126 protein-coding genes and 3 pseudogenes (1 of these 129 running past the window's edge) are annotated in these 169,468 nt (G+C 53.9%); 65 read left to right on the top strand and 64 right to left on the bottom strand.

The window, feature by feature from the left end:
• From HMPREF9141_RS13530 to HMPREF9141_RS02425, 9 genes and pseudogenes are all read right to left on the bottom strand, one after another.
• A pseudogene (locus tag HMPREF9141_RS13530) lies at positions 1-756 on the bottom strand (RHS repeat domain-containing protein); the annotation flags it as partial.
• 28 nt (positions 757-784) lie between these two features.
• Positions 785-1,465 (bottom strand): hypothetical protein, encoded by a 681-nt coding sequence (locus HMPREF9141_RS02460; RefSeq protein ID WP_007366860.1) that lies wholly within the window; start codon positions 1,463-1,465, stop codon positions 785-787.
• Positions 1,462-1,677, bottom strand: a complete 216-nt coding sequence (locus HMPREF9141_RS13240; RefSeq protein WP_156792404.1) for a hypothetical protein — start codon at positions 1,675-1,677, stop codon at positions 1,462-1,464. The genes HMPREF9141_RS02460 and HMPREF9141_RS13240 overlap by 4 nt, the downstream gene beginning before the upstream one ends.
• Positions 1,678-1,825: 148 nt before the next feature.
• Entirely contained in the window at positions 1,826-3,772 is a 1,947-nt protein-coding gene (locus HMPREF9141_RS02450) for an RHS repeat-associated core domain-containing protein (protein WP_503121330.1), read from the bottom strand.
• Between the two features lie 526 nt (positions 3,773-4,298).
• On the bottom strand, positions 4,299-4,868 hold the full coding sequence (locus tag HMPREF9141_RS02445; protein ID WP_007366857.1) for a tetratricopeptide repeat protein: 570 nt from the start codon (positions 4,866-4,868) through the stop codon (positions 4,299-4,301).
• Positions 4,858-13,848 carry a SpvB/TcaC N-terminal domain-containing protein gene (locus HMPREF9141_RS02440; protein WP_007366856.1) on the bottom strand — a complete coding sequence of 2,997 codons (8,991 nt, stop codon included), beginning with the start codon at positions 13,846-13,848 and terminating at the stop codon, positions 4,858-4,860. The genes HMPREF9141_RS02445 and HMPREF9141_RS02440 overlap by 11 nt, the downstream gene beginning before the upstream one ends.
• An 84-nt stretch (positions 13,849-13,932) precedes the next feature.
• Complete coding sequence (locus HMPREF9141_RS02435) at positions 13,933-15,492, bottom strand: T9SS type A sorting domain-containing protein (protein ID WP_007366855.1); 1,560 nt, start codon at positions 15,490-15,492, stop codon at positions 13,933-13,935.
• A 36-nt stretch (positions 15,493-15,528) separates the two neighbouring features.
• Complete coding sequence (locus HMPREF9141_RS02430; protein ID WP_007366854.1) at positions 15,529-16,731, bottom strand: outer membrane beta-barrel protein; 1,203 nt, start codon at positions 16,729-16,731, stop codon at positions 15,529-15,531.
• Positions 16,732-16,748: 17 nt separating this feature from the next.
• Positions 16,749-17,471, bottom strand: coding sequence for an outer membrane beta-barrel protein (locus HMPREF9141_RS02425; RefSeq protein ID WP_083809427.1), 723 nt, complete (start codon positions 17,469-17,471; stop codon positions 16,749-16,751).
• 736 nt (positions 17,472-18,207) lie between these two features.
• On the opposite strand from HMPREF9141_RS02425, the gene HMPREF9141_RS02420 reads away from it, so the two are divergent.
• Positions 18,208-18,567 carry a hypothetical protein gene (locus HMPREF9141_RS02420; protein WP_007366852.1) on the top strand — a complete coding sequence of 120 codons (360 nt, stop codon included), beginning with the start codon at positions 18,208-18,210 and terminating at the stop codon, positions 18,565-18,567.
• On the opposite strand, the gene HMPREF9141_RS02415 is transcribed toward HMPREF9141_RS02420, so the two are convergent.
• Positions 18,564-19,100: a hypothetical protein gene (locus HMPREF9141_RS02415; RefSeq protein WP_007366851.1), complete on the bottom strand. Its 537-nt coding sequence runs from the start codon at positions 19,098-19,100 to the stop codon at positions 18,564-18,566. The two genes, HMPREF9141_RS02420 and HMPREF9141_RS02415, sit on opposite strands and share 4 nt — an antisense overlap.
• Positions 19,101-19,764: 664 nt before the next feature.
• On the opposite strand from HMPREF9141_RS02415, the gene HMPREF9141_RS02410 reads away from it, so the two are divergent.
• The 7 genes from HMPREF9141_RS02410 to HMPREF9141_RS02380 all read left to right on the top strand — a co-directional run bounded on the left by HMPREF9141_RS02410 (position 19,765) and on the right by HMPREF9141_RS02380 (position 26,430).
• Complete coding sequence (locus HMPREF9141_RS02410; RefSeq protein WP_007366849.1) at positions 19,765-20,856, top strand: aldose epimerase family protein; 1,092 nt, start codon at positions 19,765-19,767, stop codon at positions 20,854-20,856.
• Positions 20,857-20,891: 35 nt separating this feature from the next.
• Complete coding sequence (locus HMPREF9141_RS02405; RefSeq protein WP_007366848.1) at positions 20,892-22,175, top strand: MFS transporter; 1,284 nt, start codon at positions 20,892-20,894, stop codon at positions 22,173-22,175.
• A gap of 89 nt (positions 22,176-22,264) precedes the next feature.
• Entirely contained in the window at positions 22,265-23,425 is a 1,161-nt protein-coding gene (gene galK, locus HMPREF9141_RS02400) for a galactokinase (protein WP_007366847.1), read from the top strand.
• 180 nt (positions 23,426-23,605) lie between these two features.
• Positions 23,606-24,283: an NUDIX hydrolase gene (locus HMPREF9141_RS02395; protein WP_007366846.1), complete on the top strand. Its 678-nt coding sequence runs from the start codon at positions 23,606-23,608 to the stop codon at positions 24,281-24,283.
• A 341-nt stretch (positions 24,284-24,624) separates the two neighbouring features.
• On the top strand, positions 24,625-25,515 hold the full coding sequence (locus HMPREF9141_RS02390; protein ID WP_007366844.1) for an RluA family pseudouridine synthase: 891 nt from the start codon (positions 24,625-24,627) through the stop codon (positions 25,513-25,515).
• Between the two features lie 18 nt (positions 25,516-25,533).
• Positions 25,534-25,680, top strand: coding sequence for a hypothetical protein (locus HMPREF9141_RS13525; RefSeq protein ID WP_169309939.1), 147 nt, complete (start codon positions 25,534-25,536; stop codon positions 25,678-25,680).
• A 201-nt stretch (positions 25,681-25,881) separates the two neighbouring features.
• Positions 25,882-26,430: a glutathione peroxidase gene (locus HMPREF9141_RS02380; RefSeq protein ID WP_007366842.1), complete on the top strand. Its 549-nt coding sequence runs from the start codon at positions 25,882-25,884 to the stop codon at positions 26,428-26,430.
• A gap of 799 nt (positions 26,431-27,229) precedes the next feature.
• Here the strand turns inward: HMPREF9141_RS02380 and fusA2 are convergent.
• Entirely contained in the window at positions 27,230-29,392 is a 2,163-nt protein-coding gene (gene fusA2, locus HMPREF9141_RS02375; RefSeq protein WP_007366840.1) for an elongation factor G2, read from the bottom strand.
• Positions 29,393-29,599: 207 nt separating this feature from the next.
• Here fusA2 and HMPREF9141_RS02370 point away from each other — a divergent pair, with 207 nt between their 5' ends.
• Positions 29,600-30,868 carry a coproporphyrinogen-III oxidase family protein gene (locus HMPREF9141_RS02370; RefSeq protein ID WP_007366839.1) on the top strand — a complete coding sequence of 423 codons (1,269 nt, stop codon included), beginning with the start codon at positions 29,600-29,602 and terminating at the stop codon, positions 30,866-30,868.
• Here the strand turns inward: HMPREF9141_RS02370 and HMPREF9141_RS13235 are convergent.
• Positions 30,826-30,975 (bottom strand): hypothetical protein, encoded by a 150-nt coding sequence (locus HMPREF9141_RS13235; RefSeq protein WP_007366838.1) that lies wholly within the window; start codon positions 30,973-30,975, stop codon positions 30,826-30,828. The two genes, HMPREF9141_RS02370 and HMPREF9141_RS13235, sit on opposite strands and share 43 nt — an antisense overlap.
• On the opposite strand from HMPREF9141_RS13235, the gene HMPREF9141_RS02365 reads away from it, so the two are divergent.
• Both HMPREF9141_RS02365 and HMPREF9141_RS02360 read left to right on the top strand, forming a co-directional pair.
• Positions 30,974-31,300 (top strand): hypothetical protein, encoded by a 327-nt coding sequence (locus tag HMPREF9141_RS02365; protein WP_007366837.1) that lies wholly within the window; start codon positions 30,974-30,976, stop codon positions 31,298-31,300. The genes HMPREF9141_RS13235 and HMPREF9141_RS02365 overlap by 2 nt on opposite strands.
• 822 nt (positions 31,301-32,122) lie before the next feature.
• Positions 32,123-33,472, top strand: a complete 1,350-nt coding sequence (locus HMPREF9141_RS02360; protein ID WP_007366834.1) for an alanine/glycine:cation symporter family protein — start codon at positions 32,123-32,125, stop codon at positions 33,470-33,472.
• Between the two features lie 348 nt (positions 33,473-33,820).
• Here HMPREF9141_RS02360 and HMPREF9141_RS02355 read toward each other — a convergent pair whose 3' ends face one another.
• Both HMPREF9141_RS02355 and HMPREF9141_RS02350 read right to left on the bottom strand, forming a co-directional pair.
• Positions 33,821-34,354, bottom strand: coding sequence for an FHA domain-containing protein (locus tag HMPREF9141_RS02355; RefSeq protein WP_007366833.1), 534 nt, complete (start codon positions 34,352-34,354; stop codon positions 33,821-33,823).
• A gap of 183 nt (positions 34,355-34,537) precedes the next feature.
• Positions 34,538-35,536, bottom strand: coding sequence for an HU domain-containing protein (locus HMPREF9141_RS02350; RefSeq protein WP_503121328.1), 999 nt, complete (start codon positions 35,534-35,536; stop codon positions 34,538-34,540).
• Positions 35,537-35,770: 234 nt separating this feature from the next.
• Between HMPREF9141_RS02350 and rfbC the strand changes: the two genes are divergently transcribed.
• Positions 35,771-36,325, top strand: a complete 555-nt coding sequence (gene rfbC / locus HMPREF9141_RS02345) for a dTDP-4-dehydrorhamnose 3,5-epimerase (RefSeq protein WP_007366829.1) — start codon at positions 35,771-35,773, stop codon at positions 36,323-36,325.
• A 79-nt stretch (positions 36,326-36,404) separates the two neighbouring features.
• The gene (locus tag HMPREF9141_RS02340) at positions 36,405-37,199 is read left to right on the top strand and encodes a DUF4738 domain-containing protein (protein WP_007366828.1); all 795 of its coding nucleotides are present in this window, start codon (positions 36,405-36,407) and stop codon (positions 37,197-37,199) included.
• Between the two features lie 1,054 nt (positions 37,200-38,253).
• Here HMPREF9141_RS02340 and HMPREF9141_RS02335 read toward each other — a convergent pair.
• Entirely contained in the window at positions 38,254-39,786 is a 1,533-nt protein-coding gene (locus HMPREF9141_RS02335) for a RagB/SusD family nutrient uptake outer membrane protein (RefSeq protein ID WP_007366827.1), read from the bottom strand.
• A 3-nt stretch (positions 39,787-39,789) separates the two neighbouring features.
• Entirely contained in the window at positions 39,790-43,125 is a 3,336-nt protein-coding gene (locus HMPREF9141_RS02330) for a SusC/RagA family TonB-linked outer membrane protein (protein WP_007366826.1), read from the bottom strand.
• Positions 43,126-43,378: 253 nt separating this feature from the next.
• Here HMPREF9141_RS02330 and HMPREF9141_RS02325 point away from each other — a divergent pair, with 253 nt between their 5' ends.
• The 5 genes from HMPREF9141_RS02325 (at position 43,379) to HMPREF9141_RS02305 (ending at position 51,346) form a co-directional block, all read left to right on the top strand.
• Positions 43,379-43,903, top strand: coding sequence for an RNA polymerase sigma-70 factor (locus HMPREF9141_RS02325; protein ID WP_007366825.1), 525 nt, complete (start codon positions 43,379-43,381; stop codon positions 43,901-43,903).
• Positions 43,904-44,278: 375 nt separating this feature from the next.
• Positions 44,279-45,256: a FecR family protein gene (locus HMPREF9141_RS02320; RefSeq protein WP_040554358.1), complete on the top strand. Its 978-nt coding sequence runs from the start codon at positions 44,279-44,281 to the stop codon at positions 45,254-45,256.
• A gap of 72 nt (positions 45,257-45,328) precedes the next feature.
• Positions 45,329-48,388, top strand: a complete 3,060-nt coding sequence (locus HMPREF9141_RS02315) for a glycoside hydrolase family 2 TIM barrel-domain containing protein (RefSeq protein ID WP_007366822.1) — start codon at positions 45,329-45,331, stop codon at positions 48,386-48,388.
• Positions 48,389-49,587: 1,199 nt separating this feature from the next.
• A complete protein-coding gene (locus HMPREF9141_RS02310) occupies positions 49,588-50,661 on the top strand; it encodes a sensor histidine kinase (protein WP_007366819.1) in 1,074 nt (357 codons plus the stop codon).
• Positions 50,636-51,346 carry a LytR/AlgR family response regulator transcription factor gene (locus tag HMPREF9141_RS02305; RefSeq protein WP_007366818.1) on the top strand — a complete coding sequence of 237 codons (711 nt, stop codon included), beginning with the start codon at positions 50,636-50,638 and terminating at the stop codon, positions 51,344-51,346. The genes HMPREF9141_RS02310 and HMPREF9141_RS02305 overlap by 26 nt, the downstream gene beginning before the upstream one ends.
• Before the next feature lie 129 nt (positions 51,347-51,475).
• Here HMPREF9141_RS02305 and HMPREF9141_RS02300 read toward each other — a convergent pair whose 3' ends face one another.
• The 9 genes from HMPREF9141_RS02300 to HMPREF9141_RS02255 form a co-directional block, all read right to left on the bottom strand.
• Entirely contained in the window at positions 51,476-52,081 is a 606-nt protein-coding gene (locus tag HMPREF9141_RS02300; RefSeq protein WP_040554356.1) for a riboflavin synthase, read from the bottom strand.
• Between the two features lie 805 nt (positions 52,082-52,886).
• The gene (gene lpdA, locus HMPREF9141_RS02290) at positions 52,887-54,251 is read right to left on the bottom strand and encodes a dihydrolipoyl dehydrogenase (RefSeq protein ID WP_007366816.1); all 1,365 of its coding nucleotides are present in this window, start codon (positions 54,249-54,251) and stop codon (positions 52,887-52,889) included.
• A 60-nt stretch (positions 54,252-54,311) separates the two neighbouring features.
• Positions 54,312-55,802, bottom strand: a complete 1,491-nt coding sequence (gene gcvPB / locus HMPREF9141_RS02285; RefSeq protein WP_007366815.1) for an aminomethyl-transferring glycine dehydrogenase subunit GcvPB — start codon at positions 55,800-55,802, stop codon at positions 54,312-54,314.
• A 25-nt stretch (positions 55,803-55,827) separates the two neighbouring features.
• On the bottom strand, positions 55,828-57,138 hold the full coding sequence (gcvPA, locus tag HMPREF9141_RS02280; protein WP_007366814.1) for an aminomethyl-transferring glycine dehydrogenase subunit GcvPA: 1,311 nt from the start codon (positions 57,136-57,138) through the stop codon (positions 55,828-55,830).
• 201 nt (positions 57,139-57,339) lie between these two features.
• Complete coding sequence (gene gcvH, locus HMPREF9141_RS02275; protein WP_007366813.1) at positions 57,340-57,720, bottom strand: glycine cleavage system protein GcvH; 381 nt, start codon at positions 57,718-57,720, stop codon at positions 57,340-57,342.
• A gap of 113 nt (positions 57,721-57,833) precedes the next feature.
• Positions 57,834-58,919 (bottom strand): glycine cleavage system aminomethyltransferase GcvT, encoded by a 1,086-nt coding sequence (gene gcvT, locus HMPREF9141_RS02270; RefSeq protein WP_007366812.1) that lies wholly within the window; start codon positions 58,917-58,919, stop codon positions 57,834-57,836.
• A gap of 610 nt (positions 58,920-59,529) precedes the next feature.
• Positions 59,530-60,156 (bottom strand): uridine kinase, encoded by a 627-nt coding sequence (udk, locus tag HMPREF9141_RS02265; protein WP_007366811.1) that lies wholly within the window; start codon positions 60,154-60,156, stop codon positions 59,530-59,532.
• Between the two features lie 35 nt (positions 60,157-60,191).
• Positions 60,192-60,776 carry a uracil-DNA glycosylase family protein gene (locus tag HMPREF9141_RS02260; RefSeq protein WP_007366810.1) on the bottom strand — a complete coding sequence of 195 codons (585 nt, stop codon included), beginning with the start codon at positions 60,774-60,776 and terminating at the stop codon, positions 60,192-60,194.
• 282 nt (positions 60,777-61,058) lie between these two features.
• Positions 61,059-62,102 (bottom strand): endonuclease/exonuclease/phosphatase family protein, encoded by a 1,044-nt coding sequence (locus HMPREF9141_RS02255; RefSeq protein ID WP_007366809.1) that lies wholly within the window; start codon positions 62,100-62,102, stop codon positions 61,059-61,061.
• A 290-nt stretch (positions 62,103-62,392) separates the two neighbouring features.
• Here HMPREF9141_RS02255 and HMPREF9141_RS02250 point away from each other — a divergent pair, with 290 nt between their 5' ends.
• The 5 genes from HMPREF9141_RS02250 (at position 62,393) to HMPREF9141_RS02230 (ending at position 69,019) form a co-directional block, all read left to right on the top strand.
• On the top strand, positions 62,393-64,966 hold the full coding sequence (locus tag HMPREF9141_RS02250; RefSeq protein ID WP_007366808.1) for a porin family protein: 2,574 nt from the start codon (positions 62,393-62,395) through the stop codon (positions 64,964-64,966).
• A 21-nt stretch (positions 64,967-64,987) separates the two neighbouring features.
• Positions 64,988-66,223, top strand: coding sequence for a DUF5689 domain-containing protein (locus tag HMPREF9141_RS02245; RefSeq protein WP_007366807.1), 1,236 nt, complete (start codon positions 64,988-64,990; stop codon positions 66,221-66,223).
• Between the two features lie 23 nt (positions 66,224-66,246).
• A complete protein-coding gene (locus HMPREF9141_RS02240) occupies positions 66,247-67,590 on the top strand; it encodes a choice-of-anchor J domain-containing protein (protein ID WP_007366806.1) in 1,344 nt (447 codons plus the stop codon).
• Between the two features lie 129 nt (positions 67,591-67,719).
• A complete protein-coding gene (locus HMPREF9141_RS02235) occupies positions 67,720-67,971 on the top strand; it encodes a type B 50S ribosomal protein L31 (RefSeq protein ID WP_007366805.1) in 252 nt (83 codons plus the stop codon).
• A 124-nt stretch (positions 67,972-68,095) separates the two neighbouring features.
• Positions 68,096-69,019, top strand: a complete 924-nt coding sequence (locus tag HMPREF9141_RS02230; RefSeq protein ID WP_040554354.1) for a DNA/RNA non-specific endonuclease — start codon at positions 68,096-68,098, stop codon at positions 69,017-69,019.
• A gap of 32 nt (positions 69,020-69,051) precedes the next feature.
• Here the strand turns inward: HMPREF9141_RS02230 and HMPREF9141_RS02225 are convergent, their stop codons facing one another.
• The 4 genes from HMPREF9141_RS02225 to mtaB form a co-directional block, all read right to left on the bottom strand.
• A complete protein-coding gene (locus tag HMPREF9141_RS02225; RefSeq protein WP_007366803.1) occupies positions 69,052-69,378 on the bottom strand; it encodes a hypothetical protein in 327 nt (108 codons plus the stop codon).
• A 196-nt stretch (positions 69,379-69,574) separates the two neighbouring features.
• Positions 69,575-70,387, bottom strand: coding sequence for a gliding motility protein GldB-related protein (locus HMPREF9141_RS02220; protein ID WP_007366801.1), 813 nt, complete (start codon positions 70,385-70,387; stop codon positions 69,575-69,577).
• A gap of 108 nt (positions 70,388-70,495) precedes the next feature.
• Positions 70,496-71,536, bottom strand: coding sequence for a glycosyltransferase family 2 protein (locus HMPREF9141_RS02215; protein ID WP_007366800.1), 1,041 nt, complete (start codon positions 71,534-71,536; stop codon positions 70,496-70,498).
• The gene (gene mtaB, locus HMPREF9141_RS02210) at positions 71,533-72,885 is read right to left on the bottom strand and encodes a tRNA (N(6)-L-threonylcarbamoyladenosine(37)-C(2))-methylthiotransferase MtaB (RefSeq protein WP_007366799.1); all 1,353 of its coding nucleotides are present in this window, start codon (positions 72,883-72,885) and stop codon (positions 71,533-71,535) included. The genes HMPREF9141_RS02215 and mtaB overlap by 4 nt, the downstream gene beginning before the upstream one ends.
• Before the next feature lie 341 nt (positions 72,886-73,226).
• Here mtaB and HMPREF9141_RS12590 point away from each other — a divergent pair, with 341 nt between their 5' ends.
• From HMPREF9141_RS12590 to HMPREF9141_RS02155, 12 genes are all read left to right on the top strand, one after another.
• The gene (locus HMPREF9141_RS12590; protein ID WP_007366797.1) at positions 73,227-73,415 is read left to right on the top strand and encodes a PG1828 family lipoprotein; all 189 of its coding nucleotides are present in this window, start codon (positions 73,227-73,229) and stop codon (positions 73,413-73,415) included.
• A 445-nt stretch (positions 73,416-73,860) separates the two neighbouring features.
• A complete protein-coding gene (locus HMPREF9141_RS02205; protein WP_040554149.1) occupies positions 73,861-74,343 on the top strand; it encodes a hypothetical protein in 483 nt (160 codons plus the stop codon).
• On the top strand, positions 74,340-74,933 hold the full coding sequence (locus tag HMPREF9141_RS02200; protein WP_007366795.1) for a calycin-like domain-containing protein: 594 nt from the start codon (positions 74,340-74,342) through the stop codon (positions 74,931-74,933). Before HMPREF9141_RS02205 ends, HMPREF9141_RS02200 begins: the two co-directional genes overlap by 4 nt.
• Before the next feature lie 18 nt (positions 74,934-74,951).
• On the top strand, positions 74,952-75,743 hold the full coding sequence (locus tag HMPREF9141_RS02195) for an HmuY family protein (protein WP_007366794.1): 792 nt from the start codon (positions 74,952-74,954) through the stop codon (positions 75,741-75,743).
• Positions 75,744-75,817: 74 nt separating this feature from the next.
• Positions 75,818-77,797: a TonB-dependent receptor plug domain-containing protein gene (locus tag HMPREF9141_RS02190; protein ID WP_007366793.1), complete on the top strand. Its 1,980-nt coding sequence runs from the start codon at positions 75,818-75,820 to the stop codon at positions 77,795-77,797.
• 17 nt (positions 77,798-77,814) lie between these two features.
• Positions 77,815-78,687, top strand: coding sequence for a hypothetical protein (locus HMPREF9141_RS02185; RefSeq protein ID WP_007366792.1), 873 nt, complete (start codon positions 77,815-77,817; stop codon positions 78,685-78,687).
• A gap of 351 nt (positions 78,688-79,038) precedes the next feature.
• Positions 79,039-79,539, top strand: coding sequence for a TlpA family protein disulfide reductase (locus tag HMPREF9141_RS02180; protein WP_007366790.1), 501 nt, complete (start codon positions 79,039-79,041; stop codon positions 79,537-79,539).
• Entirely contained in the window at positions 79,536-81,167 is a 1,632-nt protein-coding gene (locus tag HMPREF9141_RS02175) for a DUF6029 family protein (protein ID WP_007366789.1), read from the top strand. Before HMPREF9141_RS02180 ends, HMPREF9141_RS02175 begins: the two co-directional genes overlap by 4 nt.
• A 5-nt stretch (positions 81,168-81,172) precedes the next feature.
• Positions 81,173-81,961, top strand: coding sequence for an Omp28 family outer membrane lipoprotein (locus HMPREF9141_RS02170; protein ID WP_040554350.1), 789 nt, complete (start codon positions 81,173-81,175; stop codon positions 81,959-81,961).
• A 43-nt stretch (positions 81,962-82,004) separates the two neighbouring features.
• Positions 82,005-82,679 (top strand): hypothetical protein, encoded by a 675-nt coding sequence (locus HMPREF9141_RS02165; RefSeq protein ID WP_007366787.1) that lies wholly within the window; start codon positions 82,005-82,007, stop codon positions 82,677-82,679.
• Between the two features lie 30 nt (positions 82,680-82,709).
• A complete protein-coding gene (locus HMPREF9141_RS02160) occupies positions 82,710-84,032 on the top strand; it encodes a thioredoxin domain-containing protein (RefSeq protein WP_007366786.1) in 1,323 nt (440 codons plus the stop codon).
• 30 nt (positions 84,033-84,062) lie between these two features.
• On the top strand, positions 84,063-85,868 hold the full coding sequence (locus HMPREF9141_RS02155; protein WP_007366785.1) for a MutS-related protein: 1,806 nt from the start codon (positions 84,063-84,065) through the stop codon (positions 85,866-85,868).
• A 98-nt stretch (positions 85,869-85,966) separates the two neighbouring features.
• Here the strand turns inward: HMPREF9141_RS02155 and HMPREF9141_RS02150 are convergent, their stop codons facing one another.
• Complete coding sequence (locus HMPREF9141_RS02150) at positions 85,967-86,788, bottom strand: Cof-type HAD-IIB family hydrolase (RefSeq protein ID WP_007366784.1); 822 nt, start codon at positions 86,786-86,788, stop codon at positions 85,967-85,969.
• A 1,157-nt stretch (positions 86,789-87,945) separates the two neighbouring features.
• Between HMPREF9141_RS02150 and HMPREF9141_RS02145 the strand changes: the two genes are divergently transcribed.
• On the top strand, positions 87,946-88,962 hold the full coding sequence (locus HMPREF9141_RS02145) for a class II fructose-bisphosphate aldolase (protein WP_004351503.1): 1,017 nt from the start codon (positions 87,946-87,948) through the stop codon (positions 88,960-88,962).
• Between the two features lie 303 nt (positions 88,963-89,265).
• Here HMPREF9141_RS02145 and HMPREF9141_RS02135 read toward each other — a convergent pair whose 3' ends face one another.
• Positions 89,266-90,783: a bifunctional ADP-dependent NAD(P)H-hydrate dehydratase/NAD(P)H-hydrate epimerase gene (locus tag HMPREF9141_RS02135; RefSeq protein WP_007366782.1), complete on the bottom strand. Its 1,518-nt coding sequence runs from the start codon at positions 90,781-90,783 to the stop codon at positions 89,266-89,268.
• 92 nt (positions 90,784-90,875) lie between these two features.
• Between HMPREF9141_RS02135 and hpt the strand changes: the two genes are divergently transcribed.
• The 4 genes from hpt to pgeF all read left to right on the top strand — a co-directional run bounded on the left by hpt (position 90,876) and on the right by pgeF (position 94,124).
• Positions 90,876-91,415: a hypoxanthine phosphoribosyltransferase gene (gene hpt, locus HMPREF9141_RS02130; RefSeq protein ID WP_007366781.1), complete on the top strand. Its 540-nt coding sequence runs from the start codon at positions 90,876-90,878 to the stop codon at positions 91,413-91,415.
• Positions 91,415-91,987, top strand: a complete 573-nt coding sequence (locus HMPREF9141_RS02125; RefSeq protein ID WP_007366780.1) for an adenylate kinase — start codon at positions 91,415-91,417, stop codon at positions 91,985-91,987. Before hpt ends, HMPREF9141_RS02125 begins: the two co-directional genes overlap by 1 nt.
• 162 nt (positions 91,988-92,149) lie before the next feature.
• Positions 92,150-93,322 carry a GTPase ObgE gene (obgE, locus tag HMPREF9141_RS02120; protein WP_007366779.1) on the top strand — a complete coding sequence of 391 codons (1,173 nt, stop codon included), beginning with the start codon at positions 92,150-92,152 and terminating at the stop codon, positions 93,320-93,322.
• Positions 93,315-94,124, top strand: coding sequence for a peptidoglycan editing factor PgeF (gene pgeF / locus HMPREF9141_RS02115; protein ID WP_007366778.1), 810 nt, complete (start codon positions 93,315-93,317; stop codon positions 94,122-94,124). Before obgE ends, pgeF begins: the two co-directional genes overlap by 8 nt.
• Before the next feature lie 791 nt (positions 94,125-94,915).
• On the opposite strand, the pseudogene HMPREF9141_RS13640 reads toward pgeF, so the two are convergent.
• The 9 genes and pseudogenes from HMPREF9141_RS13640 to HMPREF9141_RS02075 form a co-directional block, all read right to left on the bottom strand.
• Positions 94,916-95,395: pseudogene (locus HMPREF9141_RS13640) on the bottom strand (HlyD family secretion protein).
• An 18-nt stretch (positions 95,396-95,413) separates the two neighbouring features.
• Positions 95,414-97,155 (bottom strand): annotated as a pseudogene (locus HMPREF9141_RS13225) (peptidase domain-containing ABC transporter); the annotation flags it as partial.
• A gap of 66 nt (positions 97,156-97,221) precedes the next feature.
• Positions 97,222-99,537 (bottom strand): TonB-dependent receptor domain-containing protein, encoded by a 2,316-nt coding sequence (locus HMPREF9141_RS02105; protein ID WP_007366773.1) that lies wholly within the window; start codon positions 99,535-99,537, stop codon positions 97,222-97,224.
• Entirely contained in the window at positions 99,534-99,926 is a 393-nt protein-coding gene (locus HMPREF9141_RS02100) for an SPASM domain-containing protein (protein WP_218916009.1), read from the bottom strand. The genes HMPREF9141_RS02105 and HMPREF9141_RS02100 overlap by 4 nt, the downstream gene beginning before the upstream one ends.
• 1,472 nt (positions 99,927-101,398) lie before the next feature.
• Positions 101,399-103,045: a fumarate hydratase gene (locus HMPREF9141_RS02095; protein WP_007366768.1), complete on the bottom strand. Its 1,647-nt coding sequence runs from the start codon at positions 103,043-103,045 to the stop codon at positions 101,399-101,401.
• A 176-nt stretch (positions 103,046-103,221) separates the two neighbouring features.
• Positions 103,222-106,152: a M16 family metallopeptidase gene (locus HMPREF9141_RS02090; RefSeq protein ID WP_007366767.1), complete on the bottom strand. Its 2,931-nt coding sequence runs from the start codon at positions 106,150-106,152 to the stop codon at positions 103,222-103,224.
• A 37-nt stretch (positions 106,153-106,189) separates the two neighbouring features.
• Positions 106,190-108,043 (bottom strand): DUF4954 family protein, encoded by a 1,854-nt coding sequence (locus HMPREF9141_RS02085; RefSeq protein WP_040554145.1) that lies wholly within the window; start codon positions 108,041-108,043, stop codon positions 106,190-106,192.
• Positions 108,044-108,106: 63 nt separating this feature from the next.
• The gene (gene hflX / locus HMPREF9141_RS02080; protein ID WP_007366765.1) at positions 108,107-109,354 is read right to left on the bottom strand and encodes a GTPase HflX; all 1,248 of its coding nucleotides are present in this window, start codon (positions 109,352-109,354) and stop codon (positions 108,107-108,109) included.
• Between the two features lie 177 nt (positions 109,355-109,531).
• Complete coding sequence (locus HMPREF9141_RS02075; RefSeq protein ID WP_007366764.1) at positions 109,532-110,809, bottom strand: DUF3078 domain-containing protein; 1,278 nt, start codon at positions 110,807-110,809, stop codon at positions 109,532-109,534.
• Between the two features lie 1,205 nt (positions 110,810-112,014).
• Here HMPREF9141_RS02075 and HMPREF9141_RS02060 point away from each other — a divergent pair.
• A complete protein-coding gene (locus tag HMPREF9141_RS02060) occupies positions 112,015-113,562 on the top strand; it encodes a Gfo/Idh/MocA family protein (RefSeq protein ID WP_007366761.1) in 1,548 nt (515 codons plus the stop codon).
• Positions 113,563-113,676: 114 nt separating this feature from the next.
• Here HMPREF9141_RS02060 and HMPREF9141_RS02055 read toward each other — a convergent pair whose 3' ends face one another.
• The 4 genes from HMPREF9141_RS02055 to rpsF form a co-directional block, all read right to left on the bottom strand.
• Positions 113,677-114,750, bottom strand: a complete 1,074-nt coding sequence (locus HMPREF9141_RS02055) for an AAA family ATPase (protein WP_040554144.1) — start codon at positions 114,748-114,750, stop codon at positions 113,677-113,679.
• 88 nt (positions 114,751-114,838) lie between these two features.
• Complete coding sequence (rplI, locus tag HMPREF9141_RS02050) at positions 114,839-115,384, bottom strand: 50S ribosomal protein L9 (protein WP_007366759.1); 546 nt, start codon at positions 115,382-115,384, stop codon at positions 114,839-114,841.
• 15 nt (positions 115,385-115,399) lie between these two features.
• Entirely contained in the window at positions 115,400-115,669 is a 270-nt protein-coding gene (gene rpsR / locus HMPREF9141_RS02045) for a 30S ribosomal protein S18 (protein WP_007366758.1), read from the bottom strand.
• A 2-nt stretch (positions 115,670-115,671) separates the two neighbouring features.
• Complete coding sequence (gene rpsF, locus HMPREF9141_RS02040; protein ID WP_007366757.1) at positions 115,672-116,016, bottom strand: 30S ribosomal protein S6; 345 nt, start codon at positions 116,014-116,016, stop codon at positions 115,672-115,674.
• 135 nt (positions 116,017-116,151) lie between these two features.
• Here rpsF and HMPREF9141_RS12575 point away from each other — a divergent pair, with 135 nt between their 5' ends.
• Positions 116,152-116,391 (top strand): hypothetical protein, encoded by a 240-nt coding sequence (locus tag HMPREF9141_RS12575; RefSeq protein WP_083809402.1) that lies wholly within the window; start codon positions 116,152-116,154, stop codon positions 116,389-116,391.
• A 119-nt stretch (positions 116,392-116,510) separates the two neighbouring features.
• Here the strand turns inward: HMPREF9141_RS12575 and HMPREF9141_RS02030 are convergent, their stop codons facing one another.
• The 9 genes from HMPREF9141_RS02030 to HMPREF9141_RS01985 form a co-directional block, all read right to left on the bottom strand.
• On the bottom strand, positions 116,511-116,705 hold the full coding sequence (locus tag HMPREF9141_RS02030; protein ID WP_040554141.1) for a hypothetical protein: 195 nt from the start codon (positions 116,703-116,705) through the stop codon (positions 116,511-116,513).
• Between the two features lie 31 nt (positions 116,706-116,736).
• Complete coding sequence (gene nadC, locus HMPREF9141_RS02025; protein ID WP_007366754.1) at positions 116,737-117,603, bottom strand: carboxylating nicotinate-nucleotide diphosphorylase; 867 nt, start codon at positions 117,601-117,603, stop codon at positions 116,737-116,739.
• Positions 117,604-117,622: 19 nt separating this feature from the next.
• A complete protein-coding gene (nadA, locus tag HMPREF9141_RS02020) occupies positions 117,623-118,615 on the bottom strand; it encodes a quinolinate synthase NadA (RefSeq protein ID WP_007366753.1) in 993 nt (330 codons plus the stop codon).
• Between the two features lie 137 nt (positions 118,616-118,752).
• Complete coding sequence (nadB, locus tag HMPREF9141_RS02015; RefSeq protein ID WP_007366752.1) at positions 118,753-120,345, bottom strand: L-aspartate oxidase; 1,593 nt, start codon at positions 120,343-120,345, stop codon at positions 118,753-118,755.
• Positions 120,346-120,535: 190 nt separating this feature from the next.
• Complete coding sequence (rprY, locus tag HMPREF9141_RS02010) at positions 120,536-121,243, bottom strand: response regulator transcription factor RprY (protein WP_007366750.1); 708 nt, start codon at positions 121,241-121,243, stop codon at positions 120,536-120,538.
• Between the two features lie 33 nt (positions 121,244-121,276).
• A complete protein-coding gene (locus HMPREF9141_RS02005) occupies positions 121,277-122,833 on the bottom strand; it encodes a sensor histidine kinase (RefSeq protein ID WP_007366749.1) in 1,557 nt (518 codons plus the stop codon).
• Positions 122,834-123,012: 179 nt separating this feature from the next.
• Positions 123,013-123,318, bottom strand: coding sequence for a hypothetical protein (locus HMPREF9141_RS02000; protein ID WP_007366748.1), 306 nt, complete (start codon positions 123,316-123,318; stop codon positions 123,013-123,015).
• Between the two features lie 596 nt (positions 123,319-123,914).
• A complete protein-coding gene (locus tag HMPREF9141_RS01990; RefSeq protein WP_007366746.1) occupies positions 123,915-125,486 on the bottom strand; it encodes an Rne/Rng family ribonuclease in 1,572 nt (523 codons plus the stop codon).
• Positions 125,487-125,804: 318 nt separating this feature from the next.
• Positions 125,805-126,083 (bottom strand): HU family DNA-binding protein, encoded by a 279-nt coding sequence (locus HMPREF9141_RS01985; RefSeq protein ID WP_007366744.1) that lies wholly within the window; start codon positions 126,081-126,083, stop codon positions 125,805-125,807.
• Between the two features lie 272 nt (positions 126,084-126,355).
• Between HMPREF9141_RS01985 and coaW the strand changes: the two genes are divergently transcribed.
• The gene (coaW, locus tag HMPREF9141_RS01980; RefSeq protein WP_007366743.1) at positions 126,356-127,186 is read left to right on the top strand and encodes a type II pantothenate kinase; all 831 of its coding nucleotides are present in this window, start codon (positions 126,356-126,358) and stop codon (positions 127,184-127,186) included.
• Between the two features lie 42 nt (positions 127,187-127,228).
• Here coaW and HMPREF9141_RS01975 read toward each other — a convergent pair whose 3' ends face one another.
• The gene (locus HMPREF9141_RS01975) at positions 127,229-128,656 is read right to left on the bottom strand and encodes a sodium:solute symporter (RefSeq protein WP_007366742.1); all 1,428 of its coding nucleotides are present in this window, start codon (positions 128,654-128,656) and stop codon (positions 127,229-127,231) included.
• Between the two features lie 185 nt (positions 128,657-128,841).
• Here HMPREF9141_RS01975 and HMPREF9141_RS01970 point away from each other — a divergent pair, with 185 nt between their 5' ends.
• A complete protein-coding gene (locus HMPREF9141_RS01970; protein WP_007366741.1) occupies positions 128,842-130,203 on the top strand; it encodes a TrpB-like pyridoxal phosphate-dependent enzyme in 1,362 nt (453 codons plus the stop codon).
• A 109-nt stretch (positions 130,204-130,312) separates the two neighbouring features.
• Here HMPREF9141_RS01970 and HMPREF9141_RS01965 read toward each other — a convergent pair whose 3' ends face one another.
• The gene (locus HMPREF9141_RS01965) at positions 130,313-132,301 is read right to left on the bottom strand and encodes an OPT family oligopeptide transporter (RefSeq protein WP_007366740.1); all 1,989 of its coding nucleotides are present in this window, start codon (positions 132,299-132,301) and stop codon (positions 130,313-130,315) included.
• Between the two features lie 86 nt (positions 132,302-132,387).
• On the opposite strand from HMPREF9141_RS01965, the gene tsaA reads away from it, so the two are divergent.
• Positions 132,388-133,050, top strand: coding sequence for a tRNA (N6-threonylcarbamoyladenosine(37)-N6)-methyltransferase TrmO (gene tsaA / locus HMPREF9141_RS01960; RefSeq protein WP_040554140.1), 663 nt, complete (start codon positions 132,388-132,390; stop codon positions 133,048-133,050).
• Positions 133,051-134,373: 1,323 nt separating this feature from the next.
• On the opposite strand, the gene HMPREF9141_RS01950 is transcribed toward tsaA, so the two are convergent.
• The gene (locus tag HMPREF9141_RS01950) at positions 134,374-134,568 is read right to left on the bottom strand and encodes a hypothetical protein (RefSeq protein WP_156792402.1); all 195 of its coding nucleotides are present in this window, start codon (positions 134,566-134,568) and stop codon (positions 134,374-134,376) included.
• Between the two features lie 24 nt (positions 134,569-134,592).
• Between HMPREF9141_RS01950 and HMPREF9141_RS13985 the strand changes: the two genes are divergently transcribed.
• Positions 134,593-134,655, top strand: a complete 63-nt coding sequence (locus tag HMPREF9141_RS13985) for a hypothetical protein (RefSeq protein ID WP_211815392.1) — start codon at positions 134,593-134,595, stop codon at positions 134,653-134,655.
• Positions 134,656-135,237: 582 nt separating this feature from the next.
• On the opposite strand, the gene HMPREF9141_RS01945 is transcribed toward HMPREF9141_RS13985, so the two are convergent.
• From HMPREF9141_RS01945 to HMPREF9141_RS01935, 3 genes are read right to left on the bottom strand one after another with little or no spacing between them, the layout of a single operon-like run.
• A complete protein-coding gene (locus tag HMPREF9141_RS01945; protein ID WP_007366736.1) occupies positions 135,238-135,549 on the bottom strand; it encodes a hypothetical protein in 312 nt (103 codons plus the stop codon).
• Positions 135,550-135,553: 4 nt separating this feature from the next.
• A complete protein-coding gene (locus tag HMPREF9141_RS01940; RefSeq protein WP_007366735.1) occupies positions 135,554-135,907 on the bottom strand; it encodes a phage holin family protein in 354 nt (117 codons plus the stop codon).
• Positions 135,908-135,916: 9 nt separating this feature from the next.
• Positions 135,917-136,132: a YtxH domain-containing protein gene (locus tag HMPREF9141_RS01935; RefSeq protein WP_007366734.1), complete on the bottom strand. Its 216-nt coding sequence runs from the start codon at positions 136,130-136,132 to the stop codon at positions 135,917-135,919.
• Between the two features lie 229 nt (positions 136,133-136,361).
• On the opposite strand from HMPREF9141_RS01935, the gene HMPREF9141_RS01930 reads away from it, so the two are divergent.
• From HMPREF9141_RS01930 to HMPREF9141_RS01905, 6 genes are all read left to right on the top strand, one after another.
• Complete coding sequence (locus tag HMPREF9141_RS01930; protein ID WP_007366733.1) at positions 136,362-136,859, top strand: SPOR domain-containing protein; 498 nt, start codon at positions 136,362-136,364, stop codon at positions 136,857-136,859.
• Positions 136,860-137,279 carry a Holliday junction resolvase RuvX gene (gene ruvX, locus HMPREF9141_RS01925; RefSeq protein WP_007366732.1) on the top strand — a complete coding sequence of 140 codons (420 nt, stop codon included), beginning with the start codon at positions 136,860-136,862 and terminating at the stop codon, positions 137,277-137,279.
• A 106-nt stretch (positions 137,280-137,385) separates the two neighbouring features.
• Positions 137,386-137,946, top strand: a complete 561-nt coding sequence (gene def / locus HMPREF9141_RS01920; RefSeq protein ID WP_007366731.1) for a peptide deformylase — start codon at positions 137,386-137,388, stop codon at positions 137,944-137,946.
• Positions 137,947-137,954: 8 nt separating this feature from the next.
• Positions 137,955-138,602, top strand: a complete 648-nt coding sequence (locus HMPREF9141_RS01915; protein WP_040554346.1) for a tetratricopeptide repeat protein — start codon at positions 137,955-137,957, stop codon at positions 138,600-138,602.
• A gap of 97 nt (positions 138,603-138,699) precedes the next feature.
• A complete protein-coding gene (serS, locus tag HMPREF9141_RS01910; protein WP_007366729.1) occupies positions 138,700-139,989 on the top strand; it encodes a serine--tRNA ligase in 1,290 nt (429 codons plus the stop codon).
• Positions 139,990-140,258: 269 nt separating this feature from the next.
• Entirely contained in the window at positions 140,259-142,679 is a 2,421-nt protein-coding gene (locus HMPREF9141_RS01905; protein ID WP_007366728.1) for a bifunctional dihydroorotate dehydrogenase B NAD binding subunit/NADPH-dependent glutamate synthase, read from the top strand.
• 505 nt (positions 142,680-143,184) lie between these two features.
• Here HMPREF9141_RS01905 and queC read toward each other — a convergent pair.
• Entirely contained in the window at positions 143,185-143,841 is a 657-nt protein-coding gene (gene queC / locus HMPREF9141_RS01900) for a 7-cyano-7-deazaguanine synthase QueC (RefSeq protein WP_007366725.1), read from the bottom strand.
• A 792-nt stretch (positions 143,842-144,633) separates the two neighbouring features.
• Here queC and HMPREF9141_RS01890 point away from each other — a divergent pair.
• From HMPREF9141_RS01890 to HMPREF9141_RS01875, 4 genes are all read left to right on the top strand, one after another.
• Positions 144,634-145,581, top strand: a complete 948-nt coding sequence (locus HMPREF9141_RS01890) for a PhoH family protein (RefSeq protein WP_040554138.1) — start codon at positions 144,634-144,636, stop codon at positions 145,579-145,581.
• 22 nt (positions 145,582-145,603) lie between these two features.
• Complete coding sequence (locus HMPREF9141_RS01885; protein ID WP_007366722.1) at positions 145,604-146,554, top strand: phosphoribosylaminoimidazolesuccinocarboxamide synthase; 951 nt, start codon at positions 145,604-145,606, stop codon at positions 146,552-146,554.
• Between the two features lie 252 nt (positions 146,555-146,806).
• Complete coding sequence (gene ubiE, locus HMPREF9141_RS01880; RefSeq protein WP_007366721.1) at positions 146,807-147,541, top strand: bifunctional demethylmenaquinone methyltransferase/2-methoxy-6-polyprenyl-1,4-benzoquinol methylase UbiE; 735 nt, start codon at positions 146,807-146,809, stop codon at positions 147,539-147,541.
• Positions 147,542-147,639: 98 nt separating this feature from the next.
• Positions 147,640-148,392 (top strand): shikimate dehydrogenase family protein, encoded by a 753-nt coding sequence (locus HMPREF9141_RS01875; RefSeq protein ID WP_007366720.1) that lies wholly within the window; start codon positions 147,640-147,642, stop codon positions 148,390-148,392.
• Between the two features lie 131 nt (positions 148,393-148,523).
• On the opposite strand, the gene HMPREF9141_RS01870 is transcribed toward HMPREF9141_RS01875, so the two are convergent.
• A complete protein-coding gene (locus tag HMPREF9141_RS01870) occupies positions 148,524-149,180 on the bottom strand; it encodes an HAD family hydrolase (RefSeq protein WP_007366719.1) in 657 nt (218 codons plus the stop codon).
• Between the two features lie 160 nt (positions 149,181-149,340).
• Here HMPREF9141_RS01870 and mltG point away from each other — a divergent pair, with 160 nt between their 5' ends.
• On the top strand, positions 149,341-150,375 hold the full coding sequence (gene mltG / locus HMPREF9141_RS01865; RefSeq protein WP_007366718.1) for an endolytic transglycosylase MltG: 1,035 nt from the start codon (positions 149,341-149,343) through the stop codon (positions 150,373-150,375).
• A gap of 327 nt (positions 150,376-150,702) precedes the next feature.
• Here mltG and HMPREF9141_RS01860 read toward each other — a convergent pair whose 3' ends face one another.
• Positions 150,703-151,965 (bottom strand): Nramp family divalent metal transporter, encoded by a 1,263-nt coding sequence (locus HMPREF9141_RS01860; protein WP_007366717.1) that lies wholly within the window; start codon positions 151,963-151,965, stop codon positions 150,703-150,705.
• A 954-nt stretch (positions 151,966-152,919) separates the two neighbouring features.
• Here HMPREF9141_RS01860 and HMPREF9141_RS01850 point away from each other — a divergent pair.
• The 6 genes from HMPREF9141_RS01850 (at position 152,920) to tamL (ending at position 165,095) form a co-directional block, all read left to right on the top strand.
• Entirely contained in the window at positions 152,920-154,638 is a 1,719-nt protein-coding gene (locus HMPREF9141_RS01850) for a glutamine--tRNA ligase/YqeY domain fusion protein (RefSeq protein ID WP_007366714.1), read from the top strand.
• A gap of 12 nt (positions 154,639-154,650) precedes the next feature.
• Positions 154,651-155,856, top strand: coding sequence for a tetratricopeptide repeat protein (locus HMPREF9141_RS01845; protein WP_007366713.1), 1,206 nt, complete (start codon positions 154,651-154,653; stop codon positions 155,854-155,856).
• Between the two features lie 37 nt (positions 155,857-155,893).
• Positions 155,894-156,535 carry a DedA family protein gene (locus tag HMPREF9141_RS01840; protein WP_007366712.1) on the top strand — a complete coding sequence of 214 codons (642 nt, stop codon included), beginning with the start codon at positions 155,894-155,896 and terminating at the stop codon, positions 156,533-156,535.
• Positions 156,536-156,573: 38 nt separating this feature from the next.
• Positions 156,574-157,260, top strand: coding sequence for a sigma-70 family RNA polymerase sigma factor (locus HMPREF9141_RS01835; protein ID WP_007366711.1), 687 nt, complete (start codon positions 156,574-156,576; stop codon positions 157,258-157,260).
• Between the two features lie 280 nt (positions 157,261-157,540).
• The gene (locus HMPREF9141_RS01830) at positions 157,541-162,685 is read left to right on the top strand and encodes a translocation/assembly module TamB domain-containing protein (protein WP_007366710.1); all 5,145 of its coding nucleotides are present in this window, start codon (positions 157,541-157,543) and stop codon (positions 162,683-162,685) included.
• Positions 162,669-165,095: a translocation and assembly module lipoprotein TamL gene (tamL, locus tag HMPREF9141_RS01825; protein ID WP_007366709.1), complete on the top strand. Its 2,427-nt coding sequence runs from the start codon at positions 162,669-162,671 to the stop codon at positions 165,093-165,095. Before HMPREF9141_RS01830 ends, tamL begins: the two co-directional genes overlap by 17 nt.
• A gap of 806 nt (positions 165,096-165,901) precedes the next feature.
• Here tamL and HMPREF9141_RS01815 read toward each other — a convergent pair.
• Complete coding sequence (locus HMPREF9141_RS01815) at positions 165,902-166,609, bottom strand: SDR family NAD(P)-dependent oxidoreductase (RefSeq protein WP_040554344.1); 708 nt, start codon at positions 166,607-166,609, stop codon at positions 165,902-165,904.
• Between the two features lie 263 nt (positions 166,610-166,872).
• Between HMPREF9141_RS01815 and HMPREF9141_RS01810 the strand changes: the two genes are divergently transcribed.
• Both HMPREF9141_RS01810 and HMPREF9141_RS01805 read left to right on the top strand, forming a co-directional pair.
• Entirely contained in the window at positions 166,873-167,991 is a 1,119-nt protein-coding gene (locus HMPREF9141_RS01810; protein WP_007366705.1) for a PCMD domain-containing protein, read from the top strand.
• A gap of 60 nt (positions 167,992-168,051) precedes the next feature.
• Entirely contained in the window at positions 168,052-168,831 is a 780-nt protein-coding gene (locus HMPREF9141_RS01805; protein ID WP_007366704.1) for a porin family protein, read from the top strand.
• Positions 168,832-168,978: 147 nt separating this feature from the next.
• Here the strand turns inward: HMPREF9141_RS01805 and HMPREF9141_RS01800 are convergent, their stop codons facing one another.
• Positions 168,979-169,468 carry the end of an iron chelate uptake ABC transporter family permease subunit gene (locus HMPREF9141_RS01800; RefSeq protein ID WP_007366702.1) on the bottom strand. Its footprint extends 521 nt past the window's final position, so 490 of the gene's 1,011 nt are visible here — the last part of the coding sequence; its start codon lies off the right edge, out of view — the gene reads right to left on this strand; the stop codon is at positions 168,979-168,981.

Raw genomic sequence — 169,468 nt, 5'->3', positions numbered from 1 at the left:
GTACCTTGCACCATAATAGTACAGGCCAGTTTCCTCATCGAACTGTTTGCCGTTGAACTTATATGGAAGGTCTTCACTGCTGCTGTGCTCATCAACCAACAACTCACCGTATGGCAAGTAAGCGTCATACTGCGTGATGTTGGCTTTATCATCTGTAATGTAGGACGTACTGCCAAGGTGATCACTGTGATAGAAGAAGGTTTCTTCTTTCGTAGTGTCAGTAGGGATAAAACCGTAACCGGCCTGCGGGTCATCAGGGTTACTCGGGTCGTTCCAGCTTACAGGTGGGCCGGGGCTGGTGTCCGGCGTGGTGTTGGGGCGTGGTGTCTGTACCCAGCCCTGCGGCACATCGTGGTTACCCAGCTCCCTGATGATGGAGTTGTAGCCGATGTGCGTGTTCTCGGGGTCACCATACGCACCCTTCATTGTAGGTACACCAGGTGCAATGCCCTGCTCCTTATAGTACGCTTCTTTCTGCTTCTGAATCTGATTCATGCGCTCCGCATAGTCCTGCTGACCGGCAGTTACGTATGAGCCGTTGCGCCCATAGACGTTATTAAACATACCCGTCCCTATCTTTGATGCTATGCGTTTGTCACCAAGGAAGTAATGCTTTGTAAAGCGATTCTTGTTTACAGAGAGGATTCTTGCAGGATAAAGTGTAAAGTTATCCGTCTCGTGGAAAGTAATACCCTGTGGTGCACCATTGATATACACACCCTCCATCGTACCGTAACTCTTCATGATACGCTCGCTGACATTTTTATGATAATTAGAATAAAAGTCAATCTTTTTTTAAATAAGTCTTACCTTTCCAACATATGCTCTTCCGTGTTACTTGTAGATAGTCACCTACTATATAATACCGCTCAAAAAAAGTATCGTCTATCATCGGGATTTTAATAAGGACAAAGTTATTTCCCTTTTTAATAGTATACTCTTGTTGTGAGTCAAATGAGACAATACCGTAGAAGCATCCATCAATAGAATGAGGTATAATATATTCTGGAGTTATTATAAATGAAAATGAAATCGTATTAATAGGCAGTTTTAAACTCGTGTTAGCTTTTGAATACGATATTTTGTATACCCTCAAGTTATTATCATATATTTCTATCCTTAAGTTTTGTTTCTTACAAGGAATCTGGAAAGTAACATTAATACTATCAGAAAGAGTTTCTTCTGAAAATTGACTGACATAGATACTTTTACGAATCACTGTCTCTAATGGATCTGAGCTAATCTTTAAAAAATCGGTATTTACTTTCTGGATTTTACATCTCGCTAAAGTATCATTACTCCATACAGCATTATGTCCCTGATGTAGCATGTAATAAAACATATTCTCTTTTATCTCAATTTCTGAACCGTCTATATTATAATATTTTCCTGTTATATTGTTTAATTGTGCTAAGGCTGTAACGTTATACAATAGGATAAACAAAATACTTAAACTTTTTCTCATCTCATTTTTGATTTACTTATTTTCAAACTTCTTTCATTTGCTTTTCTAACACTGACAGCATAATCGTAAATTATAGGATAAACTATCTGATGTTGATCATCCATTATATTACCAACAGATTGAAGATCTATACCATTTAGTCCCCTTCCGTATGTGTTGCCTGGGAATGTAGTATCGAAAGAGTATTGCATTCTGTATGCCTCTATTTCCATATTTGCAATAGCTTTCAGAGACTTTCCCGCATTGAGCAACTCTCCTCTTTTCCCAAACTTAAGTCCTCCTGAAGTTAACGATTGTCTAACATGAGTAATTTCGTTGATTGAAAGTGCATCAGAGGAGGTCTCTATATATACTTTTTCATCATCTCCTTGCCGAACGGTATGCCTCCCCCCCATTTATTCGTGTAAGAACATATATATTATTTTCATCTTGGCCTAACAAATCTATGTCAGATTTACTTTTGTTAAGATTAGAGATTCTACTTTCTGCTTCATTAATTCGTTTGTCTAATTTTTCTATTTTCCTCTCTGACAAGCCTTCTTTCGCCAATTTCTTCTGATAATTGGATATATCTTTACTTATAGAACTTATTTTTGTTTCAATTTTACTTTTTAGTTTTTCGGCCTCTTTAGGATCTTCCCATTTCATGCCCTTTCTATCAATCCATCTTATTGGATTATCTAAGCAATACGCATATGAAGAAATATTAGCGTATTTCTCTGCCAACGGATCCACCCCATACCAAATACTTGCCATAGGGTTCAAGTACCTTGCACCATAATAGTACAAGCCGGTCTCTTCATCGAACTGTTTGCCGTTGAACTTATACGGTAGGTCTTCGGATGATGAATGCTCGTCAACTAACAGTTCACCGTACGGCAGGTAAGCGTCATACTGTGTGATGTTGGCGTGGTCATCTGTGATGTAAGACGTGCTGCCGAGGTGATCGCTGTGATAGAAGAAGGTTTCTTCTTTTGTGGTATCATTAGGGACGTAGCCATAACCAGCCTGAGGGTCATCAGGGTTGCTCGGGTCATTCCAGCTTACGGGTGGACCGGGGTTGGTATTCGGTGTGGTGTTAGGGCGTGGTGTCTGTACCCATCCCTGCGGCACGTCGTGGTTGCCCAGCTCCCTGATGATGGAGTTGTAGCCGATGTGCGTGTTCTCCGGGTCACCGTACGCACCCTTCATCGTCGGCACGCCGGGGGCGATGCCCTGCTGCTTATAGTATGCCTCCTTCTGCTTCTGTATCAGATTCATACGTTCAGCATAATCCTGCTGACCGGCAGTGACATAACTGCCGTTGCGTCCGTAAACGTTGTTAAACAGACCCGTCCCTATTCTTGAAGCAACTCGTTTGTCACCAAGGAAGTAATGTTTTGTGAAGCGATTCTTGTTGATGCTGATTATCGAAGCAGGATAAAGCGTGAAGTTGTCCGTCTCGTGGAAGGTTATTCCCTGCGGTGCACCGTTGATATACACACCCTCCATCGTACCGTAACTCTTCATGATACGTTCACCGGCAGCGTTGTAAGTATAACGGCTTGTCTTACCGTTATCGCTTAAGACCATGAGTCGGTTGTCCTCGTCCCAGTACATCTCACGGGTAGTGTTCGTTGAGTCATTCGTTACCAGCGTTGGATTACCGTTGGCATTGTAGGTGTAATGATCGTGCCCAATCTGCGTTGGAGCCGTCGGATGGTTACTGTCCTCATACTTATAAGCAAAGTTATAAGACTTGGCAGTTGTCGTTGAGTCCACCTTCTGTACCTTCGTCAGCGGTTCACTCATCCGTCCGAACGACATCACCATATCATACGATGCACGCTTTGCCCTGCCGCTTGCATGGACAAGGCGGTTCAGTTCGTCATATTCATACGTATGCGCACTCCTTCCTCCCAGCTTCGCCCTGTTGAGTTTCGTAAGCGACGTCGGGTTGGCAGCATTCGTAATACCGAGGATATTATCCACGGCATCATACCGGTACTTGTTGTCCATCACCGTCTGACCCTCGATCGTCAGCTTGGCGTTCTGCAACCGCTCACGCTGCTTGTCAAAGGCATAGGTGGTCTCGGTACCGTTGCCCAGCTTTTGGTAAACGGTGTGACCGCCCTTGTCGTAGCCTATCCTTTCTACTATAACGCTCTGCTTACCCAGTTTATTGCCTGTAAGGCTTTCTATTTGTCCGGCTGCATTGTAATGATACGTCACCACCTCACCGTCAGGATAGGTCATCGTCCTTACTCTGTTCCATGAGTCATACGTTGCTCCATATACCCATGTACGGATGTCAGCAGTGCTGGCCACAACAGTGCATACGGTCTTTATTACCTCGCCCTGACGGCCATAATAGTAAGCCTCGCCGCCACTGCCGTCCTCAATAAGGGCGACACTGCCGGCACGACTATATTTGTCGCCTGCCTGTCCGTAGGTGTACGTAACACGGTTGAAGACGTTCTTGGGGTAGAGGATTTCCTTTAGACGCTCAAAGTCGTAGGTATAGGTGATGGTACCTTTCTCGGAGATACTCTTCTTAAGATTGGCTGTGAGCTTGGTTAAGAGGTTACCTGCCGGGCCATAGGTCATATCCGTCTTGCCTGCATCAGGATGGTTCACCTTTAGCTTTCTGCCCAGCTCGTCATACTCGTAAGTAGTAGTATGGCCATTGGGATGGGTAACTGTCGTTACCTGATTAACGGGGTCGTAGGCATAGCTGACGGTGATGTTCTCACCCCCTGCATGCTGAACGGTCTCTCTGTTCCTGCCTTTAGCATCGGTATAGCTCTCTGCCGTGTGGCCTAGGGCATCGGTTACCTTGGTCTCCAGCATTGTTTCACCCCCATGGCTTTGGATGGTGTAGGCACTCATTAATTTTCTTCATAACTTGCCTTTTAGTAAAATCACTATATATTCCTCTTCTTCTATTCCTTAAATGTAGAGTAAAACATTTTTGGGCTTTAGCCAATAAACCTTTTTTTAGATAATATACTCCTTCAAGATATTTCGTGTCATTCTTTATAGATTTAGCCCATTTTAAACCTTCTCCAGATTTACTATAGGCTATATGTATTGTACTAACACGTTTAATTTGTTTAATAATGACAAAAGCTTCATCTAGCCTATCCAAGTTCAGCAATGCAAATATATAATTATACTTAACCAAGTAGTCTGCGGAATTCAACTCAAACGCTTTTCGTGAATATTCATATGCTTCTTCCAATTGTTCCAACTTAGTACAAACATTGGATAGTTCCGTTAAGAAGAATGATTCATTATAATATTTTTTTGACATTTTTACTAAGAATAGTTTAAGATTATCCCATTGTGATTCGGCTTTAAGAAGTGACAATCTTTCATCTATTCGCTTCGTCTCCTCTTGCAGTAAGAAACCATTACTTCCCATTTTTACGTTTATTTGGATTTGCTTTCTTTTGATATTTTTTATTTTTGTCTCCCCGGTTACTATTTCGATTCTGTCCATATGAAGATCCGGCTCGATGAGCAGTGTGCTTATCACTAGTTGATTTTCTAGCACCTTTTGTATGCTCTGCAGCTAAGAAGATAGACTCTTTGGGACTGCTATTTGCACTTACAAACTCATTATAGACGTATGCTCCGAAGCCGACTAAGCCTACTATTGGTATTGCTATATCATCCACAGTTCCAATACCTGTAGCATCATCAGCACCTAAAACAATAATACTAGATGTCGCAAAGGTCATAATTGCTTGAGCTGTGGATGAACCATGTGGAGATGAGACAACAACTTTTTTATAATATACTTTTGTCCTTTTTGTACGTTGATTCTTCGGATAATTTACGATACGTCCATCAGTATCCACTAACTTCACCGGATTATCCAGCGTATACACATATCCACCCATACTTGCATACTTCTCTGCCAATGGATCCACTCCATACCACAGACTAGTCACAGGATTCATATATCTCGCACCATAGTAGTACAGACCCGTTTCTGCATCCATCTCCTTGCCATTGAACTTATACGGCATGTCCTCACTGCTACTATGTTCGTCGACAAGTAACTCGCCATAAGGTAAATAAGAGTCGTATTGAGTTATATTTCCTTTATCATCTGTTATATAAGAAGTAGAACCCAAGTAGTCACTATGATAAAAGAAAGTCTCTTCACGATTAGTGTCATTAGGGATATAGCCGTAGCCAGCCTGCGGGTCATCGGGACTTGTCGGGTCGTTCCAGCTTACAGGTGGACCGGGGTTGGTATTCGGTGTGGTGTTGGGGCGTGGAGTCTGAATCCAACCCTGTGGAACATCATGGTTGCCGAGTGTGTCAATGATAGAGTTATACCCTCGTTTTGTATTCTCGGGGTCACCATACGCACCCTTCATTGTAGGAACACCAGGTGCAATGCCTTGCTGCTTATAGTATGCCTCTTTCTGCTTCTGGATCTGATTCATACGCTCAGCATAGTCCTGCTGACCAGCCGTTACATATGAGCCGTTTCTTCCGTAAACGTTGTTAAACAGACCTGTTCCTATCCTTGAAGCAACTCGTTTGTTACCAATGAAGTAATGCTTCGTAAAGCGATTCTTGTTGATGCTGATTATCGAAGCAGGGTAGAGCGTGAAGTTATCCGTCTCGTGGAACGTGATACCCTGCGGCGCACCATTGATATACACACCCTCCATCGTACCATAACTCTTCATGATGCGTTCGCCAGCAGCATTGTAAGTATAACGACTCGTTTTGCCATTGTCAGAGAGTACCATCAGACGGTTGTCCTCATCCCAGTACATCTCGCGGGTCATGTTGGTTGAATCATTCGTCACCAGCGTTGGATTACCGTTGGCATCATACGTGTAATGGTCGTGACCAATCTGCGTTGGAGCCGTCGGATGACTGCTGTCCTCATACTTATAAGCAAAGTCATAAGACTTGGCAGTTGTCGTTGAGTCCACCTTCTGCACCTTGGTCAGCGGTTCACTCATCCGTCCGAACGACATCACCATATCATACGATGCACGCTTAGCCTTACCGTTTGCATGAATAAGGCGGTTCAACTCATCATACTCATACGTATGCGAACTCCTTCCTCCCAGCTTCGCCCTGTTGAGTTTCGTCAGCGACGTTGGGTTGGCAGCATTCGTAATGCCGAGGATATTATCCACAGCATCATAGCGATACCTGTTCTCCATCACAGTCTGACCATCCGCTGTAAGGTTCATCACCTGCAGACGCTCACGCTGCCTGTCGTAGGTATAGGTAGTCTCCGTGCCATTACCGAGTTTCGTATAGACCGTATGACCCTCCTTGTCGTAACCTATCCTGTCAACAATAACGCTCTGACGTCCCTGTTTATTGCTTGTCAGACTCTCCACCTGTCCTGCAGCATTATAGTGATAGGTAACCACTTCACCGTCAGGATAAGTCATCGTCCGCACACGGTTCCAACTGTCGTACGATGCGCCATAGACGTAAGTACGGATATCCGCCACGCTCGCCATCACCGTGCGCACGGTCTTTACGACTTCTCCCTGCCTGCCGTAGTAATACGCTTCACCGCCCGAAGCATCCTCAACGAGGGCAAGGCGACCGGCACGGTTGTACTTGTCGCCGGCCTTGCCGTAGGTATAGGTGACACGGTTGAAGAGATTCTCCGGATAGAGCACCTCATGCAGCCGCTCGAAGTCGTAGGTGTAGGAGATGCAGCCCTTGTCGGATATCGACTTCCTGAGCTCTGCCGTGAGCTTCGTCAGGAGGTTGCCCGCCGCATCATAAGTCATGTCCGTCTCACCCGCATCAGGATGATTCACCATCAGTTTTCGACCGAGCAGGTCATAGGCATACTTTGTCTCCCTGCCGTTGGGATGCTGGACGGTCATCACCTGACCGACAGGGTCATAGCCGTACTTCACCGTGATATCCTCACCACGGGCATGCTGCACCGTCTCCCGGTTGCGTCCTTTGGCATCCGTATAGCTCTCCGCATGTCGTCCCAGTGCATCCGTGACCGTTGTCCGGAGCATCGGTTCACCGTCATGGCTGCCGACAGTATAAGCCGTACGTGTCACACTGCCGTCGGCAAGCGTCACACCCGTGGTACGGTCGTGCGCATCATACTCCGTCTTTGCCTGCAGATCACCCACAGCAGGGCTGTAAGTGCCGATGCTGCCATGGCTCTCCGTCATCGGGTAATAAGCCGCAATATTACGTCCGAAGGCATCGATGACAGCCCTTCCACTGACGATGGAGACCTTTTGATTGCTTCCACCAGACCACACCACACCCGTCTGCTTTGCCTGGACGGCACGCATCAGCGAGTCGGCAAAGGTATAGGTATCAATGTTCCCCTCCTTGGAATAATGGACGGTATGAGCCTTACGTTCTGCAGGGAAGTACTCAAAGCGGATAGTAAACGGCTGACCGCTCTCTATCTCATACGGAGCACGGATAGTCATCTGTCTGCCCAGTGCATCGTAGGTGTATTCCATCTTCTGCCCATTGAGGTCGGTCGTTACAGACGGAGCATTCCAAAGACCATCATAAGCCGTGCTGGAGCTATAGCCGTATGCATCCCTGACACTTGTCACAAGACTGTGATAGCGGTCATCATAGGTGTAGGCATAGAACATACGCTGATGATTGTAGTTCTCCGGCTTCGTCATGCGTGTGATGTTGCCATAGCCATCGTAAGTCATGTTATAGACAGAAGGCTTGTCACCGTTATGGAGCATGATCTCCGTTATCTCACCGTTGCCGTCCACCTTCGTTGAGCGTTCACGGTAAGTCTTACCGCCACTGCTGACAGTGATATGGCTCGGGATACTGACGATATACTTGTCGGCTATCTTATGATAGCTGATGTCCGCCTCTAAGCTATAGCCCGTTGTCGTCTCCTTATATCCCTGCAGGTTACCATAGTCATCGTAAGTATTGCTGACAGCAACCGACAGACTGTCCCCACTGACTTCATCAAAGTTACTCTGAACGAGCGTCTTCAGGGCAGGGAAGACAACAGCGTCAGCCGTATTATTACCAACGGAAAGTGTCTTCAGGTCGTAGTCATATAGAGATCCCTGCAGTTTCTTTCCATCAGCGGTATAGAGATACTCACTCGTAACAAGTCCATGCGTATAGTAATCCCTGTTCTTGCCATAGGTCTGTACCGAGTAACGATAGAGTCTGTCACCGTTCTCGGTATCTATCTGATTGGTACGTACCTGCCTGAAACCATAGAAGTCACGCTCACGACGGTCACGATAGCCACCGCTGTATTCAAAAGTATTCCTGCTTCGTACCGCTCCGTTCTCCTTGTATCCACCTATAGTCTCAACAGATGACATCACCCAGCGACGTCCCGGCAAATCGTAACTTGGAGTTGTCTGCTCATAGCCGATATTGATATGTCCTCCGAAAGGAAGTGTCACGGAGCGCAGCAGGTTCGTTCTGCCCGTAAGGTTACGATAAACAATAAGCTGCTTTGCCCCATCAGCGACAATAATATCTGGATGTCCGTCACCGTCGATATCTCTCAAGGCTGCACTTGTGAAACTAACACCACTTGACCAAGATTTAGTAGCCTTAGCTGTAAATCTCAGTTTTAAAAACAGAATGTGTATTGGAATGGAAACAGCAAAATTACCATATTGAGAAACAGACGTTGCCAATGACTCATTGAAACGACCTTGTTGCTCTTCGGAATAAGGAATAAATCCAGATCCCGTATTCAACATTATGGTGAACTTGTCAGCATTACGAGTTACCATATCAGGTAAGCCATCGCCATTAACATCTATAAAAGATACATTATACTTTGTTGTTGTCTTCGTTCCATTGACGCCAAAAGATATATCGGCATTACCAAGTACCTCGATGGATGTACCAAGTCCTGCACCCCATGTGCTATTTTCAGAAGACTCCAATGACGTAACACCGCTACTCTCCTCATTTGTAAAGTCATATCCAAGACCGAACTTCACTTTATCACCAAAGAGCATATCAGGAAGTCCGTCACCATTAAGGTCAGTCCAATCACTTTCTGTATGAGAGGTTCCAGAAGTAAAGTTCCCACTTGCACTCACAGACACACTGGAGATAGCATTACCATTGGATGAATTATGTGTATCACTACCGCCTGGAGTTTCATCGTCTTGTGGTTTAGGGTTGATACTGATAGCTAAAGCACTCTTTGACGAAGCCTGTTTTGATAGACTTGCATCTGCACCAATAGTAGAGGAACTTGCTTTAAATTTTGGGTGCGTGACATTTAGTTTCATGCGATCTTCCCCAAGTGTACCCGTTGCTTTTGTGTATTGAGTAACAATATTGCCATCTACCTCTTCTAACCAATCAGGATAGCCATTACCATTGATATCCATTAGAGACACCTTGCTATAAGAAGTCTGTGTACTCTTGCTGCCACTGAGTCCTGCATAGGAGATTCCACCGCTTACACCATAGCCATTACTCTTTGACTCACTCATAAGTACAGGTGCAGACAATTCACCCGCATTTTTAGCATAATGCACACTGTCTATTATAATAGCATCCTCACCAATACGAGAGCTACAGATTGTATCCAAAGAGATAAAAACATGTTCAGAGCCGCCAACATACATTCTCTTGTTAGTATCATAACCCATAACAAAGAAACGCTGTTCATTGACAGGAGTAAGACTCTTTGCAAGTTGATTGCCATCGTGGGTAGAATGATAATGCTCGGCTATATCCTTATATTTATCTCTGTCAATGGTCAGTGCTGATACTTCTATTGGCTGGGAGGCATAAGCTTTATTGCCGTTATAAGCAAATTGTCCCCATCCTCGGTAGAGCCTGCCATAATCAATAGAGTTATACCCCGAGAAAACACAAGCCTCTAATGTATCAACAAGTACACGTTGTTCACCTGTTACTACCATTGATGTTGCACTCTGATAAGAAAGACTGTCTCGAAGGAAGTTTACTTTAGCCTGTCTCACACTTGCCAATTCATTCTCTATGGCAAAGGTTGCCGTTATCTTGCCTAAACTCAATCGTTTGATAAGTGTTGTGTCTGTAACTATGATAGTATCTACCTTGAGCGTATTGGAAGTATTCAGACGACAGGTGTGGCGCAATACGGGAAGTCCGTTTTGATCATGTAAAGTGAGGTAAACTGTAGCAGTATCTGTGTCATTCTTTTTATCTTCACGCACAACGGATAGTGTTGGAACAATAAAAAGTTTAGGACGGTATTGTCTATTCAATACGGTAACACCCTGTTTCAACACCTTGCTCCCTGCTATACTAACAGGCTTGTTGAACATCCTACGAGATGCCACAAAACGTACACGGTCTTGATCCGTCTCATAGAAATAGTTACCTGCCCATTGTACCTTAGTCCAATCAAGGGGAGAAGTGGTCGTGATTTCGAAGAAGTATGAAACAGAATCTTTCTCATCTATGTTACCGGTATAGTCATAGGAATCATTGACGATACTGTCAGCAGGAAGTTTAAGTCGTTTTACAATCGTTTCACCATGATGATCCAATCGTGTGACGATAAGTGTAACATCATCAGTAGTCTTTGCTTTCCTATAAGGGGCGTGGAGCGTAACCTTACCAGTACGATTAAAGATAGCTACATTGTTTTCACCCTCTATATAATCAGCTTTGCTGCTATATGTTTTTAAGTCTTCTGACAGATACCGATCCTTGCCAACAGGTAAAGAGACATAAGTAATTATAGGATTCCAAAGAACCCTGTCGTCCTCACCATCATATCGAGACTGAAGACGGAAGAAGATACGGTCGCCTACCTTTACATTACAATTAAGATTGTTGGTTTTGCTACCAGCTTGCAATAAAGAGTCACGAACCAAGAAACCGCCACCCTCATGTTGAATGCTGTAGATGATACCATCACCTTGATTGCTAAGCTTCTTTATAGTACTTTGTATGTTGACCCTGCCAGCAAAAGGTGCGCACCACATACGGACGGCATCATTCAGAGGATATTCCTTTTCCAAGGAGTCACGGATAACCTTATAGTCTGGTATAAAATGTTTATCAATAGGCGCTCCTTCACCAATAATAGGATTGGCAGTCACACTACTTGCAGGACTAAATGCTGGTTTTCCGTCTACAACATGATTGAAATATACCTGACCATTGACGGCTATATCGGTGAGTCCATCACTGTTAAAATCATAAAGATAGGTGGTAGTCTTGTCCTGATCCTTTGAATGGGTATAGGAAATTCCAACAGAAGCACCAAGTTTATTTGTAATACCAACTTCAACAGCAGCATCTGCATTAAGAGAACGACTGATACTATTACCTTCAGAGAAAGAGTTTACTCCTGATATCAGTAACGCTTTACCAAAGAGTAAATCCTTTCCATCTGCATTCATGTTTTTACGATAGAAAAGTTTGTTACCTCGTTTGAAAAGCTTATCAGGCAGTCCGTCACCATCAATATCTACGAAAGCAACTTTACCTGTATTTGAACTTTTGCTATTAGAGAAAGATGGACCGACGTTTACTGTTCCCCCAGTGAAACCTACACCTATCATTGTTCCCCTACCTGTAGTATGGCTTTTCGAAGCTCCACCACCAAGGAGACTAAGATAGTCATCACACCCACGAACCGAATGGCTGAGGAATGACTCATAGTCGTCAGATTGGGCCTTCCACAGTTCTGCCTTAGAAGAGAAAAGCCCATTTTTGAGGTCATTGTAATAGTCAAAGGATTGTGTAGCAACCTTACCATCCCTACTATCGTTCTGATCAATGCTCTTTAGCAGCATTTTGCCAAACGGCCCGTCTTCATAGTTTAAGGTATAGCTGCGGAGCTGCTGACCATTATTCTTCACAGTGACCTTACGGAGTAGCCCTTTGTCCCTTTGCATAATGCCAAGTCTTCCGCTACTCGTCACGTCTTTTCGTTCTGCGGCTGTAGAGTCAATATCAAACTCAATGCTGTACAGTCCTTCCGTCTCCCCGAATCCTGTCCAGGTATAACGTTCAGGATAAAGGTTATTGCCAGATTTCATGTAATGGAATGCGGCAAAGTTTCCGTGAACATCGGTAACACGGTCAAGTGCCCATCTGATACGGTTGCCCTTGGTGTCGGCAAGAGACGTGGCGTCACTGACATGGCCGCCGTGTCCGCCGTAACTGTAGACGGTGCCGTCCTTGCCGGTCACTTCCCAGTAATAGTTCTTCGGGCTGTTACCCTTTCGGATAATCCTACTGAACCCGCCTTCAGTCATTGGATAGAACTGCTTGTCCGCCTGTCTTGCCAGAGAGTCAGTCCTGCGGTAGAGCCGGTCACTGAGCTGCTGTCCCATGAGAAGATAGCTCTCACTTTCATACTGATCATCGAAACGTGGTACACCCCATCGGGTCTCGATGTCAATGCTCTGTACAGGAAGGCTCCATCCATAGCCTGCAAAGCTGCTGCCGCCCTCGCTGCTGTACTGTAAGCCGGCACTTACACCAATATCATTACGCCCTGCAGGAACTTCAAAAGGACAGGACAGTGTTGCCGTACCGTTCTGATTGGCTGACGGGGCTTCGATCTGCTGGATGCCCGCCGCAGGGTCGGCGGCCTTCAGTTCACTGATGCCTGTGGGAACATAGTTCTGTGTTTCGGGACTCTCCGGCACTTTGATGATGCCGTTGATGACATCCGTAAAGTGTGAAGTCTCTGCCATTGCCACCTCACGCTTGGTATCAATACCTTTCGACCGGAGCATGGTCCAGCGTTGGTGCAGTTCATCATAATAATAGGTGTGGATATCATCTACGGTATAGCCTTCCGGTATCAGCGTGCTGTCGTAAGGTACGGCGATACTTGCCGGATGATGGACGAAGTGATTGCCATGAGGCAGGAAGCGGTAACCTGACACGGTGTCCGTTCTTGCCATCAGCGTGTCACAGCCGCCTGTGACGTTCACCATACCTGTAGGCAAGGTCGGCAATTCTCCCCTTCTAAGTGGAGTAATACTGAGAACCTTGCCCTTTGCCATCGCCTCACGCGGTACGGCAAGCCGGGCACGTCCGACATTGAGCGTGTCGCTGTCGGAATTGGCAAAGAACTTGCTGACGGTACGTCTGCCTAAGTCTGCAAAAAGTCTTGCAGATTTCCTGTTCGCCTTGTGAGTATCTACACGATTCTCCTTGTCGTTTGGTACTACGCCCTTGGAGCTGCTCTTCAGGGATGAGCCTTGGATGCTGTCCTTGACCTGTTTCCGCAAGGGGGCAGCCTGTCGGGAAGTACAGTCTCCCCGCACGGAAGAAGCCGTGTCCGTAGTGGCATCAGCCTGCCCTGCCTGCCGGCCGCCGCCATTACAGGAGTTTAGCATGATCCCTGCTAGCAGCAGGAACGGAAGGAGGAGTGAATGTGCAGAATGCGTCATTATTCTTTCTGTTTTGTTTCAGGCCTGGAGGTCTTCAATATACATACTTGCGTTGGCAGGCTCTATAAAGGATGACAGAGGAATTTACTTCCTAATCAGTTTGAATGTCCTTTCTCTGCTACCGCTCTGCAGTGTCAATAAGTAAACACCGGTCTGTGGAAGATAGACTTCGGTTGAGAAATACGTATCAGGCAGGTACGTCCGGCGGCTGACGAGAGCCCCGCCAGCCGTATAGAGTGCCATATCCAATGGAGCTGTTTCGCTCAGTTCTATCTGCACGCTGACATATCCGTTCACCGTTGGATTAGGACTTGCACTTACATTCGCAAAGAAGTCACTGTTTCCGTCGGAAGGATTCATGGAAGGAATTTCTGTGATACCCGTCTTAGATAACTGAAACTCATTCTCAGACTTATTGCCCACATGGTCTGTCGTCGTAAGAAGGTATTTCCCTTCCATGAGTCCGTCGGCAGACTGTATGCTGTCGCTTGTAGTACGATTGAAAACAGACATGTGTTCTCTCTGTAGAGTCATCTTGTAAGGGGCAATACCGCCTGTTACTCTGACAGAAAGTGTTCCTGTGCTGCCGCTCTTCTCCTTTGGCTGCACTACTTCTATCGTCGTGAACATGTCTCTGGCAGCCCGTAGCGTGAAGACGGAATGGCTGCCCAACGGCACGTCCCTGAAGACGATGCTGTCGGCCGTGACCCTGTCGGCCTTGTGATAACTCAGAGCCTTGACAGGGAAACTGCCCGTGCCCGTGGGGTCGACGGCAAGATAATAGTTCTCGCCTTCAGATAGCGGCCGTATCTGGCGCAGCTGCCGGCTGTCGGCTGCAATGTCGACACCTGGATTGGGAATCCGTGTCGCTGCATCCATCCACCGTCTGCCGAGCCACTTGCCGTAGGCCCTGCTCGAATGGAAAGAAAGTCTGCCATTGTCGTCACCCCAGAGAATGCTCTCCCCATCTTGAAGCGGCCTGCTCATGCTGACAGTAAGAAAACCGTCTTCCTCACAGCTCCTGGCTCTTGTCTTATGCAGGGCAGAGGCTTTGTCTGAGATAAGACCAGCTATACGGTGACTATAGGCTTTGTTGGTATAACCATTCCAAATAACCTCGCTCCTTGAATTAAGGTAACTGCTGCGAAGGCTCACACCATATTTCAAAGCAAGATAGCTTTCCACACGGCACCGTTCAGTATCAGAAAGGCGGCGATCGAAGACAGTATACTCAATAGTCCTGCCATCAAGGTTCTTTACAGGCAACTTGGCGTTCCCATTCCGACCGATATGTAAAGTCTGACCATTACCCATATTGGAAGAGGTCGTATAGCTGTAAAGTCGCATTTCGGACAGCGTGTCCTTGGCATAATTCATGAAAGTACCATCGCCAAGGTTAGCAGCACGTTCAGTTGTCTGTATACGGGTAATAGCTTTTCCACTTCCAAGAGACCATATAGCCTGCTCTTTTTCGCCGTATACCTTACTTACGCCTATATAGGTAAGACCAGCACCAGCAGAGACACGGACAGAGGCGGAATCACGTGACCAGACCGTCGGCCCGTCTACACCACCGGGGGTCTGGGCCGTGGCGGAAAGAGCGGATATAAAGAAGGAAACTGCCGTGAGGTATTTATGTTTCATTTAAAGACCGTTTTAATAGGATTGTTGTTATGCGGCTTATTTAGCTTTGCCAAGTGGAAGACTGTACCCGATGGTAAGGCTGACGGTCTGCAGATTGTTCGTACGTTCCTGATACCCGTAGTCATTGGCGCAGGTGCGGAGCATGTCATTGAATCCGAAACCGTATTCCAGTCCTGCCTCCAGACCGTTCTTTATATCAACATAGCCAATTTTTATAGTAGGAATAAATGTCACCCGTGCCTTGACGGATTCCCTCAGGTGGTCCTGCGTACGTTCCGCCTGCTGCCGGTACACCTCTCCAACGCGGTCATTGGTGAAGTCGATATTACGGCTGCCAAACGGAATAGCAGCACTAATTCCTGCTCCCATATAGAACTTTGGGAAAGCATAGAAACGAAGCAGGACTTGTGGAGTAATGAAATTATAATGAAACCGTGTAGTCTCGGTTACATTATCCGGTATCTTGCGCTCCGTCAGCTTGCTGGAGATACGAGTATAATCAATGTTCAACTCTGCACCTAACCTACGATATTGCCATGTTCCAAAGACACCAATACGAGGACTGATACCACCACGTTCATTCATTGTGAAAGTAGGACGTATATCATAGTTCTCAATAATACTGCTTAATCCTGAAATGCTGGAATAACCAGCTCCAGCTCTGAGTCCTATCCGAAAAAGGTGATAGTGAGGAAAAGAATAAGTTATCAAAGATGGTGATTCTTTCGGATTCTCCTGTACGATGGAGGGCTGACTATTCATAGAGTTCTCAAGAACATGTTCACCTGTTTTCTGATTAGTAGGTTCATTGCCTGGTTCTTTCGTCTCGTGTTTTATACTGGCTGTTTTATCGTTTAAAGATGAAACGTCAGTTGATAATGATGGAGAAAGGATAGGCTGCTCTGACGAAAAATGTTTGCCATTAGCGGTTTTCCTTGTCATGCTTGATTTTTTAATTCTCCTTGTATTGATACTTGTAACGTTTCGGGGCACATTCCCCAGCTTATTATATACACAATCTGAACGTCCCGAATCCTTCTGCACATTTGTCTTGTCTAAAGAAAAAGAGACTGGTGGTGTAGTAGACAGTGATGGAGCCTTGTCTGCTGTCTTTTGTTCTATACTCTGCTCAGGCTCTGGTTCGTCATTAACACAGCGTTCTATACCCAAAAGAGCAGCTATGCCAAGAAAGATTCCTGCCAGAATATAACGTTTTTTTCTGTTGCTCTTGTCCTTCATAGATAAACTCATAAGGGTTAAAGTTTAAAAAGATAGCTGATACTAAGCTCTATGTTCTGTCCATGGGTTGAGTGTTCTGCCCAGTTATAGTCATTACGCTCTGTCTTAATGGTAGAGTTCAATCCGTGAAAGTAACGTAAATCTAAAGCCCAGTGGTTGCCAATTTCATAACCAAAGCCACCGCCAACGGCAATATCCGGCTGCCCCGTCAGTTTCTCCTTCATCAGACGCTCCGTCTCTGCGACAGTGGCAAAATGATAGTTTGCAAACTTACTGTCTTCCTGATTACTCTCGTAAGATATGCCCTTGCCATTAAGATTAGCTCCCGCACGTCCACCAATTGAGATATTGAAGCCTTTGCGCCAAGGATAGATCTTCAACAGAGCAGATACACCGATGTAATTATAACGAGGTGTAACCTTATAGTTTAACTCCTTATTATCATTATAGACAAGCTGTGATGCCTTCTGCCAATAGCTAAATCCACCTTCAACACCTATGATGGAACCATCGACATGATACTGAGCAAATACACCAACTGTTGGAGTAAACTGCCACTTGTCTTTGAAATTGTAATTGGAATAATAGTCTTCAGGAACAAGGATTTTATCCATTCCTGTGTTGACAGACATTCCACAACCTAAACGGACACCTAACCGAATAGGTGAAACCTGTGCTGACAAGTTTCCCCCAGAAAGGAATAATACTGAAAATATTGCGGCTTTCAAGACTGTTTTCATCATGCTCATACACTGTGGTTATATTGTTAGGATAGGGCAAAAATACAAAAAAGAAACATAACAGAACCGGAAATGCGCGGAATTAACACTTCCTGCGGTAAAACAATACGGTTTTTCCGTTAAATACATAGATTGGGAATAAAGGCTTACGCACTTACATGGTAAGTAGGTCATAAGAATTAATTAATTATTTCTCAGAGAGCTATTAAACACATTAACAATAAATTGCGTATTTTGTTGCGGAATTAAGGTTCCTCTTTCTTCCCCCATGGCAAGCAACCTGTTAATCCGTCTCATCCCTTGTGATGTAATAAAAATTCAAGTCAGGAGAGTGGATATACGGTTAATTGCGATTGAATTAAGCCTTACTTGCGGTGCGAAAGGGCGTTAACTGGAGGCTTACCAACGCCCTTTAAGCGTCCAATTAAGCACCTGTTCTTTTTGTGAATGTAAATGTTTGATTGCCTGTTGGTTGTGGGGTAGGGGGTTCAGGTTGCTTTTTCTGTTTTCAGAAGTTAATGCGTAATTTCTTTGTAAATAAAATTCAGATTGCAAGGACGTGTGTTCAGGCGGGCAGCCGGTTATGTTCTTATTAAAAGAAAAGTGTTGTTCCGCACAATTTTATGCTGAGGAACTCGTTTCATACTCCGATGAGTTATGGTATTGGCGTGTTCTGGGCGGCTGTTGATGGGACTTGGATTTGTCTTGTCTGCTGTTTTCTGTAAAATCGTGCAGTATGAGATACCTGTTATATTCTGTTCTTTTATCGGCTCTGCTCTGCGGTTGCGGCAGAAAGCACGGGCCGGTCTGTCCCAAAGAGTTTGCAGGGAACTGGAGAGGTGTGGAAAAGACAGCTGTCGGCATGTATCCGACACTTGAGGTGACGGATTCTGCTGTGGCATACGACCCGGGGATAGGGGATACCTGCAGGTGGTTCAGGAGTTACTGTTTTTCGGACGACTCGCTTTTTCTGATGTATGACGGAAAGAACGCCAGCCGCTGTGAGGTTGTGGAGCTGCACGGCAGTGTGCTGGTTGTCAGGGGACTGTTGTGGCATGGGGAGAAAGCTGTTACGTTCGTACGGACAAAGGATTAAGCCGGTCCTTCGGGAACCTCCTGTTTCTTGACTACAATTCCTTTGTCTATGTTTACAGTCAGCATCTTACGCTCTTTCCTGAGTTCCTTGAGAAATCTGAATTTGATTCTGTAATCTTCGCGGGCTATGCCTGCGCACCCTTTCTGATAGATGATTCTGTAATCTGAAAACAGGATGACATCAGCCATCAAAGCACCCCCCCTTTCGTAGCCCAGATATTGCTGGAAATAGGAATCAAAGGGCAGGTACTCATCTTGATGTGCCTTGATATGTTTCCTGACAACTGTTCTGGCAAGTTCAAACTCTTTGTGATTCAGTTGTCTCGGACGCTCTGTCCTTACCTCGTCAAACAGCAGGTCGCCGTTGTCTGTTACCGCCTTCTCGGAAATGACGTTGAAAATCTTCTGTCCTTTCTCGTCCTTCGCATAAATATATACGGTGTCGTATTGAGAGCGGAAGGTTGCCGCCTTTCTCTTTCCTGTTGTGCAACTGAGCAGAAAGAAGCAGGAAAAGATGAGTAATTCAGCTTTCATATGTTTTTAATTATCAGTTCGTCTTGTCTTCAAATGGATTCTGTTAGCTGTGTCAAAGGTAATAAAAGTTTCTCATACGGCAATGTGTTTCGGCTGATTATCAAGCCATAAAACACCGGTTCTCTTCACTCGAAAGAATGAAGAGAGCAAGTGTTTTGTTTTGTTTCGGACTTGCGATGCCGTGAAAGCGGCTACGAAACCGAGGATGATATCCGGTGCGTCGGCAATAGCCGACGGCCAGTCGCATTGCTCCTTGAATAGTCCGTAAACCGCCCATAAGATACTGTTGTTTTTTGCATCCCGGATAAAGGAAATACCTTTTTCTTTTCTTTTGAGGAACGGAAATCATTTCGCCCTTTTCCCATCGTGAGGATCCGGAAGATTCTGTCCGGTCTGCCCCCGGTCTGTTCTGTTGCCCGGACAGCGTCCGACGGATGCAGGGACAGCCGGCGGAAATCGGGCAGATTTGTGCAGACAGGCCAGAGGAGGCGGACCTCCTGCACGAACGCATACCGGCAGCGGCAGAGCACGCAGGCACCCCCGGATGGAGGGTTAATTGTTTTTAACACACCCCAAAAGGCTTATTTCCTGCATTTCGTTTGCTGTTTCCGTTTATTTTTATTTACTTTGCAGGTCATTGAACAGTAACTAAAAACAAAACATCATGGTAAACAGCGAAGAGACGCGATATGCTTGTGGCATGAAGAGAGAGGACTTCCAGGCCACGCTCGACGGCAAGAAGACAGACCTCTACGTACTCCGGAATGCCAAGGGCAACGAGGTTGCCGTCACCAACTACGGCGGAGCCATCGTCGCCATCATGGTTCCCGACAGAGACGGCAGGCTGGCGAACGTCATACAGGGGCATGACAACATCCAGGACGTCATCAGCTCCCCGGAGCCTTATCTCTCCACCCTCATCGGCCGCTACGGCAACCGCATTGCCAGAGGCTGCTTCCAGCTGAACGGAAAGGAATACCACATCGCCGTCAATAATGGCCCCAACGCATTGCACGGCGGGCGGAAAGGATTCAATGCGAAGGTATGGGATGCCACGCAGGTAAACGGGCACGCTGTCGTGCTGAAGTACACCTCTCCTTATGGAGAAGAAGGGTTCAGCGGCGAGTTGGAAGTCTGGGTGGCCTACTCCTTCACTGACGATGACGAGCTTGTCATCAAGTATTCTGCCAAAACCAACAAAAGAACGGTCCTCAACCTTACCAGCCACGGCTTCTTCTCGCTAGCCGGCATCGCCGATCCCACGCCGACCGTGGACAACCTGGAGTGTCAGGTCAACGCCGACTTCTACCTCCCCATCGACGAGACTTCCATCCCGACGGGCGAGATCCTGAAGGTGGCCGGCACGCCGTTCGACTTCCGCACGCCGAAACCGGTCGGACAGGACATTGACGCCGACAACGAACAGATAAGAATCGGTGCCGGCTACGACCACTGCTTCGTCCTGAACAAGAAGGAGGAGGGCGAGCTGTCGTTCGCAGCCCGCATCAGAGAGCCGGAGAGCGGCAGGACGATGGAGGTCTATACCACCGAGCCGGGTGTACAGGTCTATACCCACAACTGGGCCGACGGTTTCAAGGGGCAGCACGGGGCGACCTTCCCGCGCCGGAGTGCCATCTGCTTCGAGGCACAGCACTTCCCTGACAGTCCCAATCATCCTTACTTCCCGTCGGTCGTACTGGAGCCGGGCCGGGAATACACGCAGAAGACCATCTATAAGTTCGGGGTGGAGAAATAGGCAACCCGCATAGAATCAAATCAATAAACATAAAAATGGAAAATCAAACAAAGAAAAGAGGGACGCTGGTGGCCATCATCACCATGATGTTCCTGTTTGCGATGATCGCATTCGTCACCAACATGGCCGCACCGTTCGGCACCATCTGGAAGCAGCACTATGAATGGGCCGGCATGATGGGCAACATGATGAACTTTGCCGCCTACCTGTTCATGGGCATTCCCGCAGGCATGATGATTACCAGATACGGTTACAAGAAGACCGCCCTCGTCGCCCTGGCCCTCGGCTTCGTCGGCATCGCCATCCAGTATGTTTCCAGTACGATGGACGGAGATGCCCTCGGCACGTATGTCGTCTACCTGCTCGGCGCCTTCGTATGCGGCTTCTGCGTCTGCATCCTGAACACGGTCGTCAACCCGATGCTGAACCTGCTCGGCGGCGGCGGCAACCGCGGCAACCAGCTCATCCAGACCGGCGGTTCGCTGAACTCGCTCGCTGCCACGCTGACCCCGATGCTGGCCGGCTCCATGATCAGCGAGATCACGAAGGACACCTCCCTCAAGGCGGTCACGCCGCTGCTGCTCATCGCCCTCGCCATCTTCGCCGCATCGTTCGTCATCGTATGGTTCACACAGCTGACAGAGCCTGAGACGGAGAAGTCGGACGTGCTGGCCGGCATCAAGGGCGCACTGGGCTACCGTCAGCTGGTACTCGGCATCGTGGCCATCTTCTTCTACGTAGGCATCGAGGTCGGCATCCCCGGCCAGCTCCTGTTCTACCTCAGCGAGCCGGTGGCAGAGGGCGGCGTGCTCGGCAGTGCCGTCATCGCCGGTCTGATCGCCGGTGTCTACTGGCTGCTGATGCTCGTCGGCCGCTTCGTGAGTGCCTTCATCAGCGGCAAGGTGTCCTCCCGTATGCAGCTCACTGTGACTTCCTCCGTGGCCATCGTCCTCCTCCTTGTCGCCATCTTCATGCCGGAGACAAGCAAGATGAGCCTGACCGTACCCGATCTGGCCGAGAGCACGCTGATCCGGGCGGAGGTGCCGACAAAGGTGCTGCTCATCATTCTCTGCGGTATCTGCACGTCCGTCATGTGGGGTGTCATCTTCAACCTTGCGACGGAAGGACTCGGCAAGTACACCGCGACTGCTTCCGGCCTCTTCATGACGATGGTTGTCGGCGGCGGCGTCATGCCGCTGATCCAGAACCTGACGGCGACCAAAGTCGGCGACATCCAGAGCTACTGGCTGATTGTCGCCATGCTGGGCTACATGCTCTTCTATGCGCTGGCAGGTTCACGGCCGGTGAAAAAGGATTGAAAGAAAACGGCGGCAAATCCCCATCGAGGAGGATTCCCGGCACCTGCCTTATCACATAACGCTGACAAACAATTAAAAACCTTACTGACATGGATATAGAATTTGTAAGAAGCCGTTTCATCAAACATTTCGACGGCAAGACCGGCAGCATCTACTTCTCGCCGGGACGTATCAACCTCATCGGCGAGCACACCGACTACAACGGCGGTTTCGTCTTCCCCGGTGCCGTAGACAAAGGCATCATGGCGGAAGTACGCCCCAACGGTACGGACACCGTGATGTGTTACTCCATCGACCTCAAGGACCGGGTGGAGTTCAAAGTAGACGACCCGAAAGGGCCGCGCGCCACATGGGCCCGCTTCATCTACGGCATGATACAGGAGTTCAAGGCACTCGGCGTCGACGTGAAAGGGTTCAACATCGCCTTTGCCGGCGACGTCCCTCTCGGTGCCGGCATGAGCTCATCGGCAGCCATGGAGAGCTGCTTCGGCTGTGCGCTGAACGACCTGTTTGCCGGCAACAAGGTGCCGAAATGGGACATCGCTCTCGCCGGACAGGCAACGGAGCACAAGTACATCGGCGTGAACTGCGGTATCATGGACCAGTTCGCAAGCGTCTTCGGACAGGAAGGGAAGCTGATGCGCCTGGACTGCCGCAGCCGTGAGTTCGAGTACTTCCCGTTCAGTCCAAAGGGGTACAGGCTGGTGCTCGTCAACTCGAAGGTGAAGCACGAACTGGCAGGAAGCCCCTACAACGACCGCCGCAGAAGCTGCGAGAACGTCGTCGCCGCACTGGGCAGGCACTTCCCCGGCAAGAAGTTCGAGACGCTGCGGGATGCCGACTGGGACGAGCTGGAGGCCGTGAAGGCGGAAGTCAGCGCCGAAGACTACAGACGCGCCCACTTCGTGCTGGGCGAGAAGGACCGTGTCCTCGCTGTCTGCGACGCCCTCGTGGCAGGCGACTACGAGACCGTCGGAAAGAAGATGTACGAGACCCACCACGGCCTCAGCAAGGAGTACGAGGTAAGCTGCGAGGAACTCGATTTCCTCAACGACCTCGCCCGTGAGAACGGCGTGACCGGCTCGCGCATCATGGGCGGCGGCTTTGGCGGCTGCACCATCAACCTCGTCAAGGACGAGCTGTACGACAGGTTCGTCGCCGATGCGACCGAGAAGTTCAATGCGAAGTATGGCCACGCCCCCGAGGTATATCCCGTGGTCATCAGTGAGGGTTCGCACAAAGTGTGCTGAAACGCCTTCTACATCTGGACATGAGGTCCCTCTCGCAGGGACGACACACAGGACGGAAACACGGAAGAGCTGGATTCCTCGCGAGGGATTCAGCTCTTCATGTCTGGAGCCGTCTGCCGGATGCGGATCTGTACCATGTAAAGGAAACAACATTACATCGCTAATCAAAAAATCTACAACATGAACGAATACTACAAGGGAGAACCTAAGATTCTGGTATCGGTGGACTGCATCGTATTAGGTTTCGAGAACAAGAAGCTCAGACTGCTTGTCGGCAAACGGAAGGTAGAACCGGGAAGCGGGAAGCTGTCCCTGTACGGCGGCTTCGTCAGGGAAGACGAGAGCCTCAAGCAGGCCGCCAACCGGGTGCTCTGCCAGTGTACGGGCATCAAGGACATCTATATGCTGCAGGTGGGCGCCTTCGGGGAGACTGACCGAGACCCCGGCGACCGCGTCATATCGATCGCCTACTGCGCACTCATCAACGCACCGGATTACGACCGGCAGCTGCTGGAGAAGAACGACCTGCAGTGGGTGGACATCGACAAGATCCCCGAGCTTTACGGCGACCACATCGCCATGGTGCAGATGGCATTGAGCCAGCTCCGCAAGCTGCTCAACAGAACCCCGGTCAGCCTCAGCCTGCTGCCGGAACTGTTCACCCTCACACAGCTGCAGCACGTCCACGAGGCGATTCTCGGGACGGAGGTCGACAAGCGGAATTTCCGGAAACGCATCAAGCAGACCGACTTCATCGAGAAGACCGACCTCATCGACAAGGTCACAAGCAAGCGGGGTGCCGCCCTGTACCGGTTCAACCGGCAGGCTTTCAAGGACACCTCTGTCTACAAGTTGTAGACGTGCGGACGGGACGGAAGGCTGCCGGACAGACCGGACGGCTCTGTCCGGCGGGGAACGCTCTGCCTCATCTTCCCGGATGCCGTCCGCCCTGCAGGGATTTTCCTGCGGACAGGGTACCCCCGATGGCGCATCCTCTGTTCATCCGGGGGGGGCAGCGGGCGGATGGGGGCTCTCCTCCGGTCGTTCCCTGTCCTTTCCCTGCAGCCGCCCGGTCTCTTTCTCTTCAATAAGCCGTATCGCATGGATTCTCCTGCATTGCAGGCGGCGGCTGGCTGCGGTCCGGCAGATTGTGCCGTAAAATGGATTGCTGTTCTATTTATTCTTTGTACATTTGCAGCATGATAAGAAAGAATCCCTACACGCAGGAGAAATATGCACATTACCGGGTGGCGGAGTCGGCGCCGCTGCTCGAATGGCTGCTGGCGAATCTGAAGGAGAGCAGGAGCAAGGTGAAGGCGACGCTGCAGAACCGCGGCATCAAAGTGAACGGCAAGTGCGTCACGCAGTTCGACCATCCGCTGCAGGCGGGCGACAAGGTATCGGTCAGCAAGAGCAAGAAGAACGACCAGTTCCGCAGCCGGTATGTGAAGATCATCTACGAAGACCGTTTTCTCGTGGTCGTAGAGAAGAACACCGGAATCCTCTCGATGGCCGCCGGGCACGCCTCGCTGAACGTGAAGACCGTCCTCGACGATTATTTCCGCATGACCCGGCAGAAGTGTACGGCGCACGTGGTGCATCGTCTCGACCGTGACACGTCCGGCCTGATGATCTACGCCAAGGACATGCAGACCGAACAGCTTCTGGAGCGCGACTGGCACAACATCGTCTACGACCGCCGTTATATCGCTGTCGTGAGCGGTGAGATGGAACAGGAGGAGGGGACGGTCGCCAACTGGCTGAAGGACAACAAGGCGTATGTCACTTACAGCTCTCCGGTAGACAATGGCGGCAAGTACGCCGTCACCCATTTCCGTGTCCTCGACCGCACGGTGGCGCACAGTCTCGTGGAATACCGGCTGGAGACGGGACGGAAGAACCAGATCCGTGTCCATTCGGCCGACATGGGGCATCCTGTCTGCGGCGATGTGAAGTACGGCAACGGCGATGACCCGCTGCACCGGCTCTGCCTGCACGCCTATGTGCTCTGCTTCTATCATCCGGTGAACCATCAGCGTATGGAGTTCGAGACGCCGGTTCCGACCGCATTCCGGCATCTGTTCAAATAACAGAGAACGGCTTTCCCCATGGAACATCTACAGCTTTACATCGCCCTGCTTGCGGCACTTGTGCTCGGCCTCTTTCTCGTCAGGAAAGTGACCGGCTGTCTTGTCCGTATCTTCATCACCCTTGTCGTGCTTGCCGTCATCGGCTGTGTGCTGGCACTCCTGTAAGTCCTCTCTGCGTCGGATGAGCCGGCGGCCTGGCGCTTTACGGAACGTCCGGCGGCCGTCCGGATCCGCGCCGGCTGGTTCTGCCCTACGTCCGTTCCGATAAAATCTTTCGGACAATGAAGTTGAAAACAAAATAAAATTCGTACATTTGCAACGTGTAACCAAACAGGCATTTTACATAAAGAGACGATAAAAACAGAAATGAGAACAGTTTATGAATTCTCTGTCAAGGACAGAAAAGGTAAGGAAGTATCATTGAAAGAGTATGCGAACGAGGTGCTGCTGATTGTCAACACAGCCACCAAGTGCGGCTTCACCCCGACCTACGACCAGCTGGAAGCACTCTACGAGAAGTACCATGCACAGGGCTTTGAGGTTCTCGATTTCCCCTGCAACCAGTTCGGGCAGCAGGCTCCGGGTACTGACGAGAGTATCCATCAGTTCTGCAAGCTCACTTACGGTACGGAGTTCCCGCGCTTCAAGAAGGTGAAGGTGAACGGCGACGATGCCGATCCGCTTTTCAAGTTCCTCAAGGAGCAGAAGGGGTTTGCCGGCTGGGACGAGACGCACGAGCTTTATCCTGTTCTCGACAAGATGCTCTCCGAAGCCGACCCTGACTACAAGGAGAAGGCGGACATCAAATGGAACTTCACCAAGTTCCTGATCAACAAGAAGGGGCAGGTCGTTGCCCGCTTCGAACCGACGGAGAAGATCGAACATATCGCCCGTGAGATTGAGGCGCTGCTGTAAGAAGACGGTTCCGGCTTCTCCAGCTTGTGGAGGGAGAAGGGAACGGTAGCCGGCCGAGACCGTAACGGACAGGAAACCCTGCCGCAGGGAAGAGATGCGGCAGACGATAAGGGCATACGCTGAAAGTCCATCCGGTGGACTTTCAGCGTATGCCTTATTTGAGGTTCTTCCGTTAAATGCGTGGATGCTTTCCGTTTGGCTTTAGCGGAAAGACCGAAGTGATTCATTCAACAAAAACATAGCCAGGACGGTCTTGTCTGTCTATTCTATTGTCATCCTCCGATACAAAAGCCTTTTCATTTTCATGCGTTGAAAATACAGACAAGGTTTTGAAAAACCATTACATAACTTCGGATAAATCAGCTGCAAATATAAAAGACACGTGCCAAAAGCAAGTCTGCAAACAGCAGTAAATCAATTGCTTGCCAAGCCGCCCCGAAAAGGTGCCTGATTGGACTTCAAAAGGGCGTTGGCAACACGCTAAGCGAGCACCTGCTGCAAGTCAATCAGGCACCTTTTAGAAGCCAGAAGGGCATGTGTTGCTTTGCATTGCATGAAAACAGTTTACAAACACCGATGATATGGGAATAAATCTGATATATCCGTTTCCCATTGGCGTGCCTGTCCGGGGCCGGGCGGACGATGCGGGCGGGGCCGGCCGTACAGAGGAAACGGACGTGCCGCCTGCCCGGTGGTAACGGAAGAGGGTGTGCCGGGATGACTGCTGCTGACAGTCGTCCTGACACACCCTCTCTCATGCTTGTCTGCCGGACGGAGGGAATTCTCCCCCTCTTCCGTCTTATTCTTCCTCTTCCTTCACTTCCGCCTCATGCTCGGCAATCAGCTTCTGCTGGAGGTCGTTCGGAACCAGCTCATAGCTTGCGAACTTGGTCGTGAAGCTTGCACGGCCGCCCGTAAGCGAGCTCAGCGAGATGCTGTAATTGGAAAGTTCCTTCAGTGGAATCTTCGCCTGCAGCTTCTGGTAACCGGCTTCAGAGTCCATGCCCATGATCATGGCACGCCGGCCCTGCAGGTCGCTCATCACGTCGCCCATGTAGTCGCCGGGCACGAATACCTCCAGGTCGTAGATAGGCTCGAGAATCTTCGGGCCTGCCGCCTTGAAGGCGTCCGAGAAGGCATGGCGGGCTGCCAGGGTGAAGGAAAGCTCGTTGGAGTCGACCGGGTGCATCTTGCCGTCGTGGACGATCACACGGACATCACGTGCATAGCTGCCCGTCAGCGGCCCGCGTTCCATGCAGTCCATCACACCTTTCAGGATAGCCGGCATGAAGCGGGCGTCGATGGCACCGCCGACAACGGAATTGATGAAGACGAGCTTGCCGCCCCAGGGCAGGTCGCGCTCCTCGCGCCCCTTGATGTTCATCTTGAACTCCTGTCCGTTGAACTTGTAGGTTGTCGGATCCGGCATTCCTTCTGCGTAGGGCTCGACGATCAGGTGGACTTCGCCGAACTGGCCGGCACCGCCGCTCTGCTTCTTGTGGCGGTATTCGGCCTTTGCCTGTTTGGTAATCGTCTCCCGGTAAGGAATCTTGGGCTCTTTGAAGACAACCTGCAGCTTCTCGTTGTTCTCCAGCCGCCATTTCAGGGTACGGAGATGGAACTCTCCCTGTCCGTGGACGATGGTCTGCCGGAGTTCCTTGCTCTGCTCCACCACCCATGTCGGGTCTTCCTGCCGCATCTTCAGCAGGGCGGCCATGAGCTTCTCCGTGTCCTGGGAGTTCTTCGCTTCGATGGCACGTGAGTACTTGGAGTTGGGGTACTTGATGAAGTCGAAACGCTGGTCAGCGCCTTTTCCGTTCAGGGTATTGCCCGTCTTCACGTCCTTCAGCTTCACCGTGCAGCCCAGGTCGCCGGCATTCAGCTGCTCTACCGGGATGCGGTTGGCACCGGCGCAGGCATAGATCTGCCCCATGCGTTCTTTCGATCCGCGGTCGGCATTGGTCAGGTCGTCGCCCGGTTTCACGCATCCGCTCATCACCTTGAAGTAGCTCACTTCACCGATGTGCGGTTCCATGCCCGTCTTGAAGAAGTAAAGCGACTCCGGACCCTTGCTGTCCGGAGCGACCTCCTCGCCGCGCGTGTTGTGTATCTTCGGCATCTCGTCGACGAACGGAACGACGTTGCCCAGGAACTCCATCAGGCGGCGCACACCCATGCTCTTGCCGGCGCATACGCAGAAGACCGGGAAGATGGAGCGGGTGACAAGCCCCTTGCGGATGCCCTCGCGCAGTTCGTCTTCCGTGAGGGTCTCCTCTTCAAAGAACTTCTCCATCAGCCCTTCGTCGTTCTCGGCAGCCGCCTCGACGAGCGCCTTGTGCAGTTCCATCGCCTTGTCCATCTGGTCGGCCGGAATGTCCTCGACGGTCGGCTCGCCGCCTTCCGGCTTCCAGCTGTATTTCTTCATCAGCAGGACATCTATCAGACTGTTGAATCCCGGTCCGGTCTCGATAGGGTATTGCACCGGCACGCACTTCGATCCGTAGATCTCCTTCATGTTGGAGATGAGGTTGTCGAAGTCGCACTTGTCGGAATCCAGCTGGTTGATCAGGAAGATGACAGGTTTCTTGAGCTTCTCGGTATAACGGAAGTTGTTCTGTGTGCCTACCTCCGGGCCGTACTGTCCGTTGATGAGGATGACGGCTTCGTCGGTCACGTTCAGTGCCGTGATGGCGCCGCCGATGAAGTCGTCGCTGCCCGGGCAGTCGATGATGTTCAGCTTCTTGTTGTTCCACTCTACATGGAACACCGTCGGGAACACCGAGTAGCCGTATTCCTGCTCGACAGGGAAATAGTCGCTGACCGTGTTCTTTGCCTCAACCGTTCCGCGGCGTTTGATTACACCAGCTTCGAACAACATACTTTCGGCAAGCGTCGTCTTGCCGCTACCCGCACTGCCGACCAAGGCAATGTTCTTGATCTCGTTTGTCTGATATACTCTCATATCTGATAGATTTAAGCTGTTAGTAATAATTTGCTTATTCGTCTCATGGGACAAGCCGGAACTCGTCTTTTCAGCCGTCTAAGTTAGGCATTTCCTGCGAGAGTGCCAAAAGTTCCTGCTGGAAAAGTACTATCTTTTAAAACTTATTAGTACATTTGCAGTGCTTATCGTGTTTCACATATTATATATATACGTATCCCCGGCATCATGGCAGGACTTTACATACACATCCCTTTCTGTGCCAGCCGCTGCATCTACTGCGGCTTTTATTCTACCGTCCCGTCCGAAAGGGTCGGGGCACGCCCGGTCGAAGAGCGGTATGTGGATGCCCTCTGCCATGAAATGGAACTGAAGGAAGGCGGCAGGGACGGCGGAGCACCGGCGGAGCTGTCCAGCATCTATCTGGGCGGGGGCACGCCCTCGCAGCTTTCGTTCCCGAGCCTTCAGAAGCTGTTCCGGACAATCGGGAGGGTGTACCGCACGGAGAACCGGTGGGGCGGGGGGGGCGGCCGCAGCGGATCCGCCGCTCCCATGGAGATCACCATGGAGTGCAATCCCGACGATGTGACCGTGGCCTTCGCCCGCAGCCTGCACTCGCTGCCTGTCAACCGCATCTCCATGGGGGCGCAGACTTTCTCTGACCGCCGCCTGCGGTTCCTCCATCGCCGGCATACGGCAGAGGAGGTGGGGACGGCGGTCAGCCGCCTGCGGGAGGCCGGCATCGGAAACATCTCCGTGGACCTGATGTTCGGCTTTCCGGGCGAGACGCTCGAAGAGTGGAACGAAGACATTGACCGCCTGCTCGGACTGGATGTCGAGCATGTCTCCGCCTACAGCCTCATGTACGAGGAGGGGACGCCGCTCCACCGCCTTCTCCGGGCCGGGAAGGTCCGGGAGATTGATGACGAACTTTACCGGCGGATGTACGACACGCTCGTCGACCGGCTGGGCGATGCCGGCTACGAGCATTATGAAATCAGCAACTTCGCCCGGCTCACGCCTGCTCCCGACGATGAAAGCCCGGCCCCTAAACCCCAAACCTCAAACCTCAAACCTCAAACCTCAACCCTCAAATCCCCCAGTCCTTTCCGTTCCCGGCACAACAGTGCGTACTGGCATGATGTCCCTTACATCGGCATCGGTGCCGCCGCCCACTCATACGGCAACGGAAAACGGAGCTGGAACGTATCGGACATCAGGGCCTACATGGACGCCATCCGGGAAGACCGGCTGCCGTGCGAGGAGGAGCGGATCGATGCTGACACTCATTACAACGACACGGTACTGACGGCTCTCCGCACCTGCGAGGGTATAGAACTCGCCTCGCTCTCCGCCGCATACCGCACCTACCTCATGCACCTTGCCCTGCCGCTGCAGCGGCAGGGGCTGCTGGAAGAAAAAGGCGGATGGCTGCACCTTACCCGCAAAGGCATCTATGTCAGCGACTCGGTGATGAGCGAGTTGATGAAAGTGTAGGCCGACGCTCTCCCTCCCGCCATTGCTTGCCATCCCCTTTCCTTCTCGTCCTGCATCGCCTGCCGCCGCTGACAGTCCTGCCATTGCCAATCACCATTCATCATCATGACCAACGAAGAATTTGAAGTGAAATGGGCGGAGAACCGTGACAAGGTTCTCGCCAACAACGAAACGTATCAACGTATTGCACGCAGTTACAGCAGCTGGGGCTGGACAGACTATGTCGTCTTCATCGCCGGCTTCGTCATCTGCGAGAACTTTATGAAGACGCTCGTAAAGAATATTCTCCTGCAATATCTCCTTGCGCTCGTCGGCATGGTGCTGATCTGGCTCGGCTACCGGTTCGTCAGGAGCCTGCTGGGCGGCAAAGAGACACTGGAGGAGGTCGAGGAGGAAATCAAAAGGCAGTATCGGAAGTCGGTTGACGGATGACCGTGCCTTCGGCATCACAGTACGGACGGTGGAGGACGGCGGCCGGGACGGACCGGCTTTCCCCCTTCCGCCGGTGTGCCGGTGTCCGCCACCGGTCGGGCGGGCGGTGAATGCCATCCGTGTCGGGCGTTCACACCCTTGCGGTCTGCCGCCGTAGAGCGGACGGCTTGCCATGAAAGGAGGAGGGCGTGGCGGAATGCAGATGAACGGCTTGACGGCTTCCTGTCTGGCGGCAGGGTTCACGGAAGACATAGAAGGCCGTTTCCGGTTCTTCCGTTAAATGCGTAGATTGGAAAGGATAAAGGCTTATACGCTTGCAGGGTATGACTATCCGAAATGAATCACTCCGGTTTTCCTGTTAAAGCCATACGGAAAGCATCCACGCATTTAACGGAGGAAGGCCGTTTCCTCACTCGGGAATGCGTGTTGAAACAGTCTGTTTCTGTTGGAGGAGTCCAGCCTGTCAAGACGGAGGCTGCTTTCGGCATCGCCTCATTCCTTGGAAGGAAAGGGGGCTGCTTGCATCGGACGATATGGCGAAGCCTGTTGAAAGGGAGCTGCGCATCGGAGGCCATGCCCGCTAAGTCTTGGCAATCCCTTGTTTTTTCAGGCACTGCTTGTCATTGTCCATATATCAAAAACTATCATCCGTCTGCAAGCGAGGCATGAATTTCTATAATCTTTTGTTTTTCCATCTGATATACTTGCATTGTATCAGAATTAATATTATATTTGCGCCGAAATTTATTCTTTGGAAGTCACAGACAATCGGGCAGCGGATACGCTGCTTTCTATTACTAATATCAAAATCTAAACAAAACTATGACTGCTTTAGACATCGTGAAAGCGTTTAACGAGTTGCTATGGAATCATTTTCTCATGTATGCTCTGCTGGGTGTAGGCATTTTCTACACGGTTTATCTTGGATTCCCGCAGATCAGGCATTTGAACCTGGCGTTCAAGTATGCCTTCGGGCCTGTCTTCAAGAAGAAGAACCCCGGCGAGAACAAGGTCAGTTCCTTCCAGGCACTTGCCACGGCCGTGGCGGCACAGGTCGGTACGGGAAACATCGGCGGCGTGGCGACCGCCATCGCCACCGGCGGCATGGGGGCCATCTTCTGGATGTGGCTGTCCGCCCTGCTGGGCATGAGTACGATCTTCTCCGAGGCCGTGCTGGCGCAGAAGTACAAGAAAGAGTACCACGGCGAGACGGTGGGCGGTTCCGCCTACTACCTCTATTACGGTCTGGGCAGCAAGTGGCTGGCCGTGTTCTTCTCGATTGCCATTGTCTTCGCCCTGGGCTGTGTAGGCAATATGGTACAGGCCAATTCCATCTCCATTGCCCTGACAAACGCCTTCCACATTTCTCCCTACATCGTAGGCTTCGTGCTGGCGGCGGTGGTCGCCGTCGTCATTATCGGCGGACAGCGGCGCATCATCTCCCTCGCCGAGCTGCTCGTACCGTTCATGGCGGTCGTTTACATCATTGGTTCACTGGTCATCATCTTCATGTTCGCCGACCATCTGCCTTACGTCTTCCGCACGATTTTCCACGATGCCTTCTCGATGGAGGCGGCCGGCGGCGGCGCGGCCGGAACGGTGATGAAGTATGCCATCCGGTATGGCGTGGCCCGCGGCCTGTTCTCCAATGAGGCCGGTATGGGCTCTACTCCTCATGCCCATGCGCTTGCCGATGTGAAGGATCCGTCGGAGCAGGGCTTCGTGGCCATGGCGGGTGTGTTCGTCGACACGGTGCTCATCTGTTCGTCGACCGCCTTTGTCATCATGCTGACCGGTTCTTTCGAGAATACGTCTTTGAAGTCGGTCGCCATTACGCAGGCCGGCTTCGAGACGGCGTTCGGAGAGAGCGGCATCATATTCCTGGCCGTCAGCCTGCTGTTCTTCGCCTTCACGACCATCATCGGCTGGTATATGTTCGCTGAGATGAACATCAAGTTCATGTTCGGCAAGAAGGGGGTGAAGCCTTTCCGCGGGGTCGTCGTCGGCTGCATCTTCGTCGGCTGTCTCTTTGCGGCTGACATCGTATGGGAGCTTGCCGATACATTCAACGGTCTGATGGTCATCCCCAACCTGGTCGGTATCGTGCTTCTGGCCCCGCAGGTGAAGAAGATCTACAGGAACTTCCTTGCCCGGCGCAAGGCAAAGGCCTGACGGACGGCAGTGCCTGTGGCGGAGGCCAGAGGGGCGGTCTCTGTATGCCGGCTTCTTGTGACGTGGAGCCGGCTTCTCCTGCAAGGAGGGAGCTTCCGACAAAAAAGAGGTGTGCCGGACATCGCCTGAACTCGGCAATGTCTGGCACACCTCCTGCGGTTTTGCCTGCTTATGAAGTCCTCCCGGCCGGTCCGGAATCAGCGGGAAGGGGAAGATGAAACGGTCCGGATCCTACCGGGACGGCGCCGTTTCCGCCCTCTGTCCGGCCGTAGCCGTCCGGCAGGCATCACGTTCCTATGCGGCGCCCTCTGCCCTGCAAGGTCCGCACTTGCGGAAAGTCTTTCCTTGTCAATCCTCTTCCGGTGTATGGAGGATGATGCTTGTCGCACCGATGGTGAAGAGCGTTCCCCCTTCGATCACCCTCCGTTCACGGTCGCCGAGGATTTCATTGTCGACGAAAGTGCCGGTGTTAGACGGTCCGTCGCGCAGCACATACTGAAGCCTCCCGTGCTTGTCGCGGCTGACGGTGACGGTGCAGTGCGTCATGTCCACGCTGGGGTCGACCGTCTCTATCGGGCAGTTGATGGGGTTTCCTTTCATGTAGCGGCCGATGACATTCTCTCCCATCTGCAACGGGATGACCTGCCGGAAATGAAATACATTCTCGATGACGTGCAGTGAACCGAACTCGTTTTCCTGTTCGGATGCTGCAGGGGTGCGGTTCTCTTCCTTCTGTGTCTTGCGCAGTTTGGAGACGCCGATGCGGATGCCGAACTCTTTTCCGCATTGCGGACACTGGAAGACAAGCCGCTGTCCGGACTTGTATTTCGTTTCGTCGAAGGTGATGAAGTTGTCACATTTAGGACATCTGACGCGTTTCATATAGAATGGATAATGGTGGAATGACAAAGCCCCTTCGGCGGCACTCTCCTCTGAAAAGAGGGAAGAGGAGACGGGAGGCGGCAGAGGGGGCGGACGTGAAAAAACGGAGTGGGGGTGGCAGGGAGGCTGTCCCGGCGGGTTCTCCGCGGTCGCTTCTCTCCTGAAAGGATGGCGGGAAGATTCTTACTTTCCGATTTCTAACACCCACGCCTGCTTGAACTCGGTAGTCGAGGTGAGGACTTTCATCTTGTCGTATGCTGCTTTCCGGCTCGGGAAGCGGCCGTAAAGTACTTTCGTGCTTTCCGACCCCTCGTAGACACGGGCATCTTCGAGCCCCTGCTTCTTCAGCCGGGCGACAAAGGCACGTGCGTTTTTTTCCGTGACGTGGCTCGCCATGACAATGGTCCAGTAATGGGACGTGGAGGCCGGGGCAGTCCGTGTACCGGCGGTTGCGGCAAAGCGGCTTTCCGCCCTCATGGGCCTGAACAGTTCGGACGTATTCGGGGTGTCGCTGGAGTCGAAGATGTTGTAGAGGACACCGCTCTTCATCTGCTGTTCGGGCATTCCCCTGCGTGTCGTCCCGGGGAAAGCCACGAGGAAGACGGCGGTGAGGAAGACGGCAGCTGCCGTGACATTCCGGACGGCACGCATGCTGATGCTGATCCGCTTGTCCTGTCCGTCCGAATGGTCGATGTACACGATCCTGTGCCTGGAGCTTTTGCGTCCGGCCGTCTCCGGCTGGTCCGCATCGGCGTTGCCGGCGACGATCTTCCCGAAGTCGAAGCTGCTCAGACCGTAGAAAGACGGGGTGAGGATGCCGCTTTCGAAAGGCTCGAACACCAGTTTCCCCTCAGGGTTTCTGGAGAGGCAGCCGAGGTCGGACAGCTCGACGGAGCCTTCCTCGCCGAGCGTGTGGTAAATCTCATCGACTTCATGCTCGATCTGACGGAGCGCCTCGGGGTAGCTCATGTCGTACGCATCCACATACGACTGCACCAGCAGCGAGTCGTTCATCCTCAGCTGCACATTGAACCCTAGGGTACGGTAAGGCGGAAGGAACAGGCCGTCGTTTGCATCATATCTTGCAGAGACATGATGGGCGACGAAGCCTCCCAGCCCCGGGACAATGACACAGTCGTTCTCCAGCAGGAGTATCTCAATATGTCGGTCGAGTTTTATCACGCTTGCAAAATTACTTATTTTATTCGGAAGTTCCAAGAGCCGTATCTTAAAATCTCCTGCGGAGGTTGAAAAAGTCGATAAAGCTTTTTATAATCAACAATTCTTATTACCTTTGCATAAGGCAGGCTGCGCTCGGCAATCTGCGAGCAGGCTCTCATTGCGCTCGCTGGCTCTGCCTTTGCATAAGGCAGGCTGCCTGTGCTGCTGCCTTGCTGTAATCTAAAAACAAATACGATGGAGTATAGAAAGACTGACATTGACGGGGTATGGGTCATTGAACCCAAGGTTTTCAATGACGCAAGAGGTTACTTCTTTGAGTCGTTCAAACAGGCCGAGTTCGATGCGCATATCGGACATCACGTCGAGTTCATCCAGGACAACGAGTCGAAGTCGGGCTATGGGGTTCTCCGTGGACTGCATTATCAGAAAGGCGACTTCTCGCAGGCCAAGCTGGTGCGTGTCATCAAGGGCAGGGTCGTGGACGTGGCTGTCGACATCCGCAAGAACTCACCGACCTTCGGCAGGTACGTTATGGTGGAGCTGTCTGAAGACAACAAACGTCAGTTCTTCATTCCCCGGGGCTTCGCCCATGGCTTCCTCGTCCTTTCCGATGAAGCGATCTTCACGTACAAGGTAGACAATGTCTATGCGCCGCAGGCCGAGGCGAGCATCCGCTGGAACGACGGGACGATAGGCATTGAATGGCCTGTGGATGCCAAGGATGTCGTGCTTTCAGACAAAGACCTCAACAAGGGGGTGGCTCTGAAGGACGCCTGGCTGTTTGACTGAGACTTGCGAAGGGCAGCCGTGGATGTCCGTCAGGCATTCCGGCCGCGGAGAGTATGTTGAAATCTATTGATCCTTGCTTATGAAAGAGAAGACAATCGTCAGTGTACTGGTACTGCTGACACTGCTGCTGGCAGCCTGCCGCAACCGCGGTGCCGACTATCAGCAGTCGCATGAGGACAAGCAGGCGAAGGAGATGCTGCAGGGGCTGTGGACGAACGGCGAGAGCAGCGACCCTGCCATGCTGGTGAAGGGCGACAGCATCTTCTATCCCGATTCGGCCAGCATGCCTGTGCGTTTCTGGGTCTATCAGGACACGCTCTACCTGCAGGGAAAGACGCTGCACGGCTATAAGATAGAAAAGCAGGCGCCCCATCTGCTGAAATTCGCCAACCAGAACGGCGACGAGGTGAGACTGGTGAAGAGCGGAGACAAGACCCTCCGTTCGGCCTTCAGCTATCATGTCTATGCGGTAAATACTTTCCGGGAGGAGTCGCAGGACACGGTAATCCGCACGGACTTGGGATATTTTGAAAGCAGGGTCCATGTGGAGACCACCTCCGACAAGGTCATCAAGTCTACCTACAATGACAATGGCGTAGAGGTTGACAATATGTATCTTGACAATGTGGCTTCCCTGCGTCTCTTCAACCATGGTACTCCGGTCTTCGCCCATGACTTCCGCAAGCAGGAGTTCCAGTCGCTTGTCCCGAGGGATTTTCTCTCACGCAGTATTCTCCGCAAGATGTACTTCACCCGTGCCGATGCGAAGGCACTGTACTATTATGTCATCATCGGGATTCCCGATGCCGACACGACTTACGTGATAGAACTGCGCGTGACACCGGACGGCAGGATGAGCAAGAAACTGCGTTGAGAAGCGGCTGCCTTTCGGGGAGGTTCTCTGTCTGCATACCCTGTAAGGAGGGGTTGTCATAAATAAGCATCACATATCTGCTGTCTTGTCGCCTCCGGACAAAAAATGGGTTCTTCCGTTAAATGGATGGACAGGAATAGAATAAAGGGCTTGTGTACTTGCATAGTATGACTCTCCCAAAACGGAGGGTCTTGCAAAGGAGGGTAAACTACAGGATAAAATGCAGAAAAGACAAATTGATACGATGCCTGCCCGTCAGCCTGTCTTTCCGTCTTCTACAAACAACTTATTCTCAGATGATCGGTGTTTGTAAATATTTTTATGCAGTTCAAAGCTGACACATGCTCTTCTGGCTCCTGAAAGATGCCTGATTGATCTGCAATGGGTGCTCCTTTAGCGTGTTACCAACGCCCTTTTGAAGTCCAATCAGGCACCTTTTACAAACGACTTGACAACCGATTGATTGACTGCTGGTTACAAACTCGTTTTTTTGCACGTGTTCTTTACATTTACAGATGATCTGTTTGAAATTATGTAATGGTTTTTCAAAATCCTATCTGTCTTTTCAACGTATTAAAATGAAAAGGTCTTTGACTCGGAGGCTGATGACAGGATCGGCAGTTGACAGTCTTGGCCATGTTTTTGTTTCATCAATCACTTCGGTTCATCCGTTAAAGCTATATGAAAAGCATCTGCGCATTTAACGGAAGAGCCTGATTTCGTGCGGAAACGCCATCTTCCGGGGTGTGTTTTCTCACGGAGCCACGGAACTCACAGAGCCTTTGAGGGGAAGCAGGGCACAGAGAACCCTGAAGGTCAGGGGAGAGAAAGGAGCTGGAGGGTAAGGCAAGCGGACAAGAAACCCTGATAAAGATAGAATGGAGTAGGACAGGAGTAACAGGAGGGCAGGGCGGCGGCATGACAGAGTCATGTTTACCTTTTTACTCTTTTACCTTTTTACCTTTTCAACAGCTCCCTGCCTCTGTGTGATATTTCATCAAAGTCATCGACTTACGAGACACCCCCATCACTCCGAAATCCTGAAGAGCCTTTTTTACCTTTGCCACCACATCGGTGTCGCATAGTCGTCTGCTCCTCCCAGATATTCCACCGCCTTGTAGTAATTTCGGGGGTTGTTGATCTGTTCGTTCTTGTCGAAGGGGATTCTGTTGGGAGTCAGCAGGCTGTATCCGTTCGTCGGCTGCGGAACGGGGAAGATATGCGGGTATCCTGTCCGCCGTATCTCGTTCCATGCCTCCTGTCCGTCGGGATAGAGGGCGATCCATTTCTGTACGATCAGCCGCTCCATCTTCTCGGCCGGCGGTGCGCTGTCATCCCACCGGATTGTGATGTCCGACTGCCGGGGGCAGTCGCCTCCGAATCCGCCGGGGGCGTCTGTATAGTCGGCCTCCGTGGATGTGGAGTCCAGCAGGTAGTCGGCTGCTCCGTTCGCTCCCCACTGCTCGAAGGAGAGGGTCACTCCTTGTTCATAGTATGCCTTTGCCGTTCCGCCGCCCATGTCCCATCCCCGGAGCACGCCTTCCGCTTTACAGAAAGCCATCTCCGAGGCCGTCAGCCATACCCCCGGTGTCGTCTCCGACACGTTGGCGGTGGAGTAGAGCCGCTTGGCGAGGAAGTTGCTCCCTGTCAGTGCGCCGGCCCGGCAGCCGATGAACCTGCGCGGTCCCGGCTGTCCTGCCGGCAGGAAATACTTGTCCAGCCGCGGATCCTTGTAGCCCGTCAGGTAGCTCTCGAGGTCGGCGCAGATGCGGCTGTCGCCCCATGATACGGCCGTCGTCCACAGCCCCGACTTGTTGCAGGCGACCGTGCAGTTGTCGGCATTCCGTTCGATGACCCCTTCCCTTACGGCTTTCTCGGCCAGTGCGCGTGCCATGGCCGGTTCTGCGTTGCTGATGCGGATGGCGATGCGCAGCTTGAGCGAGCTGGCGAACTTCCGCCACTTGTCGAAGTCGCCTTTGTAGACGAGGTCGTAAGGGGCGAAGACGACCTTCTCTTCGGCGAGGCTGCGGTCTGAAGCAAGGAAGGCCGTGGCCTCATTCAGGTCGTCGATCAGGTGCAGATAGATGTCCCGCTGTGAGGAATACACCTCAGCATGATGGGCATCCCTGCTGAGCGGGAACGGTCCGTAGATGTCCGTGAAGCGGAGGAAGGCCTGTGTGCGGAGTATCAGCGCCCAGGCGTACGACACCTTTTCCTTTCCGTTCAGTTTCACCACCGCATTGAAGGCCGATACCAGCCCCGGTGCATACGATGCCGGCCAGGCGCACCAGTTGTTGGCGGCATTGAACAGGGTGTGGTTCTTCGGCAGTACCTTGGTGTAGGTCGTGTAGCGTCCCAGGTAGTTGCCCACGAAGTCGATCATCGTCTGGTAGGCATTCTCCTGTTCGGGAAAGGCCACGCCCTGCATCTGTATGAGGAAGGAGCCGACGGCATAGTTGTCGCGCTGCAGCTCCTCGGGCGACAGTCTGCTGCCCGGCCGGTTCACGTCTGTGAAGTTGCCTGTGCAGGAAGACAGAGCCGCCAGAAGGACGGCCAGGGGCAGCAGGATTTTTCTATGGATGGTCATAGCCTACAGTTTTACATTGACATAAAAGCCCAGCGAACGCTGGCTGGGCTGCATGAAATAATCGAATCCCTGGTAGTACACATCCGTCGAAGGGGTCGACTCCGGGTCGAAGGGAGCCTTGCAGTAAAGCATCCACAGGTTTCTTGCCGTGACGCCCAGCGTCACCTTTGCGCCGCGGATCAGCCTGTCGAACGTGTAATTCAGGTAGAGCTCCTTGATCCGTGCGTTGGTGGCCTTGTAGATATATTCATCCCAGATGGGGGTCTCGCCTCCCACCACGGTATAATATTTCTCGACCGGAATCATCCGGCTGCCGACGGCGACTCCGCCGGCGTTCCGCAGGTCTGCCGTCTTCCGGGAGACACCGTAGGAATCCATGAAGGCCTGCGTCTGCGACACGCAGATGCCGCCCAGCCGGGCGGTCACCAGCAGTCCGGCTTCCAGTCCCCGCCATGAGACCCTGTTGTTCAGGCCGAGCTGTCCCTTGGGCAATACCGAGCCTGCCAGTTTCGGCGACGGCAGTTCCATCTGCATCACCTGTCCGTCGGCATTGAGCTGGATGTTCCCTTTCGCATCACGTTTGTAATCCGTGAAGGTGTAGAGGTCGCCCATCGTCCCTCCCTGTGTCAGGATCACTTCACAGCCGTTCAGCCCGCCTTGCCGCAGGGTCTCGTTGGGATTGTCGAGCAGGCTGACGATCCGGTTGCGGTTCATGCTGTACGTCATGTCCATGGTCCAGCGCAGCCTGTCCCATGCCTTCTGGTAGCCCAGTCCCACTTCCAGTCCTCTGTTCCGCACGTCTCCGGCCTGGATGTACTCCCGGTCGTAGGCGCCGCCGAGCGTGATCTGACGGAGGAAGGTCTGGTTCTTCGTATCCGACTGGTAGACGGTCAGCTTCACCGATACCGCCTCCTTGAAGAGATGGGCGGTGAAGCCGGCCTCCCACGAGTTGGTCCTTTCAGGGTAGAAGGTGTCGGGGAACTTGTAGGTGACGGTGCGGTAAGTGCCAGTCGAGGGCACATACTCATACCGCCAGGCGGAGGAGATGTTGGGCGGGATGGCCGATCCGACGGAAGCCCATGAGGCGCGGACCTTCAGGTAATTGACGAAGCGTGGCAGCCTGAACAGTCTGGAGAGGATGGCGGAGAGGCCTGCGGAAGGATAGAAGAACGACTGCCGTGCGGTATTGCTGAGTGCGGAGTCCCAGTCGGAGCGTCCTGTCAGTGTCAGGAAGAGCCGTTCCCTCCAGCCAGTCTCCATGCTCCCGAAGACGGAATTGACCGTGTGGCGGGTCAGTTCGAAGATGGGACGGTTGTCTCCCGTCACCTTGCTGTAGTCGATGGCGTTCGGCGTGAAGAGGTTGGACGGTGCCTTCAGTCCTCCCTGGAATCCCGTCACGTCATACGACGTGTAGGAGAAGGCGGCTCCGAAATTCGCCTTGACCGAGAAGTCCTCCCAGTGGCGGGCGGCATCCGCCATGAAATCCGCATAGCGTGTCCGGTCGTTCACCTTGCAGTAGCCGTAATATCCGTAAGGCGAATGGGCGAAGATGTCCAGTGTGGAGGCGTAGCGCTTGTCTTCGATCCTGTTCGCCGCTTCGTCCCGGCGGAAGCGTCCCTCGAATGCCAGCCAGTCGGTCAGCCGGTACTTCACGCCCAGGTCGGTGAGGTACCTGTTGCGCTTCGTCGTCTTCACCATGCGGTGGGTCACCCAGTAAGGGTTCTGCATCTTCAGGTCGTCGCCATAGTTCCAGTTCTGCAGGCTGACGTTCCGCGCCGCGTCAAAGTATTCGTAGTCCCTGATGGCGTCGAACCGCTCGCCTCGGGGGAAGAGGTAGGCGGAGGTCAGCGGATTGAAATACTGTCCCTGCGCCAGCATGTTGCGGTCGTTCTCCCTGATGAACTTGAAGGAAAAGGTGAAGCGCAGCCTGTCCTTCAGCGTCGAAAAGACATTCTTGAACGACAGGTTGTACCGCTGGAAGTCATTGTTGGGGATGATGCCGCTCACCGTTGACGAGCCCAGGGAGAGGTAGACCTGGTTGCGTTCCGTTCCTGTTGTCAGGGTGGCGTTGTTGGTGAAGTTCACGCCTGTGCGGAAGAAGTCGTCCGGCGTATAGCGTGCGAAACCGTCCGGATTCTTTGCTCCCCACGACTTCATTTCGTTGGGGCGGTTCCCGTATTCGTTCTGGAACTCGGGCAGGATGAAGGGCGAGAGGAACTGCGTTCCCGACGACAGCTCTACGGAGAGTTTCCCTGTTCTGCCCGACTTCGTCCTGATCATCACGGCGCCCTGTGCGGCGGCAGAGCCGTACAGGGCGGCAGCGGCAGCCCCCGTCAGCACCGAGATGCTCTCCACGTCGTCGGGGTTGATGTCGGCCATGCTCTCTGCGCCGGGCTGCTGGGAGTAGATGCCGCTCTTGATGTCGTCGTTGCTGCGGTTGTTCACGGGAATCCCGTCAATGACATAAAGCGGCTGGTTGCTCTGTGCCAGCGACTTCGGGCCGCGCATCACCACGCGTGCCGCGCCGCCCATGCCGGCTGCCGACTCGTTGACGGCGACTCCCGCCACCCTTCCGCCCAGGATGTTGGCGAGGTTGGTGGTCCGCACCGTGTTCACTTCTTCCTGCTCCACGTGCTTCACATTGTAGCTCAGGGCGGCGCCCGAACGGCTGATGCCCATTGCCGTCACGACGACGTTGCCCAGTTCGTAAGGGTTCTCTTTCAGCACGAACAGCTGGTTGTGCCGGCTTTCTCCCCGTCTCTCCACAGACGTGAAGCCTACGCAGGATACCGTCAGCAGCGGGGAGGGGGTCTCGGTGTCCAGCGTGAATCTGCCGTCCAGGTCGGCGACGGCGTGCACCCTGGGCGAACCCTTCACGGTGACGGTCGCACCGATAAGCGGGTTGCCTGCCACGTCCTGTATCTGCCCCCGGAAGGTGTAGACGGCAGGTTTCCTGCGGCTTTCTTCCTGTTGCTGCGGCGTTTTGCGGGCGGCCGCCGCACGTTCCGGGGCGGCTGTTTCCGGCTTCCCTTTTTTCAGATAGATGATGTTGTCAATGATTCTGTACGTGATTCCCGTGTTGGCGAAGAGGCGGTCCAGCACGAAGTCTATCGGCAGGTCACGGATGGAGACGGCATTCACCTGCTCCCTGCCCAGCTCGTCGCTGTAAAAGAAACGGTAGCGGGTCTTCGATTTTATGCGCTGGATGACCGTCTTCAACGCCGTGCGGTTCGTCGTCAGCGACACCTGTGCGGCAGCCCGCTGTACGCCCAGCATCAGCAGAAGGGCGCACACGCATAGCCTGAGGCCGGAATTGATTTTCAGACGGTCACTTTTCATCCTGTTCAAGGGTAACGGGCAGCACATCGCCCTCTCCCCATGCTGTTAAAATAATGAGATTACTTTTACAAAGATAGTCAATTATATTAATATAAGGTGTGCCGCTTCCTTATTTCACATAAATTAACCACCCCGTATCCGTTGACAAGTATAAAAAGTGTAACTTTGTCACATAAAAAGGTCATCATTCCTTCAATGAAGCTCTCCTGCAGATGCTGACAACATCCGTAGCCGGCAGGAAAAAGTATCAATAATGACACTATCAGAACAAAGGTTCAGACAGATATTCCGGGAGTCGTACCCCGCTCTTTCCTTCTATGCCGCACGTCTTGTCCGTGACGATGAGGCGGAGGATGTCGTACAGGAAGCCTTCATGGAACTGTGGAAGCGCAGGGAGGACATCGAGGACGAGAGCCATGTCAAGGCGTTCCTCTATCGGACGGTCTATACCCGGGCGCTCAACCTCCTCAAGCACCGAACGGTTGTCAGCAGTCATGCCGACAGCGTGAAGAAGTTCACGCAGTTCAGGCTGGAGTACTATAACCCTGAAAACAACGATGTGATGGGGTATATCGAGGGACTGGAGATGCGGAAACGTATCAACGATGCCATCGGCGAGCTCCCGGCCAAATGCCGTGAAGTCTTTATCCTAAGCTATCAACATGACAGGAAAAACAAGGAGATCGCCGAGCAGCTGGGCATTTCGATACGTACGGTGGAGGTACACCTGTACAAGGCGCTGAAGTCCTTGCGGAAGAAACTGAAGCACGGAGAATGATCCCCTGTACAGGACAGAATGCCCTTTGTCCCCTCCGTCTGCCGGAAGTGGAGCCCTCGGAGACCGGCTCCCTGGCTTGCCGGTAGGGAAGCGGCGACTGTCTGGGACGGACCGGCCATCCCTTGCGCCCCTGTCCTTCTCCGTGCAGGGAGTGTCCGGACGGAGGACGGGCACCGGCGGCGGATGCCGGCCGGAAGCAGGGCGGGCGGAGAAGCGTGGCGTGCCCCTGTCAGGGATTCCGTCCCTATGCAGGTGCTATAACATTTTTTATTATTTCCCTTTACGTAAATAGGCGTATCGGATTGTTATAAGAGTAAGCAGCAGGGAAATAGCTGCGGGAAGAAAAAGCAGATACCTCAGTTGAAAAAGAACAACATGGACGATATAAACGATAAGACCCTCAAGGACTATCTCGCCGGCAAGGCGACAGACGAGGAGATGGTGCGGCTGACCGAATGGCTGGCACGCTCGGAGGAGAACCGCAAGGAACTCTTCAGACTGGAGATGGCTTACCATCTGGGAAAACCCAACCCGCTCGCCACACGGGAGAAGACCGCTGCGGCAGAGGACAGGCTCTTCGCCCGGATAGCGGACTACGAGTCGCAGAAAGACCGTCGGCGTTCTTTCCGCCTCCTGCGCTATGCGGCAGCCGTGCTGGCGGCCGTCCTGCTGGTAGGAGGGGGGCTGTTCGCCTATCTCCGCCAGTCGGTGGAGATCCTTACGGTCGCCGCCCTGGACGGTGTGAAGAAAGTCACGCTGCCCGACCGTTCCACCGTATGGCTCAACAAAGGAGCCGCCATCCGTTATGCCGACCATTTCGACGGCGACGAACGGAAGGTGGAACTGGAAGGAGAGGCCTTGTTCCATGTCACGAAGAATCCCGAAAAACCTTTCATCGTAAGCAGCGAAGGGGCGGCGGCGAAAGTGCTGGGGACTACCTTCAACTTCAATGCGAAAGGCAGAGGAAAGGCCAGTGTCATCAGTCTGATAGAAGGCCGTCTGGAGGTGACGGGACTGGACGGACAGGGGAAGGTCGTCCTGCATCCCAACCAGAAAGCCACTGTCAGCAGAGACGTGAAGGTCATCAAGACCGAAAACACCTATGCCCCTGTCGATGCCGTATGGCGCGACAATATGATTCCTTTCAGCAATATGCGCATCAGGGAAATTGCCCGTATCCTGGAACAGCTCTACGGCTGCAGGATTACGGTAGCCCCCGGGCTGGACAACGGGAAGACCTATACCGGCGTGATCAAGAAGAGCAAAGACATCAGAAACGTGCTGGACGGACTCTCTTATACCGTTTCTTTCCATTATACCGTTGACGGAAAGGAAATCGCCCTCTCGGAATGAACTCCGGGAGAGACGGCCCTTTCCGCCCTCATTCACTAAATCTGTTCTGAAATTTCATTACCTGACATCAACATGAAAAGACTTTCCGCGCTCCTCCTGGGAGCACTTATCCCCTTGTGCTCAATGGCACAGAACGCCGCCCCGGAGTGGCAGAGCCAGTACTGCACGGGCATGAACAAACTCGAGCCGCACGCCTATGTACAGCCATACAGTTCGGTGGACGACCTGCAGCAGCCCGGCGGTTACGAACATTCGGCGTATTACATGACGCTCGACGGCAAATGGAAATTCCATTGGACGAAGAATCCCGACCGCCGGCCCAAGGACTTCTACCAGACCGACTATGCGGTGCAGGGATGGGCGGACATCAACGTGCCCGGCAACTGGGAACGGCAGGGGTACGGGCTGCCGATCTATGTCAATGATACCTACGAGTTCGATGACAAGCTCTTCCACTTCAAGAAGAATCCGCCGCTTGTGCCGTATGCGGAGAACGAGGTCGGCTCTTACCGCCGTACATTCACCGTTCCTGCGGCGTGGAAAGGACGGCGCATCGTCCTTTGCTGCGAGGGTGTGAGGTCGTTCTTCTATCTGTGGGTCAACGGGAAGTACGTGGGCTGCAACATGGGGTCGAAGATGCCTTCCGAGTGGGAGGTCACCCCCTACCTGCGCGACGGCGAGAACGTCATTGCGATGGAAGTCTACCGCTGGAGCGCCGGTTCTTACCTCGAGTGTCAGGACTTCTGGCGCATGAGCGGCATCGAGCAGGATGTCTATCTCTATGCCACGCCTGTGCAGTACATTGCCGACTACAATGTTTCGGCAGGGGTAGACAGGCAGGAGAACGGCACTTACAACGGCCGCTTCGGCCTTTCGGTACGTGTGAAGGGCGGCGGAGACGCCACGGTAAGCTATGCGCTGACCGATGCCGGAGGGGCTGAGGTCCTGGCGGAGGAGAAGGCGGTCCATGCGAAGGACAGCGGCGGGACGGCGGAGTTCACCCCGCAGACGGTACCGGGTGTCGCGGCGTGGAGTGCAGAGCATCCGAATCTCTATACGCTGCTCGTCACATTGAAGGACAAGAACGGCAAGGTGACCGAACAGACCGGAAGCAAGGTGGGATTCAGGAGCGTCGAAATAAAGGACAGGCAGCTCTGCGTGAACGGGGTGCCCATCCTCGTCAAGGGCGTGAACAGGCATGAACATTCAGAGCGCGGACGCACCGTGAGCAAGGAACTCATGGAGCAGGACATCCGCCTGATGAAACAGAACAACATCAACCTCGTGCGCTGTTCTCATTATGTCAATGACCCTTACTGGTACCAGCTCTGCGACAAGTACGGGCTGTACGTCATCGACGAGGCGAACATCGAGTCGCACGGAATGGGCTATGGGAAGGAGTCGCTGGCAAAGGACAGCACATGGCTCACTGCCCACATGGACAGGACACGGCGGATGTACGAGCGTTCCAAGAACCACCCGAGCATCATCATCTGGTCGCTGGGCAACGAGGCCGGAAACGGTACGAACTTCGAGCATACCTACCGCTGGCTGAAACAGAAGGATGCGACACGTCCCCTGCAATACGAACGCTCCGGGGAGAATTTCAATACCGACATATACTGCCCGATGTACACCTCGCTGAGCCACATGGAGGCCTATGCGAAGCGGACGGACACGACACGCCCCTACATTCTGTGCGAGTATCTCCATGCCATGGGGAACAGCTGCGGCGGCATGAAGGACTACTGGGACCTGATAGAGAGAGAGCCCGTCCTGCAGGGAGGAAGCATCTGGGACTGGGTGGACCAGTCGTTCCGTGAGATTGACAAGGACGGAAACTGGTACTGGAGCTACGGCGGCGACTACGGCCCGAAGGATGTCCCCAGCTTCGGCAACTTCTGCTGCAACGGTCTGGTGGCGGCCGACCGTACGCCGCACCCGCATCTGCAGGAGGTGAAGAAGGTCTACCAGAACATCAAGACCGAACTGGTCGCACACGGGAAGGAAATCACCGTAAAGGTCAGGAACTGGTTCGACTTCACCAATCTCAACGAATACCAGCTCGACTGGCGGATTGTGGATGAGAACGGGAAGTCGCTCTCCCACGGCACGCAGCACGTGGACTGTGCCCCGCACGAGACGACGACGGTGATTCTTCCTGCCGTCTGTTCTCCTGCCGCCGGGGAGCTGTACCTGGACCTGGAGTGGCATCCGATCCGTGACGGACTGATCCTCACCCGGGAGAACACCGTGGCTTACGACCAGTTCTGCCTGAAGAGCGCACCTGACTGCACCGTCTTCCTCCCGCGGGAGAAGCAGCACGTCAGCTACAAGGTGGATCCGGAGACCGGCGCGCTCCTCTCCCTGAAGAGTGGGGGCCGGGAGTTCCTGGCCACGCCGATGGCACTGAGCCTCTACCGCCCGGCCACCGACAACGACGGTCGCGACCGGTTCGGGCTGAGGCTGTGGCGTGAGGAGGGGATCGACTCCATCAGCCAGAGGGTGACGAAAATCGTCCGCAGCAAAGACGTGACACGTGCGGAAACGGAGATACTGGGCAGGAAGGGCAATGTCATCGGCAGAGCCGTCTTTACCTACCGGCCGCAGAAGAACGGCGCATTGGCGGTCAGGACGACCTTCACCCCGGACACGGCGGTAATCAAGTCGGTGGCCCGCATCGGTCTTGCCTTCCGTATGAACGATTCCTTCGGCAAGGTGGAATACTATGGCCGGGGCGATGTGGAGACCTACAACGACCGCAAGCAGGCGGGACGGATAGGGCGTTACCGGACGACGGCGGAGGCGATGTTCCACTATTATGTGAAGCCGCAGGCCACCGGCAACCGTACCGATGTGCGCTGGGCGTCGTTCTCCGATACGAAGAACCGCCTCATGGTGGCCGCACGCAGTCCGTTCCAGTTCTCCGCAGTGCCGTTCTCCGACCCTGTCATCGACCGTGCCACCCATATCAACCAGCTCTCGCGCGACGGCCTGCTCACCATCCATCTGGATGCCGACCAGAGCGGTGTCGGCACCGCAACCTGCGGTCCCGGCGTAGCAGCGCAGTACAGAGTACCCATACAATCTACAACCTTTGAGTTTGTCCTCTATCCTGCTGTCTCCAGATAGACAGCGGATGGCAGGACACTACAAGCCCTGTTCCTCTTCGTCTCCAGACCCGGCAGACGGAGAGGGGCGGGGCTTCTTTCGTTGTCCTCCGGGCTGTCAGGGACTGCGCAGGCAGCCTCGGTGGTATTGCTGTCCCATAAACATGCTCCGCATAAGGCGATCCTGCTTCCTTGTTCGGTGTATGACAGTGAGCCGGAAACGCATCTGTTCTTCTGCAGGCTTGCCGATGCCCGACACCGGCCGTGCCGATGGTAAATACCAGCCGTGGCGGGGATCCGCACGCTTGCAATCGGCTGCCCGGAGGGAGACAGGCTGTTGTGGAAGTCCGAGGCTGGACGTACTTGGCCGGATGGGACGGCTTGCTTTTCCAAAGCCTCTATGAGGGGCTGACAGCTGGGAGGAGGTTGCGCACGGGGATTCCTGTCATTGTCGGCAGGTGCTGAAAACCCCTTGGGGGATTTCTGCCTTTCAGGCGAGCGGACACAGCTTTCTACCGGTAAGGACGTTTGAAAGACTGCAGGGAGCTTTCCGAAGCGGTGCGGGTCCGCCGCCTACAAGGGGGCGAGGTACCGTAGTTCCCGACCGCTGGTACTGCGATTCCCAACCGCTGGTACTGCGGTTCCCGACCGTTGGGAACATGGCTCCCGGCCGTCGGGGACGTGCGTCTGCAGGGAGTCCTGACGGCGGTGAATTGTCAAATACTTTCCCATAGCGTCCTGTCGCCCTCCGGTCACGTTCCGCCAGACTTCCGGATGCTGTCGTACAGGCATGGGCAGTCTTCCCGTGCGGGGGCTGTGACGGTGGATACCCGAGGATGCGGAGGCCTGCCGTTGCCGTCTCGGAGCGGTTTTTGCAGGAGCGTACGTGGATGGTGCAGGTGGGAAAAAGAGGAGGGTATCTTCCTTTGTTGCGTGTTCTTGCCTGTCTCCGGCCGTGTCTTGCGGCAGGAGGGCGGCGGACAGGAATACGGCCGGCGGACAGTCTGCCGGACGGGAAGAGACGTGCCGGGGAGGTCTGACATGAAGCTTTGCCGTTCTTTGTTGTATAAAAAGAAGTTAATTGTGCGGCTTCTGTATATAATTTAACACAGGTAAATGTAAAAAAAACTCACATAATTTGAGAATACATTTTATTTTACAGAAACTTTTATTACCTTTGTTTGCAGATTTGTATTAGATATAAGCAAACAAGGGCGAGAAATGAGGAAACAGATTTATACTTCCAGGAATTTATGGAACCAGGTCATTATCTGGCTCCCGCTCTTCCTCATTCCTATGATGTACGCCCTTCATGGGATCAGCCCGTTGAGGAACAGCTTTTCACAGTATCTTGTTCCGTTGTCCATGGTGATTGTGGCCTATCTCAATTATTTCGTGCTTTCGCCGATGTTGCTGAAAGGAAACAAGAAAGAGTTCTGGACGCTCAACGCTCTCCTTATCTTGTTGCTGTCTATTGCGCAGCATGAGTGGCTTTACCACATAGGGAACGAACGGTTGATTGTGGCTTTTCCTTACCAGATGCTGCCCACGGAGAAGGATTTGAATCCCCACGTTTTCTTCATTATCCGCAACTTCTTCAACCTCAGTATCTGTGCAGGGGCGGCTACGTCTGTCCTGATGGCACAGCGGCTGTCGAAGGCGGAAGCGGAGAAGCGGGAGGCGGAGACGGCCATGACGAAGGCGGAGCTGGTCAACCTGCGGCAGCAGGTGAATCCGCATTTCCTTCTCAACACGATGAACAATATCTATGCGCTGACGGCATTCGACACGGAGAAGGCGCAGAAGGCCATTATCGACCTTTCGAAGATGCTCCGCCATATCCTCTACGATTACCAGCAGCCTTACGTGAACCTGAAAGAGGAAGTGGAGTTCCTGCATAATTACGTGGACCTGATGATGATCCGCATACCCGAAAATGTCGAGATCGCCCGTGATTGCCATATCCCGGACTCCTGTCAGGTGCTTGTCGCTCCGATGATCTTCATCTCGCTTCTGGAAAACGCCTTCAAGCACGGGATATGTCCGGGACGCAAGAACTTCATCCATATCCATTTGGATGCGGACAGCAGCTGCATTGTCTTCTCTATCCAGAACAGCAACTACCCCCGGGGGGAGGCTGAAAGAAACGGACACGGAATCGGGCTCAAGCAGGTGGAGCGCAGGCTCGAACTTGCTTATCCGGGCAAGTACAAATGGGAGAAAGGATTTGACAGTAAACGAAATATCTATTCATCCAAAATAATTATTTATGACACTAAACTGCATAATCATTGACGACGAACCCCTTGCGGCCGACCTGCTCGCAAGCTATGCCAAGAAGACGCTCTTTCTGAACCTGATAGGTGTCTTCAACAGTGCGGTAGAGGGGATTAAAGTCATCCGTGAAAACAGGGTCGATCTCATATTTTTAGATATTCAGATGCCTGAACTCAGCGGGCTTGAATTTGCCAGGATTCTTCCTAAGGAGACGAAGATCATCTTCACGACGGCATTCAGCCAGTATGCCGTCGACGGGTACAAGGCCAATGCGATCGACTATCTCATGAAGCCTGTCAGCTATGATGATTTTCTGGCGGGTGCCAACCGGGCACTGGAATGGTTCAGAAGCATACGGCAGTCGGAGAACGCCTCGGACGACCGTTTCATCTTTGTCAAGAGCGAATACAAACTGGTGAAGATCATGTTCGACGACATCCTCTATATCGAGGGGCTGAAAGATTATGTCAAGATTTATCTTACCGACGGCCGTGAACCGGTCATGAGCCTGATGAACATGAAGAAGATCGAGGAGTCGCTGCCCCGGCCGGAGTTCATGCGCATTCACCGCTCCTATATCGTCCACATGAAGAAAATAGAAGGGATCGACCGTTTCCGCGTGGTCATCGGCGATGCCGTCCTGCCGATCTCCGACAGTTACAAGACGACCATTCAGGACTATCTGGACGGGCATACGCTGTAAGAGACAATCCATACCAGCCATAACACATGAAGGACACCTGCCCGCCGGACAGCCTCTCGTTGAGAACGCTGTGCGGAAGCAGGTGTCCTTTCATTTTTTCTCCATGTCCTGTCGTGGAGTCCGTCCGGGCTATTTCGACAGGCTGTTCAGGCGGGCGATGTATTTCCCCAGGATGTCGAATTCGAGATTCACGACCGTTCCGACGGTTATGTCGGCAAAGTTCGTATGCGCTCTGGTATAGGGGATGATCGCGACCTTGAAACGGTTGTCGGTCGGTTCGCAGACGGTGAGCGAGACACCGTTGACGGTCACGGAACCTTTGTCGACGGTGAAATAGCCGCGTTGTGCCATCTCTCGGCTGTAAGGGTATTCAAAGGTGAAATAAGTGCTTCCGTCCGCATCTTCCACATGGACGCATCGGGCGGTCCTGTCGACATGCCCCTGTACGATGTGCCCGTCCAGCCGTCCGTTCATGAGCATGGAACGCTCGATATTGACACGGTCGCCGACCTTGAGCAGTCCCAGATTGGAACGTTCGAGGGTCTCTTTCATGGCCGTCACCGTATAGCTGCCGTCCTTGATGCGTACGACGGTAAGGCAGACGCCGTTGTGGGCAATGCTCTGGTCGATCTTCAGCGCATCTGCGAATGAGCAGCGGAAGGTGAAGTGGATGTTTTCCTTTTCGTGCTCGATTCCGGTGAGTGTCGCCATTTCTTCTACGATTCCTGAGAACATGGTTGTAGGTTTCCTTTCTTTTTTGTCCTCCCCGGCCTCCGTCCTGTCTGGGTTGGGGGGCGTCGGTCTTTCTTCCCGCCGGCACAGGCAGATGCTGTAAGAGGAGGGCATGTTGTTATTGTTTTTATTTATGAAGCCTGTCGCAGAGTTTCCCGGCCGGTGTCTGTCATCACATTGCGGCCTGCCGGAACTCCTGTCTGGGGCTGTCTTTTCTTCTGATGTGACCTGCCCGGATTCCCGTCTGGGTCTTCCGGTTCTTTTCTGATGTGACCTGCAGGTGCTTTCAATTGGATCTGCCAATCCTTCCGATAGCCTGTACCGCCTGTGGTCTGCCGGGCAAAAAAAGGTGGAGTTCCTTTGGGGAACCCCACCTCAATCCCACTTTCTTTCCGGAAGGGGAAATAGAAAAGTCGTACCGACGATGTGATGAAAAGTCCGAGTATCAATGATAGGAGAGCTCTTCGTCTTTGTAATCCACTGGCCTTGCGGCTTAGTCGCAGGAATGCGGTTTATGTGGCCCGCCATTGACAGAAGAAGTCATCTCGGGTTTTCTGATTTATTTGATGACTATCCCGATCGAATCGATACGACTGGATCCGTATCCTTTCTATGTGCAAAGTTAGTATAAAGATTTTTATCCTCCAAACATTTCATGTTTAAATGTTCTGTTTTCGGAGGATCGTCTTCGTGTTTCTGCTCCGGAAAGGAACGGTTTCGTCATGTTTACGGTCCGTCCTTGACTGTCTTTTCTTGCCGGGAAGCGGCCTGACGCTGTTTCTGTTGCAGGGGCGGGCGTTCTTCCTTTTCAGATGAGGGCATCCTGCAGGATTTCGCCCAGTGTCGGATGGATGTGGATGATGTCGCGTATCTCTTCCAGCGTCGCATTGCGGTTCATCAGTGCCGCCAGTTCCTGGATGAGGTCGGCGGCGTGTGCCCCGTAGGCATGGCCGCCCAGGATCTCGCCGCCTTCGCCGACGAGGACTTTTACCATTCCCTCAGTCTCTCCCATGCTCAGTGCTTTGCCGTTCGACCGGTAGAAGCCTTTCCGGGTGGTGTACTTGATTTCCTGGGCTTTGCACTGGTCTTCCGTCTTTCCTACGCAGGCAGCTTCCGGATAGGTGAAGATGGCGGCCGGCATGATGTCAAGGCGGATGAAGTCCTTTTTTCCGAGGATGTGGTTGACGGCGCGGAAGCCTTGGAACGTGGCGGCGTGCGCCAGCATCTGCCGTGCGTTGACATCGCCGATGGCGTAGACGCCTTTCACATTTGTCTCCATGTTGTCGTCGACAGCGATTCCCTTGGGGCTGAACCCGATGCCAGCCGTCTCCAGACCGGTCTGCTCCACATTGGGCTGCCGTCCGGTGGCGATGAGTACAAGGTCGGTCTCTACCGTCTGCTCCTTGCCTTTCCTGTCGAAGACGACGGTCGCCGCAGGCTGTTCCTTGCCGGCAGGCGGAACGATCTGCTTGACGGCACTCTGCATGAAGAAGGTGACCCCGCGCTTCTCCAGCGTCTTCCTCAGCCGCTTGGCGATGTCACTGTCAACAGGCGGCAGGCATTCTTTCATGAACTCGATCACGGTCACCTCGCTCCCGAAGGCGGCGAATGCGGAGGCGAACTCCATTCCGATGACCCCTGCCCCAATGATGGTAAGACGCTGTGGCACTTCCTTGATGGACAGCAGGCCGGTGGAAGTGACGATATGCCGTGCATCTGCCGGCTGCTCTTGGATTTCCGCTTCCTTTAGGAATGGCGGCATCTTGGAACGTGATCCGGTGGCGATGATGATGTTCGTCGCCTCGATCTGTTCGCCGTTTACTTCGACCACATGGGCAGAGACGAAGTGCGCCTCGCCTTTCAGGAAGGTGATGCCGGGCTGGCTGAGCAATGCCCTTACGCCCTCCCGGAGCTGGCCGACGACTGCTTCCTTCCGCTCCATGACCTTTGTGAAGTCGAGTGGGAGAGCTGTCGCATAGAGCGTGGAGGCGGCAAGCCGCATCTCTGCATCATGAGCGAGACACTTGGTGGGGATGCAGCCTGCATTGAGGCAGGTTCCGCCGGGCTGGCCTTTTTCGACGATGGTTACCTGCAGGCCGTTCTGCACGGCATAGGAGGCGGTCCGGTAACCGCCGGGTCCCGAACCGATTATCAATAGATCTGTTTTCTCCATGTTATACCTCTTCTGATAGCGTGATGGTATTCATTGTGTAGGATTCCTGTCGTCCCGTCCTTATTCTTCCGACTCCATGTCATGGATGAGCTGGCGGTAAGTGAGGATAGGGTGTTTGGCAGCCAGGACATCGTCTACCCGTCCGATAGGCGTGCTGTGAGGAGCCTCCTTGACAAGTTCCGGTGTCTCGCGGGCTTCCTTGGCGATGACGTGCATCGTCTTGATGAAGCCGTCGATGGTATCCTTGCTTTCGCTCTCGGTCGGCTCGATCATCATAGCCTCGTGGAAAAGCAGCGGGAAGTAGATGGTCGGAGCATGGTAGCCGTAGTCGAGCAGACGCTTGGCTACGTCCATGGTCGTCACGCCGGTGCTCTTGTCCTTCAGTCCGTCGAACACAAACTCATGCTTGCAGAGCGTGTCGATGGGAAGTTCGTAGTCGTCTTTCAGGCACTCCTTGATATAGTTGGCATTCAGCGTGGCGAGCGGCCCGACTTCCTTGATATGGTTTCTGCCAAGGGAGAGGATATAGGTGTATGCACGCAGGATGATGAGGAAGTTGCCCAGATAGCCGCCTATCCGGTTGTCTGCCGTAGAATATTCTTCGGTCAGTCTGCAGTCCTCGATGGCAAAGCCCTCCTTTGTCTTGATGACATGAGGTTTGGGCAGGAAGGGGATCAGTTTCTCGCAGACCCCGACAGGCCCTGACCCCGGGCCGCCGCCGCCATGCGGTGTAGAGAAGGTCTTGTGGAGGTTGAGGTGGATGACGTCAAATCCCATGTCGCCAGGGCGTGCGGCTCCCAGCAGCGGGTTGAGGTTCGCCCCGTCATAATACAGCAGACCGCCGCAGTCGTGCACGAGCTTTGCTATTTCCGGGATGTCCTTCTCGAAGAGTCCCAGGGTATTGGGATTGGTCATCATCATTCCGGCGATGTCGTCCCCTAAGAGCGGTCTGAGGTCGTTGACATCTACCAGTCCTTCCGGTGTGCTCTTCACCTCTACGACTTCCAGTCCGCATACTGCTGCGGAAGCCGGGTTGGTGCCATGGGCAGAGTCGGGTACGATGACTTTTGTACGCTTCGTGTCCCCCCGCTGCTGGTGGTAGGACGTGATGATCATCAGCCCTGTCAGCTCGCCGTGTGCGCCGGCGTAAGGATTGAGTGTGACATCCGCCATGCCGGTGATGGAGGCCAGTGCGCGCTGGATGTTGTATTCCACCTCCAACGCTCCCTGCACCGTTTCGACGGGCTGCTGTGGATGAAGGTCGGTAAAGGCCTTCAACGATGAGATTTCCTCGTTGATGACAGGATTGTACTTCATCGTACAGGAACCGAGAGGGTAGAATCCGTTGTCAACGCCGAAGTTGTTTTCACTGTGGTTGGTATAGTGCCGTACGACCGTCATCTCGTCACATTCGGGCAGTTCGGCATCTTTGGCCCTTCTGCAGGCGTCGGGCAAGGGATGATGCCCGAATCGGTTTTCCGGAAGGCTGTAGGCACGTCTGCCTGGATGCGACAATTCGAATATCAGATTGCCATATAGTTTGTTGTTCATTGTTGCTTAGGTTTAGGATGGTTGACTATAATAATCCGACAAGCGTGTCGATCTCTTCTTTCGTCCGTTTCTCTGTCACGGCGATGAGCAGTCTGTCGTCATCGACCTTGATGCCCGGTAGGATTCCGTTCCTGACCGCTTTGTCAAAGAAGGCGTCGCGCTCCTTCATCTGTACGAGGAACTCATTGAAGAACGGCTTGTCGTAGACGAGCTTTGCCTTTTCTGTGGCGGTGAGCTGTTCACAGAGGTAATGTGCAGCGTCGTAGCTGGTCTGGGCGACCTCTTTCATGCCTTCTTTCCCCATGATGCTCATGTAGATGGTTGCATAAAGTGCCATCAGGCTCTGGTTGGAACAGATGTTGGAGGTGGCTTTCTGGCGGCGGATATGCTGCTCGCGTGCCTGCAGTGTAAGTACGAATACGCGCTGGCCACGGCTGTCGCAGGTCTTTCCGACGATGCGTCCGGGGAGCTTGCGCATGAGTTTCTCCGTCGAGCACATATAGCCGGCATAAGGGCCGCCGAAGGCCATCGGCAGTCCGAGGCTCTGGATGTCGCCTACGGCCAGGTCTGCTCCCCATTCCCCAGGTGTCTTCAGGAGGGCCAGGTCGGAAGCCACACTGTTGACGATGAACAGCGCTTTCTTGTCATGACACGTATCGGCGAAGCCGGTGAAGTCTTCGATGATACCGTAGCGGTTCGGCTGCTGTACGATGACGCCGGCTACTCCTCCGGCCTCAACCTGTTTCTTCAGTTCTTCGTGGGAAGTCACCCCCTCTTCGGCCTTGACCGGTCTGAGCGTCACTCCGTGGAAATGAGCATACGTCTTGAGAACACCGATGATGTTCTCGGACAAGGTCTCGGAATACAGTACGGTATCGGCTTTCTTGGAATTGTGGAATGCTGCCATCATGGCTTCTGCCGTGGCTGTCGTCCCTTCATACATGGAGGCATTGGCAATGTCCATGCCTGTGAGTTCTGCGATCATGCTCTGGAACTCGAAGATGTAATGAAGTGTTCCCTGTGAGATTTCAGCCTGGTAGGGAGTGTAGGAGGTGAGGAACTCTGACCGGCTCAGGAGGTTTGGGATGACGCTCGGCGCATAGTGGTCGTACACGCCGCCGCCTGCAAAGCAGGTCAAGAGACTGTTCTTTTGTCCGAGTTTCTCGAAGAAAGCGCGTATTTCCAACTCGCTCATTGCTTCCGGGAGGTCGTAGTCTCCCTTGAAACGGATGCTTTCTGGAACTTCTGCATAGAGACCGTTGAGGTCTTTGATGCCGATCCGGTCGAGCATCTGTTGGATATCCTCATTGGTGTGAGGTAAAAACTTGTGGTTCATTGTTCTTAGGGATTGGTTAGGTTGGTTGTGGGTAGGCGGGGATGGGCGGGGATGAGTGGTGATAGGAGAGGGTAGGCGGTGATAGGTAGTGATAGGAGAGGGCAGGCGGTGATAAGCAGTGATAGGCGGTGATGCGTGAAGGCAGGCTTGCCCCCTTCATGCGTCACCGTCTACCCCGTCCCATGGTTTCTCGTGAGGAGACTATTTTGCGCAGAACTCCTCGTAGGCCTTGGCATCCATGAGGTCTTTCAGCTCGGAAGTATCAGAAAGCTCGACCTTGATGATCCAGTTGCCGAAAGCGTCCTTGTTGAGTAAGCCCGGCTCATCTTCCAGTGCCTCATTGACTTCGATGACTTTTCCTGAAACGGGAGACTTGAGGTCGGAAGCAGCCTTGACGCTCTCGATAGCGCCGAAGTCTTCGTTGACTTCTACCTCGTCATCTACCTCGGGCATATCCACGTAGACGATGTTGCCCAGAGCATGCTGGGCATAGTCGGTGATTCCGATGTAGCCGGTGTTTCCAGCGACTTTCACAAATTCGTGTGACTCAGAGTAGTAGAGTCCTTCAATAACTTTTGCCATAATATGTTTTCTTTTAAGATGGGTTTTATTTTTTGCAGGCGGTGATAGGCGGTGATAAGCGGTGATGGGGAATGGTACGCGGCTATCGGGGCTATGTCTCACCTCACTTCATTTCACTTCTTGTAGTGCTTCTCGTAGAATTTCTTTTTGACGATAGTGCCGGGGAAAGTCTTCTTGCGGATCTGCACTTCGACACTGTCCCCCATCTTGATGGCGGCATCTACCAGAGCGACAGCACAGCTCTTTTCGGTCGAGATGAGGCGGTAGCCTGTGGTGACTTCCCCTACTTCCTTGCCGTCCTTGAGTACCTTGTAGCCATGGCGTGGGATGGCATTGCCTTCCAGCTCGATGCCGCGCAGACGCCGGGTGACACCCTCCGTCTTCTGACGCAGGAGCGCCTCCTTGCCGATGAATTCCTCTTTGTCGAACTTCACGAACATTGAAAGGCCTGCCATGACCGGTGAGATCTTGTCGGAAAGTTCGTCGCCGTAGAGCGGCAGTCCGACCTCAAAACGCAGCGTGTCACGACAGCCCAGTCCGCACGGCTTCACGCCGGCATCCATGAGCTTGTCCCATGCCTTGACGATGTATCCCGGTGTTCCATAGACCTCAAATCCGTCCTCACCGGTATATCCGGTGCGGGAGACAATGACTTTTTCACCGTCTTTCTCCTGTTGTTTTACTTCGTAGAATTTCAGGTCCTTGCAGGCAAGACCGAGCACTTTCTCCATCTTCTCTTCGGCTTCCGGCCCCTGTATCGCCAGCTGGCCATAGGCATCGCTCTTGTTTTCGATGACAACATTGAAACCCTTTCCATTCTGCTCGATCCATGCCATGTCCTTGTCGATATTGGCGGCATTGATGGTCATGAGAAAGAGCTGTTCGTCGAGTTTGCAGATGCAGGTATCGTCCACCACGCCTCCGTCGGGATAGCAGAGCATTCCATAGAGCACCTTCCCGGCCGGCAGTCCTGTCACGTCGTTCGTGAAGATGTGGTTGATGTATTTGTCCGCTTCCGGCCCCGAAACCATCACCTCTCCCATATGGGAGACGTCGAAGACACCGCAGTGCTCCCGCACCGCATTGTGCTCGTCGATAATCCCGGTGTACTGAATAGGCATGTCAAAACCGGCGAATGGGGTCATCTGTGCGCCCAATGCAACGTGTTTGTCGTACAGGCAAGTTCTTTTGTTTGTCATATTTGTTTAGGCTTTAAATTTTGTTCTTCTCCTGGCAGTAACGGTTATGTTTAAACTGGCTTAGGTTTATGTTTGCGTGCAAATATAGATAAAAGAAATGAAGACACAAAAGAAAATCAGATAAAATGATGTTAATAAAATAAAAGCGGAGGACGCTTTGGTTATATATCCCTGAATTTAAGCCTTTTTCGTTATCGATTCGTATGTTACGGGGCTGTAATATAATAAGATGTAAGGATTTTGCGGGGTGTAACGGGCGTAAGGTCAGGCCTGTGTCGGCTTAGGTGGCAAAATGTCATCCGAAATGGAGAATACTGTACTTGGAGTCCGGACAGGCATCGTTTGAAGTCCGGCCGGGAGTCATTTGAAGGGCAGGGGAATGCCGCCTGAAACGCAGGCAGATGCTGTCCGGCGGACAGGTGCCGTTTGTCTTTTTCCGTTAAATGCCCAGGCGGTATGAGAGCTCTGCAGAGTCCTGCCGGCTCAGAAGAACCGGTAATGCTTGTCGGATCGCGCGAAGCCTCGGCACGGCGGGTGTTCACCGGCAACACGGCTGGTGTCCACTGCCGGCACGGCCGGGGGCGGGAGAATCCTTCGCCCCCCCTCTCGCCTATTTCTTCGGCATCAGTCCCTCGATATATTTACAGAGGATATTGATGCCTTTCACGTTCTCGCCTCCCTGCGGGATAATCAGGTTGGCATACCGCTTTGTCGGTTCAATGAACTGTTCGTGCATGGGCTTCAGCACTTCCAGATAGCGTTCTACCACCATCGAGACGGTACGTCCGCGGTCTATCGTATCACGCTGGATGTTGCGGATGAGGCGTTCGTCAGGATCGCAGTCGACGAAGATCTTGAGGTCCATCATGTCGCGCAGGCGTTTGTTGCTGAGTGCCATGATTCCCTCGACGATGATGACGGGTTTCGGCTCTACATGGATGGTCTCCGGCAGTCGGTTGCAGAGGATGTAGCTGTACGTGGGCTGCTCGATGGCCTTCCCCTCACGCAGTTCGTTGACCTGCTTGATCAGCAGTTTCCAGTCGAAGGCGTCGGGATGGTCGAAGTTGATGGCCTTTCGCTCCTCGTCAGTAAGCCCCGTGGTGTCATTGTAATAAGAGTCCAGCGGGACGACGGCCACATAATGGGGCGGAAGGCTTTTGACGATTTTCTTCACAACGGTGGTCTTCCCCGAACCGGTTCCGCCGGCTATTCCGATGATGGTTGTCTTGTCTTTCATTTTCTCTGTTTTTTGTTCTTCTGTCGTCAGTCGGCTTACTTCAGGATTCCCACTTCTGCCAGCATCTGCCTGTAGTATTCCGCCTTCTTCTCCACCTTCATGGGGTAGGCGCGGCTGCTGCTCGGCTCACGGTACAGGCGGATGACGCGCTGTCCGAAGCGGAACTCCTTGTGGTCTCCCATCTTCATCTTGCGTGCATCAATCCCGTAATGATCCGTAAAAACCTTTGTCGCCAGCTGTCCGGCAGCCAGTACCGCCTTGCACTCTGGGAGGGCCTGGAGCATGCCGTCGAGGTCGGCCGGCTCTATGATCTCCAGGTCTTTGTCGGAGGCGGTGCCGGTGGTGCGTCGGATGCGCAGTGCCGTGTCGAAGATGGCAATGCCTTTCTCCTTCAGGAACGGCTTGAGCAGGTCCAGCCGGTAGGTCTTGTTCTCTTCGTCCACGAAATGCTGTTTGTCATCGAAGAACACATGGCCGAAGATGCGCCACATGTCGTTCGTGTAATTGGGGTAGTACCATTCCATGCACCACCGCTTCGGTGCAGGCGGGAAAGTCCCTAACAGCAGGAGGCGGGCATTGGCGGGCAGCCATGGTTCGAAGGGATGGGTTTCTGTTTCCATTGTTTCTTTTGAGAATAGGATTAGAGGAGTGATGGGGAGTCAAAGGGGGCAGCCCTGATGTATCTGTCGGGTGCGGAGAGATACGGGGGGCAGTTGCCGCAGCGGCTGTCCGGCCCCTGTTTCCGTTACACCGTCCGTCCGGTTTCTTCTCTCTAAAGGAGGACGGGGATTCCCGGCCGCCGGCCGGGAATCCTCACGGTCCTGCAAAGCCTCCCGGGCGGCGTGCGTCATAAGCGGGCTTGCGGACGGCGGCCGGGATTCCCACTGTTGGGCAGGGGCTCTTTACTGCTCCTTGACAAAATAAGTGACAACCGGCAGGTGGTCGGAGTAGCCGTCCAGCCATACGCCGCCGGCCGTGGTACGTTTGGTGTTCCCCTTGTATTTGCCTGTCTCCTGGAAGAGATAGTCGCGGCGGAAGATCTGGTTCTTCCAGAATTTCAGTTCCCTGAAGTCCTTCTTGCCTTCCTTGTCGAGCAGGTTAGGCGTCATGATGATCTGGTCGAAGAGGTTCCACTTGCCCTGATACTGCAAGGTGCCTGTCCCCTCTTTCACAAGGACGTTGTACCAGGGGTTGTACATGTCGCCCGGTCCTACCTCGCTGATTTCAGCCTTTGCCGACAGGCAGTCGTGTATGCTCTTGTCCGTCGGGTCGTCGTTCATGTCGCCCATCACGATCACCTTCACGTCCTTGTCGTCGCGGAAGAGGGAGTCTTTCAGCGCCTTGACCTGTCTGCCGCCCAGCTCCCGGTAGTAGGAATCGGCGCCGCGGCTCGGCAGGTGGCATACGACGACCGTCACGTGTTCGCCGGCCATCGTGCCGCTGACCGTAAGGAATCCGCGGGTGGCACGGGTGCTGTCCTTCGGCAGGTCGTACACGTAGGGCACCAGTTTCGTGTTACGGATCGTGAAGAACTTCGGATTGAATAGCAGGGCGCAGTCGATGCCGCGGTGGTCGGGTCCCTCGATGTGTACGAAGTGATAGCCGCGGGCCGCCAGTTCGGGCTGGGCGACGAGGTCGCGCATGACATGGTCGTTTTCCACCTCCGCCAGGCCGATGAGCGCACATCCCACCTTCGGCAGGACGTCCGTCCCCATCTCGGACAGTACGGTCGCCATGTTGTGCAGCTTGTGTGTGTACTTCATCTCATTCCAATGGTAACTTCCGTCCGGTGTGAAATCATAGTCGTTCTTCCCCTCGTCGTGTGTGCAGTCGAACAGATTTTCCTGGTTGTAGAAGCCGACGGCGTAAACGGAAAACTTCTTCTGCGCCGAGGCGGACGTACCGAGGAGGACGGTACAGAAAAGAACAAATAGTAACTTTCTCATTCTTGTTAAATGTTGTAGTTCGTAATTAGAGGTTTCAGACATGAGGGGCTGTGTCCGGTGACGTTCGCAGCGGCATCCGTGCTGCCGGTCCGCCGTCGTCTGTCCCGGTGGCAGGCGTGCCGGACGACACGTGCCGTGTTTCGTTTATCTTCTTATTGGATCTGCAAATATCGGTAATTAATCCGAGATTTAGGCATGATTCCTGAAAATTTAATCAAAAAGTCTTTCCTTTTTAAAATTTATTTTGTTACTTTGCACGCAAAGTATAACATATATTAATGTAATCTACTATGCAGAAAAAGCTGAAACTCGCCGTGCTGGCACTGTGCAGTTCGTCGCTGGTGGTCGCACAGAACACCCACGCGGGCAAGCAGGAGCAGACGGCCCATGCCATGGACGAGGAAGCGTTTACCTTTACCGAGGCGCAGTTGGGCGAGGACAACGACATGAACGACAACGTCACGATCCTCAACTCGAACAGTAACGTCTATGCTTCACAGGTGGGGTTCCTGTATTCTCCCATGCGCTTCCGTTACCGTGCGCTGAACCAGAAGTATAACGACATCTATATCAACGGCGCCCCCGTGAACGACCTGGAAAGCGGGCAGTTCCGCTATTCCATGGTGGGAGGCATCAACCAGCAGACACGCAACGTTGATTTCGCGCTTCCCTTCGAGGACAACAGCTTCTCCATGACGGGGCTGGCGGGAAGCAACAACTACGACTTCCGTGCCGGGTCGATGGCAGCCGGACACCGTGTCACCCTTTCCGCTGCCAACCGCAACTATACCCTCCGCGGCATGTACAACTACGGCAGCGGCTTCAATGCCAGAGGCTGGGCGGTGGCGGCCAGCGTGGCTTACCGCTGGGCGAACCGCGGCTACGTCGAGGGGACCTTCTACAACTCCCTGTCCTACTACTTCGGCGTGCAGAAGAAGTGGAACAACGGCCATTCCCTGTCTTTGTCCACCTGGGGAAATCCGACCGAGCGTGCCTCACAGGGTGCGAGTACGGATGAGGCCTACTGGCTCGCCAACGACTACCAGTACAATCCTTACTGGGGCTATCAGAACGGTCACAGGCGCAACAGCCGTGTGGTAAACGACTTCGCACCTTCCGCCGTCCTCACCTGGGACTGGGACATCAGCAAGAAGACGAAGCTGACGACAAGCCTCTTCGCCAAATACTCCATGTACAAGAGCACGAAGCTGAATTATAACAACAGCGACAACCCGCAGCCTGACTACTGGAAGAATCTCCCGAGCAGCTATTACGACGTGTGGGGCGAGGGCAATGCGCGCTACCGTACCGCACAGGCGTATGCCGATTGGAAGACGGCCGTAGAGTGGTGGGGCAGCAAGGAGAACCGGCAGATCCAGTGGGATCGTCTCTACTATGCCAACCGTCAGGCAGCCGCCAACGGAGAGGATGCCCTCTACTATGTACAGGCAAAGCACAATGACAACATGACGGTGTCCCTCTCGTCTACGCTCACCGGCCATGTCGGGAAGAACAGGGTGGTCAACGTCGGCTTCCTCCTCGGACAGAACCTTGCCCGGCACTATCAGACGATGGAGGACCTGCTGGGTGCCCGGAGCTTCCATAACGTGAATACCTACGCCATCGGCAGCTATGCCGCCAATGACCCGCGCATCCAGTACGACCTCAACACGGCAGGTACGCTGGGACTGGGCAAGCTCGTCTATGAAGGCGACCGGTTCGGCTATGACTACAACATCAATGTACGCCGCGGCCAGCTGTGGACCAGCTACACCGAGACCCTCGGGAAACTGCACTACATGGTGGCTGGCAGGATCGGGTACGACAACATGTACCGTGTCGGTCACATGCGGAACGGTATGTTCGCTGACAATTCCGACGGCAGGAGCCGGCATGCGGAATTCGTGTCGGGAGGACTGAAGACGAATGCCACGCTGACACTCGGCGGCGGCAACGCATTCTCCCTCGGCCTGGGCTATGAGCACCGTGCGCCGAATGCGAGCACGGCCTTCGCCTCTCCGGAGATGAACAACGACTTCGTGCTCGACCTCCGCAACGAGCGCATCTTCTCCAGCGAGCTCAGCTACCAGTATTCCGGCAGCTGGCTGCATGCCAATGTCAGCGGTTATTACAACCACATGACCCACGTGACCGAGTGGCAGAACTTCTACTTCGATGATGCCAATTCCTTCACGTATGTCAGCATGACGAACATGAGGAAGAACTACTACGGCATTGAGCTGGGTCTTGACTTCAAACTCACCAGCTTCCTCAACTTCAAGGCGCTCGGCACATGGAGCGAAGCAGAGAATGCCAACAATGCGGATGTGGTCTACCTGAACTCTACGAAGAGCACCTACAACAGGGATGTCGTCTACAACAAGGGAATGCACGAGGCAAGCACCCCGTTGAGCATTTACAGCGGCATTCTGAGCTTCCACAAGGCGGGATGGTACATCGACCTGAGCGGCAATTACTACGACCGCATCTACCTTTCCTATGCGCCGAGTCTCCGTTACGGCAGCACGCTCCGCACTATGGGCACGGCTCTCGGGGGCATGGATGCCGACGGCAACTACACGCCGTATGCACAGAGTGAGGGCAAGGGCGGCTTCATGCTCGACGCCTCTGTCGGCAAGAGCATCTACCTGCGCCATGGCAGTCTGTCCGTCAACCTGATGGTCACCAACCTGCTGAACAACCGGAAGATCGTCAGCGGAGGTTACGAGCAGAGCCGCAGCAACTATACCGTCAACAGGACGACCGGCGAGGCGACGACCCGTGCCTACGACTTCTACCGCAATCCGAAGAAGTACTATGTGAACGGCATCAACGGCATGTTGAACATTGCTTATAAATTCTAAAACTAATTGACAAGAACAGTTATGAAGAAACTGAAAATCATTACGATGGCCGCTGTCTGCGCCCTCTTTGCATCCTGCATGGGCGACAGTTACGCCGAGCCGGATGCAAACGCACCGGCGCCTTTCGGAAACAACGAACTGACCGAAACGAATGTCATCACCATCGCACAGCTGAAAAGCAGGTATGCGACCTATCTCGCCACCGACTACCGGGACGGCGACAGCTATGCGAAAGTCGCTGACGACATCAAGATAAAAGGTATTGTCACCAGTTCTGACGCTGATGGGAACATCTATCAGGAACTGGCTCTGCAGGACGCAACGGGAGCCGTCATCGTGGCTGTCGCACAAGGCGGACTGCATGGCTCGCTGCCGGTCGGTACGGAAGTTCTTGTCAGTCTGAAGGATCTCTATGTCGGCAACTATGGCAAGCAGGCTGAAATCGGTGTGCCGACAACCAACAAGAACGGTGCGACCTTTGTCGGCCGCATGAGCCGTTTCACATGGGACCGGCACTGCAAGATCCTCTCGACGGGCAACAAGGTGGAACCGGCGGAGTTCGCCGTCGGCAGCAATGTCACCACATGGAGCCTCGATGCGGACGGCGGCAGGCTCGGGATTCTCCGCAATGTAAGTTTCAAGAGCAGCAACAATCCGAAGGTGGACAGCACTTTCGCCGATGCGAATGGCGGCGCGGGCAGCGTGAGCTGGACGCTGAACGAGCAGGACGGAAAGAAGGTGATTGTCTATAACAGCAACTTCGCCAAATTCGCCAACAGCAGGATACCGGCAGGCAAGGTGGACATCACCGGTATCTTCAAACGCTTCAACAACCAGTGGGAAATCCTCATTCGCTCGCTTGACGATATCAAATCCGCAGAGAAGACAGACCCGTTCAAAGGACTCCCCGGCAAGGGCGACGGCACGCAGGGCAGGCCTCTGGACATCACACGGGCGCTGGCTTATGCGAAGCTGAACAAGAAGGATGCCACGCCCTACTATATCAAGGGTATCATCTCGCAGATCGACGAGGTGTCACTCAAGTATGGCAACGCACGCTACTGCTTGTCTGACGATGGAACGACGGCCAACCAGCTGCAGGTGTTCCGCGGCTTCTATCTGAATGGCGACAAGTTCACGTCGGCATCGCAGATCAGTGTGGGGAAAAAGGTCGTTATCCTCGGCACTTTGGATTATTATGAGGCTACCTCTACGCCACAGGTCGGCAAGGGCAGCAAGATCATCTCCATTAACTAACAAGACAAATAATAAAACCGAATATGAAAAAGATTATTTTTTCCATGATGGCACTGGCATTGACTGCCACCGCCTTCACAGGCTGCGAGGATGTTCCGGCACCTTACAGCATGAACTTTGACGACAGCAATGTCACCCCGACCCCCAAGCCCGCTGCCGATCCGAAGGGTTCCGGCACGGAGGCTGACCCCTTCAACGTGGCAGCTGCACTGAAATACATCGAGGCGGGACAGAACCTCGACAAGCAGGTGTATGTCTCCGGAACCATCGTGAGCGTCAAGGAAATCGATGCGACGAACTACGGCAATGCCACCTATTATATCTCAGATGACGGTACGGCGAGCGGTCAGCTGACGGTTTACCGCGGCTACGACCTGGGGAACAAGAAGTTTACGGCGGCCGACAGGCTCAAGGCCGGCGACAAGGTCGTCGTATACGGGAAGCTCGTCAACTTCAATGGTACCAAGGAGTTCACGCAGGGCAACTATATTTACTCCCTCAACGGCAAGAAAGCTGAGGATACGCCTGCTGCCGACCTGAACACGGAGGCGACGGCATGGACTGTGGCTGAAGCCGTGCAGAAAATACAGGCAGGGCAGACTGCCGGCGGCGAGGCATACGTCAAAGGAATCATCTCTGATGTCAACTTCTACGATGCAACCCACAAGAGCCTTACCTACTACCTCTCTGACAACGGAACGGACAAGACTCTCAAAGTCTACTCGGGGAAGGGGCTGAACGGTGCCGACTTTGCTTCGAAGGAAGACCTGAAGGCTGGTCAGACCGTCGTTGTCAAAGGAAACCTCAAGTCCTTTACCAACAAGCAGGGACAGGTCGTCATGGAAGTCGACAAGGGCAGCAAGATCGTCTCCATCAGCGGGACACCTTCTCCGCAGCCATCTGTCGCGGCGCTTACGGCGAAGTTCGATGCCGGCATGGACAACTTCACCGTCAACGACATCAGCCTGCCTTCCCAGCTCACCTACATCTGGAAACACGATGCCTCCAGGAAATACATGAAGGCCACTTCGCATAAAGGCACTTCCGACTATGCTGCACAGAGTCGTCTGGAGTCGCCTGTCTTCAGTCTTGCCGGCAGGACCTCCGCAACGCTCACATTCATGGTCGCTGGCAACTACTTCTCAAATGCCGCCAGCAACTTTAAGGTACAGGTTTCTACCGACGGAACGACCTGGAATGATGTCCCCCTGTCGACCTATCCTGCCAAGGACTGGAAGTTTGTTGCCACCTCCTGTGACCTCTCGGCATATGCCGGCCAGTCTACCGTCCGCATCGGCTTCCTTTACGCCTGCGATGGTGCCAATGCCGCAGGTACATGGGAAATCAAGGACGTGGAAGTGAAGTAAAAAACAACTTGAAATATTTGGCAGGGTGCAGAATTATTCGTAATTTTGCACCCTGTTAAGTATCTGTCCTTTACTGCTTGGGAGGGCAGGGATCGAAATGTGAATTATTAACAAACAGATAAATAAAAAATGAAAAAAGGTATTCATCCAGAAAACTATCGCCCCGTCGTATTCAAGGATATGTCCAACGGCGATATGTTCCTTACAAAGTCTACATGCAAGACTTCAGAGACAGTAGAGTTTGAAGGCGAAACTTACCCGGTGGTAAAAGTCGAAATCTCAAGTACCTCTCACCCGTTCTACACTGGTAAGAGCAAACTTGTCGATACAGCCGGTCGTGTCGACCGCTTCATGAGCCGTTACGGTAAGTTGAAGAAGTAATCGGGCAATACCCCTTCGATAAAGTTTACATGGAGTGCGGACAGACGTAGTTGCATATGCGTCTGTCCGCACTTCTGCTTTCAACGAGATGCGCTTCATAACCTCATCCGACAAAGACAGAACAATGAACAGAACAAGAATGATCACCGTCTTCTTTCCACTCCTTGCCTTCACCGCCTTTACCTCATGCAGCAAGGAGGATGATGGTTCTGCCGGCACAGGGCGGAAAGAGGGACTGGCTGACAATGCCAACGCCAACTTCCTTGACCCGCAGCCGGCGACCCACCGGCTGGAATTTCCGAAGCTGAAAGGCGGCAGGAGCGTCATCCTCACCCACAGGCTCAGCGACGGGGAGGTGAACTACAGCGTGGAATGGGATGTGGAGAAGAAGTCGAACCGCTGGACCTGCTACCAGATCTATGCCGGCAACGCAAAGAAAGCCGTCAGGAGAAAGGACCAGAAGAGCCGCGACCTCTATCCCATGGATCCGCTCTGGCCGGCCAATGCCTTCTTCACTTACGACCCTTACCGGGGGTCGGGCTACGACCACGGACACCTCTGCCCCTCACAGGACAGGGTGAACAGCCGGGAGTCCAACGATCAGACCTTCTATCTGAGCAATATGCAGCCGCAGGTCCACGACTTCAATGCAGGTATCTGGGAGGTCATGGAGAGAAAGATGAGAACCTATATCACCTTCTCCGTTGGTTTGAAAGACACCCTGTTTATCTGCCGTGGCGGAACGATAGACCGGGAGGGGCAGTTCAGCTACATCAGAAACCGGTTCATAGTCCCCGCTTATTTCTTCTCTGCCGCCCTGATGAAATACAAGGTCAGAGGACAGGACGACTGGCAGTACAAGGCCATCGGTTTCTGGTTCAGGAATGAGGGGAATCCCGGCACTGCTCTCAGCCCCTACGTCGTCAGCATCAAAGAACTCGAGGGACGGACCGGCATCGACTTCTTCTGCAATCTGCCCGACGACATCGAGCGTAACGTGGAGAACAAGACGGCGGAACAGATGATCCGCAGCTGGAGCATACGGTAGCCCCCCTCTTCCGTCCTCGGGGCGTTGGGGGGCTATGGGCCGGCTGTCCGGGAAACGTTTCCCGTATCGGCCGGCCGGCAGCCCTGCGACGGGGGAGAGCCGTCTCTCCTGTCGTCAGCAGTGTGCCGGTGCTTGGCACCGGCTGTGCGGACGGAGAACACAGGGCGTGTTGACGGCCGGCACGGATGCGACGGGATGCCGGAAGGCTGTTCGCCTGCCGTGAAAGTGCCGTGCTGCCGGAAGCCGGTGCGGCCTGTCGGATGAATCGGATAGCTTGTTTTCCCTGAAACCATAGGAAACAGCCTGCCGGAGGGAAAATCGCACATGGCGGTTCCTGCTGTTGGGATCTTGCCGGCCATAATTGTTTTTCATGCGCTTTCACCCGGTTTTCTGTGATGTGAAAGCTTCTTGTGTGTCAGGCAGTAACAGAATGTGCGTCCGCATCTTCTGTTGCTGTTTTTTTCTGTCATCCTCTTTCTTTTCTTGTGCCGCCCCGGTGTCGGCCGTCTTCCGGCAGTGCGGAGGAAGCCGTCGGTTCATGCCGGATGGAAGGATTCAGTTCTCCTGCACCTTGAAACGGGAGAAGTCCGTCATGCGGAGCAGATCCTCATACGTCGTCTTCGGGTTCTGTTTCATGAATGTCTCCACCGCCTCTTCGTACCGGCTGTGGTAGATGCGTCTCGTCATCACCTGGTTGACGATCCACTGTATCTTCCCGATGTGCAGGTCGCGTTCCAGCTGCGGCCGCGTCTCGAAGCGCTGCAGAGGGTAGATGCTCATGAGGTAGAAGGTCAGGCAGTCCGGGAGGATGTATTCGCGTGACATCTGCTTGCGCTGCGAGGGGGAATAGTATCTGGCATACAGCGGATAATCAGGACCGAGGTACTTGTCGAGCGAGATGCCGATCGTCCCGTTTCCCACTACGATGCTCTGGTCCAGGGCGGAGATCTGTGTATAGACCTTCGGCACTTCAATGTCAGGCAGCAGCTGTTTCAGCCGGTTGAAGGCGGTGCTCAGCTGGTGGTCGAGGTCGCCCGTGTTGGCATATTCCGATTCCACTGCGGCGATCATCGACTGGAGCGTGGTGTCCTGGTAGAACTTCAGGAACTTCGAGTTGATGTCAGGATCCGTGATCTCGCCGATCTTCACCACATCCTCTATCAGTGTACGGGTCTCTATCGGATATTCCGTGTTCATCTGCTGCAGAGCCGAGAAGTCGCCTGTCGTGAGGTAACGGTACTCCAGCCGGTCGTAGCGGTCTACCTCCAGCAGCAGAGAATTGCCATTCTCGTTGTCGGAAGGGAGCTTGAACTGGCAGCCGAAACAGATGAACAGGACAAGTGGCAATATGTAATAGAGATGCCTCACGGATCGTTTTACAATATTTGAGTGTTGTTTGCAAAATTAATAAAAAGTATTTTCAGATGCAAGCGTTTTGCTAAAAAAGTTAAAATTCAGCCGGAGAAAGCCCCTCCTTCAGTCGGACAGTGTACTGAAGTGCCGCCGCCCTTTCGCATAATACTGCCAGAGGACAGCATACTTCTTGCGGCCGTCCTGCGTGCAGTCCGCCATGCGTCCCGTGTTCTCCGGAGCTGCCGGGACAGCCGTTTCCGGCATCCGCTCAAACTCATGCCGCCACCGCCTGAAGGCACGGCGTGCAGAGAAGATTGCCTTGCAGTCGCCCCAGTTTCCGTTCATGATGAGTGTCTGGAAAGCCGCCAGATAGTCGAGGAACCAGCGCACCCGCATCACATGGCGCAGCTCGTCCTCGGGCAGGTTCTTCCACAGCATCGTCAGGTTGTTGCGGAAGTTGAGGAAAGTCTTGCGCGGATTCGACTTCGGCAGCGTCCCCCCTCCCACATGATAGACAAAGCTCTCCGGGAAGCAGAAGATACGTTTCCCCATCCGGTGCAGCCGCCAGCAGAGGTCAATCTCTTCATTGTGGGCAAAGAAGCGGCCGTCCAGTCCGCCCGCTTCCCAGTAGTCCCGGGCACGTATCATCATGCAGGCACCTGTCGCCCAGAGGATTTCCTCGTTGTTGTCATACTGTCCGTTGTCATCCTCGACCGTGTCGAAGATGCGCCCGCGGCAGAAGGGGTAGCCGTAGCGGTCGAGGAATCCGCCCGACGCGCCGGCATACTCGAAGGCATCCCGGTCTGCCATGGAGAGCAGTTTCGGCTGGCAGGCGGCGATGTCCTCATGGGCATCCATTTCCTCGATCAGCGGCGTCAGCCAGTGATGCGTCACCTCCACGTCACTGTTCAGCAGTACGTAGTACTCGCTCTCCACCTGTCTGAGCGCACGGTTGTAGCCTTCGGCGAAGCCGTAGTTGCGGTCTAACGGAATGACCCGCAGGCGGGGGTACTGTGCGTGCAGCCATGCCACGGAGCCGTCTGTCGAGGCGTTGTCGGCGATGATGACTTCCGCTTCTCCGCGTGAGAACTCCACCACGGAAGGAAGGTACCGCTCCATCATGGAGCGGCCGTTCCAGTTCAGTATGACGATTGCAGTTTTCATAAGAGTTCTGCTTTTAGTGAGCTTTGGTCGAAGTTGAAGCCCCCCAGCCGCACACGGACAATCTGGTTGTCGTATTCCTCCCGGGCCTGGCCGGGCGGCAGCTCCACCCGTATGTAGTTGTCCGTGAAGCCGTGCATGGCCTTCCCGCGCGCCGCCTTCTCGAAGAGCACGTCCGCCTCCTGTCCGATGCGGGCGGCATAGAAGGCCCGTGTCTTCTCGTCGGAGAGCTTCAGGAGTCTGTGGGCACGGCGCTTCTTCTCACGGTCGTCCACCACGTAGGGAATGGAAAGCGCCGACGTACCGGGACGCTCGGAATAAGGGAAGACATGGAGCTGGGTGACCGGCAGGGAGTCGAGGAAGCGGTAGCAGTCCTCGAAATACTCCGGACGCTCGCCCCGTGAGCCCACCATGACATCCACGCCGATGAAGGCATCGGGCATCATTTCCTTGATGAACCGTATCTTGTGGGCGAAGAGTGCGGTGTCGTAACGGCGGTGCATCAGTTTCAGCACCTCGTCAGAACCGCTCTGGAGCGGAATGTGGAAATGGGGCATGAAGGCACGCGACCGTGCGCAGTAGGCGATCAGGTCGTCATCGATCAGGTCGGGTTCCAGCGAACTGATGCGGAACCGCCGGATGCCCTCTACTCTGTCCAGTGCCTTGACGAGGTCGAGGAAACTTTCCCCGGTTGTCTCGCCGAAGTCGCCGATGTTCACGCCTGTCAGGACGATTTCCTTGCCGCCCTCACGTGCCGCCTCTTCCGCCTGGCTGACAAGCGAGGCGATCGTCGGGTTGCGCGAGAAGCCCCTGGCATAGGGGATCGTGCAGTAGGTGCAGAAGTAGTTGCAGCCGTCCTGCACCTTCAGGAAGTAGCGGGTGCGGTTGCCCCGGGAGCAGCTCGCCTGGAAACTCCTGATGTCCTTCGTCCTGACCGAGTGGTACTCTGCCTGTCCTTCCGTCGTTTCTTTCCCCGCCTCCACCTTGTTCCAGGCATCGCTGAGGTACTGTATGAGGTCGGCCTTCTCGTTGCTCCCCAGCACCAGGTCGACACCCTCTATCCCGGCTACGGCGGCACTCTCCAGCTGGGCGTAGCAGCCTGTCACGATGACGAACGCACCGGGATTCTGGCGTACCATCCTGTGGATGACCTGCCGGCATTTGTGGTCGGCGACCTCCGTAACCGAACAGGTGTTGATCAGACAGATGTCTGCCTGTTCGCCTTTCTTCGCCTCCCGCACGCCCATATTATATAAGGTACGCGCGAAGGTGCTCGTCTCCGAGAAGTTGAGTTTGCACCCTAATGTATAGAAACGGGCCGTCTTGCCCTGGAATGCTGCTGTATCGATCATATTGTGTGCAAAGTTACGGTAAAATGAAGACAAAACCAAAGAAAAGCCTCCGTTTGCGCCTTCAGGAGGGAGGGGAGGGTACAGGCGGCGGCTTTCCGGCCTGTCCGGGGAATCGGTATATATGGTATAAAACGGGTGATTTCGGAGTTGTGCAGGCACACACCAAGAACTTTAACATTTGTTTAAAGTCTATATCATGCTGATTATCAGTATATTGTATATTTGTTACAAAAGCAGATAAAAAAAGTACTTAAAAAATGATTGCCGAATAAAAAAAATACTTACCTTTGCATCGTTTTAACAAACAAATGATTGTTTTACAGATTTAAAAAGCAAAGAAAATGAAGAAATTAGTTTTAGCACTCGTAGCTGTAGCAGCTATCTCTTTCGCATCTTGTGGTAACAACTCTAAGCCAGCTCAGAACGCTGACTCTACTGCAGATTCAGTTCAGCAGGATTCTGACAGCCTGTCTCAGGACTCAGCTGCCGCTCCTATGGATAGCGCTGCTGCAGACTCTGTTGCCAAGTAAGCACAGAACGAACAGAAAAAGAGAGAAATTGGCCGCAGGACTTCCGTCCTGCGGTTTTCTCGTTTTAAGGGGGCTGAGGTCCGCTCCCTTGTCCGCACAGATCAGCCACCCGGGAGACAGGCAGACCAGAGCCGAAAAACAGACAAGCCCCGGATGATTTTCAGACAAGGCTTAATTGAGGGCCAGAAGGGCGTTACTTGCATGGCAAGTAACGCCCTTCTGCAATGCAACTAAGCACCTTTTCAAGGCAGTATCGTAATCCTTTGACTGTCAGTGGGATTCAAACAGCATCAAAAGCCATGCTGACAGACGGAGAGGATGGTCATGATGGGTATAGACCGGAATGCCCACACGGAATAAAATCATAACAAATGGGTATTGTGCCGTTGACCGATTTCTGATAACTTTGCAGCTGAGTTTAAATTTAATAAACAGAATCAGAAACATGAGATTTAAAAATTTATTCCGGACATTCGCCGTCACGCTGCTGCTATCGGCGGGGACAGTCTCTGCCGCCGCGGCCGACTATGTGAAGGTGACTGACAAAGCGGGTGCGGCCACGACCTTTGCCCTCTCCGAGAAGCCGACCGTCACCTTTGCGGCCGACAAGCTCGTCCTGAAAGCCGGCAGCCAGACGGTGGAATATCCTTTGGCAGACATGGTGACCTTCGAGTTCGCCGAACAGCCCACCGGCATCAGCACCGCCGGCGGTGAAGAGACCCATGCCGTCTTTTCGTTCAGCAGTTCTTCCATAAGAGGAGAAGGCCTGAAGCCGGGCAGCCGTGTGGAAGTCTACACCGTCAACGGACAGCTCGTAAGCAGCGCCCGTGTGAGCCAGAGCGGCTCCGTAGAGGCTCCTCTCAACGGACAGACCGGTGTGTTCATCGTAAAATCATCAAACAAGACATTTAAATTTATCAATAAATGAAGAAGTTCTTTACTTTAGCAATCGTATCGCTTTTGAGTACCGCAGCCGTACAGGCACAGAAGGTTGTCATCAACAAGGCTGACGGCACACAGGTGACATTCCAGGCAAGCGAAATCACAAACGTACAGTTCGTACCGGCATCCCTGACAGACAATTTCGCCGGGAGCTACAAGGGGGAAGACAAAATAAGTGTGGGTGGATTGTTCTCATATACTTCTTCTGAAGCCGTTACCTACAAGGTAACTGCCAATGCAGACGGTACCGTCAATCTGACAGTTCCGGAGGAAACCTTCAAGAAAACCGTGATGGGCAACCTCACTTTGAGTTCTTACACCATCAGCAAGATTCCTTATGACGAGAGCAAGAAAGCTTTCATCAAGGCCTACAAGGACGACAACATCAAATTCCACCTTATCATCAAGAATGACAATGGAACGGTGATCAGCGACAAGGAATATACATTTGACAATGAAATCTGCAAGGTCACTATTACCAAAGGCGCTGACGGGAAACTGACAGTAAGCAACACCTACCAGATGGGGAAAATGCCTTTCCAGATTTCAGGCACATTTACCGGCACAAAGCAGTAACCGCATAAAGAGGGAGACATGAACCTCAGAAAACATATCTTAGACACGCTTGCAGGCGTTGCCGTCCTACTGACGGCGACAGCCTGCAACGGCGTTTTCGACGGTATCTACGATGAAGTGCCGGCCACTCCGACCGTCACGGAGGGACAGCTGCTCGTCGATGCCACCAGCTGGAAAGACTGGTACTATGTCGACTTCGACTCGCTGCGCACGTACATAGAGCAGAAGGACACCGCAGGGCTGCTGAAGGCGCAGACCCGCTTCGCCCATTTCCCCATCCCGACGACGCTGTCGGGCGGTGCAGGCGACGGCCAGACAGGTATCTACACCTACTGGTTCGATGTCTTCGGGAAGGGCATCTCGGTCAACGAGAAGCGTTCCTTCACGCCTGCCGATGCACAGGAAGAGCCGCCGTCGTGGAGCATCGCCTTCCACCGCAACAACGTGCGGACGAACGGCGGAGCCGTGCTGGAAACCAACTACAAATCGATGAGCGAACTGCCGAAGAGCAGCATCGACTTCCTGGGTGCGACCTTCCAGCCCGACGAATGGAGCGAGAACGAGGTGTGGACCGACCAGTCGCAGATGCTCCAGAGCCTGATCGGCTGTCAGGGCATCAAGATCAACAAGGTGCTCTCCACCTGGCTCCGGCTCGACATACCGCCCATGCCGCCGGCCTTCACCATGAACAGCCATGTGTTCATCATCCGGATGAAGAACGGCAACTATGCCGCCGTGCAGCTGGAGAACTATATGAACGCCGAAGGCGCCAAGTGCTGGCTGACGATCAATTACAAGTATCCGTATTAAATTACCCATGACCGGCCTCCATTCCAGTCATTCCCCAGCGGAAGAAGCGGAGACGGCAGTGGGCTTCCTGATATATGATGAAACGAACAGTCTTTATCCTGCCGGCACTGTCGTGCCTGTTCCCCGCTGCGCTGCGGGCAGACCTGCCGGGCGACTCCATCTACAAATGCGTCGAAATGGAGCAGGTCGTCGTGACGGGTACGCGCACGCCGAAGCTGCTTGCCAACACCCCCGTGCTGACGAAGCTCATCACGGCATCCGACATCGCCAAGGCCGATGCCACCAATCTGCGCGACCTCCTTCAACAGGTCCTGCCAGGTGTGGAGTTCTCCTACGCCATGAACCAGCAGGTACACATGAACTTCTCGGGATTCGGCGGACAGAGCATGCTGATCCTCGTGGACGGCGAACGGCTCGCCGGCGAGACGATGGACGACGTCGACTTCTCACGGCTCTGCATGGACAATGTCGACCACATCGAAATCGTGAAGGGAGCGGCATCGGCACTCTACGGCTCGAATGCGGCCGGCGGTGTCATCAACATCATCACCAAGAACGGCATCCGTCCGTTCGCCCTCAACCTCAACGCCCGCCTGGGCCGTCACCATGAGCAGCGTTACGGACTGTCATGGCAGCAGGGAGCGGGCAGATGGAGCAACCTGCTGACCGTCAACCGGAACAGGTCGGACAACTACGACGTACACAACGGAGACAACCCCGTGACCCGCGTCGTGGCCACCATCTACGGCGATGCGACGTGGAACTTCAAGGAGCAGCTGTCCTACCGGCCCAGCGAGAAGCTCTCGCTGACAGGGCGTGCCGGCTACTTCTACCGCCAGCTTGTCCGCACCTCGGAGACGCCGGAGCGTTACCGTGACTTCTCGGGCGGACTGCGCGGCATCTGGAAACCGGACACGCACAACAGTCTCGACCTCTCCTACGCCTTCGACCAGTACGACAAGTCGGACTACCAGCGCATCACACGGCTCGACATCCGCGACTACTCGAATGTGCAGAACAGCCTCCGCCTGCTTTACAACCACACTTTCGGAAGCGACGATGTCCTTTCGCTGGGAGCGGATTACATGCACGACTATCTCTTCAACACGAATCTGGAGGACCGGACACGCAGGCAGGATTCGTTCGATGCCTTCGCACAGTACGACTGGAACGTCAGCCGGCAGTGGGAAGCCGTAGGCGCACTGCGGTACGACTACTTCTCGGACGGGCGCATCTCGCGCCTGACACCCAAGGTGAGCGTGCGTTACCAGCCCGTACGCAACCTGAATTTCCGTGCCAGCTACGGCATGGGCTTCCGTGCGCCGACGCTGAAGGAGAAGTATTACAACTTCGACATGGCCGGGATATGGATTGTTGAGGGCAATCCTGCCTTGAAGCCGGAAGTGAGCCATAACTTCAACCTCTCGGCCGACTATACGCACAGGCACTACAACTTCACCCTCGCTGCTTATTACAACCGGATCAGGGACAAGATCGCCACGGGCGCACCGTTCTACAAGAACCCCTCCGACCGCATTCCCCATCTGCCCTATCTCAACCTCGACGACTACTCCGTCAGCGGCGGAGAGGCCACCGCACAGGCACGATGGCCGAACGGACTGACGGCACGCCTGTCCTACGCCTATACGCACGAGCGGCTGCCCAAGGACAAGAACAGCAATGCGGTGAACAACCAGTACATCCCGGCCCGCAAGCACTCCATGACGGGTCACATCGACTGGGACCGACAGTTCTCGACGGCATACGGATTGAACATCGGTCTCGACGGCCGCTTCCTGTCGGCGGTAGACAACCAGGAGTTCGTGGACTACTACGACATCTCCAAGGGCATACGCACCATCCACTATCCCGCCTACGCCCTCTTCAAGCTCTCGCTGGTACAGCGCATCGGCAAGGCGGTGAAGGCAAGCGTCATCCTCGACAACCTCTTCAACTACAAGCCGGAGTATTATTATCTGAACTGTCCGCTGACAGACGGCACGAACCTGATGGTAGGCCTGTCGGTTGATGTGGACAAGTTCTTCAAGTTCTGAAACACATCCTACAGACAATGGAAAAGAAAAAGATATACTGGTGGCGCACGCTCGCCTCGTTCATTCTTGTACTGTTCACGATGCCGCTGGGCCATGCCCTCATGATCCTGATGGAGAAGTTCATGCAGCCCGAAGCCGTACATTATGCCGGCTTCATGATGGGTTTCGCAGGACTGGTGATGGTCATCATCGGCGTGTTCGTCAAAGGCGACACCCGCCAGACGCTCTGGGGACTCCTCGGCGGCCTGCTCTTCTGGACCGGCTGGGTGGAGTTCCTCTTCCTTTATTATGCCCGCCGCTACGGCGTGCAGCCCGAGATAGAGAACGGCGTCGTCGTCACGAAACCTGAATACCTCATCATGCCGGCCTCCTTCGGGCTGTGGATGATGGTGATGACGATGTACATCTTCAGCACGCGCAACGGCTGCGACTTCATCACGTGGATTCAGGAAAAGCTCTTCGGTGCGCGCAAGAACAAAATCGTCATGCAGCCCATGACGCACCACACCTCCATCATCACCTTCATGGAGCTGAACATGATCCTCTGGGCGTTCTACCTCCTGCTGATGTTCTGCTACGACAAGAACTTCCTCGGCGACCACCATCCTGTGACCTATCTCGTGGGCATCGGCTGCTTCATCGGGTCGCTCTTCATGCTCCGCCGCCAGCTCCGCATCGCCGCATGGGGAGCCAATATCCGCATGGCCGTGGCGACGGTGATCGTCTTCTGGACACCTGTCGAGATCCTCGGACGCATCAACTTCTTCCACGAGTTCTGGGTAGAACCGGAGAAGTACAGCACGCTGCTGCTCTGCATCCTTGCGGCTTTCATCCTCCTGCTGGCTTATTTCTGGCTGAAGGCTTCCAAGCGGAAACGCGCCGGCAGTTGACTCCTATACAGAACAGGGGGCGGGGAGCTGCCCTGGAAGGAAATGGCAGGAAAGACATTAATATGTTTCTGTTCCGGCAAACATCATAGGATAAAACAGCGGCACGCATAGTTTCAAAAAGCCATGCGTGCCGCTGTTCTTGAATGCGCACGTCCTTTCTCTAAATCCATGTATAAGAACCTCGGCTGCTCGTTTTCAGCCGTCTGCGGACAGACAGGAGGCAGAGAGAAGAAGAGGAGAACCTGAGGGAGAGAATCGGTATCCGGCAAAACGGCCCTTAAGGAAGGGTAAGCCGCCTTTGTGGTATCGTTTTTTTTTCGTAAATTTGCAGCCGCATTTTAACTAAACGAGATGAAAAAGTTTTTTTTATCCCTTTGTTTACTGATGGTCAGCTTTGCGGCCGGTGCACAAGAACGCCTGCCTGAAGTAATCCTCAAAGACATAGAAGGGAGAACTGTACAAACCGACACTATTTCTAATAACGGGAAGCCCCTTGTTATTGCTTTTTTTGCTACTTGGTGCAAGCCTTGTAATCGTGAACTCAAGAGTATTGACGAGCTTTACGATGACTGGCAGCGCGAAACAGGCGTGCGAATCGTAGCCGTATCCATCGACCAGGCACAGAATGTCAACAAGGTGAAGCCACTGGTCGACCAGAACGGATGGCGGTATGATGTACTGCTCGACCCTAACGGCGAGCTGCGTCGTGCGTTGGGCATCCAGTCAGTACCCTACACTTTACTGCTTGACGGACAGGGGAATGTCGTCTATAAGCACAACGGCTATACCGACGGTGCAGAAGCAGAGCTTTATGAAAAGGTGAAAGAAGTTGCCGGCAGACAGTCGCTATGAAAAGATATATACTGACAGGATTACTCGCAGCCACAGCCTTCATGCCGCTCTGTGCACAGGAGTCTTCTGACAGGCTGCGGCTTTCCGGGAGTATTCAGAGCGATATTCTCCTGCCTGAAAAGGATGATAAGACAGGAGCTGAGACTTCTGACGGACGTTTTCTGACGAATACTTATCTTGATCTGAAAGCCACAAGCCGTTATGTAGAGGCCGGGGCAAGGCTGGAGTATCTGAAGCATCCGCTCCCCGGATACGAGAACGATTTTAAAGGTTGGGGCATTCCCTACGCTTATCTGAAAGGTCGTTGTAAGAATGCGGAGCTGACCTTGGGCAGTTTTTACGAACAGTTCGGGTCGGGTTTCATTCTCCGTTCCTATGAAGAGCGCAGTCTCGGTGTTGACAATTCCCTGCAGGGCGTGCGGTTAAGCTACCGCCCTGGGGCTGGTGTCGCAATCAAGGCACTCACCGGTCGTCAGCGTAGATATTGGAATCACAACAAAAGCTGGATGACAGGAGCTGATGTGGAATGGGACATTGATGAGCTGTGTAAGTCTCTCCAGCAGCATAACACCTATGTTACGCTGGGAGCCTCCTATGTCAATAAGTATGAGAAAGATGAGGTGATAATGACCGATCCGACTCACCGTTTGCACCTTCCTCTCTATGTCAATGCCTTCGATGTGCGCTTGCGTGTGCAGCATCGTGCGTTTAATGTATTGGCAGAGATGGCAATGAAGTCGCAAGATCCTTCCCATGATAATGGTTACATCTATCGCAATGGCTATGTGGCAATGCTTTCGGGTTCTTATTCGAAGCGTGGAATGAGTCTGCTCCTGCAAGCCAAGCGCAGTACGAATATGGCTTTTCGCAGTAGTAGAAGCATGGAGGGAAGCTCATCCTTCGTCAATCACCTGCCGCCATTCACGATGGAACACACCTATACCCTGGCAGCACTCTATCCCTATGCCACACGCCCCGAGGGCGAGTGGGCTTATCAGGCGATGGCAGCCTATACCTTTCTGAAAGGTTCTATGATGGGAGGTAAGTATGGTACAACGGCAAAAGTGAACTTCTCGCATGTTCATTCAGTGCGCAGGAATGACACAGGTGGCAGTGGTACCGACGGCTATGGAAGTCCGTTCTGGGCGTGGGGAGCATCCACCTATTATCAGGATATTGATGTACAGCTGGAGAAACGACTCTGTAAAGATACGAAGCTAAACCTTATGTACATGAACCAGCGTTACAACCAGACTCTACTCGAAGGACATGGAGGCATGTTGCGTTCGCATATCTTCGTGGCGGATGTGAAGCAGAAGCTGGCACCCAAGACAACCTTGCGTGTGGAGGGGCAGTACCTTTCCTCGAAAGATGGTGACAAGGACTGGGCGTTCGGGCTTGCGGAATTGTCGCTTGCACCGCATTGGATGTTCACGGTGAGCGACCTCTATAATGCAGGCAATACTCATGTGCATTATTATCAGGGCTATGTAACTTACAGTGGTGGGGCACATCGGTTGCAATTAGGCTATGGTCGTACCCGCGCAGGGTTTAACTGTTCGGGCGGAGTATGTCGTTATATTCCTGCAACCAAAGGACTTACACTCTCTTATAATTATAACTTCTGATGGAAATGAAAAGGTTATATATCTTTCTTCTGGCTGCCGTTGCCCTTCTGACCGGCTGCGATTCCGTCGCATCTGACGATCGGCTTATTGAAGTCCCGGCAGCTACTGTTCAGCGCAATGTGCTGATTGAAGACTTCACGGGGCAGCGTTGCATCTTCTGTCCTGCAGCTACTGAGGCTATTACACAGCTGCAGGCCCGCTATGGTGATGACAAGCTGATAGCCGTCGCCATCCATGCAGGTCCGCTTTCATTCAAGAGCATGTCTGGCTTTACAGGCTTGCGTACAGATGCGGGCGATGCCTATTATAAGCATTGGGCTGTGCCGAATGTGCCGAAAGCCATTGTCAATCGTCGGGGAGGAGTGCTCTCCAAGGATGCTTGGGCTGGTCGTGTGTATGACGAGTTCGCTCGGACGACAACGGTCGGTATAGACCTTAAATGTCAGTATGACGCTGACAAACGCCATGTGGAGATAGAAACAGACTTGAAGACACTGGCGGAAGAAATGCAGGGAAGGCTGCAGCTTTGGCTGGTGGAGGACGGAGTCGTTGCACCACAGCTATTCCCTGGGGATAAGTTGGACAAGGAGTATACGCATAATCATGTGTTCCGTGCTGCCATCAACGGGGAATGGGGTGCGGAGTTAACGCTCACTCCCAAGAAAGTACAGAAGGAAAAGACCACTTACCCACTTCCCGACGGCATCGTGCCGGGCAAAGCATGGGTGGTAGCATTCTTCTATAACGACAGCGGTGTGTTGCAGGCTGTCCGCCAAAAGGTTTCCCTTTTATAAACAGATTACAATTAATTAAAACATAAAATTTAAAAGACTTAATATGAAATTGCGATTACTGATGTTCTTTGGTCTGCTGACCAGTCTTTTTGTCAGTGTACAGGCACAGACAAGTTCTAACGAAGTAGCCTTCTTAGATGAGCAAGGCAGAGTTATCCCCAGCAACACAACAGTTGTCCTGAATAAGGTAGAACAGGATCCCCTCACTTCTGGGGGAAATAAAATTACAGGAAAGGTGTATATTCAGAACAGGGCGGATAAGGCCCTGAATGTATCTCTTTCCTATACTGTTAACGATATATATGAGGGGGATGTACAGGTTTGTGCGTATGAAAACTGTACTTTTCATTCGGAGGTTGGTACTTATAAGTTAGGCAGCAAGCTTTTCCCCGTCGGTCTCGATAAGGAATTTGTTGAAGTAAAGCATTCTTATGGAGAAAGCGAAACATGTACAGTTACCCTGAAGCTTACTACAAAAGAATCTGGTTCAGAGGAAGAGAAGGAAGGTCCGACGATTACCGTTAAGTTCGATACTAAGGCAGCAGGCATTGCGTCCGCATCTTCACAGAACGGCGGCACTTACGATGTCTTCAACGTCCGGGGCGTATTGCTGCACAGGCAACTCACGTCTTTGTCAGAACTCCCTAAGGGTGTCTATATCGTGAAGCAGAAAGATGCAAAGGGGATTGTTTCTACCCGCAAGTACATTGTCCGTTAAGTTTTCACCTCATATAATCCGCTATCTGATATGTCAAAAAAACTTTATCTACAATTCCTTTTCCTCGTCGCTGTCATCTGTCATGCAGGTAATGTCAGTGCCGAGGATCACAACCTGATACCTTCTACAGGGCAGAAAGTATATGTACCCATCACGGCAAAGAGTGCGAAAGGAAAGCTGCTGATTACCAATTATGGCAGCACAGTTATCCGCAACTTCGACTACACGCTGTCTTTCAATGGAGAAGTATTGGTTTCGAAGAACTATGTCCTTCCAGAACCATTGAACCGCATGGAGGGAGCGACGATAGAGGTGGATGTACCGCCCCACACACAGGTTTCGGAAACAGACCTTCTGTTTACGATTACCAAAGTGAACGGTGAGGTTAATGGTACTTCAGTTAACCATGCTACGCTTCCGAGAGTTACGGTTACGAAAGTGCCCCATCGGAAAATCGTGGTAGAGGAATATACGGCAATGTGGTGTGGCTACTGTCCACGCGGCATTGCGCTTATGGAGAATCTTGCAAAGAATTATCCCGATGACTTCATTGGTATTGCAGTTCATACAGGAGGTAGAGCAGATCCATTAAGTTGTACGGACTATGCCTGGAAAGCTGCAGATTACAGGAGCCGTCCCACACTTCACATGAACAGAAATCTTTTTCTGGGTTATGTCAAGGCTATAACCGAGTTTGAAGAGGAACGGTCAAGAGGGGCTGATATGGACATAGATGTCACAGCTACGTGGGATGACCGGCAGGAGAACATCACGGTTACTCCTCGTGTTACGTTCTGTGTTGATAAGGAAGATGTTGCATACGGCTTTGCGTACGTGCTGACGGAAGACGGAATGTCAAATCCCAACTGGTATCAGAACAACTATTATTCGGGGAGAACGGAAGAACTTGGCGTGTCGGATGAACTTGATTACTTTATCAAGGCTGATTATGCTGTTAAAGGTCTTGAGAACAACTTTGTCGCTATTGCAGCAGAAGGTGTCAAAGCTCCTTTGACAGGTTACATCCAAACTCCGATTAAGGCAGACAGACCGCAGAGCCATACATACGTCTTCAGGAATATTTCCAGTAAGAAACTTATACAGGACAAGACAAAACTGAAAGTCTGTGTATTGCTGATCAACATCAAGACAGGACAAATTGAAAATGCTGCCAAGTGCACTATTTCTCCTGCCAATACCACTGCTATCTCTTCTGTTTCAGAAGGAAAAGAAACTGTTGTTGAAACAGCACGCTACACACTTGACGGTCGTCGTATTACGACTCCACAGAAGGGTATCAACATTGTGAAGTACAGCGACGGACGTGTGTGTAAAGAAGTTGTAACACGTTGATGCAGCTTCAGTTTATTACTTATTTGCGTTATGAATAAAGATTTGACTGTTTTATATCAGCAGAAGGCAGAGGAGACAGGCAGGATGCTCGTCTCTCTCCGCAATCATAGTCGGGCTTTTATTCTGACGGAGATAGGTTCTTTTTTACTTGCAATAGGATTTGTAGTTCTCTACACCTTATTAGATAATGCAGCCTGGGCACTTCTTTGTGCCTTGGCTGCATTGTTTTTATATCTTTACATCCGGCGTCTTGATGTGCGGAACGACCGCAGGATAAAGGCCGGGGAAGCGTTGCTGCAGGTTTATCAGAACGAGATAGACTATCAGCATGGTAATTTCTCGGGCTTTGAAGCTGGCGAGCAATATGTCTGTCCGCAACATTCCTATACCTTCGATATGGATGTCTTCGGTACAGGTTCGCTGTTCCAAAGGATGAACCGTAGTATCTCAACGGGTGGCAGTGACCGTTTGGCAGCCTGTCTGTCTACGGAATGGGGAAGTGCGAAGAGAGAAGAGCTTGTCGGGCAGATCCGACGAAGAACGGAGGCTGTCGACGAACTGGGACAAGAGGAAACATTCCTGTCAGCCTTCAAATCCTTGGGCGTTAAGGAGCGTATCAATACGGAAGAGGTGTTGAAAGCACTGACAGCTGTTTATCATCAGACCTTCCCAAAGGTCTTCCACAGTCCACTGTTTCGTTATTTCTGTTATGCTGACCTGCTCGGTTTCTACGTGAGTATCGTCCTTTCTATCATGGGATTGGTTCCATCCTTGCTGCCCGTGTGGTGGGGAATGTTCAACTTTATGTTCTCCTTCCTTAGTGGGCATAAGCACATGCGTGTTATCTCCGGGCTGATCGCAAAGGTACATACACAGGTGGATGGCTACTTGCAGGTGTTGAAGTTGATCGACAAGACCGGGTTCAGATCGGCTGAACTCCAGGCGTTGAAGAAGAAACTTTCGGGTGCGGAAGAATCTTTTGAACGGTTGGAACTTATCCTGCAGAAGATTGACAACAGAAGCAACGAGGTCGGTGTATTCATCTTCAACAGCTTTGCCTTGATAGACATCACCATCATACGGCTCTTCCTGCGCTGGCAGCATACGTATGAACAGCGCACAGACGAGTGGATCGGTACCTTGAATCTCTTTGACGCACTGGTGTCAATGGGCAACTACCGGTTGAATGAAGACAGGGCGGCGCAGGCTGAAATCAGCGGGGACGACAGGGTGGTTTATGAAGCGAAAGGGCTTTATCATCCTTTCCTCGGCGAGCAGGCTGTGGCAAACGACTTCAATATCCTCGACCATGAGTATTATATCATCACGGGTGCGAACATGGCAGGCAAGAGCACCTTCCTGCGCTCCATAGGCATCAATTATCTGCTGGCGATGAACGGTCTGCCTGTCTTTGCCCGCCAGTTGAGGGTCTCGGTGTTCCATCTCTTCACGAGTATGCGCACCACCGACGACCTCACCCACGGCATCTCCTACTTCAATGCCGAACTGCTCCGTCTGAAACAGCTGCTTTCCTCACTGGACGAGCGTGTGCCGAGCCTGATCATCCTTGACGAAATACTGAAGGGTACGAACTCGCTCGACAAGCTGAACGGCTCACGTCTCTTCCTGCAGCACATCGCCGGTCGGAACGTCACAGGCGTCATCGCCACGCACGACCTCGAACTGTCGAAGCTGGAAGACGAACAGCCCGCCCGCTTCCACAACTACTGCTTTGAAATCGGACTGGGCGAGGACATCACTTATTCCTATAAGATTACAAAAGGGGTGGCACGCAACCAGAATGCCACGTTCCTGCTGAAAGGAATACTGGGATAGTCCGGCGGTCTGCAGGCGACAGGGCTGAATGGCTCTTTTCGGGAAGAAGCTGCCTGCCGGGAAGACAGGCAGTCCGCCGGAGGCGGCCTTCAGCAGGATCAGCCCTGACCCTTGGGGAGGATGAATCGGTCGATTACGTGTGCGATGCCGTCCTCCTCGTTGGAGAGCGTGACGAAGTCGGCCTCTGCCTGGATTTCCTTGGCGGCATTCGCCATGGCGACACCCAGCCCCGCAAAGCGTATCATGCTGAGGTCGTTGTGACCGTCTCCGCAGGCGATCACCTCCTCTTTCCGGATGCCGAGGACGGCAATGAGGCGGCTCAGAGAGCGGGCCTTGTCGATGCCGAGCGGTACACACTCTATGAAGTAATCGGCCGAGCGGTACACTTCCATCTTCCCCTCCAGCTCCTTGTCCAGGCGCAGTTCCAGTTCGTGGAGTGGGGCAGGGTCGCCTACGATCAGGCATTTGTCGACAGGATAGACCAGTTGGTTCAGGAAGTCGTCGTATTGCACGACAGGCATCTTGTTGATGAATGCCTCCTCCTGTACATACCGGTTCGCCTTGTCGGTGGCGGCGATGCCCTCGCCCTGGTAGGTCAGGATGGCCATGCCGGCTTCCTTCGCGGCATGGTAGAGCAGCGGGACGAACCGTTCGTCCAGTTTCTGTTCGAAGAGCACCTTGTTGTCCGTGCAGTCGATGATTTTCCCGCCGTTGAAGGCAAGGATGAAGCCGCCGTGCCGCTTCAGTTCCAGTTCCTCTGCCAGCGGCATGATGCCGTAAGTCGGTCTGCCCGAAGCCAGTACGACGTGTAGGCCGCCTGCCTGTGCCTGCATGAGCGCCTGCTTCGTGCGGGGGGTGATTTCCTTTCTGCTGTTGGTCAGTGTGCCGTCCAGGTCCAGCACGATCATCTTGTATTCCATGTTCGTTTGTTTATGCGTATCCGGTCCTTTTCCAAGGACGGGGAGTGAAGAGGCAGAGGTCGCCGGAAAGGCCCGGTGCCGTGCCTGACGGCTGCCCGTACAGGCGTTCGAGGAACGTAGACGGTTCCTCTCCCGGTGGAATCTGCCCTGCGAGGATGCAAAGGTACGGCTTTTTTTTGGTCTTCAGGGATCTGGAGTGATAAGGTTTGCCTCGTGCGTTGATGACTTTGATGAAATATCACACGGAGGCTGGGGGGGAGGAGGTTAAAACCCCATGATGGGGGCACCTCCGGTGTGTGGAGCAGCTCTAAGGTATCCGAGAGTTTTATCAGGGCATTTGTCTGTGAGAATGATGAATGGCGTTTATCCGAAAATAGATTCCGTCTTCGGCAGACAACTTATTCTCCTATCATCGGTGTCTGTAAACATTTTTGTGCAGCCCGAAGCTGACACATGCTCTTCTGGCTTCTAACAGATGCCTGATTGACTTGCAACAGGTGCTTTATTAGCGTGTTGCCAACGCCCTTTTGAAGTCCAATCAAGCACCTTTTACGAATGGCTCAATAACCTGTTGGTTTACTGCTGGTTGCAGACTTGATTTTTGCACGTGTGTTTTTATATTTGCAGATGATCCGTTTGAAATTATGTAATGACTTTTCGAAATCTTGTCTGTCTTTCCTGCGTATTAAAATGAAAAGGTTTTTGTGTCGGATGATGATAGAATAGGCAGCCAGGAGGATCCTGGCTATGTTTTTGTTGAATGACTCACTCCGGTTCTTCCGTCAAGGCTATGCGGAACGCATCCGCGCATTGAACGGAAGAACCGTTTTTGCGGGTCTTCAGGGATTTGGAGTGATAAGGTTTGTCTCGTGAGACTATCACTTTGATGAACCGTCACACAGAGGCAGGGAGTGAACGCGGCCGCTTCCGGGGGTGGAGCGACCTGCCCTGCCCATGACAGCTTACGGATGTGTGCTTTTCCCCGACCTGCCGGTGCCTGTGTCAGACCATCCCGTCCGACTGCCATGGATGATTACGCAATTTAACATTTCGTGCCTGTTTAATTGGCGCCATGTCTTGGTAATCAGAAAATAAAATCGTACTTTTGCAGATGTAAATAGGTATCGAGTTATTCATTATTTAAAACATAAGAAATTATGGCAGTAGTAGATTACAAGAAATTAGGGCTCGTGAACACACGTGATATGTTCAAGAGAGCAATTGGCGGCGGTTATGCTATCCCGGCATTCAACTTTAACAACCTCGAGCAGCTCCAGGCTATCATCACGGCTTCTTCCGAGCTGAAGTCACCGGTAATCCTCCAGGTTTCCAAGGGTGCCCGCAAGTATGCCAACCAGACACTGCTCCGCTACCTTGCAGAAGGCGCTGTACAGTATGCGAAGGAGTTGGGCTGCCATCATCCGGAGATTGTTCTTCATCTGGATCACGGCGACAGCTTCGAGACCTGCAAGAGCTGCGTAGACTTCGGCTTCTCTTCTGTAATGATCGACGGTTCGGCTCTTCCATACGAGGAGAACATCGCCCTGACCAAGAAGGTCGTTGAGTATGCACACCAGTACGACGTGACTGTCGAGGCTGAGCTGGGTGTCCTCGCCGGTGTCGAGGACGAGGTCGCTTCAGAGGTATCTCACTACACCAAGCCTGAAGAGGTTGTAGACTTCTCTACCCGCACGGGCTGCGACTCTCTGGCCATCTCCATCGGTACTTCTCACGGCGCCTACAAATTCACTCCGGAGCAGTGTACGCGTGACCCGAAGACTGGCCGTCTCGTTCCTCCTCCATTGGCATTCGATGTTCTCGCAGCCATCGAGAAGCAGCTTCCGGGCTTCCCGATCGTTCTCCACGGTTCTTCTTCTGTACCACAGGAGTATGTTGACATCATCAACGAACACGGCGGCAAGCTGCCTAATGCAGTAGGTATTCCGGAGGATCAGCTCCGCAGGGCTGCCAAGAGTGCTGTCTGCAAGATCAACATCGACTCAGACTCCCGTCTCGCCTTCACCGCTGGTGTTCGTCAGACATTCGATGAGCACCCAGAATACTTCGACCCGCGTCAGTACTGCGGCAAGGCCCGTGAGTACATGGTGGATCTGTACAAGCACAAGATCACCGATGTGCTTGGTTCTGACGGCAAGCTCGTCAACTGTGACTGATCACGGCATTTGAGGCCGGCCGGGTCTCGATAATGTCAGGTCCGAAAAGACATCTTGGACCGGCCGGGCATCTTGTACCGGCGTTCCGGTGCGGTTCTTTTGGAACTTATCTGAAATAAAAAAGCGATGGCTTCCGCCAAAGGAAGCCATCGCTTTTCAGTTTCTTTCCATTCGTCCGGCATGACCGCCGGAACCGGACATGGACATTGCCCTGCTGTTCCGTTCTGCTCCCTGTCTGCATCCGTCTGGAGGTGCGGGAACGGTATCGGGTATGTGCTCCTCCGGCCGTCCTGCCCGGATGGGTCAGTCATCGACGAGCCTGAACGCCTGTGGAAGGTAGTCGATGATGTCGCCCGCCGTAAGGCTCTCTTTGCCGAGGGTCTTCACTGCCAGGTCGCCGGCCAGTCCGTGGAGATACATGCCCACGATGCAGGCATTCTGCTGGTTATAGCCACGTGCGAGCAGGGCGGTGATGATTCCTGTCAGCACGTCTCCGCTGCCGGCTGTCGCCATGCCGCTGTTGCCTGTCGGATTGAAGACGACGTCTCCGTTGGGCAGGCAGAGTGCGCTGTTGTGCCCTTTCAGCAGGATATAAGCCTGCAGCGACTTCGCAAGCTCACGGGTACGGTGAAGCCGCTCGAAGTCGGCGTTGGCCGGCGAACCCGTCAGCCGGTCGAGCTCCTTCGGATGGGGTGTCATGATGATTCCCTTGGGCAGCTGCTGCATCCATGCCCGGTGGCTGGCAAGGATGTTCAGGGCATCCGCATCAGCCACGATGGGACACTGTGCCCGGCGGATCTGTGCAATCATCGCAATCGCCGTCGGCTCCTGCCTGCCCAGCCCCGGCCCGATGCCCAGTGCATCGAAGTCGTCGGTGTCGACAGCCTCTGTAAAGGCCGTTTCTTCGTGGTCCATGTGCAGGACCGCTTCAGGGACCGAGATCTGCATGATGTCATAGTTCTTCTTCGGCGTAAGTGCCGTCACCTTTCCCACACCGCTCCGCAGACAGGCACGGGTGGCGAGGATGGCGGCTCCGGCCATGCCATAGCTGCCGGCTACGATGAGTGCATTCCCCATGCTGCCTTTGTGCGAGAAGTCGTCACGGTGGAGCAGCCGCGAGCGGATGTCGTTCTCTTCCAGTACGTAATACTGTGCCTCCGCTTTCTGTACATACTCCTGGCTCAGCCGGATGTCCAGGACCTTCAGCCGGCCTATGAACTGCTGGGCATCGCTGAAGAAGAAGGCCAGTTTCTTCTCGTGGAGGGTCAGTGTGAGCGAGGCATGGATGATGTTGGCCCGTACGTTATAGGTGTTGTCCTCGGTCATCAGGCCGGACGGGACATCAATGCTGACGACCTTGGCCGGGCTCTGGTTGATGTATTTCACCAGAGAGGCGAAGCCCCCTGCCAGCGGCTTGTTGAGCCCCGAGCCGAAGAGCCCGTCGATGACGAGCGTGTCGGCGGTCAGTTCGGGCGGGTCGAATTTGGAAGTGACTTCCGTGAAGTCCTTGGCGTGTCTGCCGTCACGCAGCCGCTGGCGGTTCGTCACGCAGTCGTCGGACAGGTGGTTGGTGATATTGAAGAGGAAAGTCCTGACCCTGTAGCCTTCGTTGATCAGCAGGCGTGCCACGGCGAGGGCGTCACCACCGTTGTTGCCGGGACCGGCGAAAACCACGACAGGCGTATGCATCGCCCATTCCTCGGTGATGGCCCGGGTGATGGCCTTTGCCGCACGTTCCATCAGATCGATGGATTTGATGGGTTCGTGCTCTATGGTGTATCTGTCCAGTTCGTGAATCTGGGCACTTGTGAATATCTTCATAACGATGGCAAATTTACAAAATTAATGCTAATCGTATGGGATAGTTTGGTATTATTTTCGTAATTTTGCGCTAAATTATAGATTTAAGAGACATGAGTCGAGTAACAATCAAGGACAAAACGTTTGAGACTTCCCTTCCTGAAGCCGAGATACTGGAGAGAGTAAAGCGGATAGCAGACCGCATAAACAAGGATTTCGAGGGGAAGACCCCGCTCTTTCTTGCGGTGCTGAACGGCTCGTTCATGTATGCTGCCGACCTGATGAAGAACATAACCATTCCGTGTGAAATCTCGTTTGTCAAGCTGGCTTCTTACCAGGGGACAACCTCCACCGGTGCGATCAAGGAAGTGATAGGACTGAACGAGGACATCCGGGGCAGGGAAGTCATCATCGTTGAGGACATCGTTGACACGGGCGCCACGATGAAACGGATGCTCGAGACGCTCGGTACACGGGAACCGGCGGGGCTGCACATCTGCACCCTGCTGCTGAAGCCGGGCAAGCTGACCGTCCCCCTGGACATCGAGTATGCGGCGTTTGAGATTCCGAACGACTTTATCGTGGGCTACGGGCTCGACTATGATCAGGAAGGCCGCAATCTGAGAGACATTTATACTTTAGTGAAAGAATAATGAAGAATATTGTAATTTTCGGTGCGCCGGGTGCAGGAAAAGGTACCCAGAGCGACAAGCTGATTGAGAAGTACGGGCTGGGACATATCTCCACCGGGGATGTGCTCCGCAACGAGATCAAGAACGGGACGGAACTGGGAAAGACCGCCAAGGGATACATCGACAATGGCCAGCTCATCCCGGATGAGCTGATGGTCGACATTCTGGCAGGCGTGTACGACAGCTTCGGCAAGGAGCACAAGGGGGTCATTTTCGACGGGTTTCCGCGTACCATCCCACAGGCTGAAGCACTGAAGAAGATGCTGGCGGAACGGGAGCATAACGTGGCTGCCATGATCGAACTCTTCGTTCCCGAGGACGAGCTGATGAACCGTCTGATCCTCCGCGGGCAGCAGAGCGGCCGTTCTGATGATAACGAGGAGACCATCAAGAAGCGGCTCAATGTTTACCACACACAGACTTCTCCATTGATAGATTGGTATAAAAGTGAGGGTATTCATCATCATGTAGAGGGCTTAGGTACGATTGACGAGATCTTTAGCAGAATAGAGTCTGTTATTGACTCACTGTAATGGCTTCTGCTGATAGGTGTCGGGAATGGACGAATACCTGATGGTATCGTCTTCCTCCTGAGATCTATCAGCTTTTGTGTAATATACCCCCCCGTAGACAGAAGTCCTCCATGTTGATATAAACGATTATTCATTCCATTCCCTAAATACCCAGCACTTGCTATGGCTGATTCTAATTTTGTAGACTATGTGAAGATTTACTGCCGCTCCGGCAAGGGCGGACGAGGATCGATGCACCTCCGCCATGTGAAGTATAACCCCAACGGCGGACCTGACGGCGGCGACGGCGGCAAGGGCGGAAGCGTCTACCTGCGCGGCAACCACAACTACTGGACACTGCTCCATCTGAAATACCAGCGTCATGTCTATGCCGAGCATGGCGGCAACGGCGGCCGGGACAAGTGCCACGGGACGGACGGCAAGGATGTCTATATCGATGTTCCCTGCGGGACGGTGGTCTACGATGCCGAGACGGGCAAGTATGTCTGCGATGTCATGCACGACGGACAGACGGTGCTGCTGCTGAAAGGCGGGCGCGGCGGACTGGGCAACTTCCAGTTCCGTACGGCGACCAACCAGGCTCCGCGCTATGCACAGCCGGGTGAGCCGATGCAGGAGATGACCATTATCCTTGAGCTGAAGCTGCTGGCGGATGTCGGCCTCGTCGGCTTCCCGAATGCGGGGAAGTCCACGCTGCTGTCCTCGCTCTCAAGTGCCCGGCCGAAGATCGCCAACTATCCGTTTACCACCATGGAACCGTCGCTGGGCATCGTCAGCTATCGTGACAGCCAGAGTTTCGTGATGGCGGATATTCCGGGAATCATCGAAGGGGCAAGCGAGGGGAAGGGGCTCGGATTGCGGTTCCTCCGCCATATCGAGCGCAACTCCCTGCTGCTCTTCATGGTGCCGGGCGATACGGACGACATCAGGAAGGAGTATGAGATCCTGCTCAATGAATTGAAGCAGTTCAACCCTGAAATGCTCGACAAGCACCGTGTCCTGGCCGTCACGAAATGCGACCTGCTGGACGAGGAACTCATTGACCTGCTGCACGAGACCTTGCCTACGGATCTTCCCGTCGTCTTCATCTCGTCGGTCACCGGACAGGGTATAGACGAGCTGAAGGACAGGCTCTGGAAGGAACTGAATGCGGAAAGCAACAAGCTGCAGGAGATCACATCAGAAGATACGCTTGTCCACCGTGACAAGGACATGACGCGGTTTGCCGCTGAGCTGGAGGCTGAGGATGCCGATGTGGATGAAGTAGAGGAAGTGGGTGTGGACGAACTGGACGAGGTTGATGACCTTGACGACTTTGAATATACGGATGACTAAGCCTGTCCTGCATTATTACGATGTGGCCGATGGGATCGTGGCATTCAGTACGACACGCCACGGCGGGGTCAGCAGAGGGCGGCTTGCGACGCTGAACATCAATCCGTATCGCGGTGACGATCCGGCGGCAGTAGCTCGGAATCTGCAGTCGGTAGCGGCGGAGATCGGTGTCGAGCCGGATCGGATGATCCGTCTGCATCAGATACACGAGACCGCTTGTCTGGTCGTGACGGACGGTTTTCTCCATCTTCCTGCCGCAGAGCAGACTGCACAGGAAGAGGGGAAGGATGCCGTCGTGACCGATTGCCGGGAGGTCTGTATCGGTGTCCATACGGCGGACTGTGTTCCGGTCCTCTTCTACGACCCTGTCCGTCAGGCTGTCGGGGCGGCTCATGCCGGCTGGCGCGGCACGGTGAAACGCATCGTGCAGTGTACAGCGCGTCGGATGGAGGAGCACTATGGAACGAAGCCTTCCGACCTGAAAGCCGTCATCGGTCCCTGTATCTCCGAACGGAACTTCGAGGTGGGGCAGGAAGTTTACGATGCCTTCTCTGCTGCCGGCTTTCCCATGAGCCGAATCGCGAAGAGGCACGGAAAATGGCATATTGACCTGCCGCTGTGCAATCAGCTCCAGCTGGAGGAACTGGGCGTACCTGCCTCCCACATCTTCCAGTCGGGCATCTGTACCTACGACAAGTCCGACGATTTCTTCTCCGCCCGTATTCTCAAGGAAGGATTCGGCACGATCTATACAGGGATTCTGCTGCCTGCTCTGTCTCCTTCTGCAAAGACGGCAGGGTGAAAGGCGTTGCGGGCTCTTTTCCTTTGCCACGACAGGGGGGCTGTCCTCTCGGGCAAGGACGGATCGCCGTGTGTATCTTGGTTCCGGTTGTCAACGAGATATCCAGGTCTTCTGTTTTACCGGCAGACTCAGAGAACTCCCTTTCTTCTTTCACCGTTTTATTACGGTTTAAAAGAGTTCTTCCGTTGAATGCGTGGATGCTTTTCACATAGCTTTAACGGAAGAACCGAAGTGATTCATTCAACAAAGACATGGCAAGACCGTCAGCTGTCTATCCTGTTATTATTCTCCGATACAAAGACCTTTTCATTTTAATACGCTGAAATACAGATAGAATTTTGAAAAACCATTACATAATTTTAAACGAATCATCTGCAAATATAAAAAACACATGCAAAAAGCAGGATTGCAACCAGCAGTCAATCAGCAGGTTATTAAGCCGCTCGTAAAAGGTGCTTGATTGGACTTCAAAAGGGCGTTGGTAACACGCTAAGAGAGCACCTGTTGCAAGTCAATCAGGCATCTGTTAGAAGCCAGAAGAGCATGTGTCAGCTTGGTTTGCATGAAAACAGTTTACAAACACCGATGATAGGAGAATGAATCGTCTGTAGAAGACGGAAAGACATGGTGACGGACAGACTCGTATCTATTTGCCTTCTCTGCATTTCATCTTGTAGATTATCCCCCCTTTGCAAGACCATCTGATTTTGTATAGTCATACCCTGCAGGTGTATAAGCCTTTATCCTGTTCCCAATCTATCCATTTAACGGAAGAACCCTTAAAAAGTAATTTATATGATGCTTGTTATCCTTTGGAGGATCCTTTGCAGCACGCTTGCGTTGCTTACAAGTATGGAGGCAGTGCCTGTCATTCCTTTGATAATTTTATATCTGCAATCCGTTATCCTTACCTGTGCTGTGAGAACACACTGCTTTCTGCCGTTTGCCGGGGTGTATGCAATATGGCTGTTATCGTACCATGGGCAACTCCATACACTTCTGTATCGCACCCTTCTGGCTCAATGCTGGCATTCATTCCTTCTACCCGATTCACGTATTGATAGGGAATGTCTACTGTGCCTTGATGGGCATTTGTCATCTGTACCTTTGCCCTGACGGTTTCAGGACAGGAAATAAAGGTATGCTCCGGCCAGCAGTCCCAATGTCACAACGGTGATCACCGTGATGCCGTAGCGGACAATCCATGAGTGCTTCTCACCGATGATGCGCCTTACCTTCTCGCTGCGGAGTTCTATCTTGTCGTCTGCCATAATCTGTCCCTTCTGCTGTTAGTTTCCTAATTCCAACTGATTCCTCACGAGATTGTAGTATGCGCCGCGCTTCCGTGTGAGTGCTTCGTGACTGCCTGTCTCAACCACCCGCCCTTGTCCAGCACCACTATCTGTCCGGCATTCTTCACCGTGCTCAGCCGGTGGGCTACGATGACTACAGTCTTCCCCTTGTAGAACGCATCCAGATGCTCCACGATCATGCGCTCGTTGTTGGCATCAAGTAAGTTGGTGGCTTCGTCGAGGAAGATGTAGTCGGGATTCTTGTACACGGTCCTCGCTATGAGGATGCGCTGTTTCTGTCCCTGGCTCAGACCCACGCCGTCGCGCCCTATCTTGGTGTTGTACTTCAAGGGCAGTCCCATTACATAATCGTGGATGCAGGTTATCTCGGCTGCTTTCTGCAGCCGCTGCCTGTCTATCTCGTTATCATCTACGGCTATATTGCGGGCTATCGACTCGGAGAAGATCACGCCGTCCTGCATCACCACGCCGCACTGCCTGCGCCACCATTTCTTGTTGAGCGTGTTGACATCCGTCCCGCCGATGGTAATTTTCCCACCCAATGCGGGATAATAGCCCAGCATGAGTTTGATGAGCGTGGTCTTTCCACTGCCCGACGCTCCGACAATAGCCGTCACCCGGCCTTTGGGGATATTGAGACTTACATTATCTATGATAGTTTTCAGTGCGTGAGGGTCGTATTTGAAGTTTACGTTTTCAAGGTCTATCCCCCTGCCTTCTTCTTTCACTGAAGTTTCCAATCCCTGTTTTCCGTTCTCATCGTCCATACGGTGGATCTCGTTGATGCGTTCAAGACTGATCCTCACGTCCTGCACCGAATAGAAGAAACCCATCAGCTGCTCTACGGGAGAGTTGAGCTGTCCGATGATGTACTGCACGGCGAGCATCATACCCAGCGTGAGCTGTCCGTGGATGACGGCCGTGGCCGCCACCACCGTGATGACGATGTTCTTCAGCTCATTGATGCAGATGCTGCCCGCCTCCTGTGTCTGCTGGAGCTTCAGCGATTTCATCTGCACCCTGAAGAGGTCGGCCTGCACGTCCTCCCATTTTCAGCGACGGCGCTGTTCGCAGTCCTGCAGTTTTATCTCCTGCATGGAGGTGATGAACTCGTAGGTCTTGTTGTTGTTGACGGCCTGCTGCTCGAAGAGTTCATAGTCCAGGACTTTCCTGCGCCTCAGGAAAAGGGCGAGCCAGCCGCCGTAGAGCAGACTGCCGAGCATGAAGATGGCGAAGATGAGCCGGTTGTAGAAAAGCAGCACGATGCCAAACACGATAAAGGTAAAGAAAGAGAAGACAACGCTTAATGTCTGCTGCGTCAGAAATGTGTTGACGCGCCCGTGGTTGTTCATAAGCTGCATGAGGTCGCCCATCAGCTTGGTGTCGAAGAACGACATGGGCAGCTTCAAGAGCTTGATGAAGAAGTCGCTCACCAGAGAGATGTTGATTCGCATGGAGATGTGCAGCAGCAGCCAGCGGCGGATGAAATCGATGGCCGTACGGCTCACCGTGAGCATCAGCTGTCCCAAGAGTATCAGCCAGATAAAGCCGATGTCCTGGTTCTTGATGCCCACGTCCACAATGCTTTGCGTGAGGAGAGGAAGGATGAGCTGCAGCAGGCTGCCCACGAGCCGGCCTAAAACAATCTGCCCGAAGTATTTTCGATATTGCTTGATGTAACCAAAGAGGAATTTGAACGACCGCTTCTCATCTGTCTGCAAATCATTGCGATACAAGCTATCCAGCATTGCATAGAATCACTCTGTCTATATACTCTAAACATTCTATAGTCGCTTGATGTCTTTATTAAGAGAATTATTCCCCCTGTATATTGCTTTTCTTGTGTTCAGCTTATAAATAATATTTAGAGAGAAATTCCAAAGATGATAGTCTTCGGTCTGCGTAAAACGAAAGGAATCTATAAATTCCTTTTCTTTGAATTTCATTCCATGAAAAATATCTTTAGCCTGTAAGCTTACAGTCAGCCTGTCTGATAAAAATGTTTTTTGCAAACCGAAATCGATGGAATGATATGGCTGTAATTCAACTGCCCCCTGATTCCCACCTGTATTGTAGTAAACATAGGACGATAAAATGAAATTGTGTGGAAGCTGGAAGAACTGACTAAGAACTGCATAGGCAGATGTTTTGTTGTGCTTTATCTTTTGCCCTCTGTAATCGTACTTGAAAAAAGGCTGGATGACTCCTAAAGATAGTGAAGGACTCCATGCACCCCATTTCTTCTGCATATTCAGATACATATTGAGCGTCTTCAGTGCAGGATAGTTCCTGTATGTGCTCTCTACGATATTGTCTTTTCCATTGTTATAGAAATTTGTGGCTATGTAATTTTTGTTATACGTATAGGAAACGGACAGTCTGACAAATTTATAAGACGAATAGAACTGGGCAGAATATAGTCTTGACGGAACCAAAAGAGGATTACCATGCTGATACATATATTCATTCCCATAATAACTTGCATTGCTCAATTGTCTGAATGTGGGGCGACTGATCTGCGAATTGAACGACAATGTATGGCTCCAGCTCCCCACATTGTATGATACTCTGAATGATGGGAAAATATTCCTATAATGCTTTCTCAGACTGTTTGCTTCGTCGATGCGGTCATCGTATCTGTAGGCATAGTCCTCGTAACGTACTCCCCCGGACAATGATAGGCTCTTGATTTTCTGAGTCGTTTCTGCGTATAAAGCATATCTGTGTTCCTGTGTGCGATAGTCGGAATTAATGTCATTGGCCGATGCAATCGAAAGATTTCCATTATTACCTGTATAACCCCATTCTGCTCCCCATTTTATTTTTGTATCCGGAGAAATATTCCATGTCCAGTCTGACTTTACAGCAAAGAGGTTCTGCTTTCCATTCCCGGTGCTGTTTGCTTCTATCAAAGGCAGACTTTGACGGCTCTCTGCTGTGTTTTGGACATAATCATTCTCATTGCGTACATAGTCGGCATTGAGCGTGGTATTGACTTTGCCAAGAGTGCCATTATAGAAAGTATTGACGTGCAGATAATCGGTTTTATTCTTATAATGATTTTCAACCACAGCCGAATTAACCAATTGATGGTCTGTAAGGTAATTTAAAGTTCCATTTCTATGCTCCTTATTTGTATTCTGCGACCCGTCGAATGAAAAACCAAGAGAATGTTTATCATTAATGCTGTAATCAAGACTCAACTGATAGTTAAACGTCGGCGTTCTTGTCGATCCCCATTGTTCCCTGTCGTACTGATGCAGTGTTTCACCGATTTGCAATTCTGTCGATGCTGGCTGTGTAAGTCTGCCATGACTATACTGGTAGCCTGAATTTCCAGCAATGCTCAGTTTATGGAACTGATAACCCAACTCGACACTTTGTCCCCCCGACAGGTAAGTTCTCTGCTTCAAATTACTTCTTGACAAGAACGAGAAACCTTCACTTTTGCGCAGTGTCGTTATTCTTATCACAGCCCTTCCCGAGGCTCCGAACTCCGGTCCCGGGGAAGTGATTAATTCTATGTTCTTGATGTCTGAGGGTTGAAGACGTTCTACTTCGGTATAGGATCTTATCGGCCGCTTATTGATATAGATAATCGGGCTACCCTTTCCGAAAATCTCAATGCTGCCTGTACGACCCTTTACCGCACCCGGAAGCTGGGACAGCAAATTATCAACAGTGGGGAGCTTAGATAATATCGTACCCTGCACCTGCGTAAATAAAGAACCTTCTTCCTGCCTGAAAAGCGGCCTTGAGCCTGTAACAACCACTTCTGACAATGTACTTTTACTTTCCTCGACTACTATCTTCCTTAAATCCGTATCTTTATGAATCGATGAAACGGGAAGGAAAAGAGGCTGAAATCCGACGTATGAAATTCTTAGAATGGCAGCATCTGTAACTTTGGATAAAATAAAAAAACCTTTATCGTCGGTAGTAATACCACTTATATATGTTGAATCCTTTGATAACTGTACAACATTTGCAAATGGTAAAGGGCTTCCTTTTTTATCGACCACGACACCCTTTACACTCTGTGCATTGACATATGAAAATGAAAGGGAAAATAAAATAAATATACCAATCTTATGTTTCATTTCTTTTTGTATTTTAGAGCATGAAAATCTAAAAGAGAATCAAAATCAACCCTGTCAATGGGGCAAGGATCGTATTGTGTGTTCTGATGAAGTTTATTATATCTTCTTACTGTACAACCTCCATCGCATAATGGCAGAAATGTACAATGATGATATTGAGAATCAGAAAGCATATCAGAGCCGACAATGTATGAAGGAAGTAATAAATTTTGTATGTTTCCGTCAAAAAGGTTGCTGATAATCCTCTCTTTTTTGCCAACATCTACCCAACATTTATAAAATTCTCCTTCTGGGCCAATTATGATAGAATTAACACAAGTAGCGGCACATCCTCCTATTTGTGGTGATATGTCCACTTTTATATCTTCTATTCCATATTTTTCATACATTTCCTTCAGAAAAGCTATTTCCCCTTTGTCAGGTAGCATGCTACTTAAATTGCGCAGCGTAAAATCTTGTAAGTGATCCAAGCGTTTGGCAACAAAGTTCTCAAAACACTTGGATGTGTCAGACTTTTCATCAATCTTAGTGCTGTAAACATATCAAGCAGAAATCTGACATGACAAAGGTAGCAATTAAAAACGAGAATATCACTTCTTTCTGAGGAATTTATCACATCATGGATGTTTTTTCAAAGTTGGTTTCTGAGAAACTTACCGGATCTGTATTAGGCAGACGCAGCGGCAAGGCATTCGGCCATGGAAGCATTCCTTAGTGGTTTTCATACTCCCCATTGGTTGGGGTGGGGGATTTCATGCTTAGACAAGACACAAGAACCCCCGAAAATCCTCATATCTTTGTATAAAGCCTCAAAAAGGCATCTCAATATATGGAATTATCTCACAAGGAAAAATGCTGCGGGATTGAGGCAATCAAAGGATACACACCTCATTGCCCCTTTTGACGGTAACAAACATGTCATACCGGGATTTACTCCATATTTCGGAAGACCCCAACTTGTTCCCATATCATCGGTGTTTGTAAACTGTTTTCATGCAGTTCAAAGCTGAACATGCTCTTCTGGCTCCTGAAAGATGCCTGATTGACTTGCAACAGGTGCTCTCTTAGCGTGTTATTAACGCCCTTTTGAAGTCCAATCAAGCACCTTTTACGAACGGCTTAATAACCAGCTGATTGAATGATGGTTACGAACTCGCTTTCTACATGTTTCTTTTTGATTTGCAGATGATCTGTTTGGAATTATGTAATGGTTTTTCAAAATCCTGTCTGTATTTTCAGCGTATTAAATTGAAAGGTTTTTGTATCGGATGATGATGATAGAATAGACAGCCGAGGCGGTCTTGGCTATGTTTGTTGAATGAATCACTTCGCTTCTTCCGTCAAAGCTGTACGGAAAGCATCCATACATTTAACGGAAGAACCATTTTGGGAGTCTTCAGGGATCTGGCGTGATGAGGTCTGTCTCGTGTGTTGACGACTTTGATGAAATATGACACAGAGGCAGGGAGTGAAAGGAGGTGAAAAACCATAGCGCGGAGGCACTGTCGGTGTGTGGAGCAGCGGAGGTTATCGGAGAGTCTTATCAGAGCGTTTGTCTGTGAGAATGATGAATGGCGTTTATCCCCAAAAATGAAAGAACCCCGTACTCTCTGCCGCTTTTTGTGCCGTCAGTCCCTCCGTGATGTTTTTTCCTCTGCTTTCTCCGCTTCTCTGTGTGCTTTATTATGTAGCGGGCTTACTTCATCGCTCTCTATTTCGGAAGACCCGTTTTTTGCCTTTCAATCGGGCAGATGTCCTCTCTCAATGGAGGGACGGAAATGGAAAAGCGGCATGAGACACGCCTCGGGCGATGTCTTCATGCCGCTTTCCTGTACCCTGCCGTCAGCAGAGAGAGAGCGTTCTATTTTCCGCAGCTGCAGGCCGTCCACGGCTTCAGTTCCTTGAAGAAGTCGTGCCCTTTGTCGTCTACGAGGATGAATGCCGGGAAGTCCTCCACGGTAATCTTCCAGATGGCTTCCATGCCCAGTTCGGGGTATTCCACGCACTCAATGCTCTTGATGCTGCTCTGTGACAGTACGGCTGCGACACCGCCGATGGTGCCGAGATAGAAGCCGCCGTGTTTCTTGCAGGCGTCCGTAACAGTCTGCGTGCGGTTGCCCTTGGCAATCATGACGAGCGAGCCGCCGTGGTCCTGGAACTCGTCGACATACGGATCCATGCGGTTGGCCGTAGTCGGCCCCATCGAACCGCATGGGTAGCCCTTCGGTGTCTTGGCTGGTCCGGCATAGAGGATGGGATGATCCTTGAAGTACTGCGGCAGATCCTCGCCGGCATCCAGCCGTGCCTTGAGCTTGGCGTGGGCAATGTCGCGGGCGACGATGATGGTTCCCTTAAGATTGACACGTGTCGAGACGGGATATTTCGTCAGTTCAGCCCGGACGGCATCGATGCCCTTGTCGAGGTCGATCTCAATCCCCTTGCTTCCTTCGCCCGGCCTGCGGTATTCCTCCGGAATCAGTTCGCCCGGGTTGGTGTCCATCTTCTCGAGCCAGATACCCTCTTTGTTGATCTTCGCCTTGATGTTGCGGTCGGCAGAGCAGCTGACACCCATGCCGATGGGACAGCTGGCACCGTGGCGGGGCAGGCGGATGACACGGATGTCGTGGGCAAGATACTTGCCGCCGAACTGTGCGCCGAGCCCGATCTTATGCGCCTCAACGAGCAGCTTGGCTTCCAGGTCGGTGTCGCGGAAGGCGCGGCCTGTCTCGTCGCCGGTAGTGGGAAGGCTGTCGTAATACTTGATGCTGCCGAGCTTTACAGTGAGGAGGTTCTTCTCTGCGGAAGTACCGCCGATGACGAAGCAGATGTGGTAAGGAGGACAGGCTGCCGTTCCGAGGCTCTTCATCTTCTCAACGAGGAACGGGATGAGCGTGCCCTCGTTCTGGATGGTGGCCTTGGTCATGGGGTAGAAGTAGGTCTTGTTGGCGGAACCGCCGCCCTTGGCGACCATGACGAAGCGGTACTCCGCACCCTCGACAGCCTCGATGTCGATCTGTGCCGGGAGGTTGCACTTGGTGTTCACCTCGTCGTACATATTGAGCGGAGCATTCTGAGAGTAGCGGAGGTTCTCCTCGGTGAAGGTGTTGAACACGCCCCTTGAGAGTGCCTCCTCATCTTCAAACCCGGTCCATACCTGCTGTCCTTTCTCACCATGGATGATGGCGGTACCCGTGTCCTGGCAGAAAGGCAGTATGCCCTTCACGGCCGTCTCGGCATTGCGGAGGAACTGCAGGGCGACGTACTTGTCGTTCTCTGATGCCTCCGGGTCGGTCAGGATTTTCGCGACCTGCTCGTTGTGCGCACGGCGGAGCATGAACTCGCAGTCGTGGAAAGCCTCCTGTGCCAGCAGGGTGAGTGCCTCCTTACTGACCTTGAGAATCTCTTTACCTTCAAACTCACCGGTGCTGATACCTTCCTTTGATACCAGCCGGTATTCGGTGTCATCCTTGCCCAATTGGAACATTGGGGCGTATTTGAATTCAGCCATAATGTTTTGTTTGCCCGTCAGAGGAGGTGTCAAAGTACCGTCGGCTTCTCTGATACAGCTCCGCTCGGGGTTATCTGTTTGTTATATGATGTTTTTGTATGTTTTCGCCAGATACCCCCTCCCTGCCGGGAGGGGATAGATGTGTGTTTTCTGAGCGGTCAAGAGGGTGGGATTCCTCAATAGCCGAAGATTTCCTCTGTCGTCACCCGCTTGATCGGAGCGATTTTCTCCAACGCCTTCATGTCCAGCTCCTTCTCGTCGCCGAGGATGATGTACTTGTAAGGTTTGTCGGCAATGTACGTCTTCTCGAAGTCGATGATGTCCTTCAGCTGCAGAGCCGGCAGAGCCTTGTAGATCTTCTCGTTCAGCGAGCAGTCGAGTCCCAGCCGCTGTGCTGCGAGATAAGACGTAAGGATGCCGTATTTCGTTGTACGTGCGGAGGCCAGGCTCTTCATCAGGCTCTGCTTGGCGAGGTCGAAGCCGGCCTGACGTACCGGCATATCGTTGAGTAGTTTGTTGAACTCGTGTACACAGTCCATCATCTTGTCGTTCTGCGTGATGATGTAGGTGTAGAAGCTCTCCTTGTCGCCCAGCCGGTAAGGCTCGTCATACCGTGCAAAGGCCGAATAGGCCAGTCCGCGTGCTTCGCGCAGCTCCTGGAAGACGATGGCGTTCATGCTGCCGCCGAAGTACTCGTTGAAGAGTGCGATGACGGGGGCGCGGTCGGCCGACCATTCCTGATTCTCGTTGTGGAGCTGTACCATGTAGATGTTCTTGGCATCGTAAGGTGCGATGACGACCTCGTTCTTTGGTGTCGTCTGTTCCACGTAGCGTTTCTGTGCAGGGACTGCGGCGAATGTCTTCGGCGACCGGACGGTCTTCGTGACGAGCTGGTCGATGTCTTTCAGGCTTGACGGTCCGTAGTAGAGAACTGTCATTTTGTAGTTCTTCAGACTTTTCAGCATCGTAAGCAGCTCCTGTGGGTTCATCGCCTTCAAGGCCTGTTCGCTGAGGATGTTGCGTGTCGGGTTGTAGGTTCCGTAGGTCGCATAGTTCCTGAGTGCGGAGAAGTTGGCCTGCTGGTTGGCCTTGTTGTCGCTGCGGGTTTTCAGTATCTGTTCTACATAGAGGCCGTATGCCTGCCTGTCCGCCTTGGCATTGCCGATCAGGTCGTTCAGCAGGGCGAGTGCCTGCGGCAGGTTGGAGTTCAGACCGTTCAGCGTGATGTACGTACGTTCGTTCCTCTCGCTGATGCTGTAGTCGCACGCCAGCTTGTAGAACTGCTGCTTGATCTGTTCGTTGGTCAGCTTGTCCGTCCCTAAATAGTCGAGATAGCCGGCGGCATAGTTGAGTTTCGGATCATGCTCGTCACCGAACGGAAGGACGAAACACAGCGTGAAGAGGTCGTTCGTCGTGTCCTGCTTGTAGAGCACGGGCAGACCCTTTTTCGTCACGGCCTTGGTCAGATCACGCTTGTAGTCGACGAACTGCGGCTGGATAGGTGTTGTCTTCGTGTTCACGATTTCTTCCAGGAACGCACTGTGCTTGTCGTTGTTGGTAGGGATAGGTGTGATGGAAGGCTTTTCCACCTTTTTGATTGTCGTGTCGTTGCCCTGTTCCTTGTAGACGCAGGCAAAGTCGTTGCCGAAGAACTTCCTGGCATAGCTTACCACGTCCGCCTTGGTCAGCTTCGAGATACGTCCGATCTTCTCCACTTCCCGCTTCCAGTCCTTGTGGTTGATGAAAGCGTCCACGAACTGGTTGGCGCGGAACTGGTTGTTGTCGAGCTGTGTGTAATAGTAGCGTTTGTAGTTGTTGATGATGGAGGGCAGCAGGTCGTCTGAGAACTGTCCTTTCTTCAGTTTCTCTATCTCGGCCAGTGCGAGGCTGCGTACCTCCGGCAGGGTCTGCCCCGCCTTTGACTGTCCGTAGAGGTAGAAGACGGAATAGTCGGTCATGTCGGTCACGCCCGCTCCGATGTTCTGTACTTTCATCTTCTGGCTGAGGTCCAGGTCGAAGAGACCCGCCCGTCCGTTGGACAGCAGCTGTGCGATTACCTCGAGCGTGTCGATCTGCTGGGAGTTTGCAGCCTCGGCGCGCCATCCCATGAAGAACATCGGGGCTTCCTTTCCGATGACCGTCGTGTCGATGGGTGCGGTGATGGCCGGCTGGGCGGCATACTGCGGCACATCAATGTGTGCGCTGGGTTTCCAGCTGCCGAAATACTTGTCGATGACGGCTACTGTCTCGTCGGGATCGAGGTCGCCCGACATGCAGATGGCAATGTTGTTGGGGACGTAGTACTTGTGGAAATAGTTCTTGATGTTGACGATGGAAGGGTTCTTCAGGTGTTCTCCCCGCCCGAGGGTCGTCTGTGTTCCGTAGGGGTGCATGGGGAAGAGCTTGGCAAACAGAGCCGCATACATCTTGCGCCAATCGCTGGAGAGGCTGATGTTGTACTCCTCGTACACGGCCTCCAGTTCGGTGTGGAAGCCGCGGATGACCATGTTCTGGAAGCGGTCGCCCTGTACCTTCGCCCATGTGTCTATTTCGTTGGACGGGATGTTCTCCACATAACAGGTGACATCGTTGCTGGTATAGGCGTTCGTGCCCTCGCTTCCGATGGCCGTCATCATCTTGTCGTATTCGTTGGGGATGTTGTAGCGGGCTGCCAGCTGGGAGATGGAGTCGATCTGGTGATACCACTGCTTGCGCGCCTTGGGGTCGGTGATGCGCCGGTACTGCTCGAAGCGTGCCTCGATGGAATCAAGGTAGGGACGCTCCGCCTCGGCATCCGACGTGCCGAAGTGTGTCGTGCCCTTGAACATAAGATGCTCGAGGTAGTGTGCCAGTCCCGTAGTCTCCTTCGGGTCGTTGCGCGAACCGGTCCGTACGGCGATGTACGTCTGTATGCGTGGTTTCTCTTTGTTGACAGACAGATAGATTTTCAGTCCGTTCTTCAGGGTATAGATACGTGTCTGCATCGGGTCGCCCGGTACGCTTTCATAGCTGTAACGCTGTGCCTGTGCGGTCAGGGCGGCCAGCAGGAGCACGGCTCCCAGGAGAAGTCCCTTCAGGAGGGTAGGGTGAATGGAATGTTTTTTCATAAGTCAGTTGTTTTATACAATATATAAAGGTGATTTGTCAGTTCTCAAAGTCGATCTCGTGGTCGAGGCTGTTGACGAACGACTCGAAGACTTCCCGGTCCACGTCGCCCATCTCGTATTCCTTCTCTGCATCCTTCCTGATCTCCGCGATCCAGGCTCTTCGTGCCTCGATGTAGTCGTTTTTGATGCGTGCATCATCTTCATCGGTAATCTCCGTGATGCCGTAGTACTCCAGAATCAGGCGGTAGGTCCACGCCCACTGGTAAACCCGGTAGTTGTCGTTGATCTCGCAGAAGCGGTCGATCACCTCCTGAATCGTCTCCAGGCTGCCGTTCTTGATGTCGTCGATCAGCCGCTGCTCCTCCGATACGGGGAGCAGAAGCCCTGACAGGTCGTCCCATCTTCCGGTGCCTGTTTCGGTCTCCGGCTTGCCGAAGAAGCCCCGCTTGTGTGCCCGCTTGAGTACGGCTCCCATGTAGATGCGCAGTGCGATGTCGTAGTATTTGATGCCCTTGCGCAGGCTGCTGGCGTTGATGACGTACTCGTGGTAGTTGTACGACGAGACGTTGTCGCCGCTTGCCTGCCTCAGATTCTCAAGTATCTTCTTTCCCCGGAGAATCTCGCCGACGGAGAAAGGCGACAGCCAGTCGAAGTTGACAATGCTCTTCTGCGACTGCTGCGGGCGCATATCCCTCTTCGGCCACTTCCGTATGTCACGGTAAAGACCGACGGTGGTGATGTTCCTGCCTGGCACGAGGAACATCTTGTCGGCCTCGGCGATGAGGTAGGAGAAGGGCAGCGCGGTGGTGTTGGGATGGTGCATCAGCTTGCCGAAGCACACGGAGAATGTACCGATGGTCGCCGGCATGAGCAGATAGCTTCCGCTTGCCGTCTTCGTGCCGCGCTCCAGTATGCCCCAGTGCATCGGCCCCATCTTGTAAGCATGGTTGGAGAAATTGGTCCCCGATCCTGCATTGTAGAAAGAGAACATACCGCCGATAAGCAGCGAACTCTTGTGATGGGAGGCGCAGAACGGACCGCAGAAGGCCGCGCAGGCTTCCCCGTTCGCCATGAACGAATTGGCGAAGAATACGCTCTGTGATGCCGTGAAGCCGTTGGCTATCTGACAGGCTTCGCCCACGAAGCAGTCCTGCATCTTCACGCTGTTCACGATGCTCGACCCGTCAGAGATGATGGAGTTCTCGCAGATGACGCCCGTCCCGATGTAGACGCTGGCGTTCTCGGAGCTCAGGATGGTGCAGTCGCTCAGCCGGCTGGCCCCGGAAATCTCGCAGTCGTCCTGTATGACGGTGTTCGTGATCTCCTTCGTGTTGACGATCTTCACGTTGTTGCCGATCGTCCCGCGCTCGGGATTGGTGCGGGCGATCTCCTCCGACACCAGCCGGCGAATGGCGTTCTTGAGGTCTTTGTCGTTGAAGTGTTTCACCATGAAGGCGGCGAACTGGCTGTTGAGGTCGTGGAAGAGAATCACGTTGCCGTCGCCCACCTCGTTCAGTACCGAGATCAGGTTGCCCTCACCGTAGCTCGCTCCTTCCGTCGTCTCCATGACGGAGATGTTGGAGATGAGGCAGTCGTCGCCGATGGTGTAGTTGTTGATATAGTTCCCCACCTTTTCTATCAGGCAGTCATTGCCCACGGTCACATTGCGCAGGGTGGCGTCGTTGATGCCGGAATGCTTGAAGAAGTCCTTGGTAATCTCGACATTCTTCTGGCAGCAGCCCAGCCGGATGTCGCCGTAGAACATGACCCGGTGGAAGAACTTCGCCTGGAATCCGTCTTCGGAAACCTCCACCCGGTTCCAGTCTTCAGCCCAGCAGCTGTTCTTCTCCAGTGTCTCTATCTCTTCAAAGGTAAGGGAACGGTATTGCATACTTCTTTTCTTTAATTGTCCTGACAGATGGGTGAGCATAGGGAATGAGCTGTCCCGTCGTTTCTACTCCTCTATGTTATAGAGGAAATCGTTGTAGGGATATTTCTGGACGTGCAGCTCGCGCACTTTCTTGTAGAGCACCTCCCTGAACTCGTCGATATTCTCCTTTTTCTTGGCGGAAATGAACAGGCAGTTGTCATGCTCCTTTGCCATCCACGTCCGTTTCAGTTCGTCCAGCGTGATGTTTTCTTTCGTAGCAGGCGTGAGGTCGTCTTCTTCCTTTTCCACCCAGTGATAGTTGTCAATCTTGTTGAAGACGATCATCGACGGCTTGTCGGCGCAGCCGAGGTCGGCCAGTGTCTTGTTGACGACCTGTATCTGTTCTTCAAAGTCAGGATGGGAAATGTCTACGATGTGCAGCAGCAGGTCGGCTTCCCGTACTTCGTCGAGTGTCGACTTGAACGAATCGACCAGATCGGTCGGCAGCTTGCGGATAAATCCCACGGTGTCTGCCAGCAGGAAGGGGAGGTTTTCCACGACCACCTTGCGTACGGTCGTGTCCAGTGTGGCGAAGAGTTTGTTTTCGGCAAAGACCTCGCTCTTCGCCAGCAGGTTCATCGTCGTCGACTTGCCCACGTTCGTATAGCCCACCAGGGCGACCCGGATCAGCCGTCCGCGGTTCTTGCGCTGCGTGCTCTTCTGCTTTTCAATCTCGACCAGCCGCTGCTTCAGGAGCGACATGCGCTGCAGGATGATGCGGCGGTCCATCTCCAGCTGGGTCTCGCCCGGTCCGCGCAGGCCTACCGATCCCTTTCCGCCACCCGATCCCGAGCCGCCGCCCTGTCGTTCCAGGTGCGTCCACAGACGCTGCAGACGGGGGAGCATATAGCGGTACTGCGCCAGCTCCACCTGTGTCTTGGCGTTGGCCGTCTGTGCGCGCATGGCAAATATGTCGAGGATGAGCGAGGTGCGGTCCAGGATCTTCACGCCGAGTTCGTGCTCGATGTTGCGCATCTGCTTGGCAGAAAGTTCGTCGTCGAAGATGACCATGCCGACCGGATCATCCTCGTCTTCTTTCTGTTGGATGTATTCTTTTATCTCTTCGAGTTTTCCCTTGCCGACATAGGTGACGGCGCTCGGGCCGTTCAGACGCTGTGTAAAGCGTTTCACGGTCACGGCTCCGGCCGTATCGGCCAGGAACTCCAGTTCGTCAAGGTATTCCTTTGTCTTGGCTTCGTCCTGCTCCTTCGTGATCAGACCGACGAGGACGGCGGTCTCTGCCTTGACATCAGATAGGATGAATTCTTTCATTCGGTATGCTTCTGTTATGGCTTGTCTTCCTGTGCGGCAGCGTGCTTTCGCCCTGTCCGGGTCCGTGCAGACTGCCACATGGCAAAGGTAGTTATAAAATTCGGAAAATGCTAATGAGCGACCTTGAAAATTGTCTTTCCGCTGGCGGTGCGGCACCGGAAGCCTTCATGCAGGCGTTCAGAAGCTGTACTGGAATCCTATCGAGGCAAATTCTTTCAGCTGCCAGTAGGCATGGTGGTCATCGCGCCGCACGCCGTCGTCGAAGCGCGGGTAGATGAAGATACGGCTCGAAATGTAGCGGTTGAAGCGGAACGTGAAGGTGTTCTCCCATTCCAGTTCCGAACGTTTGTAGGTGGAATAGCCGTAGAGGCGTGTCTTCCATGACAGCTGTTCCAGCAGCTTCCACTCCAGGTCGACGGTGAACTCAGAACCGAAGTCGTGCAGGAAATGCCGTCCTTCATCGATTCCCAGCCGGTCCGACAGCTCGAGCATACGGGCGTACTTCATGTTGTAGGCCAGCGGGGCCAGGTGGAAGTTGCCTTTCAGGCGGTGGTCCAGCCAGTCGACGGCATAGTCCATACCGAGGGAGAGGTTCAGGTTCAGCGGCGAGAGGAAGGCGGCATACACCTTCGGGTCGTTCGAGCGGTAGGAGCGGGCAAACTGCGTGTTGCCGATGAGCTGCACCGTATAATACCAGCGTTTCGTCGCCTGCAGGCCCAGTTTCGACGTGAGGCGTATCAGATCCTCCGTGCTCTTGACGCTGTGCAGCGAGTCCGAACGGCTGCTCTGCATGCCGTATTTCAGTTCCAGCCGGTTCTCCCACTTCACCTTCTGCTTGTTGTTGTAATTGGCCTGCATGACCAGCGATGCCAGGGCCGAATAGTTGCTTTCGCCCCCTTTGTACCAGTTGCCTGTCACGTAGTTCTGCAGGAACTGCAGGGCATAGTCGCCCTGGAATGTCCAGAAGTTAGGGCGCAGCACCATGATCTCCACCGGGGCGGTCTGCGGTTCGGCAGGCTGTCCCGTCACCTTCTCCACCAGTTTCACGTCGTGGCGGATCGGGGTCTCTATCTCGTCGAGTCTCCCCTGCTGCATCCGTATCTTGCGGTCGGTTCCGGTGACAAGGTCGGGACGCGACAGATAGAGGTGCATCAGTTCTGCGAGGAATGGATTGTCTTTCCGGTCACGTGTAAACAGCCCTTCCGGCACGCTGCCGTAATAGGTAAGGGGCATGAACAGCTGCATGGCATTCCGCTGCAGCGTACTGTCCGGTCTTCTTCCCTGCGGCTTCCGGGAAAACAGGCTGTCCTTTAGAGCGTGGATGGAGTCGGTGTACGCCTGCTCGCACGCTGCCGCCGGCTGTACATCCTTATGGGCAGATGCGGGATGGTGGACTTGGGCGGCGGCGGTCAGTCCCATGCCCAGGAATATCGTGATGAAGAGTTTCTGTATCATGCTGTGAATATAACAGGTGCAAACTTACGGCATTTTTTTCAATTACTGCCCCTGTTTCCGGAAATTCTTTTGCAAGTCATGACGATACAGCCGAAGACAAAGGCCGGGACGGCATCCCGACCGGTCGTGTATGGCTTGCCGTCCGGCTGGACGGGAAATGGAGGGGCAGCGGTCTTGTGTGCGGCTTGACGGGCCGGGCGTACACAGCACACTTTTCTTGGTTCTTCCGTTCAATGTATAGATTGGAAATAAAGGCCTGTGCACAGGCAGGGTATGACCGTCCGGAAGCAGATGCCCTTGCAAAGGATGTTAGACAGAAAGATAAGATGCGGAAAATGCGAATTGAGGCGATGCCTGTCCATCAGTCCGTCTTTCCGTCTTCTACAGACGACTTATTCCCACATTATCGGTATTTGTAAACTGTTTTCATGCAGTGCAAAGCAACACATGCCCTTCTGGCTCCTGAAAGATGCCTGATTGACTTGCAGCAGGTGCCCTTTCAGCGTCTTACCAACGCCCTTTTGAAGTCCAATCAGGCACCTCTTTTGAACGGCTTTGTAACCGGTTGACTTGCTACTGGTTACGAACTCGCTTTTTCGTGTGTTTCTTCGTATTTGCAGCTGATCCGTTTGAAATTATGTAATGACTTTTCAAAACCTTATCTGTATTTTCAGCATATTAAAATAAAAAAGGCTTTTGTATCGGAGGATGATGATAGAACAGACAGCCAAGACGGCCCTGACTATGTTTTTTCAATGAACTCCGGCTCTTCTGTTAAGGCTATGCGAAAAGCATCCACGCACTTGACGGGAGGACCGGGAAAAGGGTCGGAATCCGAGGGCCTTGGACGGGTTTGACAGGTTGGATGTACACGAAATACTTTTTTGGAAAAAGGAAACGGTGAATGCCGTCTGTTCAGATTATTTTAGTAACTTTGCCTCCGGCCCGACAGGCTTCAGGCGGTCTCTGGAAATTCCCTTTGATGGATTTCTGCCTTTCAGGCGGACAGGCGCTGCTGTTCCCCTTGGTAGAGCATGGCGGCTGTCCGGCGGAAAGAGAGGCGGAAGATGCCGTACAAGAGTATAGAAGGCACAAAACGTTGGAAGGATTCCTGTCAGCGGCCGTCCGGCGTGGTGTTTTCAGAACAGTCCTTTCATGGTCAGGATCGGCCGGTAACAAGTAACTAAAAACAGTAGCAAACAACAATGAGTATCAGAAAATCATGGGCTGCCCTGTGTCTGCTGGGCAGCCTGCTCCTACCGTCAACAGCATCGGCACAGTTCAACTGGCCCTACAAGATCACCGGCGGAAAGGCCGTCACGGAAGTGCCTGCACGCCCGGCAGGACAGGAGAGTGCCCTGAACCTCTCCGCCCCGAAGATGAAAGTCGTGCGGGTGGCCTTCGTCGGACTGGGCATGCGCGGCCCCAGTGCGGTGGAACGCTGGATGCACATCCCCGGCATCCAGGTGATGGCCCTCTGCGACCACGAACGCGGCAGAGCCGAGAAATGCCAGGACATTCTCCGCAAGGCAAGCATGCCTGCCGCCGACATCTACTCCGGTGAGGACGGATATAAAGAACTCTGCCGGCGCAAGGACATCGACCTCGTCTACATCGCCCCCGACTGGAAGCACCACTTCCTCGTCGCCCGGGAGGCGATGACGCACGGCAAGCACGTGGCCATCGAGGTGCCGGCGGCGATGAACCTGTCGGAAATCTGGCAGCTGATCGACCTGTCCGAGAAGACCCGCCTGCACTGCATGATGCTGGAGAACTGCTGTTACGACTTCTTCGAGCTGAACTCGCTGAACATGGCGCAGAAGGGTGTCTTCGGCGAAGTGCTTTACGTGCAGGGAGCTTACCGCCACGACCTGACACCGTTCTGGGATGCCTACTGGAAGAAGGATGCGCAGGACAGGCTGGGCTGGCGGCTGGACTACAACCGGAAGTTCCGCGGCGACATCTATGCCACACACGGCCTCGGACCTGTCGCACAGGTACTGGACATCCACCGCGGCGACCGCATGAAGACGCTCGTCGCCATGGACACGAAGTCGGTCAACGGTAAGATGCACGTGGAGCAGATGACCGGGGAAAAGTGTGACGGATTCCGCAACGGCGACCAGACGACGACGCTCATCAGCACGGAGAACGGCAAGGTCATCGAAATCCATCACAACGTGATGACCCCGCAGCCGTACAACCGTATGTACCAGCTGACAGGCACACGGGGCTTCGCCAACAAATATCCTGCCGAAGGCTATGCGCTGTCGGCCGGCGAACTGAAGAAGTCGGGCGTCACGCCGTCGGCCGATGACCTCTCCGGACACTTCTATCTGTCAAAGGCAGATGCACAGGCACTGGTGCGGAAATACGAAAGTCCGCTGGTTGCCAAGTACGAGAAGGAGGCGAAGGAAGTCGGCGGACACGGCGGAATGGACTTTATCATGGATTCCCGGCTGGTCTACTGTCTGCAGAACGGCCTGCCGCTGGACATCGATGTCTACGACCTGGCCGAATGGTGCTGCCTGGCCGAGCTGGGCACCATCTCCATGGACAACGGCAACATCCCGGTCGAGGTGCCCGACTTCACGCGCGGCGAATGGAACCGTGTCAAGGGCTTCCATCACGCATACGCATCGCCTGCCGATGAGGCGCAGGCGGCTGCGGACGCCATGGCTTTTACGGCCAGACTGAAGGAGAAGGGGAAGAAGTACTGGGAGAAGGCTGACAGATCCTCCGGAAAGAAATAGCCCCTGCCTTCCTGCTACGACAAATGCCGTAACTCTCAATACGAAGAGTTACGGCATTTTCCGTTGTTGTCCGTGGGGCTGAAAGCCGCCTTTCCCTTTCCGGGTCTTTGTGTCTTATTTCCTCAGAGCCAGGTTGTAATTGTAATATTCGGTCTTTCCCGTTATGTCCTCAAGCACCTCGAGGAACGGCGGGAAGTTGACATCCTCGTGGTCGACGATGCCCTTCGTCTCGAGAATCTGCAGGCCGGAGGCAGGCGACAGGTAGGTGTCAAGCTCGAAGAACTGTCCCCGCCAGATGAAGGTCTTGCGCACCTTGTGGATGGACAGGCGGTAAGGGTCGGCCTGCCGCATCAGCGACTCGTAGAGGTTGTTGTCGATCTGCCGTTCCGTCACCACCTGCTCGTTGTTCGGGAGGGTCTTCTTCGTCGTGCGGACGTTGATGGAGACGCCGTTCAGCGTGCGTCGGCGGAGACGCACCTCGCTGCGCGGCTCCGAAGTGAGGTAGGTCTGCATGATGTCGCTCTCGATGGCATCCGGAATCTCGCCCGTCAGGCGTACGATGTACTTGCGTTCCTCGATGACCTGCTGGGGAATCTCCAGCACATTGGAGATTTCCTGGAGCACACGGTTGATCTTCGTGTCGAAGTTCTCGTGGTTGTTGATGACGCGCAGGTGCGGATGTTCCGACCATGCCTGGATGACCTTCTTGTCCAGCTCGCGGGCAAGCTCCAGCCCCTCCGTGCGCTCGGCGTTGTTAGCCGTCGTATAGAACTGCTCGGCTCCGTCGGCGGCGCTGACGAGGTGGAGGACCGCATCGTAACGGGCACGGAGCTGTTCGGACGATGTGCCGGCGGCGGCCGTTATCTCCTCCCACATCTCCGGCTTCATGTAGGCCGAAATGTCCATCGTGCCGCGGTCGCAGACGATGATCGTCGGTGTCTTGATAGTCTCCGCCATGCGTGTGAACCTGTCTTCCAGGTCGAGCTGTGTTTCCAGCGTCGCCTTCTCACCCTCGTAGAAGAAGGCGCGGTTGTCCGTAAGGTAATCCATGCCGGCCTGGCTGAAGAGCGTCGGCACTTCAGGAATGATGAACACCTTGTAGCCGAGACTTGAGAAGTGCTCGATGACCTTGACGAGGGCTGTCGTTTTCCCGGCGCAGGGGCCGCCGGTAAGTACTATTCGTTTCATGACTGACTGAAAAATCCCCTCCACCCGAAAGTGAAAGGGATTCTTATCTAACATTACTGCTTTACAGTGCGAAAATGCGCATGTTGAATTACTCGGCCGCCGAAGTCTCCTCCTCGGCTGCCGGTGCCTCCTCAGCTGCGGGAGCCTCTGCAGGCTGCTCGGCCGGAGCTTCCTCTGCTGCCGGTTCCGGCTGGTTCTCTGCAACGACCGTTACAGGGATCTTGACTTCAACTTCCCTGTGGAAGTGAACGGTAGCCTCGGAAGTACCCACCTTCTTCATGTCGTGCATGGTCACGATCTTGCGGTCGATCTCGATGCCGCGCTTGGCAAGCTCTTCCACGACGGCAGCTGCATTGACAGAACCGTAGGTGACGCCGGTCGCAGAGACCTTCGCTTCGATGACGACCTCTACGCCGTCCAGCTGGGCTGCCTTCTTCTCTGCCTCTGCCTTGAGCGCTGCAAGCTTTGCAGCCTGCTGCTTCAGGTTCTCGGCCAGCTGCTTTCTGGCAGACGGAGAGGCGATGACGCCTTTGCCTGTCGGGATGAGGTAGTTACGGCCGTAGCCGTTCTTTACTTTTACGATTTCGTTCTTGTATCCAAGACCGATAATGTCTTCTTTCAGTATAATTTCCATCTATTGACCTCCTTTTTACTTCATCAAATCGGTTACGTATGGAAGCAGCGCAATCTGACGGGCACGCTTGATGGCCTGTGCCACACGGCGCTGATACTTCAGGGAAGTACCGGTGATGCGGCGGGGAAGGATCTTGCCCTGCTCGTTGAGGAACTTCTTGAGGAACTCGCCGTCCTTATAGTCGATGTACTTGATGCCGCTCTTCTTGAAACGGCAATACTTCTTCTTCTTCGTGTCGATGGAAGGAGCGGTCAAATAACGGATTTCTGATTTCTGCTCTGCCATGGTTAAGCCTCCTTTTTAGCTGCCCATTTGGCACGACGCTTCTCTGCATAGGCAGCAGAGTACTTGTCCTGCTTAACGGTGATGTAACGAATGACCTTCTCGTCGCGGCGGAAGCCGGTCTCAAGAGTGTCGATAACTGATGGTTCTGCGTTGAACTCCAGCAGCGCATAGAAGCCGGATGACTTCTTCTGGATGTTGTAAGCCAACTTCTTCAGACCCCAGGCCTCCTCGTTCAAGATCTCAGCACCGTTGTCGGTGAGCAGTTTCCTGAATTTAGCGACCGCTTCCTTCATCTGTTCGTCAGACAAAACGGGAGTCAAAATGAAAACGGTTTCGTATTGATTCATACTGTCTGTAAAAATAAAATGTGACTAAACTGCACCTGCTTTCGCAAAATGCGGTGCAAAAGTACGGCTTTTTGTGCAACTGACCAAATCTTTTTCGTACTTTTGCGTCTGCTAACAGCATATTTGCAGATTCGTATGAAGAAATATATCAAACACTTAGGCGTTGCGGCTCTCCTCGCAGGGATTCTCCTGTTTGTCCTTCATGTCGTCCTCCGTTTCCGGGGCAACACGCTGCTGTTCACGGGACTGGCTCTTGTCGTGGGGGGAGTCGTCGTTTTCGTCAAAGGGGAGGGACTTTCTGCGGCTTCCCCTTCCGATGAGGGAGAAGCACCGAAGCCACGGCCGGAAGTCAGGGGCGGAGGAGCTGCCGGCTGACCTTTCCATTCGCCGGAGGCTGATGCCGGCCTCGGGCAGTGCGGCGCATCTTGTGCGGCAGGTTGTTCCCTTCTCCGTCGATAGGCGGGAAGCGTGCGAGTCCCCGGCACGTCCGGTGTTCACGGACGATACCCTGTGTGGCGGCTTCCCGCACGGCAGGTGGCGGACAGCCGCACATCGGCAGGAGGCGGGATGGCGGAATCCTTCCTGCCGTCATGATGTGCCGGGAAGCTGATGACCGGCAGGTGCGGAAGCCGTCTGCCGGACGGCGGTGTCCCGACAGACTCCCCCTGTCCGTTCAGTGCTCTGCGCACCGTCCCTGTCCGTTGGCAGGACGCACTGGATTCATCGTTCTCCGCCAGCGGCTTTCAGGCTCATGTCAAGTCCTTTGACACTGTGGGTAAGCGCGCCGAAGGAGATGAAGTCGACACCGGCCTTCGCATAAGGGATCATCGTCTCGAAGGTGATGCCGCCGCTCGACTCCGTCTCGCAGCGTCCGCCGACCATCTCCACCGCCTTGCGTGTGTCCTCGGGTGTGAAGTTGTCGAACATGATGCGGTCGCAGCCCTCTGCCAGAGCCTCCTCCAGCTCCTTGAAGTTCCGCACCTCACACTCGATCTTGAGCCCCTCCTTGTCGTGTTCCTTGCAGTACTGCTTGGCCCGTGAGATGGCGTTGTGAACGCCTCCGCAGAAGTCTATGTGGTTGTCTTTCAGGAGAATCATGTCGAAGAGCCCGATCCGGTGGTTCATCCCGCCGCCGATCTTCACCGCCTCTTTCTCCAGCATCCTCATGCCCGGTGTCGTCTTGCGGGTGTCGAGGACGCGCGTCTTCGTACCGGCATCGATCAATGCCTGCTGGTATCTGTGCGTCATGGTGGCAATGCCGCTCATGCGCTGCATGATGTTGAGCATGAGGCGTTCCGTCTGCAGCAGGCTGCGTTCGCGCCCCTTCACGCTCAGGGCAATATCGCCGGGCTTCACGTGCGAACCGTCTTCCATGTAGACCTCCACCTGCAGTTCCGGGTCGAAGTGATGGAACACCTTTCTTGCAATTTCTACTCCGGCCAGTATGCCTTCCTCCTTGATCAGCAGCCGGCTCTCGCCCATGGCGTCCGCAGGAATGCAGCAGAGCGTCGTATGGTCGCCGTCGCCGATGTCTTCGCTGAAAGCGAGTTCGATGAGTCTGTCGTTGAGTTCTTCTACTGATAGCATGATGTATTCGATTTTGAAATTATAAACCTAATCGGCTGGAAATCTCCAGCATTCTCTGGATGGGCCTGACCGCCTTCTCCGCCACTTCGGGCTCTACCTCGACGGAGGGCCACTCGTATTTCAGGCAGTTGTACAGTTTCTCCAGCGTGACGAGCTTCATGTAATTGCATTCGTTGCAGGCGCAGGTGCTGTCGTCGGGCGGTGCGGGGATGAATGTTTTCTGCGGGGCCGACTTCTGCATCTCGGTCAGGATGCCGCTTTCCGTAGCTACGATGAACTCCTGTGCGTCGTCCGTAATGCTGTATTTCAGCAGGGCCGCCGTGCTTCCCACCTTGTCGGCCAGGCTGATGACAGGCCCCTTGCATTCGGGATGTGCCAGTATTTTGGCCGCCGGATGCTCACGTTTCAGCTGTAGGATCTTCTCCACCGAGAACTTTTCGTGTACATGGCAGGCTCCGTTCCACAGTACCATCTTCCGGCCGGTAAGCCCGTTGATGTAATTGCCGAGGTTCTGGTCCGGACCGAAGATGATGGGGGTGTCTTCCGGCAGGGACTCCACTATCTGGCGTGCATTGCCGCTCGTCACCACGACATCGGTCAATGCCTTGGTGGCGGCCGTCGTGTTGACGTAGCTTACCACCGTATGGCCCGGATGCGCTTTGACGAACGTCTCGAACTCGTCGGCCGGACAGCTTTCCGCCAGCGAGCAGGAGGCATTCAGGTCGGGGACGAGTATTTTCTTCTCCGGGCAGAGTATCTTGTTCGTCTCACCCATGAAATGCACGCCGCACATGACGATGATGTCGGCGTCGGTCGCCGCCGCCTTCTGTGCCAGCGCCAGGCTGTCTCCCACGAAGTCGGACAGCTCCTGGATGACGCCCTCTGTATAGTAATGTGCCATGATGAGGGCGTTCTTTTCCCTGCACATCCTGCGTATTTCCGCTTTGATATCTGTGTTTTCAGGGATAGGCTCGTCTATGAAGCCCTGTTCCTGCCATTTCTTGTCTGTCATTTTATTCAATTATAAAGCAAGCAAAGTTTAATTATAATGCGTGCGAGGTGCAGTTGTCATGAACGTGAAATGCACTTGCCCGGCGGTGGAAAGCGTCGGAGACCCGTATTCCCGCAGGGACTTTCCGTTTCCCGTTCTTACTGTTTCCGGTCGTAGGCGTGCTTCGGATAGTCCACGGTATAGTGCAGTCCGCGGCTTTCCTTCCGCTCTATGGCCTGCCGGGTTATCAGGTAGCCGACGTTGATCATGTTGCGCAGTTCGCAGATGTCCTTCGTCGCCTTCACCCGTTTGAAGAGGTCTTCCGTCTCCTCATACAGCAGGTCCAGCCGGTCCCACGCACGCTTCAGGCGCAGGTCGCTGCGCACGATGCCGACGTAGTTGCTCATGATTTCGCCGACTTCCTTGACGCTCTGCGTGATCAGGACGTGCTCTTCATTGGTCATCGTTCCCTCGTCGTTCCATTCGGGAATGTCCGTGTTGTAGTCGTAGCCGTCTATCACCCGGAGGGAATGTTCGGCTGCCGACTTGGCGTAGACGACGGCTTCTATCAGTGAATTGCTGGCCAGGCGGTTCCCGCCGTGCAGCCCCGTGCAGGAACATTCGCCTACGGCGTAGAGCCTGTGGATGGAGCTTTCCGCATTCAGGTCGACCTTGATGCCGCCGCACATATAGTGGGCACTGGGACAGACCGGTATGTAGTCTCTGGTGATGTCTATGCCGATGCTCAGGCATTTCTCATAGATGTGCGGGAAGTGCCGCCTGGTCTCTTCGGCATCCTTGTGCGTCACGTCGAGGCAGACATGATTCAGTCCGTGAATCTTCATCTCGTGGTCGATGGCCCGTGCCACGATGTCGCGCGGGGCCAATGACAGCCGTTTGTCGTACTTCTGCATGAACTCCTTTCCGTCCGGCAGGCGCAGCACGCCGCCGTATCCGCGCATCGCCTCGGTGATGAGGAAGGCCGGATGGGTCTCCGCCGGATTGTAGAGGACGGTGGGGTGGAACTGTACGAACTCCATGTCCTTCACGGTTCCCTTGGCCCGGTAGACCATTGCGATGCCGTCTCCTGTGGCGATCACCGGATTGGAAGTCATGGCATAGACGGCTCCCACACCGCCTGTCGCCATGAGCGTGACTTTGCTCAGGAACGTGTCGACCTTCCCGGTCTCGGGGTCGAGGATGTATGCTCCGTAGCATTCTATGTCCGGTGTCCGGCGCGTCACCTGTACGCCGAGGTGGTGCTGTGTGATGATTTCCACGGCGTAATGGTTCTCGAACACGGTGATGTTGCTGTCGTTCCTCACGGCTTCCATCAGCCCGCGCTGTATCTCGAAACCGGTGTCGTCGGCATGGTGGAGGATGCGGAAGTCGCTGTGCCCGCCCTCCCGGTGCAGGTCGTAGTTGCCGTCCTTGTTCTTGTCGAAGTTCACACCCCATCCGACGAGCGACCTGATGGCGTCAGGGGCGTTGCAGACGACGTGCTTCACGGCAGACAGGTCGGAAATGTAGTCGCCGGCGACCATCGTGTCGTTGATGTGCTTCTCGAAATTGTCTACGGCAAGGTTGGTTACGGCTGCCACGCCTCCCTGTGCCTTGGCCGTGTTGGCTTCTTCCAGGGAGGTCTTGCATACAAGTGCGACCTTTCCCTTGCCGCTTTTCGCCACGCTCAGCGCATAGCTCATTCCTGCGATACCGCCGCCGATAACGAGGAAGTCGAATTTGTGTATCATATTTCTTTGTTCTGATATCAATCAAACATCAGTGCAAAAGTAATAAAAAATGCTGTAATACCATTTGAAAAGAGGATTTTAAATCGTCGGAACGGGAAAAAGGCAACGCCGTCCTGCCCCTTATGGGGAAAGGACGGCGTTGCCGTGTGTGCATCTTCCATACAGCAGGGCCGTATGGCGGCGGTACCGTTTACTCCTCGTCCGGTACGATGAGCTTGTAGCCCTTGCCGTGGATGTTGATGATTTCAATCTGATCGTCCGGTTTCAGGTGCTTCCGCAGCTTGGTGATGTAGACGTCCATCGAGCGTGCGTTGAAGTAGTTGTCGTCGATCCAGATGGTCTTCAGCGCATAGTCACGCTGGAGGATTTCGTTGGCATGGGCGCAGAGCAGCGCCAGCAGCTCGTTCTCCTTCGTGGTGAGCTTGGTGGCCTTCGCCGGGTCGCCGTCGAGCGTGAGGAGCTGCTTCTGGGTGTCGAACGTGAAGCGTCCGACCTTGTACATGGTAGACTCCTTGGTCTTCTTGCCCCGGACGCGGCGCAGGATGGCCTCGATACGGAACACGAGCTCCTCCATGGAGAACGGCTTGGTGATGTAGTCGTCAGCGCCGATCTTGAAGCCTTCCAGGATGTCCTCTTTCAGCTGCTTGGCCGTGAGGAAGATGATGGGGACGTCCGTGTTCGCCTGGCGGATCTCCTGTGCAAGGGTGAAACCGTCTTTCTTCGGCATCATGACATCCAGCACGCAGATGTCGTACTTGTTCTTCAGAAAGGCCCTGTAACCCACCTCGCCGTCGGGGCAGAGGTCGGCCTGATAGCCCTTCGCCTGCAGATATTCACTCAACAGTGTGCCGAGATTCTCATCGTCTTCACACAGCAGGATTTTCAAATTCTCATCCATAGTCTGTTCGTATTAATTTGTTTTTATTCGTGTTTACGCTTCGTCTTCCGCATCTCGGATTACCGGGAGCTTGATGACGAACTTCGTCCCCTTCCCGTATTCGCTCAGCACCTTGATCTCTCCGTCGTGCAGGTCGACCATCCTCTTCACGTAGGCCAGCCCGAGCCCGAAGCCCTTCACGTCGTGGCGGTTGCCGGTGTGTACGCGGTAGAACTTGTCGAAGATCTTTTTCAGATTCTCCTTCTTGATGCCCTGCCCCGTGTCGCGTATCGAGAGGTAGAGGTGCTCGTTCGTGTTCCAGGTCTTCAGGTAGACGTTCAGCGGCTCATCGGGTCTGGCATACTTGACGGCGTTGTCCAGGAGGTTGAAGATGACGTTCTGGAAGTGCATCTCGTCGACGTACATCGTCGAATCCACCGCCTCGATGTCCGTATAGACCTTGCCGCCCGTATGCTCCACGCGCAGGGTGAAGGAGTGGGCGATCGCCTCCACCATTTCGTTGAGGTCGATGTACTTCTTCTTCAGCACTGCCTTCTTGCGGTCGTACATGCTCATCTGCAGCACCTTCTCTACGAGGAAGCGCAGCCGCTTCGACTCGTCGTTGATGACGCTGCCCAGATGTTCCATCATCTTCGGACTTTTCGCAAGACTCTTGTCGTTCATCATCTGGGCCGCCAGTGAGATGCTTGCGATCGGAGTCTTCAACTCGTGCGTCATGTTGTTGATGAAGTCGTTCTTTATCTCGCTGTACCGTTTCTGCCGGAAGATGATGACGATCGTGAAGATGAACGTCACCAGCAGCACGAACGTGAAGATGATGGAGGGGATCATGAACCGCACGCTGGAGAAGATGTAGTTGTTCATGTCCGGGAAGTGTACTTTCACCACCCCCATTCTGTTGACCGGGTCGTTGCGGAAGAGCACCTGCGAATAGGTATTCTCCTCGCCGTCGCTCACATAGTCGGGACAGCGGTAGACCTCGCGTCCGTCCTGGGTCGTCACCGTGAAGTGATAGGGGATGTTGATGCCGTTGTTCATCATCTCCGCCTTCAGGTCCTGGTCCAGCAGCTTGAAGTTGATGCGCTGGCGCAGCGGCTTGTCCGATGCCGAGTAGAGGATGTTGTAGATAACCTCCTCCAGCATGGCCTTCTGGTAGACGTAGCGGTTGCGGACGATCTCCTGCATGTTGCGTTTCGTCGCCGAGAGCGAACTGCTGTCGTTGCGCAGGATCATCGCTTTCGGGGTCAGGGAAGGCTTCGACTGGAGCAGTTTCGCCTCGAAGGACGTGTAGGGCTCTCCCTGGTTGTCGGTGGCGGGCGGCTGGTGGGCTGCCGTGGGGGTGCTGCCCGGCGCCGCCGTCTCCGTGTGCGACATCCGTTCCTTCCTGTTGACATCGTCTTCCAGATAACGAAGGGTCTCGTTCAGCTCCATGTTGCGGGAGGCCTGATAGAGGGCGCGGTTGACCGACTCGTCAAACTGTTCCTTCTTCATCTCAGCCATCTCTTCGATGTAGTTGAGCTGGAGCAGAAGCAAACCAAGGAACGAAAGTCCCATGATTACTGCAATAGTCCAAATTGTCTTCTTCTTCATTATCTGCTGTTTCGTTGCCTGCGTGCCGCAGAAAGTCCGTGTGCGGCACCGTGGTTTGTTCTCGTGGATGCAAAGATAAGATTTTCTTAAATCATTAACATATAAAAGTTAATAAAACTGCCTGTTTTTTATTTTGTTAACTTATCTTGTTGATTCTGTTTGATAATAATGAATTATAGTCACTGCCTTTCAGCTTTTATCCAGCCGCTGCCGCCGACTGGTACGGCTTTCTTTTCTGTATTTTCCACCTTATTATATAGCGGACAGTCCGGAAGTCGTGCGTCCAGTACCTCCCGTCTCGAGATGCGGGCCGGACCGGGGCGCATCCTGTCCGGGCGGCCGTCCGGCCCGCAGCCTCTTCTGACGGTGATTGCCGGCAGGGGACGACAGGGGCCGTTCCCGAAACGGTTTCTGTCCCGGGCTGGGGGGATGTTGTCCAAATCGTCCATGACGGCTACGCCCGGGGCGGGGCTTCCGATCGGCATCGCCCTCTGTTCTGCCCTCGTGTCCGCTTCCTTTCAGATTGGAAACTACTTTACATTTTCTCTCGTCTGTTCCTCCTTTTCTCCTGTTCTGATGCGGGACTTGAGCGGCGGGGGTGGCTGCCCAGATTGCAACCTGCCCCTGATTGGCTTTCAATCAACGCCCGATTGGCCTTCAAACAAGGCCTCTTTGCCTGCTGACTGACGGCCGTCTGCCATGCAATCGGGCATCTTTTCGGAGGAGCTTCGTATGTTGCTGTCTGTCAGGTGTCTGCGGACTCTCCTCTGGACTTTCCTGTTCCTCTCTCCTGCTTTTTCCCGGGCTGGCGGGAAACGGGCGGCGGGAGGGATTGCCGTAGAGTCGGGAATGGTAAAGAAACAGGACATAATCCGCAATCTTTCTTGACCTGTCATACGGTGGTGTCCGTCTATGGGAGCGGCCGCCCCCTGCGTCTCCGAGGGCTTTGTATCCGGTCCGGGAGACGGTGGGGTAGGGCTGTCCCGTACATACACAACGGTCCGCTGTCTCCTCATGGAAACAGCGGACCGTCTGTTGTCTGTCAGCCTTTCGTTTTTATCCGACGACTTAGTTCTGTATGTCAGGATTTGTCGTTCTGCTCCTTCATGTCGATGAACTGCTGTCTTGCATCATAGAACTCATACTGCAGGAAACCGAGTTTCTGTGACGGAATGACGTGAACCCCCGTCCCGTATTTCATCTGCCACTTTCGTTTCAGCGAGACCAGGCCCTTGTTGATGTAGGCCGCAACGTAGGGATGCACGTGCAGATAGAACTTCCTCACGCCCACCTTGTTGACGAGGCGGTCGATCTTCCGTTCCAGCTGGTCGGTGAAGAGGATGCTTGACCGTATCTTCCCCGTTCCGAAGCAGGTAGGACAGTTCTCGTCTACATCCACGTCCATTGCCGGGCGTACACGCTGGCGGGTGATCTGCATCAGTCCGAACTTGCTCAGCGGAAGGATGTTGTGGCGGGCACGGTCCTTCTGCATGTTCTTGCACATCCGTTCGTACAGCATCTGGCGGTCCTCGGCCAGATTCATGTCGATGAAGTCGACGACGATGATTCCCCCCATGTCACGCAGCCGGAGCTGGCGAGCCAGTTCGTCGGCGGCGCCGAGGTTGGTGTCGAGCGCATTCTGTTCCTGCGCTTTCTCCTTCGTCCTGTTCCCGCTGTTCACGTCTACGACGTGCATGGCCTCCGTGTGTTCGATGATGAGGTAGCAGCCGTGTCCGTAGTTGACGGTCTTCCCGAAGCTGGACTTGATCTGCTTCGTCACGTCGAAGTTGTCGAAGATCGGCACTTTTCCGGTATATCTCTTCACGATGCCCGCCTTTTCAGGGGCTATCAGAGAGACATAGTGCCGGACGGCCGTGCAGATTTCCTCGTCGTTGACGTAGATGTTCTCGTACGTCGGGTTGAAGAGGTCGCGCAGCATGGCGACCGCACGTCCGGTCTCTTCGAAGATGAGCTGCGGGCGTTCCTGTGTCTTCTGCACCCTCTGGATGGCTTCGTTCCACCGGTTCAGCAGGACTTTCATCTCTGCGTCCAGTTCGGCGACCCGTTTGCCCTCGGCCACCGTGCGTACGATCACGCCGAAGTTCTTGGGCGTGATGCTCTGGATGAGCTGCTTGAGCCTTGCACGTTCTTCTCCGCTTCTGATCTTCGACGAGACGCTTACTTTATGCCCGAAAGGAATAAGCACCAGGAACCTGCCGGCGAAGGAGATCTCGCCTGTGAGGCGCGGTCCTTTGGTGGAAATGGGTTCTTTGACAATCTGCACCATCACCTCCTGTCCTACCTGCAGCGTGTTCTGGACGGTGCCGTCTTTCTGCAGATCGGGCAGGCGGCTGGCTTTCTGGATGGGATAAAGCCGTTTGCGGTCGCTCTGTACCTGTTTCAGGTATTTCGCATAGGAGTTGAACTGACCCCCTAAGTCAAGATAATGAAGAAAGGCATCGCGCTCATAACCTACATCTACAAAGCAGGCGTTGAGTCCCGGCATCAGTTTCTTGACCTTTGCCACGTAGATGTTTCCAACCGAGAAGCTGGCCTCCCTCGGCTCGCGCTGGTATTCGACCAGCCGCTTGTCCTCGAGCAGGGCAATCGATATTTCTTTCGGTTGGGCATCAATAATTACTTCGCTTGTCATTTTCTTCGTTTGTTGTCACTACCACCCGGCGGTCGTGCTGGTCGCTGTCGACAGCTGCCGGATGATACTTCCAGATAATAAAAAAGCGGAACCTGCCGTCGCACTTCCAGGGAAAAGAAGTCTGCTGCGATGACACGCCCCGTCATGTTTAGAAAGTCTGTTGCAAGGGCTTTCGGCCTGTGGGGCTTACTTGCTCTTATGTCTGTTCTTTCTTAATCTCTTCTTACGCTTGTGCGTAGCCATCTTGTGTCCCTTTTTCTTCTTTCCGTTTGGCATAGCTTTAAATTGTTTTAAATTGTTATTGTATTTTCTGTTCGATTACTTCTTCATATCCTCGATGAATACCTTGGCAGGCTTGAAGCTCGGGAAATTGTGGGCAGGAATCGTGATCGTGGTGTTCTTGGAGATGTTGCGTGCGGTCTTCTCGGCGCGGTGCTTCACGATGAAACTGCCGAAACCACGCAGGTAAACGTTCTCCTTCTTTTCCAACAAACTGCCCTTGATAGCCTCCATGAAAGACTCAACTACGGCTGAGACGTCCTTCTTGGCGATACCCGTTGAGGTCGCTATCTCATTGATGATGTCTGCTTTCGTCATTTTGTTTTACGCTTTATTGATGTTATTTCTTTGTTCGTTCGTTATAACGGAGTGCAAAGATACTCATTTTCAGCTTAATAGAGAAACTTTTTTATGTCTTTTTGCAAAATATCTTGGTATCTGTCCGAAACTCCCGGCTTTTTTGTATCTTTGCGGCGTGGTAATCCGTGCTTCGGGCTGCCCTCGGGCTGCGTGCCGGAAGGAGCGGGGGTAGCAGAACTGTCCGGCCGCTGTGAGGCCGGATCGTGGCGGTATTAATATATATAAGGTGTATGAAGATTTCCATTGGCATTGACGTGGGCATCTCGACGACGAAGATCGTCGGGATCAGAGAGGGGAAGGTGGTGAAGCCGCTGCGGATCAAAGCCACCGATCCTGTGACTTCTCTGTACGGTGCGTTCGGGAAGTACCTGTACGACAACAAGATCGATCTGTCCGATGTGGAGCGGGTCATGCTCACGGGGGTGGGCGCTTACTATATCAACAAACCGGTGTATGGGCTTCCTACGGAGAAGGCGGATGAGTTCCAGGCGGACGGACTGGGTGCCCAGTTCGAGTCGAAGCTGCAGCGGATGATCGTCGTCTCCATGGGTACGGGTACATCACTTGTCCTCTGCGACGGCAGCAAGATCCGTCACATCGGCGGCATCGGCATCGGCGGCGGCACGCTGAGCGGTCTGTCGCGTCTGCTCCTGAAGACGGACGACTTCAAGGAGATCATCGCATTGGCCATGAAAGGCGACATCTCCCGCATCAATCTGCAGATCAAGGACATATCCACCAATCCGCTCCCCGGACTTCCGATGGATGCGACGGCCTCGCTCTTTGCCAATGCGCAGGCGAATGCCAGCCGGGAGGATCTGGCCCTGGGACTGGTCGGGCTGGTGCTGCAGTCCATCGGGTCGGCCACGATCCTGAGTGCGCTCAACAGCGACATCCGCGACTTCGTGCTGATCGGCAACCTGACACTGCTGCCGCAGTGCGAACTGCTTTTCCCGGTGATGGAGAAGATCTATGACGTGCGCTTCATCATCCCGAAGTATTCGGAGTACTGTACGGCCATCGGCGCGGCCTTGCAGGCAAGCAGGAGGGGGAAGGAGTAGGGAGGAGTTCCCGGGGACGGCAGCGGAAAGCCGCCCGGAGGACTACCGAGCGGGGGCTGTCTGCCTTGACAGCCAGCATCCTGAGAAGGTGATCAGGCCGTTCAGCATCAGCAGTTCATAGCCGAACTGATAGCCTGTCGTCTTCGACACGATGGTGTCGAGGGCGAAACAGAGCAGCGGACTGGCGACTGCCACATAAGGTATGTAACGGTCGTTGACGCTCCGTTTCGTCAGCAGACCGAAGGAAAACAGACCCAGGAGCGGTCCGTAGGTGTAGGAGACGATGGTGTAGATGGCATCGATCAGGCTCGTCGAATTGACCAGACGGAAGACGAGGATGAACAGCACGAACACGACGGACACGCCGAGATGCGCCTTCCTGCGCAGCCGTTCGTCCTTCTCCCGGTTGCAGATGTCGACGCAGAAGGTCGTGGTGAGGGCTGTCAGCGCAGAATCGGCACTGGAAAAACAGGCCGCTACGATGCCGATGGTGAAGAGGATGACCACCCACGTGCCCAGCTGCCCGCCTGCCACCGCCTGCAGCATGAGGTCGTCGGGAAGGGCTGGCAGCGGCTGTCCGGTCCTGGTGAAGTACATCATCAGCAGCACGCCCAGCGACAGGAAGAGCAGATTGGCCGGCACAAAGGCGAATCCGTATGTGCACATATCCTTCTGCGCCTCGTGCAGGGTCTTGCAGGTGAGGTTCTTCTGCATCATGTCCTGGTCCAGTCCCGTCATGACGATCACGATGAAAATACCGCTGAGAAACTGTTTCCAGAAGTTCTGCTTCGGCATCCAGTCGTCGAAGACGAATATGCGGCTGTGGCTATCTGCGGCTATTGCGCGGGCCGCCTCGGGGAGTGTCATCCCCAGAGCGTCCACCGCCTTGTAGATGATGAGGACGAGTGCGAGGAGCATGCAGAGGGTCTGGAAGGTGTCTGTCAGCACGAGCGTGCGGATTCCCCCGCGGCGTGTATAGAGCCAGATGAGGGCGACAAGGACGGTGACCGTCACAGGGAAGGGGATGCCGTACGCATCGAGTACGAACTGCTGGAGGATGATGCAGACCACGTAGAAGCGGACGGCGGCACCCGTCATCTTGGACAGCAGGAAGAAGCCTGCCCCTGTCTTGTAGCTCCGCCGTCCCAGACGGCCGCGCAGGTAGGCGTAGATGGTGGTCAGCCGCAGCCTGTAATAGACGGGCAGCAGCAGGAACGCCACGGCGAAATAACCGAGTATGAAGCCCAGGCACGTCTGCATGTAGGTCATGTCACCGGCCATCACCATGCCCGGGACACTGACGAAGGTGACCCCCGAGATGCTTGCTCCGATCATGCCGAATGCCACCAGATACCACGGCGACCTGCCGTTTGCACGGAAGAAGGCTTCGTTGTCGGCCTTGTGGCCGGTGGCTCTGCTGATTAACAGTAAGATGCAGAAATATGCAAGAATAGTACCGATGATAATCATAGCGGCGGCAAAATTACGAAAAATATCAGGATTCCGTGCATTTAGAAAATCTTATTTTGTACTTTTGCAGTACGTCCCCACGTCCGGGGAAATCTATCTATCCTATAAAGGAGATCTATCCATTCTATAAAGGAGATCTATCCATTCTATAAAGGAGATCTATCCATTCTATAAAACAGAACAGTATGGCACACCAGAAAAGATACCTGCTCGACGAGCAGGACATTCCCACACAGTGGTACAATATTCAGGCGGATATGCCGGTCAAACCGCTTCCTCCCCTCCATCCTGTCACCCACAAGCCCATGAAAGCCGAGGATCTTGCCGAGATCTTCAGCATGGAATGTTCCCGTCAGGAGCTTGACACGGAGCACGCATGGATTGACATTCCGGAAGAGGTGCTGGATATGTACCGGTATTACCGTTCGACACCGCTCGTCCGTGCCTACGCCCTGGAGAAAGCCCTTGACACGCCGGCCCACATCTACTTCAAGAACGAAAGCGTGAATCCGCTGGGCTCGCACAAGGTCAACTCTGCCCTCCCGCAGTGCTACTACTGCAAGCAGGAAGGCGTTACGAACGTCACCACGGAGACCGGTGCCGGCCAGTGGGGGGCCGCCCTGTCCTATGCCGCGAAGGTGTTCGGGCTGGAGGCGGCTGTCTACCAGGTGAAGATTTCCATGCAGCAGAAGCCTTACCGGTCGCTGATCATGCGTGCCTTCGGTGCGATGGTGGAAGGGTCGCCCTCCATGTCGACGCGTGCCGGCAAGGACATCGTCACCCGCGACCCCATGCATCCAGGCTCTCTGGGAACCGCCATCTCCGAGGCCATCGAGCTGGCCCGGACGACTCCCCGCTGCAAATACACCCTCGGTTCTGTCCTGAACCACGTAGCCCTGCACCAGACCATCATCGGTCTGGAGGCCGAGAAGCAGATGACGATGGCCGGCGAATATCCCGACAAGGTGATTGCCTGCTTCGGCGGCGGAAGCAACTTCGGCGGCATCGCTTTCCCTTTCATGCGGCACAGTCTCCTTGACGGAAGACATACGGAGTTCATTGCGGCAGAGCCCGACAGCTGTCCGAAGCTGACGCGCGGCAGGTTCGAATACGACTTCGGCGATGAGGCGGGTTATACGCCGCTGCTGCCGATGTACACCCTCGGCCACGACTTCAAACCGGCGAACATCCATGCCGGCGGGCTGCGCTACCACGGTGCCGGTGTCATTGTGAGCCAGCTCATCAAGGACGGCTATATGCACGGCATGGACATCCCGCAGCTGGAGAGCTTCGAGGCCGGCATCCTCTTCTCCCGCACCGAGGGCATCATCCCCGCTCCCGAGAGCTGCCATGCCATCGCCGCCACCATCCGCGAGGCGAAGAAAGCAAAGGAGAGCGGCCGGCAGGAGGTTCTTCTCTTCTGCCTTTCCGGGCACGGACTGATCGACATGACCGCCTACGATTCGTACATCAACGGTGACCTGCAGAACTATACCCTGTCGGACGAAGACATCGTCCGGAATCTCCGGACTGTGCCGAAAGTGTAGCACACCCCGCAGAATCTGCCAGGCAGAACCTGACAGTCAGCCCAAAGACAGAAGCCCCCCGCCTTTCCGCAGCACACAGCTATACGGAGAGGCGGGGGGCTTCTGTTTCTTATGCGGCCTTCTCTCTCTTGTCCGGCCGGGTGGCCAGGATGAAAAAGAGAATCAATGCGGCGTATGCCACGAGCGAAAGCAGCTCGGAGAGGTGGTTTTCCCACCAGGCGGAATAATCACACTCGATGCCGCCGAACTTCAGCAGCGCAGAGACGACACCCATCAGCGCACCGCCGGCAATGAAGCCCGAGGCCAGCAGCGTACCCTTGTCGCCGCGCGCCTTGTTGATGGCCTCGTCCTTGGAGCGGGTGGTCACGTACCAGTTCACCGCACCGCCTACCAGCAGCGGAATGTTCAGTTCCAGCGGAATGAACATACCCAGGGAAAACGCCAGGGCCGGCACTTTGCAGCGGTCGAGCACGAGGGCGATGACAGCGCCGATGCCGTAGAGCACCCACGGCGCGCCCTGTCCGCTCATCAGCGGCTTGATGACTGCCGCCATCGCATTGGCCTGCGGAGCGGCGAGCTTGCCCGAGTTGAAGCCGTAGGTCTTGTCGAGGACAATCATCACGCCGGCGACCGTCGCTGCAGAGATGACCGTGCCGAGGAACTTCCAGGTCTCCTGCTTCTTCGGTGTCGTCCCGAGCCAGTAGCCGATCTTCAGGTCGGTGATGAACGAGCCTGCCATCGACAGTGCCGTGCAGACCACGCCGCCCATCAGCAGGGCCGCCAGCATTCCGGCGTTGCCTTTCAGTCCTACGGCCACCATGACGACGGAAGCAAGAATCAGCGTCATGAGCGTCATGCCCGATACCGGGTTGCTGCCCACGATGGCAATGGCGTTGGCGGCCACCGTAGTGAAGAGGAAGGCGATGACGGCCACAAGGAGAATGCCCACGACGGCATGGAGGAGATTGAAGTCCATCACGCCCAGATAGAAGAAGAGGAAGGTCACGATAAGCGTGGCGATGCTCCCGAAGGCGATGATCTTGAACGAGATGTCGCGCTGCGTGCGGATGACTTCGTCCTGTCCGCTGCCTTTCCCTTTCATCTCACGGGCCGCCAGTCCGACGGCGCCCTTGATGATGCCCCACGACTTCACGATGCCGATGATGCCCGACATGGCGATGCCGCCGATGCCGATGGAGCGTGCATAGGCCTTGAAGATGGCTTCCGGCGCCATCTGTCCGACGGCTGTCGTGACGGACGGATCCCACTGGTTCAGTACGGTGTCGGGGAAGACGAGAGCCATGCCCGGCACGATGAGCCACCAGACGGTAAGCGAACCCATGCAGATGATGAAGGCGTATTTCAGCCCGATGATGTAACCCAGTCCGAGGACGGCGGCACCTGTATTCACCTTGAAGACGAGCTTCGCCTTGTCGGCAACCGTTTCGCCGAAGCCGATCATGCGGCTGGTCACGTTCTCGTTCCACCAGCCGAAGGTCGCCACGGCGAAGTCGTAGAGACCGCCCACCAGGCCCGCCATGAGCAGCGGCTTCGCCTGGCTTCCGCCCCTCTCGCCGCTCACGAGCACCTGTGTCGTTGCCGTGGCCTCGGGGAAAGGATATCTGCCGTGCTGGTCCTTGACGAAGTATTTGCGGAAAGGAATCAGAAAGAGAATGCCCAGCACACCGCCCAGTGCGGCGGCAATGAAAATCTTGAAGAAGTCGGCCTGCAGGTCGAGCATATAGATGGCCGGCATGACGAAGATGCCGCCTGCCACGACGGCACCCGAGCAGGCACCGATGCTCTGGATGATGACGTTCTCGCCCAATGCGTTCTTCCGCTTCGTGGCGGACGACAGGCCGATGGCGATGATGGCGATCGGTATGGCAGCCTCAAACACCTGCCCCACCTTCAGTCCGAGGTAGGCGGCGGCTGCCGAGAAGAGCACGGCCATGAGGATTCCCCACGTGACCGACCACGGACTCACCTCCCGGTAGGTCTTCTGCGGCGACATGACCGGTTCGTATGTCTCGCCGTCTTTCAGCTCCCTGAAGGCGTTTTCAGGCAGTTCAATGTTCTGGTTCGCTTTATTTTCCATTGTCTGAATAGTATTATTTGCTTGCAAAGATAAATAAAATTCGTTTATCCTGTATCAGTTCACAGCAAAATATTACCTTTGTCAGCATGAAAGAAATCAAACCCATTGCCTTTTTCCGCTCTCCGCTGACCTCGAAGTTCGGCATCCCACGGCAGAGCGGACTGGCCGGCAGCCTTGTCGGCAGGATAGTCTTTGAACCTCCCTACCGGCGTGAAGAGGCACTGCGCGGGCTGGAAGGCTTCGATTATCTCTGGCTGGTCTGGGGCTTCTCGGCCAACCGATCCTCCGATGGCGTGCAGCTCACGGTACGTCCTCCCCGTCTGGGCGGCAATGTGCGGCTGGGCGTGTTTGCCACACGGTCGCCTTTCCGCCCGAACGGGCTCGGCCTGTCGTCTGTCCGCATCCGGCGGATCATGGACGGAGAGATAGAGGTCGCCGGTGCCGACCTGATGGACGGGACACCCGTCTACGATGTGAAGCCTTACATCCCTTACGTTGACAGCCATCCGGAAGCCAAAGGCGGTTTTACGGACAAGAAGGCATGGCAGCTCCTGTCTGTGACTGTTCCCGATGAGATGGCAAGGCTGTTCGGTGCGGAGGAGCTTGCAGCCCTGAAAGAGGTGCTTGCCCAGGACCCGCGGCCGCAGTACCAGCACGATGCCGGCCGTATCTATGGCATGCCGTTCGGCGGCAAAGAGGTGCGGTTCAGGGTGGAGGACGGCGTGCTGGAGGTTGTCGGGGTAAGATGAGGCCGGGAGGGTGAAGAGAGGTGAGGCGTACCTTCTGTGTGTCAGCCGTCCGCTCTCGCTTTTCAGAGTCCTGTCAGGTTTCCTCTCCGCTCCCGGGGACAGGTTGTCAGCGTGTTTGCCTTCCGCACATTGGGTGTTTACCCTCCGCACGCCTGGTGCTCAGCCTCGACACACCTGGTGCGGAGCATCGGCACATCGACAGGAGACGGTCCGGCGGGTTTATTGATACGATGCCTGGCCATCAGCCTGTCTTTCCGTCTTCTACAAACAACTTATTCCCATATCATCGGTGTTTGTAAACTGTTTTCATGCAATCAAAGCCGACACGTGCTCTTCTGGCTTCTAAAAGATGCCTGATTGACCTGCAAGGGGTGCTCTCTTAGCATGTTACCAACGCCCTTTTGAAGTCCAATCAAGCACCTTTTACGAACGACTTGACAACCAATTGGTTTACTGCTGGTTACAAACCTGCTTTTTGTACGTATTCTTTTTATTTGCAGATGATCTGTTTGAAATTATGTAATGACTTTTCAAAATCTTATCTGTATTTCAGCGTATTAAGTTGAAAAGGCTTTTTTATCGGAGGAGGATAATAGAATAGACGAGGGTGTGTCAAAATGCAAATTAATAACCTGACAACTTTCAAACTATAAGCAGGTTTCCGGTTCTTCCGCTTTTCGGGTTGATAAGTTGCGGAAGGTCTTTGTATCGGCGGATGATAATAAAACTTTAGTAACAGACGGTCATGAACGAAAGGACATCCTTTTAGTGACTCATGATGTACCGGTAGACTGGATATCCGAATATCGGGGTCAGCAACGTCATGCAGACGAGGTAAAGTAATTTAATGACGAGACCATGCCCTCTGCATAAAATCGGCATGAGAACGAGTGCTATAATAAAAGATATGCCTTGTATCAGTTCCATAAATCTAATGTTTATTTTAATGCAAATATAAATGTTTATTAGGAACAACGCAAGTTCATCCTCGAAAATCTCCACCTCTATTGCCTTGAACAGTTCGAGGACAACTTCCGGTACCATAGTATTGTCGAGGGCTTTTATCGTTTCCTGTCACCATCTTGTAAAAGGAATGTTCTGTGTGGTGATGTTGGGACTAACAAATGTCAATGTCTTATATTGCTAAAGTTTCCACTTTTGCTATTCAGCTCTATTTCCACTTGCAAAGTTATTTAAACACTTTATCAGCAGGGTATTTCACATAGTATCAATGTATGTTGACGGCCGGTTCGCAGTCATTTTCCATAGGGGCTGGAGACAGTAACCTGGCAAGGGACATCATTTTCTCGGTTCTTCCGTTTTTCAGGTTGATAAGTGACCAATCTCCAGAATATCAGTACTACTCAATCTTACTTTCATTGCTTTGCTTTCTTTTGTTTGGGGTTCATACAATCGTTTTGTTACCCCGTCAATCATTTGTTCTGGCATAGACAAAAGCAGCTCTTGCATCATTTCACGCTCTTTCCTCAACATCTCCTCTGGTGTAGTTGGTGACATCTTGGGCATCACGTTACCAATGCAGTGTTAGAAGGAACAAACAACAGAATAAAGATCCTAAAGAGAAAAGGGTATGGAATAGGATAATGAATACTTCAATCCGCTGTTATTGGAATTAAAGGATGAGACCGTCGATGTAGGATGATCACCAACCTTATCAACCCGAAAAACGGAAGAACCAGGCTTTCCTAAAAGCAAAGAAAAGACCATTTCTTTACTCAGAATCGAGTACGGAAATGGTCATTTTTAATGAATTGTTTCAAACTGTAAGATTCTCGAAATGGTATTTGCATTTTGACACACCCTCATGTTTCTGTTTAATGAATAGTTTCGGTTCTTTCGTCAGGCTATACGAAAAGCGTCCGCGCATTTAACGGAAGAACCGGACCTCTGGCATAGAGGAAAACCGTGAGGGTAATATCCGGAGCAGGGACGACTTTCTCCCGTCTGTCTGCAAACGGTCTGTTTTACGGACAGGCGGGGGACAGCTGTCCCTGCTGTTTATCTGTCATGGGCATTTGGGGAATGCCGTCGTTCTTTACCTTGTTTCCAGAGCCGCCGGCTGTTCATCTCTCTGTCGGCTTCGCGGTCCTTGCTCCTTGTGGTCATGCTGTTCGTCCGTCTGTCGGACTTGTCTCCCTCTGTCAGCCGGTCCGGCAGCCGTCCTGCTCAACCCTTCTTCTTCCTGAACAGGCTGAATCCGTTCTTGCCGAGGAAGTTCCCTGACCGCCTGCCTCCGAAGGTCCGGTACAGTTTCCAGCCTAAGATCAGTCCGTCCAGGATGCCGGCACCCGTGCTGACGGCGCCGGAGAAGCGTTGCGTGGGGGTGTTCTTGGCTTTCGGCTTGTGTACAAGCTCGTTCCAGAGTCCGGCAATCCTCTTGCCGTCCTTGATGATGTCCGTACGCAGCTGTGCCTTGCGCAGCCGGATGTCGTTCAGTGTACGGTATTCGGAATCAGGGTGTGTATTCTGGTTGGTCATAAGCCTATTTTGACATGAAGAGACTCCCCAGGAACCTTACCAGAGGGCGTTCGACCAGTCTGTGCCGCAGTGTGACAAAGACAATGAGCATCAGCAGATAAAAGCCGCCGACAAGGAGAAAGGCCCCGATGAACGATCCCACCAGCGGCTGCAGGGCGTATGCAGCGGCGAAGGAGAGATAGATGAGCGAGATGAAGAGAATGATGCAGAAGACCGCCACTACGGTCAGTACCGTCAGCAGCCGGACCACTTTCTCTATTACATCGAGCTTCACGTACTCCGACTGAAGCCCGATGTAATGTTTCAGCACTTCGATGAGCTGTGCTATTGTCTCTACGTTTCTGTCGTTGGAGAACATCTCTGCGTGTTAGAGGGCTTCAGCAGCCGCATCCTTGATGTCTTCGACGAAATCGTCAGCTTCCTTGCGGCTGAGCTTGATGTCGTGCTTCTTGCAGAAGTCGTCTACTGCGTCAGCAATCTTTGTACGTGTGTCGGTTCCCTTTTCCGGAGCCAGCAGAAGTCCTAAAGCCGCTCCTGTGATGCTGCCACAGAGAAACGCGCCGATGTAACCTAATGTCTTCATAATCTATTGTTGTTTTTATTGTGAGTAATGTTTGTTCCTATTCAATCGCAAATATAGACAAACTTTCTTATACCGGCAATACAGACCGGCCTATTTTGTGTTAAAAAACTTGCAAATTCTTTATTTAACAAACTTTAGATGCGTTATTTTTTCACTTCTGCTTCTTATTTCGTAACTTCGCACGATAAAAGCAGAACAATAAGTATAACCAATAAATAACTAAAGGATTATGAAGAAATTTATGGTTTTGGGTGCTGCGATGTGTGTGGCGATGGCCTTCACGGGCTGCAAATCCAGCGAGAGCGCATACAAGAAGGCATACGAGAAGGCAAAGGCGCAGGATCATCAGGCGGCTGCCGACAATGACGACAATGCCGCCCAGCAGGAGACTCCCGTCGTAGCGCCGGTCGAGACACAGCCTGTCACCCAGACGCCTGTTGTCGACAACTACGACAACGAGCCGGTCCGCCGCGAGAATGTGTCGGTTGTCAATGGCGCAGGCCTGAAGGCTTACAGCGTTGTTGTCGGCTCGTTCAGCATAAAGGCCAATGCCGAGGGTCTGCAGCAGCGTCTCAGAAGTGCCGGATACGATGCACAGGTGGCCTACAATGCCGGCAACAATATGTATCGCGTGGTAGCTTCTACGTACGACAGCAAGGCCTCTGCCGTCCAGAGCCGGAACCAGCTCCGTGCCACTTATGCCGATGCGTGGCTGCTCTCCAGGTAAATGGGCAGAATCTTAGCAATCGATTACGGAAAGAAACGTACAGGATTAGCGGTCACCGACCCGTTGCGCATCATCGCCAACGGGCTGGCGACCGTTGCTACGTCCGGACTTTTCGATTTCCTCACGCAGTATATAGCGGAAGAGCCCGTGGATCGGCTCGTCATCGGGAGGCCTGTGCAGCCCAGCGGTGAGCCGAGCGAGAATCTCGTCCGCGTCGAGCAGTTTGTCAACCGCTGGCGCAAGGCGCATCCAGAGCTGCCCATTGACTATTATGACGAACGCTTCACGTCTGTCCTCGCCCATCAGGCCCTGATTGCCGGAGGAGTGAAGAAGAAGACGCGGCGGGAAAACAAAGGCCTCGTGGACGAGATTTCGGCGACGATCATCCTCCAGGATTACATGAAGGCCAAGGGAATCTGACGGATGACAGGCTGACGGCTGATGAAAGGTGCCGGCGGTCTGTCGCCGCCGCCGTCTCCTGCTCTCCCGCCTTTCCGCATTGCGCTTAACAAGAAAAAGAATCAATATGGTATTACCCATTTACACATACGGTCAGCCGGTGCTGCGGAAGGTCGCAGAGGACATTCCCCTCGACTATCCCGACCTCCCCGAGCTGATTCAGAATATGTTTGAGACCAACACCGCCAGCGATGGCGTCGGTCTGGCGGCCCCGCAGATCGGGAAGTCTGTCCGGGTCGTCGTGATCGACCTGGATGTCCTTTCTGATACTTTCCCGGAATACAAGGACTTCCGCCATGCTTTCATCAACGGACACATCCTCGAGCTCGACGACTCGGAGACGGAGACGATGGAGGAGGGCTGTCTCTCGCTGCCCGGCATCCACGAGTCGGTGACCCGGGCAAAACGCATCCACGTGAAGTATCTTGACGAGCACCTCAAGGAGCACGACGAGTGGGTGGACGGCTACCTTGCGCGTGTCATCCAGCATGAGTTCGACCATCTTGAAGGACGTGTCTTTACGGACCGCCTCTCCGCCTTCCGCAGGCAGATGATCAGCGGCAAGCTGAAGGCGCTTCTGCAGGGCAAGGTCCGCTGCGGCTATCGTGTGAAGGTCCCACGCAGGTAAATCCGATGATGGTGCGTGGTATCGTAGTAGCCTTGCTATGCCTGCTGGCAATGCCGTCGGCCGCCCAGTACAACATCCGGAAGATGATGGAGGAGGGGAGGCGGACGCTCGACCAAGGATATTATGTTACTTCCATGCAGCTCTTCTCCCGCATCGTCGCCCTGAAGCCCAATCTCTATGAGGCCTGGTACCTGATGGCGCTGGCGAAGTATCATCTTGAGGACTATAAAGGAGCAGACGGAGATTGTCGCCGTGCGCTGGCGCTGCAGCCTTATATCGCCGAAATCTATGATCTTTACGGCATGGTCAGTATCCGCGAGGGGCATTACGACAGTGCCGTTGTCGCCTACACCCATGCCCTGGACATCTGTTCCGACAACCGGGATTACTGGTTTAACCGTGCTTACAGCCTTTATCAGGCCGGTGACAGGCAGGCCGCTCTCCGCCAGCTGGATTATATTCTCCGCCGCTGGCGTTCCTTCGATACGGCGGCTCTGCTGCGTGCAGACATCCTCGCCGGCCGCAGGCCCAGGCCGCAGCCTGTCCGTCCGGGCGGACCGCCGCTGCCGGCATTGCCGGGATTGCAGACGGAAGGGGACGGCGGATCCGTCCTGATGAAAAACAGACCGCTTGTCCGGCTGCCGGTCCGACGGTGATGCTCCTGTTTAAATTAAGTAGGACAAATGTTGTTGGATTATAGAAGATTTTTTTGTAACTTTGCTCTCAGAAACGAATTAATAAAGAAAAGAAATTATGCTTACATTAAAGCTCATCAGCGAAGAGACCGAACGTGTCATCAAAGGACTGGAGAAGAAACACTTCAGCGGTGCGCGCGAGGCAGTTGAGAAAGTGTTGGAATATGACCGTCTGCGTCGTGAGACTCAGCAGAAGCTCGATACGAACAAGCAGAAGCAGAACCAGCTCTCCAGACAGATCGGCGGACTGATGAAAGAGGGGAAGAAGAACGAAGCTGACAGCATAAAGGAAGAGGTGGCAGAACTGAAGTCGGCCGACAAGGCGCTTCAGGAAATCATGGAGAAGGCACAGAAAGACATGACGGACGTGCTGCTGACCATTCCGAACATTCCCAACGACGACGTCCCGGAGGGCAAGGATGCCAGCGACAATGTCGTTGTGAAAGAGGGCGGGCAGAAGCCCGACCTGCCTGCGGATGCGCTGTGCCACTGGGATCTGCTGAAGAAGTTTAATCTGGTAGACTTCGACCTCGGCGTGAAGATCACCGGGGCGGGATTCCCGCTTTATATCGGCAAGATGGCACGTTTCCAGCGTGCCCTGGAGGCCTTCTTCCTCGATGAAGCGCGCAAGAGCGGCTATCTGGAGGTGCAGCCGCCATTGGTGGTGAACCAGGACTCAGGGCTTGGCACGGGTCAGCTGCCCGACAAGGAGGGGCAGATGTACCATGCCAATCTCGACGACCTATACCTTATCCCGACGGCTGAGGTGCCGGTGACCAATATCTTCCGTGATGAGATCCTCGATGAGCAGGATCTGCCTGTCAAGCGTTGCGCCTACTCCGCCTGTTTCCGTCGGGAGGCAGGGAGCTATGGCAAGGATGTACGCGGACTGAACCGTCTGCACCAGTTCGACAAGGTGGAGATCGTCCGCATCGACAAGCCGGAGCATTCTTACGCTTCCCTGGATGAGATGCTGGAGCACGTCGAAGGGCTGCTGAAGAAGCTGGAGCTGCCTTACCACATCCTGCGTCTCTGCGGCGGCGACATGAGCTTCACGTCTGCCATCTGCTATGACTTCGAGGTATGGAGTGCGGCACAGGAACGCTGGCTGGAAGTCTCCAGCGTGTCTAACTTCGAGAGCTATCAGGCCAACCGCCTGCACTGCCGCTACCGTCATGCCGACGACAAGAAGATAGAACTCTGCCATACGCTGAACGGCTCGGCGCTCGCCCTGCCGCGTATCGTGGCGGCCATCATCGAGAACAACCAGACTCCGGAGGGTGTCCGGGTGCCGAAGGTACTCGTGCCTTACTGCGGCTTCGAGATGCTGGATGAGAAGATGGACTGAGCCTCCTTCCCGCTCCCTCTCTGCATGGAGAGGGTGGCGGACGGGGGGCTTCCGCTCCTCTTATCCTCTCTCTTGCGTGCGGACGGGGGCTGCCTTTCTTCCCCTCCCCGTACGGACGACCTTCCCCGGCAGGGGATTCTCCTCTCTCCCAGAATCGATCAAAGAGACATACAAAAACCTATAATCACCTTTTAAAACAACCTCATCCGACAGATTTTTCCTCCGACAGTCATGCGGAGAGAGGCGGAAGATGAGATACTTTGTTACCCATGAACAAGATTATCCGCAAACAACAGTTTTCAGAGAAGGTGTTCTGCCTGGAGGTGGAAGCACCGCTTATCGCACGGAGTTGCCGTCCCGGCAATTTCATCATCGTGCGTGTTGACAACCGCAGCGAGCGTGTCCCTTACACGATCGCCAAGTCTGATCCCGTGAAAGGGACACTCACCATGGTCATACAGGAGGTGGGGAAATCCTCTACGAAGCTCTGCCGGCTGAATGTCGGTGATGAGCTGCACGACATTGTCGGACCGCTCGGCACGCCTTCCCGCATAGAGAACTACGGTACTGTCGTCTGTGCCGGAGGAGGAATCGGCATCGCAGCCATCCTCCCCATCCTCACCGCATTGAAGCAGGCAGGCAACAAGGTCATCTCTGTCCTTGCCGGACGGACCCGGGAACTGGTCATCATGGTGGATGACGTGAAGAAGTATTCTGATGAGGTCATCATCATGACCGATGACGGATCCTACGGCGAGAAGGGAGTCGTCACCGTGGGGGTCGAGAAAGTGATACAGCGGGAACACGTCGACAAGGTACTGGCAATCGGACCTCCTGTCATGATGAAGTTCACGTCTCTTCTGGCAAAGAAATACGGCATTCCCAACGACGTTTCGCTCAATACCATCATGGTGGACGGTACCGGGATGTGCGGCGCCTGCCGGCTGACCATCGGCGGCAAGACCCGCTTTGTCTGCATTGACGGACCGGAGTTCGACGGCGACCTCGTCGATTGGGACGAGATGTTCAAGCGGATGGGAACGTTCAAAGAGATCGAGACGGCTCCAGAACCTTCGGAAGGAAAGGAAAGTCTGGTCGGGGACGCTGCGGAGACAGGAGCTGACGGAAAGACGGTGAAAGGCGGAGTAGATGCAGGGAAAGCCGCTTCTGCTGCTTCCGTAGAGACAGGAAAGGCTGATGGTTCTGCCCGGGAAGGGGCTGCTGAAAATCACTCTTCCTCTCTTTCCGGGGTGTCGGAGGGGGATTGGCGCAAGGCACTGCGCAAGGCACTTAAGCCCAAGGAGCGTACCGCCATAGAGCGGGTGAAGATGCCGGAGCTTGATCCTGCCTACCGCGCCACGACCCGTCTGGAAGAGGTGAACATCGGTCTGACCCCTGAGATGGCCATGCAGGAGGCGAAACGCTGTCTCGACTGTCCGAAGCCGTCCTGCGTGGAGGGATGCCCTGTGAACATCCACATCCCCGACTTCATTAAGAACATCGAGCGGGGACATTTCCTGGAAGCCGCCAGAGTCCTCAAGGAGACATCGGCATTGCCGGCCGTATGCGGGCGGGTCTGTCCGCAGGAGAAGCAGTGCGAGAGCCGCTGCATCCACCTGAAGATGAACTCGCCGGCGGTCGCCATCGGCTATCTGGAACGCTTCGCTGCCGACTATGAACGGGAGAGCGGGCACGTGGCACTGCCTGACATCGCGCCCTCTAACGGAATCAAGGTGGCTGTCGTGGGTTCCGGTCCTGCCGGACTGAGTTTTGCCGGCGACATGGTGAAGCGGGGCTTTGAAGTCTATGTCTTCGAGGCATTGCACGAGATAGGCGGCGTGTTGAAATACGGAATCCCCGAGTTCCGTCTGCCGAACAGGATTGTCGATGTGGAGATAGAGAATCTCCGCCGCATGGGGGTTCACTTCCAGACCGACACCATCGTGGGCAAGACCATCAGCGTCGCCGATCTGAAAGAAAAGGGATTCAAGGGCATATTCGTCGGGTCGGGGGCAGGACTGCCCAACTTCATGGGGATTCCGGGAGAGAACGCCATCAACATCCTCTCAAGCAATGAGTATCTGACACGTATCAACCTCATGGATGCCGCCAATCCGGAGACCGACACGCCTATCATAATAGGCAGGAAGGTGCTTGTCATCGGCGGAGGCAACACGGCGATGGACTCCTGCCGCACCGCCAAGCGGCTGGGGGCTGATGTAACCCTTGTCTACCGACGTTCGGAAGCCGAGATGCCGGCACGGCTGGAAGAGGTGAAGCATGCGAAGGAAGAGGGCATCCATTTCCTCACACTGCATAATCCCAAGGAATACAAGGCCGACGAGAAAGGGCGTGTGTGTGCAGCGGTTCTGGATGTGATGAGGCTCGGAGAACCGGATGCAAGCGGACGTCGCCGTCCGGAGACGACGGGCGAGACCATCACTGTTGACTGCGACCAGGTGATCGTTGCCGTCGGTGTGTCGCCCAATCCGTTGGTTCCGAAATCAATCAAAGGACTGGAACTGGGTCGGAAAGACACCATCGTCGTCAACGAGCAGATGCAGAGTTCACAGCCGGAGATCTATGCCGGCGGCGACATTGTACGTGGCGGAGCCACGGTCATCCTCGCCATGGGCGACGGCAGAAGAGCCGCTGCGAACATGGCGGAAAGGCTGACAGCCGGCAGTTGATGGTTGTCGAGGACAGAATTAAAAAAGGCCGGACTGGTGTTCCCAGTCCGGCCTTTTTCTTGATGGAGTACAAGGGAGAACGGCGGCAGGCTGCCATTGAGGAACCCCGTATTGTAAAGGTGCGGATGCCCGGCGCAGCTGGTGTGTGCAGCCGGTACGATGCGTGACGGACACCCGCACATCGGCAGGAGCCGGGATGCCGGTTTCTTTCCTGTCACTATCCTATATCGGGATCTCTGCCGAACTCCCTTGCGGGAAACGCTCGGAAAGCGTAAGCCGGTGATGATCAAATGTACGGTCTTGATGCAAATAGCGTTCTGCAGAGGCCTCATATCAGAAAAAGAGGCGGTTGGGGAGCCTGTACGGAAGAACTTGCCGGACAGCAACCGGTTGTCCGTGAAAGCCGGCGGTCGGCACCGGCCTCTGATGCGCCGGACATGACGGAGAAAGCCTCTAAGTATGCAGCAAGAAACTTAAGCGATGACGCTTCCCTTCCGTGTACGGGTCAGGCCGGTTCGTACTCCGTAGGGTCGTTTACTCCGGCTTCCTGAAAGGCTTCCTTACGCTCCACGCACGTCCCGCATTTCCCGCAATGGAGGTCAGCCCCCTTATAGCAGCTCCAGGTCTTGGAGTAATCGATGTCCAAGGCTGTTCCACGGCGCACGATATCCGCCTTGGTGATATTCGTGTAGGGTGCTTCAATGCGCACGTTGACGAAAGTCCCCGCTGTCGCCGCGCCATCCATCGCCCGGATGAAATCCGGACGGCAGTCCGGATAGATGGTATGGTCTCCGCCGTGGTTGGCAATGTACACACGTTTCAGTCCGTGGCTCTCGGCAATGCCTGTGGCGATCGCCAGCATGATGCCGTTGCGGAAAGGGACGACCGTCGATTTCATGTTTTCTTCCGCATAGTGTCCCTCCGGAATGGCTTCCGCACCGTCGAGGAGTGAGCTTTTGAAATACCGGTGCATGAACGACAGCGGAATGGTGATATGGGGAATGCCCAGTTTCGTGCAGTGATATTCCGCAAAGGGCAGCTCCCTGGCACCGTGATTCTGTCCGTAGTCGAACGAAATGGCCAGTGCGATCTCTTCCGCCTTGTCGTACAGCAATGTGACGGAATCCAGTCCGCCGCTGACAATGATAACCGAATCTTTCATTTTTGATCTGTTTTTTCCTGCAAATTTACCAAAACATGAGGTTTCCGCCAAATGTATCGGCGGGAAAAATCAGGGTGCATTTGGATCCCCCGGACAGGCGGGTGTACCTCGATTAAAAGTATTTATTGATCTGCATGAAAAAACTATACATTCCTGACAATAAAAGCACCCGCATTCTATCGCAGCGATATGCACCGGAGAAGTCGGGGAAGCCGCTTCCATTTCAGCCTGCCGCTGCCAGCCTTCCAAGTAACGCCTTTCAACGGTTCAAGTAGTGCTTGTTTGGAGCCCAACTGACGCTTGCTTGCAACGTTATCAGGCCTTGTTTCCTCGGTGTTTCCTATGTTCCTGTTTATGAACTGGTTATGAAAGATCCGACTTCCAGTGGATTTCGTTTTCTTCAGTTCTGTCTTCTGTTGACGGCTTTTGCTGGTTTCATCTTTCCGCTGTTCTGCATGATGGTAAATTTAACGGACAGAACGGACGCCTATCTCTTTCTTCATTCGACATGGATTGCGTTGGCACAGGACACGGGAGGGAGCGTCGCATACTCCTTCGTTCGGCTCTTCTTTGCGGCCGGGCGGCAGATGAGCGGCCGGCCATCCCCTGGCGGCAATCTGTCCGGGAGGCATCTGCCTGCTGAAATTCATGCGGGAAATCCCCGGAAGATACAACCTCCTCTGTACAAGTACTTTGAGCAGAGGAAAGACAAGGCTTGGAAACTTTGGAAGAATAATTTGCGAGTGTCACGATTTTATAGTAACTTTGCGTGCGAATATAAAGCTGAAGAAGTTGATAGAAAAGCATATAGTTCTTGAGGATATAGACCCGGTCGTCTTCTATGGAGTCGGCAACGGCCATCTTCAGATGATCAAGTCGCTCTTCCCCAAGCTGCGGATTGTCGCGCGCGACAATGTCGTCCGGATCTTGGGCGACGAAGAGGAGATGGCCAAGATAGAGGAGGACATCGAGACCATGCGCAGCCATGTGGAGCGGTATAACACCCTGACGGAAGAGGATATCCTTGATATTGTGAAAGGTCGGAAGACCAAGGCCGATGCGGTCAAGGACGTCCTTGTCTATTCTGTGACGGGTAGACCCATCAAGGGACGGTCGGAGAACCAGCAGCGGCTCATCGACGCCTTCGAGAAGAACGACATGATTTTCGCCGTCGGCCCTGCCGGAACGGGAAAGACTTACCTCAGCATCGCCCTGGCGGTGAAGGCGCTCAAGGAGAAGGCCGCCAAGAAGATCATCCTCTCGCGCCCGGCCGTAGAGGCCGGTGAGAAGCTCGGCTTCCTGCCGGGCGACATGAAGGACAAGATCGACCCTTATCTGCAGCCGCTCTACGATGCGCTGGAGGACATGATCCCCGCCGTCAAGCTGCAGGACATGATGGACAAGCACGTCATCCAGATCGCTCCCCTGGCTTTCATGCGCGGCCGGACGCTGAGCGATGCGGTCGTCATCCTCGATGAAGCGCAGAACACGACACCGGCGCAGATCCGGATGTTCCTCACTCGTATGGGCTGGAACACGAAGATGATCATCACGGGCGACCTGACCCAGATCGACCTTCCCCATGCGGAGAACAGCGGACTGAAAGAGGCGCTTGCCATTCTGAGAGACGTGGAGGGCATCTCGGTGATACGGCTCGACAAGAAGGACATTGTGAGGCACAAGTTGGTTACGCGTATCGTGAAAGCCTACGAGGCTCACGATAAGGCGGACAAGAGATAGGACTCTATAAACATAGAAGAAAATGAAAGCATTGACAAAGACTGATTTCCATTTTGATGGACAGAAGAGTGTGTATCACGGCAAAGTACGTGATGTGTACGACATCGACGACGACCTCATCGTCATGGTAGCTACCGACCGGATCTCGGCATTCGATGTGGTACTGCCGAAGGGCATACCGTTCAAGGGTCAGGTGCTGAATCAGATTGCAGCCAAGTTCCTCGACCAGACGGCCGACATCTGTCCCAACTGGAAGCTGGCTACGCCGGATCCCATGGTGACGGTCGGCCTGAAGTGTGAAGGCTTTCGTGTGGAAATGATCATCCGTTCCATCCTCACGGGTTCTGCATGGCGTGCTTACAAGGAAGGCTGCCGCGAGCTCTGCGGTGTGAGACTTCCCGACGGAATGCGTGAGAACGAGCGTTTCCCGGAACCGATAGTCACCCCGACGACCAAGGCGGACGAGGGGCACGACCTGAACATCTCCAAGGAAGAAATCATCCGGCAGGGTATCGTGTCGGCCGAAGATTATGCTGTCATCGAAGACTGGACACGCCGGCTCTTCGCACGGGGGCAGGAGATCGCGGCCCGGCAGGGACTGATTCTGGTCGATACGAAGTACGAATTCGGCAAGCGGGACGGCAAGTGCTATCTCATTGATGAAATCCATACGCCCGATTCAAGCCGTTACTTCTATGCGGACGGCTATGAAGAGAAGCTCGCCAAGGGCGAGCCGCAGCGGCAGCTCTCAAAGGAGTTCGTGCGCCAGTGGCTCATCGAGCACGATTTCATGAACGAGCCAGGGCAGACCATGCCGGAGATTACGGACGAATATGCCGCAAGTGTCAGCGACCGTTACATCGAACTTTACGAGCACATCACCGGCGAGAAGTTCGACAAGGCGGCAGAGGAAGGCGACATCGCCGCTCGTATCGAGAAGAACGTGAAGCGGTACCTCGCTTCAAGAAAGTAGGTCTTCAAGGAGCTGATGGAGTCAGGACGGTGCAGGAGAACCGGGGCCGGGGGCTGCATGCAGTTGCCGCCCGTGCCGGATGGACAGCCTGTCTCAAAGGTCCGTTTGCCTTGACTCCACTGGCTCCTGGACCTGTCCTTTTCGAGCGGGTATCTGGCTCCGCTCCTTTACTTCTGTAACGCTCTTCCCTCCGCAGCCTCCCCTGGATTCTTTCACTCCCCCAGCTTCAGAACACCTCTCTTAATATAGAATATGTACGATCAGGAGAAGATAAAACCCTATGACGGTGAAGGCGAAAAAGGCAAGCTCATCGCCGAGATGTTCGACAAAATCGCCCCTACTTACGATACGCTGAATCACCGGCTCTCATGGGATATCGACAAAGGATGGCGCAGGAAAGCCATCCGCCAGCTGCTGCCTTTCCGTCCGGAACAGATGCTCGACATCGCTACGGGAACCGGCGACTTCGCCATTCTCGCCGCCAGGGAGCTGAAGCCCAGACAGCTGGTCGGTGCGGATATATCCGAAGGCATGATGGCCATCGGCCGCAGGAAGGTAAAGGCTGCGGGGCTGGACGGGGTGATTTCCTTCCAGCGGGAGGACTGTCTCAGTCTCTCTTTCCCTGAAGGAACGTTCGATGCGGTCACGGCGGCATTCGGCATCCGCAACTTCCAGAACCTCGACAAAGGGCTCTCCGAAATCTGCCGCGTGCTGAAGAAAGGCGGACATCTGAGCATCGTGGAACTGACGACACCTGTCAGTTTCCCGATGAAACAGCTTTTCCACATTTATTCCCATACGATACTGGTCAACTACGCCCGGCTGATTTCCAAAGACAGGAGCGCGTATGAATACCTCACCAAGACGATCGAGGCCTTCCCGCAGGGCGAGCGGATGATGGGGATTTTCCGCAAGGCCGGCTTCTCCCGCAGCTCCTTCCACCGGCTGACATTCGGTATCTGTACGATGTATCTCGCTGAGAAATAACCCTTCCGGAAGGCTGCTCCGCGGCGGGAAGAGGGTCTGCGGGTGAGGCGGAGACAGTCATCCTATTTTGCAGAAGAAACATAGAACAAGGTTAAGACATGGACAAGTACGGACTTATTGGTTACCCTTTGGGGCACTCCTTCTCGATCGGCTATTTCAACGAGAAGTTCCACAATGAGCACATCAATGCTGTGTACATCAATTTCGAGATTCCTTCGATAGATGGTTTCATCGAGGTAATCGACTCCAACCCGGAACTGTGCGGGCTGAACGTTACCATCCCCTACAAGGAACAGGTGATGGATTATCTGGACAGCCTGAGCCCGGAAGCCGAGGCCATCGGGGCCGTGAATGTGATCCGCGTCACGCACAAAGGCAGCAAGACGCTGCTGAAAGGATTCAACAGCGACGTGATAGGCTTTACACGCAGCATAGAACCTCTGCTCGAACGGCACCATAAGAAAGCCTTGATCCTGGGCACCGGCGGTGCCTCCAAGGCCGTCAACTACGGTCTGAAGTCGCTCGGGCTGGAGACGATGTTCGTGTCGCGTACGAAGCGGGAGGGTGTCCTGACGTATGACGAGGTGACACCGGCACTCATCCGTGAGTACAATGTCGTAGTGAACTGTACGCCGCTGGGCATGTACCCGAATGCCGATGTCTGTCCGGCACTTCCTTATGAGGCGATGGACAGCCATACGCTCCTTTACGACCTGCTTTACAATCCGGACGAAACGCTCTTCATGGCGAAAGGCCGCGAGCGGGGGGCTGTCGTGAAGAACGGCCTCGAGATGCTTCTGCTCCAGGCCTTCGCAAGCTGGGAGTTCTGGAACGGGAAAGAACAGAAATAGCCCTGTGTCCGGTGTTGCCGGACTGTCGTTTCCTGATGATGCGGTTCATTCAGCATTCGGTCCGGAGCCGCCTCCGCCTCCGGTGTTCCCGTCCTGCCGCGGGATGCGGATTCTTCCTCGCACAGGACGGATCAGCGGTCGGCCGTGCTGCCCAGAATCTCTTCCGGCCACTCTGCGAAGCAGGTTGCTCCATGCTCTGTCAGGAACTCCTTGTCACGGAATCCCCACAGCACGCTGATACAGGGAAGCCCGCTGTTCTTTGCCGTCATGATGTCCACATCGCTGTCGCCGATGTACACAGCCCCCTCTTTCGGTGCACCCAGCTGGCGGAGTGCCTCGAGCACCGTGTCGGGAGCCGGCTTCTTGCGGATCGTCTCCCGCTCGCCGATGGCCACCTCGATCGTGTCGGGGAAGAAATGGCGGGCCAGTTCCTGGGTGGCCGCATAGAACTTGTTGCTGACGATGGCCAGCTTCTTGCCGCGCCGTTTCAGTTCGTGCAGCAGTTCGGGAATACCGTCGTAAGGACGGGTCGTGTCAAGGCTGTGTACCATATAGTGTTCACGGAATCTGGCGTAGGTGGCCTCGAACCGGGGATTGTCCAGCCCGCCGGGAATGGCCCGTTGCATGAGCAGCTTGACGCCGTTCCCCACGAACATACGCACCTCTTCCACGGTCCGTTCCGGCATCCCTGCCCATCGGAGCGCATAGTTCGTACTTGCCGCCAGATCGCCCAGCGTGCTCAGCAGCGTGCCGTCCAGGTCGAAAATGTATGTGTCAAAGTCTTTCATTATCCGTTTGTTTTCGCTGAGCAAAATTACGCAATAATACAGACAACAGACCATTTTTTCTCTTAAATTTCAAAAAAAGCAGCTATCAAAACATCCCAGCCCTGCTCGTTTCAACCAGTAATGTTGTAACTTTGCACCCTGGAAATCCATAACAACGAAGATGTCTAAGACGAATAAAAAGCGCAAGGGCGGATCAGCCCGATGGGTCGCGGCGGCCGTCTGTGCCGTACTGGCAGGTGCCGCCTACTTCCTTTTCTTCTCGGCGATGTCCCGTACCGGGAGGGAACAGTACGTCCTCATCGATGATGACGACAACATCGACTCGGTCTGTGCCAAGCTCCAGCCCCTCTCCACGCCGCAGGGGTACTGGGTGTTCAGGCAGCTGGCCGCCGTCATGGGCTATGCCGGAAACATCCGGACCGGCCGCTACTCCGTGGGTTCATCGGGGTCGCTCCAGACCTCCCGCCACATCATCAACGGACTTCAGGCACCCGTCAGGATAACCATCAGGTCCGTGCGGACGCTCGACGACCTTGCCGCAGATGTCAGTGAGAAGATGATGTTCAGCCGTGCCGAGCTTCTTTCCCGGCTGACCTCCCGGGAAACCTGCAGGAAATACGGATTCACGCCGGAGACGATTCCGGCAATGTTCATCCCGAATACCTATGACTTCTACTGGAACACATCGGCCGACAAGTTCCTCGACAAGATGAGCGAAGAGAACAGGAAGTTCTGGACTTTTGAACGGAAAGAGAAGGCAAAGAGAGCCGGCCTTACGCAGGCGGAGGTCATCACGCTGGCGAGCATCGTGGACGAAGAGACCGACAACGTGGCTGAAATGCCGAAGATAGCAGGCATGTACATCAACCGCCTGCACATCCGCATGCCTCTGCAGGCCGACCCTACGATAAAGTTCGCCACAAAGAATTTCACGGCCCACCGTATTTATCAGAAATGGCTGGCGGTGGACAGCCCTTACAACACCTACAAGTACCGCGGACTTCCTCCCGGGCCGATCCGCATCCCATCGGTGGCCGCCATCGATGCCGTGCTGGACTATGTGCATCACGACTATATCTATATGTGTGCGAAAGAAGACTTCAGCGGCACGCACAATTTCGCCAGGACCTACGAAGAGCATCAGGTGAATGCGGATAAATATGCCAGGGCGCTGAATGCGCACGGGATTAACTGACCGGTGGGATGCGGCTGCTGGGAATACGTCGGCAGGAAAATCCTCGTTGAAAATAGTTTACAGCAAGCCGGTTCACCCTGTCCGGGAATCCGTCCGCCCGCCTCTTTTTTAGGGGGATGCAACAGGCAGACAATCAAAAGATTACAATTCGTACAAGAAAAGGTGCCTGGTTGGACTCCAACCAGGCACCTTTTCGCTTTCAATCAGGCACCTGTTGGACTCCAACCGGTGCCTGACAGCCCTGCAGGGAAGCCTCTGTTGAAATGTGTCATGACTTTTCCTTGACACATGGCGTGCGGAAGTCTCCCTTGCAGCGATGCGGAGAACTCATGCCACGCTCTCTATCAGCAGCCATATATTAAGCAAGGTGACGATGCCGGCCAGCGAATAAAGGAAGATCATGTTGGGCCTGCTGTTGGCATACTGTCCCATGACCCGCTTCGAGGAGGTAAGCCCGACCTGCAGGAAGACCGTGAACGGCAGCTGTACGGAAAGGAACATCTGCGAGACGATCAGCCCCTTGAACGGGTCGCCGATGAAGAAGATCATCAGGAGCGCGATGCCCAGCGAGAGGACGATGCCCACGATGGAGTGCGTGTCCTTGGCATTGTACGACTCGCCGAACAGGCCGGAGAAGATGCTCCCGGCCGCCATTCCGCTTGTTATCGTACTCGAAATGCCTGCCAGCAGCAGGGCTATCGCAAAGATGTTGGCGGCGTTGTTGCCCAGCAGCGGCTGCAGCATCGCCTGCGCCTGGGAAAGCTCTTCGACGTGCTGGCCGTGCGAGAAGAACGTGCTGGCCGCCAGGAGAATCATGGCGGAATTGATGGCCCAGCCCACAATCATGGAGAAGAGCGTATCAATGAACTCGTACTTCAGCATATAGCGGATGCGCGCGTCTCCCTTCAGATGGATCTCCCTACTCTGGACGATCTCTGAATGCAGGAACAGGTTGTGCGGCATGACGACCGCACCGAGCACGCTCATGATGATCAGGAGCGAGCCTTGCGGAACGGTCGGGACGAAGGCCCCCTCGATGGCGGCCGGCCAGTGGATGTCGACCAGGAACAGTTCATAGATGAAGGACAGGCCGATCATGGAGACGAAACCGATGATGGCACGCTCCATCTTCCTGTAGCTGTTCGTGAACAGCATGATGAGTACGGCCGCCGTCGTCAGTACGGACCCGGTGGGGATGCTCATGCCGAAAAGCATCTGCAGGGCGATGGCGCCGCCGAGGATCTCGGCCAGCGAGGTGGAGATGCTGGCAAGGATGGCGCTCACGATGATCGGCCGTCCGACCCACTTGGGGGCGAATTTCACGGCCGCCTCGCTCAGGCAGAGTCCCGTCACGATGCCCAGATGGGCCACGTTGTGCTGCAGGGCAATCAGCATGATGGTCGAGAGGGTCACGACCCACAGCAGCGCATAGCCGTATTCCGATCCCGCCGCGAAGTTGCTCGCCCAGTTGCCCGGATCGATGAAACCGACGGTCACGAGCAGTCCCGGGCCGATGTACTTGAAGATATCCAAGGCTCCCAGCACACGGGGGTGGTCCTTGCGTTTCAGTTCTTTTAATATATTCTTCATCCCGATTGAGTTTTCCGCAAAGTTACAACATCTCTGTGAGATAGAGCCATACAGCTTCTCAATTCTCGAAGATCAGCCTTAAAATTCACCACAATTGGGTATTCCCCGGAAAGCAGGAGAGCGGTACGGCATGGCAGGATTCCGTCGTGCCCTGCCGGTTCTGTGGATGGCTGTCGACGCCTTGTCTCCTGCTGTTTCCGTGCGCATCTTCAGCCGTCTTCTCTCCGTTTCCGCTCTTCCCGGCTGGAAGCTGAAGTCCGGCCACCTGAAAGGCGACGCCTCGGCAGGCCTGTTTCCCCGGACTTCCCTTGAACCGGACCGGGACGTCCCCGGGCTTCTCTTCTTGGCTTGCTGTGACGGTGCCGCTTGAAGTCCTGCAATGACCGGTCCGTAAGGAAAATAACAAATAGTTACATCCGGTGCTCGTTCTATCAGGTTATTTCATTTTATATTGAAAGGAAATGCCCTGTCTTCTTAATGAATCTTCCTGAGGGAAATCTGCGGATGCGTCATTAAAAAGTCAATGGGGGAATCTTCAGAAAACGAAAAATGCCCTACGCTTCACAGCGATGGGCATTCAATCTCAATAGGTATTAGTCTCTTTAAGGTAAAAAGATTGTATTCAGGATAACGTCTGCAAAGATAAGAGATTTATTTTGGACGAGCAAACTTTTATGCAACTTTTTTATTCATATTGAAACATTTTTTTATTACAGATTCTGCAGCCGGTCTCTGCCCGGAGCGTGTTTTGTAACATTCTTGTTGACAGATGGCTGTGACGTGTTGCGTTCTGTTATGAAAAACCGTGCAAACGTTTCATTGCAGCATGTGGTGTGCTTCTTTTAATGTGAAGGCTGTTGCTTATAGAGTCCTGCCCACTATTAAATTATAACAAAGTCTGTCATAAACGAGAAAAAATAAGTAACTTTGCAGCATAATAACAAACAGGAAAATATGACGACGATAGACAACAACACCAATGAAGAGAAGCGCAGCTTGAGCTTCGTGGAGCAGCTGGTAGAGGAGGACCTCGCAGAGGGTAAGAACGGAGGGCGCATCCAGACGCGTTTCCCGCCGGAACCGAACGGCTATCTTCATATCGGCCATGCAAAGGCAATCTGCATGGACTTCGGTGTGGCTGAACATTATAAGGGTGTCTGCAACCTCCGCTTCGACGACACCAACCCCAGCAAGGAGAATACGGAGTATGTAGAGAACATCCTCAACGACATCAGCTGGCTCGGCTTCAGGTGGGGCAGCATCTATTATGCCAGCGACTACTTCGAGAAGCTGTGGGACTTCGCCGTGTGGATGATAAAGAAAGGCCTGGCCTATGTCGACGAGCAGACATCCGAAGAGATTGCGGCACAGAAGGGCACGCCGACCACTCCCGGCACGGCATCGCCTTACCGTGACCGTCCGGTGGAGGAGAACCTCGCTCTCTTCAACAAGATGAACACTGCCGAGGCGGCAGAGGGAAGCATGGTGCTGCGCGCGAAGCTCGACATGGCCAATCCGAATATGCACTTCCGTGACCCGATCATGTACCGTATCATCCAGATTCCGCATCACCGCACGGGGACAAAGTGGCACTGCTATCCGATGTACGACTTCGCACACGGCCAGAGCGACTACTTCGAGGGTGTCACGCATTCCATCTGCACGCTGGAGTTCGTTCCCCACCGTCCGCTCTACGACAGGTTCGTCGACTTCCTGAAGGAGTATGACGGAACGGCTGACAACCTGCACGACAACCGCCCCCGGCAGATCGAGTTCAACCGCCTGAACCTCACCTACACAGTGATGTCGAAGCGCAAGCTCCATACACTCGTCGACGAACATCTCGTCAACGGATGGGACGACCCCCGCATGCCGACCCTCTGCGGCATGCGCCGCCGGGGCTATTCGCCGGAATCCATCCGCAACTTCATCGACTCCATCGGCTACACCAAGTTCGATGCGCTCAACGACGTGGCACTGCTGGAGGCTTCCGTACGCGAGGACCTGAACCGGAAGGCGACACGTGTCAGCGCCGTCCTCGACCCGGTGAAGCTCGTCATCACCAACTACCCTGACGGTCAGACCGAGGAGATGGAGGCCGTCAACAATCCCGAGAATGAGGCGGACGGTACGCATACCATCACCTTCTCGAAGAACCTGTGGATAGAACGTGCCGACTTCATGGAGGAGGCTCCCAGGAAGTTCTTCCGGATGACGCCGGGCAAGGAGGTGCGGCTGAAGAATGCGTACATCGTGAAATGTACCGGCTGTACGAAGGACGCTGAAGGGAACATCACGGAGATCCGGGCGGAATATGACGCCGACAGCAAGAGCGGCATGCCCGGAGCCGACCGCAAGGTCAAGGGTACGCTCCACTGGGTAAGTGCCGACCACTGTCTGAAGGCGGAAGTGCGTGAGTACGACCGGCTGTTCAGCATCGAGAACCCGTCGGCCGACGAGCGCGACTTCCGTGAGCTGCTCAATCCGGAGAGCCTGACGGTGCGTACGGACTGTTACGTCGAGCGGTATCTCGCAGAGAAGAAGCCCGGCGACTATCTCCAGTTCCAGCGCACCGGTTACTTCATGCTCGACCCCGACACGACCGAGGGGCACCTTGTCTTCAACAAGACCGTCGGCCTGAAGGATACATGGGCGAAGAAAGCCAAAGCATAACAACAGGCAGATTTGGACATATACTATCACAGTGACAGGTTCAGGCAGCTGCTCCGCAGGTACGAGGCGCTGCAGCAGGGCGACACCGGAGAACTTCCCGATGCCGAGGAGCTGACGGATGTCGCCGAGTATTACCACACTGTCGGCGAGGACGGAAAGGCCATGGAGGCGGCCGACTATGCCGTGCGGATGTATCCTACCGCCACGGCACCGGTCGCTTTCAAGTCGCGCATGGCGCTGCTCACCGATGACGATCCGCAGCGCGCCGGTGAAATAGCGGAGACGATCGTCGACAAGACCGACCTGGACTATCTTTATCTGAAGGCCGAAATCATGGTGGCAGAGGGAGCCGCCGATGCTGCCGACCGCTTCCTCCAGGCCCATTATGACGAGACGGTGGACCCGGACGACCGTGAGGACTATATCCTTGACGTCGCCGCCTTGTTTTCCGATTACGAGGAGACGGACTATACGGAGAAGTGGCTTGCCCGCTCGTCGATGACGGATGAGAACGACTACAAGGAACTTCAGGCGCGTGTCCTCAAGAGCCACGGCCGGTATGAGGAGAGCGAGGCGATCCTCAACGACCTGCTGGATGCCGACCCTTACTCCGGTCCTTACTGGAACCAGCTGGCACAGAACCAGTTTCTGAGGAATGACATCCGGGATTCCATTACTTCGAGCGAGTATTCCATTGCCATCAACCCGGAAGATGAAGAGGCCGTCCTCAACAAGGCGAACGGACTTTTCACCCTGGGCAACTACGCCGAGTCGCTGAAGTACTATGAGCGTTACAAACAGCTCTGCCCCCGTCAGGACATCAGTGTCATCGATGTCACCATCGGACATATCCGCCTTATGCAGGGGCAGGCCGTCGAGGCGCAGCAGTGCTACCGGCAGGCGCTGTCAGAGTCGAAGGACAAGGCACTGACCCTTGTCCACATCGGCATTTCAGCATTCGACAACGGTTATGTGGAATATGCTTACCGCATCTTCATCAGCCTGTTGCCGGAACAGGAGGACGGGTGGGACATCGGCTTCGCCTATCTCGCACGCTGCTGCTACGAACTGAAGAAGGAAAAGGAATACAGGCTGTTTCTGCAGAAAGCCGTTGAAAGAAATCCGGAGGAGTGTATCGAGGTGCTGGCCGACCTCTATCCGGAGGGTACGAGGCCGCAGGACTACCTTACGTCGGACTTCCGCCCACAGGACAGCTAAGAAACAAACGAACATTCATCAATAGAAAAGCATCACAATGAACTTTATCACAGCGCTGCTCTCACAGCTAAACTATGGCACCATATTCCTCCTGATGCTCCTCGAAAGCACCGTCTTTCCCGTACCGTCAGAGCTGGTCGTCACGCCGGCAGCCTACCATGCGGCCGGCGGGAACCTCAACATGTGGCTGGTCATTCTCTTCGCTACGCTGGGAGCCGACTGCGGTGCGACGATAAACTATCTTGCCGGATGGTATCTCGGCCGGCCTATCATCTATAGGTTCGCCAACAGCAGGTGGGGACATGCCTGTCTGCTGAACCAGGAGAAAGTGGAGAAGAGCGAGCGTTACTTCGACAGGCATGGTCTGGTGGCTACGATCACGGGGCGGCTTCTGCCCGGCATCCGCCACCTGATCTCCATTCCTGCCGGTCTGGCGAAGATGAGCTACTGGAAGTTCCTGCTCTACACCACCGTGGGAGCCGGTGTATGGCACAGCATCCTTGCGCTTCTCGGACATTACATGCACGCCTTTGTCCCGGAAGAACAGCTCCATGGAAAGATTCTGGAATACGGAGAGTACATCAAGGTCGGATTGATTCTTCTGGTTGTCATGGTCTGTCTCTATTTTGCCGTAAGGTGGTATGTCAGGAGGAGAAAGGCCGGCAGCCGGCAGGCATGAGACGGTTCTCAGATGATCAACTTAAATAAACCCTTGTTATGATTGCAAACGAGAAGTACATGGAGGAGATAGCAGGCGGGCAGCCCCTTTCCGACAGAGAGGAGCGTACGCTGGCCGGGAGAATAAAGGTGGGCGACGCACAGGCCTTGGAGAAGCTGACCAAGGCCAATCTGAAATACGTCGTTTCACTGGCGCATCAGTACCGCAACCGCGGGCTGGGAGAGGACGATCTCATCAGCGAGGGGAACATCGGCATGATGCACGCTGCACAGCGGTTCGACGGGTCAAGGGGTGTACGTTTCGTCGTTTTCGCCGCACCCTATATCCGCAAGGCCATGGAGGAAGCCATAAAAGAACAGGCGGCTCTCTACAGGCTGCCGCGCAATGAGAAAAACCGGTCTGAGCAGAAACGGTCGCACGCCATCTCTATCGACCAGCCTGTACCTGTCGGCAGCAGCAATAATTTCACACTTCAGAATGTGCTGGAAAACGACAATGCGCCGCATGCCGACGAGCAGCTCAATCAGGAGATTCTCAGTTCGGAAATCCAAAAGGGACTGGGTGTCCTGAATGAGCGTGAGCGGCAGGTCATCGCCTGTCTCTACGGCCTCTCCGGTGTCCATTACACCATGGCGGAGGCGGCGGAGCACATGGGACTGAAGCGGGAACGTGTCCGTCAGATCCGGGACAAGGCACTGCGGAAGCTCCACAAGCGGTTGAAGTAGGCGGGACGGGAACCTTCTGTCTCTGCCTGTTCCGTCCTTTCGCTGTCAGGAGAGAAGACGCGCGTATGCTGTCATCGTCGGGGAGGGCTGCTGCTGGCACGGGCAGCGACCTCCTCTGCACAGTATGCGCATACGGTCTGCCGGCTGCTTTCTGTTTTCATTTTCCCCTTTCTTCTGCCTTTTATTCCGATTTTTTTGTGTTACTTTGCAGGCAGTTGTTGGAGTATACTAACGTTTTAACCCTATCAGATTAAATGATTCCTTTTTGGAAGGGCCGCCGATGACCAATGTGAGAAATATGAAAAGGAGCTTGAAGTGGCTGGTTGCCATTGCGGCGACACCTGTCGTACTGTTTTTGGTTCTTGTCGCACTGCTTTACTGTCCGCCGGTACAGAACTGGGCGGTAAAGCGGGTCGCTGCGTATGTGTCGGCACGCACGGGGATGGAGGTGAGCCTTGATCAGGTCGGCCTGTCCTATCCTCTGGATCTCCAGCTGGACGGCCTGCGGATACTGCGGCAGAACGATTCCATCCCGGACAGGAAGGATACGGTGGCCGATGTACGCCGCCTGGTGGCCAGCGTCGACCTGCTGCCGCTGCTGGAGAGCAGGGTAGAGGTGAACGAACTGACCTTCACGCAGCTGAAGGCGAATACGGTCAACTTCATCGGTGACCTCCGTATCCGCGGCGACCTGCAGCGGCTGCACATTGTGAGCCATGCCGTCAATCTCGTCGGCGATTCGGTACGTGTGAACAAAGCGGATGTCGAGGGCGGATGGATTGATGTCGCCCTGGGTGACACCGTACCCGAAGACCCACACAAACAGAAGCCGCTGTGGCGGATCAACATAGACCGCCTCCATCTCGCCAGAACCGGTTTCACGCTTCATCTGCCGGGTGACACGATGAGCGTCCATGCCCATTTCACGAAAGCGGCGGCGAAAGGAACCGAACTCCTGCTGCATGACAATATATATAAGGTGGCGAATGTGGACTGGCAGGGGGGCGGGTTCAGCTACGACCAGAATTATGTCAGCCGTGTACGTCAGGGCTTTGATGCGGCTCACATCGCAATGCGTGACGTGAACATCGGCATAGACTCTTTCCTCTATGCTGCTCCGAAGCTGTCCCTGCGTGTTCGGACGGCCAATCTCCGGGAACAAAGCGGGTTCGTGCTGAAAGACTTCCGCGGACGGTTTGCGATGGATTCCACACGTCTCAGTCTGCCCGGTCTCTATCTCCGGATGCCGGGGACGGAGCTGGCAGGACGTTTTGAAATGGACATGAACGCCTTTGCCGATGACCGTCCGGGACGGATCTCTACCCAGCTGGACGGACACCTGAGTCTTGCCGACTTCCGTCCTTTCCTCACATCGGTACCTGGGAAAGTCTACCGGGCTCTCCCGAAAGACCGGATGACCGTTCAGGGACAGCTGGAAGGCAATCTCCGGTCGGTCTCGTTCCGCCAGCTTCATCTTGCTCTGCCAGGCTGTTTCGACCTTACGGGGACTGGATGGGTGGCCGATATGACGAAGGGAGCCGGGCATCTCCGCAGCGACCTGAGACTGAAGGGAACTGCCCGGAACCTTGATTTTATCGCCGGACTTCTGCCGAACACGGTACGCCGGACGGTAGCCCTGCCGCATGGAATCCGTCTGGACGGAACGGTTCATGTGCGCAAGACGCTTTATGCGGGGAAGATGCTGCTGAGCCAGGGCGGCGGCCGGATTCGGGTGGACGGTGCCTACGATACGGCAACCGGCCTTTATCGCCTTGCAGCTGATGCGACGGCATTTCCGCTCCAGCATTTCCTCCCGCACATGGGACTTTCGCCTTTCTCCGGCTCTGTGAAGACACGGGGACGCGGCACCGATGTGATGGATCCGAGGGCATCGACGAATCTAAGCCTGCGTATCCGCCGGTTTAAATATGGGAAATACGTGCTTGACGGACTGAACGGTGCCGTCTCGAAGCATGGCGAGCAGCTGTCGGCACATATAAAGAGCACGAACAGGATGCTGGGCGGCGACTTCTCCTACAAAGGCCGGGTAAGTGCGAAGTCGGTCGACGGGCACGTGCGCGGCTGGCTGCACAGGGTGGATCTGCATGCACTGGGAATGATGAAAGAGAGATATGTCGTCTCGACCTGGGCCGACGTTGATGTGCGTTCGGATATGGCGGCCACCCACCATGTCACGGGTCTCCTCCGTTCGTTCCGTTTCTTGCAGGAAGGCAGGAAGAAGAGCCGTCTTCTGGCTGCCGGGAACTTTGATGTAAGGGCGGATGTGCGTCCGGCAGGGCTTGATGCCCATGTGAAAGGAAGGCTGACGACGGCAGATCTGCAGGCTCTGGGACTGATCGGGAAACATTATGTGACGTCAGCCGATGCTGACCTGTCCCTGCGTTCGGACATGAAGCATTACTATGCAGTAAACGGTTACGTAGGCAAAGTTATGCTGAATGAGCTGCGCAAAGGCGGATATGTGTCGTTGGCAGAAGGCAGCTTCCATGTTGACGCTGCAATGCGGGGCGGAAAGATAGATGGTGCGGTCAAGGGTGTATTCCCCAGGATAGACCTCTATCAGCTGGGAGTCGTGGACAGACCGCTGTCCAGCAGTTTCGCCGCCAATGCGTCGTTTGCCATGGCGGGAGAGGATGAAATGAGTGTCCGGGGACTGATCGGCGACCTCCGTGTGACCGACGGGCAACACACTTATGTCCCGGGAGATGTGAATGTCGATCTCATGAGCCGCCGCGATACGGTACATGCCGCCGTCAGCGGGGGCGACTTCCGCCTCAATACGTCATTCAACAGTAGTGTACACCGGCTGGCAGCGACGGGGCAGAAGATTTATAAAAGCATCCTCAGCCAGATCTCCAGCCGGCGCATAGACCAGCCGGCCCTGCTCCGCCAGCTTCCCGTAGGACATTTCACGCTCCGCAGCGGCCGTGACAATCTCTTCAGCAATCTGCTTGCACGGGACGGCTATGCTTTCAAGGAGGCCGACATCGATCTGTACTCCTCGCCGGAGAGGGGCATCGACGGGCAGATCAGCATCGATTCGCTCGTATATGATGATGTGCATCTTGACAGCATCCGGGCCGATGTCACAAGCGTAGACGGTCAGGTCAATTATTCTTTGGCAGTGAACAACAGCCCGGAGAACACCTATCCTTATCACGGCTATCTGCGTGGCGTGCTGTACGAACATGGCCTGCAGACCCATGCTACCATCCTTGACAACAAGGGGAAGACCGGACTTGATCTGGCTTTGCAGGCTGCGATGAAGGGTCGTGGCATACAGCTGTCGATTATCTCTCCACAGTCGGTTCTGGGCTACAAGTCGTTTGCCGTCAACGATTCCAACTATATCTATATCGGACGTGACCGCCGCCTGTCGGCCAACCTGCGTCTTCAGGCGGCGGACGGGACGGGCCTGCTCGTCTCGACAGAGGATGCCGACAGCACCTCGCTGCAGAATGTTACGGTCTCTATGAACCACTTTGAACTGGGCAAGCTGTTCACGGTATTGCCTTTCGCACCGAATATCTCGGGCGTGCTCGACGGCGACTACCACATTGTCCAGACAGCCGGCGACCTTACAGTGTCGACCGATATGACAATCAAGAAGCTCGTCTATGAGAACTGCCCGATGGGAGATGTCGGGACACAGTTCGTGTATATGCCTAAAGGGGACGGATCGCATTGTGTGGATGGCATCATCACGCAGGACGGAAAGGAGGTCGGCATCCTCTCGGGTACTTATCAAAGCGAAGGAGCAGGGTCGTTGGATGCCACGCTGGAGATGAACCGCTTCCCGCTGAACTACGTGAACGGATTTGTTCCCGACCAGCTTGTCGGCCTTGAGGGCGTAGGAGAAGGGACACTGTCGGTGAAAGGACCGCTGAAGAAACTGGACATCAACGGTGAAGTCTATCTTGACTCTTCTTATCTGGTAAGTGTGCCTTATGGGATAAGGATGCGTTTTGCCGACGACCCGGTCCTGATACGCAACAGCCACATAGAGTTTGAGAACTTCGAACTCTTTGCCAGCAACGGTTCTCCCCTCGACATCTCGGGCTATCTTGACTTCTCCAATCTCGACAGGATGAGGCTCGACGCCCGCATGAGAGCCAAGAACTTCCAGATCATCAATGCGAAGAAGAATCCGCGTTCGGAGGTGTACGGCAAGGCTTTCGTCGACTTCATGGGTCAGGTCAGCGGGCCGCTGGACAACCTGCAGATGGGCGGCAAGCTCGATGTGCTGGGCAACACGGATATGACGTATGTGGTACGCGACGGCACACTGGCTACCGACACGGAACTGAACGACCTCGTCCAGTTCACCGATTTCAACGACTCTACGGTGGATGTCGTCAGGCGGCCGGACATCACCGGCTTCACGATGGGACTTGCCGTAGACATCGATGAGCAGGCACATGTGCTCTGCGCACTGAATGCCGACCAGTCCAACTACATCGACTTCATAGGCGGAGGCAGTCTGCTTCTGAACTACGACCCGACGAACGGGGTGCAGGTCCGTGGACGGTACACGCTGAGCGAGGGCGAGATGAAGTACTCCCTGCCGGTCATTCCACTGCGTACGTTCAATATCCAGGACGGAAGCTACGTTGAATTCACAGGCGATCCGATGCGTCCGACGCTGAACATTACGGCGACGGAAGACGTCAGGACAAGTGTCTCCAATGGTACCGGGGAAGGAAGGATAGTGGACTTCAAGTGCGGCGTGAGCCTTACCCGGCAGTTCCCCAAGCCCGGAGTCGAGTTCATTATCTCTGCTCCTGAGGACCAGGAGGTGCAGAACACATTGAACACGAAGAGTGTGGAAGAACGCTCGAAACTTGCCGTTACGATGCTGGCATCGGGTATGTATTTCGACGGAGAGAACTCGGCAAGTGCCAACACGGCGATGAGCGGTGCCCTGGCAGGCTTCCTTCAGACACAGGTGAATGCCATTACGGGCCGTGCGCTCAACTCCATGGGGCTGGATCTTACGGCCAACATGGAAAGTGCCGCTGATGTCAACGGCAACCTGCACACGGATTATACCTTCAAGTTCTCCAAGCGGTTGTGGAACAACCGTCTGCGCATTGTGATGGGAGGACGTGTCGCAACCGGATCGCAGTTCTCAGAAGAGAATGGAGCCTACTTCGATAATCTCTCGCTCGAATACCGCCTGAACCAGAAGGAGACGAAATACCTCAAGCTCTACTATGAGCGTGAGGCCTACGACTGGCTGGAGGGCAGCCTGAGCGAGTTCGGCGCCGGTTTCATGTGGAGGCGTAAGCTGCGCCATTTCAGGGACATCTTCCGCTTCAAGGAGGATGAGCCTGTCATCCTGCCGCCGGCAGCGACTCCGCGCCGTGACAGCTTAATTAATTTTGTCAATGAGAAGAAAAAATAACCATAGGTGGCTTAATGTGGTAAGCTACATAAGCCCCATAGGGCTGTTAGGGCTGGTTGTCTTGATGAACCTGACCGGCTGCAGCACTACCTCCGCCATTCCCGACGGCGAGCAGCTGTACACCGGCATGGAGTCGACAAGATACAGCAGCTACCAGCGTAACAAGCATTTCATTGCCGTGCAGGAAGAGCTTGACGTGATCCTGGCAACCCTGCCCAATGCTGCCTTGCTGGGCAGCCCGCATATACGGTCGCCTTTCCCTGTGGGTCTCTGGGTATGGAATGCCTTTTCGCCGGACACCACCCGCTTCGGCCGCTGGATGGTGAAGGCTTTCGGCTCGGCACCGGTGCTGATGAGTTCCACTACGCCTGACCTGCGTGTCACCGTGGGCGAGAACCTGCTGAAGAAGCGCGGCTATTTTGACGGAAAAATCAGCTATGAGCGGATTGCACAGCGCAATCCGAAGAAAGGGAGGCTGCGTTATGCGGTCGATATGGGACATCTGTGGACGCTTGACAGCGTACGGTATGCCAGTTTCCCGCCGGCGGCTGACAGTCTGATAACGGCTCACCTCGACGAGGCGGTTCTCCACAAGGGAGATCCCTTTGATGTGTCGACACTCGAGCAGGAGCGCAAACGGATTACGGAACTGTTCCGCAGCAACGGTTATTATTACTATCAGAACAGCGACGCCAGCTATCTTGCAGATACGACCCTCGTCCATGGCGAGGCAGCCGTTCGCCTGCAGATGGCCGACTCGGTGAGTCCCCGTGCCCTGCGGAAGTGGACGATCGGTACGGTCACCGTCAACCTGCAGCGTGAGTTTATGGAGAAGCTGGAGAAACAGCGCCGTTTCCGTGACGTCATCGTCAACTACAACGGGTCGCACATGCCGCTCCGTATGCGTACCATCGCCAACGACCTGAAGATGTGGCCCGGTACCTTGTATAATTACAAGCTGCATGAACAGAGCCAGCGGCAGTTGGGATCCAGCGGACTGTACACCTCTACGAACTTCACGTTCACCCCGCGTGACACCACGGATACGTGCCATATCCTGGACATGAAGGTGGACTGCCTGTTCGACAAGCCTTACGACTTCTATGTAGAGGCGTATGGAAAAGGCAAGACAAGCGGCAGATACGGTCCCGAGGGCATTATCGGTTTTACCAAGCGCAATGCCTTCCGTGGCGGGGAAAGGCTGAACCTGCGGGTACACGGTGCCTACGAATGGTCGTCGAACGACGATGACGACGGACGCAGCCGTCTGGGAATCAATAACTATGAGTACGGTGTCGAGGCGAGCCTGCAGATTCCGCGCCTTGTCAATCCTTTCGTCGCGCCTCCCCGTAAACGCTGGATGAAGATACAGAGAAAGGTGGAAGAGGCTGCGGAAAAGGGGCTGGTGTACAGGCCGAAACCGCCCCGTACCTATTATGCTACGCCTTCCACGACGCTGAAAGCCTCTGTCGACGTGCTGAACCGTGCCAAATACTTCAAGCGGCATGTGGTGTCCGGAGAACTGACCTACCAATGGCAGCCCAATGAACGCAACAGCTACTCGTTCTCGCCGCTCTCGCTGACGTATGAATACATGCACAAGGTGACCGACCGTTACCTGGAACTCGTCGACAGCGTACCCTATCTGGAGGTGTCGATGGCGGACCAGTTCATCCCGAAGATGCTGTTCCAGTACACCTTCATGAGTCCTGTCCGCTACCGCAATCCCGTGAAGATATGGACTACCGTGAGTGAAGCGTCAAATGTGCTGTCGGCTGCTTATGCCCTGTCGGGCCGTCATTGGAGCGAGAAGGACAAGCAGCTCTTCAAGAACCCTTTCGCACAGTTTCTCAAAGCAGAGGCTAATCTGACGAAGGTATGGACGGTGGCGGAGAAGAGCAGTGTTGCCGCCCACGTCAATGCAGGAACTCTCTGGGCATATGGGAACAGCCGTTTCGCTCCGTACACCGAGCAGTTCTATGTGGGCGGAGCCAACAGCATCCGCGCCTTCAACGCACGGCAGATCGGTCCGGGACGCTACCGGTCTACCCAGCGCCGCCGCTCGTATGTGGAACAGACAGGCGACATCAAGTTCCAGATGAACCTTGAGTATCGTCCCCGGCTGATGGGTTCGCTCTATGGAGCGGTCTTCCTCGATGCGGGCAATGTGTGGACGATGCACTATGACGAAGGCCGTCCCGGCGGCTACTTCAAGATGAAGAACCTGTTTAAGGAGATGGCACTCGGCACCGGTGTGGGTCTCCGCTACGATCTCGGTTACTTCATGCTCCGGGTAGACTGGGGTGTCGGCCTGCACGTGCCGTATGACACGGGCAAGAACGGCTTTTACAATATCTCCAGTTTCAAGGAAGCGCAGGCGCTCCATCTGGCGATCGGACTTCCTTTCTGATCTGCCGTCCGTCCCGGGAGATGCCTGCAGCGCCTCGTGGAGAAAGGGGCTTTCTTTGGTCTTGCTGCCAGACAGACATTATATATACCGGCGAAGCCGGATTTCATTGCAGGATGAAATCCGGCTTCGCCGGTATTCTTTTGTTCTTCCGTTCAGTGCGTGGACGCTTTTCGTATGGCTTTAACGGAAGGGCCGAAGTGATTCATTCAACAAGAACATGGGCGAGACGGTCAGCTGTCCATCCTTTTATCATCCTCCGATACAAAGCCCTTTTCAATTTAATATGTTGGAAATACAGACAGGATTTTGAAAAACCATTACATAATTCCAAACAAATCATCTGCGGATATACAAACATACGCAAAAAAGCAAGTCCGTAACCAGCAGTCAATCAATTGGTTGTCAAACCGTTCAAAAAGGTGCCTGATTGGACTTCAAAAGGGCGTTGATAACGCGCTGAAAGGGCACCTGTTGCAAGTCAATCAGGCATCTTTTAGAAGCCAGAAGGGCATGTGTTGCTTTGCGTTGCATGAAAACAGTTTACAAACACCGATGATGTGGGAATAAGCCGTCTGTGGAAGACGGAAAGACATGCTGATGGACAGGCATCGTATCAATTTCGCCTTTTCTGCATTTTGTCTTGTAGTTTATCCTCCTTTGCAAAGCCGTCTGATTCCGGGCAGTCATACCCTGCAGGCGCATAAGCCTTTGTTCTTCTTCCAATCTACGCATTTAGCGGAAGAACCGAAAAGGAGACAGATTGCCGTATGGCTTGTCTGCCTTGCCCCATTTCATGGACAGCAAGGCTACCGTCCCTCATCCACGATCGGGTACAGTTCGATGAATTCGCCCTGGTGTTTCTTCCCGTCATTGATTACAGCGGCGATTTTCTCACCGACGACATCCACGGAGTGCGCCCCCGGTCCGGTATAATGGTTGTTCAGGTCGGTCGTGGTGGCTCCCGGATGGACGTCGAAGATTTCGACCGGGAAGTTGTTCTTCTCAAATTCCATTGCCATGATGCCGGTCATGGCATTCTGTGCCGCTTTGCTTGCCACATAAGCCATCGGATGCCAGTACGGACTCACTTCCGAGGGTACTGTGATGTTTACAATCCGCCCTCTGTTCGCCGCCAGCAGGGGGATCAGGGCCTGGGTCAGAGCGAATGTCCCGAGGTAGTTCACCTGTATCGTCTCTGCCGCATCCCGGAGTTCGGTCCGGTAGCTGGGAACCTCCATGTCGCCGGGAATCCCGGCATTGTTGACGAGGAGTTCCAGATCGGGATGTTTCTCCTTTACCTCCCTGGCGGTCTGTTCCAGACTTGCATTGTCCGACAGGTCGACGTGCTGCCAGCCGATGACCTCCGCTCCTTCCTCCCTCAGCGTTTTCATGGCTTTCTCCGCACGCTGACGGCTGCGTGCGCCGATGATGATCTGCCATCCGCTTCTGCCCAGGAATTTACTGATTCCATAACCGATTCCCTTGTTTGCACCCGTCACTAAAGCTTTTCCCATAGTTGTCTGTTTCTTTATAAGTTTTTTCAGAACCCCCTGTTGCCATGTCGGCATGGGATGTTCCGGGTACAAAGGTACTGTTTTGTTTTGAATAACCCGCCTGCGCCACGGATATTCTCCCTGGCGGTTCTCTGTACTTTCGGCTTTTCCCATTCAGTTCCCCGTACGTCGCGGGCTGATATGTCCGGAGAAAATTTGCATAAAGCGTTTTTTTCTTTACCTTTGCAGACGGATTGAAGTATATATGAATAAAACTGAATGTAATGAAAAAAGAATCCATACGTCTTGCCCTTCTTGTCCTGATGGCAGGGCTCATGCTGTCGTCCTGCATCAGGGAAGAGGCTTTGAACGCCGAGGCCGACATCACCGACGTGTCGGTGGAGGGTGTAACGCTTATCCGCAAACCGGTCGTCACGAACAACGAGGTGCTTTTTTATGTCAATGGGTGGCAGGAACTGGATCGTCTTTCCCCGAAGTTCAAGACGACGGACGGGGCGACGATAGAGCCGGCAAGCGGCACAGAGAGAGACTTCACCCGGCCGCAGAGCTATACGGTGACATCGCAGGATGGGCGGTGGAAGAAGACCTATAAGGTATCATTCGTGTCGGACGACGTGGCTACCGAGTACCACTTCGACAACATGAAATGGTACGAGTACAGAGATTCCTGGAATCCTGCAGCCCCTGTCCAGAAGCTGTTTCACATTCTCGTAGACAAGACGTCGGACGGTCATGAGTTCGAGTGGGGAAGCGGCAACTCCGGCTTCCTGTTTGCTGCCAATGGAGCGACTGCCGACAAGTATCCGACCTGCCAGGAGGAAGAAGGATACAAAGGAAAATGCGCGAAGCTGCAGACTGTGAGTACGGCTGCTTTTGCTTTGCTGGGGACTCCTATCGCCGCCGGCAACCTGTTTACCGGCACCTTCGAGCTTAACTTCTCGAATCCGGCGAAGTCCACCCGCTTCGGCGTTCCTTTCCGCAAGAAGCCGAAGGAACTTGTGGGGTACTACAAGTACAAGGCCGGACCGACGTTTACAGACAAGCATCTGAATAAGATTGCCGGCCGGAAAGACAGCCTTGCCGTCTATGCCGTATTGTTTGAAACGGGAGACGGGGTGGATTACCTCGATGGAACGAACTCGCTGACGAGCGACCGGATCGTCCTGCTGGCACAGCTGAAAGAGGGGCGGGAGACCGACGAGTGGACACGCTTCTCCATTCCTTTCAAAGCCGTAGGAGGCCGGTCGGTAGATCCGGAAAAGCTGCGGCAGGGGAAGTACAGTCTTGCCATCATAATGTCGTCCAGCAAGGATGGAGCCGCTTTCAACGGGGCGGTGGGCAGCACGCTGTATGTGGACGAACTCAAGCTGTTCTCAGAGTAGATGGAGGGCCGTGTGCCGTTTTCGGAATACGTATAATAAAATAAGGTGAAAAATAAGCAGATGAGACATACGAATATAATCGTCGCCATAGCGGCATGGGGCTGTGTACTGTCCGGTCGGGCGCAGACGGATCGCACGCCGGCATTGCAGTCGGCAGAACATAACGGATGGGAATACGAGGTAAAGGCCGGTGTGAACATCGGCGGCGCATCGCCCTTGCCTTTGCCTGTGGAGGTACGGGAGATCAACAGTTACAGTCCGAAGTTCAATGGAACGTTCGAGGGGACTGTGACCAGGTGGCTGGGCCGGAACCGGAGATGGGGACTGTCTGCCGGTCTGCGGATTGAAGAGAAAGGCATGCTGACAGGGGCGACGGTGAAGAATTACAGTACGGAGATCGTCTACGAGGGCAGTCGTGTAGCCGGATATTGGACGGGCTATGTGAAGACTGATTATAACACGACGCTGCTCACTGTGCCGCTGCTGGCAGACTACCGTGTCAATGACCGGTGGAAGCTCCGTGCGGGACTGTTCTCGTCCGTCAAGCTGGACGGCGATTTCTCCGGATATGTGAGCGACGGCTATCTCCGTGAGGGTACGCCTGTCGGTGAGAAGCTGACTTTTGATGACGGGAGCAGCGCCCCTTATGACTTCTCCTCTCACCTGCGCCATTTCCAGTGGGGCGGCCAGCTGGGGGCAACATGGTGCGCCTTCAGTCATTTCACGGTGAATGCCGACCTTACATGGGCTTTCAGCAACATCTTTGAAAGCAGTTTCAAGACGGTCAGTTTCAATCTCTATCCCGTCTATCTGAAGCTTGGCTTCGGGTATCGCTTCTGACGCTGTTCTCCTCTGTTGAGCAAAGAGAAGAGGCGGCAGGGACCGCTGTGCAGCCTGTCATGGCAGGGCTTGCCTCCCCCGTGCGTCCGCTGCTTTCCGGCAGGAGGGCAGGCACTGTGGAGCGGGCAGGAGGCGGCAGAGACGGTCTCAGGGCTGCCTCAGGATCACATATATTATGACAGGTGCCCCGATGAGCTGTGTCACGGCATTGAGCGGGAGGATGCCCTGTTCGCCCGGAAGGAAGCAGATAAGGTTGCACAGCAGAGCGATGACGGCTCCGCAGAGGACTGTCCCGGGTAGGAGTGTCTGATGGTTTCCGGTACGGAACAGCAGACGGGCCACGTGCGGTATGGCCAGTCCGATGAACGATACAGGACCGCAGAAGGCCGTCGTCGCAGCGGTAAGAAGTCCGACGATGAGCAATAGGATATTGCGGATCCGGCGGACGCTCACGCCCAGGCTCTCGGCATATTGCGGTCCTAAGAGCAGGATGTTCAGCGGTTTGGTCAGGAAGAACGAGAGCAAGACACCTGACAGACAAAGGGCGGAAAAGGGTGCCATGTGAGACATTGAGACACCTCCGAAGTTTCCCATTCCCCATATCGTATAGCTCCGTATGCCGTCTTCCGAAGCAAAG

It is taken from the genome of Prevotella multiformis DSM 16608, assembly GCF_000191065.1.
GTDB lineage: Bacteria > Bacteroidota > Bacteroidia > Bacteroidales > Bacteroidaceae > Prevotella > Prevotella multiformis.
This window is presented reverse-complemented; position numbering and strand designations above follow the sequence as displayed.

Coding starts and splice junctions, on each gene's coding strand:
- HMPREF9141_RS02460 (WP_007366860.1), bottom strand. CDS start 1,465: ATGAGAAAAAGTTTAAGTATTTTGTTTATCCTATTGTATAACGTTACA.
- HMPREF9141_RS13240 (WP_156792404.1), bottom strand. CDS start 1,677: ATGGAAATAGAGGCATACAGAATGCAATACTCTTTCGATACTACATTC.
- HMPREF9141_RS02445 (WP_007366857.1), bottom strand. CDS start 4,868: ATGGGAAGTAATGGTTTCTTACTGCAAGAGGAGACGAAGCGAATAGAT.
- HMPREF9141_RS02440 (WP_007366856.1), bottom strand. CDS start 13,848: ATGACGCATTCTGCACATTCACTCCTCCTTCCGTTCCTGCTGCTAGCA.
- HMPREF9141_RS02435 (WP_007366855.1), bottom strand. CDS start 15,492: ATGAAACATAAATACCTCACGGCAGTTTCCTTCTTTATATCCGCTCTT.
- HMPREF9141_RS02430 (WP_007366854.1), bottom strand. CDS start 16,731: ATGAAGGACAAGAGCAACAGAAAAAAACGTTATATTCTGGCAGGAATC.
- HMPREF9141_RS02425 (WP_083809427.1), bottom strand. CDS start 17,471: ATGAAAACAGTCTTGAAAGCCGCAATATTTTCAGTATTATTCCTTTCT.
- HMPREF9141_RS02420 (WP_007366852.1), top strand. CDS start 18,208: ATGAGATACCTGTTATATTCTGTTCTTTTATCGGCTCTGCTCTGCGGT.
- HMPREF9141_RS02415 (WP_007366851.1), bottom strand. CDS start 19,100: ATGAAAGCTGAATTACTCATCTTTTCCTGCTTCTTTCTGCTCAGTTGC.
- HMPREF9141_RS02410 (WP_007366849.1), top strand. CDS start 19,765: ATGGTAAACAGCGAAGAGACGCGATATGCTTGTGGCATGAAGAGAGAG.
- HMPREF9141_RS02405 (WP_007366848.1), top strand. CDS start 20,892: ATGGAAAATCAAACAAAGAAAAGAGGGACGCTGGTGGCCATCATCACC.
- galK (WP_007366847.1), top strand. CDS start 22,265: ATGGATATAGAATTTGTAAGAAGCCGTTTCATCAAACATTTCGACGGC.
- HMPREF9141_RS02395 (WP_007366846.1), top strand. CDS start 23,606: ATGAACGAATACTACAAGGGAGAACCTAAGATTCTGGTATCGGTGGAC.
- HMPREF9141_RS02390 (WP_007366844.1), top strand. CDS start 24,625: ATGATAAGAAAGAATCCCTACACGCAGGAGAAATATGCACATTACCGG.
- HMPREF9141_RS13525 (WP_169309939.1), top strand. CDS start 25,534: ATGGAACATCTACAGCTTTACATCGCCCTGCTTGCGGCACTTGTGCTC.
- HMPREF9141_RS02380 (WP_007366842.1), top strand. CDS start 25,882: ATGAGAACAGTTTATGAATTCTCTGTCAAGGACAGAAAAGGTAAGGAA.
- fusA2 (WP_007366840.1), bottom strand. CDS start 29,392: ATGAGAGTATATCAGACAAACGAGATCAAGAACATTGCCTTGGTCGGC.
- HMPREF9141_RS02370 (WP_007366839.1), top strand. CDS start 29,600: ATGGCAGGACTTTACATACACATCCCTTTCTGTGCCAGCCGCTGCATC.
- HMPREF9141_RS02365 (WP_007366837.1), top strand. CDS start 30,974: ATGACCAACGAAGAATTTGAAGTGAAATGGGCGGAGAACCGTGACAAG.
- HMPREF9141_RS13235 (WP_007366838.1), bottom strand. CDS start 30,975: ATGATGATGAATGGTGATTGGCAATGGCAGGACTGTCAGCGGCGGCAG.
- HMPREF9141_RS02360 (WP_007366834.1), top strand. CDS start 32,123: ATGACTGCTTTAGACATCGTGAAAGCGTTTAACGAGTTGCTATGGAAT.
- HMPREF9141_RS02355 (WP_007366833.1), bottom strand. CDS start 34,354: ATGAAACGCGTCAGATGTCCTAAATGTGACAACTTCATCACCTTCGAC.
- rfbC (WP_007366829.1), top strand. CDS start 35,771: ATGGAGTATAGAAAGACTGACATTGACGGGGTATGGGTCATTGAACCC.
- HMPREF9141_RS02340 (WP_007366828.1), top strand. CDS start 36,405: ATGAAAGAGAAGACAATCGTCAGTGTACTGGTACTGCTGACACTGCTG.
- HMPREF9141_RS02335 (WP_007366827.1), bottom strand. CDS start 39,786: ATGACCATCCATAGAAAAATCCTGCTGCCCCTGGCCGTCCTTCTGGCG.
- HMPREF9141_RS02330 (WP_007366826.1), bottom strand. CDS start 43,125: ATGAAAAGTGACCGTCTGAAAATCAATTCCGGCCTCAGGCTATGCGTG.
- HMPREF9141_RS02325 (WP_007366825.1), top strand. CDS start 43,379: ATGACACTATCAGAACAAAGGTTCAGACAGATATTCCGGGAGTCGTAC.
- HMPREF9141_RS02320 (WP_040554358.1), top strand. CDS start 44,279: ATGGACGATATAAACGATAAGACCCTCAAGGACTATCTCGCCGGCAAG.
- HMPREF9141_RS02315 (WP_007366822.1), top strand. CDS start 45,329: ATGAAAAGACTTTCCGCGCTCCTCCTGGGAGCACTTATCCCCTTGTGC.
- HMPREF9141_RS02310 (WP_007366819.1), top strand. CDS start 49,588: ATGAGGAAACAGATTTATACTTCCAGGAATTTATGGAACCAGGTCATT.
- HMPREF9141_RS02305 (WP_007366818.1), top strand. CDS start 50,636: ATGACACTAAACTGCATAATCATTGACGACGAACCCCTTGCGGCCGAC.
- HMPREF9141_RS02300 (WP_040554356.1), bottom strand. CDS start 52,081: ATGTTCTCAGGAATCGTAGAAGAAATGGCGACACTCACCGGAATCGAG.
- lpdA (WP_007366816.1), bottom strand. CDS start 54,251: ATGGAGAAAACAGATCTATTGATAATCGGTTCGGGACCCGGCGGTTAC.
- gcvPB (WP_007366815.1), bottom strand. CDS start 55,802: ATGAACAACAAACTATATGGCAATCTGATATTCGAATTGTCGCATCCA.
- gcvPA (WP_007366814.1), bottom strand. CDS start 57,138: ATGAACCACAAGTTTTTACCTCACACCAATGAGGATATCCAACAGATG.
- gcvH (WP_007366813.1), bottom strand. CDS start 57,720: ATGGCAAAAGTTATTGAAGGACTCTACTACTCTGAGTCACACGAATTT.
- gcvT (WP_007366812.1), bottom strand. CDS start 58,919: ATGACAAACAAAAGAACTTGCCTGTACGACAAACACGTTGCATTGGGC.
- udk (WP_007366811.1), bottom strand. CDS start 60,156: ATGAAAGACAAGACAACCATCATCGGAATAGCCGGCGGAACCGGTTCG.
- HMPREF9141_RS02260 (WP_007366810.1), bottom strand. CDS start 60,776: ATGGAAACAGAAACCCATCCCTTCGAACCATGGCTGCCCGCCAATGCC.
- HMPREF9141_RS02255 (WP_007366809.1), bottom strand. CDS start 62,102: ATGAGAAAGTTACTATTTGTTCTTTTCTGTACCGTCCTCCTCGGTACG.
- HMPREF9141_RS02250 (WP_007366808.1), top strand. CDS start 62,393: ATGCAGAAAAAGCTGAAACTCGCCGTGCTGGCACTGTGCAGTTCGTCG.
- HMPREF9141_RS02245 (WP_007366807.1), top strand. CDS start 64,988: ATGAAGAAACTGAAAATCATTACGATGGCCGCTGTCTGCGCCCTCTTT.
- HMPREF9141_RS02240 (WP_007366806.1), top strand. CDS start 66,247: ATGAAAAAGATTATTTTTTCCATGATGGCACTGGCATTGACTGCCACC.
- HMPREF9141_RS02235 (WP_007366805.1), top strand. CDS start 67,720: ATGAAAAAAGGTATTCATCCAGAAAACTATCGCCCCGTCGTATTCAAG.
- HMPREF9141_RS02230 (WP_040554354.1), top strand. CDS start 68,096: ATGAACAGAACAAGAATGATCACCGTCTTCTTTCCACTCCTTGCCTTC.
- HMPREF9141_RS02225 (WP_007366803.1), bottom strand. CDS start 69,378: ATGGCCGGCAAGATCCCAACAGCAGGAACCGCCATGTGCGATTTTCCC.
- HMPREF9141_RS02215 (WP_007366800.1), bottom strand. CDS start 71,536: ATGAAAACTGCAATCGTCATACTGAACTGGAACGGCCGCTCCATGATG.
- mtaB (WP_007366799.1), bottom strand. CDS start 72,885: ATGATCGATACAGCAGCATTCCAGGGCAAGACGGCCCGTTTCTATACA.
- HMPREF9141_RS12590 (WP_007366797.1), top strand. CDS start 73,227: ATGAAGAAATTAGTTTTAGCACTCGTAGCTGTAGCAGCTATCTCTTTC.
- HMPREF9141_RS02205 (WP_040554149.1), top strand. CDS start 73,861: ATGAGATTTAAAAATTTATTCCGGACATTCGCCGTCACGCTGCTGCTA.
- HMPREF9141_RS02200 (WP_007366795.1), top strand. CDS start 74,340: ATGAAGAAGTTCTTTACTTTAGCAATCGTATCGCTTTTGAGTACCGCA.
- HMPREF9141_RS02195 (WP_007366794.1), top strand. CDS start 74,952: ATGAACCTCAGAAAACATATCTTAGACACGCTTGCAGGCGTTGCCGTC.
- HMPREF9141_RS02190 (WP_007366793.1), top strand. CDS start 75,818: ATGATGAAACGAACAGTCTTTATCCTGCCGGCACTGTCGTGCCTGTTC.
- HMPREF9141_RS02185 (WP_007366792.1), top strand. CDS start 77,815: ATGGAAAAGAAAAAGATATACTGGTGGCGCACGCTCGCCTCGTTCATT.
- HMPREF9141_RS02180 (WP_007366790.1), top strand. CDS start 79,039: ATGAAAAAGTTTTTTTTATCCCTTTGTTTACTGATGGTCAGCTTTGCG.
- HMPREF9141_RS02175 (WP_007366789.1), top strand. CDS start 79,536: ATGAAAAGATATATACTGACAGGATTACTCGCAGCCACAGCCTTCATG.
- HMPREF9141_RS02170 (WP_040554350.1), top strand. CDS start 81,173: ATGAAAAGGTTATATATCTTTCTTCTGGCTGCCGTTGCCCTTCTGACC.
- HMPREF9141_RS02165 (WP_007366787.1), top strand. CDS start 82,005: ATGAAATTGCGATTACTGATGTTCTTTGGTCTGCTGACCAGTCTTTTT.
- HMPREF9141_RS02160 (WP_007366786.1), top strand. CDS start 82,710: ATGTCAAAAAAACTTTATCTACAATTCCTTTTCCTCGTCGCTGTCATC.
- HMPREF9141_RS02155 (WP_007366785.1), top strand. CDS start 84,063: ATGAATAAAGATTTGACTGTTTTATATCAGCAGAAGGCAGAGGAGACA.
- HMPREF9141_RS02150 (WP_007366784.1), bottom strand. CDS start 86,788: ATGGAATACAAGATGATCGTGCTGGACCTGGACGGCACACTGACCAAC.
- HMPREF9141_RS02145 (WP_004351503.1), top strand. CDS start 87,946: ATGGCAGTAGTAGATTACAAGAAATTAGGGCTCGTGAACACACGTGAT.
- HMPREF9141_RS02135 (WP_007366782.1), bottom strand. CDS start 90,783: ATGAAGATATTCACAAGTGCCCAGATTCACGAACTGGACAGATACACC.
- hpt (WP_007366781.1), top strand. CDS start 90,876: ATGAGTCGAGTAACAATCAAGGACAAAACGTTTGAGACTTCCCTTCCT.
- HMPREF9141_RS02125 (WP_007366780.1), top strand. CDS start 91,415: ATGAAGAATATTGTAATTTTCGGTGCGCCGGGTGCAGGAAAAGGTACC.
- obgE (WP_007366779.1), top strand. CDS start 92,150: ATGGCTGATTCTAATTTTGTAGACTATGTGAAGATTTACTGCCGCTCC.
- pgeF (WP_007366778.1), top strand. CDS start 93,315: ATGACTAAGCCTGTCCTGCATTATTACGATGTGGCCGATGGGATCGTG.
- HMPREF9141_RS02105 (WP_007366773.1), bottom strand. CDS start 99,537: ATGAAACATAAGATTGGTATATTTATTTTATTTTCCCTTTCATTTTCA.
- HMPREF9141_RS02100 (WP_218916009.1), bottom strand. CDS start 99,926: ATGTATGAAAAATATGGAATAGAAGATATAAAAGTGGACATATCACCA.
- HMPREF9141_RS02095 (WP_007366768.1), bottom strand. CDS start 103,045: ATGGCTGAATTCAAATACGCCCCAATGTTCCAATTGGGCAAGGATGAC.
- HMPREF9141_RS02090 (WP_007366767.1), bottom strand. CDS start 106,152: ATGAAAAAACATTCCATTCACCCTACCCTCCTGAAGGGACTTCTCCTG.
- HMPREF9141_RS02085 (WP_040554145.1), bottom strand. CDS start 108,043: ATGCAATACCGTTCCCTTACCTTTGAAGAGATAGAGACACTGGAGAAG.
- hflX (WP_007366765.1), bottom strand. CDS start 109,354: ATGAAAGAATTCATCCTATCTGATGTCAAGGCAGAGACCGCCGTCCTC.
- HMPREF9141_RS02075 (WP_007366764.1), bottom strand. CDS start 110,809: ATGATACAGAAACTCTTCATCACGATATTCCTGGGCATGGGACTGACC.
- HMPREF9141_RS02060 (WP_007366761.1), top strand. CDS start 112,015: ATGAGTATCAGAAAATCATGGGCTGCCCTGTGTCTGCTGGGCAGCCTG.
- HMPREF9141_RS02055 (WP_040554144.1), bottom strand. CDS start 114,750: ATGAAACGAATAGTACTTACCGGCGGCCCCTGCGCCGGGAAAACGACA.
- rplI (WP_007366759.1), bottom strand. CDS start 115,384: ATGGAAATTATACTGAAAGAAGACATTATCGGTCTTGGATACAAGAAC.
- rpsR (WP_007366758.1), bottom strand. CDS start 115,669: ATGGCAGAGCAGAAATCAGAAATCCGTTATTTGACCGCTCCTTCCATC.
- rpsF (WP_007366757.1), bottom strand. CDS start 116,016: ATGAATCAATACGAAACCGTTTTCATTTTGACTCCCGTTTTGTCTGAC.
- HMPREF9141_RS12575 (WP_083809402.1), top strand. CDS start 116,152: ATGAAGAAATATATCAAACACTTAGGCGTTGCGGCTCTCCTCGCAGGG.
- nadC (WP_007366754.1), bottom strand. CDS start 117,603: ATGCTATCAGTAGAAGAACTCAACGACAGACTCATCGAACTCGCTTTC.
- nadA (WP_007366753.1), bottom strand. CDS start 118,615: ATGACAGACAAGAAATGGCAGGAACAGGGCTTCATAGACGAGCCTATC.
- nadB (WP_007366752.1), bottom strand. CDS start 120,345: ATGATACACAAATTCGACTTCCTCGTTATCGGCGGCGGTATCGCAGGA.
- rprY (WP_007366750.1), bottom strand. CDS start 121,243: ATGGATGAGAATTTGAAAATCCTGCTGTGTGAAGACGATGAGAATCTC.
- HMPREF9141_RS02005 (WP_007366749.1), bottom strand. CDS start 122,833: ATGAAGAAGAAGACAATTTGGACTATTGCAGTAATCATGGGACTTTCG.
- HMPREF9141_RS02000 (WP_007366748.1), bottom strand. CDS start 123,318: ATGCCGATCGGAAGCCCCGCCCCGGGCGTAGCCGTCATGGACGATTTG.
- HMPREF9141_RS01990 (WP_007366746.1), bottom strand. CDS start 125,486: ATGACAAGCGAAGTAATTATTGATGCCCAACCGAAAGAAATATCGATT.
- HMPREF9141_RS01985 (WP_007366744.1), bottom strand. CDS start 126,083: ATGACGAAAGCAGACATCATCAATGAGATAGCGACCTCAACGGGTATC.
- coaW (WP_007366743.1), top strand. CDS start 126,356: ATGAAGATTTCCATTGGCATTGACGTGGGCATCTCGACGACGAAGATC.
- HMPREF9141_RS01975 (WP_007366742.1), bottom strand. CDS start 128,656: ATGATTATCATCGGTACTATTCTTGCATATTTCTGCATCTTACTGTTA.
- HMPREF9141_RS01970 (WP_007366741.1), top strand. CDS start 128,842: ATGGCACACCAGAAAAGATACCTGCTCGACGAGCAGGACATTCCCACA.
- HMPREF9141_RS01965 (WP_007366740.1), bottom strand. CDS start 132,301: ATGGAAAATAAAGCGAACCAGAACATTGAACTGCCTGAAAACGCCTTC.
- tsaA (WP_040554140.1), top strand. CDS start 132,388: ATGAAAGAAATCAAACCCATTGCCTTTTTCCGCTCTCCGCTGACCTCG.
- HMPREF9141_RS01950 (WP_156792402.1), bottom strand. CDS start 134,568: ATGTCACCAACTACACCAGAGGAGATGTTGAGGAAAGAGCGTGAAATG.
- HMPREF9141_RS01945 (WP_007366736.1), bottom strand. CDS start 135,549: ATGACCAACCAGAATACACACCCTGATTCCGAATACCGTACACTGAAC.
- HMPREF9141_RS01940 (WP_007366735.1), bottom strand. CDS start 135,907: ATGTTCTCCAACGACAGAAACGTAGAGACAATAGCACAGCTCATCGAA.
- HMPREF9141_RS01935 (WP_007366734.1), bottom strand. CDS start 136,132: ATGAAGACATTAGGTTACATCGGCGCGTTTCTCTGTGGCAGCATCACA.
- HMPREF9141_RS01930 (WP_007366733.1), top strand. CDS start 136,362: ATGAAGAAATTTATGGTTTTGGGTGCTGCGATGTGTGTGGCGATGGCC.
- ruvX (WP_007366732.1), top strand. CDS start 136,860: ATGGGCAGAATCTTAGCAATCGATTACGGAAAGAAACGTACAGGATTA.
- def (WP_007366731.1), top strand. CDS start 137,386: ATGGTATTACCCATTTACACATACGGTCAGCCGGTGCTGCGGAAGGTC.
- HMPREF9141_RS01915 (WP_040554346.1), top strand. CDS start 137,955: ATGGTGCGTGGTATCGTAGTAGCCTTGCTATGCCTGCTGGCAATGCCG.
- serS (WP_007366729.1), top strand. CDS start 138,700: ATGCTTACATTAAAGCTCATCAGCGAAGAGACCGAACGTGTCATCAAA.
- HMPREF9141_RS01905 (WP_007366728.1), top strand. CDS start 140,259: ATGAACAAGATTATCCGCAAACAACAGTTTTCAGAGAAGGTGTTCTGC.
- queC (WP_007366725.1), bottom strand. CDS start 143,841: ATGAAAGATTCGGTTATCATTGTCAGCGGCGGACTGGATTCCGTCACA.
- HMPREF9141_RS01885 (WP_007366722.1), top strand. CDS start 145,604: ATGAAAGCATTGACAAAGACTGATTTCCATTTTGATGGACAGAAGAGT.
- ubiE (WP_007366721.1), top strand. CDS start 146,807: ATGTACGATCAGGAGAAGATAAAACCCTATGACGGTGAAGGCGAAAAA.
- HMPREF9141_RS01875 (WP_007366720.1), top strand. CDS start 147,640: ATGGACAAGTACGGACTTATTGGTTACCCTTTGGGGCACTCCTTCTCG.
- HMPREF9141_RS01870 (WP_007366719.1), bottom strand. CDS start 149,180: ATGAAAGACTTTGACACATACATTTTCGACCTGGACGGCACGCTGCTG.
- mltG (WP_007366718.1), top strand. CDS start 149,341: ATGTCTAAGACGAATAAAAAGCGCAAGGGCGGATCAGCCCGATGGGTC.
- HMPREF9141_RS01860 (WP_007366717.1), bottom strand. CDS start 151,965: ATGAAGAATATATTAAAAGAACTGAAACGCAAGGACCACCCCCGTGTG.
- HMPREF9141_RS01850 (WP_007366714.1), top strand. CDS start 152,920: ATGACGACGATAGACAACAACACCAATGAAGAGAAGCGCAGCTTGAGC.
- HMPREF9141_RS01840 (WP_007366712.1), top strand. CDS start 155,894: ATGAACTTTATCACAGCGCTGCTCTCACAGCTAAACTATGGCACCATA.
- HMPREF9141_RS01835 (WP_007366711.1), top strand. CDS start 156,574: ATGATTGCAAACGAGAAGTACATGGAGGAGATAGCAGGCGGGCAGCCC.
- HMPREF9141_RS01830 (WP_007366710.1), top strand. CDS start 157,541: ATGACCAATGTGAGAAATATGAAAAGGAGCTTGAAGTGGCTGGTTGCC.
- tamL (WP_007366709.1), top strand. CDS start 162,669: ATGAGAAGAAAAAATAACCATAGGTGGCTTAATGTGGTAAGCTACATA.
- HMPREF9141_RS01815 (WP_040554344.1), bottom strand. CDS start 166,609: ATGGGAAAAGCTTTAGTGACGGGTGCAAACAAGGGAATCGGTTATGGA.
- HMPREF9141_RS01810 (WP_007366705.1), top strand. CDS start 166,873: ATGAAAAAAGAATCCATACGTCTTGCCCTTCTTGTCCTGATGGCAGGG.
- HMPREF9141_RS01805 (WP_007366704.1), top strand. CDS start 168,052: ATGAGACATACGAATATAATCGTCGCCATAGCGGCATGGGGCTGTGTA.